This window comes from Nocardia sp. NPDC052112 (assembly GCF_040680135.1).
Classification (GTDB): Bacteria; Actinomycetota; Actinomycetes; order Mycobacteriales; family Mycobacteriaceae; genus Nocardia.
Map to the genome: position 1 here is coordinate 286,091 of NZ_JBFAWD010000003.1, position 230,686 is coordinate 516,776.

The 230,686-nt window shown below is 66.2% G+C and carries 189 protein-coding genes and 4 pseudogenes (2 of these 193 cut by a window edge); 102 read left to right on the forward strand and 91 right to left on the reverse strand.

Annotation, left to right across the window (positions count from 1 at the left end):
• The 7 genes in view from AB0L58_RS07330 to AB0L58_RS07360 are tightly spaced (at most 42 nt apart) and all read left to right on the forward strand, a layout consistent with a single transcriptional unit that may run on beyond the window.
• Nucleotides 1-374: the 3' portion of a carboxyltransferase domain-containing protein gene (locus AB0L58_RS07330; RefSeq protein WP_364382574.1), read on the forward strand. 328 nt of this gene lie to the left of the window's left edge; the window shows 374 of its 702 coding nt (coding positions 329-702); the start codon falls outside the window, past its left edge; its stop codon occupies nt 372-374.
• Nucleotides 367-1,443 (forward strand): biotin-dependent carboxyltransferase family protein, encoded by a 1,077-nt coding sequence (locus AB0L58_RS07335; protein ID WP_364382577.1) that lies wholly within the window; start codon nt 367-369, stop codon nt 1,441-1,443. The genes AB0L58_RS07330 and AB0L58_RS07335 overlap by 8 nt, the downstream gene beginning before the upstream one ends.
• Complete coding sequence (locus AB0L58_RS07340; protein WP_364382580.1) at nt 1,440-2,798, forward strand: MFS transporter; 1,359 nt, start codon at nt 1,440-1,442, stop codon at nt 2,796-2,798. Before AB0L58_RS07335 ends, AB0L58_RS07340 begins: the two co-directional genes overlap by 4 nt.
• Before the next feature lie 38 nt (nt 2,799-2,836).
• A complete protein-coding gene (locus AB0L58_RS07345; protein WP_364382583.1) occupies nt 2,837-3,592 on the forward strand; it encodes an SDR family oxidoreductase in 756 nt (251 codons plus the stop codon).
• Nucleotides 3,593-3,600: 8 nt separating this feature from the next.
• The gene (locus AB0L58_RS07350; RefSeq protein ID WP_364382586.1) at nt 3,601-4,647 is read left to right on the forward strand and encodes an L-idonate 5-dehydrogenase; all 1,047 of its coding nucleotides are present in this window, start codon (nt 3,601-3,603) and stop codon (nt 4,645-4,647) included.
• Nucleotides 4,648-4,689: 42 nt separating this feature from the next.
• Nucleotides 4,690-5,898 carry an aspartate transaminase gene (locus tag AB0L58_RS07355; protein ID WP_364382589.1) on the forward strand — a complete coding sequence of 403 codons (1,209 nt, stop codon included), beginning with the start codon at nt 4,690-4,692 and terminating at the stop codon, nt 5,896-5,898.
• Between the two features lie 28 nt (nt 5,899-5,926).
• Nucleotides 5,927-6,598 carry a 4-carboxy-4-hydroxy-2-oxoadipate aldolase/oxaloacetate decarboxylase gene (locus AB0L58_RS07360; RefSeq protein WP_364382592.1) on the forward strand — a complete coding sequence of 224 codons (672 nt, stop codon included), beginning with the start codon at nt 5,927-5,929 and terminating at the stop codon, nt 6,596-6,598.
• Between the two features lie 3 nt (nt 6,599-6,601).
• Here the strand turns inward: AB0L58_RS07360 and AB0L58_RS07365 are convergent, their stop codons facing one another.
• Nucleotides 6,602-7,606, reverse strand: a complete 1,005-nt coding sequence (locus AB0L58_RS07365) for a LacI family DNA-binding transcriptional regulator (protein ID WP_364382595.1) — start codon at nt 7,604-7,606, stop codon at nt 6,602-6,604.
• A gap of 59 nt (nt 7,607-7,665) precedes the next feature.
• Here AB0L58_RS07365 and AB0L58_RS07370 point away from each other — a divergent pair, with 59 nt between their 5' ends.
• The 7 genes from AB0L58_RS07370 (at nt 7,666) to AB0L58_RS07400 (ending at nt 13,468) form a co-directional block, all read left to right on the forward strand.
• Nucleotides 7,666-7,968, forward strand: coding sequence for a hypothetical protein (locus tag AB0L58_RS07370; RefSeq protein ID WP_364382598.1), 303 nt, complete (start codon nt 7,666-7,668; stop codon nt 7,966-7,968).
• A gap of 124 nt (nt 7,969-8,092) precedes the next feature.
• Nucleotides 8,093-9,574 carry an IS607 family element RNA-guided endonuclease TnpB gene (gene tnpB / locus AB0L58_RS07375; RefSeq protein WP_364382601.1) on the forward strand — a complete coding sequence of 494 codons (1,482 nt, stop codon included), beginning with the start codon at nt 8,093-8,095 and terminating at the stop codon, nt 9,572-9,574.
• 3 nt (nt 9,575-9,577) lie between these two features.
• Nucleotides 9,578-9,904, forward strand: a complete 327-nt coding sequence (locus AB0L58_RS07380; RefSeq protein WP_364382604.1) for a hypothetical protein — start codon at nt 9,578-9,580, stop codon at nt 9,902-9,904.
• Nucleotides 9,901-10,845, forward strand: coding sequence for a ribokinase (locus AB0L58_RS07385; RefSeq protein WP_364382607.1), 945 nt, complete (start codon nt 9,901-9,903; stop codon nt 10,843-10,845). Before AB0L58_RS07380 ends, AB0L58_RS07385 begins: the two co-directional genes overlap by 4 nt.
• A gap of 24 nt (nt 10,846-10,869) precedes the next feature.
• Nucleotides 10,870-11,259, forward strand: a complete 390-nt coding sequence (gene rbsD / locus AB0L58_RS07390) for a D-ribose pyranase (RefSeq protein ID WP_364382610.1) — start codon at nt 10,870-10,872, stop codon at nt 11,257-11,259.
• A gap of 190 nt (nt 11,260-11,449) precedes the next feature.
• Entirely contained in the window at nt 11,450-12,838 is a 1,389-nt protein-coding gene (locus AB0L58_RS07395) for an amidase (protein ID WP_364382613.1), read from the forward strand.
• Between the two features lie 60 nt (nt 12,839-12,898).
• Nucleotides 12,899-13,468: a DJ-1/PfpI family protein gene (locus tag AB0L58_RS07400; protein WP_364382615.1), complete on the forward strand. Its 570-nt coding sequence runs from the start codon at nt 12,899-12,901 to the stop codon at nt 13,466-13,468.
• Between the two features lie 158 nt (nt 13,469-13,626).
• Here the strand turns inward: AB0L58_RS07400 and AB0L58_RS07405 are convergent, their stop codons facing one another.
• The gene (locus AB0L58_RS07405) at nt 13,627-14,547 is read right to left on the reverse strand and encodes an EamA family transporter (protein WP_364382618.1); all 921 of its coding nucleotides are present in this window, start codon (nt 14,545-14,547) and stop codon (nt 13,627-13,629) included.
• A 240-nt stretch (nt 14,548-14,787) separates the two neighbouring features.
• On the opposite strand from AB0L58_RS07405, the gene AB0L58_RS07410 reads away from it, so the two are divergent.
• A complete protein-coding gene (locus AB0L58_RS07410) occupies nt 14,788-15,291 on the forward strand; it encodes an Lrp/AsnC family transcriptional regulator (RefSeq protein ID WP_364383201.1) in 504 nt (167 codons plus the stop codon).
• A gap of 29 nt (nt 15,292-15,320) precedes the next feature.
• Here AB0L58_RS07410 and ald read toward each other — a convergent pair whose 3' ends face one another.
• Together ald and AB0L58_RS07420 are read right to left on the reverse strand one after the other, a co-directional pair.
• The gene (ald, locus tag AB0L58_RS07415) at nt 15,321-16,427 is read right to left on the reverse strand and encodes an alanine dehydrogenase (protein WP_364382621.1); all 1,107 of its coding nucleotides are present in this window, start codon (nt 16,425-16,427) and stop codon (nt 15,321-15,323) included.
• A gap of 197 nt (nt 16,428-16,624) precedes the next feature.
• Nucleotides 16,625-17,143, reverse strand: coding sequence for a PadR family transcriptional regulator (locus tag AB0L58_RS07420; RefSeq protein WP_364382624.1), 519 nt, complete (start codon nt 17,141-17,143; stop codon nt 16,625-16,627).
• A 90-nt stretch (nt 17,144-17,233) separates the two neighbouring features.
• On the opposite strand from AB0L58_RS07420, the gene AB0L58_RS07425 reads away from it, so the two are divergent.
• A complete protein-coding gene (locus tag AB0L58_RS07425) occupies nt 17,234-17,794 on the forward strand; it encodes a hypothetical protein (RefSeq protein WP_364382627.1) in 561 nt (186 codons plus the stop codon).
• A gap of 17 nt (nt 17,795-17,811) precedes the next feature.
• Nucleotides 17,812-19,113: a carotenoid oxygenase family protein gene (locus tag AB0L58_RS07430; protein ID WP_364382630.1), complete on the forward strand. Its 1,302-nt coding sequence runs from the start codon at nt 17,812-17,814 to the stop codon at nt 19,111-19,113.
• Nucleotides 19,114-19,115: 2 nt separating this feature from the next.
• Here AB0L58_RS07430 and AB0L58_RS07435 read toward each other — a convergent pair whose 3' ends face one another.
• Together AB0L58_RS07435 and AB0L58_RS07440 are read right to left on the reverse strand one after the other, a co-directional pair.
• Nucleotides 19,116-20,093 (reverse strand): zinc-binding dehydrogenase, encoded by a 978-nt coding sequence (locus AB0L58_RS07435; RefSeq protein WP_364382633.1) that lies wholly within the window; start codon nt 20,091-20,093, stop codon nt 19,116-19,118.
• 55 nt (nt 20,094-20,148) lie between these two features.
• Nucleotides 20,149-20,889, reverse strand: coding sequence for a protein phosphatase 2C domain-containing protein (locus tag AB0L58_RS07440; RefSeq protein WP_364382636.1), 741 nt, complete (start codon nt 20,887-20,889; stop codon nt 20,149-20,151).
• Between the two features lie 168 nt (nt 20,890-21,057).
• On the opposite strand from AB0L58_RS07440, the gene AB0L58_RS07445 reads away from it, so the two are divergent.
• The 4 genes from AB0L58_RS07445 (at nt 21,058) to AB0L58_RS07460 (ending at nt 23,872) form a co-directional block, all read left to right on the forward strand.
• Complete coding sequence (locus AB0L58_RS07445; RefSeq protein WP_364382639.1) at nt 21,058-21,879, forward strand: class I SAM-dependent methyltransferase; 822 nt, start codon at nt 21,058-21,060, stop codon at nt 21,877-21,879.
• 81 nt (nt 21,880-21,960) lie between these two features.
• Nucleotides 21,961-22,152 carry a hypothetical protein gene (locus tag AB0L58_RS07450; protein WP_364382642.1) on the forward strand — a complete coding sequence of 64 codons (192 nt, stop codon included), beginning with the start codon at nt 21,961-21,963 and terminating at the stop codon, nt 22,150-22,152.
• A 32-nt stretch (nt 22,153-22,184) separates the two neighbouring features.
• Nucleotides 22,185-22,658, forward strand: a complete 474-nt coding sequence (locus tag AB0L58_RS07455; RefSeq protein WP_364382645.1) for an ATP-binding cassette domain-containing protein — start codon at nt 22,185-22,187, stop codon at nt 22,656-22,658.
• Nucleotides 22,658-23,872: a sugar ABC transporter permease gene (locus AB0L58_RS07460; RefSeq protein ID WP_364382648.1), complete on the forward strand. Its 1,215-nt coding sequence runs from the start codon at nt 22,658-22,660 to the stop codon at nt 23,870-23,872. The genes AB0L58_RS07455 and AB0L58_RS07460 overlap by 1 nt, the downstream gene beginning before the upstream one ends.
• Before the next feature lie 2 nt (nt 23,873-23,874).
• Here the strand turns inward: AB0L58_RS07460 and AB0L58_RS07465 are convergent, their stop codons facing one another.
• The gene (locus tag AB0L58_RS07465; RefSeq protein ID WP_364382651.1) at nt 23,875-24,273 is read right to left on the reverse strand and encodes a hypothetical protein; all 399 of its coding nucleotides are present in this window, start codon (nt 24,271-24,273) and stop codon (nt 23,875-23,877) included.
• A 180-nt stretch (nt 24,274-24,453) separates the two neighbouring features.
• Here AB0L58_RS07465 and AB0L58_RS07470 point away from each other — a divergent pair, with 180 nt between their 5' ends.
• Nucleotides 24,454-25,305 carry an alpha/beta fold hydrolase gene (locus AB0L58_RS07470; RefSeq protein WP_364382654.1) on the forward strand — a complete coding sequence of 284 codons (852 nt, stop codon included), beginning with the start codon at nt 24,454-24,456 and terminating at the stop codon, nt 25,303-25,305.
• A gap of 2 nt (nt 25,306-25,307) precedes the next feature.
• Here the strand turns inward: AB0L58_RS07470 and AB0L58_RS07475 are convergent, their stop codons facing one another.
• On the reverse strand, nt 25,308-25,715 hold the full coding sequence (locus AB0L58_RS07475; protein ID WP_364382657.1) for a VOC family protein: 408 nt from the start codon (nt 25,713-25,715) through the stop codon (nt 25,308-25,310).
• Between the two features lie 10 nt (nt 25,716-25,725).
• The gene (locus tag AB0L58_RS07480; RefSeq protein WP_364382660.1) at nt 25,726-26,937 is read right to left on the reverse strand and encodes an FAD-dependent monooxygenase; all 1,212 of its coding nucleotides are present in this window, start codon (nt 26,935-26,937) and stop codon (nt 25,726-25,728) included.
• A gap of 95 nt (nt 26,938-27,032) precedes the next feature.
• On the opposite strand from AB0L58_RS07480, the gene AB0L58_RS07485 reads away from it, so the two are divergent.
• Entirely contained in the window at nt 27,033-27,782 is a 750-nt protein-coding gene (locus tag AB0L58_RS07485; RefSeq protein WP_364382664.1) for a TetR family transcriptional regulator, read from the forward strand.
• 109 nt (nt 27,783-27,891) lie between these two features.
• Nucleotides 27,892-28,836: a hypothetical protein gene (locus AB0L58_RS07490; protein ID WP_364382667.1), complete on the forward strand. Its 945-nt coding sequence runs from the start codon at nt 27,892-27,894 to the stop codon at nt 28,834-28,836.
• 67 nt (nt 28,837-28,903) lie between these two features.
• Here AB0L58_RS07490 and AB0L58_RS07495 read toward each other — a convergent pair whose 3' ends face one another.
• The 6 genes from AB0L58_RS07495 to AB0L58_RS07520 form a co-directional block, all read right to left on the reverse strand.
• The gene (locus AB0L58_RS07495) at nt 28,904-30,133 is read right to left on the reverse strand and encodes a cytochrome P450 (protein WP_364383203.1); all 1,230 of its coding nucleotides are present in this window, start codon (nt 30,131-30,133) and stop codon (nt 28,904-28,906) included.
• 10 nt (nt 30,134-30,143) lie between these two features.
• The gene (locus AB0L58_RS07500) at nt 30,144-31,235 is read right to left on the reverse strand and encodes a cytochrome P450 (protein ID WP_364382670.1); all 1,092 of its coding nucleotides are present in this window, start codon (nt 31,233-31,235) and stop codon (nt 30,144-30,146) included.
• A gap of 159 nt (nt 31,236-31,394) precedes the next feature.
• Entirely contained in the window at nt 31,395-32,000 is a 606-nt protein-coding gene (locus tag AB0L58_RS07505; RefSeq protein ID WP_364382673.1) for an ATP/GTP-binding protein, read from the reverse strand.
• Nucleotides 31,975-32,325, reverse strand: a complete 351-nt coding sequence (locus tag AB0L58_RS07510; protein ID WP_364382676.1) for a DUF742 domain-containing protein — start codon at nt 32,323-32,325, stop codon at nt 31,975-31,977. The genes AB0L58_RS07505 and AB0L58_RS07510 overlap by 26 nt, the downstream gene beginning before the upstream one ends.
• On the reverse strand, nt 32,322-32,750 hold the full coding sequence (locus tag AB0L58_RS07515) for a roadblock/LC7 domain-containing protein (protein WP_364382679.1): 429 nt from the start codon (nt 32,748-32,750) through the stop codon (nt 32,322-32,324). Before AB0L58_RS07515 ends, AB0L58_RS07510 begins: the two co-directional genes overlap by 4 nt.
• Nucleotides 32,750-34,180 carry an ATP-binding protein gene (locus AB0L58_RS07520; protein ID WP_364382682.1) on the reverse strand — a complete coding sequence of 477 codons (1,431 nt, stop codon included), beginning with the start codon at nt 34,178-34,180 and terminating at the stop codon, nt 32,750-32,752. The genes AB0L58_RS07515 and AB0L58_RS07520 overlap by 1 nt, the downstream gene beginning before the upstream one ends.
• 421 nt (nt 34,181-34,601) lie before the next feature.
• Between AB0L58_RS07520 and AB0L58_RS07525 the strand changes: the two genes are divergently transcribed.
• Complete coding sequence (locus AB0L58_RS07525) at nt 34,602-35,033, forward strand: SRPBCC family protein (RefSeq protein ID WP_364382685.1); 432 nt, start codon at nt 34,602-34,604, stop codon at nt 35,031-35,033.
• A 13-nt stretch (nt 35,034-35,046) separates the two neighbouring features.
• On the forward strand, nt 35,047-35,832 hold the full coding sequence (locus AB0L58_RS07530) for an alpha/beta fold hydrolase (RefSeq protein WP_364382688.1): 786 nt from the start codon (nt 35,047-35,049) through the stop codon (nt 35,830-35,832).
• Nucleotides 35,833-35,874: 42 nt separating this feature from the next.
• Here AB0L58_RS07530 and AB0L58_RS07535 read toward each other — a convergent pair whose 3' ends face one another.
• Nucleotides 35,875-37,410, reverse strand: coding sequence for a DHA2 family efflux MFS transporter permease subunit (locus tag AB0L58_RS07535; RefSeq protein ID WP_364382691.1), 1,536 nt, complete (start codon nt 37,408-37,410; stop codon nt 35,875-35,877).
• Between the two features lie 269 nt (nt 37,411-37,679).
• On the opposite strand from AB0L58_RS07535, the gene AB0L58_RS07540 reads away from it, so the two are divergent.
• Complete coding sequence (locus AB0L58_RS07540) at nt 37,680-38,321, forward strand: helix-turn-helix domain-containing protein (protein WP_364382694.1); 642 nt, start codon at nt 37,680-37,682, stop codon at nt 38,319-38,321.
• On the opposite strand, the gene AB0L58_RS07545 is transcribed toward AB0L58_RS07540, so the two are convergent.
• The 17 genes from AB0L58_RS07545 to uraD form a co-directional block, all read right to left on the reverse strand.
• Nucleotides 38,275-39,201 carry a DMT family transporter gene (locus AB0L58_RS07545; RefSeq protein WP_364382697.1) on the reverse strand — a complete coding sequence of 309 codons (927 nt, stop codon included), beginning with the start codon at nt 39,199-39,201 and terminating at the stop codon, nt 38,275-38,277. The two genes, AB0L58_RS07540 and AB0L58_RS07545, sit on opposite strands and share 47 nt — an antisense overlap.
• Nucleotides 39,202-39,310: 109 nt before the next feature.
• The gene (gene alc, locus AB0L58_RS07550) at nt 39,311-40,477 is read right to left on the reverse strand and encodes an allantoicase (protein ID WP_364382700.1); all 1,167 of its coding nucleotides are present in this window, start codon (nt 40,475-40,477) and stop codon (nt 39,311-39,313) included.
• Nucleotides 40,474-41,853: an allantoinase AllB gene (gene allB / locus AB0L58_RS07555; protein WP_364382703.1), complete on the reverse strand. Its 1,380-nt coding sequence runs from the start codon at nt 41,851-41,853 to the stop codon at nt 40,474-40,476. Before allB ends, alc begins: the two co-directional genes overlap by 4 nt.
• A gap of 19 nt (nt 41,854-41,872) precedes the next feature.
• On the reverse strand, nt 41,873-43,516 hold the full coding sequence (locus AB0L58_RS07560; RefSeq protein WP_364382706.1) for a glycerate kinase: 1,644 nt from the start codon (nt 43,514-43,516) through the stop codon (nt 41,873-41,875).
• Nucleotides 43,517-43,522: 6 nt separating this feature from the next.
• Complete coding sequence (gene gcl, locus AB0L58_RS07565) at nt 43,523-45,298, reverse strand: glyoxylate carboligase (protein ID WP_364382709.1); 1,776 nt, start codon at nt 45,296-45,298, stop codon at nt 43,523-43,525.
• Between the two features lie 2 nt (nt 45,299-45,300).
• Complete coding sequence (locus tag AB0L58_RS07570) at nt 45,301-46,227, reverse strand: NAD(P)-binding domain-containing protein (protein WP_364382712.1); 927 nt, start codon at nt 46,225-46,227, stop codon at nt 45,301-45,303.
• Nucleotides 46,224-47,027: a TIM barrel protein gene (locus tag AB0L58_RS07575; protein WP_364382715.1), complete on the reverse strand. Its 804-nt coding sequence runs from the start codon at nt 47,025-47,027 to the stop codon at nt 46,224-46,226. The genes AB0L58_RS07570 and AB0L58_RS07575 overlap by 4 nt, the downstream gene beginning before the upstream one ends.
• Nucleotides 47,024-47,404 (reverse strand): gamma-glutamylcyclotransferase, encoded by a 381-nt coding sequence (locus AB0L58_RS07580; protein WP_364382718.1) that lies wholly within the window; start codon nt 47,402-47,404, stop codon nt 47,024-47,026. The genes AB0L58_RS07575 and AB0L58_RS07580 overlap by 4 nt, the downstream gene beginning before the upstream one ends.
• Nucleotides 47,405-47,590: 186 nt before the next feature.
• Entirely contained in the window at nt 47,591-48,658 is a 1,068-nt protein-coding gene (locus tag AB0L58_RS07585) for an XdhC family protein (protein ID WP_364382721.1), read from the reverse strand.
• Between the two features lie 4 nt (nt 48,659-48,662).
• On the reverse strand, nt 48,663-50,105 hold the full coding sequence (locus tag AB0L58_RS07590) for an NCS2 family permease (protein ID WP_364382724.1): 1,443 nt from the start codon (nt 50,103-50,105) through the stop codon (nt 48,663-48,665).
• 134 nt (nt 50,106-50,239) lie between these two features.
• Nucleotides 50,240-52,573 (reverse strand): molybdopterin cofactor-binding domain-containing protein, encoded by a 2,334-nt coding sequence (locus AB0L58_RS07595; protein ID WP_364382726.1) that lies wholly within the window; start codon nt 52,571-52,573, stop codon nt 50,240-50,242.
• Nucleotides 52,570-54,027 (reverse strand): 8-oxoguanine deaminase, encoded by a 1,458-nt coding sequence (locus AB0L58_RS07600; protein ID WP_364382729.1) that lies wholly within the window; start codon nt 54,025-54,027, stop codon nt 52,570-52,572. Before AB0L58_RS07600 ends, AB0L58_RS07595 begins: the two co-directional genes overlap by 4 nt.
• Nucleotides 54,024-54,494, reverse strand: a complete 471-nt coding sequence (locus tag AB0L58_RS07605) for a (2Fe-2S)-binding protein (protein WP_364382732.1) — start codon at nt 54,492-54,494, stop codon at nt 54,024-54,026. Before AB0L58_RS07605 ends, AB0L58_RS07600 begins: the two co-directional genes overlap by 4 nt.
• A complete protein-coding gene (locus AB0L58_RS07610; protein WP_364382735.1) occupies nt 54,494-55,369 on the reverse strand; it encodes an FAD binding domain-containing protein in 876 nt (291 codons plus the stop codon). Before AB0L58_RS07610 ends, AB0L58_RS07605 begins: the two co-directional genes overlap by 1 nt.
• Nucleotides 55,370-55,371: 2 nt before the next feature.
• The gene (gene pucL, locus AB0L58_RS07615; RefSeq protein ID WP_364382738.1) at nt 55,372-56,247 is read right to left on the reverse strand and encodes a factor-independent urate hydroxylase; all 876 of its coding nucleotides are present in this window, start codon (nt 56,245-56,247) and stop codon (nt 55,372-55,374) included.
• Nucleotides 56,248-56,250: 3 nt separating this feature from the next.
• Nucleotides 56,251-56,550, reverse strand: coding sequence for a hydroxyisourate hydrolase (gene uraH, locus AB0L58_RS07620; RefSeq protein ID WP_364382741.1), 300 nt, complete (start codon nt 56,548-56,550; stop codon nt 56,251-56,253).
• The gene (gene uraD, locus AB0L58_RS07625; RefSeq protein WP_364382744.1) at nt 56,547-57,059 is read right to left on the reverse strand and encodes a 2-oxo-4-hydroxy-4-carboxy-5-ureidoimidazoline decarboxylase; all 513 of its coding nucleotides are present in this window, start codon (nt 57,057-57,059) and stop codon (nt 56,547-56,549) included. Before uraD ends, uraH begins: the two co-directional genes overlap by 4 nt.
• A gap of 168 nt (nt 57,060-57,227) precedes the next feature.
• Between uraD and AB0L58_RS07630 the strand changes: the two genes are divergently transcribed.
• The 8 genes from AB0L58_RS07630 to AB0L58_RS07665 all read left to right on the forward strand — a co-directional run bounded on the left by AB0L58_RS07630 (nt 57,228) and on the right by AB0L58_RS07665 (nt 65,806).
• Nucleotides 57,228-58,721, forward strand: a complete 1,494-nt coding sequence (locus AB0L58_RS07630) for a PucR family transcriptional regulator ligand-binding domain-containing protein (RefSeq protein WP_364382747.1) — start codon at nt 57,228-57,230, stop codon at nt 58,719-58,721.
• Nucleotides 58,722-58,729: 8 nt separating this feature from the next.
• Nucleotides 58,730-59,554 (forward strand): alpha/beta fold hydrolase, encoded by an 825-nt coding sequence (locus AB0L58_RS07635; RefSeq protein ID WP_364382750.1) that lies wholly within the window; start codon nt 58,730-58,732, stop codon nt 59,552-59,554.
• A 153-nt stretch (nt 59,555-59,707) separates the two neighbouring features.
• Nucleotides 59,708-60,316 (forward strand): hypothetical protein, encoded by a 609-nt coding sequence (locus AB0L58_RS07640; RefSeq protein ID WP_364382753.1) that lies wholly within the window; start codon nt 59,708-59,710, stop codon nt 60,314-60,316.
• Nucleotides 60,317-60,465: 149 nt separating this feature from the next.
• Nucleotides 60,466-61,170, forward strand: a complete 705-nt coding sequence (locus AB0L58_RS07645; RefSeq protein ID WP_364382756.1) for a WYL domain-containing protein — start codon at nt 60,466-60,468, stop codon at nt 61,168-61,170.
• Nucleotides 61,171-61,267: 97 nt separating this feature from the next.
• Nucleotides 61,268-61,648, forward strand: coding sequence for a VOC family protein (locus AB0L58_RS07650; protein ID WP_364382759.1), 381 nt, complete (start codon nt 61,268-61,270; stop codon nt 61,646-61,648).
• 197 nt (nt 61,649-61,845) lie between these two features.
• Nucleotides 61,846-63,507, forward strand: coding sequence for an NTF2-like N-terminal transpeptidase domain-containing protein (locus AB0L58_RS07655; RefSeq protein ID WP_364382762.1), 1,662 nt, complete (start codon nt 61,846-61,848; stop codon nt 63,505-63,507).
• An 80-nt stretch (nt 63,508-63,587) separates the two neighbouring features.
• The gene (locus AB0L58_RS07660) at nt 63,588-64,304 is read left to right on the forward strand and encodes a response regulator transcription factor (protein ID WP_364382765.1); all 717 of its coding nucleotides are present in this window, start codon (nt 63,588-63,590) and stop codon (nt 64,302-64,304) included.
• Nucleotides 64,301-65,806, forward strand: a complete 1,506-nt coding sequence (locus AB0L58_RS07665; protein WP_364382768.1) for a HAMP domain-containing sensor histidine kinase — start codon at nt 64,301-64,303, stop codon at nt 65,804-65,806. The genes AB0L58_RS07660 and AB0L58_RS07665 overlap by 4 nt, the downstream gene beginning before the upstream one ends.
• Nucleotide 65,807: 1 nt before the next feature.
• Here AB0L58_RS07665 and cqsA read toward each other — a convergent pair whose 3' ends face one another.
• Nucleotides 65,808-67,040 carry an alpha-hydroxyketone-type quorum-sensing autoinducer synthase gene (gene cqsA / locus AB0L58_RS07670; protein ID WP_364382771.1) on the reverse strand — a complete coding sequence of 411 codons (1,233 nt, stop codon included), beginning with the start codon at nt 67,038-67,040 and terminating at the stop codon, nt 65,808-65,810.
• A gap of 164 nt (nt 67,041-67,204) precedes the next feature.
• Here cqsA and AB0L58_RS07675 point away from each other — a divergent pair, with 164 nt between their 5' ends.
• Nucleotides 67,205-67,861, forward strand: coding sequence for a response regulator transcription factor (locus AB0L58_RS07675; protein ID WP_364382775.1), 657 nt, complete (start codon nt 67,205-67,207; stop codon nt 67,859-67,861).
• Nucleotides 67,858-69,042 (forward strand): ATP-binding protein, encoded by a 1,185-nt coding sequence (locus AB0L58_RS07680; RefSeq protein ID WP_364382778.1) that lies wholly within the window; start codon nt 67,858-67,860, stop codon nt 69,040-69,042. Before AB0L58_RS07675 ends, AB0L58_RS07680 begins: the two co-directional genes overlap by 4 nt.
• Nucleotides 69,043-69,059: 17 nt before the next feature.
• Here the strand turns inward: AB0L58_RS07680 and AB0L58_RS07685 are convergent, their stop codons facing one another.
• Nucleotides 69,060-69,452: a hemophore-related protein gene (locus tag AB0L58_RS07685; protein WP_364382781.1), complete on the reverse strand. Its 393-nt coding sequence runs from the start codon at nt 69,450-69,452 to the stop codon at nt 69,060-69,062.
• A 90-nt stretch (nt 69,453-69,542) separates the two neighbouring features.
• Nucleotides 69,543-70,184 carry a class I SAM-dependent methyltransferase gene (locus AB0L58_RS07690; RefSeq protein ID WP_364382784.1) on the reverse strand — a complete coding sequence of 214 codons (642 nt, stop codon included), beginning with the start codon at nt 70,182-70,184 and terminating at the stop codon, nt 69,543-69,545.
• A gap of 61 nt (nt 70,185-70,245) precedes the next feature.
• Between AB0L58_RS07690 and AB0L58_RS07695 the strand changes: the two genes are divergently transcribed.
• Together AB0L58_RS07695 and AB0L58_RS07700 are read left to right on the forward strand one after the other, a co-directional pair.
• Nucleotides 70,246-70,746 carry a GNAT family N-acetyltransferase gene (locus tag AB0L58_RS07695; RefSeq protein WP_364382787.1) on the forward strand — a complete coding sequence of 167 codons (501 nt, stop codon included), beginning with the start codon at nt 70,246-70,248 and terminating at the stop codon, nt 70,744-70,746.
• 320 nt (nt 70,747-71,066) lie between these two features.
• Complete coding sequence (locus tag AB0L58_RS07700) at nt 71,067-71,654, forward strand: GNAT family N-acetyltransferase (protein ID WP_364382790.1); 588 nt, start codon at nt 71,067-71,069, stop codon at nt 71,652-71,654.
• Between the two features lie 216 nt (nt 71,655-71,870).
• On the opposite strand, the gene AB0L58_RS07705 is transcribed toward AB0L58_RS07700, so the two are convergent.
• Nucleotides 71,871-72,089 carry a hypothetical protein gene (locus tag AB0L58_RS07705; RefSeq protein ID WP_364382793.1) on the reverse strand — a complete coding sequence of 73 codons (219 nt, stop codon included), beginning with the start codon at nt 72,087-72,089 and terminating at the stop codon, nt 71,871-71,873.
• A gap of 92 nt (nt 72,090-72,181) precedes the next feature.
• The gene (locus tag AB0L58_RS07710; protein ID WP_364382796.1) at nt 72,182-72,370 is read right to left on the reverse strand and encodes a hypothetical protein; all 189 of its coding nucleotides are present in this window, start codon (nt 72,368-72,370) and stop codon (nt 72,182-72,184) included.
• Nucleotides 72,371-72,584: 214 nt separating this feature from the next.
• Here AB0L58_RS07710 and AB0L58_RS07715 point away from each other — a divergent pair, with 214 nt between their 5' ends.
• The 3 genes from AB0L58_RS07715 (at nt 72,585) to AB0L58_RS07725 (ending at nt 75,923) form a co-directional block, all read left to right on the forward strand.
• A complete protein-coding gene (locus tag AB0L58_RS07715; RefSeq protein ID WP_364382799.1) occupies nt 72,585-73,814 on the forward strand; it encodes a hypothetical protein in 1,230 nt (409 codons plus the stop codon).
• On the forward strand, nt 73,811-74,398 hold the full coding sequence (locus AB0L58_RS07720; RefSeq protein ID WP_364382802.1) for a GNAT family N-acetyltransferase: 588 nt from the start codon (nt 73,811-73,813) through the stop codon (nt 74,396-74,398). The genes AB0L58_RS07715 and AB0L58_RS07720 overlap by 4 nt, the downstream gene beginning before the upstream one ends.
• Nucleotides 74,399-74,843: 445 nt before the next feature.
• A complete protein-coding gene (locus AB0L58_RS07725) occupies nt 74,844-75,923 on the forward strand; it encodes a methyltransferase (protein WP_364382805.1) in 1,080 nt (359 codons plus the stop codon).
• Nucleotides 75,924-75,940: 17 nt separating this feature from the next.
• Here AB0L58_RS07725 and AB0L58_RS07730 read toward each other — a convergent pair whose 3' ends face one another.
• On the reverse strand, nt 75,941-76,720 hold the full coding sequence (locus AB0L58_RS07730; protein ID WP_364382808.1) for a hypothetical protein: 780 nt from the start codon (nt 76,718-76,720) through the stop codon (nt 75,941-75,943).
• A gap of 215 nt (nt 76,721-76,935) precedes the next feature.
• Here AB0L58_RS07730 and hsaA point away from each other — a divergent pair, with 215 nt between their 5' ends.
• The 4 genes from hsaA to car all read left to right on the forward strand — a co-directional run bounded on the left by hsaA (nt 76,936) and on the right by car (nt 87,932).
• Complete coding sequence (gene hsaA, locus AB0L58_RS07735; RefSeq protein ID WP_364382811.1) at nt 76,936-78,072, forward strand: 3-hydroxy-9,10-secoandrosta-1,3,5(10)-triene-9,17-dione monooxygenase oxygenase subunit; 1,137 nt, start codon at nt 76,936-76,938, stop codon at nt 78,070-78,072.
• On the forward strand, nt 78,072-79,202 hold the full coding sequence (locus AB0L58_RS07740; RefSeq protein ID WP_364382814.1) for a 3-oxoacyl-[acyl-carrier-protein] synthase III C-terminal domain-containing protein: 1,131 nt from the start codon (nt 78,072-78,074) through the stop codon (nt 79,200-79,202). Before hsaA ends, AB0L58_RS07740 begins: the two co-directional genes overlap by 1 nt.
• Nucleotides 79,203-79,223: 21 nt before the next feature.
• Nucleotides 79,224-84,056 (forward strand): beta-ketoacyl synthase N-terminal-like domain-containing protein, encoded by a 4,833-nt coding sequence (locus tag AB0L58_RS07745; protein ID WP_364382817.1) that lies wholly within the window; start codon nt 79,224-79,226, stop codon nt 84,054-84,056.
• A 363-nt stretch (nt 84,057-84,419) separates the two neighbouring features.
• Nucleotides 84,420-87,932 (forward strand): carboxylic acid reductase, encoded by a 3,513-nt coding sequence (car, locus tag AB0L58_RS07750; RefSeq protein WP_364382820.1) that lies wholly within the window; start codon nt 84,420-84,422, stop codon nt 87,930-87,932.
• Between the two features lie 217 nt (nt 87,933-88,149).
• On the opposite strand, the gene AB0L58_RS07755 is transcribed toward car, so the two are convergent.
• Entirely contained in the window at nt 88,150-88,737 is a 588-nt protein-coding gene (locus AB0L58_RS07755; protein ID WP_364382823.1) for a TetR/AcrR family transcriptional regulator, read from the reverse strand.
• Nucleotides 88,738-88,824: 87 nt separating this feature from the next.
• Between AB0L58_RS07755 and AB0L58_RS07760 the strand changes: the two genes are divergently transcribed.
• On the forward strand, nt 88,825-89,355 hold the full coding sequence (locus AB0L58_RS07760; RefSeq protein WP_364382826.1) for a DUF1772 domain-containing protein: 531 nt from the start codon (nt 88,825-88,827) through the stop codon (nt 89,353-89,355).
• Nucleotides 89,356-89,457: 102 nt separating this feature from the next.
• Nucleotides 89,458-89,850 carry a hypothetical protein gene (locus tag AB0L58_RS07765; RefSeq protein WP_364382829.1) on the forward strand — a complete coding sequence of 131 codons (393 nt, stop codon included), beginning with the start codon at nt 89,458-89,460 and terminating at the stop codon, nt 89,848-89,850.
• 112 nt (nt 89,851-89,962) lie between these two features.
• Here AB0L58_RS07765 and AB0L58_RS07770 read toward each other — a convergent pair whose 3' ends face one another.
• Nucleotides 89,963-90,427, reverse strand: a complete 465-nt coding sequence (locus AB0L58_RS07770) for a hypothetical protein (protein ID WP_364382832.1) — start codon at nt 90,425-90,427, stop codon at nt 89,963-89,965.
• A gap of 236 nt (nt 90,428-90,663) precedes the next feature.
• Between AB0L58_RS07770 and AB0L58_RS07775 the strand changes: the two genes are divergently transcribed.
• Nucleotides 90,664-91,476 carry an alpha/beta hydrolase gene (locus tag AB0L58_RS07775; RefSeq protein ID WP_364382835.1) on the forward strand — a complete coding sequence of 271 codons (813 nt, stop codon included), beginning with the start codon at nt 90,664-90,666 and terminating at the stop codon, nt 91,474-91,476.
• Nucleotides 91,477-91,532: 56 nt separating this feature from the next.
• Here AB0L58_RS07775 and helR read toward each other — a convergent pair whose 3' ends face one another.
• Together helR and AB0L58_RS07785 are read right to left on the reverse strand one after the other, a co-directional pair.
• A complete protein-coding gene (gene helR, locus AB0L58_RS07780) occupies nt 91,533-93,722 on the reverse strand; it encodes an RNA polymerase recycling motor ATPase HelR (RefSeq protein WP_364382838.1) in 2,190 nt (729 codons plus the stop codon).
• A 182-nt stretch (nt 93,723-93,904) separates the two neighbouring features.
• Nucleotides 93,905-94,159 (reverse strand): hypothetical protein, encoded by a 255-nt coding sequence (locus AB0L58_RS07785; protein ID WP_364383217.1) that lies wholly within the window; start codon nt 94,157-94,159, stop codon nt 93,905-93,907.
• Nucleotides 94,160-94,337: 178 nt separating this feature from the next.
• Between AB0L58_RS07785 and AB0L58_RS07790 the strand changes: the two genes are divergently transcribed.
• Nucleotides 94,338-94,772: a hypothetical protein gene (locus AB0L58_RS07790; protein WP_364382841.1), complete on the forward strand. Its 435-nt coding sequence runs from the start codon at nt 94,338-94,340 to the stop codon at nt 94,770-94,772.
• 91 nt (nt 94,773-94,863) lie between these two features.
• Complete coding sequence (locus AB0L58_RS07795) at nt 94,864-95,253, forward strand: peptidase inhibitor family I36 protein (protein ID WP_364382844.1); 390 nt, start codon at nt 94,864-94,866, stop codon at nt 95,251-95,253.
• Nucleotides 95,254-95,374: 121 nt separating this feature from the next.
• Here the strand turns inward: AB0L58_RS07795 and AB0L58_RS07800 are convergent, their stop codons facing one another.
• A complete protein-coding gene (locus tag AB0L58_RS07800; protein ID WP_364382847.1) occupies nt 95,375-96,826 on the reverse strand; it encodes an amidase in 1,452 nt (483 codons plus the stop codon).
• A gap of 148 nt (nt 96,827-96,974) precedes the next feature.
• On the opposite strand from AB0L58_RS07800, the gene AB0L58_RS07805 reads away from it, so the two are divergent.
• Together AB0L58_RS07805 and AB0L58_RS07810 are read left to right on the forward strand one after the other, a co-directional pair.
• Nucleotides 96,975-97,610 (forward strand): YdcF family protein, encoded by a 636-nt coding sequence (locus AB0L58_RS07805; RefSeq protein WP_364382849.1) that lies wholly within the window; start codon nt 96,975-96,977, stop codon nt 97,608-97,610.
• Nucleotides 97,611-97,794: 184 nt separating this feature from the next.
• The gene (locus AB0L58_RS07810) at nt 97,795-98,268 is read left to right on the forward strand and encodes a nuclear transport factor 2 family protein (protein WP_364382852.1); all 474 of its coding nucleotides are present in this window, start codon (nt 97,795-97,797) and stop codon (nt 98,266-98,268) included.
• Nucleotides 98,269-98,284: 16 nt separating this feature from the next.
• On the opposite strand, the gene AB0L58_RS07815 is transcribed toward AB0L58_RS07810, so the two are convergent.
• On the reverse strand, nt 98,285-98,752 hold the full coding sequence (locus tag AB0L58_RS07815; RefSeq protein ID WP_364382855.1) for a hypothetical protein: 468 nt from the start codon (nt 98,750-98,752) through the stop codon (nt 98,285-98,287).
• 92 nt (nt 98,753-98,844) lie between these two features.
• A complete protein-coding gene (locus tag AB0L58_RS07820) occupies nt 98,845-99,228 on the reverse strand; it encodes a hypothetical protein (protein ID WP_364382858.1) in 384 nt (127 codons plus the stop codon).
• Here AB0L58_RS07820 and AB0L58_RS07825 point away from each other — a divergent pair.
• The 3 genes from AB0L58_RS07825 to AB0L58_RS07835 all read left to right on the forward strand — a co-directional run bounded on the left by AB0L58_RS07825 (nt 99,197) and on the right by AB0L58_RS07835 (nt 101,330).
• Entirely contained in the window at nt 99,197-99,865 is a 669-nt protein-coding gene (locus AB0L58_RS07825; RefSeq protein WP_364382861.1) for a hypothetical protein, read from the forward strand. The two genes, AB0L58_RS07820 and AB0L58_RS07825, sit on opposite strands and share 32 nt — an antisense overlap.
• A gap of 242 nt (nt 99,866-100,107) precedes the next feature.
• The gene (locus tag AB0L58_RS07830) at nt 100,108-100,713 is read left to right on the forward strand and encodes a hypothetical protein (RefSeq protein ID WP_364382864.1); all 606 of its coding nucleotides are present in this window, start codon (nt 100,108-100,110) and stop codon (nt 100,711-100,713) included.
• Between the two features lie 155 nt (nt 100,714-100,868).
• Entirely contained in the window at nt 100,869-101,330 is a 462-nt protein-coding gene (locus AB0L58_RS07835; protein ID WP_364382866.1) for a hypothetical protein, read from the forward strand.
• Nucleotides 101,331-101,332: 2 nt separating this feature from the next.
• Here AB0L58_RS07835 and AB0L58_RS07840 read toward each other — a convergent pair whose 3' ends face one another.
• From AB0L58_RS07840 to AB0L58_RS07850, 3 genes are all read right to left on the reverse strand, one after another.
• Nucleotides 101,333-102,307, reverse strand: a complete 975-nt coding sequence (locus AB0L58_RS07840) for an alpha/beta hydrolase family protein (protein ID WP_364382869.1) — start codon at nt 102,305-102,307, stop codon at nt 101,333-101,335.
• Nucleotides 102,308-102,448: 141 nt separating this feature from the next.
• Nucleotides 102,449-102,925 carry a DUF1801 domain-containing protein gene (locus tag AB0L58_RS07845; RefSeq protein WP_364382872.1) on the reverse strand — a complete coding sequence of 159 codons (477 nt, stop codon included), beginning with the start codon at nt 102,923-102,925 and terminating at the stop codon, nt 102,449-102,451.
• Between the two features lie 81 nt (nt 102,926-103,006).
• On the reverse strand, nt 103,007-103,927 hold the full coding sequence (locus AB0L58_RS07850) for a LysR family transcriptional regulator (protein ID WP_364382875.1): 921 nt from the start codon (nt 103,925-103,927) through the stop codon (nt 103,007-103,009).
• Between the two features lie 75 nt (nt 103,928-104,002).
• Here AB0L58_RS07850 and AB0L58_RS07855 point away from each other — a divergent pair, with 75 nt between their 5' ends.
• Complete coding sequence (locus AB0L58_RS07855; protein ID WP_364382878.1) at nt 104,003-105,517, forward strand: MFS transporter; 1,515 nt, start codon at nt 104,003-104,005, stop codon at nt 105,515-105,517.
• A 513-nt stretch (nt 105,518-106,030) separates the two neighbouring features.
• On the forward strand, nt 106,031-106,990 hold the full coding sequence (locus tag AB0L58_RS07860) for an alpha/beta hydrolase (protein ID WP_364382881.1): 960 nt from the start codon (nt 106,031-106,033) through the stop codon (nt 106,988-106,990).
• Nucleotides 106,991-107,432: 442 nt separating this feature from the next.
• Here AB0L58_RS07860 and AB0L58_RS07865 read toward each other — a convergent pair.
• Nucleotides 107,433-107,600: pseudogene (locus AB0L58_RS07865) on the reverse strand (NADH-flavin reductase); the annotation flags it as partial.
• Between the two features lie 89 nt (nt 107,601-107,689).
• Here AB0L58_RS07865 and AB0L58_RS07870 point away from each other — a divergent pair.
• From AB0L58_RS07870 to AB0L58_RS07880, 3 genes are all read left to right on the forward strand, one after another.
• Nucleotides 107,690-109,066, forward strand: a complete 1,377-nt coding sequence (locus AB0L58_RS07870) for an MFS transporter (protein ID WP_364382884.1) — start codon at nt 107,690-107,692, stop codon at nt 109,064-109,066.
• Nucleotides 109,056-109,475, forward strand: a complete 420-nt coding sequence (locus AB0L58_RS07875) for a MarR family winged helix-turn-helix transcriptional regulator (RefSeq protein ID WP_364382887.1) — start codon at nt 109,056-109,058, stop codon at nt 109,473-109,475. The genes AB0L58_RS07870 and AB0L58_RS07875 overlap by 11 nt, the downstream gene beginning before the upstream one ends.
• A gap of 89 nt (nt 109,476-109,564) precedes the next feature.
• Nucleotides 109,565-110,791: a cytochrome P450 gene (locus AB0L58_RS07880; protein WP_364382890.1), complete on the forward strand. Its 1,227-nt coding sequence runs from the start codon at nt 109,565-109,567 to the stop codon at nt 110,789-110,791.
• Between the two features lie 664 nt (nt 110,792-111,455).
• On the opposite strand, the gene AB0L58_RS07885 is transcribed toward AB0L58_RS07880, so the two are convergent.
• The gene (locus AB0L58_RS07885; protein WP_364382893.1) at nt 111,456-111,764 is read right to left on the reverse strand and encodes a hypothetical protein; all 309 of its coding nucleotides are present in this window, start codon (nt 111,762-111,764) and stop codon (nt 111,456-111,458) included.
• 181 nt (nt 111,765-111,945) lie between these two features.
• Nucleotides 111,946-112,419, reverse strand: a complete 474-nt coding sequence (locus AB0L58_RS07890; protein WP_364382896.1) for a hypothetical protein — start codon at nt 112,417-112,419, stop codon at nt 111,946-111,948.
• A gap of 157 nt (nt 112,420-112,576) precedes the next feature.
• Between AB0L58_RS07890 and AB0L58_RS07895 the strand changes: the two genes are divergently transcribed.
• Entirely contained in the window at nt 112,577-113,497 is a 921-nt protein-coding gene (locus AB0L58_RS07895) for an LLM class flavin-dependent oxidoreductase (RefSeq protein WP_364382899.1), read from the forward strand.
• A gap of 82 nt (nt 113,498-113,579) precedes the next feature.
• On the opposite strand, the gene AB0L58_RS07900 is transcribed toward AB0L58_RS07895, so the two are convergent.
• Nucleotides 113,580-116,132 (reverse strand): MFS transporter, encoded by a 2,553-nt coding sequence (locus tag AB0L58_RS07900; RefSeq protein ID WP_364382902.1) that lies wholly within the window; start codon nt 116,130-116,132, stop codon nt 113,580-113,582.
• Between the two features lie 307 nt (nt 116,133-116,439).
• Nucleotides 116,440-117,396: a polysaccharide deacetylase family protein gene (locus AB0L58_RS07905; RefSeq protein ID WP_364382904.1), complete on the reverse strand. Its 957-nt coding sequence runs from the start codon at nt 117,394-117,396 to the stop codon at nt 116,440-116,442.
• A gap of 163 nt (nt 117,397-117,559) precedes the next feature.
• Between AB0L58_RS07905 and AB0L58_RS07910 the strand changes: the two genes are divergently transcribed.
• On the forward strand, nt 117,560-119,158 hold the full coding sequence (locus tag AB0L58_RS07910; RefSeq protein ID WP_364382907.1) for a putative glycoside hydrolase: 1,599 nt from the start codon (nt 117,560-117,562) through the stop codon (nt 119,156-119,158).
• 3 nt (nt 119,159-119,161) lie between these two features.
• Here AB0L58_RS07910 and AB0L58_RS07915 read toward each other — a convergent pair whose 3' ends face one another.
• A complete protein-coding gene (locus tag AB0L58_RS07915; protein ID WP_364382910.1) occupies nt 119,162-120,646 on the reverse strand; it encodes an alpha/beta fold hydrolase in 1,485 nt (494 codons plus the stop codon).
• Nucleotides 120,647-120,783: 137 nt separating this feature from the next.
• Here AB0L58_RS07915 and AB0L58_RS07920 point away from each other — a divergent pair, with 137 nt between their 5' ends.
• On the forward strand, nt 120,784-121,110 hold the full coding sequence (locus AB0L58_RS07920; protein WP_364382913.1) for a hypothetical protein: 327 nt from the start codon (nt 120,784-120,786) through the stop codon (nt 121,108-121,110).
• Between the two features lie 48 nt (nt 121,111-121,158).
• Nucleotides 121,159-122,532, forward strand: a complete 1,374-nt coding sequence (locus tag AB0L58_RS07925) for an AIM24 family protein (protein WP_364382916.1) — start codon at nt 121,159-121,161, stop codon at nt 122,530-122,532.
• Nucleotides 122,533-122,580: 48 nt separating this feature from the next.
• On the opposite strand, the gene AB0L58_RS07930 is transcribed toward AB0L58_RS07925, so the two are convergent.
• Nucleotides 122,581-124,605: a M3 family metallopeptidase gene (locus AB0L58_RS07930; protein WP_364382918.1), complete on the reverse strand. Its 2,025-nt coding sequence runs from the start codon at nt 124,603-124,605 to the stop codon at nt 122,581-122,583.
• A gap of 111 nt (nt 124,606-124,716) precedes the next feature.
• Here AB0L58_RS07930 and AB0L58_RS07935 point away from each other — a divergent pair, with 111 nt between their 5' ends.
• From AB0L58_RS07935 to msrA, 5 genes are all read left to right on the forward strand, one after another.
• Nucleotides 124,717-126,276 (forward strand): phosphatase PAP2 family protein, encoded by a 1,560-nt coding sequence (locus AB0L58_RS07935; protein WP_364382921.1) that lies wholly within the window; start codon nt 124,717-124,719, stop codon nt 126,274-126,276.
• Between the two features lie 36 nt (nt 126,277-126,312).
• Complete coding sequence (locus AB0L58_RS07940) at nt 126,313-126,450, forward strand: hypothetical protein (RefSeq protein ID WP_364382923.1); 138 nt, start codon at nt 126,313-126,315, stop codon at nt 126,448-126,450.
• Complete coding sequence (locus AB0L58_RS07945; protein WP_364382926.1) at nt 126,431-126,823, forward strand: hypothetical protein; 393 nt, start codon at nt 126,431-126,433, stop codon at nt 126,821-126,823. Before AB0L58_RS07940 ends, AB0L58_RS07945 begins: the two co-directional genes overlap by 20 nt.
• A 69-nt stretch (nt 126,824-126,892) precedes the next feature.
• Nucleotides 126,893-127,348, forward strand: a complete 456-nt coding sequence (msrB, locus tag AB0L58_RS07950) for a peptide-methionine (R)-S-oxide reductase MsrB (protein WP_364382928.1) — start codon at nt 126,893-126,895, stop codon at nt 127,346-127,348.
• Nucleotides 127,345-127,860 (forward strand): peptide-methionine (S)-S-oxide reductase MsrA, encoded by a 516-nt coding sequence (gene msrA, locus AB0L58_RS07955; RefSeq protein WP_364382931.1) that lies wholly within the window; start codon nt 127,345-127,347, stop codon nt 127,858-127,860. The genes msrB and msrA overlap by 4 nt, the downstream gene beginning before the upstream one ends.
• Nucleotides 127,861-128,008: 148 nt before the next feature.
• Here msrA and AB0L58_RS07960 read toward each other — a convergent pair whose 3' ends face one another.
• The 3 genes from AB0L58_RS07960 to AB0L58_RS07970 all read right to left on the reverse strand — a co-directional run bounded on the left by AB0L58_RS07960 (nt 128,009) and on the right by AB0L58_RS07970 (nt 129,677).
• Nucleotides 128,009-128,434, reverse strand: coding sequence for a hypothetical protein (locus AB0L58_RS07960; RefSeq protein WP_364382934.1), 426 nt, complete (start codon nt 128,432-128,434; stop codon nt 128,009-128,011).
• Nucleotides 128,435-128,512: 78 nt separating this feature from the next.
• Complete coding sequence (locus tag AB0L58_RS07965; RefSeq protein WP_364382937.1) at nt 128,513-129,070, reverse strand: hypothetical protein; 558 nt, start codon at nt 129,068-129,070, stop codon at nt 128,513-128,515.
• A gap of 37 nt (nt 129,071-129,107) precedes the next feature.
• Entirely contained in the window at nt 129,108-129,677 is a 570-nt protein-coding gene (locus AB0L58_RS07970) for a TetR/AcrR family transcriptional regulator (RefSeq protein ID WP_364382941.1), read from the reverse strand.
• A 76-nt stretch (nt 129,678-129,753) separates the two neighbouring features.
• Here AB0L58_RS07970 and AB0L58_RS07975 point away from each other — a divergent pair, with 76 nt between their 5' ends.
• The gene (locus tag AB0L58_RS07975; RefSeq protein WP_364382944.1) at nt 129,754-130,644 is read left to right on the forward strand and encodes an oxidoreductase; all 891 of its coding nucleotides are present in this window, start codon (nt 129,754-129,756) and stop codon (nt 130,642-130,644) included.
• 50 nt (nt 130,645-130,694) lie between these two features.
• Here the strand turns inward: AB0L58_RS07975 and AB0L58_RS07980 are convergent, their stop codons facing one another.
• From AB0L58_RS07980 to AB0L58_RS07990, 3 genes are all read right to left on the reverse strand, one after another.
• Nucleotides 130,695-131,111 (reverse strand): DUF6636 domain-containing protein, encoded by a 417-nt coding sequence (locus AB0L58_RS07980; protein ID WP_364382947.1) that lies wholly within the window; start codon nt 131,109-131,111, stop codon nt 130,695-130,697.
• A gap of 157 nt (nt 131,112-131,268) precedes the next feature.
• Entirely contained in the window at nt 131,269-131,700 is a 432-nt protein-coding gene (locus AB0L58_RS07985; RefSeq protein ID WP_364382949.1) for a heme-binding protein, read from the reverse strand.
• Nucleotides 131,701-131,991: 291 nt separating this feature from the next.
• Complete coding sequence (locus AB0L58_RS07990; RefSeq protein WP_364382952.1) at nt 131,992-132,801, reverse strand: alpha/beta hydrolase; 810 nt, start codon at nt 132,799-132,801, stop codon at nt 131,992-131,994.
• A 312-nt stretch (nt 132,802-133,113) separates the two neighbouring features.
• Here AB0L58_RS07990 and AB0L58_RS07995 point away from each other — a divergent pair, with 312 nt between their 5' ends.
• Nucleotides 133,114-133,605, forward strand: a complete 492-nt coding sequence (locus tag AB0L58_RS07995; RefSeq protein ID WP_364382955.1) for a hypothetical protein — start codon at nt 133,114-133,116, stop codon at nt 133,603-133,605.
• A gap of 139 nt (nt 133,606-133,744) precedes the next feature.
• Nucleotides 133,745-135,472: a DUF3556 domain-containing protein gene (locus AB0L58_RS08000; protein WP_364382958.1), complete on the forward strand. Its 1,728-nt coding sequence runs from the start codon at nt 133,745-133,747 to the stop codon at nt 135,470-135,472.
• Between the two features lie 368 nt (nt 135,473-135,840).
• Here the strand turns inward: AB0L58_RS08000 and AB0L58_RS08005 are convergent, their stop codons facing one another.
• Together AB0L58_RS08005 and AB0L58_RS08010 are read right to left on the reverse strand one after the other, a co-directional pair.
• Nucleotides 135,841-136,149 carry a hypothetical protein gene (locus AB0L58_RS08005; protein ID WP_364382961.1) on the reverse strand — a complete coding sequence of 103 codons (309 nt, stop codon included), beginning with the start codon at nt 136,147-136,149 and terminating at the stop codon, nt 135,841-135,843.
• 191 nt (nt 136,150-136,340) lie between these two features.
• The gene (locus AB0L58_RS08010; protein WP_364382964.1) at nt 136,341-137,132 is read right to left on the reverse strand and encodes a transporter substrate-binding domain-containing protein; all 792 of its coding nucleotides are present in this window, start codon (nt 137,130-137,132) and stop codon (nt 136,341-136,343) included.
• Nucleotides 137,133-137,242: 110 nt separating this feature from the next.
• Between AB0L58_RS08010 and AB0L58_RS08015 the strand changes: the two genes are divergently transcribed.
• Both AB0L58_RS08015 and AB0L58_RS08020 read left to right on the forward strand, forming a co-directional pair.
• A complete protein-coding gene (locus AB0L58_RS08015) occupies nt 137,243-137,524 on the forward strand; it encodes a YggT family protein (protein WP_364382966.1) in 282 nt (93 codons plus the stop codon).
• A gap of 9 nt (nt 137,525-137,533) precedes the next feature.
• Nucleotides 137,534-138,292: an alpha/beta fold hydrolase gene (locus tag AB0L58_RS08020; protein WP_364382969.1), complete on the forward strand. Its 759-nt coding sequence runs from the start codon at nt 137,534-137,536 to the stop codon at nt 138,290-138,292.
• Nucleotides 138,293-138,305: 13 nt separating this feature from the next.
• Here the strand turns inward: AB0L58_RS08020 and AB0L58_RS08025 are convergent, their stop codons facing one another.
• Nucleotides 138,306-138,896, reverse strand: a complete 591-nt coding sequence (locus AB0L58_RS08025) for a TetR/AcrR family transcriptional regulator (protein ID WP_364382972.1) — start codon at nt 138,894-138,896, stop codon at nt 138,306-138,308.
• Between the two features lie 124 nt (nt 138,897-139,020).
• Between AB0L58_RS08025 and AB0L58_RS08030 the strand changes: the two genes are divergently transcribed.
• From AB0L58_RS08030 to AB0L58_RS08055, 6 genes are all read left to right on the forward strand, one after another.
• The gene (locus AB0L58_RS08030; RefSeq protein WP_364382975.1) at nt 139,021-140,175 is read left to right on the forward strand and encodes a hypothetical protein; all 1,155 of its coding nucleotides are present in this window, start codon (nt 139,021-139,023) and stop codon (nt 140,173-140,175) included.
• A gap of 220 nt (nt 140,176-140,395) precedes the next feature.
• The gene (locus tag AB0L58_RS08035; protein ID WP_364382978.1) at nt 140,396-141,817 is read left to right on the forward strand and encodes an amino acid permease; all 1,422 of its coding nucleotides are present in this window, start codon (nt 140,396-140,398) and stop codon (nt 141,815-141,817) included.
• Nucleotides 141,814-142,926, forward strand: coding sequence for an alpha-hydroxy acid oxidase (locus AB0L58_RS08040; RefSeq protein WP_364382981.1), 1,113 nt, complete (start codon nt 141,814-141,816; stop codon nt 142,924-142,926). Before AB0L58_RS08035 ends, AB0L58_RS08040 begins: the two co-directional genes overlap by 4 nt.
• Entirely contained in the window at nt 142,923-143,267 is a 345-nt protein-coding gene (locus AB0L58_RS08045) for a RidA family protein (RefSeq protein ID WP_364382984.1), read from the forward strand. Before AB0L58_RS08040 ends, AB0L58_RS08045 begins: the two co-directional genes overlap by 4 nt.
• 23 nt (nt 143,268-143,290) lie before the next feature.
• A complete protein-coding gene (locus tag AB0L58_RS08050) occupies nt 143,291-144,301 on the forward strand; it encodes a class I SAM-dependent methyltransferase (protein ID WP_364382987.1) in 1,011 nt (336 codons plus the stop codon).
• Nucleotides 144,298-145,629 (forward strand): FAD-binding oxidoreductase, encoded by a 1,332-nt coding sequence (locus AB0L58_RS08055; protein WP_364382991.1) that lies wholly within the window; start codon nt 144,298-144,300, stop codon nt 145,627-145,629. Before AB0L58_RS08050 ends, AB0L58_RS08055 begins: the two co-directional genes overlap by 4 nt.
• A 22-nt stretch (nt 145,630-145,651) precedes the next feature.
• Here AB0L58_RS08055 and AB0L58_RS08060 read toward each other — a convergent pair whose 3' ends face one another.
• The gene (locus AB0L58_RS08060; protein ID WP_364382994.1) at nt 145,652-146,458 is read right to left on the reverse strand and encodes an SAM-dependent methyltransferase; all 807 of its coding nucleotides are present in this window, start codon (nt 146,456-146,458) and stop codon (nt 145,652-145,654) included.
• 127 nt (nt 146,459-146,585) lie between these two features.
• Here AB0L58_RS08060 and AB0L58_RS08065 point away from each other — a divergent pair, with 127 nt between their 5' ends.
• A complete protein-coding gene (locus tag AB0L58_RS08065; RefSeq protein ID WP_364382997.1) occupies nt 146,586-148,331 on the forward strand; it encodes an EAL domain-containing protein in 1,746 nt (581 codons plus the stop codon).
• 4 nt (nt 148,332-148,335) lie between these two features.
• Here the strand turns inward: AB0L58_RS08065 and AB0L58_RS08070 are convergent, their stop codons facing one another.
• The 3 genes from AB0L58_RS08070 to AB0L58_RS08080 form a co-directional block, all read right to left on the reverse strand.
• Nucleotides 148,336-151,806 (reverse strand): protein kinase, encoded by a 3,471-nt coding sequence (locus AB0L58_RS08070; RefSeq protein ID WP_364383206.1) that lies wholly within the window; start codon nt 151,804-151,806, stop codon nt 148,336-148,338.
• 184 nt (nt 151,807-151,990) lie between these two features.
• A complete protein-coding gene (locus tag AB0L58_RS08075) occupies nt 151,991-152,767 on the reverse strand; it encodes a maleylpyruvate isomerase family mycothiol-dependent enzyme (protein WP_364383000.1) in 777 nt (258 codons plus the stop codon).
• A 3-nt stretch (nt 152,768-152,770) separates the two neighbouring features.
• Nucleotides 152,771-153,226 (reverse strand): SRPBCC family protein, encoded by a 456-nt coding sequence (locus tag AB0L58_RS08080; protein WP_364383003.1) that lies wholly within the window; start codon nt 153,224-153,226, stop codon nt 152,771-152,773.
• A gap of 110 nt (nt 153,227-153,336) precedes the next feature.
• Between AB0L58_RS08080 and AB0L58_RS08085 the strand changes: the two genes are divergently transcribed.
• The gene (locus AB0L58_RS08085) at nt 153,337-154,401 is read left to right on the forward strand and encodes a cobalamin-independent methionine synthase II family protein (protein WP_364383006.1); all 1,065 of its coding nucleotides are present in this window, start codon (nt 153,337-153,339) and stop codon (nt 154,399-154,401) included.
• 6 nt (nt 154,402-154,407) lie between these two features.
• Here AB0L58_RS08085 and AB0L58_RS08090 read toward each other — a convergent pair whose 3' ends face one another.
• Both AB0L58_RS08090 and AB0L58_RS08095 read right to left on the reverse strand, forming a co-directional pair.
• Nucleotides 154,408-155,826, reverse strand: a complete 1,419-nt coding sequence (locus AB0L58_RS08090; RefSeq protein WP_364383009.1) for an amidase — start codon at nt 155,824-155,826, stop codon at nt 154,408-154,410.
• A gap of 156 nt (nt 155,827-155,982) precedes the next feature.
• Nucleotides 155,983-157,107, reverse strand: coding sequence for a cytochrome P450 (locus AB0L58_RS08095; protein WP_364383012.1), 1,125 nt, complete (start codon nt 157,105-157,107; stop codon nt 155,983-155,985).
• Nucleotides 157,108-157,465: 358 nt separating this feature from the next.
• On the opposite strand from AB0L58_RS08095, the gene AB0L58_RS08100 reads away from it, so the two are divergent.
• From AB0L58_RS08100 to AB0L58_RS08110, 3 genes are all read left to right on the forward strand, one after another.
• Nucleotides 157,466-158,755 carry a transcriptional regulator gene (locus AB0L58_RS08100; protein ID WP_364383015.1) on the forward strand — a complete coding sequence of 430 codons (1,290 nt, stop codon included), beginning with the start codon at nt 157,466-157,468 and terminating at the stop codon, nt 158,753-158,755.
• Nucleotides 158,756-158,839: 84 nt separating this feature from the next.
• Complete coding sequence (gene adh / locus AB0L58_RS08105; protein ID WP_364383018.1) at nt 158,840-160,363, forward strand: aldehyde dehydrogenase; 1,524 nt, start codon at nt 158,840-158,842, stop codon at nt 160,361-160,363.
• The gene (locus AB0L58_RS08110; protein WP_364383021.1) at nt 160,363-160,896 is read left to right on the forward strand and encodes a DUF779 domain-containing protein; all 534 of its coding nucleotides are present in this window, start codon (nt 160,363-160,365) and stop codon (nt 160,894-160,896) included. The genes adh and AB0L58_RS08110 overlap by 1 nt, the downstream gene beginning before the upstream one ends.
• 64 nt (nt 160,897-160,960) lie before the next feature.
• Here AB0L58_RS08110 and AB0L58_RS08115 read toward each other — a convergent pair whose 3' ends face one another.
• A complete protein-coding gene (locus tag AB0L58_RS08115) occupies nt 160,961-161,170 on the reverse strand; it encodes a hypothetical protein (RefSeq protein WP_364383024.1) in 210 nt (69 codons plus the stop codon).
• A gap of 86 nt (nt 161,171-161,256) precedes the next feature.
• Nucleotides 161,257-162,969: a putative PEP-binding protein gene (locus AB0L58_RS08120; protein ID WP_364383027.1), complete on the reverse strand. Its 1,713-nt coding sequence runs from the start codon at nt 162,967-162,969 to the stop codon at nt 161,257-161,259.
• A 146-nt stretch (nt 162,970-163,115) separates the two neighbouring features.
• Between AB0L58_RS08120 and AB0L58_RS08125 the strand changes: the two genes are divergently transcribed.
• The 4 genes from AB0L58_RS08125 to AB0L58_RS08140 are packed head-to-tail and all read left to right on the forward strand — an operon-like array spanning nt 163,116 to nt 167,381.
• On the forward strand, nt 163,116-163,883 hold the full coding sequence (locus tag AB0L58_RS08125; RefSeq protein ID WP_364383030.1) for a DeoR/GlpR family DNA-binding transcription regulator: 768 nt from the start codon (nt 163,116-163,118) through the stop codon (nt 163,881-163,883).
• On the forward strand, nt 163,880-164,830 hold the full coding sequence (pfkB, locus tag AB0L58_RS08130; protein WP_364383033.1) for a 1-phosphofructokinase: 951 nt from the start codon (nt 163,880-163,882) through the stop codon (nt 164,828-164,830). Before AB0L58_RS08125 ends, pfkB begins: the two co-directional genes overlap by 4 nt.
• Nucleotides 164,831-164,841: 11 nt before the next feature.
• Nucleotides 164,842-167,091: a fructose-specific PTS transporter subunit EIIC gene (locus AB0L58_RS08135; protein ID WP_364383036.1), complete on the forward strand. Its 2,250-nt coding sequence runs from the start codon at nt 164,842-164,844 to the stop codon at nt 167,089-167,091.
• A 32-nt stretch (nt 167,092-167,123) separates the two neighbouring features.
• A complete protein-coding gene (locus tag AB0L58_RS08140) occupies nt 167,124-167,381 on the forward strand; it encodes an HPr family phosphocarrier protein (protein WP_364383039.1) in 258 nt (85 codons plus the stop codon).
• A gap of 121 nt (nt 167,382-167,502) precedes the next feature.
• Here AB0L58_RS08140 and AB0L58_RS08145 read toward each other — a convergent pair whose 3' ends face one another.
• Complete coding sequence (locus AB0L58_RS08145; protein WP_364383042.1) at nt 167,503-167,955, reverse strand: VOC family protein; 453 nt, start codon at nt 167,953-167,955, stop codon at nt 167,503-167,505.
• A gap of 210 nt (nt 167,956-168,165) precedes the next feature.
• Between AB0L58_RS08145 and AB0L58_RS08150 the strand changes: the two genes are divergently transcribed.
• The 3 genes from AB0L58_RS08150 to AB0L58_RS08160 all read left to right on the forward strand — a co-directional run bounded on the left by AB0L58_RS08150 (nt 168,166) and on the right by AB0L58_RS08160 (nt 170,125).
• Nucleotides 168,166-168,726, forward strand: a complete 561-nt coding sequence (locus AB0L58_RS08150) for a hypothetical protein (RefSeq protein WP_364383045.1) — start codon at nt 168,166-168,168, stop codon at nt 168,724-168,726.
• A 63-nt stretch (nt 168,727-168,789) separates the two neighbouring features.
• The gene (locus AB0L58_RS08155; protein WP_364383048.1) at nt 168,790-169,677 is read left to right on the forward strand and encodes an aromatic prenyltransferase; all 888 of its coding nucleotides are present in this window, start codon (nt 168,790-168,792) and stop codon (nt 169,675-169,677) included.
• A gap of 85 nt (nt 169,678-169,762) precedes the next feature.
• Complete coding sequence (locus AB0L58_RS08160) at nt 169,763-170,125, forward strand: hypothetical protein (protein ID WP_364383051.1); 363 nt, start codon at nt 169,763-169,765, stop codon at nt 170,123-170,125.
• 44 nt (nt 170,126-170,169) lie between these two features.
• On the opposite strand, the gene AB0L58_RS08165 is transcribed toward AB0L58_RS08160, so the two are convergent.
• From AB0L58_RS08165 to AB0L58_RS08180, 4 genes and pseudogenes are all read right to left on the reverse strand, one after another.
• On the reverse strand, nt 170,170-170,691 hold the full coding sequence (locus AB0L58_RS08165) for a flavin reductase family protein (RefSeq protein ID WP_364383054.1): 522 nt from the start codon (nt 170,689-170,691) through the stop codon (nt 170,170-170,172).
• Nucleotides 170,684-171,193, reverse strand: coding sequence for an NAD(P)H-dependent oxidoreductase (locus AB0L58_RS08170; protein WP_364383056.1), 510 nt, complete (start codon nt 171,191-171,193; stop codon nt 170,684-170,686). The genes AB0L58_RS08165 and AB0L58_RS08170 overlap by 8 nt, the downstream gene beginning before the upstream one ends.
• Nucleotides 171,194-171,216: 23 nt before the next feature.
• Nucleotides 171,217-171,339: pseudogene (locus tag AB0L58_RS08175) on the reverse strand (SfnB family sulfur acquisition oxidoreductase); the annotation flags it as partial.
• A gap of 28 nt (nt 171,340-171,367) precedes the next feature.
• Complete coding sequence (locus tag AB0L58_RS08180) at nt 171,368-171,898, reverse strand: LLM class flavin-dependent oxidoreductase (RefSeq protein ID WP_364383059.1); 531 nt, start codon at nt 171,896-171,898, stop codon at nt 171,368-171,370.
• Between the two features lie 274 nt (nt 171,899-172,172).
• Here AB0L58_RS08180 and AB0L58_RS08185 point away from each other — a divergent pair.
• Nucleotides 172,173-173,153: pseudogene (locus AB0L58_RS08185) on the forward strand (LLM class flavin-dependent oxidoreductase); the annotation flags it as partial.
• On the opposite strand, the pseudogene AB0L58_RS08190 reads toward AB0L58_RS08185, so the two are convergent.
• Together AB0L58_RS08190 and AB0L58_RS08195 are read right to left on the reverse strand one after the other, a co-directional pair.
• A pseudogene (locus tag AB0L58_RS08190) lies at nt 173,055-173,570 on the reverse strand (FAD-dependent monooxygenase); the annotation flags it as partial. The pseudogenes AB0L58_RS08185 and AB0L58_RS08190 overlap by 99 nt on opposite strands.
• 35 nt (nt 173,571-173,605) lie before the next feature.
• Nucleotides 173,606-174,991 (reverse strand): lipase family protein, encoded by a 1,386-nt coding sequence (locus AB0L58_RS08195; RefSeq protein WP_364383061.1) that lies wholly within the window; start codon nt 174,989-174,991, stop codon nt 173,606-173,608.
• Nucleotides 174,992-175,263: 272 nt separating this feature from the next.
• Here AB0L58_RS08195 and AB0L58_RS08200 point away from each other — a divergent pair, with 272 nt between their 5' ends.
• The gene (locus tag AB0L58_RS08200; protein WP_364383064.1) at nt 175,264-175,740 is read left to right on the forward strand and encodes a GNAT family N-acetyltransferase; all 477 of its coding nucleotides are present in this window, start codon (nt 175,264-175,266) and stop codon (nt 175,738-175,740) included.
• A gap of 167 nt (nt 175,741-175,907) precedes the next feature.
• Here AB0L58_RS08200 and AB0L58_RS08205 read toward each other — a convergent pair whose 3' ends face one another.
• The 4 genes from AB0L58_RS08205 to AB0L58_RS08220 are packed head-to-tail and all read right to left on the reverse strand — an operon-like array spanning nt 175,908 to nt 218,248.
• Complete coding sequence (locus AB0L58_RS08205) at nt 175,908-185,540, reverse strand: type I polyketide synthase (RefSeq protein WP_364383067.1); 9,633 nt, start codon at nt 185,538-185,540, stop codon at nt 175,908-175,910.
• Between the two features lie 17 nt (nt 185,541-185,557).
• Nucleotides 185,558-200,854 carry a type I polyketide synthase gene (locus tag AB0L58_RS08210; RefSeq protein ID WP_364383070.1) on the reverse strand — a complete coding sequence of 5,099 codons (15,297 nt, stop codon included), beginning with the start codon at nt 200,852-200,854 and terminating at the stop codon, nt 185,558-185,560.
• 35 nt (nt 200,855-200,889) lie between these two features.
• Nucleotides 200,890-210,843 carry an SDR family NAD(P)-dependent oxidoreductase gene (locus tag AB0L58_RS08215; RefSeq protein ID WP_364383072.1) on the reverse strand — a complete coding sequence of 3,318 codons (9,954 nt, stop codon included), beginning with the start codon at nt 210,841-210,843 and terminating at the stop codon, nt 200,890-200,892.
• A gap of 16 nt (nt 210,844-210,859) precedes the next feature.
• Entirely contained in the window at nt 210,860-218,248 is a 7,389-nt protein-coding gene (locus AB0L58_RS08220) for a type I polyketide synthase (RefSeq protein ID WP_364383075.1), read from the reverse strand.
• A 652-nt stretch (nt 218,249-218,900) separates the two neighbouring features.
• Here AB0L58_RS08220 and AB0L58_RS08225 point away from each other — a divergent pair.
• The 4 genes from AB0L58_RS08225 to AB0L58_RS08240 are packed head-to-tail and all read left to right on the forward strand — an operon-like array spanning nt 218,901 to nt 222,852.
• On the forward strand, nt 218,901-219,179 hold the full coding sequence (locus AB0L58_RS08225) for an acyl carrier protein (RefSeq protein ID WP_364383078.1): 279 nt from the start codon (nt 218,901-218,903) through the stop codon (nt 219,177-219,179).
• 52 nt (nt 219,180-219,231) lie between these two features.
• Nucleotides 219,232-220,245 carry a ketoacyl-ACP synthase III family protein gene (locus tag AB0L58_RS08230; protein WP_364383081.1) on the forward strand — a complete coding sequence of 338 codons (1,014 nt, stop codon included), beginning with the start codon at nt 219,232-219,234 and terminating at the stop codon, nt 220,243-220,245.
• Nucleotides 220,245-221,375 carry an acyl-CoA dehydrogenase family protein gene (locus tag AB0L58_RS08235; RefSeq protein WP_364383084.1) on the forward strand — a complete coding sequence of 377 codons (1,131 nt, stop codon included), beginning with the start codon at nt 220,245-220,247 and terminating at the stop codon, nt 221,373-221,375. The genes AB0L58_RS08230 and AB0L58_RS08235 overlap by 1 nt, the downstream gene beginning before the upstream one ends.
• Nucleotides 221,376-221,379: 4 nt before the next feature.
• Nucleotides 221,380-222,852 carry an amino acid adenylation domain-containing protein gene (locus AB0L58_RS08240; protein ID WP_364383086.1) on the forward strand — a complete coding sequence of 491 codons (1,473 nt, stop codon included), beginning with the start codon at nt 221,380-221,382 and terminating at the stop codon, nt 222,850-222,852.
• Between the two features lie 6 nt (nt 222,853-222,858).
• Here AB0L58_RS08240 and AB0L58_RS08245 read toward each other — a convergent pair whose 3' ends face one another.
• A complete protein-coding gene (locus AB0L58_RS08245) occupies nt 222,859-223,485 on the reverse strand; it encodes a TetR/AcrR family transcriptional regulator C-terminal domain-containing protein (RefSeq protein ID WP_364383089.1) in 627 nt (208 codons plus the stop codon).
• A 91-nt stretch (nt 223,486-223,576) separates the two neighbouring features.
• On the opposite strand from AB0L58_RS08245, the gene AB0L58_RS08250 reads away from it, so the two are divergent.
• Both AB0L58_RS08250 and AB0L58_RS08255 read left to right on the forward strand, forming a co-directional pair.
• Nucleotides 223,577-223,876, forward strand: coding sequence for a LysR family transcriptional regulator (locus tag AB0L58_RS08250; protein ID WP_364383092.1), 300 nt, complete (start codon nt 223,577-223,579; stop codon nt 223,874-223,876).
• 236 nt (nt 223,877-224,112) lie between these two features.
• Nucleotides 224,113-225,753 carry a GMC oxidoreductase gene (locus AB0L58_RS08255; RefSeq protein ID WP_364383095.1) on the forward strand — a complete coding sequence of 547 codons (1,641 nt, stop codon included), beginning with the start codon at nt 224,113-224,115 and terminating at the stop codon, nt 225,751-225,753.
• 41 nt (nt 225,754-225,794) lie between these two features.
• Here AB0L58_RS08255 and AB0L58_RS08260 read toward each other — a convergent pair whose 3' ends face one another.
• Genes AB0L58_RS08260 through AB0L58_RS08275 form a run of 4 tightly spaced genes read right to left on the reverse strand, consistent with a single transcriptional unit; the run spans nt 225,795 to nt 227,931 of the window.
• On the reverse strand, nt 225,795-226,115 hold the full coding sequence (locus AB0L58_RS08260) for a DUF3349 domain-containing protein (RefSeq protein ID WP_364383098.1): 321 nt from the start codon (nt 226,113-226,115) through the stop codon (nt 225,795-225,797).
• An 8-nt stretch (nt 226,116-226,123) separates the two neighbouring features.
• Nucleotides 226,124-226,432, reverse strand: a complete 309-nt coding sequence (locus tag AB0L58_RS08265) for a DUF3349 domain-containing protein (RefSeq protein WP_364383101.1) — start codon at nt 226,430-226,432, stop codon at nt 226,124-226,126.
• Nucleotides 226,433-226,436: 4 nt separating this feature from the next.
• Nucleotides 226,437-226,727 carry a hypothetical protein gene (locus tag AB0L58_RS08270; protein WP_364383104.1) on the reverse strand — a complete coding sequence of 97 codons (291 nt, stop codon included), beginning with the start codon at nt 226,725-226,727 and terminating at the stop codon, nt 226,437-226,439.
• Between the two features lie 13 nt (nt 226,728-226,740).
• Complete coding sequence (locus AB0L58_RS08275) at nt 226,741-227,931, reverse strand: inorganic phosphate transporter (RefSeq protein ID WP_364383107.1); 1,191 nt, start codon at nt 227,929-227,931, stop codon at nt 226,741-226,743.
• 447 nt (nt 227,932-228,378) lie between these two features.
• Here AB0L58_RS08275 and AB0L58_RS08280 point away from each other — a divergent pair, with 447 nt between their 5' ends.
• A complete protein-coding gene (locus AB0L58_RS08280) occupies nt 228,379-229,122 on the forward strand; it encodes a DUF2993 domain-containing protein (protein WP_364383110.1) in 744 nt (247 codons plus the stop codon).
• Nucleotides 229,123-229,221: 99 nt separating this feature from the next.
• On the opposite strand, the gene AB0L58_RS08285 is transcribed toward AB0L58_RS08280, so the two are convergent.
• Nucleotides 229,222-230,373: a bifunctional 2-methylcitrate synthase/citrate synthase gene (locus AB0L58_RS08285; RefSeq protein ID WP_364383209.1), complete on the reverse strand. Its 1,152-nt coding sequence runs from the start codon at nt 230,371-230,373 to the stop codon at nt 229,222-229,224.
• Nucleotides 230,374-230,396: 23 nt separating this feature from the next.
• A protein-coding gene (gene prpB, locus AB0L58_RS08290; protein WP_364383113.1) for a methylisocitrate lyase crosses the window boundary here: on the reverse strand, nt 230,397-230,686 show its 3' portion. The gene runs 625 nt beyond the window's last position; only the last 290 of its 915 coding nucleotides appear in the window; its start codon lies beyond the right edge, outside the window; the stop codon is at nt 230,397-230,399.

A 230,686-nucleotide genomic window follows, 5' to 3' on the forward strand; every position in this document is an offset into this window, starting at 1 on the left:
AGGTGGCCGACCAACTCGGGCTGTCCCCGGCCGAGGTGATCCGCGTGCACGGATCGTCGCCACTGACCATGCGCTGCTTCGGATCTCCGGGTGGCGCGCCGATGCTCGACGGACCCGCCTTTCCGCGGCCGATACCCCGACGGGTCGTCCCGCGGCCGCACGTACCCGCCGGAGCCGTGGCGGTGGCCGGTCGACAGGCGGTCGTTTCGGCACGGCCCGCGCCCGGCGGGTGGCCCGTAATAGGCCGCACCCCGCGCACCATCGTCGACCCGACGACCGAGCCGCTGTCCGCGTTCCGACCCGGAGATACGTTTCGATTCCATGCCATCGCGGCCCACGAATGGTCCCGGTTCGAGGGGGTGCTGCATGGCTGAGACCATCACCGTGACGACTCCGGGGATCACCGCCATCCAGGATCTGGGCCGCCGCCGAGCCTCGCGAATCGGACAGCTGACCGGTGGTGCGCTCGACCAGTACAGCGCCGAGGTCGCCAACGCCCTGGTCGGCAGCGCGCGCACAGCGCCGCTGCTCGAACTGGTCGCACTGGATTTCGGTGCCGTCGCGAGCACAGATCTGCTCGTCGCGGTCACCGGCGCACCCGCCGATGTGCGCGTCGACAGTGTCGGCCGCGCCCAGTGGCAGCCGTTCATCTGGGCCGCGGGCACCGAACTCACCGTCAGCGGCATCCGCGACGGACTCCGGGTCTACCTCGCGGTGCACGGGACGATTTCCGCGAACTATCTGCTCGACAGCTGCGCCCCGGATCCGGTGCTCGGCTTCGGTCGACAACTGACAACAGATGCGAACATCGATGTCGAGGTCGACGGGCCGCTGCTCGACCACCCGCATTTCCGAATTCCGCTGTTCCACTTCGACATTGCGCAACCCGCGTTTACCGGAAGCTGGACCATCGATGTCACCGACGGTCCCGATATCGCGGAATTCGGCAGTACCGCGACTCGGCTGTTCGAGACCTCGTTCGTCGTGGGTGACAACAGCAATCACATCGGACTCCGGCTCGGTCCCGAGGGTGCCGTGCCGCAGCGCGAGAGCCGGACCGAGGTCCTGTCCCGGGGCGTACCGATCGGTGCCGTGGAAGTGCCCGCCGGAGACGAACTGCTCGTACTGCACCGTGGCCGGGGCGTGACAGCGGGCTACCCGGTGCTCGCGGTCGTCACGGCAATCAGTTTGTCGCGGTTGGGCCAGGCCCGGCCAGGTCAGCGAGTGCGGTTCCGGCACACCGGCATCCCCGATGCGGTGCGCCGCTATCGCGCGCAGCAGGCGGCGATCGATCGACTACGTGCCCGCGTGGCACACGCCTTCGACGGTCTCCGAATTCCCATCCACACCAACACTTTCCACCAGCCCGGTCGGCACGCTTGCGTAACCACGCAACGGCCCCGTGCAGACCACATCCGACGCAGTCACCTGGAGTACCCATGACCGACACGATCTCTCCGGCCCCGGCCGGGTCCGTGCCCGCCAACCGAACAACTGCGGCGTCGTCCGGCTCGATCCGCAAGGTCGTACTGGCCGGCTGCGTCGGCATCTTCGTCGAGCTCTACGACAACGGGATCTTCGCCTTCATGGCGACCGCCCTGGCCATCGTGTTCTTCGACGTCTCCAAGTCCAGTGACGCACTGCTACTGGTCTTCGCCGGATATGCGATTTCGTTCTTCGTGCGGCCGCTCGGCGCGGTGATCTGCGGCATCCTCGGCGACAAGTTCGGCCGCCAGAAGATGCTCGTCTTCGTCATCATGCTGATCAGCGTCGCGACGGCGGGTATCGGCGTCCTGCCGACCTACGCGGCCATCGGTCTCGCCGCACCGGCGTTATTGATCGCCTTGCGATTGGCACAGGGATTCTCGGTCGGCGGTGAGGCCGCCGGTGCGATGACCTTCCTCGCCGAACATGCGCCCGAAGGCAAGCGCGGACTGATCACCAGCTATGCCCAGATCGCCTCCTTCCTCGCACTGCTGACCGGCACCCTCGTGGCATTCACGATGTCCCCGTGGTTGAACGCGAATGCCATCCACGGCGGCGGATTCGGCAGCTGGGCCTGGCGGATTCCCTTTCTCATCGCGATCCCGATGGGCCTGATCGGCTGGTACATTCGCCGCGCCATCAGCGACACCCCGAATTTCGACAAGCTCAAGGAATCCGGCGGACTCGCACGCAACCCGCTGCGGGAAGCGTTCGCGACGCCCGAACACCGCAGGGCCATGCTGCTCGCCCTGTTCATCCCGTTGATGAACGGCTCCGGCTACTACGTCCTGTTCTCCTACATGCCGACCTTCCTCAAGGGCGACAAGATCGGATTCTCCACCGGCACAGCACTTATCGTCACCGCCGCCAGTCTGGTCGCGATCAGCATCGCGATTCCGTTCATGGGCGCGCTGTCGGACAAGCTGGGCCGCAAGAAGGTGATCGCCGGTGCCGCGATCACGATGGCCATCGGTGCGATCCCCTGCTACGCCCTCATCGCGACCGGCGATTTCGCACTCGCGGTGCTGGGCGCCTGCATCATGGCCGTCATCTTCGCCGGACACACCGCAGTCATCCACATCCTCATCGTCGAACTGTTCCCGACCCGTGTCCGGTATTCCGCCTACGGGCTCGGCTACAACATCTCCTCGGCGCTGTTCGGCGGTACCGCACCGCTGTTGATGACTTGGCTCATCCCGCATTTCGGCATTTACGTCCCGGCCGTCTATGCCGTCGCCACCGCGCTCGGCACGCTCGCGGCGGTCAGCACCGTCACCGACCGTGCGCACCTGCCCCTGCGCGACACGCTCTGACCACCAGCGGCACTGCCGCACCCGAGACAAGGAGTGTCATGCCTTTCGACGACTACCGAACCGCCCTCGTCACCGGAGCCAATACCGGGATGGGTGCCGCGATCACCGAGACGCTCACCAAGCGTGGCGTCACCGTCTACGGCGTCGCACGCGATGCCGCACGGCTCGATGAAGTGGCCGCACGGACCGGAATGATCCCCCTCGCCGTCGATATCACCGACACCGCGGCACTGACCAGCGCGGCCGGGCACCTAGAAATCGACGTGCTGGTCAACAATGCCGGAGTGTCGGCCACCGGGAATATTCTCGACGCGACTCCCGAATCGGTCGATGCCATGGTCGATGTGAATCTACGTGCCGTGCTGCACCTGTGCCGGCTGCTGCTGCCGGGCATGGTCGAGCGCGACCTCGGACATATCGTGAATATCGGCTCCATTGCCGGTCTGTACAACTTTTACGGCCACACTGCTTATCACGCGACAAAGGCGGCGATCCATCAGATCTCGCGCCAGCTCCGCAACGATGTCATCGGCAAGCGCATCCGGGTCACCGAGATCTGCCCAGGCCGGGTGGAGACCGAAATCTTCGGACGCAATCTCGGCGGCACGCCCGAGGCGATGCGGCAGGCCTGGGAGACCTATTACGAAGGCTACGAATCCATTACGACCAAGGACATCGCCGACACCGTCGAGTTCGCGATCGACGCACCGCGACACGTGAACCTCGGCCTGATCGAGATCACGCCCACCTTCCAGGTGCCCGGCGGGCTCGAATTCGTCCGGCGACAGGGTTGAGGTCGCCGATGCCGGCAACCGCATTGCCTTCTCACACATTGGGAGTCGTGGCGCATGCCGCGGGTGATCTCCGCGTCGAAGCCATTGCCCTCGCAACACCGGGATCGTCCGATACGGTCGTCGAAATCGCGTACGGCGGCATCTGCGGATCCGACCTGCACTACTGGACCCACGGAGCCGCAGGAGAATCGATCCTGCAGGCACCGATGCTGCTCGGACACGAGGTGGTCGGCACAGTGGTCCAGCAGGCCGCGGACGGCAGTGGGCCGGTGGCGGGTACGCGGGTGGCCGTGCATCCGGCGACACCGGGCGGCGAGCGGCCGCGCTACCCCGCCGATCGCCCCAACCTCTCACCCGGATGCACATATCTCGGCAGCGCGGCCCAATTCCCCCATACGCACGGCGCGTTCACCCGCTATGCGGTGCTGCCGTCCCGGATGTTGCGAGCGCTGCCCGATGGTCTCGCGCTGCGCACGGCCGCCGTCGCGGAACCGGCTTCGGTTGCCTGGCACGCGGTTTCGCGCGCGGGGCAGGTCGCGGGAAAGACCGCGCTGGTGATCGGTTGCGGTCCGATCGGCGCGCTGGTGGTATCGGTGCTGCGCCGGGCCGGTGCCGCCGCGATCACCGCCGTCGACATCCACGACTATCCCTTGACCATCGCTCGCGAACTGGGCGCGACCGCAACGGTGCGGGCCGACGACACCGACACGGTCGCCGCGGTGGACGCCGACATCGTCATCGAATGCTCCGGCAACCGCTTCGGACTCGAATCCGCCATTCGCGGCGCGACCCGAGGTGGCCGGGTGGTCCTGCTCGGTTTGCTGCCGACCGGATTACAGCCGGCACCGCTGTCGCTGGTCATTACGCGTGAACTAGAGGTCGTCGGCTCGTTCCGGTTCAACGACGAGATCGACGCGGTCCTCGACGCGCTCGCCGACGGGAGTCTGGCCGTCGAGCCGGTCATCAGCCACCAGTTCGCCGTTCGAGATGCCTTGGCGGCCTTCGCCGTCGCCAAGGATGCCGCGGCCTCGGCCAAAGTGCTGCTGGCGTTCTGAACCCCAAGTCATCCGAAAGCCATCTCTCCCAGGAGGAAAAGCATGTCCCCTGTCGCCCTCGCCGACCGTGCCGAGCAAATGCGGGAATCACCGAGTGTCGCTGCCGCACAGCGGGTTCGCGAGTTGCGAGCGGCGGGGCGGGAGATCCTCGATCTGACCGTCGGTGAACCGGATTTCGACACCCCTGACCATGTGAAGGCGGCAGCGATCGCGGCCATGGCAGCGGGTCTCACCAAATACACCGCGGTGAACGGCATTCCGGAACTGCGGCGGGCGATCATGGCGCGGATTCTCGACCGCACCGGAATCACGGTGGGCGACAGCGAGATCACCGTCGGCGGCGGGGCCAAACAGGTCATCTTCATGGCGCTGATGGCGACGATCAATAACGGTGACCAGGTCATCGTACCGTCGCCGTACTGGGTTTCCTATCCGGATATGGTCGCCCTGCACGGTGGCACGCCCATTGTCGTGGAGTGCCCTGAATCGGACCGATTTCTGCTCACCGCCGCGAAATTGGCGGCGGCGATCACGCCCGCCACGAGATGGGTGATCCTCAACGGGCCCTCCAATCCGACCGGGGCGGTGTACAGCGCGGAGGAACTCGCGGCACTCGCCACCGTGCTCGAGCGGCACCCGCACGTGAGCGTGTTATGCGACGAGATCTATGACGAGATCGTCTTCACCGACCGGCGCACCCCGAGCCTGCTGTCCGTGGCGCCGCACCTGCGCGATCAGATCCTCGTCGTCAATGGCGTGTCCAAGGCGTATGCGATGACCGGCTGGCGACTCGGGTACGGTGTCGGGCATCCGCGGCTCATCGCGGCGATCAATAAACTGCAGTCGCAGAGTTCGTCCTGCCCGTCCTCGATCAGCCAGGCTGCCGCGGCCGCGGCGATTTCCGGCGACCAGACCTTTGTCACCGAGTCGATCGCGAGTTACCGCGCGCGCCGCGACCTCATCTTCGATCTGCTCGCCGACGTGGACGGACTCACCCCGGTACGGCCGCAGGGCGCGTTCTACCTGTTCATCGGATGCGCCGGACTCCTCGGCAAACGGACACCGGACGGACGAATGCTGCGCGACGACCAGGACGTCGTCCTGTATCTGCTCGAGACCGCTTCGGTCGCGACGATCCAGGGCTCCGCCTACGGCGCGCCGTCCTACCTGCGCGTCTCCTTCGCCACCTCGACGGACGTGCTGCGCACCGCCGCCGCCGAAATCGCGAAAGCCGTTGCCGCACTGAGCTGACCACAGCCCAACCCATCACGGAGAAACCATGGTCCACGTCACCACCAAGATCGACCGCGCCGACCGCGCACTCATCGACGAACTCGGCACCTTCTCGGCGGCCACCATCCACGAGGCCCAGGGCCGCAAAGGCGCACTCGATTCGGACATCAAACCCATCGACCGCGACATGTCCTTCTGCGGATCCGCATTCACCGTCGTCTGCCACCCCCGGGACAACATCATGCTGCAGGTCGCGATCAGCTACGCGCAGCCCGGCGACGTCCTCGTCGTGGCATCCGGCGATCAGCCCGCCGGGCAATTCGGCGATGTCCTCGCCAATGCGTGTGCCGCCCGTGGCATTTCCGCGCTCGTCACCGACGGTGGCGTGCGGGATACCCGAGAAATCCGCGAACTCGGATTTCCGGTCTTCGCCAAGCACGTCTGCATCGAGGGCACCGTCAAGGAGACCCTCGGCCCTATCAACCAACCCCTCGTCTTCGGTGGCCAGGTCATCCATCCCGGCGATATCGTCAAGGGCGACTGCGACGGCGTCGTCGTCATCCGACGCGAAGAAATCCGATCCGCGATCGATGCCTCCCGCGAACGTGACACCGCCGAGGCCGCCTACATCGAACGCTACAAAGCGGGTGCGACGCCCATCCAGGTCTCGAACCTGGCCGCGATCCTGGAGGCCAAGGGCCTCACCGTCGACCAGTAGCGCTCAGAACTCGTCGGGGCAGCCGCACGAGCCTCTGGTGTGCAGTGCCGCTTCGAGATGCATCACTCCGGGCCGTGGCGTGTGGTCGTCGAGCTGTTGTAGCAGCAGCTCGACGGCGGTCTCGCCCATGAGACGGGTGGGCTGGACCATGGTGGTCAGACCGGGGCGGGTGTAGCGGGAGTATTCGATTCCGTCGAAGGCGACCACCGCGAGATCGTCGGGTACGCGCAGTCCGGCATCGTAGGCGGCGCGCAGCATACCCATCGCCTGCAGGTCGCTGGTCACGAAGACCGCTGTGGGGCGGTATGCGTCGGCCGTGAGGTCGGCCAGCGCCCGGTAGCCCGCCGCGCCGCCGAAATCCGCTCGCACGATACGTCCCTCGGCAAGTCCGGCGGCGGCCAACGCATTTCGGTAGCCCTGCACGCGGTCCTCGGCGGTGGACACGTGCGGGCCGCTCAGGCAGGCGATTTCGCGGTGTCCGTGTTCGATGAGATGGGCGACGGCCTGCTCCGCACCCGCGACCGAATCGCACATGACGTGCGCACAACGCGTCGGATCGATGACGCGGTCCAATGCCACCAGCACCATGCCCGCCTCCTCGCACGCATCGGCGATACCGGTCTCCCACAACGACGAAATCGCAAGCAGACCTTCGACTCTGCGGTCGATGAAGGTGCGCACATAGGCGCGTTCGCGTTCTGCGTCACCGGCGGCATTGCCGACGAACAGCGGATACCCCCGCGCGAAGGCGGCCGCCTCGATCACCGCGGACAGCTCGGCGAAGAACGGGTTCGCGCCGTCCGGAATCACCAAGCCGAGCGCATGCCCGCGGTTCATGCGCAGGCTGCGCGCGGACATATTGGGCCGATAGCCGAGTTCGGCGATCGCCGCCTCGATCCGGGCCTTGGTCGCGGGTGCGACCTGCCGCGGTCCGCCATTGAGCACGTAGCTCACCAGCGCCGGTGAGGTACCGGCCAGCCGCGCCACGTCGGCTCGTGTGACTGCCATCCGAATCTCTCCTTGCTCCGAGGCGTCCATCCAAGCACTCCGCAAGCACTTGACAGCCGGTGACTCGAGTCACACACTACTCATCAACTCGTGTTGATCTCGGTGCGGCACAGGCCATCGAGAACGCGGGCCGGACCGGCCAGATCACGGTGATCTCCGTCGACGGCATCCAGGCCGCCCTCGACGCCGTCACGGCGGGCACGCTGACCCAACATCCGTATGCCGAAGGACAACTCGCGGTGCAGAGCTGCCTGGCCCAGCACCAGGACAAGAAGCTGCCCGAGCGCGTGCAGTGGCTGTCGGATTCGATGGGGTGGAGATGTGGGTGCGTTCGGTCATGGTGGTCTCGAATGTATGTTTGAATGCGGTTGGTGAGCCCGGGAGTCACGTCGCGCGGGTGGTCCCGATGGAGCGTGTGGCTGCGGCACAACGGGTTTATCGTCGGTGAATCTGTTGCGGAATAGGCGAAATCCGGATGGGGTGGTGATGGCTGGCTATCAGGTCCCACAGGGGTGGGTGGTGCAGGCGTATCGGTTCGCTCTCGATCCCACCCCGCGACAGGCGCGGATGTTGGCCTCGCACGCGGGGGCGGCGCGTAAGGCGTTCAACGTGATGCTGGATATGGTGGGCAAGAATCTGGATCAGCGGGCCGCCGAACGCAGCTACGGCCTGAGCGAGGACGAGCTGACCCCTGTCCAGGGGTGGTCGTTGCCGCAGTTGCGCAAGACCTGGAATCGGATCAAACATGAGGTCGCGCCGTGGTGGGCCGCCAACAGCAAGGAGGCCTACAACACCGGCCTCGACGCGCTCGCGCGAGGGCTCGACGCTTGGTCGAAGTCCCGCACCGGACAGCGGGCGGGCGCGAAGGTCGGGTTCCCACGCTTCAAGGCCAAACACCGTGCGGACAAGGCGGTGCGGTTCACCACCGGCACCATCCGCGTCGAACCCGATCGCCATCACCTCACCCTGCCGGTGATCGGCACCCTGCACACCCTCGAGTCCACCCGTAAGCTGGCGCGACGCGTGGAAGCAGGCACCGCCAAGATCCTTTCGGCGACTGTCCGCTTCGAGGGTGGCCGCTGGTATTGCGCGTTCCAGACCATCGTGGCGGGCAAGACGCGGCTCACGCACGCGGCCCGCTCACCATATCCGGTGGTCGGTGTCGATGCCGGGGTGAAGGATCTGATGGTTGTCGCCGCCCCGGACGGCACCGAGGTCGACCGGGTACCGGCACCGAAACCGCTTGCGGCGGCCCGGGCGAAGCTGGTTCGCCAGCAGCGGCGCGCGGCCCGCCGGCGCGGCCCCTGGGACCCGGTCACCAAACGCCGCCAGGATGCATCGAAGCGGTGGGCACGCGCGCAAGCGCAGGTGGGCAGAACCCATGCGCGGGTGGCGAACCTGCGTCGACACGCATTGCACGAGGCCACCACCACCTTGGCGCAACAGCATTCGGTGGTGGTGATCGAAGACCTGAACGTGGCGGGCATGGCCCGTCGTGGCGGTGCCCGCAAACGCGGCTTGAACCGCTCGCTCGCCGATGCGTCCCTGGCTCGATTGCGCGCCATGCTCGACTACAAGAGCCGCTGGTACGGCACCACAATGGTGGTGGCCGATCGGTGGTTTGCTTCTACCCAGTTGTGTTCGGGCTGCGGCGCGAAAACCAAGCTGCCGCTGCACGAACGCCTCTACCGATGCGGTGATTGCGGCCTCGTGATCGATCGGGATCTCAACGCCGCGATCAACCTCGCCCGCCTCGGCGACACCACCCACGCCGGTGGTGGAACGGGGACCGGTACCGGGAGTGGCCCGGCCGCCAACGTTTCGGTTGGACAAGGACGTGGAGCCGACCGCAAGACCCGCCCCACCACCACGGTGGTGGGGAAGGCAGGTGGCGTGGAAGCGTCAACCCCGCACGGCCATACGGCCGGGAAGACGGGGACGGCCGCTCCGCAAGGAACGGCTGCCTGAAGTATGAGTATCTATACAGACACTCACATTTCAAGTAACGGCAAATCCATGGTGATCATGGACGAGCCCACCGCCGCACTGGGGGTGCGGGAGACCGCCGCGGTCGAGAAGCTGGTGCGCGGCCTGCGCGAGCGCGGGATCACCGTATTGATCATCAGCCACGATCTGGCACAGGTCATGCGGATCTGTGACAACGTGGTCGTGCTGCGGCGCGGCAGATCCGTTGCGGCACATCGGATCGACGAGGTGGACGGCGACCGGCTGGTCGCACTCATCACCGGCGCCGCACCCGGCAATCTGGAGGTCACCACGAGCGGGGCCGAGTCGTGACGGTTGTCGTCCTCGGCTCGGTCAATCAGGACATCGTCTGTGAGGTGGAGCAGCTGCCACGGCCCGGCGAAACCGTGCTGGCACTGCGCTCGCGAACCAACCTCGGCGGCAAGGGATCCAATCAAGCCGTCGCGGCGGCGCGTGCCGGCGGGCGAGTCGAATTCATCGCCAGAATCGGTCGTGACGCCGATCCCGGACTGCGGAGGTCGTTGCGCGAGTACGGCGTCGAGCTCACCGCACTGCGCCAGGTGCCGGACGTGCGCACCGGCACGGCCTATATCACCGTCGCCGACGGCGAGAACCAGATCGTGGTCGATCCCGGCGCCAACTTCCACTGGGAACCCGAACCCGAACTCGACACGATGGCCGAGGCCGAATTGCTGCGCTCGGCGGAAGTCGTCGTCGCACAGTTGGAAGTGCCGCCGAACGTGGTCGAATGGGCCGCACGGCGGGCTCGCCGCTTCGTCCTCAACGCCGCTCCGGCGACGATACTGCCGGATGAGCTGCTGCGCCGCTGCCATCCGCTGATCGTCAACGAATCCGAGCTGTCGGCACTTACCGGGTCCACCGCGCGGACACCCGAGCAGGCCTTCCACCTGGCCCGTTCGCTGTGCCTGCGCGGGGTGCCGTCCGTCGTGGCCACCCTGGGCGCCGCCGGGTCCGTCTGGGCGCACCGCTGCGATGTCCCCGCGCCCGTCGCCGGTGGATATCAGGCTGCGCCACAGGTGAATTCGGTGGACTCCACCGGCGCCGGCGACGCCTTCGTCGGCGCACTGGCCGCCGCACTCGCCGATGCCATGCCACTCGGTGCCGCCGTGGCCTACGCCACCGCGGCCGGTGCGCTCGCCGTCCAGACACCGGGTACCCACGCCTCCTACCCCACCGGGGATCAGATCGTCGCCACGCTCGCGGCCATCCCCGCGGCCCGGTCACTCGTCTGAACCCGCTTCGAGAAGGAATGAACTTTGCGCACCACCGGACTCATTCACGCCGAATTGCTCGCCGCGCTCACGGCGCTGCGCCATACCGATCTCTTCGCCGTCAGCGACTCCGGCCTGCCGACACCCGTCGGCGTTCCGGTCATCGACCTGGGCATCAGCTACGGATTCCCCAGGTTCGAGCCCGTGCTCGAGCTGATCCTCGACGAGGTCACCGTCGAGGCGGCCTGGGGCAGCCGCGACGTAGCGGAGCAGAATCCGGAGGTCGCGGCCATGCTCAGCGGCCGCCTGAACGCGGAGTTGATCGACCACGACGACTTCAAACAGCGCATCGGCGCCTGCCGGTTCGTAGTGCGCACCGGTGAGGCCCGGCCGTACGCCAACGTGTTGCTGCGGGCCGGCGTGCCCTGGCTGTAGCGTCGGAAATATCGTTATCCGGGAGATTGAACCCAGCGCATGTGCGGCCCGTATCGATTGCGGAATGGTCAGTCGACTAGCTACTGTCGGGTGCTCGGATAAATGACTGATTCCACAGGTCACGCCAGCTTGGCGACTGCTCGCAGGCGCCCGGATCAACACGACAAGTGGGTCGGGAGGAGCGGTGGAGATGGACCTTCGCGAGGTCGTGTCCGCGGGTGTGTGGGAGCAGCGGGAGCTGCTGGCTCAAGGGGTGCTGACGGCCCGTGAACTGACCGAGGCGACTCTGGCCGGGATAGAGCAGGCGGGCGAGCTCAATGCTTTCACCCGGGTACTGCACGAACAGGCCGTCGCCGAAGCCATCGAACGGGATCAGCAGGACGTCACGGCGCGCGGACCGCTGCACGGCATCCCGATCGCGGTAAAGGACGAGATCGACGTGGCCGGCGTCCCGACCACCTTCGGCACCCGCGCCAACCTCACCCCGGCGGTCGCCGATGCCGAAGTGGTGCGGCGGCTGCGGGCGGCAGGCGCGGTCATTGTCGGCAAGACCACCATGCCGGAGTTCGGGCAGTGGCCCTACACCGAATCCACCACCTACGGGCTGACCCGCAATCCGTGGGATACGACCCGCTCGACCGGCGGCTCCAGCGGTGGTTCCGCCGCGGCCGTCGCGGCGGGACTGGTCCCCGCCGCACTCGGCGGTGATGGTGGCGGCTCGATCCGGATTCCCTCCGCCTGCTGCGGACTCTTCGGCCTGAAAACCCAGCGCGGACGGGTGCCGACCGCACCGAATCCACACTTGTGGTGGGCGCTGGGCGTCCTCGGCCCGCTCACCCGAAGTGTGCTGGATTCGGCGATCGTGTACGACGTCATCCGCGGTGCCACACCGATCGACCGCTTCAAGGCCCCCGATCCGATGCTGTCGTTCGAGGAGGCCGCGCGGCGCACACCTGGCAGCCTGCGCATCGGCTTCACTACGAAATCGCAGACGATGCTGGCGAAAGCGGTTCCCGAACATGTGCGCGCGGTGCACGACACCGCCGAAATCCTCGCTCAACTGGGCCATACGGTCGTCGAGATCGATCCGGGCTACCCCGATTTCACCTTCGCCTTCTATCCGCAGTTCTATGGTGGCGTGCGCGCGGAGATCCCGTTCATCGACCATCCGGAATGGCTCGAACGCCGTACTCGCCAAAATCTCGCGCTCGGTTCCTGGGCACGTCGGCCGGTCGTCGAATGGGCCATGCGTCACGGTGCGGCCGTGGCGCGCAAGGCCGATCGCATCTTCGACAACTGCGATCTGCTACTGACCCCCACCATCGCGCACCGTCCGCCGCCGGTGGGTGTGCTCGATAATGCGAATCCCATCCGCGCACAACTCGCCTCGGTCCCCATGGTCGCCTTCACCGGATTCTGGAATGTGACCGGACATCCTGCCGCCTCACTACCCGCGGGCATCGCGGCCGATGGGCTCCCGCTGGCGGTCCAACTGGTCGGACCGGCCAATGGCGAGACCACCATCCTGTCCGTCGCCGCCCAACTCGAGCAGATCCGCCCGCACCCGCGCCCCGCATAGCCCGAAAGTCCCTGCCGCCGCTGCCGTTGTCGATAAAATTCGCACCGGAGGTGATGTGCCGTGACAAGCGTGTTGCTGATCACCGGAGACGCGGCCGAAGACCTGGAGGTCATGTACCCGTACCAGCGGCTGCTCGAGGAGGGGTACGAGGTCCATGTGGCCGCCCCGACTGCCAAGAAGCTGCAGTTCGTCGTGCACGATTTCGTCGACGGTTTCGATACCTATACCGAGAAACCAGGACATACCTGGCCCGCCGACCTCGCACTGGCCGATGTCGATCCGAGCCGGTACGCGGCGTTGGTACTGCCCGGCGGCCGGGCACCCGAGTATCTGCGCGGCGATGCGGAGTGCCGCAGGGTCGTCGAACATTTCGTCGACGAGGACAAACCGATCGCGGCGCTGTGCCATGGTCCGCTGATTCTGCTTGCCGTCGGCGCGCTGAACGGTCGTTCGTCGAGCGCCTATCCGGCGTTGGCGCCGGACCTGAATGCCGTTGGCGCACAGTGGGAAGACAGTCCGGCCCATATCGACGGCAATATCGTGACAGGTCGTGCCTGGCCGGACCATCCGCAGTGGATGCGAGCCTTCTTGGAGGTATTGCGCGCCAAAGCGCCCGCGCCGGTTCGGTAAGTCCTGGCGTCCCACCGCTCGCTGCCCTTCGCCTCAGCCTGGTTCACCCGCGTACTCGCCAAACCGGTGATCCTGCATTCCTTGGCAAGGTGCTCGACGCCGCCGAATCCGCTCTGGCCCAACCGAATCGGTAGCCGACGACGTCGTACACCGCGCTGTCAGCGGTCGCGCGCGCCGAGTGTCAGGAATGCGAGCCCGAACGCCAGCACGGCCAACCCGCACCACGATACGATCGGCAACCGCTCACCGACCACGACCACACCGAGCACCGCCGCCACGGCGGGTTCGGCGAGCGTCAATGTCGTGGCCGTCTGCGCGGTCGTGTGCCGCAGGCCGTAACCGAACAGGCGGTAGGCGACGAAGGTGGTGAACACCGCCAAGTGCACCGCCACCGCGATACCGCGACCGGTGTGCAGCCAGGATGTGTCGGTGCCCAACACAACCGGCAGCACCAGCAGTCCGGCAATGCCGAACATCGCGCCCATCACCGCATTCGACGAATGGCCGTGCGCGATGAGCCTTCCGCCGATCAGCGAATAGACGGCGTAGGTGAGTCCACCGAATGCGGCGAGCACGATACCGAGCAGATCGACCGGTGCGGTCCCGCCCGTCACGTCGGGCCCGAGCACGAGCACCGCACAGCCGAGTACTGCCGCCGCCGTGGCACCGACCCACCGCCCGGTCGGCCTGCCATATCCGGCAACCAAGGCCAATAGCCCAGCGAAGACCGGCGCACTACCGAGCGCGATCACTGTGGCAACGGCCACCCCCGTCCGCGCGACGGCCGGATAGAAGGTGACCGGATAGCCCGCCACCGCCAACGCACCGACAACTACCAACCGCCACTCGCCGCGCGTGCACCGCAGCCGCGTACCGCTGGACAAGAACAACAACAGTCCACCGAGCACCAATCCGGCAGATCCGATCGCCGCCGCGGGCGCCCCTGCGGGAGCCGATGAACTGGTGGTTCCGGTGGTCCCCCACAGCACCGCCGCGGTCAAGATGGGGACCGCACCACTGAACGCCCGGACACCCGAATGCCCAACCGCAACAACAGATTTGATATCAGACAAGGCCATGCACTTCCGTCATCGAATTCGACAGGGATTCGAATCGGGCGCACGACATCACCCCAGGACTGCCCGCTCGGAACGGCCCGGACCGTGAATCAGAAATTCAGCAGATGCGCCCGATCAGGCGCACGGCGGCGGCGTGACGGCATGCCAGTAGATATCCACGCGACGATCCTAGCGCAGTGACCGGCCCTGGATCGAATGATCTTCGATAGAGTTGGGCCGGTGAGGAAGATTGATTCACCGATCGGACCCGCGGTCGGTGCCGTGCGGACTCCCCCTCGTCCGGCGGTGCAACTGGACGATATCGACCGGATTCTGCTCGATCAGCTCGCACGGGACGGGCGCATGACCAACAGCGCGCTCGCCGATGTCGCGGGTATCGCACCGTCGACGTGTCTGGGGCGGGTGCGGTCCCTGGTGGAGCGCGGTGTGATTCGCGGATTCCACGCCGATATCGATCCGGCCGCGCTCGGCCGGAATCTACAGGCCATGATCGCGGTTCGGGTACAGGCGAACGCGCGTCCGCACCTCGCCGAGTTCGGAGAGCAATTGGCCGAGCTCGACGAGGTGCTGAATGTGTATTTCATCGCTGGCGCCGACGACTATCTGATCCATGTCGCCACGGCCGATACCGAGGGACTTCGAGGCTTCGTACTGCGACATCTGAGCGCACATCCCGCCGTCGCCTCCACCGAGACGATCCTCATCTTCGAGCACGTGCGCCCCAGAACCAGCCCGATGGCTTAGCTCACCCACCCCGCTGGCCGGCGATCCCCTCAGGCGGCCAGCGTCTCGGCGGCGTAATCGTGTGCGGCCGCGACGGATTCGGACAGCAGGTGGCCGCGGTGCGTGCTCAGCCCGGCGGCCAGGCCCGGATCCGCGGCGACCGCATCGCGCCAGCCGCGCTCGGCGAGCGAAATCGCGTACGGCAGTGTGGCATTGGTGAGTGCCACGGTCGAGGTGTACGGCACCGCGCCGGGCATATTGGCGACGCAGTAGAAGACCGAGTTGTGCACCCGATAGGTCGGCTCGGCATGGGTGGTCGGTCGCGAGTCCGCGAAACAACCGCCCTGATCGATCGCGATATCGACCAGTACCGAACCCGGCTTCATCTGTGCGACAAGGTCATTGGATACCAGCGTCGGCGCCTTGGCACCGGGGACCAGCACCGCGCCGATCACCAGATCCGCCTCCCGGACCAGACTCTCCACCTCGAAGGAGTTGGAGATGATGGTCCGCACCTGACCGCGGTACTGCTCGTCCAGCGCACGCAGACGCGCGATATTCAGATCCAGCACCGTCACGTCCGCGTGCATACCGACCGCGACGGCGATCGCATTGCTCCCCGAAACACCGCCGCCGAGTACGACCACCTTGGCCGGACGCGCACCCGGCACACCGCCCATCAGCACACCGCGACCACCGCCGCTGCGCATCAGGTGATACGCACCGGCCTGCGGCGCGAGCCGTCCCGCGACTTCGCTCATCGGCGCGAGCAGCGGCAGCGATCCATCCTTCCCGGTGACGGTCTCGTACGCGATCGAGGTGATCCCGGAGTTCAGCAGTGCGTCGGTGCACTCCTTGGATGCCGCCAGATGCAGGTAGGTGAACAGTAACTGCCCCGCCCGCATGCGCGAATACTCCGCGGCCACCGGCTCTTTCACCTTGAGCACCATTTCCGCGGTACCCCATACCGCGTCGGCGGAATCCAGCACCCGTGCCCCGACAGCCGCGTATGCCATATCCTCGAACGCCGACCCCTGACCGGCACCGGCCTCGATGTACACCTCGTGTCCGCGCGAAACCAGCTCGTGCGCACCGGCGGGTGTACACGCCACCCGGTACTCGTGGTTCTTGACCTCGCGGGGAATTCCGATCTTCATCAACACTCCTGTACGTCGATCCAGCGGGATTGGCGACATGTGATCCGTTCGATCACCTCAGTGTGAGTATGAATATCATGCAAGATCAGGTCCATATCCGTGAAGATAGTTCTCTAGATCACCGATTCAACACCCCAACATTCATGATTGATGACCTGCCGGACTGTCGATCCGAAACTTATTCGGAGCCCAGGAAACTAACGCTCCGGAATCTGACCGACGGCCCACTCGGCCCACTCCCGATTCATCGCATGGAAGCGCTTACCCCATTCCAACGCGATGCGGCCGTAGACGGACAGATCGTCATCGTCCCAATCGATCGACGCCTCGAGTGCGGCCAGTTCGGCCCCGGCCTTCGCGGATCCGGTTTCGATATCGGATAGGTAGTCCCGGGCGTATGCCCGGGACACCGCGCCGAGGAAGAAGACGCGCAACAGCATTTCGTTTCGCGCCACACGTTTCGGCTTGGTCGTGGTGAGCCACTCCCGCAGATCCACCAGACCCGTGTCGGTGATCGTGTACTCCTTGCGCCCGCGCGGCCCCTCATCCGATACCGCGATCGAGCCAGCATCGGCGAGTTTGGTGAGTTCGGTATAGATCTGACTCTGGGTGGCGGGCCAGACATTGGCCAGCGACACCTTGAATCGCTGCAGCAGGTCATAGCCGCTGGCCGGACGATCGGCCAGCAATCCGAGCAGGGCATACCGGAGACTCATGCCATCACCTTACATTCCAGTATTGACATGTCGAAAGGGAAGCCTCTAACTTAGACATGTCAAAACTGGAATATCGAGGAGTTCTCGGACATGTCCTACCTGCGCACTTTCGCCCCATGGATCGTCTTCGCGGTGGTCCCGTCGCAGTACTGGCAGTGGGCCGCGCTCGCGGCCTTCGGCGTCTCGCTGCTCGGCATCGCCCAGCAGGTCCGGGCCGGTCAGCGCCCGGCGGCCATGGCCATCGATATCGGCTCGGTTGTCTTCTTCGCGGCATTGACCGTGCTCGCCTTCGCCGATCCGAACAGCGCCATGCACCCCTACACCCCGGCACTGTCCTCCGGCGTGCTCGCCGTGGTCGCGGGCGTTTCGCTGGCCGTGCGCACGCCGTTCACCCTGCCGATCGCCAAACAGACCACGCCGCAGGAACTTTGGGATCACCCGGTCTTCATCCGCACGGCATATGTCATTACCTCGGTGTGGACGGCGAGCTTCGTCATCGGCTGCGGCGCGCTCACCGCACTCGCGCACTCCGGCTCGGGCGTGCGCACCATCGTGCAGGTGCTCGCCTTCGCCCTTCCGGCGCTCTTCACGATCCGCTACGTCGCCTACATCCGGGCGAAGGCGGTTTCCCTCGACCCGTCCGCATACTGAACAGATCGGTTCTCCTCATGACCACCTCGGTACCGCACCTCACCGGCAACTACGCGCCCGTCACCGAAGAGCTCACCGCCTACGAATTACCGGTCACCGGAACGATTCCCACCGAATTGACCGGCTGGTATCTGCGCAACGGACCGAATCCGCACGCCGCGGCCTCCGCGCACTGGTTCCTCGGCGACGGCATGGTCCACGGCGTCCGGCTCGAACAGGGCCGTGCGGTTTCCTACCGCAACCGTTGGGTCCGCACCTCCACCTTCACCGATGGCGCTCGGGTCCGCGATGCCGACGGCAACCTCGATCTCACCGCCGGACACGCCAATACCCACGTCATCCGGCACGCCGGACACACGCTGGCGCTGGTCGAATCGTCCTACCCGTACGAATTGACCTGCGAGCTGGATACGATCGGCCCCTACGACTTCGACGGCAAGCTGCGCACCGCCATGACCGCGCATCCCAAGACCTGCCCGACCACCGGCGAACTGCACTTCTTCGGCTACGCCTACACCGCACCCTATCTGACCTACCACCGCGCGGACGCGTCGGGCAATCTGCTGGTCACCCGACCGATCGAGGTGCCCGCCGCGACCATGCACCACGACTTCAACCTCACCGCCGCACATGTCGTATTCATGGATCTGCCGGTGGTTTTCGATCTCGAAACCGCGAAATCCGGTGGCGGCATGCCGTTCCGGTGGCGCGAGGACTACCAGGCCCGGCTCGGGGTGCTGCGCCGCGACGACCCGCACGGCGCGATCCGGTGGTTCCCGATCGATCCGTGCTATGTCTTCCACACCCTCAATGCCCACGACGAGCCGGGCCGGATCGTGCTGCACGTGATCCGCTATCCCAGTCTGTGGCGGCAGGATTCGGATATCCCGGAACACGCCTCGCTCTGGCGCTGGACCATCGACCTGGTCACCGGCACCGTCGCCGAGGAGCAGCTCGACGATCGCGACGCCGAATTCCCGCGCATCGACGACCGGCTCGCGGGTCTGGACTCCCGTTTCGGCCACGCCACCGTCGCCGGCGACAGCGGCGCATTGCTGCGCTACGACCTGCATACCGGCACCAGCACGGCACACGAATTCGGTCCGGGCCGCATTCCGGCCGAGGCCGCCTTCGCACCAGCGGACGACCGCCCCGGCGGCGACGGCTATCTCCTGACCTACGTCTACAACGCCGACACCGACCGGAGCGATCTCGTCATCCTCGACGCGTCCGAACTGGCCGCACCACCGCTGGCGACCATTCACCTACCCGCTCGGGTGCCCTACGGATTCCACGGAAACTGGCTCGCCGACAAATGATTTCAGTCGTCGACCGTGAGCACCAGTTTGCCGGTCGAGGTGCGACTGCCCATCAGCCGGTGTGCCTCGGCGGCCTCGGACAGCGGGAACTCCGCGGTGATCGGCAGCTCCACCTGACCCGCGGTGACCAACCGGAACGCCCGATCGGCAATCTCGCGCAATACCCGCGGCGCATCGGTGGTGAGCCCGAGGATCGAGAAACCAGAGATCGACAGCCCCCTGGGGTAGAGCTCGGGCTGGCCGATCTGCCAGCCCGGCTCACCACTGGCATTGCCGTAGGAGATCAGCCGCCCGAACAGCGCCAGCGAATCGAGACCACGCCGCAGGGTCTGTCCACCGACCGGATCGAGCACGATATCGACACCACGGCCACCGGTCGCCTCCCGGACATCGGCCTGGAAGGTCTCGGCCAGGAAGGCGTCGTCGTAACCGAGTTTGCGGGCGTAATCCGCCTTGGCCTCGCTGGAGACCACGCCGTACACCGCGCCGGCGCCCGCCAACTTGGCCACCTGGCCCACCACAGTGCCCACCCCGCCCGCCGCGGCCTGCACCAGCACGGTCTCCCCCGGCTGCAGCTTGCCGACAGTATTGATCAGCGCATATGCGGTCGGCAGCACCGTGGGAAGCGTTGCGGCCGTTCGCAAGTCGACACCATCGGGCACCGCGAACACCGTCGCGGCGGTGACCACGGCGACCTCGGCATAGGCGCCGCCCTCGGTAATCGCCGCTACCGACTGACCGACCGTGAACCCGTCGACGCCTTCGCCGATCGAGCGCACCCGCCCTGACAGTTCGAGCCCCGGCACGAACGGCAGATCCCGGACCCGATACCCCACCGAACGCGCCTGCAGGTCGGCGAAATTCACCCCGACATAGTCGACATCGATCGCGACCTCACCGGGACCCGGCTCCGGCGCATCGAGCTCCACCTCCTGCAATACCTCGGGTCCGCCCAACTCGCCGATCTGAATCGCCCGCATAACCCCGCACTCCAGTAGACACACTCCGACGGAATAGTCTTAGCAGGAAATGGGACTACCGGCAGTCCACGACGAGTGCCGTCGCATTATCGGTGCTGCCGGCCTGTAATGCGTTGTCCACCAGGGCTTCCGCCGTTTTGGCGGCGGTTTTCCCCGTGACCAGTATCGACTTGATCGCGAACATATCGAGCCGCTTGTGCACGCCGTCGGTGCTCAACAACAGTCGGCCCCGGCTCGATCCGGTGGCGGCGCGACCGATGACCTCGGGACTCGCGGTGCGGGTGGAGGTGGTGACGAGATGGTCCATGCGATGCGCCGGGCGAATCCCCTTGGCGCGCATGAACTCCGCCACGGTGTGGTCGGTGGTGATCTGATGCAGCACCCGGCCGTTCCAGCGATAGGCGCGACAGTCGCCGACCCAGGCGATATCGCACGGTCCATCGGGCTGATCGGCGGCGGGCAGCACGGCGACCACGAGCACACTGTCGGCCTGCTCCTGCGGGAATTGCCGTAGTACCTCCTGCTGAGCCGCGATCACGCCGGCCAGTGCGCCGTTACCCGCACCGATGCGTGCGGCGACCGAAGCCGCGGTCCGCGCCGCTCTGGCCGCGGCCAGGTTGTCGCCGACCCCGTCGGCGACAACGAATGCGGTGCGCCCGACGTTCGGGTCGGTATAGGTGGCAAACGCATCGGCATTGAGCGAACGCCGCCCACGGCTGCTCACCACACCGGGTGTGATACCGCCGTGCCGTACCGGCTCGGGGCGGGCGATGGCGATCGAAGCGGTTGTCTGCAAGGTCTGACCTCCTTGGGCTGGACCTGCGCCCGCGCTGCCGATCCGCACAACTCTGTGACTCCAGTGAACCTCGATATTTTGTGTACCGTCCCAAAATTACCCGTGGAAATCCTTTGAATCCTCGGCGCACCCGCCGTGTGCGCCCGGCTCTCGAAATACGATGGGTCGGTGGACAGCGACGACGGCCTCGATCCGCTGCTGGCGAACCGCGGTAACTGGGATGCCCGTGCGCCGATTCACGCGGCCAGCGACTTCTATCGCGATCACGATTCGTCGTATTGGTTCGCGCCGTTCGAATGGGATGTCCTCGGTGATGTGCGCGACCGCGATGTACTGCACCTGCAGTGCCATCTCGGCACCGAGACAATCGAATTCGCCAAACGTGGGGCCACGGCGGTCGGTCTCGACTTCTCCCCTGCCTCCATCCGGCACGCCAGAGCACGCACCGACGCCGTCGAGTATGTGTGTGCCGATGTATACGACGCACCGAACGCGCTGGGGCGCAGGCAGTTCGACATCGTGTATACCGGCAAGGGCGCACTGTGCTATTTACCCGATCTGCCTCGGTGGGCGTCGGTAGTCGCCGAATTGGCGCGTCCGGGCGGGCTGGTCTACATCGTCGAATTCCACCCGCTGCTGCACTCCCTCGGACCCACGCCGTCGGCCGGAGTCGATCCGGATTCGCTTGTCCTGCATGATGATTACCTCGAGGGGCGCGGAGCGCAACGTCGCGACAGCGACCACACCTACACCGACGGCCCGGCACTGACCAGCGACACCACGGTGTATGAATGGCGGCACGGGCTGGGCGAGGTGATCAATGCCCTGATCGGCGCGGGGCTGCATATTGCCGGTCTCACCGAAACCGAGATGTTGCCCTGGCCGCGCTGGTCCCGCATGATCCGCACCGACAACGGTTGGTTCCTGCTTCCGCCCACGGACCCGATCCTCCCGCTGTTGTACGGATTGGCGGCAACCAAACCGGCCTAGCCGCAGCGCGTCCCGCCGATTTGCTACACAATAGCCATCACACTCTTTACACTGCGACGATCCACATCGAGGGAGCGTCGAGTGTCCACTACCGTCCAGGTCTTGTTCGTTGTCGTCGCCGTGCTCGTCGGGATCGTCGTCGCGGCGATTTCCGGCATCCTCTCCAAGGTCAGCGGCTCACCCGCGGGCATCGTGGTCCGCGATGGCGGCGTCGCATTCGTGGGTACGGCCGGTCTGACCCTGCTACTACTCAAGGCCATCGGGGTGCTGTAGCCCCCGAGGCCGAATCCCGGCTCACGCACTCGGTGCGCGCCGATCGAAGGTGCGACAACCTCGATGTCGTCGCCAATCTTCATCTCGGCACGGAGACGAGGAAATTGAGCGTGCTCTCCGAGATCGCGATGGAGCGCAGCGCACGTGACCTGTTGCGGTCGCTCGACGTGAAGATCAAGGATGTGCGGGCACCGGTGTCCGCATTGTCGGGCGGACAGCGGCAGTCCGTCGCGATCGCCAGGGCGCTGCTCGGGCAACCCAAGATGGTGATCCTCGACGAACCGACCGCCGCACTCGGTGTCGAACAGACTGCCCAGGTGCTCGCGCTGATCGGTCGGCTGCGCGAGCGCGGCCTCGCCGTGCTGTTGATTTCACACAATCTGGTCGATGTCCGGACGGTCAGCGATCGCATCGTGGTCCTGCGCCTGGGCCGCAATGCCGGTGAATTCGAGACCGCACAGGCCAGTCAGGAGGCCATTGTCGCCGCGATCACCGGAGCCGTGTAATGAGTGAGCTCACCATGAAACAACCTGCCCTGCAAGGAAATCCGCTGCGCGGACCGACGGATGCGCTGGTGGACCGACTGCGCCGGGGAGATGTCGGCGCCATACCGGTTGCGGTCGGGCTGGTCGTCATCGCGGTGGTCTTCGATCGACTCAATGCGCATTTCCTGTCCGCGGAAAATCTCACCAATCTGGCGTTGCAGATGGCCGCGACCGGGACCATCGCCCTCGGCATCGTGCTGGTGCTGCTGCTCGGTGAGATCGACCTGTCTGCCGGATCGGTGAGCGGGCTGACGGCCGTGGTGATGACGCAACTGTATGTGCACCACGGCTGGAATCCGGTCTTCGCGATACTCGCCGCGCTCGCCGTCGGCGCGGCGATCGGGCTGCTGCACGGGGTGATGCGGACGAAGCTGAGTATGCCGTCGTTCGTGGTGACACTGGCCGGTTTGATCGGCTGGCAGGGCTTGATGCTGTATCTGCTCGGCAAGGAGGGCACGGTCAACCTGCCGTTCGATCGCGGGATCGCGAAGATCAGCGATACCTGGCTGCCGCCGTGGCTGGCCTGGTTCCTGGTAGCGGTGCTGGCGGGTGGGCATCTGATCGCCGGTCTGCTGACGCGGCGGCAGCGCGTTCGGGCCGAACTGTCGGTTTCGGCTCCGGTGTGGATCGCGGTGCGTTCCGGCGCGCTGGCGCTGCTGCTGGCCGCCACGGTGCTGGTGCTGAACTCCGATCGTGGGGTGCCGCTGACCCTGGTGATCTTCGGTGGGCTCGTGCTCGCCGTCGATCTGGTGTTGCGGCGCACCATCTTCGGTCGGCGCATCTATGCCGTTGGCGGCAACGCCGAGGCCGCGCGGCGGGCCGGAATCAATGTCACGTGGGTGCGCATCACCGCGTTCATCGGATGTTCCGCGCTCGCGACGGTCGGCGGGATACTCGCGGCGGCTCGACTGGTCGCGGTGAACCAGAGTTCCGGCGGCAGCGACATTCTGCTCAATGCCATCGCGGCGGCGGTCATCGGCGGCACCAGCCTCTTCGGCGGACGTGGGCGCGCCTATGCGGCACTGCTGGGAATCCTTGTCATCCAATCGATTACGAACGGCATGCTGCTGTTGAACGTCGATTCGTCGGTGCGGTTCATGGTCACCGGCACGGTGCTGGCCGTCTCGGTTGCCATCGATTCGGTGGCCCGGCGCGGAGCCGAAGGGGCCCGCTGAGTTCAGCCGCCGAAGACCACGCAGGCGAAGCCGACGTGCGCACCGGTGCCGACCCGGACGTCCACCGTTGCGATGGGCGTGACGTCCGGGGCCTGCACGGCGCTGAGCGTGTGTGGGCCCGTGGTCTTCGGGATCCAGGTCAGCAGGGCGATACCGCCCAGCGGGCGGACTACTCCGACCAGGACACCGTTGTCGTAGAAGGACACCGGTTCGGTGGCGTTGCCGACATAGGCCTCGGCGGTGGCCGGACAGTCGGTGCCGTAGTTGGTCGCCAGGCCGTAGTTCGAATCGGGCATCACCCCGACCCGGGTCACCGCGGCGTTCGCGGTCGGCGCGGTGCAGGCCAGTGCGGCGATCGCGGTGCCGAATACGGTCGCGGTCGTGATCGTTCGGTAGCTCATGATTCGGTCCTCGTCGTGCGGTGCCGAGTTGCCAGCGGAGATCATAGATAGTCGCCCACCGGGGCGCTACCTCTGCAACCGCCTCAGCGTTTCGCGATTATGTCCCCGACGGTCGGTTTAGTGGGCCGACAGTCGTGGCCATGCGCGATCCGAGCTAGAACGTGTTCTAACGTGTTGGGTATGGACGTGACATACGAAGGCACGAAACGCGAGCTCGTCACCGATCAGGGCGTGCTGCGCTATCACGAGGCGGGCGACGGGCCGCCGCTGCTACTGCTGCACGGCTCCGGGATCGGCGTGAACGGGTGGCGTAATTACCGCGGGAATCTCGCCGTCTTCGCCGAACACTTCCACTGCTACATCCTCGAATTTCCCGGCTTCGGCGTGAGCGACCCGGTCGACGGTCATCCCGTGCTGACCGCGGGCGCGGCGGTGCTGCGATTCATGGACGGGCTCGGCATCGAATCCGCGGCGATGATCGGCAATTCGATGGGCGGTGTCGTCGCGGCGAATCTGGCAATTCAGCATCCGCAGCGGGTGCGCAAACTGGTCACCATCGGCGGGATCGGTCCGAATATCTTCAGCTCGAGTCCCAGCGAAGGGATTCGGCTGCTGCAGGAATTCGCCGACAAACCCGATCGGGACAAGCTGCTGCGCTGGTTGCGGGCCATGGTCTACGACCCCGCCGTGATCACCGACGAGATCATCGAGGAGCGTTGGGCCGCTGCCCAGCATCCCGATACCCAGAAGACCGCCGCCATGATGTACGGCTCGGCCGCGTGGGATATGCAGCAGAAATTCCTGGCGAAGTCGAGCACCCCGCCTTATTGGTCGATGCTGCACAAGATCCAGTGCCCGACCCTGCTCACCTGGGGCCTGGACGACCGGGTCAGCCCACCGGACATGGCGCTGCTACCCATGCGCCAGATCCCCGACGCGGAACTGCACGTCTTCCCGAACAGCGGCCACTGGGTCATGATCGAAGCCAAGGCCGCCTTCGAACGCACCGCCGTGGAATTCCTGCACCGCTGAACTCAGTGATCCGGATAGACCGCGATCTCCACCAGATTGCCATCCAGATCGCGGCAGTAGTGCGAGATCATGTCGCCGAGCGCGCCGGACCTGGTGACCGGGCCATCGGTGACCTCGATGCCACAGGCCACCAAGTGATCTCGTACTTCCTCGGGCGACGCCTGGGTGATGAAGCACAGATCCGCCGAGCCCGCGGCCTCGGTGCGCGCAGTCTCCCAGTCGGGGTCGGCCGCGAGCACACCGATCGGCCGCAGGTTGATCTTCTGATCGCCGAAGCGCAATGCGGTCCGGCCTTTCGGTCCGAACTTCTCCACCCGCATGCCGAGGACTTTTTCGTACCATGCGGCGGTCGCCTCGACATCGACGGTATTGATGACGATGTGATCGAACCGATCGACAGAGAACCCCATGGTCGGCACCCTACGCCCGGCGGCATGCCCGGCCAGTGACCGGGATCTCGGGATATTCGGGCAGGCGGGCATTCGTCTTCGGTGCCATGATGCGTTCCATACCTGCCATGGACTCCAGCACGGAGAGGCGCGTGATGGTGTTCCGAATTGCTATGCCTGAGCGGGTTTTCGGGACGATCAGGCGGAGATTGGGTCCGATTTGCTGTTTGCGGTCGACCAAGGCGCGGTGACTCTGCTCGTAGCGGCGAAAGCCGCCGCGGTGGTCGCCGTTCGCCGCGGCCAGTGCACCGGCGAGGCGGTATGCGCCGACAAGGGCTAGCTCGGCGCCGGCTCCCGATGCGGGTGAGGCGCAATGGGCCGCGTCGCCGACGAGGGCGATGCGGCCGGTCGACCAGGAATCCATGTGCACTTGGCCGAGGGAGTCGAAGTACAGGTCCGGATCGGCGAGTGCGCCGTCGAGCAGTTGTGCCACGTGCCATGCGGATTCGGCGCCGAACCGGTCGGTCAGCAGCGCGCGGACCGCGCCGGTATCGCGCGGATCGAGGTCGAGCAGCGGGCTGCGGAACACGAAGTACGCCTTGGCCTGTGCGTGATTGCCGGAACGGTAGATGCCCGCCATAGTGCCCGGCGTGTTGTAGACGGTGACCCAGCGATCGGGGCCGAGCGCCGCATCGGCATTGCCGAAGGCGAAGTAGTGGCCCAGGTGGCGGACGTAGTTCGATTCGGGGCCGAAGGCCAGGCGCCGCACGGTGGAGTGCAGACCGTCCGCACCGATGACCAGGTCGAACCGCCGTCGCGGCGCACGTTCGAACGTGACGGTGACGCCGTCGTCATCCGCATCGAGGGCCCGAATCGAATCATCGAAGAGGTATTCCGCGTCGGTGTTGCTGTCGTGCAGGATCCGGACGAGATCGCCGCGCATGATCTCCACCTCGGCGCTGTCGTACTTGTCCTTGATCTGCTGCATGTCCACCTGGGCGAGGGGATCGCCGATGGCGTTCACGAACCGCATCCCGGCGACATCGGCGGCCGCCGACCGGATCCGCGACATAATGCCCATGCGCTCGGCGACCTCGATCGCTCCAGCCCGCACGTCCACCCCTTGGCCGCCGGTCCGCAGTCCGGTCGCACGCTCGACGATGGTCGGCTGGAAGCCGTGCCGCACAAGCCAATACGCCAATGTTTGTCCGGCGATGCTCGCACCGGAGATCAGAATCCGCATTGCCTGCTCCTTGTCCCGAAACAATCTGACCGTTGGTCAGTGAAGTTACCGTATTGCGCTGACCAACGGTCAGTCAAGCAGTAGGATCGATCACCATGGCCGACGATTCCCGTGCCCGCATCCTGCGGACCGCACTCGATCTGTTCGCCGCGCGCGGATACCACACGGTTTCCGTGCGCGAGATCGCCGAACAGGTCGGGCTGACGAAAACCGCTGTGCTCTACCACTTCCCGAGCAAGAGCGATATCGTCGCCGCACTCGTGGAGCCGCTGCTGGTCGACAGCGAAGCAGTGCTCGAGGCAGCCAAACGCGGCCGGGATCCGCAGGCACACCGCTGGACGGTGGTGACCGGACTGCTGGAGGTGTGGCTGTCACACGGTCAGCTATTGCGAATGCAGATGCAGGACCAGGCATTATCCGCCGACGAGGCCACCTTCGCGCGATTGCGAACGATCGCGCTGTCGGCACAGGAACTGATCGCCGGACCCCACGCCGATTTCACCACCCGAGTGCGAGCCGCGCAGGTCTATGCGGCACTGAGCGATCCGATCGTCATCTTCGCCGACCACCCTGCCGAGGAACTGCGCGCGGCCATTGTCGATGGCACCCGGCGATTACTCGGCGCTCCGGCCACCCGAGGCGCCCCCGCTCACACAGCAGCCGTCGAGATCCCCACCACCCGCCCGCCCCGCCGCGGCCGCCCCGGCGCAATGACCTCGGAAATGATCGAATCCGCCCGCCGCATGCGAGATTCCGGCCGCCCCATCGACGAGATCGCCGCCGAATTCGATGTCTCACGCGCCACGCTGTATCGAAATCTGGGCAAGCAGGCAGATCTATTATGAGACTATTTTTGAGACAAGGGACTATCCGGGCTCCGTTCGGGGCAACCGAATCGCCGCTGATTGCGAGTAAGCGGCATGCGGCTGCGGCAACTGGACTAATCTGCGGCACATGGCAGTTACCTGGCCGGACGAAATCGACGATGTCTTGCGTGGTGATCTCACCGCTGGATTGGCCTATGTCACTCCCGCCGGCGGGGCGGTGGTGACGGCGGTATCGCCGATCGGGATGCGGGATCGGGAGCTGGGCACCGTCGGGTTCACCACCTCGCTCGGCTTCGGTCGCAAGCTGGAGCGGATCAAACACGAGCCGAAGGTCGCGCTGGCATATCACGCGCGCGAGCATGGTCTGGGCGATCAGCACAATCAGCACTTCGTACTGGTACAGGGCATCGCGACCTTCGACGCCCAGCCCGATCGGGACGCCCTCGATCGCATCGGCGAGCAGGCGACGCCCTATCTGGGCGCACCGCGGCGCGGCCGCTTCTGGGATCGCTGGCTCAGCGCGTATTACACCGACCGGGTATTGGTGACGATCGCGGTCACCCGGATCATCGCCTGGCCGAATCCGGATGCGACCGGCGAACCGGAGGTATTCGGCGAACCGATGCCCGCCATCGCGGATTCGCAGAAGCCGCCCGCCAAAGGCACCGGCCCCCGGGTGGACAGCAGCAAGGCCGCCGCACGCGCGACGAAACTACCGCACAGTCTGCTCGCCTACCGCCAGTCCGACGGCTATCCGGCCGTGGTCCCCGTGCACGTCACCGGATCGAGCGCGGCGGGGGTAAACCTCACGGTCCCAGCGGAAGTCGCCCAGGGCGGCCGCCGTGCGGGCATTCTCTCCCACAGCTACCGCCCACAACTCGTCGGCCTCGAATGCCGCCAGCACACCGGCTGGATCGAAATCGACGGCACCGACGCGATCTACGCGCCACACACCCAGTCCGGCTTCCTCGCACCCCCGAACAAGACACTGCTGTTGCTGGCCAACGGATTGATGGCCCGACGCGGACTGGCCCAAGCCCGGAAACAAGGCCGCATCGACGCATTGAGCTGACCGGGCCCGGCAGGGCACGAACCCCCTCCAGATCGAAATCGGAAGGGGGCCCGGCTTTTCAGGTGGACTACTCCCCCGGTACCAGCGTCACCGGCAGCCTGGCATGCCCATTGGAGATGAAGCTGGCCACCGAACCCAACTCGGACGGATCCGCCGCCAGCCGCATATTCGGAAACCGCTCGAAGATCGCGGGCAACGACACCAGCGCCTCGAGCCGGGCCAACGGCGCCCCGAGGCAATGGTGCGCGCCGTACCCGAAAGCCAAGTGGTCCTTGGTTTCTCGGGCCACATCGAATTGATCGGCGGTGTCACCGTGCACCTTCGGATCACGGTTCGCCGCCGCGTACGAGGCGAGAATCGGCTCACCCTTGTGGATACGCACCCCGTCGACCTCGATATCGTCGACCGCGAACCGCAATGGCAGATGGGCGACCGGCGCCTCGAACCGCAGCGCCTCCTCGACCACATCGGCCCAGGTCGCCTGCTCCGCGACCAGCGCGGCGCGCTGCTGCGGATTGGTCAGCAGCGCGAAGATCGCCTGGTCGAGCAGGTTGACCGTGGTTTCGTGCCCGGCGCTGATGACGAGCAGCAGCGTGTCGATCAATTCCTGCTCGGTGAGCTGGGACCCGTCGTCCTCGTCGCGGTGCGAAATCAGCAGACTGGTCATATCGTCGCCGGGATGGTCGCGCCGATGCGCCACCAATTCACCGAGGATCCGATACATCTCCCTATAGTTCGCCTGCGACTCCTCCGGCCCGAGCGAGGTGTCGAAAATACCGTCGACGCACCGACGCAAGCCCGGATTGAGTTCTTCGGGCACACCCATCAATTCGGAGATGACCTGAATGGGCAGCGGATACGCGAGACTCTCACGCAGATCGACCGATTCGCCCGCAGGCGTCTTCGCGAGCTCGGCCAGCAGATCCTCGGTGATTCGCTCGATCTGCCCGCGCATGGCCTCGGTGCGCCGATGGGTGAACGCGGGCGCGACCAGTTTGCGCAGCCGCTTGTGGTCCGTGTCGTAGGCGGTGAACATATTGTTCACCGCGACCCACAGGAAAAGCGGCCAGTCCTGCGGTATCTCACCATTGATGAACGCGGGCCAGTGCTGGCTCGCATCCTTGGAGACCCGCGCGTCGACGAGCAACTTCTTGAGCAGCCCGGCATCGGTGACCGACCAGGCCCGCACACCACCTGGCAGTTCCACCAGCGCCACCGGCCCGCGCTCGCGCAGGCGTGCGGATTCGCCCTGGATATCGGTTCCCGCCAGATCCAGGGTGATGGGTTGTTGCACGATGGAAATCTCCTTACGGCATGACCAGCGGAGGGGATTTGGGGAACGTGACGGGCAGGGACACCAGCGCACGATGGAACGGACCCGGCCGAAAGGTGAGTTGTTCGGGTCTTGTCGCCAAACGCATTTCGGGCAGCGCGTCGAGCAATTGGTCGATGGCGTCCTGGACAACCAGATAGGCGACCGACTGCGCCGGGCAGGCATGTGGGCCCACGCTCCACGCCAGATGCGAACGATTGGGCCCGAATTCGTTCACCCCGACGGCGGGATCGTTATTGCATCCGGACATGCTGATGACGACCGGTTGATGTGCGGGCAGCCAGACACCGTCGATCAAGATCGGCTGTTTCGGATAGGAGACGCAATAGTTCGCCAACGGTGGGTCGGTGAACAGCACTTCGTCGAGCGCGTCACGGGTCGAAAGACTTCCGCCGTGCACGCTGCCTGCGAACCGGTCGTCGGTCAACATCAGCAGCAGCGTATTGGTGATCAGATTCTGCTGCGGTTCGATGCCCGCGCCGTAGACGGTGACGAGCTGGTGGATCATCTCCTCATCCGAAAGCACGGCCGAATGCGCGATCAGCCGCGAGGTGATGTCGTCACCAGGTTCGCTGCGCTTGAGCGTGACGAGTTCGAACAGCGCGTCGGTGAGCATCGCATTGCCCTTCTCGGCGTTGACCCCCTCGAAGATCGCGGCCATTCCGGTGGCGACCTGCTGGCTGATTTCCGCCGGGCAGCCGAGCATCACATTCAGCACCTGGAAGGCAAGCGGAAATGCGTACTGGCTGATCAGATCGGCCGCACCGTCCCCGCAGAAGGCATTGATCAACGGGACTGCGACACCTTCGACAACGGAATGCAATGCGTGCCGATCGACTTCGGCGAGACTTGTGGCGTTTGCCTGTCGATAGCGCAGATGCTCGTTTCCCGCACTGCGCAAGGCATTCGGGCGCCATTCCAGCATCGGCAGGACCGGGCATTCACCGGGAATCTGCTGCTGCCAGGTGCGCGGGTCGGCCGGAAAGTGGTCGGGATCGTTGAGGATTCGTACGGCGGTGTGATAGCCGATCACCAAAGTGGCCGGCACACCGGGCGACAGGTCCACCGGTACCAACGATCCGTACCGGCGCCGCATATCACGGTACGCGCGGTGCGGATCGGCTGCGAACTCCTCGGAATAAAGCGATACGCGCGGGCCGTCGGTGTCGATCGGCGACCCCAACGCGACAGGGCCGTGCTTTGTTGAATCAGTGTGCAACGCGTCTTACTTCCGGGACTCCTGACGATGGAATAGGAACTCGACGAGCGTGATCAGCGACATCAGACAGGTGCTGCGCTGACGAGCGTCGAGCGATGTCAGTGGAGTATCCGGTGCCAGATCCAGTGCGTCACGGATCTCTTCGAGCGGATAGCGCTTGGCACCTTCGAACTGATTGACCGCGACCGAATACTGCACCCCGCGCTCCTCGAGCACGGACAGCACCTCGTCGGCCTTCTCGATGCGCCGAGTATCCACCAGGACCAGAGCGCCGAGCGCGCCGCGCGCCAACTCCTCCCACAGCGGGACGAAGCGCCGCTGTCCCGGCGTCCCGAAAAGATAGAGCGCGAGTGTGGGATTCAGCGTGATGCGGCCGAAATCCATCGCTACGGTCGTCTGCGATTTGCCGGGTAACCCGGCCATATCGTCGACGCCGACACTGGCCTCGGTGATCGTCTCCTCCGTGCGCAGCGGTCGGATTTCCGAAATGCTGTTCACGAATGTCGTTTTGCCGACACCGAAATTGCCTGCCACCAAGAGCTTTACCGACCGGGTCACGGTCTCCGGCACATAGTCGACAGTGCGCTCAGGCCGGGAGAGCGCGGAGCCCATTGAGTACCTCCTCGAGCAGGGTGATCTCCGGCATGACTTCGGCCGGGGTCGGAGTGGCCAGATGTTCGCTGTCCAGCAGATCGGCGACGACGATCTTCACCACGGACGGCGGCAAGTCGAGATACGCGGCGATCTCGGCAACGGACAGCGCGCTGCGACGGCTGCACAGGTTCAGCACCTGGCGCGCATCGGGGGTCGCACCAGGCGCCGGATCCTTGGCGGCGACGACCAAGGTGACCAGGTCCAAGTCACGACTGGGACGGATCCGCCCCCCGGTGCGCACATAGGCCCGGACCAAGTCTGGGTCTCGCCGAGACCTGGTCATGACGTCAAGCCGCCCTCAACCCTTCCGCGCGGCTGGGCGCCTAACTCGTGCCCGACCCGCCCGGCGAGTTCATTCATGCGGTGCGCGACCAGACCGATATCGGTCTCGGGCGTTGTCGACACACCGAGCAGTGCACCTTCACCCGCCGCGGTGATCAGGATCATGCCCTGGTCGTATTCGGTCATGTTCTGACGCACACCATTATCGAGGCCACCACAGAATTCGCCGAGCGCCTTACCTAGTGAGCGCAGACCCGAGGCAGCCGCGGCGAAACGCTCGGCATCATCCTTCATGACACCGTCGGAGTGCGCGATCCGCAGTCCGTCGTCGGAAAGCAGCACCGCGAACCGGACGCCGGGAACGTTGCTGAGATCCTCGAGTAGCCAACCCAGCCTATTGCTGCTGTCGGTCACCGGTGTGCTCATCAGGATGACATCCCTTCGCTGTTATCGGAGGCAGCAGCCTCGCGGCCGCTCTTGGAACCCGTCTGCCAGGCGGAGGCGATTTCGGGACGAGCCTGTCCCGCTTCGGATTCGGTGCCGGTCTGCGCGGGTACCGAAGACACCGCCCGACGACGTCGCTTGGGTAGGCCGCCACTGGTGATCTCGTGCACAGCGAACTCCTCGTTCTCGGCGGGTTGTTCGCCCACCCCGGCCAAGACCGGAACCGGGGATAATTCGAAGGGCTTATCCTCGGCGACAGCGGTCGGCACGGGTTCCGGGGCCGGGGTGACCGCGGGAACGGCCGGTTCGGCGTTCGTCACCGCGGTGACGAGCAGGGCCTCGGGGATGTAGACCATCGCCCGCATACCGCCGTAGACGTTCGGGCCATCGATGTAGACGGTGAACCCATAGCGCCGGGCCAGTGCCGCGATACCGGGAAAACCGACGCGCGGGGACGGGCCGAGCTGGTGGATGTCGATCGGGCGCTCGTTCGCGAGCACCTGCCTGGCCTCCTCCATCTGCTCCGCATTCATCCGCACACCGGCATCGTCGATGATGACGGTGACGCCGTGGTGGCCCTCTTGGAAGGTCACATCCACATATGACGTCGGCGGGGAGTAGCGCAGCGCATTGTCGAGCAGCGTGGCCAGGGTGTGCACGAGCGGTTCCACCGCCCGGCTGATGACGACGCGGTCGAGCTGGTTGGCTCGCACCCGCAAGTAGTCACGGACACGGCCGATCGCGCCGCCGACCACGTCGGTGAGCGACTGCGCGGGCCAGCGCCGACCCGGCAGACCACCACAGACGATCACATACGACTGCGCCTGCCGCAGCATCTGCTGCACGGTGTGGTCGATGCGGGTGAGGGTGGCATAGACCTCGTCGTCGCGGTGCTCACGCAGCGCCGCGCTCACCACCTGACTGACATCCGCGCCGAGGCTGACCACAGAGGTGCCGAAGGAACGCACCGCCGCACTGGTCGCGGCCCGCGAGGCGGATTCGATCTCGGCGCGCGTGCCCTCCTCGGTCGCCTTGATCGCCTGCTGCGACTTTTCCTCGGCTTCGTGCGCGGACTGCTCGTGCGCCTCCGACTGCACCATGCGCAGATCGTCGGCGTACCGCTCGGAAATCCATTGCAGGCATTGGACGAACCGGGAATTCTCCTGACCCGTCGGCACCTCGATGGCCGAAACCGGTGCCTCGAAGCGGCGCACCGCCTCGGTCATCGCCGGTAGTGTCTGGCCGGCGAAGTGTTCGAGGGTTTCCTCCTGCGCCCGATTCGCTCTATTGAGTGTGTCGGCGCGTATCTTCTGTTGTTTCGCGTATTGCGCTACATACAACGCCGCCGCCACGGCAATAATGAGAGCGGGGGCGAGGATCCATGAAAGCACCACGGCGATATCTTGATTCATCAGCTCTCTCGTCGTTGCGACAGCCGGTGTCACTGCGCGTTGTCTCGCCTTCCTCGCGACGCCGACCAGGATCAACATTCGTCGAATGCGGCTACATCGACACCGGCACCAACCCCAGAGTGCCCGCAGGGCAAGCAATTCGAGGAATCACCTACCGCGCGGATCGAGCCGATAAGCAGCTCGGCACCCGACGACCCGCCCACAGTAGCAGCATCGCCCGGAAGTCTCTCTCGATCCGAGGACCACATTCCGATTCCTCGAACCGCCAGCGCCCCCATCGGATTTCGCAAGCCACCCGATCGGTTCGATTGGCCTGCACAAATTTCACGTCGGCGATGCCACACGGAGCCGGTTCGGTAGCCGGACGCTATGGTCGAACGCCACAAATAGCCGAACCGCGAGTACCGGATACTATGCGCGAATGGCAAAGCTGAAGGTGTCCGTCGACGTGCCGATTTCGCCGCAGGAGGCCTGGTCGCACACCGCCGACCTCACCGAACTCGACAAATGGCTCCTCATGCACGAAGCGTGGCGCGACGAGGTGCCCGCCGAACTCACCGTCGGCACCCAACTGGTCGGTGTCGCATCGGTCAAGGGCTTGCGCAACCGGGTCACCTGGACAGTCAAGGCCGCTGAACCGCCGCGGCGACTTGCCTTGAGCGGCACGGGCAAGGGCGGCACCAAATTCAAGCTCGAACTGCTCGTCGCCGCGAAGGGTGCGGGTTCGGAGGTCACCGTCGATATCGATCTGGGCGGCGCGCCCCTGTTCGGCCCGATCGGTTCCGGCGTCGCGCGGGCGCTGAAGGGCGATATCGAGCGCTCGCTGGAACGTTTCGTCGCGCTGTACGGCTGAGAGGAATTCGAACGTGCTGTATGCCAAGGCCGCCGACGGCGCCCGGATCGCCTATCAGACCGGCGGTGACGGCGCACCGCTGCTGCTGCTCACCGGGCAGGCCAATAACCACCACTGGTGGGATGGCGTTCGTGCCGATTTCGAGACCACGTATCGCACCGTCTCGTTGGACTATCGCGGAACCGGTGACAGCGATAAACCGGATATCCCGTACAGCACCCTCGGATTCGCCGAGGACGCCATTGCGGTGCTCGACGATCTCGGCATCGAGAAGACCGCGGTGTACGGCACATCGATGGGTGGTCGGGTCGCGCAGTGGCTGGCCGCGCGATTCCCGGATCGGGTGCATACGCTGGTGCTCGGCTGCACGTCGCCGGGTGGTCGCCACGCCGTCGAGCGCGACGCCGAGGTGCGCAAGTCGCTGGCTCAGCCCGATCCGGTGGCGGCGCGACAGGCGCTGCTGGAACTGATGTACACCCCGGCGTATCTGGCGAGCGCGTCCGGACCGTTCAATACCCTCGGCGATCCGGCCATGCCCGCCTACGCCAAGCGCAGACATCTCTACGCGAGCAATAAGCACGACGCCTGGGAGGTGCTCGCGGAGATCGCGGTTCCGACGCTGGTCGTGCACGGGAGCGAGGACCGATTCAATCCCGCGTCGAACGCGCCGTTGCTCGCGGAGCGGATTTCCGGCGCGCGGTTGGCGTGGATACCGGGCGCGCGGCACGGCTATTTCGACGAATTCCGAAAGACCGCAAGCCCGCTCGTGCTGGAATTCCTGGACGCGAACCGTCCGTAGTCCGAGTTCGCCTGGTGCACAGGCGAACTCGGACTCCGCAGGCTAATGCACCAGCGCCGGTGCCTCCGCGACTTCGGCCGTCTGCGGCTTGGTGCGCGGCAGGAACGCCGCGGGCACCAAGGTCAGCACGATGAGCGCCAGCGCCACGATGTAAGTGTGGCTGAATGCCGTCGCGGCCTGGCTCAATCCGGTTTCGACCGCACCGGGCGGCAACTGCGCCGCGATCGAGGGATCGTAGTTCGACGCGATCGCGGGCTTGGCGAACGGATGCTGGTTCAGCAGGCTGCTGAGCACCACCGACATCGTCGCGGTGCCGATGGACCCGGCGGACTGGTTGATGATGTTCATCAATGTCGTACCGCGCGCGACCTGCTGGCGGGTCAGCGTCTGGATTGCCGCGGTCATGGTCGGCATCATGGTGCAGCCCATACCGAGGCCCATCACGAACAGCGCGCCCAACATGTACGGATACGGCGTATCCGACTTCAACTGCACGAAGAACACCGTGCCGAGCGAGATCAGCGCGACGCCGGTCAACACGATCTTGCCCGGACCGATCTTGTCGACGAGTCGACCCGCGATCGGCATCGTCACCATCGCGCCGAGACCCTGCGGGGCCAGCAGCAGACCGGCCGCCATGGCCGTTTCGCCGCGCACCTGCTGCAGGTAGGTCGGCAGCAGCAGGCCCGCGCCGAAGAACGCGGTGGCGAACAGCACCATGGTCAGCACCGCGAAGGTCAGCGACCGGTTGCGGAACAGGTGCAGATCGATCAGCGGATGCTCGGTGCGCAGTGCGTGCGGGACGAACAGCGCGATGAGCACCAGGCCGATGACGGCGGGTATGAGCACCTTGGCCGAGATGACCGTGCCCTCACCCGGAATCGAGGAGACGCCGTAGAGGAACAGCGCCAGACCCGGCGAGGCCAGCAGCATGCCGAGGAAGTCGAAGGATTCCGACGGCTCCGGCTTGTCCGCGGGGAACACGATGAAGGCGCAGATGAGCGCGATGATCCCGACCGGAACATTGATCAGGAAGATCCATTTCCAGCCGTAGCTGTCGATCAGCCAACCGCCCAGGATCGGACCGCCGATCGGACCGAGCAGCATCGGCACGCCGAGCACCGCCATCACCCGCCCGACGCGTTGCGGGCCGGCCGCATGGGTCATGATCGTCATGCCGAGCGGCATGAGCATGCCGCCGCCGAGACCCTGGATGACGCGGAAGGCGATGAGCGACTCCATACTCCAGGCCTGGCTGCACAGCACCGATCCGAGCACGAACAGCGTCAGCGCGAGCATGTACAGCCGTTTGGTGCCGAACCGGTCCGCCGCCCAACCGGTCAGCGGGATGACGCTGGCCAGCGCGAGGGTGTAGCCGGTCATCGACCAGGCCGCGATCGCGGTGGTGGTATGGAACTCGTTCTGGAATTTCGGGATCGCGACGGTTACGACGGTGATATCCAGGATCGACATGATCGCGCCGAGCACGACCACCCCTGCCACCTTGAAAACCGCGATGTCGAGCTTGTCGGTCGCGGGATCCGCTGCCACCGACGTGCTATCCGGAGGATGTGTCACCGCTTAAGCCTCGCACCTCACCGACCAAATGGCCAGCAAATTCTGCGACCTTCGCCACACCTCGGGTCTGCCGCGATCTCTCGGAGTACAAGCATCAGATGATGGCGGCGTGATCTTGCAGATATTCGATTCCGGATTCGCCACGAAACCCGATCGAATGTATGTTCGAATACCGCTCGTGAATGTGGGGTTGGGTGTGCAGTTGCAGGCGACGGTGCTGCCTGCGCGGGGTCGATGAAGTCGTCGTCTCCCGGGGAAGTGCTGTCTCGGTGCTCGACCGTGGTCTCCGAACCTGTGATTCCGCAGGCGTTTCCGGGCCGGTGGCGCTGATGGCCGGATATCGGGTGCCAGAGGGGTGGACGGTGCAGTCGTATCGGTTCGCACTCGACCCCACCCTCGCTCAGGAGCGGGTGTTGGCCTCGCACGCCGGGGCCGCGCGCAAGGCGTTCAACGTAATGCTGGATGTGGTAAAGGCGAATCTGGCTCAGCGGGCCGCCGAACGGTCGTACGGCTCGAGCGAGGACAGGTTGACGCCGCTACAGGGCTGGTCACTAGCGGCGTTGCGTAAGTCCTGGAATCAGCGCAAGACCGTGGTCGCGCCGTGGTGGGCCACCAACACAAGGACGTGGAGCCGACCGCAAGACCCGCCCGCCAGGCGGGGAAGGCAGGTGGCGTGGAAGCGTCAACCCCGCACGGCCATCCGGCCGGGAAGACGGGGACTGCCGCTCCGCAAGGAACGGCTGCCTGAAACAGGTGTCGTCACACAGACACTCACACTTCAGGTAACGGCAGAATCGACAGGCGTGGTTTCCCCCGCGGCCGCCGCACACATCGCCGAACGCGCAACTCGACCGACCAACGCGATCAGCGTGGAGCAGGTTCGACCGTTTCCGGATCGACAGATGGGCTGACGGGCGGCCGGGACCGCGTGACGGCAACACCGGCCAGGCACAGGACACCGCCGACGATGGTCAGCGCGCCGGGCACCTCGCCCAGCGCGATCCAGGACATCAACACGACGAGGGCCGGGACCGCGTAGGTTGTCACGCCCATTTTCCCGGCCGTCGTGCGGGCCAGCGCGAAGGCCCATGTGGTGAAAGCCAAAGCTGTGGGGAAGACGCCCAGGTACACCAGACTCAGCGTCGACGACAGCGGCGCGTCGGCCGCCTCGGTGACCAGTTGCCAGGAGAACGGCAGACACGCGACGGTTCCGATGACCGAGCCGAAGGTGACCACCTGCAATGCGGATGCGCTCGCCAGCGCCGGTTTCTGCGCGATGGTCGATGCCGCCCAGACGATGGCTGCGAGCAGGCACAGCACGACACCGAGCACCGCCGCGCCGCCGCCATCGGAGGTCGACAGTCCGACAACGATGGTTCCGGCGAACGACACGACCAGCCCGACCATCAGCCGGGCCGGAAACCCTTCCCGCAGGACCAGTCCGCCGAGCACCGCGATCAGCACCGGACCGATGCCGACGACCATCGCCGCGGTCCCGGCGTCGACATTGCGCTCACCCCAGTTCAACGCCACCATGTAGACGCCGAACCACAGCACACCGGAGATTACGATGCCCGGCCACGCGGCCCGCGGAGGCAGGCCCTCACCACGGATGACCAGCACCGTCACCAGCGTGATCGAGGCGGCGAGCAATCGCCCGAGTGCCAGCGCACCCGGCGAAAAGTCGTGTCCCGCACTGCGGATGAAGACGAAGGCCGACGCCCACAAGACCACCGTCACGGCGGCGGCGGCGATGGCTTGCCGCTCGACCGACCCATCCGTACGCATCATGGGCCGAACGTAGATCAGCCGGCCGACAAGTGCCAGCGGTTTTCGGACGCACACCGAGCCGGTCGAGCGGGCCACCGGTGCGTGCGCAGATTTCCCGCTCGACCAGCGACTACAACGCGAGCAGCGCCTCGATCACGGCCGACGGCACCGCGTCGGGGCTCGCGAAGGGGCGTTGCGCCAACAGCTTCCGCGCTTCGTCATGGGACAGTCCGCCATCTGTGGTGAGTACTTCGAGCGCATGTGCTTCGGGGAGGGCAGCGAGCCAGGTGACGGTGTTGCCGACCAAGGTCTGCGGATCGATCTCGCCGTGGATCCGCAACCGGGCCACGCCGCCGTCGGGGTACACATCGAGCCGGACATGGGTGACCGGCGCATCGGCTCCGATCCGGAAGAAGTGACGCGCATCCGGCTGCAGCCGCGTGCGCGGCAGCAATTCGGTCCAGGTCGACGGATCATCCAGGTCCGCACCGGAATCGGCATCGGTACCGCGCAGCACCGCCCAACCCGGCGCATTGCCGACATAGTTCGAGGTATCGATCTCCACGCGCCGAATCGCCCCGCGCGCACCCAGTCGCACCGTGACGTGATCATTGCCCGCATCGCGGCGACGCGCGCCCTCCCAGCCCTCGTCCATCTGCCGCGACCGGCCGGGCAGCAGGATATTGGTCGGCGCGGAGAAGAACATGTCGGAGCAGTCGACCACATCGCCGCCGTGTTCCAGGGCGGCGAGATCGACTGTGCCACTGAGGAAACGGGGATCCGGCAGCGGTGTGCCGTGAACACGGAAGCGGGCCACGCCGCCGTCCGGGTAGATCGAGAGCCGGATGTGGGTGAAGCGGCGCTCGTCGGCGACCTCGAAGAAGTTGCCGGTATCGCCCGCGATATCCGACTTCGCGACCAGTGTCACCCATTCGGCCTGCTGGAGTTCGGCAGGCGACGGCTGCCCCTCCATACTCGTCGCCTCGACCGAGGCGAAGGGCGGGTAATTACCGATGAACCAGGAGGTGTCGATGACGACACCGTGCACCCGCCCCGGCACACCCAGCCGGACAACCGCATAGTCATTGCCGGCTTCGCGACGACGCCGTGTTTCCCAGCCGTCGTAGGTCTTGCCCTTGTGACCGAAGTCCTCGGTGCTGAAAACCGCACGGCCGGGCCGGATCAGATTCTCCCGCTCGGCGAACAACTCGTCGTTGGCGTAGACGACACCGCCCGCGAGCGCGCGGGAGGCGAGATCGGGCAGTCGGGTGAAGGCGGGGGCGGATTGATCGGTCATACTTCTCCTCGGGCCAGGAGCCGCCCCTGCGGCTCGTTGTCGATATCGATTCGGTTGCCGCGCAACCAGGTGCCGCGGACCGCACCCGCGAGTGGGCGGGCCGCGTACGGTGTGACGGCATTCTTGTGGTGCAGGCGATGCACGTCGACGACGAAGGCGTCATCGGGTGCGAAGACACAGAAGTCCGCGTCGTAGCCGACCTCGATGGCGCCCTTGCGCCGCAGGCCCGCATGTTCGGCGGGCGCGCGGCTCATCCAGCGCGCGACATCCACCAGGCTGAATCCGCGCAGTCGCGCTTCGGTCCAGACAGCCGAAAGTCCGAGTTGCAGTGAGGAAATGCCACCCCAGGCGCGGGCAAAGTCACCGGTGTCGAAGCACTTGAGGTCGGCCGTCGATGGGGAGTGGTCCGAGACCACCATATCGATGGTGCCGTCGCGCAACCCTTCCCAGAGCAATTCGCGATTGCCGCTCTCACGGATCGGCGGACAACATTTGAATTGCGTTGCACCGTCCGGAATTTCCTCCGCCGCGAACGACAGGTAGTGCGGACAGGTCTCGGCGGTGATCCGGACGCCGTCGCGGCGGGCCGATGCGATCATGGGCAGCGCATCCGAACTCGACACGTGCAGGATGTGCACGCGAGCGCCGGTCCACCTGGCCAGTTCGATCACCTGGGCGACGGCCAGGTTCTCCGCACCGCGCGGGCGCGAACGCAGGAAGCCGGAGTACTTGTCCCCCTGCGGAATCGGTGCGTGTTCGATCGAGTGCGCGTCCTCCGCGTGCACAATGAGCAGACCGTCGAACAAACGTATCTCCCGCATGACCAGTTCCAGTTGGGTGGCGTCCAGTGCCGGGAATTCGTCCACACCGGAGTGCAGCAGAAAGCATTTGAAGCCGAATACCCCAGCGTCTTGCAGCTGCCGCAGATCAGCCAGATTTCCGGGGATCGCTCCGGCCCAGAATCCGACGTCGACATGCACGCGGCCCTGCGCGGTCTTGCGCTTCACTTCGAGTGCCGCGAGATCGCAGGTCGGCGGAATGCTGTTGAGCGGCATATCGATAATGGTGGTGACACCGCCCGCCGCGGCCGCCTTCGTCGCGCTCGGGAAGCCCTCCCATTCGGTGCGGCCGGGATCGTTGACGTGCACGTGCGCATCCACGACGCCGGGCAGCAGTACCTCGTCGGCGGCCAGTTCGACGATCGTTTTCGCGGTCAGGATGGAGTCCAGTGGTTCGATCGCCACGATCCGGCCGTCGCGCACGCCGATCGAGCCGCCGGTCTCCCCCGTCGTCCCGATGATCCGCTCCGCACGGATCACCAGGTCCAGGTGTGTGGGGACCGGTGAGATCGGCTGGATCTCGGAGTTCTCCCGCATCACACAGCTCCATCGCAAATCATCGGAATCTCCCGTCGAATGTCCTTGCGCCGCCGCTGCTTCGGGAGGCGGCGACGATGTCATCGGCCAGGTCCGCGACGCTCCGCTGCGGAGCGGCCGCCTCGGCGGCGTGGTCTGCGGCCACTTGGCCCGCAGTGGCCTCCGGCGGCCGGCGCCCGACAGACGGGTCCTTCGCCGTGGCCGCCCCGGCCGCGTGGCCTGCAGACTCTTGGTTCGCAGCGGCCTCCGGTAACTGGTGCTCGGCAGATCGCCGCTCCACCGTGACCGCCCCAACGGCGTGGTTCGCAGGCATCTGACCCGTAGCAGCCTCCGGCAGCTGGTGCCCGACAGACGACCGCTCCGCCGTGGCCGCCCCGACGACGTGGCCAGCAGACACATGATCCGCAGCGGCCTCCGGCGACTGGTGCTCGGCAGGTCGCCGCTCCGCCGTGACCGCCCCGACGACGTGGCCGGCAGACACATGATCCGTAGCGGCCTCCGGCGACTGGTGCTCCGCAGATGACCGTTCCGCCGTGGGATCCAACGGCAGGTGTTCCACGGCGAGCCGCGCACCCAGCCGCTCGAGCAGCACGTCCCCCTCCGCGAAGCAGCGCGCGATATCGGGTTCGATATCGGCCAGGGCGTATGCGGCCGAGAACCCCGCCTCATGCAATCGCTTGGAGGGCAGCGTATTCCGGCCGCAAACGGCGATGACCGGTACGCCCGCAAACCCGGCGGCAGTAGCGACCCCGGCCGGTGCCTTGCCGTACAGGGTCTGCTCATCGAGCATGCCCTCCCCGGTCACCACCAGATCCGCACCGGCGACCTGTTCCGCGAAACCGACCAGCTCCAAAACCAATTCGATCCCGGGACGCAGCCGAGCACCGAGCACAGCGACGGCCGCGAACCCGACCCCGCCCGCCGCACCGGCGCCCGCACGATCGCGCAGATCGTTCCCGGTGGCGACCGCGACACAGTCCGCCCAATGAGCGAGCGCCGCATCGAGCACTTCCACTTGGTCACCGTCGGCGCCCTTTTGCGGACCATAGACGGCGGCCGCACCGCGCGGACCGGTGAGGGGATTGTCGACATCGCACGCGACGGTGACCTCGACCCCGCCCAGCAGTTCCCGCACCGGCGCGAAGTCGATCGTGTGCAGCCGCGCCAATGCCGCACCGCCGTCCTCGATTTCGGCCCCATCGACATCGAGCAGTCGTGCACCGAGCGCCGCGAGCAGCCCGGCACCGCCATCGGTACCCGCACTGCCGCCGATGCCGAGTACCACCCGACGGCAACCCGCATCGATGGCCGCCGCGATGACCTCGCCGGTACCCCGGCTGGTGGCCGTCATCGGCGCGAACTTCCCGCCCGGTAGCCGTACGAGCCCGGATACGTCCGCCAATTCCACGACGGCGATATCGTCGCGGCGGGCATACGCCGTGCACACCGGCTCGCCGGTGGGTCCGGAGGCGGTTGCCAGGACCGCCTCGAAACCCGCAGCCAAAGCAGCGGCGACGGTGCCGTCCCCGCCGTCCGCGATGGGCACCACCGACACCTCGGCACCGGGCCGGACGCGGTGGATACCGGCCCGGACAGCGGCACCGACCTGTGCGGCGGTCAACGACCCCTTGAACTTGTCGGACGCGATCAGGACTCGAGTCATGGCGGCTCAGTCCAGCTGCGCGGTCGCGGTCGGGACGTCGGCCGCGGACTGTGCCAGCTCCTCGAATTCGACGATATTGTCGATCTCGAGTCCCATCGACACATTCGTCACCCGTTCGAGGATGATTTCGACGATCACCGGCACCCGGAATTCGGTCACCAGCTTCTTCGCCTCATCGAGGGCGGAACCGATCCACGCCGGATCGAATACCCGAATCGCCTTGCAGCCCAAGCCTTCCGCGACCTTGACGTGGTCGACGCCGTACCCGGCGAGCTCTGGGCTGTTGATGTTGTCGAAGGCGAGCTGTACGTAGTAATCCATGTCGAACGCGCGCTGCGCTTGACGGATCAGGCCCAGATACGAATTGTTCACCACGACATGGATATACGGGATATTGAACTGCGCGCCGACCGCCAATTCCTCGATGAGGAACTGGAAGTCGTAGTCGCCCGAGAGCGCAACAACGGTGGCATCGGGATCTGCCGTCGCGACACCGATGGCCGCGGGTACCGTCCAGCCCAGCGGCCCGGCCTGGCCCGCATTGATCCAGTGCCGCGGTCGGTAGACGTGCAGCAGCTGCGCCGCCTGGATCTGCGACAGACCGATGGTGCTGACGTAGCGCACCTCGGGCCCGAATGCCTTGTTCATCTCTTCGTAGACCCGCTGCGGCTTGATCGGCATATCGTCGAAGTGCGTCTTACGCAGCCCGACCTGTTTCCGGTTGCGGCACTGCTCGGCCCACACACTGCGGTCGGGCAGCCGTCCGGCCACATCGATCTCGCGCGCGACCTCGACGAAAACGCGCAGCGCGGCACCGGCGTCGGAGGTGATGCCGTAGTCCGGTGCGAATACCCGGCCGATCTGAGTGGGCTCGATATCGACATGTACGAAGGTGCGGTCCTTGGTGTAGGTCTCCACACCGCCGGTATGCCGATTGGCCCAACGATTTCCGATACCGAGCACGAAATCGGATTCGAGCAGGGTGGCATTGCCGTACCGGTGCGAGGTCTGCAGTCCGACCATGCCCGCGTGCAGCGCGTGGTCGTCGGGAATCGTGCCCCAGCCCATCAGCGTCGGCACCACCGGCACACCGGTGAGTTCGGCGAATTCGACCAGCAGCGCCGCGGCATCGGCATTAACGATGCCGCCACCCGCGACGATCAGCGGCCGCTGCGCCGAATTCAGCAGCTCGATGGCCTTGACCGCCTGCGCCCGCGTCGCGGCCGGGCGGTGCACCTCGAGCGGCTCGTAAGTCTCGATGTCGAACTCGATTTCGGCGAGCTGCACATCGATGGGCAGATCGATCAGGACCGGGCCCGGCCGACCCTCGCGCATCAACCGGAAGGCCTTCTGGAAGGTCCCCGGTACCTGTGCGGGCTCGAGTACCGTCACCGCCCACTTGCTCACCGGTGCGGCGATCGAAGCGATATCGACGGCCTGGAAATCCTCCTTGTGCAGCTTGGCGACTGGAGCCTGACCGGTGATGCACAGGATCGGAATCGAATCCGCGCCGGCGGAATACAGGCCGGTGATCATATCGGTGCCCGCCGGCCCCGAGGTACCGATGCAGACGCCGATATTGCCCGCTGCCGCTCGGGTGTACCCCTCGGCCATATGCGAGGCGGCCTCGACGTGGCGGGCCAGCACATGCTTGATACCGCCGTGTGCGCGCATCGCGCTGTAGAAGGGATTGATCGCGGCACCCGGCAAGCCGAATGCCTGTGTCGCGCCTTCCTTTTCGAGAATCAGAACCGCGGCGTCCACGGTGCGCATACGTGCCATGGTCAGTTCCCCCGGCCCGACAGCGCCTCGGTCACCTTCAGCAGACCCGAGTGGTCCAGCGAGCCGTGCCCCATCGCGCGGGCGGCGGCGATCAGCTGTGCGGTCAGCGCGCCCATCGGGATCGACACCTCGGCGTCACGAGCGGCCTGCAGGATGATGCCCATATCCTTGTGGTGCAGGTCGATTCGGAAGCCTGGCTCGAAATCGCGCCGCAGCATGGACGCCCGCTTGAGTTCGAGGACCTTGCTGCCCGCGAGCCCACCCGCCAACACATCGAGGCCCTTTTCGGCATCCGCGCCCAGGTTCTCCATCAGCAGGATCGCCTCGGCCACCAGGGCATAGGTACCGCCGACAACGAGCTGGTTCGCGGCCTTGACCACCTGACCGGCACCGTTCGGTCCCACCAGCGCGAAGGTCTTGCCGACCGTCTCGAAAATCGGTGTGGCCGCGCCGAAGTCGGCCTCGTTCCCACCGACCATGATCGACAGCGCGGCATTGATCGCGCCGGGCTCACCGCCGGAAACCGGGGCGTCGAGCACCCGTAGCTGCCGTTCGGCGCCCCGTTCGGCGGTCCAGCGCGCGGTCTCGGGCGTAATGGTGGAGAAGTCGATGTACAGCGTGCCGGGCGCGGCATGCACCAGCACCTCGGCGAAGACCGCCTCGACGTGCTCGTCCTGCGGCAGCATCGTGATGACGATGTCCGCGTCCCGTACCGCTTCCGCGACACCGGCGGCGGCCGAACCACCCGCGGCCTTCAGCTTGTCCAGACCGGTGGGGCCGATATCGTAGCCGGTCACCTGATGTCCGGCCTTGACCAGGTGGCCCGCCATCGGGCTGCCCATGATCCCCAGGCCGATAAATCCGATCTTGCGCCCACCCGTCGCCCGGCCGCCACCTCGCACGGAATCGCTACGCGATGCTGCAGTCATTTCATCCACTTCCAATTCAGCTCGGGGTCTTTGTATTCGAGGCCGATCCAGCCGTCGTAGCCGCTTTCGGCGAGGGTTTCGAACAGCCCGGCGAAGTCGAGTTCACCGGTGCCGGGACGGCCGCGGCCCGGACTGTCGGCCATCTGCACGTGGCCGATATCCGGTGCGTGCGTGCGGATTGCCGCGTGCAGCCCCGCATCCATCCGGGCGAGGTGGTAGAGGTCGCAGAGGAAGCGCACATTGGGCGCGCCGGTCTGCTCGATGATCCGCACGGCGTGCGCCGCGCTCACGATCGGATAGTCCGGCGAATCAAAGGAATTCAGTGCCTCCAGCAGTACGGTGGCACCGATGACATCCGCCGCCTGCGCGGCCAGACGCAGGTTCTCCAGCGCGAGCTCGTCCTGCTTGTCCGGGCTCTCGCCCTCGACCCGGTTCCCGTACAGGGCGTTCAGCGCACGGCAGCCGGTCTCCTCGGCGATACCGATGGCGACCTCGACATTGTCGCGGAACCTGGTGACCTCGCTCGGTATGGAGACCAGACCGCGGCCGCCCGCCGGAATCAGATCGATGAAGTTCAGCCCGACCAATTCCACACCGGCATCGCGGATCGCGCGGACGAATGCGTCGATCTCCTTATCGCCCGGCGTCGGATCCTCCCCGAACGGCCACCAGAATTCGACCGCGTCGAATCCGGCTTGCTTTGCCGCGGCGGGACGTTCGAGCAGCGGGAGATCGGTGAACAGGATCGAACAATTGACGTCGAATTTCGGGAATGCGGTACCCCCGGAATGCGTGGTCATTCAGCTCCTTCACGGTATTTCCGCCAGCTGCCGATCGCGGTGATGTCGATCAGCTCCGGATATGAGGTGGGCGGGCGGCGCAGCAGCATCGACAGGACCGAACGGCCGTCGTCGAGTTCGATCGCGCCGAGTTCGAGTTCGGGCGGTTCGGCTGGTAGCAGCCGCTGCCGCAGCACATCCATCGGCACGTCGAAGAGTTCGCCGGAGATCGAGTCGCCGCCATCGGCAGCGGGATCCAGACCCGGGAACCGGTTGCCGACCGAATAGAAACGATAGCGCGGTGCGGTTTTTGCTTCCCCCGCGAAAGGCGCACCGTCCAGCAGATGATTGAGCGGTCCGCCACGCATGGCGGCCCCATTCAGAAATATCAACGGCATTCAGCGGTTCCTTTGTTCGCAATTTAGTCAATTATGTTGGCCGACTGCACGGCCGGAACAGCGGTAATGAGCACGAAGCCGATCGAATTTCCCGGAGTCGATTTCGTAGGATGCTCCAGCCGCAGTCCGGGCACCGAAACCGCACCCCGCGTACCGGGTGTGCGGATGCACGGCGGGGCGCGCGGCTCACCAGACCGGGAGCAGGTCCCGGTGGATCGGTCCGCCGGTGGCGGTGAGCGGTTGGGCCGAACCGCCCCGGCGGATCGCTACGATCTCGGCGGCGATGGACACCGCGGTCTCCTCCGCGGTGCGCGCGCCCAGATCCAGACCGATCGGCGAATGCAATTGGGCCAGTTCGGATTCTGCGATACCGGCGGCGCGCAGCTTGGCCATGCGGTCCGCATGGGTACGACGCGAACCCATCGCGCCCACATAGGCCACCGGCAGGCGCAGCGCCACCTCGAGCAGCGGAATATCGAACTTGGCGTCATGGGTGAGCACACACAGCACGGTGCGCGAATCGACCTGTGTGCGTGCGAGATAGCGGTCCGGCCACTGCACGACGATCTCGTCGGCATCTGGAAAACGCGCACGCGTGGCGAATACCGGGCGGGCATCGCAGACCGTGACGTGATATCCGAGGAAACGGCCGATTCTGGTCACCGCGGACGCGAAATCGATAGCACCGAAGACGATCATCCGCGGCGGCGGCACATACGATTGCACGAATACCGTGACGGCACCGGCACCGCAGCCGATCTCCCGCACACCGGTGGTGCCGGTATCGAGCATGGCTCTGGCCTCGGCCACGACCACCTCGTCGAAGGCGGCGCCGACGGTCCACCAGGACCCGATCGCCATGGCCGCACCGGTTTCCAGGTCTCGAACCAGTGCCACCGCCTCGTCGGTGCGCAGGATCGCCTCGATGGCGACTCGCTCGATCGCGGTGATCCGCTGGACGCAGACCTCCAGTTTGCCGCCGCAGGTCAGGCCGACCGCGAAGGCGTCATCATCGCTGTATCCGAAGGTTTCGCGCACCGGCTGCCCGGTGCGCAGGACCTCACGGCAGAGCTCGTACACCGCGCCCTCGACACAGCCACCGGAGATACTTCCGATGACAATGCCGTCGGCGTCGACCGCCAGCGCCGCGCCGGGCGGCCGAGGGGCACTTCCGGTGACGCCGATGACGGTGGCCACGGCGTAATCCTTGCCCGCCGCATGCCATTTCCGCAATTCTGCCGTGAGGTCGCGCATGGTGCTATCCGCCCAGGAGTAGTTCGATGGCCGAGATGCCGAAGTAACCGGCGAAGACGAGGCTCACCACCCCGATCAGCCAATGGATTTCACGGAATTTGCCGCGCGCCAGCTTGATCACGACGTATGCGATCAGGCCCGCGCCGACACCGTTGGTGATGGAGTAGGTGAACGGCATCAGCACGATCGTCAGGAAGGCGGGCACCGCCACCTCGAGATCGTTCCAATCGATTTTGCGGGCCTGGGTCATCATCAGCGCACCGACGATCACCAGCGCCGGCGCGGCGGCCTGGATCGGCACCACGGCCGCGAGCGGGGTGAAAAATACGGCGAGGCAGAATAATCCACCGGTAACCAGGCTGGTCAGTCCGGTGCGGGCGCCCTCACCGACTCCCGTCGCGGATTCGACGTACACAGTATTTCCGGCGCCGCCGCTGACACCACCGATGACCTGCGAGATACCGTCGATGGTCAGCACCTTGCCGATACCCGGCATGGTGCCCTTTTCATCGAGCAGTCCGGCCTCGTCGCAGACGCCGAAAACCGTTCCCATGGCATCGAAGAACCCGGTCAACACCAGGGTGAACAGCACGACCCCCGCAACCAGCCCGCCCGCCTCGGCGAAACCGCCGAAGAGGTCGATATTCAGCGCCAGCCCGAAATCGGGTGCGGCGAAGAATCCCTTCGGCTTCTCCGGGACCACCGGCCCCCAGGCCTGCGGGTCGATCTTCGCCAGCGCATTGACAACGATGGCCAGCACTGTCGAGATGGCGATGCTGATCAGAATCGCACCCGGCACCTTGCGGATGAACAGTGCCAGCATCACAAGCAGGCCGACCGCAAAAATCACTACGGGCCAACCGGATAGGTGACCACCGGCGCCGAGGGTGACCGGCGGACCGGTCTGCGCGCCGTGTCCGACCACTCCGGCCGAGACCAGTCCGATCATCGCGATGAACATGCCGATCCCGACGCCGATCGCATTCTTGAGACCGAGCGGGATGGCGTTGATGATCATGGTCCGCAGGCCGGTCGCGGCCAGGATCACGATGATCACGCCCATCAGGACGACCAGCCCCATGGTCTGTGGCCAGGTCATATGCGGCGCCGCCTGGAAGGCGACGACCGGAACCACACCGAGTCCGGCGGCGAGCGCCAAGGGCACATTGCCCGCCACGCCCATCAGGATGGTGCTGAGTCCCGCGGAAAACGCGGTGGCCGTGGTGAGTTGAGCGATGCTCAGCTTGTCACCGTTGACATCCGCGACGCCGCCGAGAATCAGCGGCACCAAAAGAATGACGTAGGCCATGGCGACGAAAGTCGTAATGCCGCCACGGATTTCGCGGGAAACGGTGGTTCGGCGTTCGCTCAGCCGGAAGAACCGGTCGAGCGCGGACCTTCCTGCTACCGGCTCTGGTGTGCTGGGCTTGGTCTGAATCTGGGTCATTGGCGTGCCCTCCTCGGGGCGTAGCCGACCTACGGTCCGGCGGCTGTCCTTTTGGACTGGGGCCGGACCGCACGGTTCGGGTACTGCTGTTGTGGAGTCTGTCCGGTCCACTCCGAACCGGCCGCCCCTGTTGATCAACTGCTCCGGATAATGTCTTCCGGTCGCACCGGCACTCGGTTGATGTGCACGTTTCCACCCCGTGATCGGCACGCGTCACGGATCGCGGCGGCTATCGCGGGGGTAGAGGAGAGCGTGGGCGGCTCTCCGGCGCCGCGCAGCCCGTAGGGAGCGTGCGGATCGGCATTTTCGAGAATCTCCAGCCGCTGTGACGGCGTATCGAGAATCGTCGGAATCAGGTAGTCGGTGAAGGACGGGTTGCGCACCTTACCGGCTTCGACCTGGATTTCCTCCATGACCGCCAGGCCGAGCCCCTGGACGGAGCCGCCGTGGATCTGGCCCTCCAGGGACAGGCGGTTCATGATCTTGCCCACGTCCTGGACCGCGTCCAGGGCGACGACCTTGACCAGGCCGAGGTCTGTGTCCACGTCCACCACCGCGCGGTGTACGCACAGTGCCAGCTGGGTGTGGCTATTTCCTTGCCCCGTAACGGGATCCATACCCGTGGTCGGTCGGTGGTGGTACTCGCGGGTCTCTTCGACAACCCCCTCATCCAGGACATCGACGATCGCCGCGAGCACCTCCCCCGTTCGCGAAACCACCTTGCCGCCGACCAGGCGCAGTCCCGACATGGCACCGAACTCGGCCTGGGCCAGGGCGAGTACGCGCTGACGCACGGCCTCACAGGCCGCCTTCACCGCACCACCGGTCATATAGGTCTGCCGGGAGGCGGACGATGATCCCGAGTCGCCGACCTGGTTGTCGGCCGGGTGGATGGTGACCCGTTCGATACCGAGTTCGGTGCGCGCGATCTGCGCCTCGACCGTCACCAGTCCCTGGCCGACCTCGGCGGCCGCGGTGTGCACGAGCGCAACCGGTTCTCCCGCAATGACTTCCAGCCGCACCCGCGCGGTCGAATAGTCGTCGAAGGCCTCGGAGAAGCAGATGTTCTTGATGCCGACGCCGTAGCCGACACCACGCACCACGCCCTCGCCGTGCGTGGTCTGCGATGCGCCGCCGGGCAGGTTCCGGATATCCGAGGCGTCCAGGTCCGGGGGCATCGGCATATCCCGCAACTGCCCGAGCATTTCGGCCATCGGCGTCGGCGCGTGTAATACCTGACCGGTGGCCAACTTGGAACCCTGTGACACCGCATTGATCTGGCGTACGTGCACCGGATCGAGATCCAGTGCCTCGGCGACCTTGTCCATCATCGACTCGTGTGCGAAACAGGCCTGCACCGCGCCGAATCCGCGCATCGCACCGCACGGCGGATTATTGGTGTAGACACCGTACGCGTCGATCTCGATATGCGGAATCTCGTACGGCCCCACCGCGAGCGAGGACGCGTTGCCGGTGACATTCAGCGTCGCCGAGGTGTACGCGCCACCGTCGAGAACGATGAGAACCTTTGCGTAGGTGAGCTTTCCGGCGGCACTGGCACCATATTCGTAGAGCATCTTCGCCGGGTGCCGGTGCACGTGCCCGAAGAACGACTCCTCGCGGTTGTACACCATCTTGACGGGCCTGCCGGTGCGCATGGCCAGCATGCCCGCGTGGATCTGCATGGACAGGTCTTCACGGCCGCCGAAGGCGCCGCCGACACCGGCCATGGTCATGCGGATCCGGTCGTCGGCCAGGCCGAGGCATGGGCCGATCTGGGACAGATCATTGTGCATCCACTGGGTGGCGACGTAGAAGTCGAGCCCGCCGTCCTCGGCCGGAATCACCAAGCCGGATTCGGGGCCGAGGAATGCCTGGTCCTGAATGCCGACCTCGAATTCCTCGGTGACCACCACGGTGGCCAGTGCGCGGCCCACGGTGATATCGCCGACGCGCACCGGCTGGTGGCGGGCGATACCGCCGCGTTCCTGCACCGCGAGCCGCTTCGGCGCCGAGATCACCGCCATCGGATCGGTAATGGGTTCCAGCACCTCCCAATCGATGTCGATGGCGGCCAGTGCGCGCCGGGCGATCTCGGGATGGTCGGCGGCGACCAGGGCGATGGGTTCACCGTGGTGGCGCACCTCGCCGATGGCCAGGACCGGCTGATCCCAGGTGTGGTCGAGGCCGTACACCTTGCGGCCGGGCACATCCTCATGGGTGAGCACGGCGTGCACACCGGTCATGGCCAGCGCGGGCGCTATATTGATACTGCGGATGATCGCGCGCGGATGCGGGCTGCGCAGGGTCGCACCCCAGAGCATGCCGTCCATCCACAGGTCGGAGGCATAGGCGAACTCGCCCTTGACCTTCAAAGTGCCGTCGGGCCGCAGCGGGCTCTCGCCGACACCGCCCTTACCCGGCGCGGCGACCTCACCCGGGAAGCGGGTGGTCCGTGGGACAGTCATCGTGGCTCCTGTCGCATCAAACGTTTGCGGGCCGCGACGCCGGCCCGGCCGACGACATCCGTCGCGACGGTGCGCAATTCGTCGTTTTCCACAACGGTGCGCCCGCCGACGAGCAGCCGGGCCAGCGGCGGTGTCGGTCCGAAAACCAGGGCACAGACCGGATCCTCGAGCGCCGCGCGGAAACCGTCGACTCGCCAGATGGCGAGGTCGGCGAGTTTGCCGGGCTCGATACTGCCGATCTCGTGGTGGCGGCCGAGATTACGGGCGCCGCCGAGGGTGCCGATCTCGAGCGCCTGGCGTGCGGTGAAGGCCGTCGGGCCGTGGACCGCGCGCTGGAACAGCATGGCCTGACGCATTTCCCCGGCCATCGAGGTCAACTCGCTCGACGCGGCACCGTCCACGCCGAGGCCGACCGGCGCACCGGCGGCCACCAGATCGCTGACCCGGGCGATACCCGCACCGAGTCGGGCATTCGAACTGGGGCAATGCGCGGAGCCGCTACCGGTTTCGGCGAAGCGCCGGATGTCGGCATCGTGCAGGTGCACCGCGTGCGCGAACCAGACGTCCTCGCCGAGCCAGCCCAGCTTCTCCATGTATTCGACCGGGGTGCAGCCCATCTGCTCGATGCAGTGCTCTTCCTCGTCGAGCGTTTCGGCGAGATGGGTATGCAGCCGAACACCTTTGGCGCGCGCCAGCGTCGCGGAATCGATCATCAGACCCTCGCTCACCGAGAACGGTGAGCAGGGCGCGACGGCGACGCGCAGCATCGAATCGAACGACGGATCGTGATATTTGTCGATGACTTCGGCGGTGTGGGTGAGGATTTCGTCGCGACTCTCGACAACCTCGTCCGGCGGCAGGCCGCCGTCGCGCTGTCCGCGGTCCATGGAGCCGCGGCACGGGTGGAAGCGCAGGCCGATCTCGCTTGCCGCGCGCACCTCGGCTTCGAAGAGGTCGCCGCGTCCCTTCGGGAAGATGTAGTGGTGGTCACTGCTGGTGGTACAGCCGGTCAACGCCAGCCAGCCCAGGCCCGCTGCGGCCGCGCCGTAGACGACGTCGGCGTCCATGCGCGCCCAGGTGCGGTAGAGACCGGTCAGCCATTCGAACAGGGTGGAATCCTGGAACAGGCCCTGGCTCGCCCACTGGTAGAGGTGGTGGTGGGTATTGACCAGGCCCGGAGTCACCAGACAGCCGGTGCCGTCGATCTTTTCGGCGCCGGGCACGATCGGTGCCGGCCCCGCGCCGAGGGCTTCGATGCGCCCCTCGGCGATGACGACATATCCGGACGCGATCTCCGCACCGACTACCGGTGCGATGTAGGCATTCTCGATAACGGTCTTGCGCGCACCCGTCACCCGGCCAGCGTCCCGCACGGAATCGCTGCGCGATGCTGTACGCCCACCCGTCACCCGGCCACCGCCCCTCATGGAATCGCTGCGCGATGCTGTACTCATCGGCCCGCCTTACGTGCGGCGGCCAGGCGCACCGCGTCGAGGATCTTCTCGTATCCCGTACAGCGGCAGAGGTTTCCGGCGAGCGCCTCGCGGATCTCCACATCGGAGGGCTCGGGATTGCGTTCGATGAGATCGTGCGCCTGCACGATGAGACCCGGTGTGCAGAAACCGCATTGGACCGCACCGGCCTCGACGAACGCCTCCTGCATCGGATCGAGCTTCGCGCCATTGGCCAGGCCCTCGACGGTACGCACCGAGCGATCCTGCACCTGACCTGCGGCCACCAGGCACGAACACACCGGCGTGCCATCCAAATATACTGTGCACGAACCACATTCGCCTTGCTCACAGGCATTCTTGGAGCCGGGCAAGCCCATGCGCTCGCGCAGCACATAGAGCAGGCTCTCGCCCTCCCACACATCGTCGACGGTCTCTTGCGAGCCATTCACGTCAAAGGTCACACGCATCAGGCCGCCCTCCTTCTTTCTGCCAGGTAGTCCGTCCAGGCCCAGGACAGGGTGCGCCGGGCCAGCACCGTCAAGGCATGTTTGCGGTATTCCGCGGTGCCGCGGACGTCATCGATCGGCTTGGCGGCGGCCGAAACCAGCTCACCGAATTCACGAATGACATCGAATGGCAACGGGGCCGGGTCATCCCAGTCCAGCGCATCGGCGAGGAACCGCTCGGCCGGCGTCGCCCGCAGCGGTGTCGGTCCGGCGGATCCGATGCCGGTACCGACCGTGCGGGTGTGCGGATGCAATGCGATCGAGAACGCGCAGACCGCGATCACCATGGCATTGCGGGTGCCGACCTTGGCGAAGTACTGCGGTCCGGTCGCGGGCTCGATCCAGATGGCGCGGATCAGCTCGTCGGGCGCCAGTGCGTTCTTCTTCACCCAGACGTAGAAGTCGTCGATCGGGATCAGGCGGGTGCCGCCCGCGGCCGACTCCACCTCGATCACCGCATTTGCCGCCAGCAGCGCCGGATGTGCGTCACCGGCCGGAGACGCACCACCGAGATTCCCGCCGACCGTCCCCCGATTGCGGATCTGCGGCGAACCGACCGTGCGCGAGGCCTGGGCCAGACCGGGCAGCTGGTGGCCGAGCCGGTTGATGATGCGCACGTACGGGACGCCCGCGCCGATCCGGATCCGGCCATCGGGCTCGGTCGAGTAGTCGAACAAGTCGCGACAGCGGTTGAGATCGAGTAGTGCCGCCGGACGGCCGCGGTCGAAGTTCATTTCGACCATGACATCGGTGCCGCCCTGGATGGCTTTGGCCTCCGGGTCGGCCGCCTTGAGGTCGAGCGCCTCGGCCCAGGTATCGGGTCGTAGGAAATCCATCGTCACTCCCAAGCCGGTCCGGGAACGGGCGCGTCCTCGGCGAGTACGGTGCCCTCGATCAGGCCGTAGGGGCGGTCGGCGGCGAAGAACACCTCGTTGTCGTTGTCGAGTCCGAAGCCGGACAGGTCCACGGCGAAGTGGTGCTTATTGGGCAGCGACAGCCGGACCTCGCAGACCTCCGGTACCGCGCCGAGCACCCGATCGCCCATGGCGTAGAGCGTCTGCTGCAGCGAGTAGCTGTAGGTATCGGCGAATGCCTCCAGCAGCGCACCACGGACCTCGCGATAGGCCTTGTCCCAGTCCCCCGGTTCGCTCGCGAAACGCCACTGCGCATTGACCTCGGTGGCCAGCACGCGATCATAGGCCTCCCGCAGCGTCGTGTACTTGTCCTTGATGTAGCCGTGGAATTCCGAGCCGGTGGAGTTGAGCACCACCAGCCCCGTCAAACCCGAAACCACCCAGGCGTTTTCGCCGTCGTAGTGCACCCGCGCGGTGCGGGTCTCCTGGCCGGAGCGCACGAACGAATACTGCTTGTCGCCGGGACCGACCACGATGCGCTCCCAGGCATACTCCTCCAGGGAGACCCGCGCATGGCGGATGGGCGGCTGGGAATCGACGAAATGCCTTGCCAGCAAAAGACCGAACGCTTCCGGCGAGGTGATGCCGTGTTCCTTCGCGAAGGCGAATACGGTGTTCTTCTGGGTGTCGGTCGGCAGGACCGTCGCGTTGTCACCGGTCAGGTGGACTTCGTCCATATCGCCGGATAACGCCACACCGACGTTCAGATCCCGGATCTCGTGGACGCCACCGGTTTTCGTCACTCGGACGACCCGGTTCTCGGCTTTGCCGTATCTATTCGGCCCGAGCTTGATCGACATTGTTCAGCTACCTCGGTAGGTCGAGTAGGAATAGGGACTGAGCAGCAGCGGCACGTGGTAGCGCTCGGCTGGGTCGGTGACGCGAAACTCGATGGTCACCGACGGGTAGAACGGGCTGCGGTCACCGGTTTCGAAAATCAGCCGGTGGACACCGATTTCGGGTGCGGGCAGATCCTCGAGACGCCCGTCGGCATCGGTGTGGCGCTCGGCGAGCACGCTGCCGTCGGCCCTTTCCAGCCGCACCGCGAGCCCCGCCGCCGGGCGACCGGATGCCGCATCCAGCACGTGGGTGGACAGACTCACCTGTCCACCAACAGCTTTCGGATTCGCAGCCGGGTGATTTCGGCGAGTTCGCGCTGAGTCGCGATGCGTTCGCCCTCGGCGGTATTCGCCAGGCGCCTGCGTAGTTCGGCGCGGATCTGCTCGGCGGAGCGCCCCGCGGCGCGGATCAGGAAGACGTGTCCGAACCGCTGTTCGTAGGCCAGATTGCCCGCGGCGATGTCATCGAGAGTCTGCCGGTCGGCACCCGTGGTCCCCGACTGCTCACCGGCGGACCACTTGGCCTCGCGCTCGTGCGTGCCCGCCCTCGCGCGGTCGCCGATGCGCGGATGTGCGGACAGCGCCTCCTCGACATCGGGCCAACTCAGTTCCCGTACCCCGGCGACCGCGGCGGCCATCAGGCTCGTGCTGTCCACGTAGGGTCGGTGCGCCGCCATCTGCTGCGCCCAGACATGTGCTGCGCAGCAGGTCAGCAATTCCGCCACGGCCTGGTCCGGAGGCAGTGCGTTGAGCCATCCGATCTCACCGGACATCCGATCTCCCATCGAGCTTGTTCTGCGATGGGAGTAAGTACACCTGCCGTTCATCTGTGCTGCTAGGAACCAGAAATCTGAACTGTGCGCCAGTTCACACGGGCCTGTTTGTGCGAATATCCAAGCGGCGACGAGCTGGCTCAGGATCAGCTGTTAGCCTCGGCAGCTGTGCGACTCAGATCACTTCTCACCATGGATCTCGGTCTCGAGCTCGTCACCGGCGAAGCAGAGCTCGACCGTTTCGTGCGCTGGGTAGTGACCACCGACATGCTCGATCCGAGCCGTTATCTCGCCGGCGGCGAGCTGGTGCTGACCGGCCTGCAATGGCGTCGTACCCCCGAGGACAGCGAGACCTTCGTGCGCGCGCTGGCCCAGGCCGGAGTCGCCGGACTCGCCGCGGGTGACGCCCGCTACGGCGGCGCGCCGCCCGATGTCGTCGAGGCCTGTGATCGGCATCGGATACCGCTGTTCCGTGTCCGCGAGGACATTGCGTTCGCCCAGGTCACCGAGACATTGACCCGGAATCTGTCGACCGGGCGCGCCGCTGATCTGACCGCGATCCTCGATCGCCACCGCCAACTCGTTTCGGGCTCCGGGCTCGGCTCGGTGCTGGAGCTGATCGAACGCGATCTGGGAATGCGCTGTTGGGTCGTCGCGTCCACCGGGCGGGTGGTGGCCGGACCTGCCGAACCACCGCCGGTCGAGGTCACGGCCGCCTTCCTGAACGCCCGCCGCCTCCCCCATGTGCTGGTCCAGGACAAGGCCCGCTTCTCGCTGTTCGCCGTCGACGAGCACAGCACCTCCCGCGCCGCCGACTGGTTCCTGGTCTTCGAAGGCGACTGCAAGGACTGGCCGGAGGAACGTCGCGCCCTGACCGGCGAGCTCGCGGCCGTCGTATCCCTCGAACGCGCACGTCTGGACGATCGCCAGAGCGCCGAGGGCCGCCTCGCCCAGGAACTCATCGAACTCATCGTCTCCGATGCCAAACCCGCCGAAATCATTTCCCGCATGGAACTGACCGGCCTCGGCCCCGCGGAAACCTATGTCGCGGTGGCTGCCGGTGCAGATGCCTTGCGCCCCGGCGAATTACGCGTCCTACTGCGCGAAATCCTGTATGGCAAAAGGCCAGCCGCGGGTGTGGTCGACGGCGAAGCCATCGCGCTCATCCCCGCCGACGGCGCGATAATCGGCGAAATCCACCGCGCCGTAACCGCTTTGGAGCCAGGACTGCAGGGCGCTCACCTCTCGATCGGGGTCAGCGGCATCGTCGACGGCGAAGGCCTGCGCGGCGCCGTGGAAGAAGCCCGCTACGCCCGCCGCCTGGCCGCCGACCGCCCCACTCCCACCAGCGTCGTCGGCCACGACGAACTGGCCACCCATATGCTCCTGCTGGCCAGCGTTCCCGACGAAGTCCGGCGCATGTTCCGCCTGCGCCTACTCGACCCGTTGAGCAGCTACGACCAGGAAAACCGTGCCGAGCTCGTGCACACATTGGAAACCTTCCTCCAGGTGTCCGGCTCGTGGACCAAATGCGCTGAGCTACTTCACGTTCACGTGAATACCTTGCGTTACCGCATCCAACGCATCGAGGAATTGACGGGCCGCGATTTAGCCCGCCTCGAAGACCGCGTCGACTTCTTCCTCGCCCTCGCCCTCCGCTGAAGGAACCCATGGACAGCACGGATCGCTACATCCCGACTCGGCTCGGCACCTTGCACGTCGTCACGACCGGGCACGGCGATCCGCTCGTGATGTGGCCCAGTCTGCTCATGGACGCCGGTCTCTGGGACGCGCAGGTCGCCCACTTCGCCGAGAACTACCTGACCATCGCGGTCGACCCGCCCGGTCACGGAAAATCCGGTCCGCTCACCCGCGGCTTCACCTTCGACGACTGCGCGGGCTGTGTGGTCGATATTCTCGACCACCTCGAACTACCGCGGACCCACTTCATCGGAAACTCCTGGGGCGCCATGATCGGCGGCACCTTCGCCGCCGAATTTCCCGACCGCGTCCGCTCCGCCATCCTGATGAACGGCACGGCCTCTGCGGCCCCGACCGGTCAGAAACTGCAGTATCTGGCGCTGCTGGTCATTGTCCGCATCCTGCGCGGCATCCGCCCGCCGCTCACTCGATCGGTGGTGCGCGCCTTCCTCGGACCGACAACCGAAGCCACGCGTCCCGATGTCGTGCGCCGGGTCCTCGACACCGCCCGTCGCAACAACCCCAAATCGGTCGCTCATGCCGTCCGATCCGTCGTTGTCGAGCGCACGGACCAACGCGACCGCTTCGCCGCGATCACCTGCCCCACACTGGTCGTCGGTGGTCGCGAGGATCGCACCTTTCCGGTACCCGAACTCGAGACCATGGCACGGTCCATTCCCGGCGCGGAGCTCACGGTCATCGAGGATGCCGCGCACCTCGCCGCCGCCGAGGTGCCCGAGGTCGTCAACCAATTGGTCGAAATCTTCCTGACCAACCGCGCCGACGCACACTGACTCGCACCGGTCTTGCGTATGGTCGCACCGCGGCGAACTATTAGCTGTGCGGTGGCCGTGTTCGCGGGCCGTGCGGTCCGAGCACCCGCGGTGGACCACGACGCATCAGGCCTCGCGACCAGCGGAGTGAACCCTCCGCACTAGGAGGACTCGATGTTCATCCAAGTTATTCAAGGAAAGGTTTCCGACGCCGATCGGCTACGTCGCTGTATGGGTCGGTGGAACGAGGAATTGCAGCCGGGTGCCGTCGGCTACCTCGGGACGACCAGCGGGTTGTGCAATGACGGCACGTTCATCGCAATGATGCGGTTCGAATCCGAGGAAGCGGCGCGGCGCAATAGCGCTCGTCCGGAGCAGGGCGCGTGGTGGGCCGAGACCGAGCAGTGCTTCGACGGACCGGTCGCGTTCATGGATTGCCCCGAGGTGACCCAGTGGCTGGGCGGCGGCTCCGATGACGCCGGGTTCGTCCAGGTCATGGAGGGCCATACCCGCAATCCGCGCCGCATGCGCGAACTGCTCGCCGAAGGCACCGAGCGCATCCACGAACTGCGCCCCGAAATTCTGGGCGGCACCTTGGCGACATATGGCAGCGACGGCTACGTAGAGGCCGTCTACTTCACCTCCGAAGCCGAGGCCCGTGCCCACGAAAAGCTGGAGATCCCAGACGATCTGCGCACCCTCTTCGAAGAGGAAAGCGACCTCATGGGCGAAGTCGAATTCTTCGACCTACACGAACCGATGCTGGTCTCCCCCCGCCGCTGACCCGAGCCGTCGCATATCCGGTGACATCCGCGCACCCGCCACCACCTGTGCGCGGCACTCGCTGGGTATGTGACCGCACCCGATCCCACAATGCGCCAGGACAATTCGAACGGGCGTTACCTGTCGGTGGCAGACGCTAGCGTGGCGGCGTGAACCGTACGGATCGGCTGTATGCGATCGTCGAGGAGTTGCGGGCGGTGGCGCCGCGGATGCGGACCGCGCGGGAGTTGGCGCAGCGTTATGAGGTGAGCGTTCGAACGATCGAGCGCGATATCGCGGCACTGCAGCAGGCGAGCATTCCGATCTACGCGGATGTCGGCAGGCGCGGTGGATACGCGCTGGAGAAGAGCATGTCGTTGCCGCCGCTCAACTTCACCCCGGCGGAGGCCGTCGCACTCGCCGTGGCCTTGGCGCGAAGCGAGGCGACACCGTTCGACCAAGCGGGCCGCAGTGCGCTGCGCAAAATTCTCGGGGTGATGTCGGAGCGCAATGCGGCCGCCGCTCGCGACCTCGCGGCACGGGTTCGCCTACTCGATCCGGTGGATGCGGAACCTGCCCAGGCGATTCCCTCGGTCATCGGACAATCGATCGAAGCGGGTCGGGGGCTGCGGATCAGCTATTCGGACCGCTTCGGCGCGGTCAGTGAACGAGAGGTCGAGCCGACGGCATTCCTCAGCGGATCCCACGGCTGGTATCTCATCGCCTGGTGCCGGTTGCGTGGAGAATCCCGCTGCTTCCGGCTGGACCGCATCCGGGCGGTGACCATGACCGATACGCCGGTATCGCCGCGCTCGCTCCCCAACACCCCATCCGATATTCCGGACGATCTCGAACTCCGCACCGTCGCGCTGTGATACGAAATCGGCCGGAAACACCGACAGGGGGTTGTCGCCGCGCCGGGTGATCGTGATCGGGCAAGACACCGATACCCGATCGCGAGGAGACGACACGGTGAGCAGCACTCCCCCTTTCAACACGGTGGCCTGGTTCCAGGTCGGCAGCGATAAGCCGCAGGAGGTCGAGAAGTTCTACGGCGACCTGTTCGGCTGGAGTTTCGCCGCGGATCCGAATGCCGACACCTACGACCTGGTCAGTTATCCCGCGAGCGAAGCACCCAGCGGCGGCATCTCGCGGACCCCCGATGCCTCGGCCAATCACGCGACCTTCTTCGTACTCGTCCAGGATGTGGCGGCCACGGTCGCGGCCGCCGAACGACTGGGCGGAAAGGTGGCGGTCCCGCCGATCACCGGCAAGGACGGCCTCGTCTTCGCACATATCCTCGACACCTCCGGCAACGACTTCGGCGTCTTCAGCCCACCGCCGCAGCCGTGATCCGATCGGACCTCGGCCATCGGCCGGGGTCCTCTCATCGACTCGAACTTTGTTGCGGTAAGCCAAATTAAGCATATTTCGAGTCCATCGCAATTCGGCAGCTATCCGATTTATCGAGTGGATAGCTGCCGAATGTGCGGGCTAGCCTCGAAGTCCACTGCGCTGTGCTATCGGATGCTGACGACCATCAATCACGGTTGAACTCGAGAATCGAGGATCCCGATGAATATGTCCCTGGTCATCGCACCGGACCGCACATGATCCGCGCCCGTTGCTCAGCGGCATTGGGGGCCGTGATCCTCGCGCTGGCACTCGGCGGATGCGCCTGTTCGTTCGGCGAGTATCCGGATGATGCGCGGGTGGTGGTCGAACAGTTCACCGAACTGCTGAACAAGCGGGATGCGGACAAAGCCGCGAAACTGACCTCCCAACCGGGCAATGCCGCCGCATCGCTACGACAGGTATTCGACGGATTGAGTCCGGGTGCTCCGGACTTCCGCTTGACGCAATTCATCGCATTGGATAAGGGGGAGGGCCTGTTCGCCCTGCAGGGCGCATGGGCATTCGGACCCGATCGAAACTGGACATACGATGCGCAGGGCACGGTACGAAAACTGGCGACCGGCTGGCGCATCTCCTGGGACCCCACCATCGTGATGCCGCAGTTGGACAACACCCGCACGGTCCACTTGGTCAAGGCCTATGCGCCGCCGACGCCCGTGGTGAAGGACTGCCTCGGCCAAACGCTGATGACCGAGCAGATCATCGACGTGGTCCGGCTCGACCCCACTCGCATCACCAATCCGGTCGCCACCACCGATGCGCTGGCCAAGGCGATCGAACCGATCGCCCCGCTGATCACCGGGGAGTCCTTACGCGCGCAACTCGCCGCCGCCCAAGGTAAGCCGGTGGTCGCGGTGAATCTGCGACACGACGACTACGAGGTGCTCGAACCGGATATCGCGCCGATTCCCGGGGTGGTGACACAGGCCCAGCCACGGCTGATCTCCGCCGACCGGCGCATCCAATCACCCATGCTCGACGCGCTGCGCACGGCGTGGCAGGACAACCGGGACCGAACCGCGGGCTGGGCGGTGCAGCTCTCGGGAGCCGACGGGCGTCCGATCGCCAACCTCGCCGGACAGCTGGGCGCGCCGGCGCCCGATGTGCCCGCGACCCTGGATCCGCACTGGCAACGCGCCGCCCAGGATGCGGTCAACTACGTCGGGAATCCGACGGCCGTGGTCGTGATCCACCCCGCCACCGGCGCCGTCGTGGCCGCGGCCGACAACAATGCGGCCAGCGCGAACGAATCGATGGCCTTCGCCGGACTCGCCCCGATCGGCGGCACTACCGAACTGCTGCGCACGGCGGCGGCCACCGTCGCACACAAACCGCCGCAGAACGTATCCGTAGACGAGATCACCCAGGCCGCCCGCATGCTCGGTCTCGGCGTCGATTTCGCGCTGCCCGGTGTGGACAAGGCGGGTTCGCGGGTCCCGACTGCGGGCGCCGAAGAGGTCCGACGCGGCGGCCGGACGAACGAAATCCAGGCCAGCCCCTACGGTATGGCGATTCTCGCCGCCGCCATCGCCAATGGACGCATCACGCCACCGATGATCGAAATCGGTCGCCCGGCGACGACTTCCGCCGCGTCGACACCGTTGCCCGCCGACGTGGTCGGCCAACTCCGCGGCCTGATCGGCGGCGGCGGATATATCACCACCACGGGCGGACAGGGCTGGCTGCTGGCGAATACCGGCGAATTGGCCTTCGCACTCCATGTCGAGAATCCGGACAGCCGCGAAACGCTCATTCAGGCAGCCAAACGCATTTTTCATCCGGAACCGGAAAGCTAGTCGCCAGCGGATCGACGGCTCACAGCCAACACCCAGCTTGCATTGAGCTCCGCCGTTGCTCCGCCCGGCACGCTGGTGGAATGAGCAGAGCAGAGCCGGAAGCACGCATTCTCGTCATCGACGATGAGCCGATGATTGTCGAGCTCCTTGCGGTGAGTCTGCGATTCCAGGGGTTCGAGGTGGTCACCGCGACCAGCGGGACGGACGGTCTGGACAAGGTCCGCCGGTTCCGGCCGGACGCGCTGATCGTGGACGTGATGATGCCGGGCATGGACGGGTTCGGGCTGTTGCGACGGCTGCGCGCGGACGGAGTCGATGCGCCGGTGCTGTGCCTGTCCGCACGCGACGAGGTCGACGACAGACTCACCGGACTGAGCCTCGGTGCCGACGATTACGTCACCAAGCCGTTCAGCCTCGAAGAGGTGATCGCCCGGCTGCGGGCCATCCTGCGCCGATCGGGCAGGGATACCGCCACGGACCTGTCGTCCCGCATCACGGTGGGCGATATCGAACTCGACGAGGACAGCCACGAAGTCTGGAAAGCCGGCGTGCCGGTGGCATTGTCACCCACCGAATTCACGCTGCTGCGGTATTTCATGGTGAATTCGGGCAAGGTGCTCAGTAAGACGAAGATTCTGGACCACGTGTGGCGCTACGATTTCGGCGGTGATGCGGGCGTGGTCGAGTCGTATGTGTCGTATCTGCGCCGCAAGGTCGACACCACCGAACCGAAGCTCATCCACACGCTGCGCAGTGTCGGCTATGTGCTGCGCGCACCGCAGCCGAGCCGGATATGAGACGGCGCGAATCACTCGCCCGCCGGGTTTCGGCCATCCCGCTGCGGGTGGGACTCGTTGTCGCCCTGGTCTTCCTCGCGGCCATGGTCCTGCTGTCGACAGGGTTCGCGGTCACCTCCGCTTTGAGTCGATCACTGACCGCGCGCACCGACGAGCAGCTCTACGATGCCGTTCGAACCTGGGCACAGCCGCGTGAGATGAAACAGGTCGTCACGAGTGACGGTGCGACGGTCTGGGTTCCGGTCGACTTACCGCAGGCGCCGACACCTCGGCTGTTCACCGAACAACCCCGCCGCTTCTACGAGCTGCACAAAGGCCCGGAGGGACAGATCTATCCGGGCACTTCGGTCACGGTCGCCAGTACCGGCACCACACCGGATATCGACGGGCGAACGGCGTCGGTCCCCACGACCGTCGGCTCGACCGATGGATCCGAGCTGCAGTGGCGCGCCCTGACCACCAGCAACCAGTACGGCTCGACGACCATCGCGCTACCGCTCACCGATAACCAGGAGACGGTATCGCGATTGATCTACTTCGAACTCGGCACCGGAGCGGCCGCGCTGATCGCGCTCGGTGTGGTCGGATACTTCGTCGTGCGGCGCAGCCTGCGACCGCTGGGCGAGGTCGAGGAGACCGCGGCGGCGATCGCGGGCGGCGATCTGCACCGGCGCGTTCCGGTGCGTGATGTCGATACCGAGGTCGACCGGTTGGCACGGTCGTTGAATGCGATGCTCGCGCAGATCCAGCGCGGTGTCGCCGCCACCGAGGCCTCCGAGGAGGACGCCCGACGCTCCGAACGCCGGATGCGCCAGTTCATCGCCGATGCCAGCCATGAATTGCGCACCCCGCTCACCACGATCCGCGGTTTCGCGGAGCTCTACCGCCAAGGGGCGAGCACCGATGCGTCCATGGTGGTCGGACGCATCGAGGCCGAGGCCGAGCGCATGGGCCTGCTGGTCGAGGACCTGCTCATGCTCGCGCGACTCGATGCCAAACGCCCACTCGACCGAAGCCAAGTGGATCTGCTGACGCTTGCCGGCGATGCCGTGCACAATGCGCAGGCCATGGCGGCGCGGCAGCAGAGCGATCCGCGGCGCCCGATCACCATGGAGGTCCGTCCCGGTGTCGGCACCATGGATGTGACCGGCGACGAGGCCCGACTGCGTCAGGTGCTGGCGAATCTGCTCGGCAACGCGCTGGCCCACACTCCGGCCACCGCCGCGATCACCGTGCGACTCACCCCGTCCGCCGATGAGGTGCGCGTCGATGTCATCGACACCGGGCCCGGCCTCACGCCCGAGGCCGCCGCCCGCGTCTTCGAACGCTTCTATCGCACCGACGACTCGCGCACCAGGGCCAGCGGCGGAACCGGTTTGGGGCTGTCGATCGTGCAGGCCCTCGTCGCGGCACACGGTGGTCGGGTGAGCGTGGACAGTGCACCGGGCGATGGCGCTACCTTCACGGTGATCCTGCCGCGTGCCACAGCCGCCACCCGGTAGCTCACCGAGTCGGCACGAGTTGCGCAGGCGGCGGTGCCGGCCTCGGCTTTTCGTAACGCAGCGGTACCATCCCGCCGAACGTGTCCCGAACCTCGGCGCACACCTGGATGAGTCGATCCACCTGTATATCGGTGAGCCCCGCATGCAGCGAGAAGCGAAGGAGCGCGCGTTCGGGCGCGGTAACGGGCCAGCAGAGCACCGAACCGAAAACGCCACGAGCCTCCAGAAAGTCGCGGATCGCCATGGTGCGCTCATCCGAACCGGTTTGCAGCGCGACGATATGGCTGGCCGAACCCTCCAGGTCGAATTCCAAGGCCATCAGCGCACGGCGCACGACCGCGGAGATCTCGCGCAGCCGGACCCGCCGCCACTCATCGGTGCGAACCACATCGAGGGTCGCGCCCAGACCGGCGATATCGTGCGGCCGCAGCGCCGCGGAGAAGACCGCGGGATCGGACTCCATCTTGAAGTAGTCGACGAAGTCGATATTGTTCGCGGCGACAAATCCGGCGCGGCCCGCGAAAGCCGTTGCGAGGCTGGCTACTCGGAAGGGCACGCGGTCGGTGAGGCCGAGCGCGACCACCATGCCCGCACCGTATGGGCCATCGGTGCCGAGCGAATGCGATTCGTCGACCACCAGCACACTGCCGGTTTCATCGGCGACATCGCAGATCTGAGTCAGTGGAGAGCGACTCCCGTTGGTGCTGTATATCGAATCCACCGCGATGATGCCGGGGCCGTGCTTGCGGATCTCGTCGCGCAGATGGCCCGGAAAATTATGCCGGAACGAATACACCGGCGCACCAGCGGTTTTCGCGCCATGCCACAGCGACATATGCGCCATGTGATCGACATAGACCGGCGTTTGCGAGTCGGCGATCGACTGCATCAATCCGGCATTCGCATCCCATCCCGACTGGCACAGAATTCCGGCCGCCGCCCGCATATGGTCGGCAAGCGTCTTTTCCAGCACGATCTGCGGATGGTCGGGGCCGTGCAGGAAGACACCCGACGGCGGTGCCCCCTCGCTCGCGTTCTGCAGTGCCGCGCACATCGCGCCGACGATATGCGGCACGCGGGCAAGCGCGAGATAGTCGTTACTGGTCAGCACGACGTCACCGGGGCTCGGCTGTCGACCGTGCAGAATATGCCGTCCGCCCCAAGCGACCGCAACCCGTTCTGTATGGAATCGGTTGACGCGAAGGAATATGCGGTCGGCGACCGACATTGTCATCTGAACTCCTTTCACTGCAATCAGCTACTAGAGAGCACACACACCGAGCAGATTGAATCACTCTCCATCGCCACATGCGCCGAAATCGGCGACTCGACCCGGGGTCTGTCGCACCGACAGCGCCCTAACGGTGTCCTAACAGCGACAACAGGCACGATGGTCGGGTGCGGGTACTGGTGGTCGAGGACGAGCAGTTGCTGGCCGACGCGATAGCCGATGGGCTGCGGCGGCATGCGATGGCGGTCGATGTGGTGTACGACGGCGCGGATGCGCTGGAGCGGGTGGGGGTGAACGACTATGACGTGATCGTGCTGGATCGCGATCTACCGACGGTATCCGGAGATGTCGTGTGCACCTCGCTCACCGAGTCGGACAGCGATTCCAGGATCCTGATGCTGACGGCCGCCGCGGCGGTGGCCGAGCGGGTCGCGGGCCTCGGACTCGGCGCCGACGACTATCTGACCAAACCGTTCGCATTCGCCGAATTGGTGGCCCGCATACAGGCGCTGGGGCGGCGCGCACGGCCCGCGACACCGTTGGTGCTGGAGCGGGCCGGGATTCGGCTCGACCCGCACCGACTGACGGTCACCCGCGATGGCGAGCCGATTTCTTTGTCGCGCAAGGAGTTCGCGGTATTGACCGAACTATTGCGCGCCGATGGCGGAGTGGTGTCGGCGGAGCAGCTATTGGAGAAGGCATGGGACGAGAACATCGATCCGTTCACGGGGGTGGTGCGGTACACGATCATGATGGTGCGCCGGAAGTTGGGCGATCCGCAGGTGATCGAGACCGAGGCGGGCGTGGGGTACCGCATCCGGTGAGGGGCCGCACTATTCGGCTCCGGCTCACCCTGCTGTACGCGGGCGCATTCTTCATCGCCGGGGCCATTCTGGTCGCGCTGATGTATTTCTATCTCGATCGCTCGCTGGATCGGCGACCCGGGATGGGTGCGCAGATACTCGTGCGCGAGTACCTGGCCAAGCGGAACCGCCCGATCGTGTCCGAGGAGTTGTACCAGGCACTCACCGCGCAGGCCGCGAAGAAACGTCGCGACACGATGGAGGCGATGCTCATATGGTCGCTGGTCTCGCTGGGTGTGATCGGGATCGTCGCGGGCGGACTGGGTTGGCTGCTCGCGGGACGGGCATTGCGTCCGCTGCAGCGGATCACCGCGACCGCACGCCGGGTGGCCGATCGCAGCCTGCACGAGCGGATCGCGCTGACCGGACCCGATGACGAAATCAAGGATCTGGCAGACACTTTCGATGCCATGCTGGAGCGATTGGATCGCGCCTTCGACGGTCAGCGCCGCTTCGTCGCCAATGCCTCGCACGAGCTGCGCACACCATTGACCATCAATCGCACGTTGATCGAAGTGGCGCTGGACGATCCGGACGCACCCGAATCGACGCGTCGGCTCGGGGCGACGCTTTTGGAGGTCAATAGTCGGCACGAGCGGCTGATCGATGGATTGCTGGTGCTCGCGAGCAGTGAGCAGCGCCTCATCGAACGCACTCGGGTCGACCTCGCCGAGGTGGTCCGCCGGGTGGTCACCGTCGCGGGCGATGCCGCGGACCGGGCCGGTATCGAGATCCGCACCGATATCGAGGCGGCTCCGGTCTCCGGTGATCCGGTGCTGCTGGAACGGCTGGCGCAGAACCTGGTGGACAATGCGATTCGCTACAACATCAGCGTAAATGGTTGGGTCGCAATCAGATCGGCGAGCTCTGGGGGCAATGCCCAACTCGTCGTGGAGAATACCGGCCCGGCCGTGCCCGCCTTCGAGGTCGACAGCCTCTTCGAACCGTTCCGCAGACTGGCCGCCGGTGAACGGGTCGCCGAATCGGCGCATGCGCCGAACAGCCAGGGCGCGGGGCTGGGGCTGTCGATCGTACGATCGGTCGCGCACGCGCACGGTGGCGAGGTCAGGGCGAGCGTGCGGCCCGAAGGCGGACTCACCGTCACGGTCACCATCGCGAACCGAACGGGCGACGCCGGATAGCGCCGCCCGCGTTCGAATCAGTAGTTGTGGCAGGTGTTCGCGATCTGCCGCAGCTTATCGATCTTCTGCTGGCCCTCGGGCGTATTGCGCTTCTCATCGATCTTGGTCCGCGCATTGGGGTGATTGTCGAGCCACTGCTGGGCGCGCTGCTTACGCTGCTCGACCGGCAGCCCGAGGAATTCCTGCAGCTTCGCCTTGCGCTCGGGATGACTGTCCAGGCGTTCGGCGAACTTGGGCGCCTCGGCATGAATGGCCGCATCCACCTGCGCGAAGCTGCATGTCGTCTCGATCAGTCCGCCGCCGATGCCCGGCTGCGCCGAAGCGGTTCCAGGAACCAGTAGCGCCCCGGCCGCCAGCAGACCGCCGAACGCGACAGCGGTTCGCACGAATCCGGTACGGGTGTATGTCATGACGAATGACCCTTTCGGTTGGCGATCGGATCACGGCAGGCAGTGCCGCGACCCGATGCACAGTCCACCAGGCCGGGTGTTTGCACAGCGCTAGGACATGATGCGGCGCACGCGGGCGAGCCAGGCCGCCTCATCGACAATGCTGCCCGGCGTGAGGCCGAGATCCCGCGCCTCGACGACCGCCTCGCTGACGCGTCCGCGATATCGGGCGGGCTTCAGTTCCGCCAACTCCCAACCCGCGCCGAACGCGTCGGAGATCGCGGAGCGGCTGATGCGCGGGCCGAAGCCGGGTTCGGTATCGGCGAGCGCGAGGATGTGGAGGTACCCGCCGGGTTGCAGAACCCGGTGCAGGCTGCGCAGGTAATCGGCCGGGTCGCCGTTGTCATGGGCGAAAACATGGAACAGCGCACTGTCGAGAATGGTGTCGTAGCGGGGCTCGTCCCCGAGATCCAGGGCATCGGCCACCTCGAACCGCGCGGCCACACCGTGCTCGCGCGCATTGGCCCTGGCATACGCGATCGCACTGGGCGCCAGATCCACCCCGAGCACGTCGTAGCCGAGCTCGGTCAGCCGAATGGTGTGCTCACCGGCACCGCAGCCGACATCGAGCACCGCACCCCGAATCCAGCCCTGCTCGATCAATTCGAGCACCGCGGGCTGCGGCTCCCCGATCACCCACGGTGCGGACCCGTTGTCATAGGCGGTGTTCCAGAATTCAGGTGGTCGATTCATATCCCCAGCCTTCAACCTCAACCGGGGTTCATGTCAATGCCGACCGCGCTACATTTCCGAGATGACCGATTCTCCACAGCTACGCCCCGCCCGACCCGAGGATGCCGAATCCATCGCGGCCATCTGGTACGACGGCTGGCGCGATGCTCACCTCGGCAATGTCCCCGACGAACTCATCGCCGTCCGCCCACCGGATTCGTTCGGAACACGCGCAGCACAGCGCATCGACGACACCGTTGTCGCCACCATCGATAACGAGGTGGCCGGTTTCGTCATGACCCTCGACGACGAGGTCGACCAGGTCTACCTATCCCGCCACCTCCGTGGCACCGGAGTCGCCGCACCGCTACTCGCCGCCGCCGAGCAACGCATACAAGCTGGCGGCCATTCGCGCGCCTGGTTGGCGGTAGTTCCCGGCAACACCCGAGCCCGCGCCTTCTATGCCCGCAACGGGTGGATCGATGCGGGCCTGTTCAGCCACCAGGCCCCTGGACCCGATGGTCCCGTAGCGGTTCCCGCCCACCGCTACGTCAAGCAGTTCGCCTCTTCGCCGAAGATCTGATCTCGAGAATTCTCAGTCGGGCTGGCGATTCGCATTTCTGTGCCGTGAACGCTCATCGGCTTGACCGCACTGGTGTCGCTCCTATCCCGTTCGGCATCACAGCCCGAGATCCAGCCGTCTTCGTCGACACAACACAAACCCAGCTAGTTCGACCTGGCGGTCCAGTCCCGGTTCGGACTGCGATGATGTCCGGTATGAGCGCCCCCGACGAGGGATGGCCAGGCCGGGGCCAAGGCGACACCGACACGATGGTCGAGCTGGCGCGAAACTGCCGACGTTATTGCGTTGCCCCGCATCGGATCGGCTGCCAACATCCCAGGATGACCACCGAGCAACCAACCGCGCTTGCGTCCGGAATTGCGCCGCCTCAGCAGATCAACCTGGGTGACCTGCTGCTGCGCAGTTGGCAGCCCGAGGATCTGATGTCACGATTCGACGCGGTGACCGCCTCCTTCGATCACCTCCATCCATGGATGGACTGGCTCGCCGAGCCCATGACACTCGAGCGGCAACGCGCCTTCGGCGAGGCGATGGCGACAAGTTGGCCGAGCCCCGATGGGAGTTGCAACTACGGCATCTTCGACGTCGCGGGGACCGTACTCGGTGCGATCGGAATCCACGACCGCGTCGGCCCGCGCACGTTGGAACTCGGCTACTGGTGCCATGTCGCGCATACCGGCCGAGGAATAATCACCCGCTCCGCGGCCGCACTGACCCGAATCGCGTTAGACCTGCCTGGCATCGACCACATCGAAATTCACTGCGACGAAGCCAATATTCGCAGCGCCGCAGTCCCCCGCCGACTCGGATACCGGCTCGACCGGATCGCACCACGCGAGGTGCGCGCGCCTGCGGAGTCGGGTCGCGGCATGTTCTGGATAAAAGACGGCCAGGGTGTCGCCCGCTAACGTGCCCCTAATCGGCGTCGCTCTAGTCCAGGTCACCGTCGAGCAGCCAACCGTCTTCGCCGACTCGGCACAGCCAGCCATCGGATGTGCGCTCATAGACCGGCAAACTATCGGCTGGCGCGAGGTCGAGCTTGAAATGCGTTTCTTGGTGAAAAGCCGCAAGCAATGCGCGCACAGACGGAGCAATCTCGCCCCGAGAGCCCTCGGACATCTGCCCTATGCCTCCAATGGGTTCGGCAGGTCCTTCGAACTCATGAGCGCCGCCCAGTAGTCGTCTCGGAGCGCGTCCCACAGATCACTGTGCTTGGGCAGCAACTCACGGGCGGCGGCCAGATCGGGGGACGGATCGAACATCACTGTTCCCGGTTGCACTCCCGGCAGCTGTGCGTGCGACGGCAAGGAATACGCGGTGAACGACTCCGAAGTGAACTGCACGCGCAGGACTCGCGCGGAACACTCGACCAACTGCCACACCGCGACCTTGCGACTATCCTGAGTTTCTGTGGTCCGCAACCGATCTCGGCGCATCACACCCCCTCACGATTCGCACACCCATCCGGCGTGGACTCGATGCCTCGGCGCGACTCCGGGCGCACATGTCCGGCCCACTCGCGGACGGCATCGGCGAACCGCTCGACCACCTCAGCGGAGGCGCCGCTGTAGGCGGTAGGCGGCCCGACAATCGGATAGCGCTGCGGCAGTTTCGAATTCGTCATGATCCCTCCCCGTAGCCGTGGTCGAGGCACCCGACACCTAGCAACAACCGGATGCCCATAAAGCGTGGCCGAACAGCCAGTTCGATCCCAGCCACGAAACCGCGCAAGTAATACGCTTCTGATACCGAGCGTTGTGGACACGAACAGGGGGCCCATGATCGTCACCAGGTGGACAGGTGCAGAGGTGAAAGCCCTCCGCATAGCGGCGTTGCGAATGACCCAGGATGACTTCGCCGCGCAGGTCGGCTATGAGCCGCCCACGATCAGGAAGTGGGAGAAGGCGACAGCAACCCGTCCGGTACGGGGGAAGTCCGCCCAGGACCTGGATTCGGCACTTGCCCGACTGAATGATCAACAGGCTCAACGGTTCCGAGCAGCGGTGGCCGACGATATCCTGGCGACGGGTAGACCACACATTGCGCGGGAAGTCGAGGGCGATGAAGTGAAGCGCCGGGAGTTCGGAATCTTGCTCGGAACGGCAATTGCCCTGCCTACCGTGGATTCCGCCCCGATACCGAATCGCATCGGAGTTGCCGACGCGCGCCGCCTTGCAGCGAACGTCGAGGACATTGCCCAGCGCGAGCAGATCGTGGGTGGCACAGCGCTGGTACAGACGGCAGTAAAGGAACTCGAACGGGTGAAGGCCGTTCTGGAAACATCCGCCTTCGACGAGCAAGCGGGCAAGGCCTTCATGCGCGCCGCAGGCGAGCTCGCCACGATCGCCGGTTGGTTGGCCTACGACTCGGAGAGGCATCCGCTCGCGCGCCGCTGTTATGCCGACGCGTTCGCACTGGCCAACCAGGCGGGCGACGACGGGCTAACCGTCCACGTCTGTTTGAACGCCGCACATCAAGCGACCACCCTGTCGCGATCCGGTCAAGGAAACCCGCACCGCGCGCTCGGACTTATCGGACGTGCGCGGGACCTCAGCCGTGGTCGCCCACCAGGCCGCATCCACGCATTGATGGCCGTCCGTGAAGCCCAGGCATACGGCGTCCTCGGCGACCGCACCGGATTCGGCAAAGCTGTCGCCACTGCTTGGCGCGAACTCGATTTCGCATTCGAGCACGAATCGACAGAGGAGTGCCCACAGTGGCTCCGCTTCGTTACAACCACCGAGATCCGGTGCCATGAGGCCCGCGGCACCTCAGACCTCGGCGACTCGGCTAAGGCCGTAACCCTGTCGGCTGGACTCGCACTCGAGCAGGCAGGTGCGCGCAACGCCGCGAACTATCGAGCAGGATGGGCCGCGGCGTTGGCAAATGTAGGGGATCTCGAAAGTGCTACCGACCAAGGGCTTTCGGTCCTCAGCGACCTCGAGCGAGAGGTCTCCTCGACTCGCACACTCAAACTACTTGCGCCAGTTCGTGACGCAGCCGAAGGGTATTCGGATGAATTCCGGTACCGCTTCGACAATCTGGCGAGAAGGGTCACCACCGCATGAATCCGGAACAGAATGCGACAGTCCTGAAGTTCCACCATCTTTCGGCCGAACAGGCCCGCGAGCGACGTACGGAGATCGAGGACATATTCCGCGACTCTTACGTTCATGCCATCGAGGCCGGCGAGAAATTCGAGTCGCCGGAGGCATTCATGCACCGCTTCGACGCATACACCGACCCCGGTCGCCCCGCCGGGTTCGAACTGGTGATCGCGGAACTCGACGGGCTCGCGTGCGGCCAGACGTGGGGCTGGCCGCTGCATGAGAACACCGCATGGTGGGGTGGTTTCGAATTGGAAAAGGGCAACGCAGCCGATTTCACCGCCGAGAATGGTTCCCGCACATTTGGACTCAGCGAAATCATGGTGCGATCCGAACTCACCGGGCGAGGCATCGCCCGCGCCCTGCACGACGAACTCCTCGGTAACCGACCGGAACAACGCGCAACTCTGCTCGTCCGCCCCGATAACACCCGCGCCTACACCACCTACCGCAAATGGGGCTGGTCTCGGGTAGGCACCCTCAAACCGAGCTGGCCGGACGCACCCACATTCGACGTACTGATCCGCGATCTCCCCCTTACTTGACCAGAAACGTCCGTCGACAGGTGCACACCATTACGCGGTCGGCACGCCGAGCAGGGTCGGGCTGTCGAGGCGGTGGCGTGACCATCCGCTCGTCCTTCGACGGTCAGTCGCCCAGTACACCGTCTTCGTAACGCATGCCGGAGGCCACGGAAGTAGACCCTTGGTTTGCCAGAAGTTTTCGACAGTTGTAGTCCGTCCGCTGCTACCGAGCGACTACACCGACAGCCTGCGACGTCGGGAACTATTCCATTCACCCGAACCGGCTGCGCACTAATCGCACTCATTCTCGCAATCACCGTCGTCATCGGATGCACACCGTCCCCACAACGACACCCACGCCCCAGCTCCGCCACCGACGAACCCTCGGCCGGGCTCCCCGACGACGCACAGGGCTGGCACAGATCCTCGGCCTGCGGAAACCGGTCGGCTACCGCACAATGTTCCGGTGGCCAAAGGTAAGAACACAGTTCCACCGCTGCCCGTGGTCCGGGTGGTGGAGCGGATCCGCGCCGGGTTGACGACGCTGCACCGCAAGCTTGCGCCCCCGCCGATCGCAGTGTTCGAGATGATCACCGCGGCATCGACCGCCCAAGCCGTTTGCGCCGCCGCGCAACTCGGCATCGCCGATGCGCTGAGCGCTGGTCCCCGCGGCCTCACCGATCTCGCGACCGAGATCGGCGCCGATCCCGACTATCTGCGGCGGCTGCTGCGCTGGCTGATCGGCCAAGGCATCTTCACCCAGCGCCCGGACGGAGCCTACGCGCTGACCCCGCTCGCCGAACCGCTGCGCGCGGATGCGCCGGTGTCCCTGCGGGATTTCGCGCTGTTCATCGGCTCCACGCACCATCGCCGATACTGGTCGCATCTGAGTGATGCGGTGCGCACCGGCCGGGTGGTCATTCCCGAAGGCGCCGACGGGTTGCCGTTCTTCGACTACGTACGCACCGATCGGGAATTCGGCGCCATCTTCGACGGTGCGATGACCAGCGTCTCCGAACTGATGCTGGAACCGATGCTGGCAGCGGGCCACTTCGAGCGGTTTCCCGTGATCGTCGACGTCGGCGGCGGACGCGGGCGGCTGCTCGCCGAAATCCTCGCTCGCACACCGGGATCCCGCGGCATTCTGTTCGATCTGCCCGAGGTCGTCGCCGAGGTGCGAGTGCCGCAACGCTGCACCGCGGTCGGCGGCTCGTTCTTCGACGCGGTCCCCGAGGGGGGCGACGCCTACCTCCTCAAGCACATCGTGCACGACTGGGCCGACGCCGACGCGACGAAGATCCTGCGCACCGTGCATCGCGCGATGACCGGCTCGGCACGGCTGCTACTGATGGAAGTTGTTCTCCCGGAGGACAATCGGCCGCATCGCGGCAAATTCCTCGATCTGGAGATGATGGTCAGCGCGGGCGGGCGCGAACGCACCGAACAAGAATTCCGCGATCTCCTCGCCACCGCGGGATTCGAGATCGTCGGCATCATCCCCACCGCCACGCCGGATAGCATCGTCGAGGCACGCAGGGCCGACTGACCAGCATTCGGTGAGGTTCAGCCGCCCAGCGCGTGGTGCGCCGCGAGCGCGGTATCGTGCCGTCCACCACAGATCAACTCGAGCCGTCGCGGCCACCGCGCCCCACCGACTCGGCCGGGGCCTGCGAAATAGAACGTGGAGCAGCCCGCTCCGTGGATGCGGTCGTGCGGGTTGAAGCCGCCGCCGTCCGGGACAAGTCCAGCCGCCCGCACCAGTCGACGCCGCAGCACCGAGTAGCCGCTCGAATCGAAATCGCGGACGGTGAAGGCGAAATGGGTTTCCCGATTGTGCCTGCGCTCGTCGTAACGGGCCCGCCGCACCTGCCGCGCGACAATCGACGATCCGGTGGTCGTGGCGGAATCGGCCGAGTAGAAGATCTCGAAACGTTGCTCGAGTCCGTGGCCGCCGGACTGCCCGTGCGCCCGCAAAATGTTGATGCGATAACTGCGCGGGTCGAGCCCGTATCGGGCGCAGAACCGCTGCTGGACAACGATGCTGGGCATCGTCGCACCGACCCGCAGACCCAGCGCGGCGAGGTGCCGGTGCAGCGCCGCCACACTCACCGGAAACACCATCAGCGCGCAGTGATCGAAAGCACACCGGTTCCATGGCGGATCATTCGGGTCGCTGGCGCGATCGGAGGCCAGCAGCGCCGACAGAATCTCACCCGACGAGCGGACGGCGGTGTAGCCGATCAACCGATTCAGCCGTGCGGCGTCGATAGCGCTCAAACCGTCGGCGACCAGGCCGGATGGCTCGGTATCGGATGCTCCGAGATGGTCAGGTAGTTCGATCACACGAGAACCTCTTGGGGTGCAGCAATTCCCGCGCGACCCGACGTGGGACATCTGAATACCGCAATCTGCCAGGCCATGCCGGTTCCCGCAACCGCTGGGACGAAGTCAACCCGTGGAAAGCGCTCGGCGAGCACACTTCCGGTTGTCGTGGCAGTATTCCCGCTGTCGTCCGCCGATCAAGCCGTGCGGCCGCGTAGATCCCCCACAGGACAGCTATGACAGATCGCAAAATTCTGGATCGAGTCCGAGATCTCGTTCCGGATATCAGGCAGCGGGCGGAGCAGGCCGAACGGCAGCGGACCATACCGGAGCAGACGATTCGCGAACTCACCGCGGCCGGTGTGTTCCGCATGCTGCAGCCCCGCGAATTCGGTGGCTACGAATCGTCGCCGGTGGAATTCTTCGAAGTGGTCCGATTGGTCGCGGCCGCGTGCCCGTCGACCGGGTGGGTCACCTCGGTCTTCGGCACACACGCCTGGCAGCTGGCACTGTTCCCGACCGATGCGCAACGCGACATCTGGGGCGAGAACCCGGACGCGTTGATCGCGACCTCCTATCTCCCCTCGGGCACGCTGACACCGGTGGACGGTGGCGCCGAACTGTCCGGGCGGTGGGGGTTCTCCTCCGGATGCCAGCACGCCGACTGGGTCATGGTGGGCGCCCTGGCACCCGGCGCGGACGGCGCGGTGGACGACCACCTGACACTGCTGGTGCCGCGCAGCGACTTTCGGATCGATGACGTGTGGCACGCGGTGGGGCTGGCCGGGACGGGCAGCCATGACCTGCTGCTCGACCGGGTCTTCGTGCCCGCCCACCGGATCCACGATGCCGAACGGCACAATGCCGGACTCGCCGGCACCGAGGCCGAAACCCCCGCGCTGTACCGCCTTCCGTTCACCAGTGTGCTGCCGGGCGGCGTTGCCGCGCCGGTGATCGGAGCCGCCGAGGGCGCCTATGCCGCATTCGTCGAACGCATGCGGGGACGAGCCGAGGACACCGCCGTCGCAGTGCGGTTGGCCCGTGCCGCGTCCGAGATCGATGCCGCGATCGTGCAACTCGAGCGGAATCTGTCCGAAGAGCTGCGCTATGTCGAGGCAGGCGAGGACATTCCACTCGAACTGCGCCTACGGGCCCGACGCGACCAGGTCCGCGCCACCGAACGCGCGGTCGAGGCGGTCGAGTCGCTGTTCCGGATCGCCGGTGGCCGTGCGGCACGGACACCGGATGTGCTGGAACGACATTGGCGCGACGTGCACACGGGAAGCCTGCACCTGGCCAATGCCGCTGAGCGGGCGCTCGCGAACTTCGGCAGGGGCGAACTCGGGGCGGCAGTGGAAGACCGGATTCTCTGATGACTACCACGGTGCATCCCCATCTGCTCGGCGTCGCCGCCGAGTTGCCGCGCGCGGCGCATTCGACGGAGGAACTGCTCGACGCCGGCGAGGGGCATCTGTCCGATCGGCTGATGGAGATGTTGCGCAATCTCGGTGTCGAGACGCGCTATTCGATCCTGACCAATTATCCGGAGGTGTTGTTCGAGGGCGCGCAACCGGAATTGGGTATCGCCGTGGTCGATCTCGCGGTCCGGGCCGCCCGTGCGTGCATCGCCAAGGCCGACATTCCGGTGGATTCAATCGGCCTGGTCCTCGGTGTGTCCAGTAGTCCGGGGCGGTTGGTGCCGAGCCTGGTGTGTGACATGTTCGCACGGATGCCCGAACTGCCGAGGACGGCACAGAATCTGAGCATCGAATACATGGGCTGTTCGGCAATGGCGAAAGCCGTCGACACCGCACGCTGGTACTTGACCTGCAATCCGGGAAAGCGCGTACTGGTCTGCTTCGCGGAGGCGACCACACCGCTTTCGCCGCCGCTCCCCGGCTTCTACCGGCACTTCCTGGAGGTGAGCCCGGATCAGCGTCAGCAATCGGTGAATGTTCTGCACGGATTCCTGTTCGCCGATGCGGCGGTCGCTATGGTGCTCGGGGCCGACGGCGACGGCCCGTCGTTCGGCCCCGTCGCCAATCTGACGAATGAACTCGCCGAGGACGCCGAACTCGGCACCGTCCCCGACGGAGGTTCGGACATTCCGGTGGTACCGGGGCGCCGTGCCTACACTCTGAGCCCGCTCGTCACGCCGCGTGGGGCCTACTACGCCCGGGAGACCGTGCGCATGGCGCTGAAGGATGACTCTTGCCGACTGGCCGCACCCGCTGATGCCTCGGTGTTGCTCGTGCACACCGGCAGCGTGCGCATCCTGAACGCGCTGTGCCACGAATTCGGTGTCGAGCCCGGCGACGACAAGGTCGTCTCGTCATATCGGGTGTTGCGCGACTACGGCAATACGCTCGGCTGCTCGGTGCCGTTGATGCTGGCCGAGCCGGTGCGGCGGCCGGGCGGGCAGGGCCTGCTCGTCGCGTTCGGCCTCAGTTTCGGCTGCGGCGTATTCACCATGTCCGTCCCCGCCGGCGGGTGGACTCCGTAGCGGCTCGTTTCGGGAGTTCCCATGTCCCACACACTTGTTTCCCTCTTCGAAGATGCCGCCGCAGCCGGTGGTGACGAGCCGGCGGTGTACGCCGACGGCGGTTGGCGGTCTTGGGCGCAGTGGCGATCGCAAGCGCACGCGCTGGCTCGCGGACTGCAGGATCTCGGCATCGGGAAAGGCGATGTCGTCGCTGTACACCTGCCCAACGGCTGGGAGTTCCTGATCGTGCACATCGCCGTCGGGATCACCGGGGCGACGATGCTGCCGCTGCACATGGGTTTGGGTACGCACGAGGTACACACGCTGGTCACCCGCACCCGGGCCAGCGTGGTCGTCGTCACAACGGATGGCCACCGCGCACTACGGAAACCACCGCCAGGTGACTTCCGGCCACCGAAACATGTTCTGGTGATCGGGGACGTGGCCGACGAGTCGGCCATGGTGCGGTCGTATCACGGTGTGCTGCAACGCTGGTCAGGTGTCGATCCGGAACCGGTGCAGATTGCGCCGGAGGATCCGTTCCTCTTGGTCCCCTCGTCCGGTACCACGTCGACGCGCCCGAAGATCTGCGTGCACACGCACGTCGGCCTGATCGGGAATGCCGTCGCGGTCGCGGCGGACGCGGCGGCCGCGAGCAGCGACACGATCATCAGCGCCAGCCTGTTCACGCATTTGTTCGGTCTGCTGTCGGTGCACCTGAGTCTGGTCACCCGCGGCCGTCAGGCGGTGCTCGCGGACTGGGATGTGGCCGAATTCCTACGCGTGGCACGGGAATCCGAGGCGACGGTGCTGTTCGCCGTGCCCGCTCAGATTCGCGACATACTGTCCCGGCCGGATTTGCCCGGCACCGCGACGCTACTGCTGCGCGAGATCCGCGCCAGCGGCGCGGCCGTGCCGGCGAAGCTCATCGCGGACGCCGACCACCTGCTGAGCGCCCGGGTGATCGTCCAATGGGGCATGTCGGAACTGGGTGCGGGACTGTTCACCCGGCCCGGCGACCCGCCGGAGACCGCGGCTACCAGTATCGGTCGGCCGGTGTCCGGCGGGCAGGCGCGGGTGCTCACCGAGCACGGAAGGCCCTGTGACACAGGCGAAATAGGCGAACTACAATTCCGCAGCCCGTATCGCTGCAACGAGTACTTCGAGGACCCGGAACTGACCGCGGCCGCCTGGACTGCAGACGGATGGTTGCGCACCGGCGACCGCGCCAGCGTGAATGCCGACGGCACGATCGCCTTCCGCGGCCGGGATGTCGAGGTGATCAATGTCGGTGGGGTGAAATTCGCCGCGACCGAGGTGGAGACGCTGCTCGACGAGCTGGCCGGACTGGATCGCGTCGCCATCGTCGGCCGCCCCGACGAACGCCTGGGCGAGTATCCGTGTGCGGTCCTCACCCCGCGACCGGGTGCCACCATCACCTTGGACGAGATCGTCGCGCATCTGACCGCACACGGGCTGGCGGACTACAAGATTCCGATCGAACTGATCGTGCTGGAGCGAATGCCGTTGACCCCCACGGGCAAGATCGCCCGCGGCAGGCTGATCGGCATGCTCGATCGCGGTGGCGCACCGAAGGACTCGCCGTGGGTGCGTCGACTGCGGGCGCTGTCGCACCCGCAACGGCGGCAGCTGGTGCTGGATCTGGTGTGCGACACGGTCCGTGCGCTGGTCGAGGCACCCGCCCCGATCGCGCCGGACCAGGTGTTCACCGATTACGGACTGACCTCGTCGACGGCGGTTCGCCTGTGCGCCGAGCTATCCGACATCACTGGACTCGACCTGCCAACGACTCTCGCATACGACCTGCCGACCGCGAACCTGGTCGCTGATCGCATCGGCGAGATGACCGGCGACGCGGTGTCCCGACCCGAACCGCCCGCGCCGACCCGAACACGACCGGTCGAACATGATCCGGTCGTGGTCGTCGGAATCGGATGTCGGTTGCCGGGCGGTGTGTCGTCCCCGGACCAGTTCTGGGAGCTGCTGGCCGATGGTCGCGAGACGATCGGCGACTTTCCCACCGACCGCGGCTGGAGCGCCGACCCGGATGCCAGCTATGCGCGCCGCGGTAGCTTCCTCGACGCCGCCGCATTCGATCCCGAGTTTTTCGGGATCACACCGCGCGCGGCCGTCACGATGGATCCGCAGCAGCGGTTGTTGCTCGAAACTACTTGGGAAGCACTCGAACACGCGCGGATCGACCCGACCTCGCTGCGCGACAGCGATACCGGAGTGTTCGTGGGCATCATGGCCTCCGACTACGTACCGCGCACCTACGCGGCGGCCAAGACGCTGGACGCCGCGGCCATGACGGGTAATGCCGCCGGTGTCGCGTCCGGCCGGATCTCCTATGTACTCGGACTGCACGGTCCCGCCCTCACGGTGGACACGGCGTGTTCGTCATCGCTCGTGGCACTGCACCTCGCCGTCCGGTCGCTGCGCTATGGCGAGTGCGCGCGGGCCATCGTCGGGGGTGCGACCGTGCTGTCCACCCCCGCCACCTTCGTAGAGTTCGCCAAGCAGAACGGTCTCGCGGCCGATGGGCGCTGCAAACCTTTCTCGGCGGCCGCCGACGGCACCGGATGGGGTGAGGGTGTCGGCGTGCTCGTGCTGGAACGCCTGTCGGATGCGCGGCGTGCGGGCCGACGCGTCCTCGGTGTCGTGCGGGGCACCGCGATCAACTCCGACGGTGCGTCGAACGGGCTGACCGCACCGAACGGCCTGGCGCAACAGCGGTTGATCCGGCAGGCGCTCGACGACGCCGGGCTCGAGCCGTCCGATGTGGATGTGCTGGAGGCACACGGCACCGGGACCACGCTCGGCGATCCGATCGAAGCCAATGCCCTGCTCGCGACCTACGGACGTGATCGCCGCTACCCGCTGCTGCTCGGCTCCGTGAAATCGAATATCGGGCATACCCAGGCCGCAGCGGGCGTGCTCGGGACGATCAAGATGCTGCTGGCGCTGCGGCACGGCTGCGTGCCGCCGACCTTGCATGTGGACGAACCGTCGCCACACGTCGACTGGGCAACCGGGGCCATGCGTCCGGTCACCGCCGCGACAGCCTGGCCGGACCGGGGAAAACCGTGGCGCGCAGGCGTTTCGGCATTCGGGATCAGCGGCACCAACGCACACGTGATTCTGGAGCAGGCTCCGGTGGAGGACGAAACGGCTCCGTTCCGGATCGGTACTTCGGCACCGCCGCTGGTGCTTTCGGCGGCCACCGAACCGGCGCTGGCAGCACAGGCGAAACGGCTGCTTGCGGCGCTGGATGCGGGAGCCGATCCGGTCGATGTGGGATATTCCGCAGCGACCAGCCGGACTCGACTCACGCACCGCGCGGTTGTGTTCGGTGCCGACCGAAGCGATCTGACAGCGCTGGCGTCGGGGACATCCGGCTACGCCGTGACCGGTCGGGCCGATCTGCCCGGCCGAACCGTTTTCGTATTCCCTGGCCACGGCGCGCAGTGGGCGGGTATGGCCGCGGCGCTGCTCGAATCCTCCCCGGCATTCGCCGCATCTATGACCGAGTGTGAGACGGTGCTGAAGGACTTCGTCGATTGGTCGCTGCTCGCGGCCGTCGGAGACGAATCAGCGCTACGGCGAACCGAAGTCGCGCAACCGGTGTTGTTCGCGGTGACGGTATCGCTGGCCCGACTGTGGCAGTCCTACGGTGTGCAACCGGATGCGGTCATCGGACATTCGTTCGGCGAGATCACCGCGGCGCATATCGCCGGTGTTTTTTCGCTGCGCGATGCCGTGCGGGCGGTTGTCCGCCGCGGTGCGCTGTGCGCCGGACTCGGTGGGCGGATGGTATCGATAGATTCGGCGTCCGAGGAAGTCGCGCAACGGATCTCGGGGCGCGACACGGTCAGTATCGCCGCCCGCAACAGCCCCGGCACGACCGTCGTGGCCGGAGACGACGACGCGATCACGGCCCTGATGAAGGAATACCATGACGCGGACGTTCCCGCCCATCTCGTGCGGATACCCTTCGCGTCCCATTCGGCGCATGTCGAATCCGTCCGCGATCGACTGCTGGCCGAGTTCGCCGACTTACGCCCGCAACCTGTGCGAATTCCCTGGTATTCCACCGTAACCGGGGCGCAAATGGCGGGCCCCGACGCGGATGGCGGCTATTGGTATGACAACCTGCGCAGGCCGGTGCAGTTCGCGGCGACGGTCGAGGCCATGGCGGAGTCGGGATTCGGCTTCTTTGTCGAGGTGGGGCCGCACCCAGTGCTGACCACCCCGATCACCGTGACCATCGGTGCCGCGGGACTCGCGCTGCCGACGCTACAACGACGCCGCGGCACTCTCGATCAGTTCGCGAATTCATTGGCGCGCGGATTCGTGCGTGGGCTAGCGGTCGACTGGGGCCAGGCGTTCGCCGGTTCCGGCGCGCGGCAGATCGACCTGCCGACCTATCCATTCCAGCATCGCCGGTACTGGCTCGACCGGACATTCCCGCCTGGCTACCCGCACTCGTTCGGCGAACCACAAGCCCAGCATTCGACCGTCGAAACATCCCATGTCGCAGTACTATCCGACGCTCCGGTGCCGAACTCCTTGCACACCCAACTGCACCGACTCGACCGCGTCGAGCAACACCGCGTGGTCGAGGATCTCATCCTGACCCGCACCGCAGGACTACTCGGCTACCGTGGCCCGGATGCCATCGCCGGAGACCGGACATTCCTGGAGATCGGATTCGACTCACTGACCGCGATGGAACTGCACGACACGCTGAACAAGCTGACCGGCCTGCAGTTGCCGCCGCTCGCCGCCTTCGACGCCGAGACGCCCATGACCCTCGCGCAACGAGTCCTCGATGAACTGCGCGAGCAGCCGTAGGTTTCCGCCTGAGCCGCTCCCCTCGGTCCTGCGGCCGGAAGGTTGATCGCCGGCCGGCATCGTGTCCGCGAATCGCGACGGCCCAGCGCGGACGATAGCTGAGCACTCGCTCAGGTGACCGGTCCAGGTTGCACCCCCTGATCAGCGGCACACGCGACGGCAAGCAATACGCGGCGAACGACTCAGACGTGAACTGCACGAGCAGGACCCGCGCCGGCTGAATTAGGCGCGCCGGCTGAATTAGGACGGGCTGTCGCCCGGTCCACCGTGTTCGTGGCGCACGCCGGAGGCACGGAAGTAGACTTTTATTTGCCAGTAGTTTTCTGCAGTTGTAGTCCGTCGAACGCCCCAGGGAGACCGGCCATGGCGACGCATACGTGGGAAACCGAACAGCAGCACCGCATCGACCAGGTCCTCACCGACCAGCAGGTGCACGATGCCATGCCGGCGGAGGAGGTCATCGCCGCCGCCGCGCGGCCCGGCCTGCGAATGGCCCAGATTGTCGACACCCTCATGGCCGGGTATGCCGACAGGCCGGCCCTGGGTATGCGCGGCACCGAACTCGGCACCGACTCCGCCGGGCACCGGGTCCGCCAACTGTTGCCACGCTTCGACACCATGACCTACCGGGAATTGTGGTCACGGGTGGGCGCGCTGGCCACCGCATGGCACCGAGACCCACAGTATCCGGTGCGCGCCGGTGACTTCGTCGCGATCCTCGGGTTCACCAGCCCCGGCTACATCACCGTCGACTTCGCCTGCGCCCGCCACGGCGCGGTATCGGTGCCACTACAGGTCAGCGCGACGCCGACACAGTGGGCGGCGATCCTCGCCGAGACCTCCCCGCGGGTGCTCGCCAGCAGCCTGGAGATGCTCGACGGAGCCGTGGACGCGGTACTCGCCGGAACCGCCGCCCCGCAGCAACTGCTGGTCTTCGACTACCAGCCCGAGGACAACAGCCACCGTGCCGCCATGGATGGCGCCCGTCACCGCCTAGCACAGGCCGGCAGTCCCATCGTGGTGGCCGACCTGAACACCGTGCTCGATCGAGGCAGCAGCCTGCCCCCTGCCCCGTTGTTCGTGCCCGCCGCCGACGAGAACCCGCTGGCCATGCTCATCTATACCTCCGGCAGCACCGGCACCCCGAAGGGCGCGATGTATACCGAGGAGATGCTGGCCGCGATGTGGCGCGCCCGCCACGATCCCCATGGCATTCCGCTGCCCGCGATCGGGCTCAACTACATGCCACAGAGCCACTTGGCGGGTCGGATGCAGTTGGTCAGCACGCTGATGCGTGGTGGCACCGAGTACTTCACCGCCGGCAGCCACATGTCCACCCTGTTCGAGGACTTCGCGCTGGTGCGGCCCACCGACGTGTCCTTCGTGCCGCGGGTGTGCGACATGGTGTTCCATGAGTTCGTCAGCGAGGTGCAACAGCGCGTCGCGGACGGCGCCGACCGCACCTCCGCCGAGCGTGAGGTGCGAATCGACCTGCGGGAGCGGCAGTTCGGTGGCCGCGTGCTGGCGATGAGCTGTGGGACTGCACCGCTGTCCGCGGAGACGCGGGCCTTCATCGAGTCCGTGTTCGAACTGCCGCTGCACGACGGTTACGGTTCCACCGAGGCCGGAGGCATCATGCGGGACAACCACATTCTCCGACCCCAGGTGCTGGACTACAAGCTCGCCGATGTGCCCGAACTCGGCTACCACCGCGACGACCGGCCGCATCCGCGCGGCGAGTTGCTGGTGAAGACGATGACGGTGTTCCCCGGATACTACAAGCGGCCCGAGCTCAGCGCGGAGATGTTCGACGCCGATGGCTTCTACCGCACCGGCGACATCATGGCCGAGATCGGCCCCGACGAACTGGAGTATGTGGACCGGCGGAACAACGTGCTGAAGCTGTCGCAGGGTGAATTCGTCGCTATGTCCCAGCTGGAGGCCGTGTACGCGACCAGCGCGCTGGTTCGGCAGATCTACGTGTACGGCTCCAGCGAGCGCGCCTACGTGCTCGCGGTGGTGGTGCCCACCGACGAGGCGCTGCATGCGCATCCGGATGATCTGAAGGCTGCCGTCCTGCAGTCGCTGCAGCAGATCGCGCAAGGTGCCGGGCTGGCCTCCTACGAGATACCGCGCGACATCATCATCGAGACGCACCCGTTCACCCGCGCCGAAGGGCTACTGTCCGGTGTCGGAAAACTGTTGCGGCCCAGCCTGAAGCAGCGCTACGGGGAGCGGCTGGAGGAACTCTACCGAGAGCTGGAGCGGCAGCAGACCGACGAAATGACCGCGTTGCGAAGCGGTATCGGTGACCGGCCGGTGCCGGAGATCGTGCACCGGGCGGTGCGGGCGCTACTGGGCTGTGCCGACGCCGATATCCGGCCCGACTCGCACTTCGGCGATCTCGGCGGCGATTCGCTGTCGGCACTGTCACTGTCCAACCTGCTGCAGGAGATCTTCGGGATACAGGTGCCCGTCGGCGTGATCGTCAGTCCCGCAGTCGATCTGCAGCAGCTGGCCGGATACATCGAGGAGGAGCAGGTTACCGCGGGGCGGCGTCCCACCGCGGTCTCGGTGCACGGCACCGGCTATCGGATCCGCGCAGCCGACCTCACACTGGAGAAATTCATCGACGCCGGCACGCTGGAGGCCGCGCCCGCGCTGCCGGCGGCGGCCACGTCGCCGCGGACGGTGCTGCTCACCGGCGCCAACGGATACCTGGGCCGGTTTCTGTGCCTGCGCTGGCTGGAGCGGCTGGACGCCGTCGACGGCGTCCTGATCTGCATCATCCGCGGCAAGGACGCGGACGCGGCACGCGCGCGGCTGGACGCGGTGTTCGACTCGGGTGATCCGGCGCTGTTGCGGCACTATCGGGAGCTGTCCGAACGCCGGCTGCAGGTGCTACCCGGCGATATCGGATACCCGAATCTCGGTCTGACGGAGCAGGATTGGCAGCAGCTGGCGGACTCCGCCGACATGGTCGTGCATCCGGCCGCGCTGGTGAACCACGTGCTGCCCTACGATCAACTGTTCGGCCCCAACGTCGTTGGCACCGCGGAGGTGATCCGGCTGGCCCTGACCGGCAATCGTAAGCCGGTCACGTACCTGTCCTCGGTGGCGGTGGCCGGCCAGGTGCCGTCCGGGAGGTTCGCCGAGGACGGCGACATCCGCGAGATGAGCCCGGAGCGGATACTCGACAACAGCTACGCCAACGGCTACGGCAACAGTAAGTGGGCCGGCGAGGTGCTGCTGCGGGATGCGCAGGAGCGGTTCGGGCTGCCGGTGGCGGTCTTCCGCTCCGACATGATCCTCGCGCACAGCCATTACGCCGGGCAGCTCAACGTGACCGACGTGTTCACCCGGCTGCTCCTCAGCATCCTGGCGACCGGCATGGCGCCGAAGTCGTTCTACCGCACCGACTCCGGCGGCCACCGGCAGCGGGCACATTACGACGGCCTGCCCGCCGACTTCACCGCCGACGCGATCGTCACCCTCGGCGGCCGCGCCACCAGCGGCTACCAGAGCTTCGACGTCCTGAACCCGTACGACGACGGCATCTCCCTGGACCAGTTCGTCGACTGGCTCATCGACGAAGGCCACCCCATCCAGCGCCTCGACGACTACGGCGAATGGCTGTCCCGCTTCGAGACCGCCCTGCTGGCCCTACCCCAGCGGCAACGTCAGCAATCCGTCCTCCCAGTTCTGGACGCCTACCGCACTCCCGCCGAACCCACCCGGGGCTCCGTCCTGCCCGCCGACCTCTTCCGCGCCGCCGTGCAGCAGGCCGAGCTCGGCCCCGACGCCGACATCCCCCACCTTTCCCCCACCCTTGTCCACAAGTATGTCGACGACCTGCACCTGCTGAAGCTCCTCTGACCCGAGTAGGGCCAGGTCGACAAGCTGATCCCATCGATGTGAATTCGGCCGATTCCGACAGCTCGCGTACGTCGGCGCGGGGCAGGCGGTAATCCTCGCCGATTAGGTCCACAGAACCGAGTTCGGCGTATACCCACGCGATGGTGTGGGCGATGGATCAGCTGGGGCGTTCCGCGCGGCGGCAACGATTCCGACAAACCGATCGATCCGATCGGGCTCAGCCGAACAGACCGGCGCGCGCCGCCGTCATCGCCACTGCCGCCGCCGCGTCGGCGGTGCGGTCGTCCACCGACTCACCCGTAATCAGCGCGCGAAAATAGATCGGTGCCACAAGGGTTTTGATCAATTCGACGGGGTTGGTATCGGCGGGAAGTTCGCCGCGTTCGACCGCGCGCGTCACGACCGGCAGCGCCTTGCGGATGCGGTCGCGGAACGCGTGGCGAGTGGTGTCGGGTGGCGCCGGCTGTCCGGCGACGTTGGCCAGCATGACCGCGAGGACCGCCCGGCCGGACGGGCTGCTGATCCACACGACCAGACTGCGCGCCAACGCCCGCAGGTCGTCCTCGACCGAACCCGTATCGGGGATAGGGATTTCCGCTTCGATGCTCTCGGCCAGCGCATCGGCGATCAGGGCATCCCGGTCGGACCAGCGCCGGTAGACCGTGGTCTTGTGCACGCCGGCACGCTGGGCGACGTTGTCGACGGTGAACGCGGCATACCCGTGCTCGCTCAGTTCGTCGACGGTCGCGGCGAGCACGGCGGCGCGAACCTTCGGTCCTCGTCCGAGGGGTGCGGCTGAACTCATTGCAACTCCTTGTTGCGATATCGAGGCCATGCGGGCATGCTGACAATATCGCAACTTGATGTTGCGATATCTACGATAGGAGTTCCGATGTCGTCGAAATCCGTCCGGGCCGCGGCGGTGCTGTTCCCCGGCCTGCTCGCCGGGGCGTTCGGATACGGGGCGGTGAACGTGCTGTACGCGTTTCGCGAAGTGCCCCTTGATGTTCGATTCACCTTCCACACCGCGCTGATGCGGGTCAACGGCCCGGTGATGCAGTCACTGATGGGACTCGCCATCCTGAGCACACTGATCCTTGCGATACGGTCGAAGTCCTCGCCGCGATGGATCGCGGCGAGCGCCTCGGCGCTGACATTCCTCTCATTCCTGGTGACCCGCTTCGGAAACGTGCCGATCAACCAGCAGATCAAACGCTGGGCCGTGAGCACCCCACCCGGCGACTACGCCGATATCCTGCGACGCTGGGAACTATTCCATTTCACCCGAACCGGCTGCGCAATAATCGCATTCATCCTCGTGATCACAGTCGTCGTCGGATTCGGCCGGCCCGAAGACGCCACCACACACACCCGCTCAGCCGCCGACGAACCCTCGGGCGAGGTCACAGCAGCGACCCGGTGACGCAGTGCGTTAGCGGCCACCGGGCCCGCCCCGCTCGTGGCCGCTGGATCCAACACGTTGGTGGACAGCAGATTTCCCCGTTGACCGGTCGCGGTAGAGCATGTGTCGACGACTGGTCGACTGACCATCGCCTACCCCGACAGCCCGCTCACTTCACATGCACCGCAACCCGATTCCAGTCGGGTTCGCTCCGACGCCGCCGGCCTCGATCCCATGACCGGCCGCCGGGTTCGGATTTTCGACCTGCTGCGCGGCCCGCACTGGACTTTGCTGACGTTCGACCACGGACATCCAGCACCGGAGATCACAATCGACAATCCGCTCGCCGACTCGCCGCGCAGGATCCGGGTCACTACCGACACCACAGCCACCGGCCCCGACACAATCATCGACACCGACGGCAGTGTCCACCGCAACTACGAGATCAGCGAATCCGCCGCGATGCTGATCCGCCCCGATGGCTATATCGCTGCTCGCACCCTGATCCGCCTCTGAAACGCACTGTCCTCGATATCCGGTCGATGCTCCCAGATCTCTTGGCAGCCAGCGTAACTCGATGTCTGTACACGCCAGATGAAGACGTTCGGGATGCTCTGACCAGCTTGCATCACCAATCGTGATCGCGCGCAAGCTCTGCTTTTGTTTGGGATAGCAAGTCGCATTGAAGTGACCGGCAGTGGGCCCACCAATCAGGGTAGGCAGCAGCGTCGCGGACCGCGTCGTGCAAGCCTCGAGCATGGGCGACCACACAGTCCCGCAATGCATCTGAGCAGATGATCTCGACACGCTTCTCTGCCAGCCAGACGCTCTCGATCAGTCGCTTCACATCGGCCGGAGTGCCGCCCCGCTCTCGGACATCGAGCTCTCCCTGTAGTCGCTGCGCTGCCTCGAAGTAGTCGAGGATCGCGGACTTCAGTTCTTCACGGTGCGCAAGGCGACTCTCAGCCACAAACTTGAGCTTGGCCTCGCGCGCCGAACTCCGTTGCACCAGTAGCGTTGTCGATGCACCGAGTCCGGCGCCCAGCAAGGGCATCAGGCCCGTTACCAACATCGAAACCACACCGGACGCCATAGCCCTATTCTCCCGGTCGGCAGCCGATCTTGGTCTTGATTTGCCAGCAGAAGATCGTTGTCCAAGGGACCGGCTCTGCCCGTCTGGCTTGTTGCGCACCAGAGGCACGGGCTCCCGCGCAATGCTGAGCTGCAGGGGTACTTGCATCGACGTACCTCGCCGCTGCCGCGAACCCGCGCACCGCCGCGATCCGCGACCACGCGCTGCCACTGTTTCCAGCTGATTAGGGTGTCGGTATGGAGTGCGAAGTCACTGGCGTTTCCGTGCATTACGTCGAGTACGGTGACGGGACTCCGATCTTGATGCTGCACGGTTCGGGAGTGGATCATCGCGAGCTGGTCGGCACGATGGAGCCGATCTTCGGTGACAGGCGTGATTATCGGCGCATCTATCCGGATCTCCCAGGCATGGGACGCACTTCGGCGCCGGACACGATCAATAGCTCCGACGATGTGGTCGACCTCGTCCTCGGGGTGGTCGACGTGGTGATCGGTGCCCGAGACTTTCTGGTTATCGGTCATTCCTCGGGCGGGTATTTTGCCAGCGCGATTGCGAACAGGCGCCGTGATCAGGTGAGGGGGCTGGCCGTCATCTGCCCCCTCGTCGAGGATCTGCGTGACATACCCGAACACCAGGTCGTGCACTGCTCCGGCGACCCGACCGGCGTTCCGGGGCCCGACGACCGGACCGACTTCGCGAGCTACTTTGTGGTCCACACACCCGCCATGCGGGAGCGGTACCAGAAGTACGTGGCTCCCGCCATCCCCCTGGCCGACCAGGGCGCGATCGAGCGGATCGGCGAACACTGGCGGCTGCACCCCGGCCCGGAGGACGGACCGCCCTACCCCAACCCAACTCTCATCCTCACCGGCCGCCAGGACTCCTCGGTGGGATACACCGGCCAATGGAACCTGATCGAGCACTATCCCCGCGCCACATTCGCTGTGCTGGACCGCGCCGGACACGCGCTGCCGCACGAGCAGGGCGACCTGGTCGACGCGCTGATCACCGAATGGCTCCGCCGCGTCGAGGAGCATCGCTCGGCGTAGGACGATGCGCATCGGCGTGCGGCCCCGGAATCGCCGCCGGGGCCGCACGCCAATCGCTAATGCCCGACCGGGGCGGGCGCGGCGAGTCCGGAGAGTGCCTGCGGCAATGGGCCCTTATGCAGGACGCCGAGGCGTTGGGTGGCGCGGGTAAGGGCGACGTAGAGTTCGGCCGCGCCGCGGGGACCGTCGGCGAGGATCCGCTCCGGTTCCACGACGAGCACGGCATCGAATTCCAGACCCTTCGTCTCCGATGCGGGCACCGTGCCCGGCACATCCGGTGGCCCGATCACGATACTGGTACCTTCGCGACCGGCTTCGTCGTGCTCGAATTCCGCTATGGCGGTAGACAATTCATCCTCGCCCACCTGCCTGGACCACGGCTGGACGCCGCACTCGCGGACCGACTCGGGTGGCTGGACTCCCGGCGCGAACTCGGCGAGCAGCGCCGCGGCGACGGTCATGATCTCCGCCGGGGTGCGGTAGTTCACCGACAGCGACCGGTAGACCCAGCGGCCGGGCACGTACGGCTCGAAGATCGCGTCCCACGATGTCGCTCCGGCCGCCGACCGGCGTTGGGCGAGATCTCCGACCACCGTGAAGGATCGGCTCGGGCAGCGCCGCATCAGTACCCGCCAATCCATTTCGGACAGTTCCTGGGCCTCGTCGACCACAACGTGCCGGTAGGTCCAATCCCGGTCCGCGGCAGCGCGTTCGACGAGTTCCCGGGTGTCGCGTTCCAGAAAGCGCTCGGCAAGGTCCTCGGCGTCGAGCATGTCCTGGGCGAGCAGGCCGATATCGTCGTTCAGGTCCTCGCGCTCGATGAGCGTGTCGAATACACCGGCGGCGTACTCCGCCTGGGCCTTGCGTTCCCGCTCGGCGGCGCGCGTGGCGGCCTCGTCGGCTGCCTTGTCGCGGCCGAGCAGATCGACCAGCTCGTCGAGCAGCGGCACGTCCGATACCGTCCACGCCGCGCCATCGGCGCGCCACAGCGACTGGTCGGCACCGGCCGCACGCAACCGTTCCGGTGACGAATACAGCTGTGCCAGTGTTGCTTCCGGCGTCAGGATCGGCCAGAGTTCGTCGAGCGTGGCGGTGAACCGGTCGTTGTCGGCGAGCTCGGCGCGCAGGTCCGACCGCAGGTTCTCCCAGGCCTCGCGGTCCTCCCGGGTCAGCCAGCCGCGGCCGATCCGAGCTATCGCTCGTTCGGTGAGCACGTACGTGACGATCTCACTGAACACCGCGCGGGCTTCGTTGTGCGGCAGCCCACTTGCGCGCGCCTCCTCCCTGGCCCATTGGGCGGTCTCGGCGTCGATCCGCACCGTGACGTCGTTCAGTTCGATCTGCACCGGATGCTCCGGCAGCCGTTGCCGATCGGCGATCGCCGCGGCGAGCATGTCCAGAATCTTCAGCGAGCCCTTGTGCCGCACGGCTTCCGGGGTGTCCTCGGCGGTGACGCGCAGGCCGGGCACGAGATCGCCGGTGGTCATGAATACGACGTTCGTCTCGCCCAGCGATGGCAGCACGCGGCCGATGTGGTCGAGGAACGCCGGGTTCGGCCCGACCACGAGCACCCCGTGGCGTTCCATCCGCTCCCGCTGGGTGTAGAGCAGATACGCGACCCGGTGCAGCGCCACCACGGTCTTCCCGGTACCCGGACCACCCTCGATCACAAGGACGCCCGGATGATCGAGCCGGATGATCCGGTCCTGTTCGGCCTGGATCGTCGCCACGATGTCGCGCATCCCGTGACCGCGCGGGGCGCTCACCGCGGCGAGCAGCGCTGCGTCCCCGCGGTCGCCGGCATTCGGGCGGCCGAGGACCTCGTCGGTGAAATCGACAATGCGACGCCCACGAGTGTGGAACTGGCGTCGCCGACGCATGTTCTCCGGGGTCGCGGCGGTGGCGATGTAGAACGCGCGCGCGGCCGGCGCCCGCCAATCGAGCAACAGAGGTTCGTACTCGTTGTCCTCGTCGAAAATACCGATCCGCCCGATGTAGGAGCGTTCGCCCGAAACCGTGTCCAACCGGCCGAAACACAGCCCGTTATCGGCCACGTCCAGTCGTTTCGCCTCCTTGGCCAGCGCGCGCGCCTCGAAATCCCGTTCCATCGGTGTACCGCCGTGGTCTCGCAACGTCGCGCTGTACCTCCCCTCGACTCGCGCGCGTTCGGCGTCGAGCCGCGTGTAGAGCCCGGCCACGTAGCTTTGTTCGGACCGCAATTCGTCCTCGTACCCCTGGGTTGTCAAATACCCCTCCTTTTCCTGCACTTCGCAACCCCACTTCCGCAGGTTCCGGCTTCGGCCAGTGATTGTGCGGCACGACCGGGGTCTTGCCGCAAGCCCCCGGGTGCGCTATATGTTGAATACGGAAGGGAGTTTCTTTCCCTTCATCGGTCCGGCGCGGGTGATCGCAACCTGCATGCGGCGTCCTACTTCATGAGGCTCAGCAGGCCGAGCTGTGGTTCGAGTGCGCCGTCCTGGCCGAGCACCAGGAAGTCTGCCGCTACGGCCGAGTGCGCGAGTTTTCCGGCGCGTACCGCGCGGTAGCGCACGAACGACCAGCGGAGGTCGTCTCGGAGTCCATCCTCGTCGATGACCGCCCCCGACAGCAGGTGCTGCACGGCGTCCGGCGAGCGATCTCCGGCGTGTTCGGCGAGTGTCCGGCAGTTCTCGGTCGACAGCAACGGCTACGTCGCAGCGTAAAGTGCTGTCCGCGTTCCACATTCGACTCTGCCGAACCGACGTGCGAGCAGCTTGTCCGCGATAAGTAATGCCTGCTGCCCGAGCAGATGTTGGACTGCGTTCGTGGAGTCTGTACACGGCGCCCATCAAGATGGGCAATACCTCCGGTTCCAATCGACGGTGCCCAACCGTCATGGCCGCTACCCCGGTGTCTTCGCTCTGGTCAACGGGTTGGCTCGGGCTGGGCGCCTGACGCCGCAGCAGCAGGAGTTCCGGCGATACGGAAACGCTTGGTATCACGACAATCTCACCGATCCCGGACAGGTCGATCCGGCTGTTTTCGACCGGAAGCGTCATCCGGGGGCGGCGGCGTGGTTCAAATCCTCGGCGACGCATCTCATCGACAATGTCGAGGGCTACCTCGCGATTCTCGATGCGCACCGGATCGGATGGGTGCGCATGTACTCCAACGACCCCGGCGAGATCATCTACGACGATCCCCATCAGGTCATCGCCGAGCCGAACACGGATGGCTTCGGTCGCGATCGACCTCGCACGCAACGGAATATCCGCACGGTGGAGGCCCGCGCGCACGGGGCTGATCTGCCCGATTAGTCGGTCGTTGGTGGGCCGTTGGTGAGTCCACACAGAGTTGGTGTCAAGCCCTCGGATGGCCGACACCGATTCTCACGAAGGAAAAACCACCATGAAATTCACCTACCGCCGCCTGGCCCCGCTCGCCGCTGCCGCATTGACCCTCGGCGCTGTTGCCGGAGGCGCCGTGATCTCGGCCGCCCCCGCGTCCGCGACACCGAGCTACGACTGCCCAGGCGGAACGTTCTGCGGCTGGGACGGTCGCGACGGCACGGGCAGCATGCTCTTCCAATACGACGCGGGCTGTTTCCTGCACGACATCGGCAATGGTGGTGTCGGCGACCGTTTGACCTCGTACTGGAACCGCACCGGCGTGACCGTCGGAGTGTACAACTGGACGGGCAAAGAGTGGCAGTTGCTCGCAACCGTCGCCAACAACGCGCGGGGAACCCTGCCGTCGAGCGCGGACAACAAGGCCGACGCGGTGAGCATGTGCATTTGATTCTCGCCGGTATGTGAGTGCGAAGTGTCCCCGGACAACTCGCACTCACATACTCGTTTCGGGGTGGTATCCGCACGCCCCGAGGGCCGAAATCGGTTGGTATCGCTGGAGGTGGTGCGCCCTATTTCGATGCCTGGAAGCCGCCGATCTCCTGCTCGAGCAGTTCGGCCAGCCGCAGCGGGGTGCGGTCCTCGAACATCGGACCGATGAGCTGCACGCCCACCGGCAGGCCCTCGGGTGACCGACCCGCGGGGATGGCGGTGGCGGGCAGGCCGGGCATGGTGGCCAGACCGGCCCAGACGAGCTGATCGCCGAACGGGTATGCCACGCCGTCGATGTCGATGCGCCGATCTCCCAGATCGGGGTTGTGGTCGTGCGGGAACGCGGGAGTCGGCGTGATCGGACACAACACGGCATCGAACTCGGCGAAGAGCTGCCGCCAGCCGTGGCGGTGCAGTTCGCGACGGTTGTTCGCCTCGATCCAGTCGCGATGGCTGAGCACCGCGCCGCGCAACCGCGTCGCGTCGGGGCCATGGTCGTCCGCGGACAGTCCGGCGACATGGGTCCGAATGTGCTCGTAGGCTTCGACGGGATAACCGGCCGCGAGCTCCGACAGCAGCAACTGCGTGTAGAGCGTCGCGGCCTCCGTCAGATCGGGCAGCAGCGGACTGTGCCGTTCGACGCGGGCCCCGCCACTGACGAGCGCGTCGGCGACTCGGTTTACCGCAGCCCGCACCGCGGACCCGGTCGGAATGACCGGGTGATCGTCGACGACCAGGACACGGAAGTCGGAAAGCCGCTCGCGACGCGCGGCCGGCAGGGCCAGGTCGAATGCGACGCCGAGCGTGAGTGGGTCCGGTCCGGCCATCACGTCCAGCAGCAGGGTGAGGTCGCGGGCGGTGCGCGCCATCGGACCGACGACGGCGAGGTCGCGGGCAGATGGCAGCGCCGGCGCGGGTGGCGGAACATGACCGCGGCTCACCACCAGCCCATACGACGGCTTATGTGCGTAGACGCCGCAGAAATGCGCGGGATTGCGCAGCGAACCGCCGATATCGGAGCCGATGGACAGCGCGCCGAATCCGCACGCCAGGGCCGCCGCCGATCCGCCGGAGGATCCGCCCGGCGTGCGCTCGAGATCCCACGGGTTGTTGGTGGTGCCGTAGATCTCGTTGAAGCTCTGCAGATCCCCCAGCATGAATGGCACATTGGTCTTGCCGAGCACCACCGCGCCGGCGTCCTTCAGTCGTGACACCTGTACCGCATCCTCGGCCGGAACAAAGTCCCGCTGCGCCGGCACGCCCCAGGTCGTGGGCAGCCCGGCCATGTTGTAGGACTCCTTGACCGTCACCGGAATGCCGAGCAGCGGCCGGTCCTCCCCGCGCGCACGCGCCGCGTCGGCATCGCGCGCGGCGGCCCGCGCACGGTCGAAGTCCGGCACACAGATCGCGTTGATCGCCTTGCCGTCACGCTCGATGCGGTCGATCGCCTCGTCGGTCAGTTCCATCGAGGTCACTTCACCGGCACGCAGCGCAGTCGAAAGCTCTTCGGCCGAACGAAAACTCCACTCCATCGAACCGACAGTACCGGCCCGTCGCACGCACCGAACCCGCACACGCGTCGCCGTGATCATCGCGAAACGCACATTCGAAACGCGCCACCGCACCGGCGCAGGACAGTCGCGGGCCAGCGTTTCGACAAGTTTGTGCTTGGCTGAACATGTGCGGAAACGGACGCGGCTTTCGACCATCGGTCTCGTACTCGTGCTGCTGTGGGGCGAGTGGGAGAATTGGCGCGCTTCCCGCAGGCTCGTGGGATCGGTCACGGGCGCATCCGAGGCCGTCGTCGTGCTCGGCTACCGCAACGCCGGCACACAGGCGAACATCATGAACCGGTGGCGGGTGCGGGCCGGTCTGCGGTCCATCAACCCCACCGCGGTCAGCAGTCGTCTCGTGCTCTGCGGAGGTGCGTGCGCGGGTCCGCACACCGAGGCTGCCCTGATGGCGGAGTACGCCACGCAGACCTGCGGGTACCGCGGCGAGGTCGTCCTGGAAGATCAGAGCCGGACCACGTGGGAGAATATCGGTTTCGCTGTCCCGTACCTGAAGCACAGCGATCGGATAAAGATCGTCTCGCTGCCCTTCCACGCCGAGCGGGGGCGACGATACCTCGCCGAGCAGCGCCCGGAGCTGGCGACGCGTCTGGTGCGGGGAGCGGAATACCGGTTCGGTGAGTGGATGGCGGCAAAACCGCTGCTGGCCGTCTATGGCCTGTTGCAAGACGCTCGCGACCGGATGCCAGGTCGGCGTGCCCACCGGAATACGCCGTCGAATGCGCGGGTTGGCATCAGCCGTTGACCAAGCGCGACAGACTGCGAGGCAAGCGATGCAATACGACCCGACCCGGACCGCGCTGATCGTGGTCGATCCGTACAACGAGGTTCTCGACCGTCGCGGCGGCATCGTAAAACGCCGGCGAGGACAGACCGGATTACCTCGGAGGTAATCGACGCACCACGTCGATACGGGCACGGTGGCAGGTATGAACAATCTCGGGACGACCACCACGCGCACCGTCGTCGAGGAGTTGCTCCGCCGAATCGGTGCGGGCGATCCGGACGCCATCGCCGCGCTCTACGCACCGGTCAGCGATTGGAAACTGAATTGGCCGGACAACGAGCACAACCGACCGACCACCCCATGGATTCGCCACCGCTCCACCCGCACCGACGCGGCCGAACACTATCGCGAGATCGCCCGCCACCACGTGCCCGAACAGGTCGGCACCGTGATCGAACGCATCCTGGTCGACGGCCCGGATGCCGTGGTGCTGGGTGAAATCCGCCAGACCGCCCGCGCTACCGGACGCGCCTATCGCTCCCGTTTCGCACTACACCTCACCGTCGAAAACGGCCGCATCACCCGCCATCACGTCTACGAAGACAGCCTCGCCGTCGCCAAGGCCTTCGACGCACCGGCACCCGAGCACGGTCGAAACGGCTCGAACTCACCCTGATGCCCCGTGCCGACGACTACATCTCGCCTTTGGCGAACGCCCGGTAGGACGTCTTCGCGATGAGCATTCCGTTGCCGCTGGTCTTGGATTCACATTGCATGGCTGGGCGGTTCGCCAGGTCGGAGCTGGCCACGCAGACGAAACCGCCGTAGCTGAAGGTCTCGCCATCGGCCAGCGGACGCGGTGCGGTGCTGCCCGCCATCCAGCCGTAGAAGCAGCGGGTCTGCATCATGCCGCCCGTCCCCAGGACGAAGCCGGGCATGGGTGACTGACCGTTGGCACAGAAGTTCCGGAATTCGGGGTGTTCGACCATGCAGGTGGCTTCCCTGCCGTCCAGCAGGCACACCACGCTCCAGTCGGCGGTCACGATGGTGGCCCAGTCGTCCGCCGGGGGCGGCGCGGCCTTGGCTCCCGCGGCGCCGATACCTGCCAATGCCACAGCGGCGGCGGTGATTCCGAAGCGACGTGCGATTGATCGGTTCATATATCCTCCTTCGTCGCACCCGACAATTGCCTGTACAGATCTCACGCGGATTTCACCGGGCTCTCACCCGGCTCGCCATGGGCGGCTCCCCGTCAGTACCAACTCGACGACCGGAACCCCCTGCGCACCACCCGATCTCCCCTATACCTCCGGCACCTGATTTCGGCAACGACCGATGTCGCGCACCCGATGATTTCAGCGTCATAGCCGCCGCCGTGGTCGTGGACGGTGCGGAAATGGCCTCGCACCAACCCGATTTCGTTGCCACGGGCCAGTTCCCCCTGCTCCGCTACGGCCAGCGGACAGGTAACGCCGACCATGGCGCGGAATTCGGGCGGGTTGGACTCGGCGGTTCGCCGAGGAACGTCGTCGCGAGATGTGAGCACCTCACCCGTTGCAGACCTGCGGCGGTGGTCTGTCGGGGCACGCCGATAACCTGCGGACATGGTCAGACCCGAGTCGGCACTACGCCGCATGTTGCGTGAAACGGGCAAACTGTTGCAACCGTATGGGTTTCACGGCTCCGACCCCAGGTGGATACGGATCGAGCCGGGCGGTGTCGCCGCGGTCGGCCGCACCCGAGTTTCCCGCACGTGGACCAGCGGACAACAGGTGCTCGGATTCGGCCTGGAGCTCAGCGCCACACCGATGGCCTGGTGGGAATTCCGTAACTGGCGCAACGCACAACTGGGCCTACCGCCCATACCGCTGGCCGAGGCCAGCGGCCCCGACCTGATCAACACCCATGCGCTGCCCGAGGAGCTCACCGCACCATGGTCCTTGCGGCTCGACCCGGAACAGCCCGGACAGCATGTGCTGCAAACCGACATCGACGCCATCCGCGCCGAACTGCCCCGGCGCGTACACGCTTACGCGCGCCGCGCATTACGGCTGGTGGAGCCGGATCGGTACGTCGACGAGTTGCTCACCCATCACGAGCCGCGCGCCGGTACCTGGGAGGCGATCGTCGTCCTGCTCGCCGAGCGAGGGCCGGGACCCCGACTCGACGGCGCATTCGACCAGTTCCGAAAGTGTTTCGCGGAGCATGACGCATCGGCGTACGCGGAGGATGTCATCGCGTACGCGCGCACCCGAGCTGCGCCGGCTCAGTGATGCCGGGCCGTGCGATGTCGACTTCAGACCATTCGCCCGACCGCAATCGGCGCGCGGTGGATGTCAGGGTTAGCCGACCTACTTTCAGGTCTACTGTCTTGGGCAGAGATGGCGTTCCGGTCCGGTGGGCCGTGGGCGCGTCAACTCGGACGTGACCGTGAACCGGTGTCGGAGAACGGGGTTGGGTGGCGGTGCGAGTGAATCGCACCGCCACCTCTACTAGTTTCGAAGGGGCGGATTATTTGATCGACCTGATTGCGCAGGCACGGGCCGCGGTCGCGCGGCTGCGGGCCGTGGCGGCAGAATCGGACGGGCGGGTCAGGCTGGCGCCCGGCCTCGCGGACGAGGTGATGGACGGCTGGCAGGTACCGGTGCCACCGGAAATCCGGCTGATCGCGGGAGAGATCGGCGTGATCTGGTTCGACGAGTACGACGCCATCGAATTCGATCACTCACGCAATAACGATCCCGAGCCGCGTCCCGCGGAAGCTCCGGAGAGCTACTGGATTCTGCATACGAATTCGGCGGCCGAAACCTATTACGCCGAAGTCGATTCCGACACCGGAGCGTGGGGGCGGATCTGCTACTACTGGGAGGACCACAGCATCACCTGGGTCGCCGAGAACCTTGCGGCATGGCTGTTGTTCGTGGCGCACGGACTGGACCTCGCCTTGCGCATCGACAGTGGCGAAATGGCTCCGGAACTGGCCTCGGCCGGATATGTGGACGAGACGGAACTACCGCGGCTCACCTTCGAGCAGGTATTTCGCGACTGGTTCGGCAGCTACGGCGAATTCTTCGCGCAACGTGACGATCCGCGAGCGACAACTCCCTACGTCCTGGACTGACGGGTCGTGACCGCATCGGACCAATCCCGAAGCTGGTCGAGTACGCACTGCGGACCGCTAAGCTGCTGATCGAGTCGGCAGCGGTTCGCGTTGCGTGGTCATCGGCGTCCGGAGCGGCCGCGCGGACTGCTGTCCCGTGGTAGGGAGGTGGTGCGGTGTCTGTTCGTCGAAGCGTGCTGGTGGTGGCGGTGCTGTGCGTCCTACCGGTGCTGGGTGCGCCGGGTGTGCAGGCCTACCCGCCGAGCGAGGGCAGTGGTGGTTGTCGGCAGGGCAGTGTGATGACCGGCCGGCTGGTGCCCGGAACCGGTAGTGCGGGACAGAACATCCGCCGTGCCGCCACACTGCGGGAATGTGTCAGCTCCTTGCTTCCGGGTATCGACACCGGACAGTTCGAGGTGACCATTCCGTGGAATGCGCCCGGTGCGCCCAGTTCGGCCCAGTTCGCGTGGTCGGATGGCAGCATCAGCGCGGCGACCGGGTACGGCAATGGTTTGTGGTTGATCACCGACGGTCCGGCGAGCGGCCACGCTATCCAGGTCTTCGTGGCCGATACCTGGAACGGGTGGTATCACAGCTTCGCCGATGTCGCCGTGACATCGGCGATCTTCCAATCCTGAGTTCAGTACGCGCCCAACACGTCGAGCATCATCGGACGCGCCGCCGCCAGCGCTTGCTGCCAATAGGGCCAGGTGTGCGTTCCATCGAGGATATCGATGCGCGCGGCGATGCCGAGTTCCGCGATTCGGTCACGGAAGATCTGAGCGGAGGTCAACGTCATCGCTTCCAAAACCATCGCGTTGACGGTGTTGCCGAATCCGTACGGCAGGTCGAGCGGACCGGGCCGGCCATTGCCCGTCGACAGGTAGATCGGCAGCCCGCGCAGCAATTCCGCTTGGTCGGTGGCATCGTTGCGGCTCCAGGCCGGGTCATCGACCGGTCCCCACATATCGTCCACATTGAAGTTGCCCTCGTCCACCATGGCGGCGCGCATCGCCTCGTTCCAGAGTGGAAAAGTCGGGTGCACGAAGCCGGAAAAGGATCCGGCGAACTTGAATTGGTCGCGATGGTGGGCGGCCAGGATCAGGGCTGCGTTACCACCCATGGAGGCACCGACGATGGCGTCGTTGGTTCGGGAAACGCCATACCGTGCCAGGTATGCGGGCAACTCCTCGGTGAGGAACGTCTCCCATTTGTAGGTCGTCGGCTGATGATTGGTGCTACTGGGTCGGTACCAGTCGGTGTAGAAACTCGACCGACCACCGACAGGGAACACCAAAGTGACATTGTCGCCCGCGAATTGGCGCAGCGCGTCGGTATCGCTCGTCCACTGACTGTGATCGTCGGGCGCGCGCAGGCCGTCGAGCAGGTAGACGGCCGCACTCCCGCCGCGCGCGGCCCACTGCACCTGGACCTTGATCGGCCCCATACTCGACGGCACGGAGAGTTCGGTGTAACCGCCTGCGGGAGTACGTAATTTCGGTGCCGCGGTGGCCGCCGCCGCTCCGATCGACGACAGCAGAACAGCTGTTGCCAGTACAGCGCCGGTTTTGCGCAACCAACCCCGCTGGTTCCCAGATCGTGCTGCCGCACCCACCACGCACACCTCCTACCTTCGTCCCCGGAAATATCCGAGGAGACTTGAATTCGGCTGTCGCTCGCACCGAGTCGCTTCCCTGTGGGGTGCAGCGGCCCGGGTCGGAAAGATCATCATAGTTTGCGCGGCATTGACTTCGCCTCAGCCGATGGCTTTCTTCACCAGCGCGCCGAGGTGTTTCGCATCGTCGGCGGTCAATTTCGTCAGCGCGAAGGCGGTCGGCCACATGGTGCCTTCGTCGAGGGTCGCGATGTCGTTGAAACCGAACGTCGCGTACCGCGACTTGAATTTCTCGGCGGTTTGGAAAAAGCATACGACCTTGCCGTCCTTGGCGTAGGCAGGCATGCCGTACCAGAGTTTCGGCGTGAGTGCCGGTGCGTTTGCCTTGACGATGGCGTGGATTCGTTCGGCCATGGTGCGATCCGGTTCGGCCATTTCGGCGATCTTGGCGAGCACGTCGGCTTCCCCATCCGCCTTGGACGCCCGCGAGCCGCGGCGCGCGGCCGTCTTCAACTCCTGGGCGTGCTCCTTCATCGCGGCGCGTTCTTCATCGGAGAATCCGACGGCGGCCCGGCTCTTCGTCGCGGTTGCCTTGGTGGACTTCTGCGCTTGCGTCATTGTCTTCTCCTCCGTGATCGTCTCGATGGGGACGTTTCTGATGCTATGAATCCGATCCGCCCAGCGCTTCTTCGAAACTGATCAATCGGCGCGATCCGGAGATTCGCCCGGCGGGCGGAATGCCTCGCGAATGGTGTCGCGTAGCCAGCGCTGCGCCGGATCGGCGTCGAGACGGGCATGCCACAGCAGTCGTACCTCGACCTCCGGGAGGATGGCCGGGATCGGAAACCAGCGAATGCCCAGGGACTGACCGTACTGTTCGGCGAGACGCTGCGGGACGAGTCCGACATGGTGACTCGAGGCGACCAGCAGTGCGGCGACGGCCGAAGTGGGCACGACGGCGGCGACGTGACGTTGCAGTCCCACGGCGGCGAGTGCATCGTCGAGCGGCCCCCGAGCGCGGCCGCGACGGGAGGCCGAGACGTGGGGATGACGGCACAGTTGCCGCAGCGTCGGGCGGCGGCCAAGCGGGCTGTCGGCGCGGACGATGCCGACTATCCGTTCCCGATACAGCACCGCCGACCGGATGTCGGGAGCAACGATATCGCCCGCGCCGATATCCAGATCGATCGAGCCGTCGCGCAGGGCCTCGATGCTTTCGCTGCCCTCCGCGACGAAGCGCAGCGTCACGCCGGGGGCGACCGCGGCCGTCGCGTCGACCGCCACCGCCGCCAGGGTCGCGGCCACACCGTCGTTGATGCGAATTGTGAAGGTGCGCTGCAATTCCGCGACCGCGACCGCGCGATCGGCGCTGATCAGCGCGGAAGCTTCGTCCAGCAGCGAACGCACGCGCGGCGCCGTGCGCAGCGCGAATGGCGTCGGAGCCATCCCGCGACCGGCACGCACCAGGATCGGGTCCCCCATCGCTCGCCGTAACCGGCCCAACGCCCGGCTCGTCGCCGGGATGGACAGATGGAGGCGCTCGGACGCCCCCGTGACGCTGCCGTCTTGGAGCAGCGCGTCGAAGACGCGCAGAAGGTTCAGATCGAGCTGATCAGGCACAGTTGCATCATATGCAAAATCATATTGTGAAAGTTGCGTGGCGTGCAGACTGCCCGCATCCATAACGTCGTGGCCATGCAATTCGATGTCTTGAATCACGCTCGGGATCTGCCAGCACGTCCGGCCTCGCCGCGTGGGCTGGTCGGGGTTATCTGCGCCTGCGTCGTGCTCGTCGTCGGTATGGTCGCCGCGATCAATCTCGCCGTCCCGATGCTCGCCGCGAGCGCACTGCATCCATCCGCGTCGGCGCTGGTGTGGATCGTCGATACCTATGTGGTCGTCTTCGCCTGTCTGGTGATCCCCGGCGGGGCGGCGGGAGATCGCTTCGGACGCAAGGGGATTCTGCTCTCCGGACTGGGACTGTTCGCGCTCGGCGCGCTCATGTCGGCGGTGGCACCGAATGTGGCACTGCTGCTCGCCGGGCGCGCGGTTACGGGTGTGGGCGCTGCTGCCGTACTGCCCAATACGCTGGCCGTGCTGCTGCACGCCGTTCCCGTCGAGCGCAAGAGCGCGACCATAGCGGTCTGGGCGTCGATGACCGGGATCGGCGGAGTCGTCGGCAATGTCGGCGGCGGGACCATGCTGTCGAGCGGCTCGTGGCGTTGGTTGTTCGCCGCCGTCGTGCCGCTCGCACTGGTGCTCGCCGCGCTGGTGGCTGGTATCGCGCCGGTATCACCGCGTCATGACCGACGGCTCGACCCGCTCGGTGCGGTATTGCTCGTCGGCGCGGCGGTCGCACTGCTGGTCGGTATCGTGCAGGGCCCGGAGTCGGGTTGGCACAGCGTGCTCGTGATTGCCGGATTCGCCTGCGCCGCAGTGCTGTTCGGCGTGTGGGCGGTCGTCGAGTTGAAAGCCGAACACCCACTGCTCGATCCACGGTTGTTCCGCATCCCGGCCCTACGCAGCGCCTGTCTCGGTATGACGGCGGTCTTCTTCGGCATGTTCGCGCTGTTCTACGTCAATGCGTCATTCTTGCAGTACGGCAAGGGATTCGGCGTGTTGCGGACCGGGATCGGCATCATCCCGCTCACGGTCCCGATCATCCTCGGCGCGAAACATGTCGGGCGGCTGTCACAGCGCATCGGGCTCGACGCGACCACCGCGCTCGCATTCGTCGTCGTCGGCGGCGGACTCCTCGGACTGTCCACGAGCGATCCGCAGACACCGTACCTCAGATATGCCGCGTGGCTGATTGTAGTGGGAGTAGGTGTGGCACTGGCACTTCCGACTCTGTCCGGCGCGATCGCCGGGTCGCTACCACCGGAGCAGGCCGGAGTCGGAGCCGGATTGCAGGCCACTACCCGGGAGTTCGGCAGCGCCCTCGGCGTGGCGGTCATCGGCACGGTGCTCACCGCACATTTCCTCGCCGCCCTACCATCGGATATCTGCAACGACCACGATCCGCACACCGTCGCGCAGGCACTCGCCACCTCCGGCCGCGCCGATGACGTTATCGCAGCATTCATTTCGGGCGCCGATGCCGGACTACGGGTGATCGGCGTACTTGTGCTCATTTCCGGCGCGCTCGTCGTGCTGCAGTCGCTGCTGTCGCGACGTGGCGTGACTCGGCCGAAATCCCAAAAGTACTGATCAACGATGTCGGTCCGCCTGTACGACACCTGGGTCGGCCACGGCATCATCGTCCCGGACACCGATGTCACCGCGGCGGAATGCCTGGAATACGCATGGGCCGCCGCGGGCTGGCATCTGACCGATACAGAAATCACGGGTCACACCCGAACTCGCCACCGGCGCAGTGGTTCTCGCGGTCGACCCGAGGGTCGCCGAGTTTCGCGGTATGCGCAAGCAGCGCCTGCCACCGGAACATGTCTGCTCGCGGCGAGCAGACCTGTTCACCCTCGCCGTATCGGGCCGATTGGGGGCCACGACCAATTGGCACCGAATCGCAAGAGAATGGCTCTATGACCAAACCCCTGGCAACCGAGATCGGACGGGTGACCGCGCGGTGGCGCGCCGACCAGTGACACCTTGGTGGTGATCTGGTCCACCTTGGGGGCACGACCCCAGCACTCGGGGACCTGATATCGGCAGGCGATGCGGCGGACAGTTGAGCAAGTCACCGCAACCGAACCGGAGCCCTCGATGTCGATCACCAGCACCGCCACCGCCACCTCGGCGGAACGTCGTGCCACGGTCTCGACCGCGGACGGTGTGGCACTCGCGGTTCGCGAATACGGACCGCGAAATGCTGAACTCACCGTCGTCCTGCTGCACGGACACTGCCTGCGCACCGCGTCGTGGACCTACGTCCGCCACGCGCTGCAGCGTCGGTACCCTGGCGCCCGGATCGTGTGCTACGACCACCGCGGCCATGGCGATTCCGCCGCCGCGTCCCGCCGGACCTACAACCTCGAGCAGCTCGGCCGGGATCTGAGCGACGTTCTCGACGCGGTCGCCCCCACCGGACCGGTGGTCCTGGTCGGCCACTCCATGGGCGGCATGACGGTGCTGTCCTACGCCAGCCAGCACCCGCACCAGATCGGCACGCGCATCGTCGGCGTCGCACTCATCGCGACCGCGGCGAGCGGACTCGCCGACGCCGGTTTCGGCCGCCTGCTGCGCAACCCGGCGGTTTCCGCATTCCAGGCGGCCGTCCGACGCGCTCCTGGCGCCATGCAGCAGGCGAAGCTCATGGCCTGCAAGGTCTTTGCCCCGATCATCCGTACCGCGGAATTCGGCGATCGCAAGGTCAGCCCGCGGGTGCTCGCCCTGGCCAACGCGATGCACAACGAGACGCCGATCGTGACAATGGCGAGCTTCCTGAGCGAGTTCATGGTCTACGACCAGACCGATGCGCTCGCGGTCCTGTCGAAGATCCCTACGTTGGTGCTGTGCGGTACCGCCGACCTGATGACGCCGCCGTCGCATTCCATCGCGATGGCTGCCGCCGTCGAGTACTCGGATTTCATCCTGGTCGACGGGGCCGGGCACTCGGTGATTCTCGAGCGGCCGACGGAGGTCACCGAGGCCATTGCCCGTCTGATGACGCGTGCCGGAGGCACCGGTCAGATCACGGGCTCACACCTCGACCTCGTCGCGTAGCCACTGCGCGGGGTGGCGAGCAGTCACCACGAGCTGAGTCGGACCACCGGATACTCCTCGTCGGCCTTGCGCTGGTACTTCTCGTACCGGGGCTGGGCGGAGGTAATGTGCTGGATGCCGAATCGCAGGCACCTCGGTGCGAACGGCGCGTCACCGGCCTGACGAACAGTCGACCCCGGTGGTCGAGCTGGAGTCCGAGCGACGGTGTACCCGCCCCGGGGCTCAGGATGGCGCCCTGCCCGGTCATCAGGCTGACGCGGTAGATGGAGCCGTCTGCCTGCGAGCCGAGATAGGCCACCGGCAGCGCCCCGATCGCAATACCCTCCGGCCGAAATCCGGTGGGCAGGTCGATCGCGGCGGGGAACGCACCATCCGCCGCCGCCCGATCCACGGGTAGCAGCACGGCGATGCCCAGGCACGCCCGCGGCGACGCTGCCCATTCTCAGTAGCCGACGGTGAAATGCTGTGTTTCGCATGATGTTTCGAGTTCATCGAGGACGGCAACGGCGAGGTCTTCGGCCGAGATTCGGGAGGCACCGTCGGTATCGGTGACCAGGGTGGTGGTGCCGCGTCGGTATTTTCCGGTGTGATGTCCGGGTTCGCGGAGGGCGGGCTCGGCAGAGATGAGCGCTTGTTCCGCAGCTCACATCCTGGACTACACCCTTGCATTCGGAACGATTGTGCTTACACAATCATTGTGTGAATACAACTGTTGGAGACCTGACACCGCAGCGGAAGCTGCTGGTGTTGGCGACGTGTTGCCTGAGTCTGCTGATCGTGTCGATGGATTCGACGATCGTGAATGTCGCGGTGCCCGCGATCCGGGTGGATCTGGACGCGCCACTGGCCCGACTGCAGTGGATCATCGATATCTACACGCTCACCCTGGCCAGCCTGCTGATGCTCGCGGGCGCGACGGCGGATCGGTTCGGTCGGCGGCGGGTGTTCCGGATCGGTTTGACGGTATTCGCACTCGGCTCGCTGGCCTGCAGCCTTGCGCCGAATATCGAAACCCTTATCGGGGCGAGGTTTTTGCAGGCAATCGGCGGGTCGATGCTGAATCCGGTCGCGATGTCGATCATTACGCAGGTCTTCACCGGGAAGGTGGAACGTGCTCGTGCGGTGGGGATTTGGGGTGCCGTGGTCGGTATTTCGATGGCACTGGGGCCGATGGTCGGCGGCGTGCTGATCGATGCGCTGGGGTGGCAGTCGGTGTTCTGGATCAATCTGCCGATCTGTGCGCTCGCGCTGGTCTTGACGACGCTGTTTGTGCCCGAATCGAAGTCGACCACGGTGCGCGGACTCGATCCGATCGGACAGTTGTTGGCGATCGCGATGCTGTTCACGGTGGTATTCGGGTTGATCGAGCGGTTGCCGGCGGTGTTCGTGGTGTCGGCGGTGGCCTTGGTGGGCTTCCTGTGGCAGGAATCGCGGCGCTCGGATCCATTCATCGATCTACGGTTCTTCCGCAGTGTGCCGTTCGCTTCGGCGACGGTGACCGCGATCTTCGCCTTCGCCGCGCTGGGCGCCTTCCTGTTCACCTGCTCGCTGTATCTGCAAGAGCTGCGCGGCTATTCGGCGGTGCACACCGGATTGCTCTATCTGGCCATGGCGGTCGCGACGCTCATTTTCTCGCCGCTGTCGGGACGGCTGGTCGGGCGCTACGGGACCAGGCCGTCATTGCTCGCGGCGGGCATCGCGCTGACCGTCGCCGCCGTGCTGCTCACCCGACTCGATGCGACAACTCCGGTCTGGCACCTGCTCATCGTCTTCGCGATCTTCGGAATCGGTTTCGGCATGGTCAACGCGCCGATCACCACGGCCGCGGTCAGCGGGATGCCGCTGGATCGCGCGGGCGCCGCGGCGGCGGTCGCCTCGACCAGCAGGCAGGTGGGCGTGAGCATGGGCGTCGCACTGTGCGGCACGCTGACCGGTACCGGTCTGTGGTGGCTGATCGCGGTGTTCACCGCCGGTATCGCCATACTCGGCATAGTCGCGAACACCCGCTGGGCCGCGCGGTCCCGCGATCGCGTCGCCCCGATACTGGAAGAGAAGGTCCCCGCACATGCCGGATGACGTACCCACCGCCGACGAGGTGTGGGCCCAGCTCACCCACCTGGTGATGGATACCCGTGACTCGTGGAAGCGCGCGGTCAGCGAGCGAACCGGGTTGCCGTTCAGTCGAATTCGCATTCTGCGCCGCCTGCGCCCCGGCCCGCTCACCCTCAACCAGATCGCGCAGGCGACCGGCATGGACGCGCCCGCCACCACGGTCGCGGTCAACAATCTCGATGAACTCGGGCTCGTCGTGCGCGAGATCGACCCGACCAACCGCCGCCGCAAGCAGGTCTCCGTCACCAGCGCCGGTCGCGCCGTCCTCGCACAGGCCATGGCCACCCCGGACCCCGCCCCGGCCGCGGTCGCCGCCCTCTCCCCCGACGATCTGCGAACGCTGCACCAGCTCTTACGCAAGCTCGAGCACTGACCACCGAAACCCCGGGCATTCCACCATGTCGAAGCGACACACTGTGCTTCAATCGTGCATAGAACGTGTTCTAGCTCTGGGAGGTGGCCATGGCCACGCCGTCGATCCCCACCGGATTCGATTTCACCGACCCGGACCTGTGGGCCGAACGCAGACCCATCGAGGAATTCGCGGAGCTGCGCCGGACCGCACCGGTCTGGTGGTGCGCCCAGTCCGACCGGTCCAGCGGCTTCGACGACGGCGGCTACTGGGCGGTCACCAAACTCGAAGACATCAAAGAGATCTCGAAACATCCGGAGATCTTCTCCTCGACCGAGAACAGCGCGATCATCCGGTATCAGTCCACCATCACCCGCGAACAGATCGACCTGCAGCGGCTGATCCTGCTCAATATGGATCCGCCGATCCACACCAAGAATCGGCGCATCGTGTCCAAGGGCTTCACCCCGCGCGCGGTGGAGGGTCTGCGGGCGGCACTCACCGAGCGTGCCGCCCGGATCGTGCACGAGGCCAAGAAGTCCGGCAGCGGTGACTTCGTGGAACAGGTCGCCTGCGAATTGCCGCTGCAGGCCATCGCCGAGCTACTCGGGGTGCCGCAGCAGGACCGCAAGAAGCTGTTCCACTGGTCGAATCAGATGATCGGCGCCGACGACCCGGAATACGCCACCGATGCGCCGACCGCCCAGCTCGAACTGAGCGGATACGCGTGGACCATGGCCGAGCAGCGACGGGCTTGCCCCGCCGACGATATCGTGACGCAGTTGGTGAACGCCGATATCGACGGCGAACACCTGGGGTCGGACGAGTTCGCCTTCTTCGTGATTCTGCTGTCGGTGGCCGGAAACGAAACCACCCGCAACTCGATCACGCACGGCATGAAGGCCTTCGTCGACCATCCGGACCAGTGGGAGCTCTACAAGGAGTTACGCCCGCGCACCGCCCCCGACGAGATCGTCCGCTGGGCGACACCCGTCTCGGTATTCCAGCGGACCGCGACCCGCGATGTCGAACTCGGCGGGCAGTTGATACGCAAAGGCCAGCGCGTCGGGCTGTTCTACAGCTCGGCCAACTTCGACGAGGACGCCTTCGCGAATCCCTTCGACTTCGACATCCTGCGCGATCCCAATCCGCACGTCGGATTCGGCGGTGCGGGCACCCACTACTGCCTCGGCGCGAATTTGGCCCGCCTCGAGATCGATCTGATGTTCAACGCGATCGCCGATACCATGCCAGAGCTCAGCCAGGTCACCGAACCCGAGTTCCTGCGCTCCGGATGGCTCAATGGAATCAAGCGGTGGGAAGTACGTTTCGATTGATGTGGCCGGAATCGGCGATGCGTCGACCGTGTCTACTATCTCCGAAATTCAGAGGCACACGACCCAGGTGACCGATCCGAGCCAGATGGGGAAGCAAATGAAGACCGATTGCACGGGGGCGGCGGGCGCGGCCGGAGCCGGAGGCTCGCCGGCGGACGCGCTGGGCGCCGCGGCAACGCCGAGAGATAGGGCGACAGCACAAGCGGCAAGAGACTTTGCGATCTTGGTAGACATCTGTCGAGCCTTTCATAATTGAGCTTTGCACTACTGTGTTGCAGCAGAGCGGAGTCCGGAAGGCAAAGCCTCCACATCAATAATTCGAACCTGTCGTTCTTTCGGATCCATGCGGCATAGCGGGGCGCTGGAACCCGGCGAAAGCGTCGCGCAGCCCATGGCGTCATCGAGGGATTATCGGTGAACGTCACGTCGAATTCGGCATCGCAAACAGACGGATATCCTGTTGTGCCCTTTTTCTTCTGATGTCCGGTATCGAATTTCCCCCGCACCGTTGGACGAGTAAGTCTCGTCCCCCGGTCGAGCGCGCGTGCCCGCTCAGCCGCGCACCGCGGGTGACCGGATAGGCGGCGCCAGCAGCCCCATCGCGCGCCGCATTCCGGTCCGGCGCACCGGACTTCGGCCGGGACGCTTTACGAATTCGACGGCCTCAGATACAGATGCTGAAAGCGAACACGCCGAGCGGAATCGTGAAGCAGAACGTCACCGAACCAACCGCGGGGGTCGGCGCGGGCGTTTCCGGCGCGGCCGATGCAGTCGGCGCGAGCGTGACCACAGACAAAGCAATGGCAATCGCGGCGAAAGCCGCGGCAAGTTTTGCGTACATTGCTGATATTCCTTCGTTGTGCGACGGTAATAGCTCGAGCCGATGACGGCTCTTACTCAGATGTTCCTCCGCCGCAACAACGTTCACAAGGCTATTGCGAACTCGTGACACCACATGGGGCATTTCTGCCATAACCGGATAAATGCGACATGATCTGCCATCTTGTGCGACAACCGTGCCGGTCGAAGGTTCGGTTATTGTCCTACCGTGAATTCCGCTTACCTCGGCGCGAGGTGACTGCGTCCGGCGAAATCACCTCGCCGCGAAAGAGTTCCCGCGAAATCGGGCATGGTCGACCGTAGTCGACCATGGGCTAGTTCGGCACGATGTCGTACTTCAGTAGCTGGAAGCCGGTGGGCACAGTGGCGCTCATCGAGATGCGATCGCCGGACCAGGCACCGACCAAAGCAATATCGCCACCGGCACAATCCGCATCTTCCGCGGTGAGCATCGGCAGTGGGTGAACGCGGTGCCGATCGTCGCCGTGGCGGACCGTCGCCTTGTCCACATAGGCGCGTTTGTCGTGATTGAGAATGTAGCGGCCGATGAAGCCGTGCTGGGGCGCGACCAATGGGGCGACGGTGGCGGCCCGGTCGTAGAGACTCGTCTGCTCCCCGACCTGCGGTCCCGCCCACACTACGCGGGTCGGCACCGTCAGCAGGCGCTCCACCCCCTGGACGAAGTCGTCGCCGATCCAGGCGCGTCTCAGGAATCGGACCTTGGGTTCCAGATATCCGATCAGCTTGTGGTCGGTGTCCAGGAAGACGGCTCGGCAGAACGGCCCCACGGGGATGATTTCCTCTCTGGGATAACGGCTTTCGGACAATTTAACCCTGCGGACCGCGACCCGGCTCGCCGGGTGGTTACAGTCGAGTTACCGGCGTGTTCAGGTCTGGCTCGAGATCACCCCGAACGGCCGCGTCGACGCGGGTTAGGCTCGGATGATGCGATACGCCATATCGGTTCCGCAGCTCATTCCCGACGGATCGTTCCAACCGGAAGATCTGCGGGCCTACCTGGATCGAGCCGAGGCACTCGGCTTCGAGAGCGCGTGGACGACCGAGCAACTGCTCGGATCCGCGCCCAATCTGAGTCCGATCGAGTTGTTGACCTTCGCGGCCGCATGCAATGAGCGGCTGCGCTTCGGATGCGCGGTGTTCGTGACGCCGCTGCACAATCCGGTGCACCTCGCCAAACGCATCAGCACCCTCGATCAGCTGACCCGCGGTCGGCTCGAGATCGGCGTCGGCATCGGTGGCCGCAACCGGATGTTCTCGGCCTTCGATGTCGACCCGGCCGACAATCTGGTGACCCGCTTCAATGAGGGCCTGCGCGTCATGAAGGCGCTGTGGACCCAGCCGCGGATCGATTTCGAGGGCGAGTTCTGGCAGCTGACCGGCGCCACCATGGAGCCGAAGCCCTTCCAGAAGCCTTATCCGCCACTGTGGTTCGGCGGCAGCACCCCCGCGGCATTGCGCCGGGCGATCCGGCACGGCAACGGATTCTTCGGCGCCGGTTCGACTACCACGGCCAAATTTGCCGAGCAGGTCCGCTACGTCCGCGAGACGCTGGCCGAAAACTCCGGCGCCCCAGCGGATTTCCGCATCGCCAAGCGCGTCTATCTCGCGGTCGACGACGATCCGGTGCAGGCCGAACAGCGCATGGCCGCCGCGCTGATCGACTTCTACGGCGAATTCGGCAAATCCCTACTACCGGTCGCCGTGCACGGCACGCCGAAGGACTGCATCCAGGGCCTACGCGAGGTCGTCGCCGCCGGGGCCGAAATGATCCTGATCAATCCGCTGTTCGACGTTGCCGCCCAAATGGAGCGCATTGCATTGGAGGTGCTGCCGCACGTCGAATGAGCGGCCACACCTGACGCCAGCGCCCCCTCGGCAATGACAGACGCCGCCTCGGCGGTCACGCGACGAGCGCGTCGCGGCCAAGTCAGCGGGATTCCGGAGCTTCGGCGGATTCGTAGCCGAGGCGGACGTCGTGGGTGACCTCGCCGCCGGAGACCGTGACTCGGGTGGTGACCGGTGGGTAGCCGCGGGCGATGACGGTGTAGTGGCCTTCGGGGAGATCGCTTACCAGGTAGCGGCCGTCGGCGTCGGTGCGGGCGGTGGCGGTGAGGTCGCCGGACGCGTCCAGGACGGTGATCTGGATGTCCGGGACGGCTCGGTCGCCGTCGGCCCACGCGGATCCGGCCAGCACGGCCATCGATGCCATCTCGATATCGTGCCGCAACAGACCACTGTCGGAGATGGTGAGTGTGGTCGCGCTGGGACGCATATGTTCGGCGACGGCCACCAGGGTGTAGGTGCCCGAGACGATGCCGTGGCAGACATAACCGCCATCCGCCGCGGTAATGGCCGCCCCGACGACCTCACCGTGGATATCGGTCAGCGTGACGGTGGCACCGGGTAGTGGGGTGCCGCGCCCGGCCGAGCGGACGACACCGGACAATTCGCCGGAGCCGGTGAGGGTCAGGTCCAGCAGCTGTGGCCGCTGTCCGATGGCCACGCTCACCGCCTCCGGCCGGTGTCCGGTCGCCGATGCGATCAAAACGTAGTTGCCCGCGGCGGGCGCATCGATGCGGTAGCCGCCGTCGGCATCCCCGGTCGCGCGCGAAACCTGGTGTCCCCGTTGGTCGATAAGGGTCAGCACCGCGCCCGGCACCGGTCTGCCGTCCTCGCGTCCGATCCGGCCGCCGATCGATGCGACTTCGTCGTCGTGGCCCGAATGCGACTGCGGCACAACGGCGGCCACATACACACCGTTGCCGTCGTGTTGCACCGAGACGCGGCCCACCGCGCCCGCGAGCACTGGTTCCGGTTCGGAGAGCACCTCCGCGGCACCCTCCCAGACCTGCGCCTCGGCCCAGCTGGAATCGACCTCCGGGACTGCCGGCTCCGGCACGGGAACCGGATCATCTTGCAGCGGAATCTCTTTCATGAACATCAGCACCAGGCAGGCCAGCAGCGCAACGGCCGCGGCGGCATAGAAGACACCGTGCATCGCATCGGTGAACCCGATCAGAATGGGCACCTTCAGCTCATCCGGCCTCGCCGCGATTCCGCTGGTGTTGCTCTGCATGGTGCTCAACTGCGCGGCATCGAAGCCCGGGGGCAATGCACCACCGAATGCGTCGATGATCCGGTGCGGCAACAGATTGAACAGAATGGTCAGGAACACCGCGACACCGAGCGTGCCGCCCATCTGCCGGAAGAAGGTCGCCGACGCGGTCGACACACCCATATCCGAACGCGGACCGGCATTCTGCGCCGCGATGATCAGGGTCTGCATGCAGCAACCGAGCCCGAAGCCGATGACACCGCCGTAGACCAGCGGCTGCCACAGCGGACTGTCGTAATGCACCTGCCCGTAGAGCGCCGCACCGACCGCGATGACGAATGTCCCGATCACCGGCAGGATCTTGTAGCGCCCGGTCAATTTGGTGGTCAATCCGGCCAGCTGTGATCCGAACATGATCCCCAGCACCAGCGGCAGCATCAGTAGACCCGATTTGGTCGGCGAATATCCGCGCACCACTTGGAAGTACTGCGGCACCATGACAATCGCACCGAACATCGCGATACCGACGATGAACCCACCCGCAATGGTCACGCTGAAGGTCGAATTCTTGAACAGCCGCAGCGGAATCAGCGCCGCATCCTTCATCAGGAATTCGACGAGCAGGAACAACAGCAGCCCGCCCGCACCGATCCCGTAGCAGATGAGCGCGCGCTGCGAACTCCAGCCCCAATCGCGGCCCTGTTCGGCGACGATCAGCAGCGGCACCACACAGGTTGTCAATGCCACCGCACCGAACCAGTCGATACGGTGATCCTGGCGCTGATGCGGCGCATTGAGCACCTTGGCGACCACGCCGAGCGCGAGCACACCGATCGGCGCATTGACCAGGAAGACCCAGCGCCAACCCTCGATACCCCAGAGCTGGTCGTAGTTCGAGAAGAATCCGCCGAGCACCGGACCGAGCACGGTCGCCGAACCGAAGACCATCATGAAATAGCCCTGGTAGCGCACCCGCTCCCGGGCGGGCACGATATCGCCGATGATGGTGAACGCCAACGACATCAATCCGCCCGCACCCAGGCCCTGGAAGGCGCGGAATCCGGCGAGCTCGTACATCGAGGTGGCGAAGGTACAGGCCACCGAACCGATGACGAACAGGCCGATCGCGGTGAGGTAGAACGGCTTTCGGCCGTAGATATCGGCCAACTTGCCGTACAGCGGCGTGGTGATCGTCGCGGTGATCAGATATGCCGTGGTCGCCCAGGCCTGTTCGTCGAATCCGTCCAGGCTGTTGGCGATCCGCACGATCGCGACGCTCACGATGTTCTGATCCAGCGCGGCGAGGAACATGCCGAGCAGCAATCCGGACAGGATGGTCAGGATCTGCCGGTGCGACAGTGACGTACCCTCACCGGCATCCAGGTCCGGCGACGTCGCCGGGGCCTGGCTGGTCGAATTCGTCATAATTTGAGCCCTAGTTCTGATCGGCTATCCGTGGTGGAAGTGCTCTCGAAACCTGAGTCGAGCCGGTTGAGCAGTTGGCACACTGCGCCACAAGCGATCTGCCCCCACACCGATCCCCTGTAACTAGTTGCGCTCGCTAATATACATACGGCCGCGCAGGGCGAAACGGCCTGGTCGGGTCATCCGATATGCAATGTCTCAGCGGCCGAGCGGATCCGTATCGCTCGGTAGCGGATCGCCGACAACTGGTTGGCCGTGCGTCGACCACCACTGCCGGGTACGGTCGCGCGAACTGTGCGCCTACCTGTCAATAGGGGTTGAACTGGCTGCGCCAGCGCGGATTCAGTTCGTCGGCAAGCAGTCCGGGGGCCGAGATCTTGTCGGGGTTGCCGTCGGAGGTATAGCGCTGGTCCGGATGTCGGTCGAGGCGGTCGAGCCAGTAGGCGGAGGCGAAATCGACCTCGCTCTTTCCCGACCGGATGCGCGGCACACCAGTGGGATCGACCTGGCCGAATGGCGAGGGTGCCGGTTCTGCGCCGACCAAGAGCACAGCCTCGAAGGTGTAGTCGGTGCCGCCCCAACTGCCCGCGGTGGCCAGTGCACGATCGGTCGGGAAGATGCCGAGCGGTAAGGCCATCGTGCGCACCCGATTGCCCGGGGCCGCGGCCGAGATCGCGCGCAGGTTCTCGACCAGCTCACGCTGTACACCCGCGCGGTCCAGGCGACCGAGATCGGCGTGGTTCGCGGTGTGCGCGCCGATCTCGTATCCATGGGCGGCCAACCAGGGCAGTGCGCGCGCGTCACCGGCGAACGGCTCGTTATTGACGTAGCACGTCGCGGTCGGCCGGAAATCCGGATTGCGCGCACCGAACTCCTCGAGAATCCCGATCGCGGTGTCCGGGGCCACCTTCGCATCCTCGGTGAACCGGAGTTGGGTGGTGGTGGAATCGTCGAAGGTGAGCACCACGGGATGGGTGCCCGCGGGGATATCCATATGACCGGAGATGTAGTCGGCGACGGTTACCGGCCGATAGTTCTCGCGGTGCAAACGCTCGAGTTCGGCGCGGAACTTCTCCGGAGTCTGGTCGTATTCGCCGACCGGCGTCGGTGTCACCTGGTGGTACATCAGGATGGGGACGAGTCCGAGTTCGTTGGCTGCCACCGCGATCGGGTCGGGTGTCGGTGTGGCCACCGGAATCTTCTCGATGGCCGCCGGGACGGGATCCGCCGCGCCACCGCATGCGGCGGCCGTCGCGAATATCAAGGCCGACAGGACAACCCGAGTTCCGATAGCCGCGCACCGCACCACCGATCGAACGGTACGCGGCGGCAGGGAATCTCGGTTGCGAATCGGCATAACCACGCCCGATGACGTTGTCTGAGGTAGATAGTTAGGCAATAGCGACAGATGAAAGTTGGTGTGCGCGTTGGACGAATTGGTCCGGATCACCGGGCGGTGGCGGCTCGCGGCAATAGCGGTTATCGCAGCTTTATCAATCCTCATCGCATCCGTGATCATCGGCGCCAATAGATCCGAGCCCGCGGGTTTGGCGCTGGCCGGATTACCGGACCGCCTCGTCGGCGCCAGCACACTGACCGGTCTCGCATTGCGCGTGGACGCGCACGGCCACAACCCGAACGACATTCGGCTCGAACTCGACGGCACTGCGGTGACCGGCACGGTCGAGGGCGATTCGGTGGTGTACCGACCCGGACAGCTCACCGACGGCGACCACAAGTTCACCGCCGAGATCCCACGCGGTGGCATACTCGGGCTGTTCAGCGCCGGTCCGGGCGTTACCGCGACCTTCACCGTGGATACCGAGGCGCCGAAACTCGAGGTGACGCAGCCGCGCACGGCCGGATCGTATCGTCAGCCGATCACATTGCGCGGCAAGGAATCCGGTGCGGTACACATCTCCGTCGGCGCACAATCGGTCACGCCGGCCACGGACGGCACCTTCGAGATCACACTGCCCCGCACACCGGTCGGCGGTGCGGTGACCGCGGTCGACGCGGCCGGAAACAAGGCGACGCAGGCGATTACGACCTCGGTCGATATGCCCCGGGTCAAGGCCGCGCACGTGACAGCGTACGGATGGGCGTACGAGGGTCTGCGCGAGCCCATTCTGGATATGGCCCGAGAGGGGCGCATCGACACCGTTCAGCTCGATATCAAGGATGAGGACGGCGTTATCGGGTACGACTCGCAAGTGCCGCTGGCACGGCAGGCGGGTGCGGCCACCGATATCTACGATGTACGTGCGACCCTGCGGCAACTGCACGAGATGAATCTACGGGTGGTCGGGCGGATCGTGGCCTTCCGTGATCCGACGATGGCCGAATGGGCCTGGCGCGAAGGTCATCCGGACTGGGTCATCCAGAATCCCGCCGGCCAGCCGTATGCCAGCAAGTACGGGGCGATCGCATTCACCAACTTCGCCAATCCCGAAATCCGCAAGTACAATATCGATCTCGCGGCCGAGGCGGCCGAACTCGGCTTCGACGGGATCATGTACGACTATGTCCGGCGGCCGGACGGTCCACTGTCACAGATGCAGTTTCCGGGTCTGACCGAGACGCCGAGCGCGTCCATTGCCGAGTTCCTACACGAAAGCCGGGATCCGGTACGCGACAAGGGCGCGAATCTCAGTGCCGCGGTATTCGGTATCGCCGCGACGCGACCGGATGAGATCGCACAGGATATTCCGGCGATCGCTCGGAATGTCGACTATGTGGCACCGATGCTCTACCCGTCGCATTGGAATGCCGGTGAATACGGTGTGGCGAACCCCAATGCCCAGCCGTACGACATCATTTTCCGATCGCTCGCCGACTTCTTCGAGCAGACCAAAGGTACCGGCGCGAAAGTAATTCCCTGGCTACAGGATTTCAGCTTGGGTGTGAACTACGGCGATGCCGAGGTCAAGGCGCAGATCGATGCGGCTGCGGCAGCGGGGACGAACAGCTTCTTCCTCTGGAATGCGGCGTCGCGGTATCACTCGTGGGCGGTCGTGCCGGGTTGATTCCTACTGGTCCGCTTGGCAGGTGACGTCGGTAGCAGGCAGCGCGCCGTCGGCGTAGTAGGTATTGATCGCGTTGTTGACGCATGCGCTCAGGTCGGGCCGGAAGGTCATGTGGATGCGGATGTCCTGGAGTGTGACCATGCGGGATGCGGATAGATGCTGATGCAGTCGGGCGCCGTGGGCATACGGCGTTCGGGCGTCGCCGGTCGCCTGCAGGATGAGCGCGGGAACCGAATTCCGCACGGTGGTAGCGGGTTCGACGGGGCCGGGCCAGAATGCGCACGGTTGGATATTGTTGGCCAGCGGGCCGAAGATCGGCTGCGTGGCACGACTGGCTTCGATATTGCTCGCGTACCACGCCGGATCCGTCGGTGCGGCGGCATCGCCACAGGCGATCTGGGCCAGGGTGGAGTTCTCCTCGGATCGCAACGCCTGCAATACGATCTTCAGGCGTGGCGCGCGGGCAGCCACCGGTGGGCCGCCCGCCGCATCGGCGATCTCGCGGAGCGTTTCGGCCAGCGCTTGGTTGCGCCGGAAGTCGGTCGCCATATTGTGCAGGAGGAACGGGAGCCAGTGATCGTCGATCGGGAAGTCGTCGATCACGATCGGTTGGCGTGCCGCCGTCGCCATCAGCTCGGTCAACGTGCTGCGCACGTCGGCCGGAGTCGCCCCGAAGTGATACGTATCATCGTGTCCCGCAGCCCAATTCGACCATTCGTCGATCGCTCGCTCGTCCGAGGGACCCCAATCCTGGACAAGGCCCGTCCAATACCGATCCGGATCGATCGCGCTGTCGAACACCATCCGGTCGCTGCGTTCGGGAAACATCTGGGTGAATACCGCACCGAGGTATGTGCCGTAGGAGACGCCGTAGTAGCTGAGCTTCGACTCACCCAAGGCCACTCGGATGACATCCATATCGCGGGCGGTATTGCGAGTGGTGAGCTGACGCACCTGCACCGGATCATCGGCCAGACAGCCCGCGGCCATCTCCGCCGCCAGTGCGGTTTCCCGCGCGAAGCCCTGCGAATCCAGCCCCGCCGAATGGATCATTTCGCCGACCGGCCAGCCACAGCGCGGCGTGCGTCCGGACTCGCCGACACCGCGCGGATCCATACCGATCACATCGAAGCGGGCCTTCACCTGCGGGCTGAGCACATCACCGAGCAGATCCACGGTGTCCAAACCCGATGCGCCGGGGCCGCCCGGATTGGCCAGCAGCACACCATGGCGCTGCTCCGGATCGATGGCCCGCACCCGGGATATCGCGATTTTCAGCGTGCGATCGTAGGGCCGCAGGTAATCGAGCGGCACCAGCACATCCGCACATTCGCCCCCGGCCTTGTCCAAATCCTCGATATCGCAAGGGTGCCAGTGCAGTCGCTGGTGGTAGAACCGGTATACCGGATCGACCTGCGCTCCGGGGACGGTGATCAGCGCCGACCCGACCGCTACCAGCACCAACCACCGCAAAAGCCTCGCCGACAACCCACTCGCCTCTCACCAGCAAATCCCGCAACTTGGTACCACAATCAACCGAAGGGCACCCTTGCCACATGTGGTGGTGCCGCCGATACTCCAAGGGGGCCGCGCTGCCGCCGGTTCCGCGACAAGGGGAGGAACGCATGCTTCGAAACCCATTGAATTCACTACGGACAGTGGATGATTCGCTCGCCTACGGGCAACCCTACGAAACTTCCGATGGCACCACGGTTATCACCGTCGCGAGGACGGGCGGCCTGCTGCGGGGCGCTCGTCCGGTAGGTGCGTTCGTGGTCCATGAAGGCGAGGTCAGCTGGACGCCAGCGGTCGATGAGACCCGGATCGCGCTGATGGGTGAATTGATCGGGCTGCTGGCCGCGGTCATCGCCACGCTCGCGGTGCTGCGCAGGCCGCCGTGGCCGGATCTATCAGGGGTTGTGGCAATCGGGCGGGACTCGCGACACACTTGATCCCGTGAATCGCATCCCACTCGGACATATCGACCGGGGCGGTCCGCCGTGACCGCACTCGCACGCGGGGAAAATCGCCCCGCGCCCGGCGACCGGATGACCGTGACCGTCACCTGTGCAGCGCCGGTCGATGTCTCGGCCCTGCTGCTCGGGGCCAACGGACGGGTCCGGTCCGATGCCGACTTCGTCTTCTTCAATCAGCCGGTCGGGCCCGGTGTCACGTATCGGCACGGCCGGGGTGCGGGCGATATGGTCGACGTACAGACCTCCGCACTGCCCGCCGATGTCGACAAGGTGGTGGTCACCGCCAGTCTCGACGGCAGCGGGCCGCCGACCTTCGCGGGCGCGAGTTCGCTGACCGCGACCATCGGGTCCGATACCGGAACGCTGACCTTCCCGATGACCGGGCTCAGCACCGAGACGGCCGTGGTGTGCGTGGAGATCTACCGGCGCGGCGGCGCGTGGAAGGTGCGCGCGGTCGGGCAGGGCTATGACAACGGACTGGCCGGAATCGCGACGGCGTTCGGTGTGAATATCGACGACGAACCCGAAGCGCCGCCGCCGCCCGCTGCGGCCCCGCCGCAATACCCGGCCCAGCCGCAGGCGCCGGTTCCGCCCGCCTATCCCCAGTCCGGCGTCGTACCGCCGCCCCCACCGATGTCACCCCAGCAAGGAGCGCTGCCGATGCAGAGCGAACTGTTCAATCCGAGCCACGCCGAGGTCAACGGCATCGGCATCCAGAAGCAGGGCGGCAAGATGATCAAGGTCGCCGTCAATGGCGAGACCATGGCGCGGGCCGGCTCGATGGTCGCCTACCAGGGCGATCTGCACTTCAAGGCGCTCGGTTCGGGCGGTATCGGCCGTGCGATCCAGCAGCGGCTCACCGGCGAAGGTGTCCCGCTGATGCAGGTGTCCGGTCGCGGTGACCTGTTCCTCGCCGATGCCGCCGCCGACGTGCACACCGTCGATCTCGACGGCACCGATGGGCTCACCATCAACGGTTCGAATGTGCTCGCCTTCGATACCTCGCTGTCCTACAACATCCAAAGGGTGCAGGGCGCAGCCGGTTTCGCCAGTAATGCGGGCTTCTTCAACTGCGTGTTCAGCGGTCGTGGTCGCATCGCCATCACCACTCACGGCTCGCCGGTTGTCCTCAATGTCGACCAACCCACCTACGCCGATCCGCAGGCCGCGGTGGCCTGGTCGTCGAGTCTGTCCACCGGCATCAAACGCAACGACTCCTTCGGTCTCGGCCGCCTCATCGGCCGCAGCACCGGCGAGGGCCTGACACTGTCGTTCTCCGGACGCGGCTTCGTCATCGTGCAGCCGTCGGAACTGCCGCCGGGCGGTTTCATCGGCGGCACCGGTGGCGGTCAGGAGGCCGGGCAAAGCGGCGGCGTGCTCGGCGGGTTGTTCGGCTAACCCACCCGCGCTGGAACCGGCTGGGTCACAGCCGGTTCCAGCCTCGGATCAGTTCAGCAAGCCGCGCCGCGCCAGGAGCGGTTCGATTTCCGGTGCGCGGCCGCGGAAGGCTTCGAAGGCCTCGAGCGGGTCGACCGAGCCACCGCGGGCGAGCAGTGCACGGCGGAATGTCTCGCCCTTCTCCCGGATCGACGCGTCGCCCTCGTCGAACCACTCGACGGTGTCCGCGTCGAGCACCTCGCTCCAGATGTAGGAGTAGTAGCCCGCCGCGTAGCCGCCGGAGAAGATGTGGGCGAAATATCCGGTCCGGTAGCGCGGCGGAATCGCGTCGATGGCCAGACCGGCCTTGCGCAGCGCCTCCTCCTCGAACACCTCGGCATCGGTTTCGGCCAGCGCCTCGGGTGCGGGCACGCGATGCCATGCCCAGTCCAGTAGTGTCGCGCCGAGGTATTCGACGGTCTTGAAGCCCGTACCGAACCGTTCGGCCTCCGCCATCCGCTCGACCAGTTCGGTGGGCATCGGCTCACCGGTCTCGATATGCCTGGCGTAGTTGGCCAGCATCTCCGGTCGCGACATCCACATCTCGTTCACCTGGGACGGGAATTCGACGAAATCCCGTGGTACTTCGGTACCGGAGAAGAACGGGTACGTCACATCCGAGAACAGTCCGTGCAGCGCGTGCCCGAACTCGTGGAAGAGCGCGCGCACGTTATCCCAGGTGAGCAGTGCGGGTTCACCCGCCGGCGGCTTGACGATATTGAGGTTGTTGACCACCACCGGCCGCTTACCCAAAAGCCGTGACTGGCTGACCAATTCGTTCATCCACGCCCCACCACGCTTCGACGGCCGCGCGAAGAAGTCGGCGAGGAACAGTCCGAGCGCACTGCCGTCCGCGTCGAACACCTCGAAGGTCCGCACTTCCGGGTGGTATCCGACCAGATCCGCGCGCTCCCGGAAGGTGATCCCATACACCTGCTCGGCGGCGAAGAACACCCCGTCGCGCAACACCCGCTCCAGCTCGAAATAGGGACGCAGTGCCTCCGCGTCCACCGAAAACCGTTCGGCCCGAACCTTTTCCGACCAGAACTGCCAATCCCACGAGCGCAGCTGCGGCCCACCCATGGCTTGTGCCAACTCGGCCGCCTCACGCTCGGCATTGGCCACCGCCGGCGCGACCAATCGCCCGAGCATTTCCTCCACCGCCGCAGTGGTTTTCGCGGTCTGATCCTCGACGGCGTAGGCCGCGTGATCCGAATAGCCGAGCAGCGCCGCCCGTTCCGCGCGCAATGCGGCGATCCGCACGGCCAGCGCGCCGTTATCCCCCAATCCGCGCCCCAGCGATGCCGCCATTACCTGCTGCCGCATGTCCCGATCGGCCAATTCCGCCAGTACGGGCTGATTCGACATGTTCTGCAGCCGAAGCGCCCACGCACCGTCGCGCCCCAACTCCCGCGCGTTCGCCGCGGCCGCCGCCACAGCCGCCTGCCCCAACCCCGCCAATTCCGCCGCGGACTCGACGACAACCGTCGCGGCATTGGTCGCGGCCAACAGGTTCTGCCCGAATTCCGTTGCCGCAGAGGCAAGTTCCGCATTCAACTCGCGCAACCGCCCCTGTCCGGCCGCATCCAGCCGAGCCCCCGCCCGCACGAACCGGATATGGTACTGCTCCAGCAGCCGCGTTTCCTCGGGATCCGATCCCAATTCCTCCCGGCGCCCATAGAGCGCCTCGACCCGCGCGAAGAGCGTTGGATCCAGATAGACCGCGTCCCGATGCGCCGCCAACTTCGGCGACACCTCGGCCTCGATCGCATCGGTGGCCTCGCTGGAATCGGAGAGCGTGATATTGAAGAACACATTCGTGACCCGCGTCAGCGTCGCACCCGAACGCTCCAATGCCGCAATGGTATTCGCGAAACTCGGCTCCTGCCCGCCCGAGGTGATGGCGGCGACCTCGGCCAGTTGCTCCGCCATCCCTCGCTCGAACGCAGGCAAATAGTGCTCAACGCCGATCTCGGTGAACGGCGGAAGCTCATACGGCAGCGCACTGGACTCGAAGAACGGGTTGCTCGTCATAGATGAACCCTATGCTGCGATCGCGTTCCCATCACAGCCGATTGCCGCCGGGCGAGCCACGGCGCCGACGGCGCAGCCGGGGTTTCCGCCGCGATCGGTAGTGTCGAGCGGGTGAGTAGCTGGGTGCGGCGGAAGTTCCACAGAGTCGGACGATTCGATCGGGCGGTCGGCAGCGCGGTCGCCGAGTTACCGGCGTCCATGATCGACAACGGCATGCTGCGGCTCACCAAGAGTGCCGACTTCAGCGCGCTGTGGCTGGTCTCGGCGGCACTGCTCGCCACCCGCGAAGGCACACCGCGGCGGGCCGCGCTGCGCGGCGTCGTCTCGGTCGCGGGCGCGAGCCTGGCCGTCAATTTCGGACTCAAGACGCTCATTGCGCGGCGCCGACCGGCCGCCGAACTGTTGCCCGCATACCGGCGGTTGACGCCCGCCCCGAGGTCCTCCTCCTTCCCGTCCGGGCACAGCGCCTGCGCGGCGGCATTCGCCACCGCGGTCGCACTCGAAAGTCCGCGCACCGCATTGGTTGTCGCCCCGCTGGCCGCCACCGTCGCCTACTCGCGAGTGCACACCGGCGTGCACTGGAGCTCCGATGTGCTCGTCGGGGCGGCCGTTGGTTCCGGTATCGCATTGGCCACCCGGCGCTGGTGGCCGGTGCGGGAATCGGACGAGGCGCAGGCCAGGCCGGTCCGCGAGGCGCCGGCACTGGTGGCGGGCAAAGGGCTTGTGGTGGTGGTGAATCCGGTTTCCGGTGATCCCGACTACGATCCCACCGCCGATGTCATCGCGGCCCTGCCCGCCGCCACCGTGCTGCGCACCGAACCCGATCTGGATGTTGTCGAACAGTTCGAGCGGGCACTCGCCGAACACGCCGGACCGGTGCGAGCGATCGGCATCGCCGGTGGCGACGGCACCGTGGCCGCCGCGGCAGCGGTGGCGCTGCGGCACGAGTTGCCACTGGCCGTCATCCCCACCGGCACCCTCAACCATTTCGCACGTGACCTCGGCGTCTATGACCTGCGCGAGGTAATCGACGCCACCGGTGTCGGCGAGGCGGTCGCGGTCGACATCGCGAGCGTCGAATACGGTGACGAAACCGGTTCGCACACCAGGCATTTGCTCAATACCGCCAGCATCGGCGCCTATCCGGACCTGGTGCGGCTGCGCGAGAAATGGCAGCCGCGCTGGGGCAAATGGCCCGCCTTCGCGGCCGCGCTCGCGGTCACCCTGCACCGGGCCGAGCCGATCGAGATCCATCTCGACGGTCGCTGGCAGCGGGTGTGGTTCCTGTTCGTCGGTAACGGGCCCTACCACCCGCACGGCGCCGTACCCGCCTTCCGCGACCGGCTCGACGCCGGACTGCTCGACGTCCGCTGGCTGCGCGCCGATCTGCGCTGGTCGCGCACCCGCGCAGTGGTGGCGCTGCTGCTGGCCGCGATCGGCCACAGCAAGGTCTACGGCGAGCGCCGCGTACCCGAGTTGTACGTGCATTTGCCCAGTCCGGAGGCGCTGGCCACCGATGGCGAGGTAATCGGCAAGGCCACCCGCCTGCATTTCGCGATGGCGGGCCAGCTCGCCGCCTACCGCCGCGACGAATCGAATCCGCGCTGGGCCGATCGGGTCCGCCCGCACCACCGCCGCTCGCCCTGGCTGCGCGACGCCTTCCGCAGCTAACGATGAATTTTCGGCGGGAGCGACGTCGTCACCGGTATGACGACACATACGCTGGAAACCGCCGAGGCCGATATCGGGTACGACGTACACGGGCCGCTGCCCACCGATGGCGGACGCCCACCGCTGGTCATGATCGGCCAACCCATGGATGCCAGTGGGTTCAGCGCAGGGTGAATTCACCGACGACTACTTCGCCCAGCTCGCGGCCGATCCCGCCCTGTTCGGAATGCCGAGCGAGGACGACGGTTCCCGCGACGACCCGCTGCTGTCGGACCGGTCCTGGGCGGTCAGTAGCTATCACCCGGACGTCACCGCGCTGGCCGCCGCACCGACCCGAGTCGTGATCGCCGTCGGCGAGGAGTCCGCGGGCACCTTCACCGCACGCACCTCGGCGGCCGTCGCGGAATTGCTCGGCCGGCAGGCAACCGTATTCCCGAGCCGTCACGGCGGCTTCCTCGGCGGCGAATACGGATATCCGGGCCGGCCCCCGAGGCTTCGCACGCACCCTGCGCGCGGTCCTCGCCGGGCAATAATGACAGAAGTGTGACGCGCTGCTCGGCGGGGACTTTCCGGATCGGACCGCGAGTTATACGTGGGGCCGATATGAGGAGGTCAGGTGGCACAGGAATACAACCGGAACCCCGCCGCGGTGGACGCGCTGTCGCCCGAGCAGTACCACGTCACCCAGGAGAACGGGACCGAGCGGGCGTTCACGGGCGCTTACTGGGACAATCACGAGCCCGGTATCTATGTGGATGTGGTGTCCGGTGAACCGTTGTTCGCCTCGGTCGACAAGTTCGACAGCGGTTCGGGATGGCCGAGTTTCACCAAACCGATCGATGGTGAGAACGTCGTCGAAAAGCGCGACTTCAGTCATCTGATGGTCCGTACCGAGGTGCGTTCGACACACGGTGACAGCCATCTCGGGCATGTGTTCACCGATGGGCCGCGCGCGGCGGGCGGCCTGCGGTACTGCATCAACTCGGCGGCGCTGCGGTTCATCCATCTCGATGACCTCGAGGCGGAAGGCTACGGTCGGTACAAGACCCTGTTCACGAAGGAGGACGCGTGAGTGACACGCGAAAGGCGATTCTGGCGGGCGGATGCTTCTGGGGCATGGAGGATTTGATCCGTAAGCAGCCGGGTGTGATTTCGACACGGGTCGGCTACACCGGCGGACGCAACGATCACCCCACCTATCGCAACCACCCCGGCCATGCCGAGGCCGTCGAGATCATCTACGACCCGGCGAAGACCGACTACCGCGCCCTGCTCGAGTTCTTCTTCCAGATCCACGATCCGACGACGAAGGACCGCCAGGGCAACGACATCGGTACCAGCTACCGTTCGGCGATCTTCTACCTCGACGACGAGCAGAAGCGCGTCGCGCTGGAGACCATCGTCGATGTCGAGGACTCGGGCCTGTGGCCGGGCAAGGTGGTCACCGAGGTGACCCCGGCGAGCGAATTCTGGGAGGCCGAGCCCGAGCATCAGGACTACCTGCTGCGCTATCCGGACGGCTACACCTGCCATTTCCCGCGGCCGGGCTGGAAGCTGCCGAAGCGGCAGACCACCGCGCAGTAGCCCGCGCGCCTTGTGCCGCAATTGGTTGCGGCACAAGGTATTCGACGCGCCGAGCACCTCTTGATACCAGGGGGTGCTCGGCGGACACTCAGGGCGAATTCGTCAGCCGATTCGCGATTCCGTTCGATCGGCTCGGCCCATCGGCGCGCTAGCGGAATTGGGCGGCGGCGAATCCCGTCAGCAAGACGCAGAATCCGCCGATTTCGCCGACGATCAGCGCGACAAGCACCCAACGCGAGGAAGGCGGCGGATTGTGCATCTGGTTGTCGGTATCGCGGCGGATGCCGTGGTTGATGTAGTTGGCAATCGTGATGACGAACATCAGGATCAGCACGGTGGCGGCCGTCGCATCGACCGCGGTGGGCCAGTCGGATAGTTCGACGAAGATCGCGATCATCGCGGTCGCGAACGAATAGAGCAGGGCCGAGCGGTGGGCGATATCGACGTACGGGTGCGCCCGGCCATCGGGGGCGCCGACCATCGCCATCCACTTCCACACTCCGAGGCCGAGTGCCGCCAGGAAGAGCAGGCCGGCGGCCAGCAATACCAGTGCAGTCAGCGTTCCGATGGTCATGCCCGGACACCTTTCACCGACGTTGTCATGTCAAGCGTCGAGTATCTCCGGGCGGGCGGCCATCCGCCACCGGAACGATCATGAACTCCCAGCGAGGGATTCGAGTTCGTCGCGCAATTCCGCGACCTCGGTGGCCAGCTCGTCCCGGAGCTGCTCGCGTTCTCGGAGGCCGGCGCGCAGGTTGTCCACGGTGTCGTTCATCGCCGCCAGCTTCCGGTCGGCACCGAACAGCCGCCACTCGACGACCGCGCGCCGGTCGATCTCCGCGCTGGCGTACATCACCCAGCCCACAACATAATCCAGCCACTCCGGCTGTTTGGGCATGCGCTGGTCGGCATCCCACCCGCGGCGCACCGACGGTTTCGACGACAGCACCCGATCGCCGCTCGGTCCCGTCAGTTGCACCAGATCGAACTTTCCGGCACTCGTCACCACCGCGGTGAGGCGGAAACGCCCGGCGAGGTGCATCCGTAACTCCGCCGCACCCCGGCCATCGGTATCCATCGCACCGAGCCACGGACCTGCCGCCGCATCGATCAGCGCGCCGAGCACCCCGAGTTGCCCGGCACTTCGACGCCCCCGCGTCACCCGCTCACGGAGGTCATCGGGCGTTGCGGACATCTGATCCCAGTGCATGGCGCCTCCGTATCTCGCGTTGTGACTGCCGACAGTTTCACCTGTCGGTCGTGGGTGTGAGGGCGCGGCGCGCCAGGATGAGCCATCGGAGTTGTTCGGCTCGGGGTACGGCGTCGTCGGGTGCGGTGGCCAGCAGCAGGATCACATCGGCGACGGTGATATCCGGATAGAGCGAACCGTCGCGGTGGGCAGCGGCGACGAGTTGTTCGACGGCGACGCGACCGCGCTGCCGGATCTCATGAAGCGCATCGTCGACGAGTCCGGTGACGGCGAATCTGAGCATTCGTTCCTGGCGCATATCGATCACGACGGCCTGCAGCAACGCGACGAGCTCGTCGATCGCCGAACCGGTGCCATCGGCGACACGGGCGAGCGCCGCGTCCAGCGATCGGCCGATCACGGCCGCCAGGTCGGCGACGATGGCGTCGATGAGATCCTTCTTGGTCGGGAAGTGCCGGTAGAGCGTCCCGACCGCAACACCCGCCGCCGCGGCGATCTCGTCCATGCCGATGCCGGGACCACGGTCGATCACGAGGTCGCGGGCGGCGGTGCGGATTGCTTCCTGATTGCGCAGCGCATCGGCACGTCGGGTGGGACGTTCGGTCATCGTTCTCCTTGCCCGAAACATGAACTACTGGTTCACTTTAATTATGAACGCATCGTTCATGTTAGGAGCAACACTGATGAGCAGTTGGACCGACACCGATATTCCAGACCAGAGCGGACGGATCGCCGTGGTCACCGGTGCCAATACCGGACTCGGCTATGCGACGGCTCGGGCGCTGGCCGAACACGGCGCCACCGTCGTGCTGGCCTGCCGCAACACCGATAAGGCCGAAGAAGCCGCCGGTCGGATCCGCAGGCTGGCGCCCGAGGCCGCCATCGATATCACCGAACTCGATCTGGGCTCGCTGGTATCGGTCCGTGACGCGGCCGCGGCGATCCGCGCTCGCTACGACCGGATCGACCTGCTGATCAACAATGCCGGAGTGACCGGACTGACCGGCACCACGGCCGATGGCTTCGAAATCCACTGGGGCATCAATCATCTCGGCCACTTCGCGCTGACCGGGCTGCTACTGGACCGGATCATCGCGGCACCGGCCGGACGTATCGTCACGGTCAGCAGCATCGGGCATCGGTTCGGCCGGATCGATGCCGACGACCCGGTCGCGCCGACCGGAAATGCCTACGCCGTATCCAAACTCGCCAATCTTCTGTTCACCTATGAGCTCGACCGCCGCCTCACCGATACGCGCGCGATATCGGTGGCCGCGCATCCCGGCGGCGCGAGTACCGAGATCTTCCGCTACTCCCCCGCAGGCTTCCGGTTGCCGAATCTCGCCATCGCCCGGCTGTTCGGCCGCACACCCGCCATGGGCGCACTACCCACCCTCCGCGCCGCCACCGCCCCGGATGTCAGGGGCGGCGAATACTACGGCCCCGCAGGGCTATTCGAGATCCGGGGCTATCCCGTGCGAGTCGAATCCAGTGCACGGTCGCATGATGTCCGGCGACAGGCGCGGCTGTGGGAAGTGTCCGAGGAATCGACCGGTGTCCACTACAGGTTTTGACGAGGAACGGGACCGGGTGCGCGATTCGGTCCCGTCCCGTCACCACTCGGTCAACCCAGGTGATAGCCCTCCCGCGCGAGCGAGAACCAGTGTCCGGTACGGGTATTCGCGCACCTCGTACCGGAAGTCGAGCTCTCGCAGAGCACTTCGCCGGATCGGAACGACTGACCGTAGTCGAGGATCGGCAAGCTGTTGTCCCGGATCGTGTCACCGTGGCAGGTGAACCGCGCCGGATCGCCCTGGAACAGCACGATGCGGTCGCCGTAGGCCTGATAGCAGTTATCCGGCTTGGCCGGTGCCGCATACGAATGGTCGCCGATCTCGCAGACCGCACCCTTATCGGCGACCACACAGGTCATATTCCCGGTCGGCGAACGAAACCCGTTCGACAGATCCGGCTGCTGTGCACCCGCCACCCCGAAGGCCGATATCGACCCGGACACCGCCGCCAGAGCCGCAATCCACACCCGATTCATCATCCGGACAACCCCCAATTCAGGATCCGATGCGGCAGGCCACGCCCGCCGGTCGACACCGGACCACACAGAGAAGTTCGCGGATTGATCAATAAGCGCATCAGCGGGCATGCCCCTGGTTCCCTGGGGACCGGTCACAAGTCGATAGTCAGCCCGCGCCCCGTGCCTGCCACCGCTGCACCGCCGTTTGCACGGCGGCTTCGTCTTCGACAGCATGGGCGCCGGATGCGCCTGCGGCACCCAGGATCAACTCACCGTCGGTGATCAGAACACCACCTGCCCACGGGACGAAGTCGCCGCCGTAGAGATGCTGGATGCTGTCCACAATTCCCCCGGGCAGGTCGATCAGACCCGAAGGCCGCAGCGCAAGCAATGCGGTACGCGCCTTGGCCACCGCAATTCGGCTGGTCATCGGCATACCGCCATCGCCACGCCGCAGGGCGATCACCTCTCCGGCGACATCGAGAACGGCAACTGCCAGCGGCGGAAACCCCCGCTCCGCACCGACCGCCAGCGCGGTTTGTACCAACCAATCCGCATCGGCCAACTTCAGCCCGGGAAGTCGCGCAGTACCAGCCACGAACAAGAAACTAGCGACAACGGCCCCGGCCGTCAAAGCAGCTACCCGCCACAAGCGACATTTCACTGATCGAGCAGACCCGGATTCGGCCGAGGGCGGCGTTCATACGCGCAGCTGTGTATGCAGCTTCTGTCGGCAAGGTAGGGGTATCCGGGAGAACCATTGCCACGCTGGGAGATCGCGGTCTATGACGTGCCGATGGTGCACCCACGCGATGCGCGTGACGGCCAGCGCGACCTGAGCCGAGGCACCTCGACCTTGTCGAGAACGTGGGCGATCGACCCGTGGCGCTCACCGTCGAGTAGTCCCCGGATCCGGCGAGGCTGGTGTGCTGGTGCGGGCCAGGATTGTGCGTAGAACCAACTCCGGGTCGTCGATCATCGGGACGTGTCCGACGCCGGGGAGAACCTCGAACGTGACACCCGGCAGGCGCTGCTGGGCGATCGCGCCATTGACCGCTACCGGAAAAATGCGGTCGGCCTGCGACCAGGCCACGGTGATCGGGCAAGGTAGTCGCTCGAAATCCGCGATCGCATCGCGGGTGTTCAACAGATCGTCGGTGACCGTGCAGCCGAGCAGATCGGCGACGATACCTGCGGCCGCCGATGACTCGAGGCGATCACCGTGTTCGGCGATGACCCGTAAGGCCAACCGTCGAACCATAGTTGATCGCAACGTCAGCGGCGCGAGCGGCTTGGTCAGACGCGCGAAGGTGACGTTGCGCGCGATGGTGGCCGAGGAATCGGCGTGTCCGGTTCCGCCGGCATCCCAGAATCCGGCCGGTGAGAGCGCACAGACGGTGCGTGCGCGGCCCCGGCGCGCCAACTCGACGGCGGTCCACCCGCCGAGCGAGTTACCGACCAGATGTGCTGTCGCCCAGCCATTCTCATCGAGCAGTCGTTCGACCTCGTCGACAAAGTCGGTGATCCGCACCGGACGCCGCGACACCGCCGCCCCGCCCCGATGCCCCAGCGCGGTCGGCGCGAGCACCTGGTACCGGGCGGACAGCCGCGGAATCAATGGATCCCACACCCGCCCCGACATCGCTACACCGTGCAACAGCACCAGCGGTTCATCGGACGCGTCCGCATCGGCGTTCATGGCCTGTCTCCTCATCTCTTCGGAACAGGTCTACCGCAACGGGCCCGGCGCGCGCCGAGCGGCCGGACTCAATCGTGCGGTAGCGATGAAAACCCCCAGCGTTACCGGCGGTAGCTGCGGTGTGCACGAGCGCTCACGAGAACGCCCAGCTCGGTGGGATGCCACCACGTTCGATCCGTGCAACTTCCGTCAACCCCACTCGTCGAGGATCGTGACGAGTTATTGTTCTTTTCCTTGGGGCGCTCCATATTTCATGCTTGTCATAGTTGGTGGGAGGGATGTTCGAGCATGCTGGGCACTGCAATCTCTGCGTTGGCCGTGCTGTTGGGAGTCGTGCTCGGAGGGTGGCTGACGATCCGCAATCAAGAACGCCAGTGGCACCGTGACCACGAGCGTGAGTGGCGAGATATCAGGCTGTCGACGTACAACGAGTTCGCCTCGGCTTACCGGCAGTATGTCGCTTTCGCAGTCGAACCGAGCGCACTCATCTCCGCTGTTCCGCATCCTCAGGCACCCGGTGAACTCATGCCATTCTTCGACGAAGCCGGACGACCGTACAAGGAGAAACTTGAATCCACCTGGATCGCCTTGCGGATCGTGTGTCAGTCGGAGCAGACGGTTGGGACCGGCCTGCAAATACTCACTGCCGCACGCCAAGTCGCTGCAGCGCGGGCGAACCACGGTGCAAGCGATATTCCAGCGGAGCTCTTCCAGCAATTGTGGGCCGCGCAAGATGCGTTCATCGCCGCCGCTCGCGTGGAACTCGGGGTGGCGGAACTGCGCCGACTCGACGGGGTCGAGTGACTCCAGTGCCGATGCGGCTTCGTCTCGGGCGTCGGGACCGGTGATTGACAGCACATGGTCGAGCTGTCAACGTATCGGAGCACATCGGGGTCCGTGATTCGGCTTGGTGCTCCGGTGTCGGCGAATCGGAGAGTGCTTTATGGGGTTTCTCGAACCCGACCTGCCCGTGGTCGATATGGCGGAGTGGAGCAAGGGCACTCGCAGTGAGCGGATCCGGCCGATGGCGCGGCATTGGGCCGAGGTGGGATTCGGAACGCCGGTCGTGCTGCATTTGTTCTATGTCGGCAAGGTGTGTCTCTATATCCTCGGTGGCTGGCTGATCGCGTTGTGCACCAAGGGGATCGATGGATTCGCGGATGTCGATGCGTGGTGGTCGGAGCCGATCGTCTTCGAAAAGGTCGTGCTGTACACGCTCCTGTTCGAGGTGATCGGGCTCGGGTGTGGGTTCGGTCCGTTGAACAACAGATTCTTTCCGCCCATGGGGTCGATTCTGTATTGGTTGCGGCCCAGCACCATTCGGCTGCCACCATGGCCCGCCGTCGTTCCGCTGACCAAGGGCACCGGCCGATCGACGGTGGATGTCGCGCTGTACGCGGCGTTATTGGTGATGACCGCAGTCGCGTTGCTATCCGATGGAACCGGTGCGGTGCCGGAGTTGGATACGACGATCGGTCTGCTTCCGGTCTGGCAGATCGCGGTGATACTCGGCCTGCTGGCGCTGATCGGGTTGCGCGACAAGGTGATATTCCTGGCGGCACGCGGCGAGGTCTATGCCACGCTCACGGTCACCTTCCTCTTCGCCGCCGATATGATCGTCGCCGCGAAGCTGGTCTTCGTGGTGATCTGGATGGGTGCGGCGACATCGAAGCTGAACAAACACTTTCCGTTCGTGGTTTCCACGATGATGTCCAATAGCCCGGTCTTCCGGCTAAAATCGCTCAAGCGCAAGTTCTTCGAGAACTTTCCCGACGATCTCCGGCCGGGTCGGCTGTCCCGTATATTCGCTCACGGCGGCACTGTCGTCGAGATGTGCATTCCGTTGGTGCTGCTCTTCTCGCACGGCGGCTGGCTGACGGCGGCCGCCGCATTCGTGATGGTCTGTTTCCATCTCGCGATCCTGACCGCCATTCCGATGGGTGTCCCGCTGGAGTGGAACGTCTTCATGATCTTCGGTGTGTTCGCACTATTCGTCGCGCATGCCGATCTCGGCCTCGTCGATCTGCACCACCCCGGGCCGGTGGCGCTGCTGATCGTGGTCATCGCGGGCATCGTGATCGCCGGAAACCTTTTCCCGCACCAGATTTCGTTCCTGCCGGGCATGCGCTACTACGCGGGCAACTGGGACACCACGATGTGGTGCATCAAACCCTCCGCCGCCGAAAAGATCGGCCGCGGCATCGTCGCGATCGCCAGCATGCCGCAGGCTCAACTGGAACGGTTCTACGGCAAGGACCGAGCCCAGATCCCGATCTTCATGGGATATGCCTTCCGCGCCATGAACACCCACGGCCGCGCCCTGTTCACCCTCGTGCACCGAGCCATGCCATCCGGTCACGAGGACGAATACACCATCACCGACGGCGAACGCATCTGTAGCACCGCCCTCGGCTGGAATTTCGGCGACGGCCATATGCACAACGAACAACTCATCACCGCGATGCAAGAGCGCTGCCACTTCGAACCCGGCGAAGTCCGTGTGGTCCTCCTGGACGCCCAACCCATCCACAGACAAACTCAGTCGTATCGCCTAGTCGACGCGGCTACCGGCGAATTCGAACGCGGCACCGTAAATGTCGCCGACATGGTCACCCGCCAACCGTGGGCCGACGACGTTCCCGTACACGTCACCCACACCAAACGCGACTGATCGAAGAAGTCCGTTGCGGGGCGATCGAGGCAAGCCGGCTCGAAGATCCACGTACTCTCCAATACCCGGAAACGCCGCTGCCGGTGGGGTTTCAGCGGCCACCACCGACGCCGGAGCGCTGAAATCCTTGGTGAATTGCTTGGGGCGCTAGACCTTCCCGCCGAGCAAGCCAGCCGTCGCGCCCACACCTATCAGAACTATTTTCGAGCAGGTATCCATCAGACTTTTTGCTTGGTCGGTCGGATTGGTCAGCGCCAAGACCAGCACGACATCAGTTATGAACACGATGAACGTGAAACCCAAGACGCACAGGAAAACCAGCTTGAAATGCGAAGAGACCGCGGTAACCCGGGGCTGTCGTGGCGTCGTCATGCGGGGGCCTGGTTCTCGTCGTCGTTCGTGTGGTCGACCTGCTCACCTGGCATATCGGAATGCTGGGACTCGATGTGCTCGTGCTCCAGCGCTTCGATCACCTTGCTGACGTCTGTGGCGGAGACTTCATAGACAGTGGTGCTACCACCGACCGAAACCACGACAGAGGATTGCCGCGGGTGTCGGAAGATGTCACCGATAATGGCCCGCACGCGGCCCGACGCGAGCGCCGAGACCACCGCACCGAATAGTGCGCCGACTACCGGGACGCCAGTTGTGGCAAGTACATCCAGCTGCATGGTCACTACTGGCCTCTCGCTCTCCGGGAGCCGATGTCGCAGTGCACGATCTCAGACATATGGTCGCACTACGATTGAGGTGACGGGGCCGAATTGCTACGCCACCTCTGCCCGTTTCAACCGAGCGCCAGCACGGCCATGAGGATTCGGCGGGTGCGCTGCACCGCGGCGAACGCATCCCGGCGATGCCGAGCGAGTCAGCCGATCCAGTCGGCAAGCAGCTGATCGCTTCTGCCGGTGCGGATTTCGGATTCGAGCCAGGTGTTGACGACCGTGTTGAAGAGAGTGTCGCCCTTGGGCAGGAGGTAGGCCTTGGGGGCGGAGTCGAAGGGGGTGTCGGGGTGTAGGACCTCGAGGGTGGGGTGGGTGCGTTGGCGGTAGCGGCCTTCGACCGAGTCGGTGACGAAGACGTCGGCGTTGTCTTGTTCGAGCTGGTCGTAGATGGTGAGGTTATCGGGCCAGATGGTGAGTTGGGCCTCGGGGAAGTTGGCGCGGGCGAAGGCCTCGTTGGTGCCGCCGCGATTGACGATGACGCGGACCTCGGAGCGGTTGATCTGGTCGACGGTGGCGTAGTCGGCGGCGTCGGCGCGGCGGACGACGGGAGTTTTGCCGTCGATCGAGGTGGGAATGGAGAAATCGGCGACGACGCGTCGGGTCGGAGTGTCGGAAATGCCGCCGACAGCGATATCGCAGCGGGCGAGGAAGTCATCGGTGAGCGTGGACCAGGTGGTCGGAATCCATTGCGGGACAACATGTAAAGCCGCAGCGAGGTCGGTGGCGAGGGTGATGTCGACGCCACGGTAGGCGCCATCTTCTTCGCGCAGCGTGTAGGGCGGATAGTCGCCGGTAGTGCACACCCGCAGCACGCCGGACTGCTGCACGGTGATCAGGTGGGAGGCATCCTGTGCGGTCGCGACGGGCCCGGCGGCGACCAGCCAGCTCAGGGTCGTCAGGACGGCTATCGGCAGGTATCGGAGCGGTCGGCGCATCGGGACAGGCTAACCGACCTGATAGTCGGCTGAGAACCCGGCGAATGGGACACTTCCCAGCCGGTGTCGACCGTTGATACTGGTAGTTGCCACCCACGAAGGAGTTCGACATGGGCCTTATCGGCACGTTGCTCGGGATAGCCCTGACGGTATTCATCCTGCTGCTACTCGCCCGGCTGGTACTCGATTGGGTGGGGGTACTCGCCGATGGCAGCCACCCCCAGTGGGTGAATCGCGCCCGCGACCTGAGCCACTCCGCGACCGAACCGGTGATCGCACCGGTGCGCAAATACCTGCAACCGGTCCGGCTGGGCGGGCTCTCCATCGATCTGGCGTTCACCGTCGTCTTCATCGTCGCGCTGGTCCTGCGGCAGATCTTCTTCAGCCTGTAAGCGGGTCCGATGGACCCCATCGCCTACGGACCGCACCGCGATCAGGTGGCAGACCTCTACCTGCCCGCCGCCGATGGTCCGGTACCGCTGGTCGTGGTGCTGCACGGTGGATTCTGGCGCGCGGAATTCGACCGTGCGCATGCCCAGCCGGAGGCGCGAGCATTGGCGACACTGGGCTACGCGGTCGCGAACCTCGAGTATCGCCGGGTCGGTGCCGGCGGCGGTTGGCCGACCACCTTCGACGATGTCGCGCGGGCACTCGACCTGCTGCCCGGATTGATCGAGGACACCCGGGCGGGCCGCATCGACCCGGACCGCATCCTCTACCTCGGACATTCCGCCGGCGGACATCTCGCCCTGTGGGCGGCGGCGCGGCATCGGCTGCCGAGCGAAAGCGCCTGGCGCACCGAGTCGGCGCCGCGAGTGGCCGGTGTCGTGGCCTTGGCTCCGGCGGCGAATCTCGTCGATGCCTACCATCGCGGCAACGGCAATGGCGCGGTCGCCGAACTACTCGGCGGCGGGCCGCAGGAGTTTCCCGAGCGCTACGCCGCCACCGACCCGTCGGCGCTCGACACCACCGACATCCCCACCGTTGTCGTACACGGCGATCGGGACCAACGCCTGCCGATCGAAATGGCGCGCGCGTACTGCGCGAAATCCGGCGCCGAACTCGTCGAGTTGCCGAGCATCGGACATTTCGAACTCATCGATCCCGTTTCCACCGCATGGCCTTTCGTCGTGCGGTCGCTCCGGCGGTGCCTCGACTGACCGATCGATGGACTCACAGCCGGATACCGAGCGCCCCCGCAGCCGCATCGGTGAGCTGATCGGTCACCCGCGCGGCTGACCAATGCTGAAAGACCGTGAGGTCGTAGACAACTCGCTCATCGAAGATCGTGATCCACAGCAGGACCGCGTAGGTCGGGTCGGGCTGAATCGTTTTACCTTGGCGGACAAGGGCTTCCAGTACATCGGCCAGGATGTTGTGCAGCGCCGTGATGGATTCGTCCCCGGCGGCGAGCCGTTCGATGAAGCCCTTGTGGCTGCGGATATGACGAACCGCGGGTCCCCACTGCCGCGCCTGGTCCACCCAGGTGCGACAGAACCGATGGAACCGCTCGACCGGATCCAGCGCGGGATCGATGGCGGCGAAGGCCTCGAGGAGTTGTTCGATCGCGCGCCGATGGAATGCCTGCATGGCATCCTGGGGCGCCGCGAAATGCCGATACGCCGTCGCGACGCCGACACCCGCCTCCGCCGCGAGTTCGGGAATCGAAAAACCGATCCGGCCCTCGTCGAGCAGGCTACCGACCGCGTCGACCAGCACTGATCGGCTGCGCTGCGCATCGCTGCGGGTATTCACGGTTGGCACGTCTCCATCCTGCCCGGTGGTCGGACCCGAGCGACAGCACACCCGATCGGAACGCACGAGTAGAGAAGATCTTCTCAGTTCGTTACCCTATTAATTGAGAAGATCTCCTCATTTGGGAGGGTGGATGCGAACGACGGCTCCGGGCGTATTGCTCGTGCTGATCATGGCTCAGCCCAATTTGGCGACCGGGATGATGCCGTATTACCGCCATACCTGGGAGTTGGCCCCACTGCTGATCACCGTCATCTTCGCGGCATACCTGTTCGCCCTGACCCCGACGCTCACCTTCATCGGCACACCGCCCGCCCGCCAGGCGTGGTGGTGGCGGATCGGAGTGGGCAGCGTGTGCGGCATCGGCGCGGATATCGCCATGGGCCTAGCCGATTCGGCCGGGCCCGCATGTGCGGCGCGGGTGCTCGCGGGACTGTCGGTCGGCCTGGTCACCGGTTCGCTGGCGGGGCTGATTCTGGAACGCAATGGCGAAGGTGGACGCACCGCAATGGCTACCGCCACCGTACTGGGTTCGGCCCTGGGCACCATCGCCGCCGCGTGGGTCGCCCAATATCTTCCGGCGCCGGGAGTCACCGTCTATGCCGGTCATGCGGTACTGCTCGGCGGCGTCGCGCTCATCGTGTGCACCGACCGATCCCCCGGACACCGGACCGACGCGGCCCGCACGACGCGACCGAAGTCGAACGAGCCTCCAATAGCGGGATACCTCAACGGAATTGCCGCCTGGGTGTCCGCGGGCCTCGTCGTCGCGCTGTTACCGAGTTACGGTGCCGAATTGCTGGGCACCACCGAGCTGCCGCTGCTGGCCCTACCAGTCGGCTTGTATCTGGTCAGCGCGTGGGTGGTCCAGCGTGCGGTGCCACCGGACACGCTGCCCGGCGAGCCGATTCTGGCCCAGCTCACCATTATTGCCGGTGTGGCCATCGCCGCGACGGTGGCGATCGCGCCGAGTCTGCCACTGCTGCTGGCGGGCGCGGTACTCGCCGGGTGTGGCCAGGGCATCGCCTACCGGACCGGCTTGCGCATCGTCAGCGCCGCCACCCCACCCGATCAGCACGCCCGCATCGCCGCGCGCTATGCCGCCGTGGCGTATCTGTGTGCGGCCGTGGCCACCATCGGATTCGGCGTCGTCGCCACCGTAGCCACGATGCGGGACGCCGTCATTGCCGCCGCGGTCGCACTGCTCGGCGTCGCGGCGGCCACCACCATCGTCCGCACGTACACCCACACTCCACAGCCCGAAACGCCAACCGTCACAACCGCATAATCGAAATCGGCTCGAAGATATTCGACAAACCTTTTGCGCAGCGACCCGCTGCGCGATTCGGCGTGCCGAATTGTATTGGTCACCAATCGATTTCACGGATATCGCGAAACAGATACGTTACCTGAGTTCACCGGAACACAAAGGGCCGCTGATTCACTGGATTACAGCCCGACCGAAGCGCACCGGGCTCCGAATATCGAATAGTGAACGGACCGTTGATATGGCCGCACCGACCCAGCTTCGCCGAGCCGCATTCCGCCGATCGATCGGATTCGCATTACAGCGCGACACCGCGACCGACCGAACGCTCAAACGCACACTCGGCCGCTTCGATCTGGTGGCCATGGGTGTGGGCGCCATCGTCGGCGCGGGCATCTTCGTCACCACCGGCGTCGCCGCGGCAACCAAGGCGGGTCCCGCCATCATGCTCTCGTTCGTGCTGGCCGGAGTGATCTGCGTGCTCGTCGCGCTGTGCTACAGCGAACTCGCCGCCATGACACCGATTTCCGGCAGTGCGTACACCTACACCAGGGCGACACTCGGCGAATCGCCCGCATTCCTGGTCGGCTGGAATCTACTGCTGGAATACGCGGTCGCCGGCGCCGCGGTCGCGATCGGCTGGTCCGGACTGTTTACCGCGATGCTGGATTCCCTTTTCGGTGTGACGCTTCCACCAGAAATAACTTCGGGCCCGGCCGACGGTGGTGTCATCAATCTGCCCGCATTGCTCGTCACCGCCGCCATAATCGGCGTGCTGATATTCGACGTCAAACTTACCGCCGCCGTCGTAAAAACACTGGTGGCGGTGACGATCACCGTACTGATGGTGGTGATCGTCATCGGTGCACCACATATCAGCACGACCAATTGGACACCGTTCATGCCGTTCGGCGTCAATGGCATAGCCGCGGGTGCGGCACTGGCATTCTTCGCCTACCTCGGCTTCGATATCGTCGCCACCTCGGCGGAGGAAACCCGCAATCCGGCACGGGATCTGCCGTGGGGCATCATCGGCTCCGTCGTGCTCGCCACCGGCCTGTACGTGGCGGTCAGCGCCGTACTCACCGGCGTCGCCCCCTACCCCACCCTGAACAACGCCGCACCGGTCGCGACGGCGCTCGCGGCGATCGGCGCGGGCTGGATCGGCAAGGTGATCTTGGTGGCGTCGGTGATCGCACTGACCAAGGGCCTGCTGATGCTGTGCTACGGCCAGACTCGGCTGATCTTCGCAATGAGCCGCGACGGATTGCTGCCGCGAGCGCTGTGCCGAACCAGCCATCGGGGTGCGCCGGTACGATTGAGTCTCCTGCTCGGCGCCGGCATCGCCGTGGTCGCGGCGTTGCTGCCGATCGGCACCGTGGCCGAGTTGGTGAATATCGGTGCGCTGTTCGCCTTCGTCGTGGTCGCGCTGGGTGTGGTGATTCTGCGCCGCACCGATCCCGACCGGTCGCGCCCGTTCCGGGTGCCGCTCATGCCACTGGTACCGATCGCGGCCATCGCCGGATGTATCTGGCTCGCGACCACATTCGAAAGTCTGACCTGGGTGCGCTTCGCCGTCTGGAGCGCGCTGGGCGCGGCCGTCTACTTCGGCTACGGCCGCCGTCACTCCCTTGCCCCGACCCAGGAAGGCGCCGCCGCATGACCATGCAACTCGACAGCATGTACCCGACCAGAGTCGATTTCGGGACGCTGGACGAGATCCATCACGCCGCACGCGACGCGCTACCCCGCGAGGTATTCGATTTCGTGGAAGGCGGTGCGGGACAGGAGGTCACGCTGCGTGACAACCGTGCGGCCTTCGGCCACTGGCGGATTCTGCCGGAGCCGATGAGCGGGGTGGCGAATCCATCCACCCGCACCGAACTGCTCGAGATGATGCTCGAAACCCCCATTCTCACGGCACCATTCGGGGGTGATGCGATGTTCCACCCCGACGGACATCTGGCGGTCGCGCGCGCCGCGCAGCGGCACGGCACCGTGTCGATCGTGCCCGAGGCGGGCAGCTACTCCTACGAGCAGGTGAGATCCGCAGCGCCGGATGCCGCCGCGATCGCCCAGTTCCATCCGTTCGCGCACACGCCCGCCGTCGCCGATCGCATTCGCCGGGCCGGATATTCCGCGCTCTGTGTCACGGTCGACTGCCCCATCGGCGGCTACCGCACCCGCAATATGGGCAACCGATTCGATCCGGATATGCGGCATTTCGCAGGGAACCTCACCGGTCGCGATGGCGCGCCGGGTGTCGCGGAGGTCTTCGGGCAGTTGCTCAAACATGGTGCGACAGCCTGGAATTGGCAAGATCTCACCCAGGCGGCGAAGCAGTTCCGGCTGCCGTGGATCGCCAAGGGTGTGCTGACTCCGGAGGCGGCCGAACGCGCCATCGCCGCGGGCGCTTGCGCGATCATCGTCTCCAACCATGGTGGTCGCCAGGTCGATCCGGCGCCTGCCAGCCTGACCGTGCTACCCGGTATCCGGGCCGCGGTCGGCCCGAACCTGCCGATCCTCTTCGACAGCGGAATACGCACCGGCAGCGATATTTTCCTCGCACTGGCGCTCGGCGCGACCGCGGTGGTGATCGGACGATCAGCGCTCTACGGGCTGGCCGCCGCCGGTGCGGCCGGAGTGAGCCGGGTGCTCGAACTGCTCACCGAAGAACTCCGCATACTCATGACCCTGGCGGGCGCGGCAACCATCGACCGGCTCGACGCCACCCGACTGGTTCGCGCGGAACCCTTCGGGGCCGAATCATGAACGTGCCCTTCCCCGCCGCTCGCCGCGGCTCCGGTCTGGTCTTCACCTCCGGAATCGCCGCCATCGACCCGACGACCATGACGCCGACCGCTACCACTTTCACCGCCCAGGTCGAATCCGTCCTGGACCAACTCGACAAAGCGCTCATCGAAGCGGGCAGCTCACGCGCGCGCACACTCAAACTCGACTGCTATCTCGCGGACCGCCAATGGTTTCCGCAGTGGAACGCCGCCTTCGCGGCCTTCTTCGGCGCCGACGCACCGGCCCGCACCACCACCGTCACCACGCTGCCCATCGAGGGGCTGCTCATCGAAATCCAGGCCATCGCCGTCGCCGATTAGCCCGTATATCAGGAGGATCCGTTATGACCGCCGCAACGACCACCGTCGCCTTCTTCCATCAAAACGCCGGACCCGGACTCACCGTACGAGATGTCATCGAAGGTCAGACCGCCGCACAACTGGTCGTCGCCGCCGATGATTGGGGTTGGTGGGCAACGCTGTTGAACGGCGATTCGATCGCACCAACCAGCGGTATCCAGCATGCCGTCACCGACGGTCTGGTCCGCGCCGGATTCCTCAACCAGCGCGGACACCGCTATCAGCTCACGCATACAGGGCACGATATCGCCAAGAGCCGCGGCTTCATTCGGGTCTCGACGCGTGGCTGGGAGCCGACCTTTCGCCAGCTCGCCGCCTGCGCCGATCAACCGTACATCCCGGCGGCCACCGAACCGGGCGAGGTATCGCGCGGCTGCACCGATATCTCCCGACGCCGCCCGGAAATCCTCCGCGGCATCGGAAAGGCCATTGCCACGGCGGGTCCCGGGTGCACCGTCGACCTGGGCTGCGCGGGCGCCGGTCGCGTGCTCGCGCTCGCGGCCCTGGCTCCCGAGGAGCGCTTCGTCGGTATCGATATCGAAGCCGAGGTAATCGCCACCGCTGCCGCCGAAGTGCGCGAGGCCGGACTGGCCGAGCGGATCACGGTCCTGTCCGGCTCGGTACAGCCCGAGGCGACCGAACCCACGTGGCTCGCCGCCGTCGACCGCGACGCGGTAACCACCGCCATGTCGTTCTTCCTACTGCACCAACTCGCCAGCGACGGCGGCAGTATCGCGGCCGTACTGCGGGAGTGGATGCGCTGGTTCCCGAATCTGCGCCGGTTCGTCATCGGCGACGGCTACCTGCTGGAAGCGCCGCAGTGGTCCGGGCAGCCGTGGTTCTCACCGACCTACGAGATCTACCACACCATCACAGGTGTGCGGCTGTGGACGAAGGAGGAGTACGAGGCGGCCTTCACCGAATTGGGTTGGACCATCACGCATTCCTTCGACGACCACACCATGCTGGTCACCTCGATTCTGGAACGCTCATGACGGCGCTCACCGACCGCATCGATGCGCGCGCGGCGGTGCTCGAGCACCACACCGTCGACGAGACCGGTCGCACCGGGCGCCGCCCGCTCGGCGTCGTGCACGCGACCAGCCTCGACGATGTGCTCGCCACCGTCGAGTGGGCCAGGCATACCCGCACCCCGATCATCGCCCGCGGTGCGGGCACCAGCCTGGAGGGGCATCTGCTGTCCCGCGGCGACGAAGTGGTGCTGGATCTGTCCGGGCTGGACGCGATCCTCGACATCTCCCCCACCGACTTCACCGCGACCGTACAGCCCGGTGTCACCCGCACCGGACTCAACGCCGCGGCGGCCGAATTCGGCTTGCAGTTCACCGTCGATCCCGGTGCCGATGCCAGCCTCGGTGGCATGGCCGCCACCAATGCCAGCGGTACCACCAGCGTCCGTTACGGTGGGATGCGTACGAATGTCCTTGCCATGCAGGTGGTTTTCGCCGATGACACGGTGACCAGACTGGGACGGCCGGTGCGCAAGTCCAGCAGCGGTTACGACCTGAAGGATCTGATCATCGGATCGGCGGGCACGCTCGGTATCATCACCGAACTCACCGTGCGACTGCATCCGATTCCGGAATGGCAACGGTCACTGCGGATTTCGTTCCCCAGTGTCGAGCATGCGGTGGCGGCAGCGGTGGCGATGCTGGGATCGGCGCTACCGGTGAGTCGACTGGAACTCGTCGACGCCCCCAGTATGGCGGCGATCAATGCCTACCGCGGCACCCGACATCCGATGGGACCGACACTGTTCCTCGATATCGCGGCCAGCTCCGCCGCAGCTGCGGCATCGGATCAGCGCGACATCGGCGATTTCGCAGATGCCAATGGTGCCATGGAAACCGCTGTGGCACAGTCATATACCGCACGACAGCAGCTATGGGAGGATCGGCACACGCTGTTCTTCGCGCTCAAGGCACGCCATCCTGGTCACCAGTTCCTGGTCACCGATACCGCGGTGCCGTACTCCCGAATCGCCGATGCGGTGGCAACGGCCGAAGGGCTTGCCGCGCAACTGGGGTTGGATGTCGCCATCGCCGGACATATCGGTGACGGCAATGTGCACGTGGTCGTGCCCTTTACCGAAGACACTGTCGAGCGAGCGCGACGCTTCTCCGATCAGGTTGTCCGCCACGCCCTCTCGGTCGGTGGCACCGCATCCGGCGAGCACGGTATCGGCCTGGCCAAGAAGCAGTACCTGCGTGCCGAACACGGTTCGGCGGTGGAGATGATGACGGCAATCAAACGCGCGCTGGACCCGCTCGGCCTGCTCAATCCAGGCAAAATCCTCGACTGACGGGCCCCGGCCAGGTCAGAGATCAGATCCTGCGGGCCACACCGCCGTAGGCACCGGACTCCTCGGGCGCGGAATGGATATCGTCCGGATTGTCGGGCCGCCACAGCGGCAGCTGCACCAGACCGGGTTCGACCAGCGACCAGCCGTCGAAGTATGCGGCGATCTCGTCCCTGGACCGCAGCACGATCTCGGTCGAGGTACGGCCGGAGAGTTGCTGCGCCTCCAGCACTTCGGTCGGCTGTCCATCGGAGGTGGCGTGGGTGATCGCGAGGAAGCTGCCCGGACCGACCGCATCCCGCAGGGCGGCAACACATCCGAGCGGATCGGCATCGTCGGCGAGGAAATGCAGCACGCCGAGCAGTAGCACCGCGACCGGCTGGTCGAAATCGATCAGCTTCGCCACCTCGGGGTCCGCCAGGATCGCATCCGGTCGGCCGATATCGGCCTGGACCACCGCCGTGCGCGGATCGCCGTCGAGGATGGCGCGACTGTGCGCCACCGCGACCGGATCGATGTCGACATAGACCACCCGCGCCGCCGCATCACGCCCGTGCGCGACCTCGTGCACATTGCCGACGGTCGGAATCCCGGACCCGATATCGAGGAACTGACTGATCCCGGCATCGACGAGGAACCGCACACACCGCCGCAACAGGTCCCGATTCGCCCGCATGGTCTCGGCGACATTCGGCGTGAACGCCTCGATCTGCCGGGCCAACTGTCGATCGATCTCGAAATTGTGCATACCGCCGACGAAGTAGTCGTACACCCTGGACGCACTCGGCCGATCCAGATCTATACCCTCGGGAGCCCAACTCGGTCTGGTCATGAAAACCTCTCGTACCGCCCATATTTCGATCACCCCCACACCGGCGAAATCGCCGCCATCGTATCCCAGACCTCCCCACCCCGCCGTGCTTCGCGCGCGCTTCTCAACCCGTCTAAGATCAGGTTTCATGGGCTGGGAAGCCGGGCCCGTTACAGGAGACGGCTCGCGCGGCGACCTGGCCGGACGCTGGACTGCCGCGCTGACAGGTGGGGCGCGAGATCATGTGGTTCCGATGAGTGCGAGCGAGGCGCATATGCTGCTGACGCGGCTGACTCGAGAGTTCGAAACCGCTACCCAGACAACAGAATCCGCCGATCGGGTGGCCGAGTTGGGCGCGGAGTTGGCGCGGTCGCATTTCGTCGGCGACGAGGCGCTGGGACGCAGCATCGCGCTACTCAGCGCGCATTTCACCGCTGCGGGCACCGTCTCGGCCGACCGATTGGGCGACCTGCTGGCCGCCTTCGCGAATGGATATCTCCGCGCATTCCGAGCGTGGCTGCTCGCCGAACAGGAGAGCGTCCGCGCCGCCGAAATCGCCGCCCGACGCGCCGTCGCCGAACAGTTGCGCGCGAGTGAGGCACGGTTGCGATATCGCGCCCACCACGATCACCTGACCGGCCTGCCGAATCGGACGAAGTTCATCGACGCGCTCGCCACCGCCTTCGCCGATCCGAGCGCCGACTTCGGCCTCTGCTATATCGACCTCGACCACTTCAAACTCGTCAACGACACCTTCGGGCACGCATTCGGCGACCAACTGCTCATCCAGGCCGGCGCCCGGCTGCGCGCCCGCGCCCAACCCGGCCAATTGGTCGCGCGCATGGGCGGCGACGAGTTCGTCTTCCTGGTCCCGCAATCCCGGGAAACCGTTGCCGCGATCGCCAAGCGAATACTCGAGGCATTCACCCGGCCGTTCGATATCGACGGCCACCACCTCACCGTCACCGCGAGCATCGGTGTCATGGAGGGACGCACCGAGCACACCACCGCCGATGAACTCCTCCAGGCCGCCGACACCACCATGTACCGGGCCAAGACCGCGGGGCGCGGCCGCTACGCGGTCTTCGACGCCGATCGCGGCCGCCGCGAACACACCCGCGCCGAACTCTCGGCGGCCATGCCCGCCGCCCTGCTCCGCGATGAACTATTCCTGGACTATCAGCCCATCGTCGCCCTCGCCGACCAGCGGATGATCGCGGTGGAGGCCCTGGTGCGCTGGCGGCATCCGGACCTCGGCGTCCTCGCCCCGGCACAATTCGTCGACCTCGCCGAGGACAACGGTCACATCGGCGCATTGGGTGCGCAGGTACTCGAACGCGCCTGCCGCGACAGCCGGGACTGGTACGACCGGTTTCCGGACCATACGCCGATCGTGAGCGTCAATGTCTCCGCCGCCGAGGTCGCCGATCCCACCTGGCTGGATCGGGTACAGGACGTCATCGCCGAGACCGGCATCGCACCGGATCGGCTACAACTCGAACTGACCGAGCGCGCGTTCACACATACCACCGGTCGTCCACTGCAAGCATTGCGCACGCTGTCCGAAGCCGGAGTCCGCATCGCCATCGACGATTTCGGCACCGGCTACTCCAATCTCGCCTACCTGGGCCAGCTGCCACTCGATGTCGTCAAACTCGCGGGCCCGTTCATCCGCTGCATCCGCACCCCGGAATCCCCCGGCGCCACCGACCTGCTGGTGCTCGAAGCCATTATCGAACTCACCCATGCCCTCGGCTTCACCCTCACCGCCGAATGCGTCGAAACTCGATATCAGGCCGATCGGCTCGAATCGCTGGGCTGCGATACCGCACAGGGCTGGCTTTTCCACCGCCCCATGCCCGCCGAACAGATCACCGAACTACTTTGCCGTTGACACGTCAGATCAGTTGCGTCGCATGGGCATTGACCAATGCGAGCAGGAATTCCGTTGGCACGTCGGGCCATTCGGGACGCCAGCGTCCGGCGAGCTGATCTGCGTGCACGGCCGCGAGTGTGGCGACGACGTAGGGTCCCCCGTCCAGCAGATAGCGCACCGAGCCGAGTTCCGCGCACTGGGCGGTCACCGTCGCCAGTAAGGTCTTGGCCGCATCGGTGCGACCGGCGGCGGCGAGGCAGGCGATCAGCAACCGGCGTGCCTTCAGCAATTCCCGCGGCCGCTCGACGGATTCGAGCAGATCCACCCATTCCTGGGCCCAACTGCAGGCGAGTTCGATCTTTTCCGGCGTTTCCGCGGCGAGCAGCAGCCGGATCGCGGTGAATTCCTCATACAGGACGGTGAATTCGTCGATCGGGTCGACCGGCTCACGGCGATTTCGGTATTCGACGACGGGCAGCGAACCGAACTCCGGATGCGGTGGCAGTCCCAGTCGCAGCCGCTCGTTTTCCACTTCGGCACCCAGTCGCGGCAAAGACATCGAGCGCGCAACGCGCGCACCCTCGTTCAGTCGGCGAATCGCGGCCGCGCGATCGCCGCGCAGTGCCTTGATGCGGGCCCCGACGACATAGCGCGCCAATTTGAAATCGACGACACCCGCCTCGGGCCCCAGCTTGTAGCCCTCATCGAGCAGCCGCTCCGCCTCGGCGACTTCCCCACGCTCATACAGCAATTCGCCGAGCAGGGATCCGGCCAACCGCGCGCCGTAGGAATGGCTGCCGCCCGATTGCTTGGCCACCTTCATCGCCTTGCGGAAGTACTGCTCGGCCCTGGCGATATCGAGTTGCAGGCTCGCGGCCAGCCCCAGGAAGCACAGGCCGTGAATATTGTTGTAGAAGCCCTTGTTCTGGCGCATATACGGCGCGGACCACTCCTGGATGCGCAGCGCCTCGTCGAAGTCGCAGCGATAGCCCGCGGTGAAGGTCGCGACATTCGCGCCGATGGCCACCACATACGGTGACAGTTCCTCGGCCCGAAAAAAGCAGGGCGCCAGCATGTCGTCGACTCCGGCCAGCGCATCCGCACGCACCGCGACCACCGCACGCACCACACCGGCCTCGGCACGCAGTCGCGCGGTACTGCCTTCATCGAGTTCGCCGAGGTCCAAGGTCGATTCCGCGAGGCGCAGCGCGCGTCCGGCCGGTCCGGCCCGGTGCAGCAGGATATTCGCCCAGGCCAGATCCAGTTGCAGCCGCGGATGCGTTTCGATGACGGTGGCGGGCAGCTTGTTGATCAGGCCGATGAGACTCGCGAACTGCCCGTATTCGAGCAGTGACATCCCATCCCGTTCGACGATCTCGATGGCGCGCTGCTCGTCCCCGGCCAGCAGGGCATGATCGACCGCCTCGCTGACATATCGATGCTCGGCCAACCACCGCGACGCCGCCCGGTGCAATTCGGTGATCCGTTCGGGCCGATCACGTTCCAGCCGCTGCTGCAGGAAATCCTGGAACAGGTGGTGATAGCGGAACCAATGTCCGTCATCGAGCTTGCGCAGGAACAAATCCTGCAGCTCGATCTGCTCGAGCATCGCCTGCCCATCCGATACGCCGGTAAGCGTCGAGGCGAGTTCACCGCAGATCCGCGGCGTGATCGAGGTCGCCACCATGAAGTCGAGCATTCCGGGTTCCAGGGTGTCCAGGACGTTCTCGACCAGGAACTCGCTGATGGCATGATGGCGACCGGTCAGGTGGCTGATCAGCTCGCCGGGTTCGTCGCTGCCACGCAATGACAGTGCCGCCAGTTGCAGTGCCGCGACCCAGCCCTCGGTGGATTCGGTGAGATCCTCGACGTCGGCGCGATCCAACTCCAGCCCGCCCAGCTCGACCAGAAATGCATACGCCTCCGCGATATCGAAACGCAGTGCGGTGGGATTGATTTCGACCAGTTCGTCGCGCGCCCGCATCGAACTCATCGGCAGCCCCGCCTGACTGCGGCTGGTGATCACCAGATGCAGTGTGGGACTGCAGCCTTCGAGCAGGAACCGCAATGCCCGGGTGGTGGCCGGATCGGTGGCGCAGTGCCAGTCGTCGATGACGACCACGAGTTCCTCACCGCGCCGGTCGATATCGTTGATCAGCGAGGTCAGCACGTAGCGTTCGGATTCGTCGCCGTGCTCCTCGAGCAGTTCGCCGAGTTCGCGTGCCAGCGAGGGGCGCGCGGCGCGGATGGCCTCGATCAGGTGCGAGAGGAACCAGACGACATTGTTGTCGTCGTGATCGACGGTCAGCCAGGCCACCGCGATACCCTCGGTGGTCAGCGCCGCACACCATTGAGCGGCGAGGGTGGTTTTGCCGAATCCGGTGGGGCCGTGGATGACCGCGAGCCTGCGGTTGCGGCCGTCGCGCAGCAGTGTGATCAGGCGCTGACGATCGACCAGTGGACGGTTGGCCACCGGCGGCCGCAAGCGCGTGGCGGGCACGGGTGGGGTGATGGTCGATGACGTCGCCGAGGTGCGGCGGCGGCCGGAAGTGGGTGTCGGTGACGGCCGATGTCCGACGGGTTCGGCGGCGGGGAGCGGGATCGGCATATCGTCGGGCGGCAGTCCGTGCCGTTGCTGTATCTCGCGCAGTTGTGCACCGAATTCGGCTGCGCTGGCAGGCCGTTCGGCGCGCTCGCGCGACATCGCGCCTTCGATCGCGGCGGTCACATCCGGCGGCAGGCCCGCCTCGCCCAGATCCGGTATCGGCTGTTTGGTGATGCGCAGGAACTGGGCGACCAACTGCTCGCCGTTGCGTCGCTCGAAGACCGCGTGACCGGTGCTGGCGCAGAACAGCGTCGAGGCCAGACTGTAGATGTCCGAGGTCACGTCCGGGACGTGGCCCTGCAGCACCTCGGGCGCGGTGAAGGCGGGTGAGCCGGTGATCGTGCCCGCGGTCGTCTCGAAGCCGCCGACCAGCCGCGCGATACCGAAATCGGCGAGCTGCGGTTCACCGTATTCGGTGAGCAGGATATTGCCTGGTTTCACATCGCGGTGCAGCAGCCCGCGCCGATGCGCGGTCTCCAGCGCACCCGCCATTTTCACCCCGATATGCAGTGCGTCCTGCCAGCCGATCGGTCCGTGCTCCTGGACGCGGGTATCCAGTGAACCGTGCGGGTGGTACGGCATCACGATGTAGGGCCGTCCGGTCGCGGTGGAACCCACCTCGAAGACGCTGACGATATTGGGATGCCCCGACAGCTTGCCCATGGCGAGCTGTTCGCGGACGAAACGTTCGAGATTCTCCGATTCGAGATCGGCGGTGAGCACCTTGATCGCCACCATGCGCTCGAGTGCGGGCTGGGCACACCGATAGACAATGCCGAATCCGCCGCGACCGATCTCGGCGGCGTCGGTGAATCCGGCAGCGGCAAGCTCTGCCGCGAACCCCGAGGTCAGGTCGCGTTGGGTGGAAAGTGGATCGATTTGCGACACGACGACCCCGATTACAACTACCAGCCAGCTACTTCGAGCATATTCCCGTCGCGACAATTCCGCGCGCGCTCGACTAAGATGCCGCGGCAATTGCCTGCGGTGCAGGCGATCCTGGTCATCGCATGTCCGGCCGCCGAAACTATGCCCGCCCCGCACATCTGAGGCTACCGATCGGCGAACTGTGTCACGCACCGTCCTCGGTGAGCCAGAAGCCGGTTCGCGCGCGCCACAGGTCGAGCAGGGCACGGTCGCCACTTATTTCGAGGGTGTCGAGCGCCGGGCGGTGATAGACGAACCGGAGCAGGTCGGCGAGGGCACTGCGCACGGTCACGGCTGCCGGTTCGTCGGCGCTGCGCCAGATCGGGGCCGGACCGGTCAGATCCACGACCCAATTGTGGTTCGGCGCGTGAAACGAAAGCAGCCGCCCCGCGCCCAGCAAACCAGGCTGACCGGCTTGCGGTTCATAGGCTTCGGGCGACGCGGCGACTTCCAGCCACTCTTCGAAGCCGTCGGCCATGATGTCCTCCGACACATCGAGTTCGGCCCTCGCCGCCGCGGCGGCGTCCCAGCCGTGCACCACCGCCTCGTGTAAGGCGCGCCGCGCCCAAAAGACCGTCGTACCACCGGGTCCCGGCGTCCAGACCGTCGTCTCGGGCCCGGCCGCCGACAGCGTTTGGGCCAGCCGGGTGGCGCCTTCGATGAGCCATGGGACGATCGCGCTCGGATCGCGGAAATGGCCGGACAGATCGTTGAACTGTGCATCCGAGACCGGTTCCGCGGCGCGAGTGCGCACAATGGTCTCCATCCAACGGTGGTAGCCGCCGATATGCCGCAGCAGCTGTCCGAGATTCCATCCCGGGCAGTCCGGCACCGCGAGCGTCGGATCGACATCCTCGATGAGCGCTGCGAGCGTGCCGGTCTGCCTGGGTATTTCGGCACAGAGCCGAGCGAAGTTCAGCAATGCCTACCCTTCGGCGATGGCCGCGAGTCGGTCGACGGATGCCTGCAGTCTGTCGGTGGTGGTGGCGCGGGCGCGTGGGAGCCGGTTCTCGTCGGTCAATCGCGACCAGTCGTAGGTATGCGTGACCCGAGTGTGTGTTGCGTCCACCGGCTGGAGCTCCCAGCGCCACAGGTGGCCCGGTGGTTCGCTCGCCGGTTCCGCGGGCAGCCAGGCGATCCGGCGGCCCTCTTCGAATTCCACGATGTGGTTCTCCCGGATATGACCCCTGGTAGTCGTCATGGCGAAGATATCGCCGACCGCCTGGACGCGCTGACCCGCCGGGGCCTCGGCCAGGTTGTCGTTGCCGTCCCACCGCGGCTGCTGCGCGGGATCGGCGATCAACTCGAAGATTTCATCAGCCCCCGCCGCGATCTCTCGGCTGGCGGAAACAATGCGTGGCACCTCGCTGTCATCGGTCATGTCCTGATCGAAACATCCGAACCCGACTCTCGCCAGGTCTTATTCGGCGATTCCCAACCGAAGCAATCAATTCGGATTTTTCACATCGCCGATCCACCTACACTCGCGCCGTGAGCATTCCCACCGAGCCCATCGGCAGCATTCCTCGTTCCTCCGACCTGCTGGCCGCCATGGCCGCCCACGACTCCGGCGAACTGGACGCGCCCGCACTCGCCGCACTCCAGGCCCGCGCGGTCGCCGAAACCATCGACGAACTGTCCGCCCTCGGCTCTCCGGTCGTCAGCGACGGTGAGCAGACCAAACCGAGTTTCGCCACCTATCCCCTCACCGGACTGGCCGCACTGGCACCCGACGGTGCGGTGATCCCCTTCGCCGATGGACATCAGCGGCAATTGCCCAGGCTCACCGCGGGACCCTTCCGCTACCAGACCTACGCCGAGCAGTATCTGCGTGCGGCGCAACAACATTCACAGGTTCCGGTGAAGCAGGCGGTGATCGCGCCGTCGGCACTGAGCCTGCTCTATCCGGCCGATGGCATCGAGGGCTATCCCCGCGAGGCATTCCTGGCCGATCTGGCCGACGAAGCCGAAAAGGATATCCGCGGCTGCCTCGACGCGGGCGCGCACTCGGTACAGTTGGATTTCACCGAGGGCCGACTCTCGCTCAAGCTCGATCCGAGCGGTGGCGTCCTCGATAGTTTCATCGCACTGAACAACTCGGTGCTGGAACGCTTTTCGGATGCCGAACGCGCCCGCATCGGCGTGCACACCTGCCCCGGCGGCGATCAGGACTCCACCCACAGTCTCGATATCGACTACACCGCGCTGCTGCCGAAACTGTTGCAGCTCCAGGTCGGTGCGTTCTACGTGCAGCTCGCCAGCGAGTCGGACCCCGACAAGATCCTCGCCCTCATCGCCGAATACCTGCCCGCCGATGCCCGCATCTTCGTCGGCGTCACCGACCCCATCGACCCGCGGGTCGAAACCCCGGAGCAGGTCCGCGACCGCGTCCTCGACGCCGCCCGCTACCTGCCCGTCGATCGTCTCGGCACCTGCGACGACTGCGGCTTCTCACCATTCGCCGACGACACCTCCACCTCCCGTGAGACCGCCTTCGCCAAGGTCCGGGCCCGCATCGAAGGGACCGCCCTGGCGGCCGCGGAACTCGGCGTCTGAATGCGATCAGCCGTGCGTGGTGGACTCCGCATTGATCCGTGGCAACGGATTCTCCGCTTCCAGTAGGTACCCGATCTCCAGCAATGTGCGCTCGTCACCATAGGCCGCGCTGCACATGACGCCGATCGGGACACCGCTGGACCCGATGCGCATCGGCATCGAAATAGCGGGCGCCCCGGTCACATTCGCGATCGGGGTGAAGCCCACATACGTCCGCAACCGCTTGATCAACTCCTCGGCGGGCACCTTGGGATCGAGATAACCCAGCGGCGGCGCCACATGGGTGACCACCGGCGAAAGCACGACCTCGTACCGCGTGAATATCTCGGCATAGATCCGGTTCGCCCGGCTCAGCCGGTAGAGCGCGGCCGGTGTGTCGAGGATGCGCTTGCGGTGGTATCGGCCGAGACCACGGGTGAGATCGTCGAGTGCATGGCGATCGAATGACCTGCCGTGCAGGACCTTGCCGCCGAGTGCCTCCATATGGGCCAGCGATGCCCAGTACAACAGAAAGTCATCGGCGAGGCGGTGTGGGAAGGGTACGGCCATCGGCTCGACGTGATGTCCGAAGCGTTCGAGCAGTTCGGCCGCCAATTCGACCGCGCCGCGCGTTTCGGCATCGGGTTCGGCGCCGGTTCCCGCGGTCGTCAGCAGTCCGATGCGCAGGCGACGGTCGGCCGGACCGTGTACTTCGCCGATCGGCACGAGATCCCGATTCCGCCAATACCGTTCGGCGGCAGCGGTATACGCGGCGGTATCGCGCACCGTCCTGGTCAACACGCCCTCGGAGACGAGTCTTATCGGCAGTTGCTTGGCCTGGGCGTTGTCCAGGTGCCGATATCGGCTCGGCTTCAGCGCGACCAGTCCGGCGCAGGCGGCCGGAATCCGCAACGATCCCCCGCCGTCGTTGCCGTGGGCAACCGGCACGACACCGGCCGCGACCATCGCGGCCGAGCCGCCGGAGGATCCGCCGATCGAATACTGCGGATTCCACGGATTCCTGGTCGGCTCGGCGGCTTGGAATTCGGTTGTCGGATTCAGACCGAATTCCGGCATCCGCGACTTCCCCAGTACCGTCACGCCGGTGCTGAGGAACTGCGCGGTGTAGGCGTCGTCACGAGCGGCCGGACGGGCCAGAAATGCCGCACTGCCTTGGTTGGTCGGCATTCCCGCGACATCGGCGTTGTCCTTGACGAACGTCGGGATGCCGTACCAGGCACCGGTACGCCCCGACGCGTATCGCGGCCGCTCGACACTCGAATACGCGATGGCATTGAGCCGCGGCTCCACCAGTGCCGCACGATCGATTGCCGCGCGGGCCAATTCCCTCGGACTCACCGCACCCGACCGCACCATGGCCGCCAAGGCGACGGCGTCGTGGTCGGCCAGCACATCATCGGAGAACGCGTGTATTCGATCGGCCATCACACTGCCCACAGCTCGAATCACGGGTCCGGGCGCGTCGAACCCAGCCGAATGGACGTTAGTCCAGCTAGGGCAAATGCTACGCGCCCGGTCGCCGATTCAGAAGTAGTAGCGCATCCCAACAGCGCCGCGCTCCTCGATACACCCCGGAATGGGTCAGAAGACTTGCAGCGGAGGGGATTCGGGGAAGATGACGGGCAGGGCGGCCAGGGCGCGGTGGAACGGTCCCGGTCGCCATTCCAGTTCTTCGACGGGGACGGCCAGCCGCATTTCCGGTAGGGCATCCAGCAGTTGATCGATCGCGTCCTGTGCGATCAGGCTCGCGATCGAGCGGGCGGGGCAGGCGTGCGGGCCGACGCTCCAGGCCAGGTGGGAGCTATTGTCGGTGTACTCGCCGGTGGTGATGGCGGGATCGTTATTACTGCCGGTCATGCTGATGACGACAGGCTGGTGCGCGGGCAGCCACGCGCCCTCGATCAGGATCGGCTGCTTCGGGAAGGTGATGCAGTAGTTCGATAGCGGCGGATCGGTGAACAGCACCTCGTCCAACGCGTCGCGCGTGGTCATGGTGCCGCCGAGTATGCCGCCGCCGAACCGGGTGTCGGTCAGCATCAGTCGCAGCGTATTGACGATCAGATTCTGAGTCGGTTCCATACCCGCGCCGAACAGGCTGAGCACCTGGTGGATCATCTCCGGATCATCGAGCTTCGAGTGGTGGGCGAGCAATCCGGTGACGATATCGTCGCCCGGCTGGTCGCGCTTGAGCTGGATCAGCTCGAACATCGCGTCCATGACCATCTTGTTGCCCTCGACGGCGGCGTCCCCGCCCTCCATCAGGGCGGCCATACCGGCCGCGGCACGCTGGCTGATCTCCTGCGGGCAGCCGAGCATCGCGTTGATCACCGTGAATGCCAGCGGCAATGCGTACTGCCCGACCAGATCCGCCGCACCTTCCTGACAGAAGGTGTTGATCAGCGGAGTGGCGATGCGCTCGACGGTGGTATGCAGAGCGAACAGGTCGATGACACCGAGACCCGCAACGGTCGCCTCCCGGTAGCGGGTGTGCTCGAGGCCGGCGGAACGAATTGCCGCCGGACGCCATTCGAGCATCGGCCGCACCGGGCAGTCCTCGGGTACACCTTGCTGCCAGCTTCGCGAATCGTGCGGAAAATGGTCGGGATCGTTGAGGATCCGCAGCGCGGTGTAGTAGCCGATCACCAGAGTCGCGGGTACGCCGGGAGCCAACTCCACCGGCACCAGCGAACCATATCTCTTCCGCATCTCGCGGTACGCCTCGTGCGGGTTCGCGGCGAATTCCGCTGAGTAGAGCGAGATTCGGGGGCCGTTGGTATCAATCGGCGAGCCGTGCGGGACAGGGCGGGCGCGAGTGGTGGTTGCCGACTCTGGCGTGGTCAAGAGACGTGACTCCAGTCGTTGAGCAGAAGCGATGAGCATGGTGCGCGAAAGCAGGCGCATCCGAGCCGCTCGCGCAGAGCAGAGTCAGCCTACGACGGCTGCCCGGTGCGCGCGTGCCGAGTGGACCGCTCAGCAGTGGAATGGCTGTGCGATACCGCGCCCCTGGCCCATCGGAGGTGTGACCGGCATTACAGTGGATAGGGGCCGACACGAAGGACACCGATTGAGCACAGCAGCGCACGGCAACCCCTGGGTGGCCGTACGACCGGACGACGACCTCGCGCAATTGGCGCGACAGGTGTCCTGTGCGCATCGCAGCTTTATCGAGGGCGAGCGGCTGCCGACCGATCCGGTGCGCCCGGTGGTGCTGGATTCCTGGCGGCGCAGCCGCAGCAGCGGCGTCGACCCGGACCGCTTCGGCGCCGGCATCGACCTCGATGGCCTTGAACTGCAACGGTATCGGGCCACACATCCGACCGCGCTGATCCGACCGGTGGTGCGCAAACTGCTCGTCGAGGATGCCGCCGAGGCCGGACTGCTCGTCGCGATCAGCGACGCCGAGGGCCGACTGCTGTGGGTCGAGGGCGATTCGAAGGTCAAGGACCGGGCGCTGGCGATGAATTTCGTCGAGGGCGCGGACTGGAGTGAGGGTCGGGTCGGCACCAATGCCCCCGGCACCGCGCTCGCCCTCGATCATCATGTGCAGATCTTCGGGGCCGAACACTTCAGTCGCGTCGTGCACGATTGGAGTTGTACCGCTGCGCCCGTCCATGATCCGCGCAGTGGCCGGATCATCGGCGCCATCGATATCACCGGCGGACCGCGCGTCGCGGCGCCGGAGGTGTTGGCACTGATCCGTGCGACGGTGTCGGCCGCGGAGTCCGAACTGCGGCTGCTCATGCTCGACGCACCGAAACCGCTCGCGGCGACGACGGCCCGCCTAGAGGTGCTCGGCCCCGCGCGGCCGACTCTGATCCGCGATGGTGAGCGCATCCGCCTATCGCAGCGCCATGCCGAAATCCTGTTGCTGCTGACCAATTTCCCGGAGGGACTGAGCGCCGACCATCTCGCCATGCTGCTCGACGAAGCCGAGCTGGATCCGGTCACGGTGCGCGCGGAAATGTCGCGGGTGCGAAAGATGTTGGGCGCCAATGGTCTTGGCTCGCGCCCCTATCGGCTCCTGATGGATCTCGATACCGATGTCGACGAGGTCCGACGTGCACTGGCGCGCGGCGATACATCGGCGGCGCTGCGCAGCTATCCCGGTCCGATCCTGCCCCGATCGCTCGCACCGGGCATCGATGAATTGCGCGTCGAGTTGCGCGGACGCCTACGCGCGGCCCTGTTGGCCGCCGGTGATCGCCGCCTGCTCGCCCGCTGGACCGGTTCGGTGGACGGCCGCGAGGACATTGCGGCCTGGTCTGCCTATCTCTCCGCCCTGGACCGGCAGTCCTCGCTGTATGCCCAGGTGAAGACGCAATTACAGCTACTCGATCGCAAATTGGGCATCTGACCAGTTTCTTGCAACCGTGGTGCAACATGGCCACTTCTAGTGTTCCGGATCACACCTGACGTTCAGCAAATCGAGGAGCATTCGATGACCGTCTTCGCCCGCCCGGGCACACCCGGCGCCGCCATGTCGTTCCAGACCCGATACGACAACTGGATCGGTGGCGAATGGGTCGCGCCCGTCAAGGGGCAGTACTTCGAAAATCCAACTCCCGTAACGGGTCAGCCGTTCTGCGAGGTGGCGCGTGGTACCGCGGAGGACATCGAACTCGCCCTCGATGCCGCGCACGCCGCCGCACCCGCCTGGGGCAAGACCTCGCCTGCTGAACGCGCCGTGATCCTGAACAAGATCGCCGACCGCATCGAGGAGAACCTGGATGCGATCGCCCTCGCGGAGGCTTGGGACAACGGCAAGCCGATCCGGGAAACCCTGGCCGCCGATATCCCGCTGGCCATCGACCACTTCCGCTACTTCGCCGGTGCCATTCGGGCACAAGAGGGTTCGCTGTCGCAGATCGACGCGGATACCGTCGCCTACCACTTCCACGAGCCACTCGGCGTGGTCGGCCAGATCATCCCGTGGAACTTCCCGATTCTCATGGCCACCTGGAAGCTCGCACCCGCACTCGCCGCCGGAAACGCGGTCGTGCTCAAGCCAGCCGAGCAGACCCCCGCATCGATCATGTTCCTGATCGGTCTGATCGGCGATCTGCTGCCGCCCGGTGTGGTCAATATTGTCAACGGCTTCGGCGTCGAGGCGGGAAAGCCGCTGGCCTCCAGCCCGCGGATCAAGAAGATCGCCTTCACCGGTGAGACCACCACCGGTCGCCTGATCATGCAGTACGCCTCGCAGAATCTGATTCCGGTCACGCTGGAACTCGGTGGTAAAAGCCCGAATATCTTCTTCAGCGATGTCCTCGCCGCCAATGACGACTTCCAGGACAAGGCGCTCGAAGGCTTCACCATGTTCGCGCTGAATCAGGGTGAGGTCTGCACCTGCCCGTCACGCGCGCTCATCCAGGCCGATATCTACGACGAATTCCTCGCCGCGGCCGTGGTGCGCACCAAGGCGGTGCGGCAGGGCGATCCGCTCGATACCGAAACCATGATCGGCGCGCAGGCCAGCAATGATCAGCTCGAGAAGATCCTGTCCTACCTCGAAATCGGCAAGGGTGAGGGCGCGACGCTGCTCACCGGCGGCGAGCGCGCCGACCTCGGCGGCGATCTGTCCGGCGGATACTATGTGCAGCCAACGGTTTTCGCGGGCAGCAATTCGATGCGGATCTTCCAGGAGGAGATCTTCGGACCCGTTGTCTCGGTGACCTCGTTCGCGGATTACGACGAAGCCATCAAGATCGCCAATGACACCCTGTACGGACTCGGCGCCGGCGTATGGTCACGCGACGGTTCGGTGGCCTACCGGGCCGGACGCGATATCCAGGCCGGTCGGGTATGGACCAACACCTACCACCAGTACCCGGCGCATGCGGCATTCGGCGGCTACAAGCAGTCCGGCATCGGCCGCGAGAACCATCGCATGATGCTCGACCACTATCAGCAGACGAAGAACCTGCTGGTCGGCTATGCGTCGAAGGCGCAAGGCTTCTTCTGATGGCCGCGGTCCCCCGGCGCGTGCGCGCCACCGCGGCGGCGATGGAGCTGCTCCGTCGCCTCCGCGGGCTGCACGGGCCACTGATGCTGCACCAGTCCGGTGGTTGCTGCGACGGATCGGCCCCGATGTGTTATCCCGCAGGCGAATTCATCGTCGGCGATCACGACGTGCTGCTCGGATTGCTCGATCTGCGGTTGCTGGTCGATGAGTTGCCGGCTACCGCGCCGGAGCCGGACGATATTGCGCCGGTATGGATCTCGGGACCGCAGTTCGCCGCCTGGCAGCACACCCAGCTCGTGCTCGACGTCGTGCCGGGTCGCGGCTCGGGCTTCAGTCTGGAATCGCCGGAAGGGTTTCGATTCCTCAGTCGTGGCAGGGTTTTCGGTGATGATGAGCTCGTCGCGCTGGCCGCGATCGAACCCGTGACGGGCGCGGGCTGGGAGCGCGGGGAACGTCCGGCGGCGTCGAGCGAACCACAGGTGGTGGCCGAGGCGGCCGATGCCTGCCCGGTCCCCGGTCGCAGCATGGCGTAGTCGGCTAGAGGGCGCTCATGCGCGTCTGCGAGCTAACTTTTACTGCGGCGCTGCTGTTTCCGGCTCAAACCGGATTTCGCGGCTCGGTCGCCACCAGGTCGAGCACCAGATCCTGGAGCACCCGGCGCGTGGTGTGCGCCTGCGCGATCAATGGTTCGGATGATTCCGTCTCGGCTAGCTCTACCAGCCGATTTACTACGTGACAGACCGCGACGAGTCGACGGATCGCGTGACGTCGCTCGGCGAGATTCATGGTGTCGGTGGCCATACTCACCAGATCGCCGCAACGCCCCCGACCGTTTCGCTCGAGTTTGCTGGATCATCAAGTGGCACATACAGCAATCGGGACGCAACCGTCGATCATCCGGCGGACCGGAGCGCGGCGCGGGCGGCAGCGCGGGCGCTGTCCGGATCGGAGGTCGACAGGACCGCGGCCGCGGCGCGGCGGCAGTCTTCGTGCGTGACCGAGGCCAGGGCAGCGCCGACGGCGGCCACCGCGGCACCGGCGGCGGAGAGCGAGCCGATGCCGAATCCGGTGAGGACGCAGGCCAAGAGCGGGTCGGCGGCGGCTTCACCGCAGACGCCGACAGGTTTGTCCGCGCTCGCACCGGCCGCCGCGGTGCGGGCGACCAGTGCCAGGACCGCGGGTTGCCAGGGGTCGGTGAGTGCGGCGAGGTCGGCGGACATGCGGTCGGCGGCCATGGTGTATTGGGCGAGATCGTTGGTGCCGATCGAGAGGAAGTCGACGTGTTCCAGAATGGCTTCGGCCAGGAGGGCGGCTGCGGGGACCTCGATCATGACGCCCGGGACCAGTCCGCGCGCCCGCACCTCGGCCGCGAACGACTTCGCCTCGGCCGCAGTGGAAATCATCGGGGCCATGACCCACGGTGTGGGGGTGCGGCCGGTGGCGGCCTCGGCGATCGCGTCGAGTTGGCGGTCCAGGATTCCGTTGTCGTGCGCGGCGACGCGGATGCCGCGCACGCCGAGCGCCGGGTTCGCTTCGTCGGCGTGGTCGGCGAAGCGCAGCGGCTTGTCCGAACCGGCATCGAGGGTGCGGATCACCACCTTCGACCCGGCATAGGCGTCGAAGACCTCGCGGTAGATGCCCGCCTGTTCGGCGACGCTCGGCTCGGATTCACGATCCAGGAAACATAATTCGGTGCGAAACAGGCCGATGCCCTCGGCCGGTTGTGCGCGGGTCGCGCGGGCGCCGGCGGCGTCCTGGACATTGGCGAGAATCTCGACCCGATGCCCGTCCGCGGTCGCACCCGGACCGGTCCAGGCGGCCGTGCGCGATTCCTGGGTGCGGTACTCGGCCACCGCGCGGGCGGCGGTTTTCGGGTCCGGACCGATGGCGACCTGTCCGGTCGCGCCATCGATCAGCACGTCGATTCCGGCTGGCACACCGTCGAGTCCGGCGATCGCGACCACACACGGGATGCCGAGTTGCCGGGCGATGATCGCGGTGTGGCTCGTCGGACCACCGCGCGAAGTGGCGAGGCCGACAATGAGATTCGGATCCAATCCGGCGGTATCGGCGGGAGCCAGGTCATCGGCGAGCAGAATCGATGGCCGCGCGGGCGTGGGAATGCCCGGTTCGGGCGCTCCGGCCAGCTCGGCGACCACCCGGTCGCAGATATCACGGAGATCGGTGACGCGCTCGGCCATCAAACCACCGAGCTTGGTGAACACCTCGGCGAACTGATCGGTGGCCGCGGTCGCCGCGACGGCGGCGGGACTGCCCGCGGCGATCAATTTCTCGGCGGCGCCGAGCCAGCCGCGATCGGCGGCCATGGCGGCATTCGCGACCAGCACCTCCGCGGCCGCACCGCTCGCGCGGGTGGCGCGCTCCCGCAAGCGCCTCGCGACCACCGACGTCGCGGCAAGGAAGGCTTCGTATTGCGATGCCCGATCGGGCTCGGCGACCGGCTCGGAACTCAGGTCCACGCGGATCCGGACCGCCGGGCGCACCGCGGGCGCGGCGGCGATTCCCGGCACCGCCGGGGTGCCGCGCAATGTCATGGCACTGCGTGCTACCCGAACGGTGCCGGTGGCCTGCGGTGATCCGGACATTCGATTCCTCCTCCACGCCGATGTCGAGTGAGTGCGACCGATTACTCAGCTCGGCTCGATGTGATCCAGACTACTCAAATCTCTTGACAAAGCAACATAGACGGGCATAAAACAACATAAACACACATTGTCAATCGGAGGATCGGATGTACGCAGAGGAGCGCCAGCAGGCCATCGCCGCCCTGGTCGGGCAACGCGGGCGCGTATCGGTCGCCGATCTGTCCGAGCAGTACGGGGTCACCACCGAAACCGTGCGGCGGGATCTGGCGGTGCTCGATCGCATGGGACTGATCCGCCGGGTGCACGGCGGTGCGGTGCCCGCGGCAGCCCTCACCGCGATCGAACTCGGCACCACCGAGCGCGAACACACACGTGCCGCCGAGAAGGACCGCATTGCCAAGGCGGCCCTGGACTATCTGCCGCCGGCCGGCGGCAGCGTGCTGTTCGATGCCGGGACCACCACCGCGCGGATGGCCGCCGCCCTACCCACCGACCGCGAACTGGTCGCCGTGACGAACTCGGTGCCCATTGCCGCACGGCTCAGTGGACTCGCCGGGGTGCGGCTGCATCTGATCGGCGGTCGGGTGCGGGGTGTCACGCAGGCCGCAGTCGGCGCGGAGGCGCTGCGGGTGCTCGGCGAGCTCCGGGTCGACGTGGCATTCATCGGGACCAATGCGCTGACCATCGGCCACGGGCTGTCCACCCCCGACCCCGACGAGGCGGCGGTGAAGCGCGCCATGATCGCCAGTGCCCACCGGGTCGTAGTGGTCGCCGACGCCACCAAGATCGGGCGCGAGGATCTGCTGAGCTTCGGTTCGGTCGAGGAGTTCGACGTGTTGGTCACCGATACCGGGCTGCTGCCGTCGGTACACAACGAACTCACCGAGTACGGCATCGAGGTGGTCACGGCATGATCGTCACGCTCACCGCGAATCCGAGTATCGACCGCACCGTCAACCTGCCGGATCCATTGCGGCGCGGCGCGGTACACCGCGCCGAGACCGTGCTGTCGCAGCCCGGCGGCAAGGGGGTCAATGTGTCTCGGGTGATCGCCGCCGCCGGAGTCGAGACCATCGCGGTACTCCCCGGCAACGACGGTGACCCCCTGTTGCGCATGCTCACCGATGCCGACATCGCGCACCGTCCGGTGCCGTGCCCCACCCCGGCCCGCACCAATCTCACCGTCGCCGAACGCGACGGCACCACCACGAAGATCAATGAACCCGGATCGTCGCTGTCGGCCGAATGCCTTGCCGCACTGGCGAATCAACTCGATGAACTCGCCGACAAGGCGAGCTGGGTGGTACTGTCCGGCTCGTTGCCGCCCGCCGTCCCCACGGACTGGTACGCATATCTGCTGCACCGGCTGCGCGGCGTCCGGATCGCGGTCGACACCTCCGACGCACCTCTGCTCGCACTGGCCGCCGAGCTGGAATCGGCTGCACCGCAACTACTCAAGCCGAATGCCGAGGAACTGGCCCAGCTGACCCACGGCGACCCGGCCGAGTTGGAAGACCCCGTCGCCGCGGCGCGTGCGGCGAGCACATTGGTCGCGCGCGGCGTCGATGCCGTGCTCGCGACGCTCGGCGCGGCCGGAGCCGTACTGGTCACCGCGGACGGTGCGTGGCATGCCGCCGCGCCCGCCATCACCCCGCGCAGCACCGTGGGTGCGGGCGATTCCGCGTTGGCCGGATACCTACTCGCCGATCTCGATGGGCTGGACGCACCGAATCGGCTGCGCCGCGCCGTCGCCTACGGCAGCGCCGCCGCCGCGCTGCCGGGGACCGGGCTGCCCGGCCCGCACCACACCGACCCCCGCGCCGTGGCCGTCACGGCGTTGGAAACCCTGCACAGTCGCTGAAGGACACTGCGATGGCCCACCCGACCACTTCCCCCGGTTCGATCATCACCACCGAGCTGATCAGCCTCGATACCGACCTCGGCAGCGCCAAGGAAACGGTGATAGCCGCCCTCGCCCAGCGACTGACCGACAATGGGCGCGCCACCTCTGCCGAGGCATTGCGTGATGCGGCACTGGCGCGCGAATCACAGTCCGCGACCGGGCTGCCCGGTGGGATCGCGATTCCGCACTGCCGGAACGCGGCCGTGACCAGCGCGTCGCTCGGGTTCGCTCGGCTGGAGCCCGCAGTGGATTTCGGTGCTGCTGACGGGCCTGCGGATCTGGTCTTCCTCATTGCCGCGCCGGAAGGTGCTGGGGCCGAGCATATGAAGTTGTTGTCGAGTCTGGCTCGGGCGCTTGTTCGGCCGGAGTTCGTCGGGTCGTTGCGGGGGGCTGCGAACGCTGATGAAGTGGTTTCGCTGGTCACAGATGTGGTTACGCAGACGCCTGCCGTGACGGCTGATTCGTCTGCACCCGAGGTTGTTTCGAGTGCGGCGGGTGGGTCGCGAGCTGGTTCGAACGGTACCGGCGCGACCGCTGCGAGTGGCGGTGTACCCGCGTCCGCAGTGACTACGAACAGCACTACCACGCCAGCAGCCGCTTCGAACGGCGCGATCGCTCCGGCACCGGCGGGGGTATCTCGCGGTGCGACAACACCTGCGCCCGAGAACGTTTCGCCTGCGCCCAGCGTTGCACCCGCTCCCGACAGCATTTCAGCTACGCCCGATAGCACTTCAGCAGACGAGACACGCGCAGTAGTCGGGCAGACGATAGTCGCCGTCACAGCCTGTCCGACGGGCATCGCCCACACGTACATGGCCGCTGACTCGCTCGTCGCCGCCGGTAACCGTGCGGGCGTCACGGTGCACGTGGAGACCCAAGGTTCCAGCGGCAGCACCCCGCTGAGCGCCGAAACCATTGCCGCCGCCGGTGCGGTTATCTTCGCCACCGATGTGGGGGTGCGCGGTCGGGAACGGTTCGCGGGCAAGCCGGTGGTGGAGTCCGGGGTCAAGCGCGCGATCAACGAGCCCGACACGATGATTGCCGATGCGCTGCGCGCCGCCCTCGACCCAACAGCGGCGACCGTCGCGGGGTCCGCACGCTCCGAGGGCGATTCGGCACCGGCGGCACTCGGCTGGGGCACCCGGCTGCGCCAGATCCTGCTCACCGGCGTCAGCTATATGATCCCGTTCGTCGCCGCGGGCGGCCTGCTCATCGCGCTCGGATTTCTCTTCGGCGGCTACGAAATCGCCGACCACGCCAAGAAGATCGTCCTCGACAATTCGCTCACGGCGCTTCCCGACGGCGGCCTGCCGACTTATCTCGGCGCGGTGCTGTTCCAACTGGGCTCGCTCGCATTCGGCTTCCTGGTACCGGCGCTCGCCGGATATATCGCCTTCGCCATCGCCGACCGTCCAGGTCTCGCACCAGGATTCACTGCCGGCGCCGTGGCCGTTTTCGTCGGTGCCGGATTCCTCGGCGGACTCGTCGGCGGTCTCGTTGCCGGATTCGCCGCACTGTGGGTGGCGAAACTGCCTGCCCCGCAATGGGCGCGCGGACTCATGCCGGTCGTGGTCATCCCGCTGTTCGCCTCGCTGATAGTCGGCGCGTTGATGTTCATCTTCCTCGGCAAACCGCTCGCCGCGATCACCAGCGGACTCACCAACTGGCTCAACAGCCTGTCCGGCACCTCCGCCCTCGCGCTCGGCGCCATTCTCGGCCTGATGATGTGCTTCGACCTCGGCGGTCCGGTCAACAAGGCCGCATATTCCTTCGCCGTAGCCGGACTGTCGGTCACCGATCCGGCCTCGCTGCGCATCATGGCCGCCGTCATGGCCGCGGGCATGGTCCCGCCGCTGGCCATGGCATTGACCACCGTCCTGCGCCCCCGGCTGTTCACCACGGCAGAACGCGAAAACGGTAAGGCCGCATGGCTGCTCGGTGCATCCTTCATCTCCGAAGGTGCGATCCCCTTCGCCGCCGCCGACCCGCTGCGCGTCATCCCCTCGATGATGGCCGGTGGCGCGGTCACCGGTGCGCTGATCATGGCCACCGGGACCACCCTCAGCGCACCGCACGGCGGCATCTTCGTCTTCTTCGCCGTCGGCCACATCGTCTGGTTCCTCGCCGCCCTCGTCGCGGGTACCGCCGTCGCCGCCCTCTGCGTCACCGCGGTCAAGGAATTCATCAAGCCACGCACCCCCGCCCTCGCCACCGCCTGACCACCCCCCTCACCCAAGGAGAATCACCCCCCATGGCCAGCACCACCGTCACCGTCGCCGCCGCCATCGGCCTGCACGCCCGCCCCGCCAACATCATCGCCGAAACCGTCACCGACTCCGGCGCCGAGGTCACCCTGTCCCTCGTCGGCGGCGACCCGGTAGACGCCGGTTCGGCCCTCATGATCATGACCCTCGGCGCGGCCCACGGCACCGACGTGGTCGTCACCAGCGACGACCCCACCGCACTCGACCTCGTAGCCAAGCTGGTAGCCACCGACCTCGACGCTTGAACGGACCTTCGTTCCACCTGATCTTGATGGCCCAGTAGTCGCCGCCGCCCGCGATTCCCGTGGCACACACCCTCGACAACGGCACTGTTCTGATCTCCTCAGACCAGTGCCGTTGCTGCACCTATGCGGCACAGAATTCGTTGCCTTCGGGGTCGTGCATGATCCACCAGTGACCGGCGGGGCCGCTGTCGATTTCGCGGACGCGCGTTGCTCCCAATGCTTCCAGCCGTGCGACGAGTGCGTCGAGGGTGCCAGGGTCGCTGTGCACATCGATGTGCAGGCGGTTCTTGCCGGATTTGTCTTCGGGCACGTCTTGGAAGAGCAGGCGCCTGCCTTGGCCGACACCGCTGGTCGGGTCGAACGGGTCGTCGGGGTGGCGAATGGCGGCGTAGCCGCGGAAGGTCTTGCGGCCGTGATGGTCGACGACCGCGTCGGGGATGAGCTGACCGGCGGACAGTAGCTGCTCGACGAGCGCGCTGGGATCCTCCACCTCGTACTCCAGCGCCGCGGCCCAGAAGTCGGCCAGAGCGGGGGCGTTTCTGGTGTCGACGACCAGTTTCCAGTTCAAAGCCACAGGCGGAACCTACCGCAACCCGACCTGGCCCGGTGAGATGCCGTTGAAAGCGCTGTGAAACGCGCGCGAGAAAGGATTCATGCCGTCCGCCGCCGAGGTATTCGCAGCGGCAGCGAGGGATTCCGTCGCAATCGCTCGGCACGACCGGGTAACCCGTTCGGTGGTCGGAGATGAAATGGCAACGAGGACAACGGAAGTACGGAGAACCACATGAAACGCTCGAGCACCACGCTTGCCGCGGTCCGGATGGCCGCGATGGCCCTGGCCGCCTCCGCCGTCACCAGCATCATCGGCGCGACCGGGACAGCGCACGCCGAGTTCGCCTACTGGCTGCTGTACAACCGGGGTATCGGCATGTGCGCGACGACGCAGGACGACCCCGCCAACGGCATCACCGGCACCGCCCGGTTCGCCGCGTGCGATCCCAACGATCGGCGCCAGTGGTGGCTGCGCGCCACCACCGGGCCCGACACCGTCGCCTTCAGCACCTACGAGGTGAACTCGAGGGGCCAGCACCGTTGCATGGAAAATGCCGAGGGTGGTTGGGGTTTGGCCTTTCTCGGCAGCTGTGATCAGCAGAACTACAAACAGAACTTCACCGTCGAATATGTTCTCTTCCCCGACGGCACCGGTAGCGAGGTCTACAAGACCCAGTTGGACAACCGCAAACTGAGCGTTCCCTACGCGGCAGGTACGTCCTACGTGACCGTCCGCAACGACTTCGGCAATGAAGACCCGCGCATGCAGTGGGACAGACGGTCCACCCCATGACGCCGGCCGCGAGATGATGCGAAGCGCTGCGATCGGGCGGTCGCTTCCGGGACGATGAACGTCATGAGCGCAAGGACACTCGATCAACTCCGGAAGGACCTGCAGAAGTATGCGCACCTGGCCGAGGTTCGCTACGACCCCGCGATCGCCGATCCGGTCCTGGAAACACTCGCCGAGCTGTGGACCAACTCGGTCGTCGGCGTGCGCACCACCACGCATCCGGTGCCCGAGCGCGAGGTCAACGCCAGGGTGATGCACCCGGGCGAGCCGACCGAACTCATCGAGAAACTGCGTGGCGCCGGACTTCTCACCTACACCGGGCATCCGATGGAACAGCTGCTGGCCGAGATCTCGGCCGAGGTGCCGGTCAGCTCGGGTGTCGACCTCGCACTCGCCGGTGGGGTGCAGAAGATCTGGCTGGTCTTCCCCGAATTGCTCAGCGTGGAGCGGATTCTCGGCTTCGCCGGGATCCCGGAGTCGGCGCGCGCGCACGCCGACCACCTGTCCCGCTACGGCGGCCGAATCGGCATACTCGCGGTCGATTTCGACGCACGCACGATGAACCTGTACTCGAACGTCTTCGAACCCGGCCACCTCGCACCCGCGGATATCACCGGGATCCTTGCCGAACTCGACTTCACCGCGCCCAGCGACACCGAGCTGGCGCTACTCACCCGCACCTTCAACCTGTACCGCACCTTCTCCTGGACCTCACCCCGGATGGAACGCATCTGCTTCCCGGTGCGCTGCGAACCATCCAGTTTCCCAACCCATCTCGACCCGATCCTGGCCCGTTTCGTCGCCGAAGCACCATTCGCCGACCCGCAGGCCCGCGGTTTCGTCTTCTACGCCGCCTACGGCCCGACGAACCGCTACTACAAGGTCCAGGCCGAGTACGCGGGTGTCCGTGTCGCCACCTTCCCCGGCGGCACCGCACCCCGCTCGACCTGACGGCCCTGTTGCGGGACAACCGGTCGGTCCGATATCCACAGAGACCGCACGCACCAGCGTCGGCGACCGCATCCGGGGGACCACAATGGAACTACTGATATACATCGTGCCGAGCCTGATCATCGCCGTGGCGGTGTACATGGCATTCGCGGCGGTTCACCACACGCTCGGGCTCCAGCGCGCATGGACCAGCGGACTGACGGCGATGGGGCGCTGTGAGATCGCGGGCAGCTTCGTCGCCGCCGATATCCCCGCGGGCACCACCGCCGCCGACCTGACCCTCACCTGGCGCCCGCCGGGTTGGGAAATCAGCACCGGGACCACGGCGGGCGGTCTCGCCGGAATCGGTCTGCTCCAGCTGACCCACCAACGCCTGCGCCGCCGCGATGTGATCACCACGCCGGATCGACCGGTCGCGCAGGGCCGACAACGGGTCACTGCCGTGTGAAGTCGCGTCGACGGCGTCGACGATGACCACAGCACCGTCGCGGTTCAGCTGGCGATCTCGGTGATCTCGCGGTGCGGGTGCAGGCTGCGGAACTTGCTGCCGTGGAAGATCAGTGGCTCGGCGTCGGCGCGGGCCGCGAGCCGGTTGATCCGCAGAATGACCACCGTATGGTCCCCTGCGGGGATGCGGGCTTCGACCGCGCCTTCGATCCACGCCGTCGCACCATCGATGAAGATCGCGTCGGCCGCGCCGCGGTGCACATCCACATTCTGGAAGCGGTTGCCGTTGCGGTTGCTCAGTGCCCGAGCCGCGTCCTCCTGATCGGTGCCGAGCAGGCTCAGCCCTAGTTGCGTCGCGGCATCCAGTTTCGGCCAGGTCGCCGAGCTGTTCTGCACGCAGAACGACACCAAGGGCGGGTCCAGCGAAACCGGTACGAAGGTACTCACCGCCAAACCGTGTGGCGTACCTTCGAGTTCGGCGCATACCGCGACGACACCGCTGGGGAAGCTGGCGAAGACCCGACGTAGGCCGGAGCCGTCTGAGGGAAGTTCGAAGAGCTCATGCATGATCGGCCACCTTCGAGGCGAGGGCCGCGGCGACCGGGCGCCAGCGTTCGGTGTAGCGCTCGACGGCACCGTCGTCCTGAAATGTGCTGTCCGACAGGTAGAGACCGGGCAGCGCCGCCGTCGCGCCGAGTTCGACCAACACCGGCTCGAGCAGCAGATCCGGGGCGAGCGCATGTGCCGGGCCCGCGCCGAGCATGAGCGGAACGGCCACCACATCGGTCAGCCCGGTGCCGCCGTCGAACTGTTCGAGGAACAGCTTCAACAGGCCGGTATAGGTGGCCTTGAAAGTCGGACTCGCGAAGACCACCAGATCCGAATTCGCCACGGCGCGAACGGCGGCCGCGACCTCGGGATCACCCCAGGACAGCAGGCGCGCACCGAACGAGACCAGATCTATCACCTCCGGTTCCACGTCCGGGCGTAACCCCGCGGCGACCAACCTCGCCGCGGTCAAGGTACGAGAGGCTGGCTTCGGATTCCCGACGACGACCGTAACTGTCACTTCCGTATCCTCTTCTCGCTCGATCAGATCACGCCGTGCGACGGCGGCGCGGTATCGTGCAGCAACGCCCGGCCGATGTGCTGATATTTCCACCGGACCGGGTCGTGCAGGGTGTGGGTTCGGGCGTTGCGCCAGAAGTGGTGGATTCGATCCGGTCGGCGGCGACGGCGGTCATCAGTGCCCCACGGCGGCGGGCGTGCGTGCGGCCTCCAGTTCACGGACCAGCGGCAGCACCTTCGCCCCGAAGTACTCGACCTCCTCCTGGAAGTGCAGGAAGTCCGCCAGCATCAGGTCGACACCGAGTTGCTTGTAGGCGACGATGCGCTCGGCGACCTGTTCGGGTGTGCCGATCAGCTTGGTGCGGAATCCGTCGTTGTACTGCGCGAGATCTTCCGATGTCGAATCCGCCCACATCCCCTTGCGGTCCTTCGTGGACGCACCGGCCTGCTGTACCGCGTCCCGGAAGCCCGCCACCGCGGGCTTATTCGCCTTTCCGAGGATTTCGCGCAGGGTGTCGTGTGCTTCCTTCGCGGTATCGCGGGCAATGATGAAGAACCAGTTGTTCTCCGCCGTCCGCGCCAACTTCTTGTTGTATTCGAAGTCCCAACCGGTGCGCTGCTCGATATCACTGGTGACCAGCCCCCCGCTGACATTCGGCACCCAGTAGGCGAACCGGATCTGATCGGCGATGTGCTCTGTGGTCATACGTACTCCATCGGGGTCGGGGAACCGTCTATCGCCAGGAAGGGGCGCACCGCGCGCCGTTTCCACTCCAACACCGGAAGCCGATCGGCAGGAGGATTTGAATCTGTGCGATCGGATGGGTGTAGCGATCAGACGTTGGCGAGGCGGTAGCCGGATCGGCTGTAGGGATAAGAACCACGCGGATTCCAACCGGTGACACGGACTGGGCGGCGCTGGCAGCATCGCGACTATCCGTGCCGGCAACGGCATCCGAACCGGCGAGGAGCAGTTGTCGATGTCACTGTCGTTCCATTGGTTTCTGCCCACCTATGGCGATTCGCGTGGCCTGATCGCCGGTGGTCATGGCACGTCGATGTCCGGTGACCGGCCGGCATCGCTGCGCTACCTCAACCAAATCGGCGCGGCGGCCGAGGACAACGGGTTCGAGGCGGTCCTGACCCCGACCGGCGCCTGGTGCGAGGACGCCTGGCTGACCACCGCCATGCTGGTCGAAACCACCGAAACACTGAAATTCCTGGTGGCGTTTCGCCCCGGGTTGGTCAGCCCGACGCTGGCCGCGCAGATGGCCGGGACTTTTCAGCGCCACTCCCGCGGCCGTCTGCTGCTGAATGTGGTGACGGGCGGCGAACCGCACGAACAACAGGCCTACGGCGATTTCCTCGACAAGGCACAGCGCTACGCGCGCACCGCCGAATTCCTGCACGTGGTGCGCGAGCTGTGGCGGTCCCGCGAACCGATCAGCTTCGCGGGCACCCACATCCAGATCCGCGATGCCCTGCTCAACAACCATCCGGACCCGATCCCACCGGTCTTCTTCGGCGGCTCGTCGGGACCCGCCGGACCGGTCGCGGCCCGCTATGCCGACACCTACCTCACCTGGGGTGAACCGCCCGCCGCGGTCGGCGGCAAACTCGATTGGATCCGCGGTCTCGCCGCCGCCGAAGGCCGCGAGCTCAGCTACGGCTTACGCATTCACGTCATCAGCCGCGACACTGCCGAAGCCGCCTGGGCGGTCGCGGACCGACTGCTTTCCGGCCTCGACCCGGCCGAAATCGCCCGTGTGCAGGCCAGTCTCGCGCGCAGTGAATCCGAAGGTCAGCGCCGAATGCTGGAACTGCACGGCGGTCGCACCGATCGGCTGGAGATCGCGCCGAATCTGTGGGCGGGCGTCGGTTTGGTGCGCGGCGGGGCGGGCACGGCGCTGGTCGGCTCGCACGAAGAGGTCGCCGACCGCCTGATCGAGTACGCCGACCTCGGCATCACCCATTTCATCCTCTCCGGATACCCACACATCGAAGAGGCCTACTGGTTCGGCGAGGGCGTGCTGCCCATGCTGGCACGCCGCGGCCGGTGGACGCACCCGCACCGCACCGAATCCGGTCCGGTGGCAACGCCTTTCGCGACTGCTACGCACTAGTCCTTCCTGGTCGTGAAAAACACGCGGTCGCATCGAGCGCACATTGACCAGCCGAGATCGCGGGAACGGCGACAGCTCGCCATACTTCTCGACCACCATCGCCCGCACGCCCCACCGTGCCGATAACGCCCGTGCGGTGAGCCCGACCGGCCCGCCGCCGACGATCAGTACCGGCACCTCGACGTCTGCGGACATATCGAGCTCCTCCATGGGGCACTCGGCTGGATTCTGCGCACAACTCTGCGGGACAGTCATCTCACCGAGATCTCAGCGGCGTCTCACCATCGGGCTCACCGGGCCGGCCTCGGACATTCGCTCGGGGCGGGCTCGCCTCGCAAGCGTCCGTCGATCCAGTCGATCTCCCCGGGAAAGCCGGTGAACAGGGCGATGACGTGCTCGCCGGGTTCGGTGCGGTGCACCGCGCGGACGCCGCGCGCACATTGGTTGCGGTAGAGATCGTCGCCGTTCTCGTGCGGGATCCAGAAATCGTTGGCGGCGTGATAGATGTAGAGCGGCACACCCGATCTACGGTCGGTGAGATCGAGCTGCCCGAAGATCTGATCGGCGATACCGCTGTTCAGCGGATCGCTGATATTGGCGGCGACATCGATCGGGACGCCGACCAGCCCGAGCGGGCCATTGGTGTCGCCGCAGGAGTCCTTGACGGGCGAGGTCGCCGCCCACTGCGCCAGATGATTCAGATAGCCGAGGATCTCCGGATGCTCGCGGCCCATCGCCAGCGCGACCACCAGCAGAATGCCGGATGCGGAGTTTCCGTTGAAGTGGCCGGCGACCATTCGATAGTCGGTCACGAGTCCACCTATGGCCGCCCCGACCACCACACCGGATAGTTCCGGTGCGTATTCGTCGAGCAGCATCGCGGCCGCATACGATGCGATCGCGCCACCGGAATACCCGGTCATCGCGAAACGGCTGCCCGTGAACTCCGCCGGCAGCACATGGCGCACCGCGCGAATGGAATCCAGCAGCACATGGCCGGCGACCCGCGGCTCGGCATAGGCCATCCACGGACCCTCGTGATCGGGAATGAGCACCGCATAGCCGCGGCTGAGCCCCCAGGCGGTGTTGGGTGGAAACAGATCACCCGCATTGAACTTACTGTGCAACCCGTGCGCCATCGCGTAGCTCGGCGTGCAGCTGAGCCCGAGTGAATTGATCGGCAAGGCATTCACCAGTACCGGCCGATCCCCCGGACCGGTCCACGCGGCGGCGGGAGTCACCAATGTCGCGGTGCCGAATGACGGCTTGCCCGATGCGTCCGTCGTCCGGAACTTCAGCAGAATCGCACGCTGAATCGGCACGATCGCCAGCAGTGCCGAAGTCGATGTCACATCACGCCACTCGACGATATCGCCGGGAGCGAGCCCGGCGAGTCCGTCCGGCCACTCGTCGAAGATCCGATCCCCGGACGGTGCGGACCGCACCGCTTGCCACAACGCCGCCAACTTCGCGGGCAGCGCACCGGCGGGCGGGGATGCGGCCGCTGGGAACGATGGCGCGGGAATAGTGTTATCGATCCATTGCTGCAGGTCGGACGGGCCAGGCGACACCGGCACCGCCGGCCCGGTGGTCGGGTCGGCGGATGCGGGCACGGATCCAACCACCAGCGCGCAACCCACCATGCTCGCGACGACAACAGCTCGAAGAATCGACATCTGACCCCTCCTGCATTCGACACTGCCCGACGAAGGCCAGACTATGTCGCGGCGGAATCACAGTTCAGAGCCTTTTGGACTTCTCACGACGAAGCCCACCCGACATGCCGGCCGACCACAAATTTCCGAAAAACACTGGCGTACAAGCAATCTCCACGGACCGACGGAGGGGCCGCGGTATCCGATCCACCACATATGCCGGGGGTGCGGGTCGGCGTATCGTTCTTGGTGCAGTGGTCCGCGACGGCCTATGCCCCGGCATCAGGAAGCTCATGGACATCGTAAGAGCGCCACAACCGCAATACCGGCAGGCACGCTTCGCCGATATCGAAGATATCGCGGCCATCGAGGCCGAGGTATTCGCCGAGCCGTATCTGTATCTGATGCTGCGCCAGCTCTACGACCTGCATGGGTCCGACTGGCTGGTCGCGGAGTTGGACGGCACGGTGATCGGCTATGCGCTGACACTCCGGAAGGCGAGCCGGGCCCTCCTGTTCACCTTCGCCGTGGCCGAGCAGCACAGCGGCAAGGGCTACGGTCGTGCCTTGCTGAGCCATATGCTGCAGCATTGCCGGAAAGATGGGGCCGAGGTGGTCTATCTGACGGTACGACCCGACAACGAGCCCGCGGCGAACCTGTTCAAGCGCGCTGGGTTCGAATTCGTCGAACACGATGACGAGTATTTCGGGCCGGGTGAACCGCGAGGTGTGTTCGAGTACCGATTGCGTAGCCGACACCTGGACTCGTGATCCGCTCGCCGATACGCCATACCGACCAACTGACCATGCTCGACGCAACGGTACTGCGCCACCGAGCGGCAGCGACGCAAGTACCGATGGCCCCGCATCTCGGCATATACGCAGATCGCGGACCAGCGGAAGAGGATCGGGTCGGTGCAGACGGGTAGCTGGTGCACTCACCTGTCGAGCCAGTGTTCGATGGCACGAGCGGTGAGTGCGGCGTCTTCGGCGAGCATGGCGAAGTGGTCGGTATCCAGTTCGGTCACCGCGTGTGTCGACGACCAGGGGCGCACGAGGAGATCGTGCGGTTGGCCCGTTTCCGGCGATACCGTGCGGAAGTAGGGCTTTGTGCAGGTGACCAGCAGGGTAGGGCATGCCGCGGGGGTCTGTGGCAGGTGCTGTAGCAGGTCGGACCAGGCGACCATGGCGGTTGCACCGGGGCCGTCCAGTGCGGCTGTGGCCGCGTCCATGTCCAGGAGGGCGCGGGCCTGTTGGTCGCGGGGTACCGGTGTGCCGGTTTCGAAGGTGTCCAGCATGATCAGGCCGACGAGGTCGATGTCCGCGGCGCGGCGCAGTGTTGCCACAGTCGCGTTGGCCAGGTGACCGGCGGCCGAATGGCCTACTACGACGACGGGGTCGTCACCTGCCGCTGTTCGAACCGCGCTGGCGAGTGCGGCCAGCGCGGCCGCCGAGTCGACGGGTAGTGGTTCGTGCGATCGGAATCCGGCCAATGGAATGCTGGATATTCTTCTGTGGCCGGTGAATTCGGCGGCGATGCGGAGGTGTTGGTCGATTCCACCGGTGAGTACGGGTGCGCCGATGAAGAGCAGATGCGGGCGCGCCGGGCCGTCACTCAGTCGCACTGGGGCGGGGAGTTCGGGGACGAGCCGGTCCGTCGGGAAGGTCGGGCGCAGGCGGGCGGCGGCGCGCAGCAGGTCGTATCCGGCGTCCACCCGGTTCGATGTCACTGCCGCTTCGAAGAGTTCCACCACGGTATCGGCGGCCGGGCGCGGCGACGGTTCCTGTGCCGCGAGTTCTTTCACGATATGGCGGGCCAGCGCGAGCGGGTCGCCGTGCTCGAATAGCGCCGCGACCGTCAAGGGGAGGCCGGTGGCCGCGCCGAGCCGGTCGCGGGTCTCGACCGCGGTCAGCGAATCGAGGCCGAGGTCGTGGAAGCTGCGCTCCGCATCGATGGCATCCGGTCCGCGATGGCCGAGGACGCGCGCGAGCTGGGTGCGGATCATATCGACGATCGCCTGGAGTTGTTCGTGTTCGGTTGATCCGGCAAGACGCCGCCGCACAACAGGTTCCGCAGCGCCACCGGTGTCGAGAGCAGCCCGCGCCGCCGGAATATCCGCGATGAGCGGGCGACGCCTCGACAGGGTGTAGACGGCGGCGAAGCGCGCCCAGTCGATATCGGCGACGGTCAGCAGTGCCGCACCCGAGCCGACGGTCGGTGCAACCGCACGAACCGCCAGTTCGGGATTCATCAATCGCACACCGCTGCGGCGCATGTACTCCCCCGCATCGCCCGCACCCATCCCGGCCCCCGACCAGCCGCCCCAAGCCACAGCGGTCGCGGCAAGTCCACGTGCGTGCCGGTCCTGGGCCAGGCCTTCCAGAAAGGCGTTCGCCGCGGCGTAACCGGCTCCTCCCGTAGTGCCCCAGGTCGCGGCGCCGGAGGAGAACAGTACGAAGGCGTCCAGGGCGCGGTCACCGAGCAATTCGTCGAGGTGCTGTGCGCCGAACACCTTCGCGGCGAGTTCCGCCGCCAGGCCCGCGGGTTCGAGCGCGGTGATCGGGCACGGCGACACCACGCCGGCGGCGTGCACGACGGCGGTCAACGGGATCTCGCCACGGTCGATGGTGGTCAAAACCGTTGCGATATCGTCGCGTTCGGCGACGTCGGCCGCCAGCACCGTGATGCGGGCACCCGATCGCGCCAACTCCCGTTCGAGGTCGGCCGCGCCGGGTGTGCGCGGGCCGCGGCGACCGACCAGGACGACGTGCTCGGCGCCGTTGTCGACCACCCAGCGCGCCATATGCGATCCGATTCCGCCGATACCGCCGGTGATGAGCACCGTTCCGCTCGGCACCCACGGGGCCGCTGACGTGGACAGTTGAGCGGGCATCATTCGCCTGCCGTAGACCCCGGTGGCACGGATGGCGAGTTGGTCTTCGCCGTCGGTTCGCGACAGCGCACCGAGCAGTCGCCGGATGGCCGTGTGGTCCCGGTCGCTCGGGAGGTCGATCAGCCCACCCCACCACTGCGGGAATTCCAGGCTCGCCACCTGCCCGAGCCCCCACATCTGAGTTTGTCGCGCGCCGATCCGCTCCGCGGAGCGCACCACGATCGCGCCGACAGTGATACAGAAGGTGGCGATTTCGAGCCGGGCATCGCTGAGCGCCTGCAGGACAAGCAGATTGCCGAGGACGCCGCGCGACATGGCACCGACGGTGGCACTGGGTCTGTCGTCCATGGCGGCAAAGGACAGCACGCCACGCAGTTCACCCGCGCCGCGCAACAGGCCGATGATGTCACCCCGGGTCATCCGATCGGCATCGATCGTGATGGGATGCGGTTGGGCACCCGCTTGCGTCAATCCCGCGACGACGTGCTCCGGCACCTCGAGGTCGGCGGAGGTGATGATCAACCACCGACCCGACAGATGGATATCAGTGTCCGTCAGCGGTTTCCATTCGCTGTGATAGCACCACTGATCGATGGTCGATAGTTCGCGGCGGCGTTTGCGCCAGGCCGACAGCTGTGGGCGGACTTCGTCGAATGGGCGTTGCGGATCGATGCCGAGTGCATCCGTAGCACCGCTGTCGATCGCGGCCCAGAACTCGGCGTCTGCCGCGTCGCTGGCCGGGGTTCGGTCGGCGCCGAGCCAATAGCGCTGTCGCTGGAACGGGTATGTGGGTAGCTCGACCTGCCGTCGTGCCGTACCGAATATGGTGTCCCAGTTGATATCCGCGCCCGCGACGAACAGCCGGGACAGGGCATTCAGCGCGGTGGGGTCTTCGGGGCGGTCCGTTCGCAGCACAGGTACCGTCAGGATTCCGGGCTCGGTTCGAGTCGGTTCCAGGGTTTCGGTGATCAATGCCGTCAGTCCGGCATCCGGTCCGGCGACTACGAATCTGGTTGCGCCACACTCGGACAGCGCTCTGATGCCGTCGGCGAAGCGCACGGTGGTGCGGATGTGTCGCACCCAGTACTGCGGCGTCAGCAAGTCCGCACCGGCCCGAGCTCCCGTCACATTCGATATCACCGGTATCGACGGCTCACCGAACGACAGCCCAGCAACGACTTCCGCGAACTCACCCAGCATCGGCTCCATCAACGACGAGTGGAACGCGTGCGACACCCGCAACCACGTAACCCGCCTGCCGCGGTCGTGCAATTGGTCGGCGACGATGGATACCGCGCTCTTGCGGCCGGATACCACCACCGAATCGGGGCCGTTCACGGCGGCGATATCGACTCCCTCCACCAAGAGCGGAACCACTTCCGCCTCGGTGGCGCTCAGCGCGACCATGGCGCCGCCGTCGGGCAGGGCCTGCATGAGCCGACCGCGCGCGGCCACCAGGGTTACCGCATCCCCGAGCGACAGGACACCCGCCACATGGGCCGCGACAACCTCACCGATCGAGTGCCCCACCACGAAATCCGGTCGTATACCCCATGCTTCGAGCAGCCGGAAAATAGCAACACCGATCGCGAACAGCCCGGCCTGCGCAAACATCGTGGCATTCAACGCATTCTGGTCATCGCCCCACAGCACCTCGGACAACGAGCGACCCAACCGCGCGTCCAAGATGGCGACAACCTCGTCGAATGCCGCCGCAAACGCCGGAAACACCGCATGCAGACCCCGTCCCATACCGATGTACTGCGCACCCTGCCCCGGAAAAACCAGCGCCGTCTTGCCCGCAGCCGCTACGCCACTGACGACTCCGGCCTGCTCACCTGCCGACAGAGCCGCCAATCCGGCCGACAATTCGGCACGGTCGCCACCGAACACCACCGCACGATGGTCGAACAGCGACCGCGAGGTGGCCAACGACCACCCCACATCGGCGGGATCCGGCCCCGGCCGCTCGCGCACCCACTCCGCCAGCCGAACCGCCTGATCCGCCAATGCTTCTCGGGTTCGTGCCGTGACGACCCACGGCACCGTCCTGGGCGAGGCACCCGACGGGGCATCCGACGGATCCGCATCGACCGCCTCCAAGATCACATGCGCATTGGTCCCGCTGACACCGAATGCGGACACCCCGGCGCGCCGGGGTCGAGCCACGGTCGGCCACTCCCGATTGCGATCCAGCAGACGCACGGCACCGGCGGTCCAGTCCACGTGCGCTGAGGGCGCGTCGATATGCAGCGTCTTCGGCAGTACTCCATGCCGCATCGCTTCGACCATTTTGATCACACCCGCCACGCCCGCGGCCGCCTGTGTATGTCCGATATTCGACTTGACCGAACCGAGCCACAGCGGCTGAGCTCTTTCCTGGCCGTAGGTGGCCAGCAGTGCCTGCGCCTCGATCGGATCGCCCAGCGTCGTTCCGGTGCCGTGTGCCTCGACCGCATCCACCTCCGCGGCCGATACTCCCGCATTCGCCAGCGCCCGGCGGATCACCCGCTGCTGCGATGGACCGTTCGGCGCGGTCAAACCGTTCGATGCGCCGTCCTGGTTCACCGCGCTGCCACGAATCACCGCCAGCACCCGATGACCGTTGCGGCGGGCATCCGAAAGCCGTTCGAGTACAAGGACACCCGCACCCTCGGCCCATCCGGTGCCGTCGGCGGCATCGGCGAAGGCCTTACAGCGTCCGTCCGGCGCCAGTCCGCCCTGCCGGGAGAACTCCACGAACACACCCGGTGTCGCCAACACCGCGACACCACCCGCCAGTGCCAGCCCGCATTCGCCCGCACGCACCGCCTGCGTCGCCTGATGCAGTGCGACCAGGCTCGACGAGCACGCGGTATCCACCGATACCGCGGGACCTCCCAGTCCGAGCACATACGAGACCCGCCCGGACACCACACTCGAGGCTGTCCCGGTGAGCAGATAACCGCCGATTCCGTCTTCGTCCACGGCACCGAGCCCGTACCCGGTGCCCGCGACGCCGACGAACACACCGGTGTCGCCGCCCCGCAATGTCGTCGGGACGATTCCGGCGTGTTCCAATGCCTCCCAGCATGTTTCGAGCAGCAGTCGTTGCTGCGGGTCCATCGCCAATGCCTCGCGCGGGCTGATGCCGAAGAAGTCCGCATCGAATTCGCCGACGTCGGACACGAAGCCGCCCGCGCGCACCTGGAATCCGGAGCAGTCCCAGCCGCGGTCGGTCGGGAGTCCGGTCAGTACGTCACGCCCATCGGCCACCACGCGCCACAGGTCCTCCGGCGAGGAAACCCCGCCCGGGAAGCGACAGCCGATCCCCACGATCGCGACCGGGTCCGCAGCGGCCGACACCGCTCGCGGCTCGGCCGTGCGCTCCGGCTCCCCGAATAGTTCCCGCAGTACGAATCGCGCGGCGGCGTCCGGCGTCGGCTGGTCGAAGACGAGTGTCGCGGGTAGCCGCAGCCCGGTGGCGGTCGCCAATCGGTTGCGTGCCTCGACCGCGGTCAACGAATCGAATCCCAGCTGCTTGAAATTGCGATTCGGATCGATATCGGCACCACTCGCGTGACCGAGCACCGAAGCGACCTGGGCACAGACGATTTCGCGCATTGCAGCGAGCCGGTCGGACTCGGCGAGCCCGGACATCCGGTCCCGCAGCGTTTGCTCCGCCGGGTCGGTGTCACGCGGCCGAGCCGAGACCAGTTCACACAGCATCGGCGCGAGCCCGCCGGTTCCGTACTGCTCCGCGAGAACTGTCGAATCCCACTGCACCGCGACGACGTCGGCTCGCACCTGGCCGACGGCCGCATCGAAGAGCCGCAAGCCGTGTGCGGCGGACAGCGGGAGCACACCGCCGCGCCCGATCCGTGCGGTATCCGACGCGCCGAGATGTGCGGTCATCCCGGTGCCGGCTGCCCACAGACCCCACGCGATCGATACCGCGGCCGATCCGTGCGCGCGCCGGTACGCGGCCAAACCGTCCAGAAATACGTTGGCCGCGGCATAGTTGCCCTGGCCCGGCGCACCAAGCACTCCTGCGGCAGCCGAGAACAGCACGAATATCGCAAGATCGAGATCGCGGGTCGCCTCGTGCAGATACCAGGCCGCATCGGCCTTCACCGCCAGCACGGTGTCGAGCCGGTCCGGTGTCAGCGCGGCCAGCACACCGTCATCGAGTACCCCCGCCGCGTGCACCACACCGCGCAGCGGGTACGACTCCGGTACAGCGGCAAGGACTTCCGCGATATCGTCGCGGTTCGAGACATCGGCGGCGATCACGCGCACGTGCGCTCCGGCATCGGTGAGCTCGGCCACCAACTCGGCCGCACCGGGAGCCGCTATCCCACGACGGCTCACCAATAACAGCGACTCGACCTCGTATTCGGTGACCAGATGCCGGGCCGTCAGCGCCCCGAGCCCGCCGGTCCCGCCGGTGATCAGGACCGTACCGTCGAGGGATGGCTTGGCCCACTGCCCCGTGAGCGGCACCAACCGGGCCCGGTGCACGATTCCACCGCGCAGCACCACCTGTGACTCGCCCGACGCCAGCACCACGGCAACCAAATCGGCCGGCACTTCATCGATATCATTGTCCACCAGTATGATTCGGCCAGGTTCCTCGGCTTGCACCGAACGAACCAGGCCCCACACCGCGGAGCCTGGCAGGTCCACGACACCCGTACCGTCCGGGTCGATGGCGCGGTGTGTGATCACGAGCAAGGTGCTCTGCGCGTAGCGTTCGGTGAATTCTTGCAGCACGGTGAGGACCTCGACGGTCGCGCGCCGGGTCGCCGCGGGAATATCGTCGAGACCGCATGGACGACTGTCGAAAACGATGACCGTAGGCGAGTCACCGTGGTCGAGGTCGGTCCAATAGGAGACGGAAATCGGCTGAGCTGGCAGCGGTGCCGCAAGCGCGGACCAGCGTACAGCTTGTAGTTGCGACGGCTGCGGATCGGCTACCGGATTCGGCCGGGCGGGTGCGTCCAACCAGAAGTGTTGGCGTTGAAAGGCATACGTCGGCAGCGGCACACGTCGTGGATTCGAATTCTGATTCAGCGTGTCCCAGCGAACGGCGGCGCCGGCGACCTCGAGTTGCGCTGCGGAGGTGAGAAAGCGGGCGAGCCCGCCCTCGTCTCGACGCAGCGTGCCGACCACGGTCGTCGACACGGATGCGGCGGCCGCTACACAGGATTGCTCGATTCCCAAGGCGAGCAGCGGATGTGGGCCGATTTCGACAAAGGTGTCGTGGCCATCGGCCACCAGCGCGCGTACCGCATCATCGAAGCGCACGGTCTGCCGCAGATTCCGGTACCAGTACTCGCCGTCCAGAGGAGCCGTGTCGACGGCAGTGCCGGCGACCGTGGAGTAGAACGCGGTGGTGGAGGAGTTGGCCGCGACGGCGCCGAATGCCCGCATCAGGGGATCGCGTAGCGACTCGACCTGCGGTGAGTGCGAAGCATAGTCGACCGCGATCCGACCCACGTAGATGTCATCGGCCGCACATCCGGACAGGAACTCCTCGAGTTGGTTCGGTTCGCCGGAGACGACTGTGGTTTCGGGTCCGTTCACCGCCGCTACCGCGACACCGTCGCCGTCGGTCAACCGGGCACGAACGGAGGTCGCAGACAACCCGACCGATGCCATCGCACCGCACCCCGACAGCTGGGTCAGCGCTCGCGACCGGACGATAACGATCCGCGCCGCATCCGCCAATGACAGCGCCCCGGCCACATACGCCGCCGCGATCTCACCTTGCGAATGCCCCACCACCGCATCGGGACTCACCCCCACCGACCGCCACAGCTCGGCCAACGACACCATCATCGCGAACAGCACCGGCTGAACTACATCGACTCGATCCAACGAAGGCGCGTCACCGACTCCGCACAACACATCCAGCAACGACCAATCCACCAACGGCGCAAAGACTTCCGCGCACTCGGTCATCTTCGCCGCAAAGGCCGGTGCGGTATCGAGCAATTCGACACCCATCCCAACCCACTGCCCGCCCTGTCCCGGAAATACGAACACCGTCCGGCCCGGATCCCCCGCCACACCCTGCACAACACCCGCCGCCGACTCCCCCGCCCCCAGTCTTGCCAGACCTGCCACCAACTCGTCGCGATCGGTGCCGAAGACCACCGCCCGGTGTTCGAACCGTGACCGCGAGGTCAGCAGCGAGTGGCTCACACCCACCGGATCCGAGTCGGGTCGGGCCAGCATCCAGTCACGCAACCGGTCGGCCTGTGCGCGCAGCGCGGTCGCGCTTCGTGCCGATATCACCCACGGGACAGGGGTATTCGTCCGCACCGGGGCGCGGTCGATCGCCGCGGGCGTGGCTGCTTGCTCCAGGATCACATGCGCATTGGTCCCGGAAACACCGAATGCCGACACCCCCGCCCGCCGGGGCCGCGCACCGATTTCGGGCCAGTCCTGCGGCTCGGTCAGCAGCGCCACCGCGCCCGCCGTCCAGTCGACCTGTGACGACGGCGCATCCACATGCAACGTCCGCGGTAACACCCCGTATCGCAGCGCCTGCACCATCTTGATCACACCACCGACACCAGCCGCCGCCTGGGCATGCCCGATATTCGATTTCAGGGAGCCGAGCCACAGGGGGCGATCCCCGGGCCGACCCCGACCGTAGGTGGCAAGCAGGGCCTGCGCTTCGATCGGATCACCGAGCGTTGTTCCGGTGCCGTGCGCTTCCACGACATCGACATCGGCCGGGTCGACCCCCGCATCGGCCAGCGCGCGCCGAATCACCCGCTGTTGCGCGGGTCCGTTCGGTGCCGTCAACCCATTGGACGCGCCGTCCTGGTTCACCGCGGACCCACGCACCACGGCAAGTACCTCGTGCCCCAACTGCCGCGCCCGCGACAGCCGCTCGACCACCAGCACACCCGCGCCCTCGGCCCACCCCGTTCCGTCGGCGGCCGCCGCGAACGATTTGCACCGCCCGTCGGGAGCCAGCCCACCTTGCCGGGAGAACTCGATGAACGAACTCGGCGTCGGCATCACGGTCACCCCGCCGACCAATGCCGATGTGCACTCCCCCGACCGCAGCGACCGCACCGCTTGATGCAGTGCGACCAGCGATGACGAGCACGCGGTATCCACCGATATCGCGGGTCCCTCGAGCCCGAGCACGTACGCCACCCGACCGGAAACCACACTTGTCGCCGCACCCGTCAGCAAGTAACCGTCGCCGGTTCCCGCCTCGAGCGCTCCGGACCCGTAGCCCTGGCCCGAGACTCCGACGAACACTCCGGTCGTGCTCCCGTGCAGTGAAGCCGGGTCGATACCCGCGTGTTCGAGTGCTTCCCAGGCGATTTCGAGCAAGACTCGCTGTTGCGGATCCATTGCCGCGGCTTCGCGTGGACTGATGCCGAAGAATCCGGCATCGAATTCGCCCACATCCGGTAGGAAGCCGCCCTTGAAGTCCGTTGCGCCCCAGTTGCGTTCGGTCGGAACGGCGGCTACCGCGTCGCGGCCCTCGGATACCAGGCCCCACAGTTCGTCCGCGGAGGCAACTCCGCCCGGATACCGGCAGGCCATCCCGACGATCGCGATCGGCTCCGCCGCCTCCGCCCGCAATTTCTCGTTGGCCGCTCGCAGCGCGGCGTTGTCCTTGGCCGACTTGCGCAGCGCCTCGACCAGTTCGTCCATCGACACGGCCATCAGTTCTCGTCCTACCTTCAGTCGCGCCCGTTGCCCATGATGTGGGCAACGAGGTCCGCGGAGTCCATGGCATCGAGCGCATCGGGAGTGGCCGTATCCGGTTGCGGCGAATTCCCCTCCGCGCTTGTCGATTCCAGAAGTGCATCGAGCACCCCCAGTTCGCGGAATCGGGCCAGCGGTATCCGGGCCAGACGGCGTCGGATATCGCTTTCCGCCGTATCGACGTCGGCCGTGCCGAGGGCCAATTCCTCGTGCAGGTAGCGGGCGACGGCACGTGGTGTCGGGTGGTCGAACAGCAGTGTCGCCGAAAGTCTCAGTCCCGTTGCGGTTTTCAAGCGGTTTCGGGTCTCGACCGCGGTCAGCGAGTCGAATCCGAGGTCGGCGAAATTGCGGTCCGGCGCGATCTCCTGAGGGCCTCGGTGACCGAGTACTGTCGCGACTTCGGCGCGCACCGTTTCGAGGAGTACCCGCGCCTGTTCCTGCCCGTCCAGCCCTGTAAGACGCACGCGCAGTTCGGATTCCGCCACATCCGGTGGACCGTCTCGCTCGGCGCGGAGCGCGGCTCGGACATCGGGAAGGTCGGCGATCAGCGCGCGCCGCCGCGATATCGAATACAGGGTGGTGAACTGCTCCCAGTCGATATCGGCAATCGTCACGCAGGTCTCGGCGCTACCGACCGTCGCCGCCATCGCGCGCAGTGCCGACTCCGGATCCAGCAGGCCTACGCCGGTCCGGGTCAGGAACTGTTGCGCCGGTGCGGAATCGGCCATGCCGCCACCGGACCAGCCGCCCCACGCGAGCGACGTCGCTACCAGACCGCGCGACCGGCGCTGCTCGGCCAGCGCGTCCAGGTATGCGTTCCCGGCGGCATAGCCGCCCGCCCCATGGCTACCCCAGGTCGCCGCACCGGAGGAGAACAGGACGAAGGCGTCCAACCGGCGCGCGCCGAGCAGGTCGTTCAGGTGCTGCGCGCCCAGCACCTTCGGCGCGAGCGAGGCGCCGACCGCAGCGGGATCGAGTGCGGGGATCGGATCGTAGTAGGCGATTCCGGCCGCGTGGATCACGGCGCTCAGCTCCGCATCGAACATGGCGAGCACCGAGGCCACCGCGGCGCGGTCGGTCACATCGGCCGCCAGAATGCTCACCCGCCCGCCCGCGGCGACGAGTTCCGCCTCGAGTTCGGCGGCGCCGGGGGCCTGTGGCCCGCGCCGGCCGACCAGGACGACGTGCTCGGCACCGTTGGCGACCAGCCACCGCGCGATGTGCGCACCGATGCCACCGGTACCGCCGGTGACGAGCACGGTGCCGCGCGGGGTCCACTTCCCGGTAGTGCGCGGTGCCCGCATCATTCGGCGGGCATACGTGCCGGATGCGCGCATCGCCAGCTGGTCCTCGCCGTCGTCGCGGGATACCGCGGCCGCGAGGCGATGCGGCATGCTGGGCTCCCACTGGGCGGGAAGATCGACCATACCGCCCCACCACTGTGGGAATTCCAGGCCCGCGACCTGTCCGAGGCCCCATACCTGAGCGCGCATCGCGTCGGCGATGTGGTCCGAGTGGGTCGCCGTGACGGCACCATTGGTGACGAACCACACCGGCACGCTTACTCCCGCATCCCGCAGCGCCTGCAGCAGCCGCAGATTCGCGAGCAAGCCCCCCGATATCGCGGCATCGGCACTCGGTTGATCGTCGAGCGCGAGCAGCGATATGACGCCACGGCATTCGGACACCGCCGAAGGCAGGTCGGAATCCATCCGCACGCAGAGTGTTTCGACACCGAAGGCCGCAGCGATCTCGACGCCACGACCGATGTCATCGGCGGTGATGACCAGCCATCTACCAGTCGGGCGAACAGGATTGTCGGCCAAGGGTTTCCATTCGATGCGATACCGCCGGGAATCGGTGGCCGATTCCGCTCGCCGCTGTTCCCGCCACGCCGACAGCATCGGCAGCACCTCACCGAACGACCGGGATGGATCGATGCCGAGCGGCGCCGGATCCGAATCCTCGATGGCGCGCCAGAACTCGGCGTCAACTGGATCCGCGGCGGCGCGCACCGAGCCCGGTGACGGATCCAGCCAGTAGTGCGTGCGTTGGAAGGCGTAGGTCGGCAAGTCCACACATGGGCGCGATCCACCGAGCACGGCGTCCCAGGTGACCGCCACGCCCGCGACGAACATGTTCGCTATCGCCTTCAGCGCTGTCGTGTGCTCGTTGCCGTCCTTGCGCAGGACCGGGACGATCAGTCGCCCGGCGTCGATGCCTTCGAAGCACTGCTCGATCGACCCGGTCAAGCCACCATCCGGTCCGGCGACCACGAATCGGGTTGCGCCACAGTCGTGCAGCGCTGCGATGCCGTCGGAGAATCGAACCGTCTCGCGGACCTGCCGCGCCCAATAATCCGGCGCCAACAGTTCCGAACCCGCCAGAGCTCCCGTCACGTTGGATATCACCGGTATCGAAGGCTCGCTGAACGACAGCCCCGCAACAATTTCCGCGAATTCCCCCAGCATCGGCTCCATCAACGGCGAATGGAACGCGTGTGACACTCGCAACCACGTCACCCGCTTGCCTCGATAACGCATCCGATCGGCGACGACGGCTACCGCATCCCGAACACCCGATATCACCACCGAATCAGGGCCGTTCACCGCGGCTATCCCGACCCCCTCGATCAGCAATGCCGACACCGTCGCCGCCCCGGCCGCCACCGCTACCATCGCGCCCCCAGCGGGCAACGCCTGCATCAGCCGCCCCCGCGCGGCCACCAGCGTCACCGCATCCGCCAGTGACAGCACACCCGCCACATGGGCGGCGGCTACCTCGCCAATCGAGTGCCCCACCACGAAATCCGGTCGCACACCCCAGGATTCGAGCAGGCGATAGGTCGCCACCTCGACAGCGAACAACCCGGCCTGCGCAAACACCGTCGCATTCAACGCATCCTGATCATCGCCCCAGAGCACCCGGGTCAACGAACACCCCAACCGCGCGTCCAACAAGGCAACAACCTCGTCGAACGCCGCCGCGAACGCCGGAAACACCCCATGCAGTTCCCGCCCCATACCGACGTACTGCGCACCCTGCCCCGGAAAAACCAGTGTCAGCTCACCCGCATCTGCCATCGCACCCCGAACCACCGCCGAGTCGGACGTTCCGTCGGCCACCGCCGCCAGTCCGCTGACCAGTTCGGCACGATCGGCACCGACCACGACCGCGCGATGCTCGAACCGTGACCGCGACGTCACCAGCGACCAGCCCACATCCGCCGGTTCGAGGCCGGGACGAGCCGAAACCCACCCCGCCAACAATCGCGCCTGCGCACGCAATGCCGCCTCGCTTCGCGCCGAAATGACCCAGGGCACAATGTCACCCGAATCCGGCATCGCCGCGGGGCCATCGGCAACCGGTGCCTGCTCCACGATCACATGGGCATTCGTCCCGGAGATCCCGAAGGCAGACACCCCTGCGCGCCGCGGCCTGCCGTACGTCTCGGGCCAGGCGCGCGCCTCCACCAACAGCTCGACCGCACCCGACGACCAATCCACCTGTGCCGAAGGCGAATCCACATGCAACGACTTCGGCAGTACACCGTGCCGTAATGCCTGCACCATCTTGATCACGCCGGCCATCCCGGCCGCGGCCTGGGTGTGACCGATATTCGATTTGATCGATCCGAGCCACAGCGGCTCCCGACGATCCCGACCGTAGGTGGCCAGCACGGCGTGCGCCTCGATCGGATCACCCAGCCGGGTCCCCGTGCCATGCGCCTCGACCGCATCCACCTCGGCAGCGGCGATACCCGCATGCGCCAATGCCTGACGGATAACCCGTTGTTGCGCCGGACCATTCGGCGCGGTCAGACCATTCGACGCGCCATCCTGATTCACCGCGATACCCGGGATCACCGCGAGTACCTTGTGCCCGTGGCGGTGTGCATCGGCGAGCCGCTCCACCACCAGCACCCCGGCACCTTCGGCCCAGCCGGTACCGTCGGCGGCGTCGGCGAACGGTTTGCATCGGCCGTCGGCGGCGAGCCCGCGCTGGCGGGAGAACTCGACGAAGATGCCCGGTGCCCCGATCACCGTCACCCCGCCGACCAGCGCCAGCGAACTCTCTCCCGATCGCAGCGACTGCACCGCCTGATGCAGCGCGACCAGACTCGACGAGCACGCCGTATCCACCGACACCGCGGGTCCTTCCAGACCCAGCACGTACGACACCCGCCCCGACACCACACTCGATGACAGTCCGGTGAGCAGATATCCCTCCGCACCGCCATCCGGATCCGCATCGAGTCGGCCGTTCCCGTAGGTCGGACTGGATACGCCGACATAGACGCCGGTCGTGGAGCCGCGCAGCGACTGCGGATCGATGCCGGCGTGTTCTATTGCCTCCCAGCAGGTTTCGAGAAACAAACGCTGCTGCGGATCCATCGCGATCGCTTCGCGTGGACTGATACCGAAGAACGCGGCGTCGAAGTGGCCCGCGTCGTGTACGAAACCGCCCTCCCGCACATACGATTTCCCGGCCGCATCCGGATCGGGATCGAACAATTCCGATACGTCCCAACCCCGGTCCACCGGGAATCCGGACACCGCATCGCGACCGTCGAGCAGCAATTGCCAGAGGTCATCCGCCGACCGCACGCCGCCCGGAAACCGGCAGCCGATCCCCACGATCGCCACCGGCTCGTCGGTCGCCGGGCGCACCGGCTCCTGGATCGCGACATCCGCGTCTCGCCCACCGAGTTCCCGGTTCAGGTACTCCGCGATAGCGCGTGGGGTGGGGTAGTCGAAGACCAGGCTCACCGGAAGGGCGAGCCCGGTAATGGTTTTCAATCTGTTCCGGGTCTCGACCGCGGACAGGGAGTCGAATCCCTGGTCCCGGCAGGCACGATCCGGATCGATGGCATCGGGCCCGTCGTGTCCGAGCAGCGCGGCGATTTCGGTGCGCACCAGGCCGAGCAGGTCGCCGAGGTCGAGCTGGGGCGACTGCGTGCTGGCGTGTGCGGCCATGGCCCGCCACGTTGCAGGTACCAACTCCCGCAGCATGGGCGCCAGTTCCCCACGCCGCGCCCGCGCTGCCAGGGCGGCGGTATCGAATCGGGCCGCCACCGGCGCGGCGTCGGTGTGGGCAGCCGCGGCGTCGAACAATGCCAGTCCCCGCGCGGTCGGCAGGCCGAGCATACCGACGCGGCTCATCCGTGTGGTCTCGGTAACGCCGAGGCGGCCGGTCAGACCGGTGTCGGATGTCCACAGGCCCCACGCGATGGACGTCGCGGGCAACCCTGCGGCCCGGCGGTACACGGCCAAGCCGTCCAGGAAGGTATTGGCGGCGGCGTAGTTGCCCTGCCCCGGTGATCCCGTCGTACCCGCCATCGAGGAGAACAGGACGAATGTCGACAGCTGTCGATCCAGGGTGAGTTCGTGCAGATACCAGGCCGCATCGGCCTTTGCCGCGAGCACCGCATCGATTCGATCCGGTGTCAGCGACCCGATCACACCGTCGTCCAGCACAGCCGCGGCATGGACGACACCGGTCAAGTCCGGAATCGTGGCCACCAGCTCCGCGAGCGAATGACGTTGCGACACATCGCATGCGCGCACCCGAACGCGCGCACCGAGTTCGCTCAGCTCTGTCGCCGACTCCGTGGCGCCGACGGCGTCCGGCCCGCGACGGCCGGCCAGGACCAGCGAGCGAATTCCATGCTCTACCACCAGATGCCGCGCGACCAGTGCGCCGAGTCCGCTGGTGCCTCCGGTGATCAGTACCGTGCCGTCGGCGACGGGTGCGGCACCGGTCGCGACCGTGAGTCGTTCCAGTCGAGCCACATAGGCGACACCATCGCGAATCGCCACTTGCGGCTCTCCGGTGGCCAGCGCCAGTGCCACGATGTCCCCGTGATCGATGTGGCCGTCGCTATCGACCAGCACGATCCGGCCGGGATCCTCCGACTGTGCGGTGCGCACCAAGCCGATGACCGCAGTCCCCGGGAGATCGGTGATACCCTCTCCCGCAATTGAAATCGCACCACCGGTGCATACCAACAAGGTGGTCGAGGCAAAACGCTCGTCACGGGCAAATTCCTGCAATACCGCGAGCACATCGTGGGCCACGGCGTGGGTGTCGGCAAGAACATCCGGCTCGGCAGACGATTCCGCCCGGCGGCCCAACAGATTCCCGGACACCGTCTCCGCCACATCGGTTGCAGCGCGGGCGTCGGCGACGGCATCCGACCCAACAGACGATTCCGTCCGATGGCCCGATAGATTCCCGGACGTCGTGTTCACCACGTGAGTCGCAGCACCGGCGTCGGCGACGACATCCGACCCAACAAACGATTCCGCCGTGCCGCCCAGCAGACTCGCGTCATCCCCGGACTTTGTCTCCACCGCCCTCGCCCCGCGCGAGTCGGCCCCGGTCTCGTCGGCGCGGCGGGGCCGTTCGAGCGCGTGCCGTCGGAGGTCGAGGACTACCACGGCCGGTGGCGTCCGATCCGGTGCGAGCCGAGTCCATTCGACGAACGCCGGAGTGCCGGTGGGTCCCGTGGTGGCAATCACCCGCCAACGGACAGCGTGCAGCGGATCCGTGGTGCCGCGCTGAATCGGTACCGGCTGCCACCGCATCGATCGAATCGATAGCACCGGTTGTCCCTCGGCATCCGCCGCTTCGATCGCGACCGTGTGCGCACCGACCGGAGTGATCCGCACCCGCAACGCCGATGCTCCGGCCGCGTGGAGCGTCACACCCTCCCACTCGGATGGCAGCATCGCGCCGTCGGCACCACGGAGTTCGCCGTCGATGGCCGTGGCATGCGCCAGCGCCTCGAGCAATGCCGGGTGCACTCCGAATCCGGTGTAATCGCTATCGGTTTCGGGCAGCTCTACCTCGGCGAACAGCTCCGTACCGCGTTGCCACACGGCATGTGTCGCTCGGAACAGCGGGCCATAGCCGAAGCCCGCCTCGGCCATCCTGTCGTAGAGGCCGTCCACCGGCACGGACCTGGCACCGGGCGGTGGCCACGCCGACAATTCGATCTCCGCATCCACAGCGGCCGCGGACAGCAGGCCGCGGGCATGCAGCATCCAGTCCACGCCCGGAGCATCGGCGCGGGAATACAGCGATACCGGCCGCGCACTCGTTTCGTCCGGATCACCGACGACGACCTGAATCCGGACGCCACCCTCGCTCGGCAAGGCCAGCGGTGTCACCACGGTCAATTCACCGAGCCGCGCGCAACCGACCTCATCCCCCGCGCGAACCGCCAGCTCGATGAATCCGGCATTCGGGAACACCACCGCGCCGTCGACCATATGCTCGGCCAGCCACGGATCGGTCTGCCGCGACAACCAGCCGGTCAACACCATGCCGTCGGATCCGGCGGCGGGCACCGCCGCGCGCACGAGCGGATGGTCGGTGGCCGACAGTCCGAGCCTGGTCGGGTCGGTGGCCCCCGCCGACGCATCGAGCCAGTAGCGGCGATGCTGAAAAGCATAGGTGGGCAGTGCTACTCGCCGCGGGTCGGTCCGTTCGAATACCGGCGCCCACCGCACCTCGGCCGCACCCGAAACGTGCAGATGTGCTGCGGCGGTGAGGAATTGGGCGGATCCGTCTTCATCACGGCGCAGTGTGCCGACCACCACCGGGGCAGCCTCGGACCGAATGGCCTCGTATGACTGTTCGATACCCGGTATCAGTAGGGGATGCGGGCTGATTTCGACAAACGTTCCGTAGCCGTCGCCAGCCAACGCCCGCACGGAATCATCGAAAAGTACTGTCTCCCTGAGGTTCCGGAACCAATACTCGGCATCGAGCCGCCCGGTATCCAGCACACCCCCGGTCACGGTCGAGTAGAACGCCACCTCCGACGAGGACGCCGCGACCGTGCCGAATTCAGCCGACAGCCGCTCTCGCAACGGCTCCACCTGTGGCGAGTGCGAGGCGTAATCCACCGCGATACGACCGACATAGACGCCCTCCCCCGCACATTCGGTCAGGAACTGCCCGATGGCTTCGGGCTGACCGGACACAACCGTCGTGACGGGACCATTCACCGCCGCCACGACGATGTCATCACGATCAGCGAACCGCTCGCGAATATCGCTGGCGGACAGACCGATCGACGCCATCATTCCGCGACCGGACAGCTCGGTGAGCGCTCGTGACCGCGTCACCACAATCCGCGCCGCATCCGCCAGTGACAGCGCCCCGGCCACATACGCCGCCGCGATCTCGCCCTGGGAATGCCCGACGACCGCATCGGGCGTCACGCCAACGGACCTCCAGAGCTCGGCCAGCGACACCAGCACCGCGAAGAGCGCCGGTTGCACCACATCGACCCGGTCCGATGACGGCGCACCATCGACTCCCCGCAGCACGTCGAACAGCGACCAGTCCACCAATGGCGCGAAGACTTCCGCGCACTCGGCCAGCTTCGCCGCGAATACCGGAGCCGAATCCAGCAAATCCACCCCCATCCCCACCCACTGCCCGCCCTGCCCCGGAAACACGAACACCGTCTTCCCGTGGTTGTCGGCTGCACCCGACACCACACCCGGCCCGGTGAAATCGGAAAGCCGCGCCAGCAACTCGTCGCGATCGGTACCGATCACCACCGCCCGGTGTTCGAACCGCGACCGCGTGGTCACCAATGACCACCCGACGTCCTGTACCACCAATTCCGGACGCTCACGCACGAATTCGGCCAACCGTCGCGCCTGTCCAGCCAACGCGTCGCGACTGTGTGCCGAAATCACCCACGGCACAACACCTCCCACCACGGCCGAACGCTCCGCCGGCGCCGAGTCCGGTGCCTGTTCGATGATCACGTGCGCATTGGTCCCGGAAGCCCCGAATGCCGACACCCCCGCCCGGCGCGGCCGTCCGGCGATGTCCGGCCAGGGCTGTGCGTCGGTGAGCAGCGCTACCGCACCCGCGGTCCAATCGATATGCGATGACGGCGAATCCACATGCAGGGTGCGCGGCAATACCCCGTGTCGCATTGCCTGCACCATCTTGATCACGCCCGCCACACCGGCCGCGGCCTGCGTATGACCGATATTCGACTTCAAGGAACCCAACCACAACGGCCGATCCGCGGCACGGTCTCGACCGTAGGTCGCCAGCAATGCCTGTGCCTCGATCGGATCACCGAGCGTGGTCCCGGTACCATGGGCCTCGACCACGTCCACCTCGGCCGGATCCAGATCGGCATCGGCCAGGGCACGGCGGATCACCCGCTGCTGTGCCGGACCGTTCGGCGCTGTCAAGCCATTGGACGCGCCGTCCTGATTCACCGCCGTCCCGCGCACCACGGCCAGAACTTCGTGCCCCAGTTCCCTGGCGCGCGAGAGTGATTCGACGACCAGCACACCGACGCCTTCGGCGAAACCGGTCCCATCCGCCGCCTCCGCGAACGATTTGCAGCGCCCGTCCCCCGCCAGCCCGCGTTGCCGCGAGAACGCCACGAACGCTTCCGGCGTCGCCATGACCGTCACCCCGCCGACCAGCGCCATCGAGCATTCCCCCGACCGCACCGCACGCACCGCCTGATGCAGCGCCACCAGCGACGATGAACACGCCGTATCCATCGATACCGCGGGCCCTTCCAGCCCGAGCGCATACGCGACCCGCCCCGACACGATCGCACCCGAGCCAGCGCTGCCGGGATAGTCGTGGTACATCAACCCGACGAATACACCGGTATCGCTGCCGCGTAGTGAGTTCGGCTCGATTCCGGCGTGTTCCAATGCCTCCCAACTGGTTTCGAGCAACAGCCGCTGCTGTGGATCCATGGCCATCGCCTCGCGCGGGCTGATCCCGAAGAAGCCGGCATCGAACACGCCCGCGTCGTGCACGAAACCACCCTCGCGCACATAGGTTTTCCCGTCCTCTCCCGGCTCGGGATCGAATACCCGGGCAACATCCCAGCCCCGATCATCGGGAAAACCCGACACCGCATCCCGCTCCCCGACCACCAGATCCCACAGGCTGTCCGGCGAGGACACGCCGCCCGGATACCGGCAGCCGATCCCCACTATCACCACTGGATCGGACGCAGCGTCGCCCGCGACCCTCGACGTAGGCATGACATCCGATGCGCCACCGAGCAATTCACGCAAGACCAGTCCGCCGACGGCCTTCGGCGTCGGATAATCGAAGACCAGGGTCACCGGCAGCCGCAGGCCGATGGCAGTGTGCAACCGATTACGGACTTCGACCGCCATCAGCGAGTCCAGACCGAGCTCACCGAAGTTCCGGTCCGCATCGATCGCGGCGGGTCCGTCATGACCGAGCACCACCGCAACCTCGGCGCGCACCAGCTCCACGATCATCTGCTCTTGTCGCACTGCCGTCGCCCCCGACAGCCGCGCTTGCCAGCGGCGCACCGGATCCGTTTCCGCCACACCGGATCCGGCCGCAGCCGTGCGGCGGGTGCGGGTTACCAGCCCTTGCAATGCGGGCGCGAGTGTCCCGGCCGCGGCCTGTGCGGTCAGTGCCGCCCGGTCCCAGCGGACCGCCACCACCTCGGCGCGATATCCGGTCAGCGCGGCATCGAACAGCGCGACACCCTGATCGGTGCTCAGCCCGAGCACCCCGTTGCGACCCAATCGGGCGGTATCGGTGGCGGCCAGATGTCCGGTCAATCCGGTGTCATCGCGCCATAGACCCCATGCGATCGATGTGGCCGCGAGGCCGTTCGCATAGCGCTGTGCCGCAAGTCCATCCAGGAAAACGTTGGCCGCGGCATAGTTTCCCTGACCGGCCGAGCCGAGTACGCCCGCGGCCGTGGAGAACAGCACGAACATGGCCAGGTCACGATCGCGGGTCAGCTCGTGCAGATGCCAGGCGGCGTCCACCTTCGCCGCGAGCACCGGGTGCACGCGCTCCGGAGTCAATGCGGCGATCACGCCGTCGTCCAGTACACCGGCGGCGTGCACGATCCCTATCAGCGGGAAGTCATCCGGCACCGCGGCGAGGAGTCCGGCCACCGCGGCACGCTCGGAGACGTCGGCCGCGATAATCCGCACCCGCGCGCCCAGTTCGGCCAACTCCCGCGACAGCTCCGCGACGCCTGGTGCGGCCGGCCCACGACGGCTCGCGAGCAGCACCGACGGCACCCCGTAGGCGGTCACCAGATGGCGCGCCGCGATCGCGCCGAGCCCGCTGGTGCCGCCGGTGATCACGACCGTGCCTTCGGCGAGTCGATCGGTATCGGCCACCGGCGCCGCGTCGGCATCGCGTGGGACCCGGGTGAGGCGCGCCGCGTGCGGCACCCCGTCGCGCACCATGATCTGCGGTTCGCCCGATGCCAGCACGATCGATACCAACTGCGCGAAGTCGCCGGTACCGTCGGTATCCAGCAACACAATTCGGCCGGGATCCTCTGCCTGTGCGGCCCGCACCAGACCCCAGATCGCCGCTCCCGCGAGGTCCGTGACGTCCGCGCCGACCGCCGCCCTGGTGACCACCAACAGCGTGCTGGACCGGAACCTGTTGTCACGCAGCCACTCCTGCAGCACCGACAGCACTGCGTCGACGGCGGCACGCACATTCGTCGGCATATCGGTGTCCGGCACAGCGCGAACGTCGAGCACAACGACCGGTGGCACGGCTTCGAGCACCCGCAGCCCGGCGCGAGCCGACTCGGCATCGGCGAATGTCACGAGCTCCGCCGCGCTCGCTGTCGCGACAGCGCCGAGCCGACGCCACCGCATCGCGTACAACTGCTCCCGGGGTCCGGCTACGCCCAACTGCCCCGACCGCAGCCGGCGCATGGTCACCGAACCGGTCAGCACCACGTCACCGATGTCGTCGACCGCCACGATCGACACCGCACCGTTCTCGGCCGGCACGAGGCGCGCCCGCAATGCCGAGGCACCACCCGCGTGCACGGAAACGGCGCGCCATACGAAGGGCAGCATCAGTTCACCGGACGCCCCGGTAAGCGCCCTACCGTGCAGGACCGCGTCCAGCAGCGCCGGATGCAGCACGAATCGCGATGTCTCGGTGACCGTCTCGGGCAGCGCCGCGGCCACGAACAGTTCGTCGCCACGCCGCCATACCGAGCGCAGCCCCTGGAAGGCGGGCCCGAATTCGTAACCGGCGGTGGCCAGCTTCTCGTACACCCCGGATGTATCGATCGGTGTCGCCCCGACCGGCGGCCAAACATGCGCCCAGTCGCAGTCCGCGGCCGCGTCGTCCAGGCTCAGCACACCGCGCGCATGGGCGATCCAGTCGGCGCCGTCGGCGCGGGAGTACACCGAAATCGCCCGCTCGCCGGACTGTTCCGGTCCGGATACCACGACCTGGATCTGCACCGCGTCGACCAGTACCAGCGGTGCCTCCAGCGTCAACTCGCGTACCTGCCCGCAACCGACGATGTCCGCCGCCCGCACCGCCAGCTCCACGAATCCGGTGCCGGGGAACAGCGTCACCCCGGCCGCGACGTGGTCGGCCAACCACGGTTGCAGGTGTGGCGAAATCCGGCCGGTGATCACCACTTCCCCGGACTCCGCCGATGACACCACCGCGCCCGCCAAGGGGTGATCTGCCGCCGCGAGCCCGAGCGAACGCACGTCGACGGTCCCCGCATCACTGTCCAGCCAGAAGCGGCGGCGTTGAAATGCGTAGGTGGGCAACGGAACTCGCCGGGGCGCTATGCTGTCGAAGACAGTGGCCCAGCGCACCTCGGCAATCCCGGTCACATCCACCTGCGCCACCGAGATCAGAAATCCGGCCGGTCCGCCCGCGGTACGGCGCAGCGTCGGCACGATCGTGGTGGCGCCGAGCACATCGGCCGATGCGCAGGACTGCTCGATTCCCGCAGTCAGCACCGGGTGCGGACTCGTCTCGACGAACAGGCGATATCCATCGGTCAGCAGCGCCTGGGTGGCGATGTCGAAATGTACTGTCTCCCTGAGGTTCCGGAACCAATACTCGGCATCGAGCTGCGCGGAATCCAGCACACCCCCGGTCACGGTCGAATAGAACGCCACCGCCGACGAGGCCGCCGCGACCGTCCCGAAATCGGCCAACAGCCGCTCCCGCAGTGGTTCGACCTGCGGCGAATGCGACGCATAATCCACCGCGACCCGCCCGACGTAGACTCCCTCCGCTTCACACTCGGAAAGGAACCGATCGAGCGCGTCGGGCACACCGGAGACAACCGTCGTGGCCGGACCGTTCACCGCCGCCACCACAACGCCAGCTCGCCCCGCCAGCCGCTCACGGACATCGCTCGGCGACAAGCCGATCGAGGCCATCGCACCCTGTCCCGACACCTCGGTCAAAGCACGCGACCGCACCACAACGATTCGCGCGGCATCCGCCAACGACAGCGCCCCGGCCACATACGCCGCCGCGATCTCACCTTGCGAATGCCCCACCACCGCATCGGGACTCACCCCCACCGACCGCCACAGCTCGGCCAACGACACCATCATCGCGAACAGCACCGGCTGCACCACATCGACCCGGTCCAACGACGGTGCGCCATCCGCCGCCCGCAGGACCTCGAGCAACGACCAATCCACCAATGGCGCAAGCACTTCCGCGCATTCGGCCAGCTTCGCCGCGAACACCGGAGCCGATGCCGACAGCTCGACCCCCATTCCCACCCACTGCGCACCCTGCCCCGGAAACACGAACACAGTTCGCCCCGGATCCCCTGCCACGCCCCGCACCACGCCCGGCGCAGACCCACCGTCCGCCAAAGCCGCAACCCCGTCGATCAACTCCGCGCGATCGGAACCGAGCACCACCGCCCGATACTCGAACCGCGACCTGGTCGTCGCCAGCGACCAGCCCACATCGCACGGTTGCTGCTCCGGATGCGCGAGCAGCCAGGCGTGCAATCGCCGCGCCTGCGCCCGCAATGCCGCGTCCGACCGTCCCGAGACCACCCACGGCACCGCCTCGATCGGACCCACCGGTGCGTTTTCCACGGGCTCCGGGGCCTGCTCCAATACGATGTGCGCATTCGTGCCGGAAACCCCGAACGCCGACACCCCGGCCCGGCGCGGCCGTTCCTCGACCTGCGGCCACACCTTTGCCTCGGTCAGCAATTCCACCGCGCCCGAGGACCAATCCACATGCGACGAGGGCGCATCCACATGCAACGTTTTCGGCAAGATCCCGTGCCGCAGCGCCTGCACCATCTTGATCACCCCCGCCACACCCGCCGCCGCCTGGGAATGGCCGAAATTGGACTTGATCGCTCCCAACCACAGCGGCCGATGCCGTGGCCGATCCTGGCCGTAGGTCGCCAGCAATGCCCGCGCCTCGATCGGATCACCGAGCGTCGTGCCGGTACCGTGCGCCTCGACGACATCCACCTCGGCCGCCGACACCCCGGCATTGGCCAACGCCTGCCGGATCACCCGTTGCTGCGCGAGACCATTCGGTGCCGCGAGGCCGTTGGACGCACCGTCCTGATTGATGGCCGAACCGCGCACCACCGCCAATACCCGGTGCCCGAGCCGGTGCGCCTCGGACAACCGCTCGATTACCAGTACGCCCGCGCCCTCGGCCCATCCTGTGCCATCCGCCGCATCCGCGAACGGCTTGCACCGGCCATCGGGCGCCATCCCGCCCTGCCTGGCGAATTCGACGAATGCGCCCGGTGTCGGCATCACCGACACACCACCGACCAACGCGAGCGAACACTCGCCCGACCGAATCGATTGCACGGCTTGATGCAGCGCGACCAGCGACGACGAGCAGGCCGTATCCACCGACACCGCGGGCCCCGCCAAGCCGAGCACGTACGCCACCCGCCCCGACACCACACTCGGCACCGTTCCGGTGAGCAGATAGCCACCGGCCTCGGCGTCGGCGGCGACCTGATGCAGGCGTGGTCCGTAGTCCTGGCGGGTGACGCCGACGAATACGCCGGTGGCGCTGCCGCGCAACGACTCCGGCGTGATGCCCGCGTATTCCAGTGCCTCCCAGGTAGTTTCCAGTATCAATCGCTGCTGCGGGTCCATCGCCAGCGCTTCACGCGGGCTGATCCCGAAGAATCCGGCGTCGAAATCGCCAGCGCCAGTGACGAATCCGCCCGCGCGCGCATAGGATTCGCGCAACCCGGCCGGCAGCTCCCATCCGCGGTCGGTGGGGAATCCGGATATCGCGTCCACCTCGGCCGCCACCAGATCCCACAGCCCCTCCGGCGAGGTGACACCGCCGGGGTACCGGCAGCCCATGCCAACGATCGCCACCGGCCCGGACAGCGTGGTGTGCAATTGCTGCCTGGCCTCGTACAGCTCGGAGGTCACCCATCGCAGGTTCTCCAGAATCTTGTCATCCGTCATCGCCGGGACCTGTCTTTCGAGAGTGGGGGCACGCCTCAGGACTTGCCGAGCTGCGTGCGGATGAAGTCTTCGAGTTCGTCGGCCGACGCGGACCGCAGCACGTCCTTGGTCGTGCGCGCGCCGTCGGATACCGACGTATCACGGAGCTCGGCCAGCAGGCCCTCGAGCCGCGCGCGGGCGTCGCGGCGCTCCGGACTGTCCGCTCGGGCCGCGAGCAGAGTCTCTTCGAGCCGGTCCAGGTCCTGGTGGAGGCGTTGCTCGGGCGACTCCTCGTCCTCGGTCAACTGCTGGTACAGAAACTGGGCGAGGGTCTGCGCCGTGGGGTAATCGAAGACCAGTGTCGCGGGTAGCGACAGCCCGGTGGCGGCCCGCAACCGGCGGTAGGTCTCGACCGCGGCCAAGGAGTCGAATCCCAGATCCTTGAACGACCGATCCGCGGCGATCGCGTCGCATTCGGTGTGCCCGAGGACATCCGCGACCTGCGTGCGCACCGATTCGAGAATCGCCCGGTACTTCTCGGCCTTCGACATGGTGCCGAGCCGCTCCCGCAGCGGCACGATCGTTTCGGCGTCCTCGAGCGGCCGCGCCTCGGGGATTTCCGCGATGAGCGGGCGCGGCCGGAGTGCGGTGTATGTGGTGGCGAACAAGGTCCAGTCCAGGTCGGCGACCGTCAGGGCCGTCTCGTTACTGCCGACCGCCCGGCTCATGGCATTCGAGGCCAGTTCCGGATCCATCAGCCGCACACCTCGGCGGCGCAGGAAGTCGGCGGAGTGGTCGGCTTCGACCATTCCGGCGCCGGCCCAGCCGCCCCACGCCACCGATGTCGCGACCAGTCCGCGGGCTCGCCGCGCCTCGGCCAGGCTGTTCAGGTAGGCGTTGCCCGCGGCGTAGGCGGCCAGCCCGCCGCTGCCCCAGGTGGCCGCGCCGGAGGAGAACAGCACGAACGCATCCAGCGAACGGGTACCGAGCAGTGCGTCGAGATGTTGTGCGCCGGTGACTTTGGGGGCGAGAACCGCGCTGAACTCGGCCGGGGTCAGGTCGGCGATCGGGCGGTGCCGTTCGATTCCGGCCGCGTGGATCACGGCGGTCAGCGGGATATCACCGTCGTCTATCGCGGACAGCACCGCGGCCACCTGATCACGTTCGGTCACATCGCAGGCCACGATGGTCACCCGACCGGTCAGTTCGTCCGCCAGCTCCCTCGCACCGGGAGCGTCGAGCCCGCGACGGCCGGCCAGCACGACATGCTCCGCCCCACCGCGGATCAGCCAGCGGGCCAGGTATCCGCCGATACCGCCCGTGCCGCCGGTGATCAGCACGGTACCCCGTGGTGTCCACCGCACGTGCGCGGCGGAGTGCGGCGCGCGCACCATGCGCCGCCCGTAGCTGCCGGAATGACGCAGGGCCAGTTGATCTTCGGTGTCCGTGCGGGCCAGTAGACCGGGAAGAGCACTGACCAGCGCCGGGTCCCACTCGGCGGGCAGATCGATCGAACCACCCCACCACCTCGGGAACTCGAGGCCCGCCACCTGACCCAGCCCCCACATCTGTCCTTGGCTCGTGCTGTGGATCCGCTCATCCGCATGCACCGCGACCGCGCCGCTGGTCACACACCACATGGGCGCCTCGACACCGGCATCGTGCACGGCCTGGATCAATAGCAGGTTGCCGAGCACACCCCGGGTGGTGTGGGCAGCGGGCTGTTCGTCGAAGGCGGCGAAAGAGACCACACCGGATAGCTCGCCTTCCGCGCGAATGAGCTCGGTCAGATCGGCTCGACTCATCCGGTCGGCATCGATGTCGACCGAGCGCACAAGGGCACCCGCTTCGGTGAACGCCCGCACCACCTCGGCGGGCGGCGCATCACCCGAGCCGACCAGCAGCCACCGGCCGGAGAGCCGAGTACCGCTGTTCGCCAGTGCTTTCCATTCGACGCGGTAGCGCCACGAGTCGGCGGCATCCGCATACCCTCGACCGGAGGCCGAGTCGAGCCAATACCGCCGCCGCTGAAAGGCATACGTGGGCAGTTCGACCAGCTTCCCGCCACGCCTCGCGAGCGCGGTGCGCCACCACTCGGTCAGTGCATCCTGATCTGCGCACAGCGCTTCGATCAGCGACGGCGAATCCGACCGGGCGGCAAGCTCGTCCCATTCCGATGCCGAGAGCGCATCGCGTAAATCCCGCCCGCCCGTCACCCACCGCACGCCATGCTCCGGAAGCACGAACGCCGTACCGGCCACCCCTTGCGACAGCTGCGCCGATTCGGCCAAGCCCGACAGCAATTCGGCACGATCGCAACCGACCACCACCGCACGATGTTCGAAATGCGACCGCATCGTCGCCAAAGACCAACCCACATCGGCTGGATCCCACTCCGGCTGCCGTAGCAGCCAGGCATGCAACCGTCGTGCCTGCGCACGCAATGCCGGTGCGGTACGTGCCGAAATCACCCACGGCACCACCGACAGCCCAGCCGGATCGCGCTGCCGCTCGACAACCTCCGGTGCCTGCTCGAGCACGATATGCGCATTGGTCCCGCTGATCCCGAACGACGAAACTCCGGCCCGCCTCGGCTTGTCCGCGGTATCCCACGACCGCTGTTCGGTCAGCAGTTCGACCGCGCCGGACGCCCAATCCACCTGTGCCGAAGGCGAATCCACGTGCAATGTCTTCGGCAGAATTCCGCGCCGCAGCGCTTCCACCATCTTGATCACACCGGCCACCCCGGCCGCGGCCTGGGTATGGCCGATATTCGACTTCAGCGAGCCGAGCCACAGCGGCCGATCCGCCGATCTGCCCTGCCCATAGGTCGCGAGCAGGGCGTGCGCTTCGATCGGGTCGCCGAGTCGGGTGCCCGTCCCGTGTGCCTCGACGACATCCACTTCGTGCGCCGCGATTCCGGCGTCGGCCAGCGCCTGCCGGATCACCCGCTGCTGTGCGGGACCGTTCGGCGCGGTCAGACCGTTCGAGGCACCGTCCTGGTTGATCGCGGTACCCCGCACCACGGCGAGTACCCGGTGTCCGTTGCGGCGTGCGTCGGACAGTCGCTCTACCACAAGCACACCGGCTCCCTCGGAGAATCCGGTGCCATCGGCCGCCGCGGCGAACGCCTTGCACCGTCCGTCGGCCGCCAGACCACGCTGTTGTGAGAAGTCCACGAACACAGCGGGTGTCGCCATCACGGTCACGCCGCCCGCCAGCGCCATCGAACACTCTCCGGAACGCACCGACCGCACCGCCTGGTGCAGGGCGACCAGCGACGACGAACACGCCGTATCCACCGATATCGCGGGCCCTTCCAGCCCGAGCACATACGCCACCCGCCCGGACACCACGCTGGCCGATGTCCCGGTCAGCACATAGCCGCCGACGCCGTCCTCGGCGGAGGTCATGGTCCCGTAGCCCTGCGCCGCGACGCCGACGAATACACCGGTCGCGCTGCCGCGCAACGACTCCGGCGCGATACCGGCATGTTCCACTGCTTCCCAGCAGGTTTCGAGCAACAGTCGCTGCTGTGGGTCCATGGCCAGGGCCTCACGCGGACCGATCGAGAAGAACTCCGCGTCGAACTCGCCCGCATCCGGTACGAACGCACCCGTGCGCACATAGGATTTGCCCGCGACACCCGGATTCGGATCGAAAATCCCCGCATCCCAACCTCGATCGAGCGGCCAGCTCGACACCACCTCAACACCCTCGGCGACGACATCCCACAGCGCCTCGGCGGACTCCACACCTCCCGGAAAACGGCAGCCCATACCCACGATCGCCACGGCATCATCGGTGTCGGACGCGATCACCGAAACCGAGTCACCTGTGGTCAGCCCGGACAGCTCGCCACCGATGAACCGCGCGAGCTCGGTCACCGTCGGATAGTCGAATGCCACTGTCGTCGGCAGTTTTACGCCGGTCCGCTTGGCCAACCGGTTGCGCAACTCGACCGCGCTGAGCGAGTCGATGCCCAGTTCCCTGAATGCGCGATCAGCGCCGATCTCGGCGGCCGTACCGTACCCGAGCACCGCGGCGACCTCATCCGCGACGAACTCGCGCACCACGGCACCCCGCTGGTCGGGGTCGAGCCCCGCCAACCGGTTGCGCACCGACTCCGGTTTGCCGCCCGCCACCTGACGCCGGACAGTCGAGCCGACCAGACCGCGAAACACATGAGGCACCGCCCCGGCTCGCAGCGCGGCCGTATCCAATCGCATCGGCGCCGTCACGGGCTCGCCGAGCGCTAGTGCCGCGTCCAGCAGCCGTAGACCGTCCGCCGATGTCATCGCCGCGATGCCACCGCGCGTCAACCTGCGCAGATCCACTTCCTGTAGCTGGCCCGTCATGGCGGTGGGCTGCTCCCACAACCCCCACGCCAACGATGTCGCGGGCAGGCCGCGACTGCTGCGATATCGCGCCAGCTCGTCCAGGAAGGAGTTCGCGGCCGCATAACCGCCCTGTCCAGCCGTGCCGATCAGACCCGCCGCGGACGAATACAGGACGAAGGCGGTGAGATCGTGATCGCGTGTGAGCTCGTGCAGATGCCACGCCCCGGCCACCTTCGGGTCCAACACCCGCGCCACCCGCTCCGGCGTCAATGCCGTGACCACACCGTCATCGAGCACGCCCGCGGCGTGCACCACACCCCGGAGCGGATGTGCCCGCGGCACCTCGGCGAGCACTGCGGCCAACGCATCCCGATCCGCGACATCACATGCGGCGAAGGTCACCGTCTCGGCACCGGCGGCGAGCAGCTCCGATCGTAACTTCGTTGCATCCGGTGCCGCCGCACCGCGCCGACTCACCAACAATAGATGTCGAATTCCATTGGCCGCCACCAGATGTCGCGCTGCCATTGATCCGAGCACACCGGCGGCCCCGGTGATCAGCACCGTTCCCCACGCATCCCAGGTCGCGTCTATGCCGAGCACATTCTTGCCGATATGCTTGCCCGCGCTCATGAATCGGAAGGCCTGCCGGGCCCGGCGCACATCCCACACCCGGACCGGCGGTGCGTCGAAGACCCGCTGCCGGAACAAATTCAGTACCTCGGCCAACATCTCGCGGATCCGGGGTCCGCCCGCGTCGTCGAGTTCGAAGGTCAGATAATCGATCTCGGGGTACTGCTTCGGGTCACGGACATCTGTCTTGCCCATCTCGACAAACCGCCCGCCGCGCGCGGTCAGCCGCAATGACGCGTCGGTGAACTCTCCGGCCAGCGCATTGAGAACCACATCGAAACCCTTTCCGCCGGTGGCGGTTCGGAATCGGTCCTCGAATTCCGTCGAACGCGACGACGCGATGTGCGCATCATCCAGCCCCAGCTCACGCAGGACACTGTGCTTCGCCGGGCTCGCCGTGGCGTACACCTGCGCGCCGAGGTGACGGGCCAGTTGGATTGCCGCCATCCCCACGCCACCGGTGCCCGCGTGCACGAGAACGGCCGCACCGGCGCACAGTCCCGCCAGATCCACCAATCCGTAGTAGGCCGTCAGATAGACCGCGGGAATGGCCGCCGCACGGACGAACGACCATTCGGCAGGCATCGGTGCCACCATCCGTGCATCGGCGACCGCGATCGGGCCGAACGCCGCCGGAAACAGACCGAGTACCCGGTCACCGGGGGCCAGAGCGTCGACTCCAGCACCGACCTCCAGCACCACCCCCGCGCCTTCGGCACCGAGCACGGGTTCGCCTGGATACATATCCAACGCGATCAGCACATCGCGGAAGTTCACCGCGGCGGCGCGCACCTCGACCCGCACCATGCCCGGTGCCAGCGGCGCGTTCGCTTGTGCGTAGGGCAGCAGCGCGAGCCCGTCGATGCTCCCGGCTTCCGTGCGGTCCAGCCGCCATGTCGGTGCTGCGGGCACCTCGAGTTCGGCGGCCGAAGACCGTACCAGGCGGGCTGCATACGCCTGCCCCGCGCGCAGGACCAGTTGCGGCTCCGATGAATCCAGCGCGGCTCGTATCGCGGCCACCGCGTGCACCGAATCGTCCAGATCGAGCAGCAGGATCCGATCCGGATTCTCCGCTTGCGCCGAACGCAGCAGACCCCAGACCGCCGCGCCGGCGAAAGCGGAACCGGCCCTGGTCGATTCAGCGTTGTCGACGACGATTGCGTTGCGAGTCAGCAGCACCAGACGGGTACCGGACAGCCGCTCGTCGGCCAGCCACTGCTGAACCAGCCGCAACGCCGTGTCGACCGAGGTGTACACACTTTCGACCACTTCTACGCCCGGCGTTGGCAGCGACATCACCGTCACCGCCGGAATCGGCTCCCCCGCAGCGATTCCCGTCTGCAAGCGGTCGAGATCCCCGTATGACCTCGTCACCGGCACATCGATGTCGTCGGCAGTGCCGATGCGCACCCAATCCTCGGAGGTACCGGCGACCTCGGGAACAGCGACCGGCACCCACTCGGGGGTGAGCAACGAACCATCGACGGTGGCCCGCAGCGATTCGGGCGCGGCTTCCCGCAATGTCAACGACTCGATCGTCGCAACGGGTCGCCCCTGGTCATCGGCCAAGTCCACCGACACCGCGTCCGCGGCGACCGGCGCGACCCGCACGCGCAGACTCGCCGCACGCTTGGCATGTACGCGCACCCCGCTCAACGAGAAAGGCAGGGCCGCACCATGTTCAGCACCGGCAAGCAATACGTGCAATGCACTGTCGAACAGCGCGGGATGCAGCAGGTACCCGTCGTATCCACCAGCCGGATCCACCGACAGCGCGGCCTCGGCGAAATATTCGCCGTCCCGCCGCCACACCCGACGCAAACCCCGAAACGCCGGACCATAGCTGTATCCACGCTCAGCCGCCCGCCGGTAGAGATCGACCGGATCCACCTCGGCCGCACCGCGCGGCGGCCACTGCCCCCATTCCGCCACTGCCGCCTCGGAATCCACGGACAGCACGCCGACCGCATGCCGGGTCCATTCGCCCGTGCTCGCCGACGGGCGCGAGTACACCGCTACCTCGCATCGCCCGTCTTCGGGAGCCGACACCACGGCCTGCACCGTGCATCCGCCGCGCTCGGGCATCAGTAGCGGAGCGGGCAGCGTCAACTCCTCGACTCGCCCGCAGCCGACCCGGTCACCCGCGGCAATCACCAACTCCACCAGCGCCGTTCCCGGCACCAACACCACATCCGCCACGGCATGATCGATCAGCCACGGATGCTTCGACAACGACAATTCGCCCGTCAGCACCACACCGCCGTCGGCCATATCCACGCCTGCGGGCAAAAGCGGATGCCGAATTCCGGCCGGATCAGCGCTCCACTCCAGCCAATAGCGCTTGCGCTCGAACGGATAACGAGGCAATGGCACATGTACCCCACCGGTCACCGACGGCGCCCAATCCACCCCGACACCGCGCACGAAGAGGCCGGCCGCCTGCCGCAACAGCTCATCGAAACCGCCGTGCTCACGTCGCAGCGTCCCGGCGATCACCGCATCGACGCCCGCGTCCTCGACGGTCTCGGCGACACCGAGGGTGAGGACCGGATGCGGACTCACCTCCACGAACGTCCGATACTCCGCCGCTGCCAGACCTCGCACCGCATGCTCGAATTCCACGGGCTCGCGCAGGTTGCGGTACCAGTACTCGACGTCCATGGCCGCGGTGTCCAGCCAGCCGCCGGTCACCGTCGACCACACCGGAATGGTCGCCGAACGTGGTGTGACAGTCGTCAATTCGCGCAGCAACTGGTCGCGGACCGGCTCGACCTCGGCCGAATGCGATGCGTAGTCGACCGGAATCAGGCGCACCCCGATCCCGGCGGCCACCAACTCCGCGAAGTATTCGTCGGCCGCGGATGCGGTGCCCGAAACCACCACCGAGCGCGGGCCGTTGACCGCCGCGATAGACAGCTTCCGGTGCCGGGCACGCAGTGATTCCGCGACCTCCGCGCGCGACAGCGGCACAGCGAGCATCCGGCCATTGCCCGCCAGCTCGCGCAGCAGCCGACTGCGTCGTGCGATGAGTACCGCCGCGTCGTCGAGCGAAAGACCGCCCGCCACACAGACCGCGGCGATCTCGCCCTGCGAGTGACCGACCACGGCATCGGGCCGCACACCGAGTGATCGCCAGACCTCGGCGAGTGACACCATTACCGCGAACAGCGCGGGCTGGATCACGTCCACCCCCTGCGCATCGCCGGTGCCGACCACGACCTCGGTCACCGACCAGCCGAGCAGCGGTGCCAGCGCCTGGTCACATCGGGTCAAAGCGTCGGCGAAAACCGGGGATTCGGCATGCAGCTGCCGCGCCATGCCGATCCATTGCGACCCCTGACCGGGGAAGACGAATACGACACCGCCGGGATTCGGTTCGGCCACACCGACTTCGACGGCCGTACCGTCGGCGATTTCGGCCAACCTCGCAAGCAGAGTGGGGCGATCGGCACCCACGACCACCGCGCGATGCGCGAACCGTGCCCGCGAATGCAGCAGCGACCAGCCGATATCCAGCACGGACAACTCCGGATCGGCGCGCACCTGTGTCAGCAACCGTTGCGCCTGTGCCCGCAATGCGTTCGCACTCTTCGCCGACAACACCCACGCCACGGCAGGCGGCTCGTGCGTCTCATCGGCGGCAGGAGGATCGGCGGCAGGCGCCTCTTCCAGGATGACGTGCGCGTTGGTACCACTGATACCGAACGACGACACCCCCGCGCGGCGCGGCCGCGTACCACGATCCCAGCGCCGCTGCTCGACGAGCAGCCGCACCCCACCCGAGGACCAATGGATCCGCGACGACGGCACATCCACGTGCAGCGTCTTCGGCAGCAGAGCGTGGCGCATCGCCTGCACCATCTTGATTACGCCGCCGACACCGGCAGCCGCCTGGGCATGGCCGATATTCGACTTCAGCGATCCCAGCCAGAGCGGGCGATCGACCGGCCGATCCTGGCCGTAGGTGGCGAGCAATGCCTCCGCCTCGATCGGATCGCCGAGCCGAGTACCCGTCCCATGTGCCTCGACGACATCCACCTCGTGCGCCGAGACTCCGGCATCGGCCAGCGCCTGTCGGATCACCCGCTGCTGTGACGGACCGTTCGGCGCGGTCAGTCCGTTGGAGGCACCGTCTTGATTGATCGCGGTGCCCCGCACCACCGCAAGCACCCGGTGACCATTGCGCTGGGCATCGGAAAGGCGTTCGAGCACAAGCAATCCCGCCCCCTCCGACCATCCGGCCCCATCGGCGGCCTCGGCGAAGGCCTTGCACCGGCCGTCGGCGGCAATGACCCGCTGACGCGCGAATTCGACGAGCAGTCCCGGCGTCGCCAGCACACACACCCCGCCCGCCAAGGCCAGTGAACTCTCGCCGGACCGCAGTGATCGCACCGCCAGATGCAGGGCCACCAGTGAGGACGAACACGCCGTATCTATCGTGACCGCGGGTCCGACGAGCCCGAGACAGTAGGCGACGCGTCCCGACGCCACACTGGCAATGCCCCCGGTGACCGCCAAACCTTCCAGTTCCTCAGGCATCCGGCCCATCGGCGGCCCATAGTCCTGGTCGGTCAGCCCGGCGAAGACACCGGTGGCGCTGCCGTGCAGCGACGCCGGATCGATTCCGGCATCCTCCAACGCCTCCCAGGCCGTCTCCAGCAGCACACGCTGCTGCGGATCCATTGCCAAGGCCTCGCGCGGACTGATTCCGAAGAAGCTCGCGTCGAATTCGTCGGCGTCATAAAGAAATCCGCCCGTCCGGGTATACGTCGTGCCCGCCGCATCGGCATCCGCATCGAAAACGCTCTCGTCCCAGCCGCGATTCATCGGCAGTCCGGAGACCACATCCGCGCCCTCGGATACCAACTGCCACAACTCATCCGCCGAGTGCACCGCCCCCGGGAACCGGCAGCCGATACCGACAATGGCGATCGGCTCGTGCTGCCGCGCCTCGAGCTCGCGCAGCTTGCCACGGGCAATCCGGGTATCCGCTATCGAGCGCTTGAGATGCTCCCGGAGCTTGTCTTCGATGGTCATGGTTACTTCCTGCCGGTCAGTCGACCTCGTCGACGAGTGCGAACAGTTCTTCGTCGGTGGCCGAATCGAGATCGGGATAGTCGGGAGCATCCGGAAACCCGACGGACCCCGCGCAGATATCCAGCATTCGGCGCAGCCTTGCCGCGGCCTCGGGCCGCAGGAGGTCGTCGGTGATCAGATCGGCGAGCTCGGATTCGAGTGCATCGATCCGCTCGAGTACCGGCCGCGCGGCGTCGGTGAGGCGACCCAGCAGATGCGTGGTCAGATCGGCGATTGTCGGGTAGTCGTATGCCAGGGCGGTCGGCAGTTGCACACCGGTCAGCCGCGTCAGCTGGTTGCGTAGTTCGACGGCGGTCAGCGAATCGAGTCCGAGATCCTGGAAGGCCTGGTCGTCACGGACGGCCGTCGGGTCGTATCCGAGCACTGCGGCGACCTCGGCGACCACCAGCCGGCGCACCATCCGGTGCCGGTTCCCGGTATCCAGCGTGGCGAGGCGGGCCCGCAAACTCGGCGAACCCGGTGCCGCATCCGGTTCGGCCCGCACGAGCTCGCGCAGCGCTGCCGGCCCGTCACTCGACAGCGCCGCGATATCGAGTCGCATCGGTGCGAGCATCGGCTCCCCCAGCGCGAGCGCCGCATCCAGCAGGCGCAGTCCCTGCGCCGAACTCAGTGGCAGCACCCCGGATCGCGCGAACCGACGCAGATCCGTTCCCCGCAGCTGATCGGCGATCCCGCCGGAGCCGCCCCACAGCCCCCACGCCAATGATGTCGCGGGCAAACCCGATTCGACGCGATACCGGGCCAACTCGTCCAGGAACGAATTCGCCGCCGCATAACTGCCCTGCCCACCGGCACCGAGCATGCCGGATACCGATGAGTACAGGACGAATGCCGTGAGTTCGAGCTGGCTGGTCAGCTCGTGCAGCAGCCATGCTCCCGCGACCTTCGGCGCGAGCACTCGATCGATGCGCTCGGCGGTCAACCCGGTCACGACACCGTCGTCGAGTATGCCCGCGGTGTGCACCACACCCCGCAGCCGATGCGCGGCTGGAACCGTAGCCAGCACCCGCGCCAATCCCTCCCGATCGGCCACATCACCTGCCGCGAAGGTCACGGATTCGGCACCGGAGGCCAGCAATTCCGAGCGCAATTGCACCGCGCCCGGCGCGTGTTCACCTCGCCGACTCAACAGCAGCAGATGCCGAACCCCGTGTGCGGCAACCAGATGCCGCGCCGTCATGGATCCGAGCATCCCCGAGGCGCCGGTGACGAGCACCGTCCCGTCCGGGTCCCACGCAGTGGGGTCCCCCGCCCCGGAATCAGCGCGCGTCAATCGAGGTACCCTCGCTCGCCCGACACGCAAAATCACGTGTGGTTCACCTGATTCCAGTGCTGCGGGCAGCAGATCGCGTGATTCCGTGGTCCCGTCGAGCTCGATACGCACGAATCGATCCGGGTGCTCGGTCTGAACGGTGCGCAGCAATCCGTCCAATGCGCTGCCGGCGAAGCGGGCTGAATCCTGCTCCGCCGCAGCACAAGTGAGAAAAACCAGCCGCGTTTCGACCAGCCTCTGCTCGGCCAGCCACGCTTGCACCAACTGCGTGGCACTGCGCACCGTCGCATGGACACCGTCGACAACTCCCGTAGCCGGAAAAGGCAACGAGGTCAGTACGACCGTCGGAACCCGCGCACCGGATTCCAGCGCGGCCGTCAGTTCCGGCAGACCCTCGAACGATCGGACCGATTCCGCGATAGCCGCATCGCGCGGGCCGAGGTGAACCCAATCCTGTTGCGCCGCTGAAGTATCGGACAATTCGACAGCGACGGACTCGAGCCGGTAGAGCGCGGCGTCATCGTCGCTACCAGCACCGGACTCCGGGTCGAGCCAATACCGCTGGCGATCGAAGGCATACGTGGGCACGTCGATTCGCGTGCCGCCGGTGAGCACCTGACGCCAGTCGACCGGTACGCCCCGAACGAACACTCCGGCCACCGCGGCCAGCAGGTGGGCAGATTCGTCGCGATCGGCACGCAGCGCGGACACCGCCGTGACCGAGTCCGGCAGCGTCTCCGCCAGCGCGGTCGTCAGCGTCGCGTCGGGCCCCAGTTCGAGGAATACCTCGATGCCCTCGTCGTGGGCCGTCTCGGCGGCGGCGGCGAACCGAACCGGCTGTCGCACATGCTCGACCCAGTAGTCCGGAGTGCACATAGTCCGCGGCTCGACCAGCGCACCGGTCACTGTGGAGACAATGGGTATCCGCGGCGAAGCGAACGCTAATCCCTCTACCACACACCGGAATTCAGCCAACATCGGCACCATCAACGGCGAATGGAACGCATGCCCCACCCGCAACTGCTTGACCCGCCGACCCCGCTCCCGCAACACATCCCCGATCCGGGCGACTTCCGTTGCGGCGCCGGAAACCACGGCCGACGATGGTCCGTTCACCGCCGCCAAACCCACCGAGTCCGGCCGGCCCGCCAGCAGTTCGACAATCTCGTCCTCGGTGGCCTGCACCGCCGCCATCGCACCCCCGGACGGCAGCGCCTGCATCAACCGCCCGCGCGCCGCGACCAGCACACAGGCATCCGCGAGCGACAACACCCCCGCCACATGTGCCGCGGTGATCTCCCCTACCGAATGCCCCAGCAGTACATCCGGGCGCACACCCCAGGACTCCACCAACCGGAACAGCGCCACCTCCACCGCGAACAATGCGGGCTGCGCCAACCCGGTCCCGTCCAGACCGTCACCCGAGATCACCACATCTCGTATCGAGGTCCCCGACAACCTGTCCAGGTGGCGGCAGACCTCGTCGAAAGCCGCGGCGAACACCGGGTATTCGGCATAGAGCCGCTGCCCCATCCCCACTCGCTGCGAACCCTGCCCCGCGAACGCGATCGCCAGCCGACCAGAACCGGCCACGCCGCTCAACGCGGTCGAGCCCGCCGCGACGGTAGCCAACCCGGCCGACAACTCGGCACGATCCCGCCCGAGCACCACCGCACGGTGGTCGAGCAATGCGCGAGTGGTCACCAGCGACCAACCCACATCACGTATCGCCAGCTCCGGCCGCTCCCCCACCCACGCCGCCAACCGACCCAACTGACCGGCCAATGCCGAAGCACTCCGCGCCGATATCACCCACGGCACAACTCCGGAACCGGTCGGCGAGGACTCGATGATCGAGTTCTCCTGCGCCGGAGCCTCCTCCAGGATCACGTGTGCATTGGTGCCGGAAATCCCGAACGCCGACACTCCGGCACGCCGTGGCCGGTCCTCGGCCTCCCACTGACGTTCCTCGGTCAGCAACCGCACCGCACCTGCCGACCAATCGATATGGGACGAGGGCGAATCCACGTGCAGGGTCCGCGGCAACACCCCGTTCCGCAGCGCCTGCACCATTTTGATCACACCCGCCATCCCGGCGGCGGCCTGCGCGTGACCGATATTCGATTTCACCGATCCCAGCCACAGCGGCCGCACCCGATCCTGCCCGTAGGTCGCCAGCAGCGCCTCCGCCTCGATCGGATCACCGAGCCGGGTGCCGGTGCCGTGCGCCTCCACCACATCCACCTCTGCCGCGGGCACGCGCGCATCGGCGAGCGCCTGCCGGATAACCCGTTGCTGCGACGGTCCATTCGGCGCGGTCAGACCATTGGAGGCGCCGTCCTGATTCACCGCACTCCCGCGCACGACGGCCAGCACCCGATGACCATTGCGGCGCGCGTCGGACAACCGTTCCACCGCGAGCACCCCGACCCCCTCCGACCACCCCGTCCCGTCGGCGGCCTCGGCGAAGGACTTGCAGCGGCCGTCCGCGGCCAGCCCGCCCTGTCGCGTGAACTCCACGAACATTCCCGGCGTCGACAGCACCGTCGCCGCACCGGCCAGCGCCAGCGAACATTCCCCCGCCCGCAGCGACCGCACCGCGAGGTGCAGTGCGACCAGCGAGGACGAGCACGCGGTATCCACCGACACCGCTGGCCCCACCAATCCCAGGCTGTAGGCGACCCGGCCCGATGCCACACTCGGTGTCACCCCGGTCAGTGCAAGACCCGCGACCCGCTCCGACCCCTGTCCGATGCGCGGCCCGTAATCCTGGGCCGTCAACCCGGTGAATACACCGGTTGCGCTGTCCCGCAGCGAATTCGGGTCGATGCCCGCGTCCTCCAGCGCTTCCCACGACGTCTCCAGCAGCAATCGCTGCTGCGGATCCATCACCAATGCCTCGCGCGGACTGATCCCGAAGAATCCGGCATCGAAATCGGCCGCAGCCACCAGGAACCCACCCCGATGGATATCGGCGGGCCAGCCACGGTCGCCCGGCATCGGTGCGATAACATCGCCCGCGTCCAGCACCAGCCGCCACAGTGCGTCCGGCGAGTCGATCGAACCGGGATAGCGGCAGGCCATCCCGATGATCGCGATATCGTCATCACGCACCCGCCCCGCCGACGCGGGCTCCTCGCGCCGCATCCGATCCGCACCCGACAGCTCGCGGCAGACATGATCGGTCAGCGCTTCGATGGTCGGATAGTTGAACAGAACACCGGCCGCCAAACGCGTTCCGAGCGCGGATGTCAGCCGGTTGCGCAATTCGACCGACCCCGCGGAGTCGAACCCGAGGTCGGCGAAGGTGATCCGTTCGGCATCGGCTCGCTCGAGTTCCGTGCGCAGGATGTGCTCGGTCGCTTCTCGAATCAGCTTCCGAACGTTGCGTTCCCGCTCGGAAGCGGGCAGAGCCGCCAGTTCCGTCGCGGGACCGGAAGATATCGGATGCCTCGGGCGTTCCGTGTCATCGTCGAACCAATACCGTTGACGATCGAAGGCATACGTCGGGAGCGGGACTCGGGTTCCACCGCCGAGCACCGCGGTCCACGCCACCGTCGCGCCTCGAACGAACAACTCGGCAACAGCGGTCAGTAGCAGAGTGGGTTCGTCTCGGTCGGCACGCAGCGCGGGCACCGCTGTCGCCGAATCCGGCAAACCCTCGCTCAATGCCGTGGACAGGGCCGCATCCGGGCCCAACTCGATGAACGATTCGACACCAGCCGCGTAGGCGGTCCGGGCCGCATCGGCGAAGCGGACCGGTCGACGGACGTGCTCGACCCAATACTCCGCAGTACCCAGCGTCTGTGGCTCGACCAGCGCACCGGTCACCGTCGAGATCATCGGCAACCGTGGCGGCGTAAACGTCAATCCTTCTACTACACCTCGGAATTCGTCCATCATCGGCGCCATCAGCGGCGAATGCGACGCATGACTCACGCGCAGCCGCTTGACCCGCCGCCCCCACGAACGCAGTACATCGAGGACCGCATCGACCGCATCCGCACGCCCGGAAATCACCACCGACGACGGACCGTTCACCGCCGCGATACCGAGGTCGTCCGCACGTCCCGCGATCAGGTCCGCGAGCTCGTCCTCGGTGGCCTGCACCGCCGCCATCGCACCGCCCGACGGCAGTGCCTGCATCAACCGCGCACGCGCGGTCACCAGTACACACGCATCCGCCAACGACAGCACCCCCGCCACATGCGCCGCCGCGATCTCCCCCATCGAATGCCCGAACACCACCGCCGGCCGCATACCCCAGGACGTCAGCAGCCGGAACAGCGCGACCTCCAGCGCGAACAGCGCGGGCTGCGAATGGCGCATCCCATCGAAGCCGTCCCCGACGATGGTCACCTCCCGCAAGGAGACGCCGAGTATCGGATCGACGAACCGGCATACCTCGTCGAAAGCCCCGGCGAACAGCGGATATTCGGCATACAGCTGCTGCCCCATACCCGCCCGCTGCGCCCCCTGCCCAGGGAAGACAAAGCCCACCCCGCTCGATCCGGCCGCGGTGGCGCCCGCGGTGACCGCGGCCAACCCAGCCGACAACTCGGTTCGGTCCCGCCCCAACACCACCGCGCGGTGCTCGAACAACGACCGAGTAGTCACGAGCGACCAGCCCACATCCCCCACAGCCAGCTCCGGACGCGCACCGACCCATGCACCCAACTGGGCCGCCTGACCAGCCAACGCCGAAGCACTCCGCGCCGAAATCACCCACGGCACAATCCGATCCGATACCCGATCGTCCGTCTCGGGCACTCCGGGCTCGGGCCGATCCGACAGCACCATATGGCAATTCGAGCCACCCATGCCGAATGAACTCACTCCGGCCACGAGCGCACGTCCGCTGTCGGGCCAGCTCCTCGCCTCGCGCGGTATTTCCAGGCCCAGTTGTGTCAGCGGGATATCCGCATTGGGCTCGACGAAGTCGGGCATGCCCGGCAGTCGCCGATTACGCACGCACAGTGCGGTTTTGATGAATCCGGCAATGCCAGCTGCTGCCTCGAGATGTCCGATGGCGGCCTTGATGCTGCCGACTACCAGGTCACTATCGCGTTCCGCGGCGTTGCCCAGGACGGTACCGAGCGATTCGGCCTCGATCGGATCACCCACTCGCGTTCCGGTGCCGTGCAATTCGACATACTGAACCGCCGCGGGATCGATGCCCGCATCCCGATATGCCGAACGGAGCACCGCGCACTGCGCGCCGACACTCGGTGCCGTGACATCCGCACCTGCCCCGTGCCCGACCGCGCTACCTCTGATGACGCAATAGATTTGGTTGCCCGCCGCCACCGCGCTCGACAGCCGCCGCAGCACGACCACGCCGACACCCTCACCGCGCACGAACCCGTTCGCCCGCTCGTCGAAGGTGTGGCACCGCCCGTCCGGTGAGAGTCCACCCCATTCGGCGAATATGTCCGAATTCTCCTGGTTCGCCACGATATTCACGCCTGCGGCCACGGCCAGCTCCGACTCACCACTCAGCACGCTCCGGTACGCCAGGTGCGTAGCCATCAACGACGAGGACTGCCCGGTATCGACGACCAGGCTCGGTCCGGTGACGCCGAGGAAGTGCGACAGCCGATTCGCGATCAGACTGCGCTGAATACCGGGCGCGGTCGCGACCGAGACCCGGTCCATGCCCTGACGCCGGGTCAGCTCGGCATAGTCGTCCCACATCGCGCCGACGAATACCCCGACCCGCCGCTCACGCAGGTGCTCCGGAATGATGCCCGCATCCTCGAATGCCGCCCAGCCGAGCTCCAATATCAACCGCTGCTGGGGATCCACCGCGCGGGCATCGGCGACCACCGAGCCGAAGAATCCCGCGTCGAACAGGTCGGCGTCATCGAGGAAGATGCCGCGCGACACGTGATCGGTGCGCGGATCCATCGTCCGGCGCGAATCGGGCAGGCGCGCGGTAATACCCGTGCCGCGCAGCAACATATCCCACAGTTCCGATACGGACGCGCTGCCCGGAAAACGGCATGCGATGCCCACCACTGCCACCGGATCATCCGCCGCGTACACATCGGTTTCATCGTCCGGCTCGGCCACGTGAAAAACACCCTTTCCGCGAAATTACCGAATTACCGTCGTCCGCACCGGAGAGCTTCGGGAGCCAGCGCGAGCGCGCACACAGCGCAGTAAAGTTAAGAATTCAACTAGTCGATAGAACATGTTCTTATCTGATTATCGAATAGCCCCCCGACAAGCAATATGTCGATGCCTATGACAGCAATTCCGACGAGCCCGACCCGTGCCACACCCACGCCGTCGACAGCGATGGACAACGACTACGAAACCTCACCCATCCACCGATCAGCACCACGACAGCACCATGATTCGCGCCAGCAGCGGCGGCCGACCACCCCTTCGAACCATCCGGTGCGCGCGTGCGACGAATGGGGACTGATCTCGGACAACTTCCTGCTCCTCCGGGTCGTCGATCCCCCACGAACGCACTATAGAACACGTTCTACGTCTCGGAAAGCTGGCGAAAAATGAAATCTACACTTTTCGATTACTCTCACTTATCTGAGCTGGTAACGAGGAAATACTCGCGAACCATTTGCGGCAACCGCGAGTTCGGGGTTGCCCGATACCGTTGCGCAAGGCATGATTTCCGTCGCGGGCGCCAAAGCCGCGCCCCGGTCTCCCAGTCCGCGCACCCGGTATACCGGTCGACGCACCCGGCGAAAGGAAGCAGATGACCGCGACGGGCGAACCCGAATCCGCCGAACTGGTCGCCGAACTGGTCGAATACGTCGGCACCGAACTGCTCGGACCGGGCGAGGCCGAAGGGCTCACCGGAACCACACCGCTGCTGGAATGGGGTGTGCTGAATTCCATCAAGTCGGCGCGGCTGGTGGCGCACATTCGCAATCAGATGGGCATCCGGATTCCGCCAGAGAGCATGACCGGCACGAACTTTCGCGATCTGGCGAGCATCGCGCGCCTGATCGACTCGCTGCGCGCCGCCTCGTGATCCTCGGCGCGCGCCATCCGGCGCCGCGCCCGACAGCCCAGGGAGCAACCCAGTGATACCCGACAACATCTTCCTCCGGGGAATCGGCACCTACCGACCCGAAGTGGTCGGCATCGAATCCGCGGTGGCGCAGGGCCTGTTTCCCGCGGACGTCGATCCCTCCGGTCGGCTGGGCACCATGGTGTCGACCGATATGTCCGCACCCGAGATGGCCCTGGTGGCCGCGCGGCAGGCCTTGCAGCGGGCGGATGCGACCGCGGAGCAGGTCGATTTGCTGCTCTACGCCGATGCCTATCACGCGGGCCCGCTCGGCTGGCTGCCCCAGTCCTATCTGCAGCGAAAGCTGGTAGGCGGCAGGGCATTCGCGGCCGGTATCCGGCAGGGCTGTAATGGCGTGCTCGGTGCACTCGAACTGTCGGCCGCCTACCTGCGCTCGTCCCCTGACCACGCCATCGCGCTGGTCGCCGCCGCCGACAACTTCACCACCACCGAGCTCGATCGCTGGCGGTGCGGCCCGCATATGCTCTTCGCGGACGGCGCCTCGGCACTGGTGGTCGGCAAACAAGGTTTTGCCAGGATCGCCGCCATCGGCTCGCTGTCGCTGCCCGAATTCGAAGAGCTGCACCGCGGTTCCGAACCGCTGCTCCCCGCGGGCAAGCATCTGGATTTCGCGGCGCGCCAACTCGAATTCGAGGCCACCGACGTCGGCAAGGACTTCGGGATGGGTCTGGTGGCCGCCGTGCCGAAGCTGAAGGAGCAACTGCTCGACGAAGCCGGTATCGATACCGATCGGATCACCCGGGTCTTCTTGCAGAACGCGACGCGCGTATTCGTCGAGGATGTGCTGCTGAACCTGCTGGAACTGCCGCTGTCTCGCTCGACGTGGGATTTCGGCAGACGGATCGGACACGCCGGTGCCAGCGACTATGCCATGGCATTCGATCACGTGCTCGAGACGGGCCAGGTCGGCCCCGGCGATCACGTCCTCGCCTTCGGTGTCGCACCCGGATTCAGCCTCGCGGGAGCGGTTTTCGAGATCACGGACGCCCCCGGCTGGCTGAACTGATGGAGTTCGCCTGGACCGCGGCGCAGCGGCAGCGCTATGAGGACGCATTCGCCGCCGCCCGAGACGCCTTTCCCGAAGAACGCGCGCACTCGTTCGACCGCGAAAGTTGGCGGGTACTTGGCGAACTCGGCCTGCTCGGCGCCTGCCTGTCGCCCGAATACGGCGGCCAGGGGCTCGGCGCACTCGATACGGCCCGTATATTCGAGGCATTCGGACATGGTTGCGCGGATACCGGTTTGGTCTTCGCGGCGGCCGCGCACCTGTTCGCCTGTGCCATGCCGATCGCCGAATTCGGCTCGCCCGCACTACGAGAGCGCCTGCTACGTGGGATGGCCGCCGGGGAGCTCGTCGCGGGCAATGCCATGACCGAGGCCGACGCCGGTTCCGATGTCGGGCGGCTGAGCACGGTCGCCGAACGAGTCGATGGCGGGTACCGGCTGACCGGGACCAAAACCTTCGTCAGTAACGGTCCGGTGGCCGATGTATTCGTCACATACGCCGTAACCGACCCGACGGCAGGACATTTCGGCATCAGCGCATTCGTGGTCGATGCCACCGCGCCCGGCGTGCTGCTCGATGAACCGCTTCACAAACTCGGCATGGACGGCTGTGCGGCCGGTGCGGTGACCTTCGACGATTGCCCGGTGCCGGAACAGAATTTGCTCGGCGCAGCGGGACAGGGCTCGGCGGTCTTCCAACACTCCATGGGCTGGGAGCGAGCCTGCCTGTTCGCGCTCTATATCGGCCTACAGGACCGGTTGATCGAGCAGACCGTCCGACATGTGCGCGGGCGCAAGCAATTCGGTCAGCGGCTGGCCGACTTCCAATCGGTCACCAACCGCATTGTCGATATGAAGGTCAGGGTCGAAAGCGCCCGCCTGCTGCTGTACCGAACCTGCTGGGCCCACGATGCCGGCGAACACACAGTGCTGTACGCCGCGCTGTCCAAACTCGCCACCTCCGAGGCCGCACTGGCCAGCGCCACCGACGCCGTCCAACTATTCGGCTATCGCGGATACCTGCGCGGCAACGGCATCGAATCGGCCTTGCGAGATGCCATGGGCAGCACCATCTTTTCGGGTGCCTCCGATATTCAGCGACAGCTGATCGCCATCGAAATGGGGTTGTGAACACGTGGATATCGCGACACCGCCGCCGGGCGGTCTGGCACAGCTGGTCCGCGACGCCGCCGCGCGCACCCCGACCGCGCCCGCCGTGCACTGCGGCCCGATAACGGTGACCTATCGCGAACTCGACGAACTGGCTGATCGCTACGCCCAGGCGCTGCGCGAGTCGGAGGTTGCGCCGGGCGACCGGGTGCTGATCTGGGCGGAGAAGGCCCCGGAGGTCGTCGCCGTAATGCAGGCCGCACTGCGCGTCGGCGCCATCTACGTGCCGATCGCACCCGCCAATCCGGCGGCCCGCGTCGAGACCATCGCGCAGCATTGCGCCCCCGCGCTCATCGTCACCGACGCAGCACGGGCCGGGCGAATCACGCTGCGCGACAACAGGTCCGTCGAACTCGGCGAGCTACTCGCCGAATCCAGCGCGCCCGGACCGCGTGCCGATCGGCCGGTGGACCCCGACGATATCGCATACATCCTGTTCACCTCCGGATCCACCGGCGAACCCAAGGGCGTATGCATCAGCCACCGCAACGCCTCGGCATTCATCGACTGGGCCACCGCGGAAATCGGCGTGGTCGCGGCGGATCGACTGGCCAGCCACGCGCCGTTCAACTTCGATCTGTCCGTCTTCGACCTCTACGCCGCCTTCCGAGCCGGCGCCTCGGTCGATCTGATTCCCGGCGAGCTGGCATATGCGGCCGAACCGCTGGCGCAGTTCCTGTGCGAACGCGGGATCACCATCTGGTATTCGGTGCCGTCGGCCATGCAGCTGATGCTGCGACACGGCAGCCTGCTCGACCGCGACGCTCCAAATGTGTTGCGCACCTGTCTCTTCGCCGGTGAACCATTCCCGGTCACCGACTTGCTCGCCGTACGCCGGGCCTGGCCGCACATCCGAATCTTCAACTGGTACGGGCCAACCGAGACGAATGTCTGCACATCGTACGAGGTCACCGTGGCCGATCTCGACCGCGAACGCGCGGTGCCGATCGGCACACCCGCCTCCGGCGCCGTCGTCACACTGGATTCGTCCAGTGAGGGCGAAATCGTGGTGTCGGGCCCGACCGTCATGGCCGGGTACTGGGGCGCGACCCCGCACCGCGGCCCATATCGAACCGGCGATCTCGGCCGATACGACGATGCGGGCCGACTCGAATACATCGGTCGCCGCGACGGCATGGTCAAAGTCCGGGGGCACCGGCTGGAACTCGGCGACGTCGAGTCGGCACTATCGGCCCATCCGGCGGTCGCCGCGGTGGCCGTTGTGGTGCTCGGCACCGGCATCGACGCAAGGCTGCACGCGGTGGTGATCGCGCGTGACGATGCGCAACGGCCCACACTGCTTGCGCTCAAGAGCCATTGTGCCGCTCGGTTGCCGACCTACATGATCGTCGACACCCTGTCGGTGGTCGACGAACTGCCACGGACCGCCAACGGCAAGCTCGATCGCGCCGAACTCGTTGCCGCACATTCTGATTGACGCCGCTCAATCGGTGACCAATCCGCTGCGAATACCGAACAGCATGCAGCTCAGCCCGTATTCGAACTGCCGCTCCAAGTGGTCTGCGCCCCGATCGGCCAGCGCCGCCTGCAAATACGGGACGTCGTCGAATCGGTCCTCGGCGGTGAGCGGCGGTGCCGCCGCGGTCGCCTGTTCGTCCAGAATCGCACCGAAGAGGTAGTGGCTGAAGGCGCGCAATGCCTGCAGTGCCTGCGGTGGGGTGAACCCCGCCGCCGTCAGCGAGTGCAGCATGGTCTCGGCGGTGGGCCGCCGATCGATGATGTGGCGAGCCCCCGCGACCAACCGCGCGCCATCGCGCCGGGCCAGAATGGCCACCCGCAACGTGCGGGCGCGCTCGGTGAGCCAGCCATCCCAGGACTGACCGGGTCGCGGGCGGTCCAGCCCACGCAAAGCGTCCTCGACGATCGCGGCGGCCATCTGATTCAGCAATTCCTGCTTGCCCTCGACATGCCAGTACAGCGCCGCGGGCTGCACCTCGAGCTCCTTGGCCAGGCCACGCAGGGTAAGTCCGTCGAGTCCGACCTGGTCGAGCAGCCGCAACGCGGTGGCGATCATGCCCGCGCGGTTCAGTGCCGGCCGCTCCCGGGACATCGCATTCACCTTGACAGCCTAACAGTGTTCATGGATATCCTGAACACTGTTCATCAGGGCGGGACAACATCCGACCGGGAGGATCGTCGAGTTGGAACTGAGAGACATCGAGATCTTCCTGGCGCTCGCGGAGGAACTGCACTTCGGCCGCGCCGCGCAACGTCTACACCTTTCCCAGGCCCGGATCAGCCAATCCATCAAGGCCCAAGAGCGTTACTACGGCGCCACTTTGGTAGACCGCGCAAACCGCCGCGATATCCGGCTGACACCCCTCGGCCAACAACTGCACGCCGACCTGCGGCCCGCGCACCGCGCCCTGCTGCAGGCCCAGGAACGCGCCCGCCGAGTGGCCGCAGATCGGTCCGGAGCCGGTTCCGGTAACACGTTCTGACAGTTCGCTGCGACACACCCGAGTGCCACACAGCGCTTCGACACCATCGCGAGCATCGATGCCGCAATCGAAAAATGTTGTGGGCCACTGCTATTGATTCGTCCAAGGCGAATGTGAACGACGCACCGCCGCCTTGACACATCAACATCATAATTCGCCCGAATACCCAACTAGAACCTGTTACATTCTGCCGACTCGAGGCACTCTCCTACGCCTCACATCGGAAGGTTTCGCTCATGTACGACCGACGCCCCGCGGCCGCCACCGGCCTTCACCAAGGGATGAATCGCCGGAAATTCCTGGCGGGCACGGCAATTGCAGCCGGAGCCATGGCGCTAGGCCCGGCCGCGTGGACCGCCAAGGCGTCGGCCGCACCCATCGGCAACGGGGATCATGTGCCGAACCTGATCATCGGCAGCGGCTACGGCGGCGCGGTCGCCGCGCTGCGCCTGTGCCAGGCGGGTAAGCAGGTGGCGATGATCGAGATGGGACAGAACTGGACCACCCCCGGCTCGGACGGAAAAGTGTTCTGCACCATGCTCGATCCGGACGAGCGGTCCTATTGGTTCCGGACCAGGACCGATCAGCCGGTCGGCTACTTCGTCGGGGCGGATATCAACCGGGACATCAGCCCGAGCGATGCGGGTGTGCTCGATTCGGAGCACTTCGCGGCCACCCGGGTGTATCAGGGCCGCGGGGTGGGTGGCGGCTCGCTGGTCAACGGCGGTATGGCGCCGCTGCCGAAACAGGACTACTTCCAACAGATCCTGCCATCGGTCGACGCGACGACGATGTACTCCACCTACTTTCCGCGGGCGCAAGCCGCCCTCGGCGTCAACAATGTCGACTCGGCCTGGTTCGAATCCGCCGAATGCTACAAATACGCACGGGTCAGTCGCACAACGGCCAATAACGCCGGCTACACAACAACATTCGTGCCCAACGTCTACGACTTCAGCTATATGCAGAAGGAGCAGGCGAATACCGTCACCCGCTCGGCGCTGGCCGGTGAGGTGATCTATGGCAACAACTACGGAAAGCGTTCGCTCGACAAAACCTATCTGGCCGTGGCCGCCGCGACGGGCAACCTGAGCATCTCGCCGCTGCACAAGGTCACCAGCGTGGCACCGGCCACGAGCGGCTATACGGTGGTCATCACACAGATCGACGTACTCGGCAATACGGTGGCGACCAAGACCGTCACCGCGGACAGGGTCTTCTTCGCGGCGGGCAGCGTCGGCACCAGCAAGCTGCTCGTCACCATGAAGGCACTGGGCAAGCTGCCCAACCTGGCCGATTCGGTCGGCGCGGGCTGGGGTAACAACGGCAATGTGATGGTCGGCCGGGCCGGACTGGATTTGACCGGCGCACTGCAATCCGCGATTCCCTGCATGGGCATCGACAACTGGGCCGATACCAGTGGTCCGGTATTCGCCGAGATCGCCCCATTCCCGACGAGTACCGAGAACGGTGTGAATCTCTATCTGGCGATCACCAAGAACCCCAACCGCGCCAAGTTCACCTACAACTCGTCCACCGGTGGCGTAGATCTGAACTGGCAGGCGTCATATACCCAGCCGTCGATCGATGCGGCGAAACGCGTATTCGATGCAATCAATGCCAAGGCGGGCACGATTTATCGGACCGATCTGTTCGGCGTCTACAAAGTCTGGGGCGACGACTTCGTCTATCACCCCCTCGGCGGCTGCCTGCTCGGACAGGCCACCGATAACTACGGTCGCCTCAACGGATACGCCGGGCTGTACGTCATGGATGGCTCGCTGATTCCGGGCAGCACCGGCGTCAATCCCTTCCTGACGATTACCGGCCTCGCGGAGCGCAATATCGAAAAGATCATCGCCACCGACCTGGCATGACATTCGGCCTGCCGACCGCCCGCCGCACGGCTCGCGGTCGGCTAGCCATCATCCTCGTCGGGCTCCGACCACGCGTCGTCGATCGGCCACCCCGCGGCCAGCAAATGCTCTCGGACGCGCGCGATATCGGATTCGAGCGGCATCTCATTGGTCAGTTTGGTGATGAGCACGCCGACATCGACCCGATCGGCCGGGATCGCGCCCTGCTCGATCAGCGCATCCACCACCTGCCGCACCTGTGCTTCGGGCAGCCGCCGCGACAACAGCGCGAACAACGGCACATAGTCCCGATCCGGCACGCCCTGCGGATATCCGGCCCGCAGCCACGCGACGATCTTGGTGAGTAAACCGGATAACGCCATAGGAGTTCTCAGGCCTCGGACGGGTGTGCCAGCGGCCAACCGACGGCGGCGAGGCGGGCCGCGACCCGATTCACATCATCGGCGCCCGGCTTTTCGTGCGCGAGTTCGGCAATGGCTGCTTCGACCTGACCGCGGGCGATGACGCCGTCGGTATCGTCGGCGATCAACTGCTCGACAACCTCACCGACCTCGTCCTCGGTCAGCCTGCGGTGCAGCACGGCGAACAATGCGACGTAGTCCTCGGGTGGGACGCCGTGCGGATACCCGGCCCGCAGCCAGTTCAGAACCGATCCGAGAATGGATGCTTTGGATGTCATGACTTCATTTCTTGGGAGGTTTGGCGCCGAACAACTGGATGTCGAAGGTGTGGCTGATGAAATCCTTTGCGATGTAAAGGATTCCGAGCACCACTGCGACGATGACAACCGCGAAGCAGAGGTACGCGACGACCTGGGCGACCTGGTTGCGCACACCGGCACCGCCGGCGGTGGCGGGCTCCATCGACCAGAGCCGGATCCCGGTCGCGAAGATCACCGGCAATCCGGTCCCCAGCAGGACGGCGATCAGTGTCACCTCGCCGAGCGACTTGGCGATTGCGGTGAGCGTATGCATGAACCCAACCTCCTCAGACCGATGCGCCGGTCTTGACATCGACGTCGGACGCAGGCGTGAGCCCACCCTCCCATTCGTCATTGACATTACTGGTGTCGACCGGGTTACGCCGCGACCGCAGATACATGTAGACCGACATCGCGATCAGAATCGCGAAGTCGATCAGTACGCCGCCGAGGCCACCGACGAGATGGGCGATCCACCAGCACACCGCGCCGACCAGACCCGCGAGCGGCAGGGTGAACAGCCACGCGACAACCATCCGGCCCATAACACCCCAGCGCACCTCGGCCCCCGGCTTACCGAGTCCGGTACCGAGGATCGAACCGGTCGCGGTCTGCGTGGTCGAGAGCGGAAGTCCGAACTGCGCCGAGGTGAGAATGATCGCGGCCGAGGATGATTCGGCCGCGAATCCCTGCGGCGGATCGAGCTCGACCAACCCCTTGCCGAGGGTGCGGATGATGCGCCAGCCACCCAGATACGTACCCGCGGCAATCGCCAGCGCACAGCAAATCTTGACCCACAGTGGAATTGCGTCGCTATTGGTGAACGTGCCGTGGGTGACCAGCGCCATGAAGATGACGCCCATGGTCTTCTGCGCATCATTCGTACCGTGCGCGAGCGAGACGAGCGCGGCGGATCCGATCTGCCCCCAACGGAATCCGTCGTTCACCTTCTTCTCGACCGATCGACGCGTGAGCCGATAGACCAGGAAGGTGCCGAGCCCGGCCACCAGTGCGGCAACGAACGGCGCCAACAGCGCGGGCACCAGGATCTTGCTGATCAGCCCCGTCTTCTCATTCCCGGTCCAGATCACCCCACTGGTACCGAGCGCGGCGACCGCCGCACCGATGAGACCGCCGAACAGCGCATGCGAGGAACTCGACGGAATACCGAACAGCCAGGTGAACAGGTTCCACAGAATCCCACCGACCAGACCGGCGAATACGATGTGCAGCAACTCCATATGGTGCACATTGTTGATATTCAGCAGGCCACCCGACACCGTCTTGGCGACCTCGACCGATAGGAAGGCACCGATCAGGTTGAGTACCGCCGACATCCCGACCGCCACCCGCGGACTCAGGGCACCGGTAGCAATCGAAGTGGCCATGGCATTGGCGGTATCGTGAAACCCGTTGGTGAAGTCGAACGCCAACGCGGTCACTATCACGATCAAAAGCACGATAAGTTCAGCGCTCACCCAGTCATCCTCTTCCGCGCGCCATCCGCCTGCTACAACATGACGATCTGTTCACCCACTATTTAGCCGACCACAAGAAGTTGGACAAGAAACCCCGGCGAATCGGACAATCCGCCGGATGTGACGCTCGGCGTGGACGCGGCGACCAACCACCGGCACAACGCCCCGATACGGCCAGATCCTGTTGTACGCCAGCACATTCCGAACAATGCGTCCCTCGAATGGTCCGCCACCGGATGGCGCGTATACCGTGCTCGACGATGTCGCGTGCATTGTCGTCTCCGGACCGCGCGCCACATCCGGCGACCAGATATGCGCCGGTGGTGACGAAGGCGACCGTCGCAGAAATGGCGATCGCACGGCGAGGTTGCACGGCACTCATCGTTACTCCTGGTAAACCAGCCTTTCGAGCTGGTTGTCGAATCTGTGCCACATAGGAGGTCTCGAATGTCTCGTCGACAAGGTTCGACACCCGCGATGGACGGCACCGGATCCGATCGGCCGACCGCGCCCCGCGCGCGGAAGCTGCGAACCCTCCTCGTCAGCCTCGGCCTGGTAATCGCACTCGCCGCGGCAGGCCTCGGCGCGGCCGAGTTCTACTTCCGACACAAGACCGAACGCTGCATCGCCGCGCAGGTGGAAGCCGACCTGGGATCCGACGTCGCCGTACATTTCGGCCCCAAACCATTGCTGATCACGGGTTTCGACCACCGGCTCCCCTACATCGTCCTCGACAGCGACGACGCCCGCTTCGGCCCCGCCATCGATATGCGCGTGCATGCCCGATTGAACGACATCGAACTCAGCGACGGCGGTCGCAGCGCCACGGTCGCCAACAGCACCGCGGATGCCACCTGGAGCAATGACGGCATCGTGAAAACATTGCGCGGCTTGGTATCCGGAGTCACCTCGAACCCGAGCACCGGCACCATCGACATCACCGCCCTCGGCGACCTGGCCTACCTCCAGCTACGCCCAGCCATCGTCGACCACAAGATCCACATCGACACCGTCGCCACCCGTGGCATCCCCACCGAGCTGACCGCAAGCGTTATCGACATCATCACCGAAAGCCTGCAGAGCTACCCCCTGAATCTGCAGGCCGACGATCTGAAAGTCACCGAAACCGGTATCAAGATCCAACTCACCGGCGGCCGCACCACCCTGCAGGCAAGCTCGGAAAGCTGCTGAAACCCGGGGCATTCCACGCGGGGCCGCGGCAACCGCGCGGAGGTGGCCGAATCGACAGCCCACAGTCAGGCGAGCCGTCGATGGCTGTGCCGGGGCGACTCAGGCGACAACCGAGCGTTGCGGGACACCCACGTATTCGCTCGAGGGGCGGATGAGTGCGTTGGATTCGCCCTGTTCGATGATGTGGGCGGTCCAGCCGGTGATGCGGCTCATCACGAAGATCGGTGTGAACACCGCGATATCGAAGCCGAGCAGGTGGTAGGCGGGACCGGTCGGGGAGTCGAGATTCGGCTCGAGCCCGGTGGCATCGCTCATGGTCCGTTCGAGGATTTCATACATTCGCACCCACTTCTGCCCGTCGGTGGCGGCGGCGATGTCCAGGAAGGCCTTCTTCATGGTGGGCACGCGCGAATCACCGTTCTTGTACACCCGATGACCGAAGCCCATCACCTTTTCCTTCTTCGCCAGCTTGTTGTGGATCCACGCCTCGGCAAGGGCCGGATCGTCGATCTCGAGCATGTCGCGCATGACCGCCTCGTTCGCCCCGCCGTGCAGCCGACCTTTGAGCGCGCCGATCGCGGCGGTGACCGCGCTGTAGATATCGGAGAGCGTGGAGGTGACGACGCGCGCGGCGAAGGTGGAGGCGTTGAAGGAGTGCTCAGCGTAGAGGATCAGCGAAACCTCGAACGCGCGCACCAGTTCCGGAGCCGGAATGGTCCCGAAGCACATGTTCAGGAAGTTCTCGGCGTACCCCAGCTGCGCATGCGGCGCGATCGGGTCCAGCCCACGACGGCGCCGGTGATCGGCCGCGACAATGGTCGGCAGCACCGCGAACATGCGCAGCGCCTTGGCGCGATTGGCCTTCGCGGAATTGTCCTCCTCGGCAGGGTCTTCGGCGCCGAGGTAGCTGATCGCGGTCCGCACCACATCCATCGGATGACAGGTCTCGGGCAGCTTCGCCACCAATGCCAGCAGCGACCGGTCGGTGCGACGCAGGGCCCGTTCCTGCTGCTGGAACTGTTCGAGTTCGGCATGTGACGGCAGTTCGCCGTGCCAGAGCAGGTAGGCGACCTGTTCGAAACCGCAGTGGGCGGCCAGGTCTTGGACGGCGTAACCGCGGTAGGTGAGGGAGTTGGTTTCGGGCACCACCTTCGAGATGGCGGTGGTGTCGACGACGACGCCTGCCAGACCTTTGTAAATGGTCGGTACCGTGGGCTCCGGCCCACCCGTGGCCCGACCACCACCCCCCAACGTATCGCTGTGCGATGCTGTGTTCACTGGTTCCTTCCCGGAGCGAAATCGAAGATGTCGGAATCGAATTCGTTGTAGCGCTCGTATTGCAGGAGTTCGTAGAGTCTGCTGCGGTGCTGCATCCGGTTCAGTAGCGCGGACTGTGTTCCCGCGGAGTAGATTTCGCGCAAACCGACCTCGGCGGCGAACATCGCCAGCCGCAGAGTGGTCACCGGGTAGATCACCGCGTTGTAGCCGATTTTTTCCAACGTCGCGGCCTGGATGAGATCGGACTTACCGAATTCGGTCATATTCGCCAATAACGGGGTGGCTA

Coding starts and splice junctions, on each gene's coding strand:
- AB0L58_RS07335 (WP_364382577.1), top strand. CDS start 367: ATGGCTGAGACCATCACCGTGACGACTCCGGGGATCACCGCCATCCAG.
- AB0L58_RS07340 (WP_364382580.1), top strand. CDS start 1,440: ATGACCGACACGATCTCTCCGGCCCCGGCCGGGTCCGTGCCCGCCAAC.
- AB0L58_RS07345 (WP_364382583.1), top strand. CDS start 2,837: ATGCCTTTCGACGACTACCGAACCGCCCTCGTCACCGGAGCCAATACC.
- AB0L58_RS07350 (WP_364382586.1), top strand. CDS start 3,601: ATGCCGGCAACCGCATTGCCTTCTCACACATTGGGAGTCGTGGCGCAT.
- AB0L58_RS07355 (WP_364382589.1), top strand. CDS start 4,690: ATGTCCCCTGTCGCCCTCGCCGACCGTGCCGAGCAAATGCGGGAATCA.
- AB0L58_RS07360 (WP_364382592.1), top strand. CDS start 5,927: ATGGTCCACGTCACCACCAAGATCGACCGCGCCGACCGCGCACTCATC.
- AB0L58_RS07365 (WP_364382595.1), bottom strand. CDS start 7,606: ATGGCAGTCACACGAGCCGACGTGGCGCGGCTGGCCGGTACCTCACCG.
- tnpB (WP_364382601.1), top strand. CDS start 8,093: ATGGCTGGCTATCAGGTCCCACAGGGGTGGGTGGTGCAGGCGTATCGG.
- AB0L58_RS07380 (WP_364382604.1), top strand. CDS start 9,578: ATGAGTATCTATACAGACACTCACATTTCAAGTAACGGCAAATCCATG.
- AB0L58_RS07395 (WP_364382613.1), top strand. CDS start 11,450: ATGGACCTTCGCGAGGTCGTGTCCGCGGGTGTGTGGGAGCAGCGGGAG.
- AB0L58_RS07405 (WP_364382618.1), bottom strand. CDS start 14,547: ATGGCCTTGTCTGATATCAAATCTGTTGTTGCGGTTGGGCATTCGGGT.
- ald (WP_364382621.1), bottom strand. CDS start 16,427: ATGAAGATCGGAATTCCCCGCGAGGTCAAGAACCACGAGTACCGGGTG.
- AB0L58_RS07420 (WP_364382624.1), bottom strand. CDS start 17,143: ATGAGTCTCCGGTATGCCCTGCTCGGATTGCTGGCCGATCGTCCGGCC.
- AB0L58_RS07425 (WP_364382627.1), top strand. CDS start 17,234: ATGTCCTACCTGCGCACTTTCGCCCCATGGATCGTCTTCGCGGTGGTC.
- AB0L58_RS07430 (WP_364382630.1), top strand. CDS start 17,812: ATGACCACCTCGGTACCGCACCTCACCGGCAACTACGCGCCCGTCACC.
- AB0L58_RS07435 (WP_364382633.1), bottom strand. CDS start 20,093: ATGCGGGCGATTCAGATCGGCGAGTTGGGCGGACCCGAGGTATTGCAG.
- AB0L58_RS07460 (WP_364382648.1), top strand. CDS start 22,658: ATGAGTGAGCTCACCATGAAACAACCTGCCCTGCAAGGAAATCCGCTG.
- AB0L58_RS07465 (WP_364382651.1), bottom strand. CDS start 24,273: ATGAGCTACCGAACGATCACGACCGCGACCGTATTCGGCACCGCGATC.
- AB0L58_RS07470 (WP_364382654.1), top strand. CDS start 24,454: ATGGACGTGACATACGAAGGCACGAAACGCGAGCTCGTCACCGATCAG.
- AB0L58_RS07475 (WP_364382657.1), bottom strand. CDS start 25,715: ATGGGGTTCTCTGTCGATCGGTTCGATCACATCGTCATCAATACCGTC.
- AB0L58_RS07480 (WP_364382660.1), bottom strand. CDS start 26,937: ATGCGGATTCTGATCTCCGGTGCGAGCATCGCCGGACAAACATTGGCG.
- AB0L58_RS07485 (WP_364382664.1), top strand. CDS start 27,033: ATGGCCGACGATTCCCGTGCCCGCATCCTGCGGACCGCACTCGATCTG.
- AB0L58_RS07490 (WP_364382667.1), top strand. CDS start 27,892: ATGGCAGTTACCTGGCCGGACGAAATCGACGATGTCTTGCGTGGTGAT.
- AB0L58_RS07505 (WP_364382673.1), bottom strand. CDS start 32,000: ATGGGCTCCGCGCTCTCCCGGCCTGAGCGCACTGTCGACTATGTGCCG.
- AB0L58_RS07510 (WP_364382676.1), bottom strand. CDS start 32,325: ATGACCAGGTCTCGGCGAGACCCAGACTTGGTCCGGGCCTATGTGCGC.
- AB0L58_RS07515 (WP_364382679.1), bottom strand. CDS start 32,750: ATGAGCACACCGGTGACCGACAGCAGCAATAGGCTGGGTTGGCTACTC.
- AB0L58_RS07520 (WP_364382682.1), bottom strand. CDS start 34,180: ATGAATCAAGATATCGCCGTGGTGCTTTCATGGATCCTCGCCCCCGCT.
- AB0L58_RS07525 (WP_364382685.1), top strand. CDS start 34,602: ATGGCAAAGCTGAAGGTGTCCGTCGACGTGCCGATTTCGCCGCAGGAG.
- AB0L58_RS07545 (WP_364382697.1), bottom strand. CDS start 39,201: ATGATGCGTACGGATGGGTCGGTCGAGCGGCAAGCCATCGCCGCCGCC.
- alc (WP_364382700.1), bottom strand. CDS start 40,477: ATGACCGATCAATCCGCCCCCGCCTTCACCCGACTGCCCGATCTCGCC.
- allB (WP_364382703.1), bottom strand. CDS start 41,853: ATGCGGGAGAACTCCGAGATCCAGCCGATCTCACCGGTCCCCACACAC.
- AB0L58_RS07560 (WP_364382706.1), bottom strand. CDS start 43,516: ATGACTCGAGTCCTGATCGCGTCCGACAAGTTCAAGGGGTCGTTGACC.
- gcl (WP_364382709.1), bottom strand. CDS start 45,298: ATGGCACGTATGCGCACCGTGGACGCCGCGGTTCTGATTCTCGAAAAG.
- AB0L58_RS07570 (WP_364382712.1), bottom strand. CDS start 46,227: ATGACTGCAGCATCGCGTAGCGATTCCGTGCGAGGTGGCGGCCGGGCG.
- AB0L58_RS07575 (WP_364382715.1), bottom strand. CDS start 47,027: ATGACCACGCATTCCGGGGGTACCGCATTCCCGAAATTCGACGTCAAT.
- AB0L58_RS07580 (WP_364382718.1), bottom strand. CDS start 47,404: ATGCCGTTGATATTTCTGAATGGGGCCGCCATGCGTGGCGGACCGCTC.
- AB0L58_RS07585 (WP_364382721.1), bottom strand. CDS start 48,658: ATGCGCGACCTCACGGCAGAATTGCGGAAATGGCATGCGGCGGGCAAG.
- AB0L58_RS07590 (WP_364382724.1), bottom strand. CDS start 50,105: ATGACCCAGATTCAGACCAAGCCCAGCACACCAGAGCCGGTAGCAGGA.
- AB0L58_RS07595 (WP_364382726.1), bottom strand. CDS start 52,573: ATGACTGTCCCACGGACCACCCGCTTCCCGGGTGAGGTCGCCGCGCCG.
- AB0L58_RS07600 (WP_364382729.1), bottom strand. CDS start 54,027: ATGAGTACAGCATCGCGCAGCGATTCCATGAGGGGCGGTGGCCGGGTG.
- AB0L58_RS07605 (WP_364382732.1), bottom strand. CDS start 54,494: ATGCGTGTGACCTTTGACGTGAATGGCTCGCAAGAGACCGTCGACGAT.
- AB0L58_RS07610 (WP_364382735.1), bottom strand. CDS start 55,369: ATGGATTTCCTACGACCCGATACCTGGGCCGAGGCGCTCGACCTCAAG.
- pucL (WP_364382738.1), bottom strand. CDS start 56,247: ATGTCGATCAAGCTCGGGCCGAATAGATACGGCAAAGCCGAGAACCGG.
- uraD (WP_364382744.1), bottom strand. CDS start 57,059: ATGTCCGGTGAGATCGGATGGCTCAACGCACTGCCTCCGGACCAGGCC.
- AB0L58_RS07635 (WP_364382750.1), top strand. CDS start 58,730: ATGGACAGCACGGATCGCTACATCCCGACTCGGCTCGGCACCTTGCAC.
- AB0L58_RS07640 (WP_364382753.1), top strand. CDS start 59,708: ATGTTCATCCAAGTTATTCAAGGAAAGGTTTCCGACGCCGATCGGCTA.
- AB0L58_RS07660 (WP_364382765.1), top strand. CDS start 63,588: ATGAGCAGAGCAGAGCCGGAAGCACGCATTCTCGTCATCGACGATGAG.
- AB0L58_RS07665 (WP_364382768.1), top strand. CDS start 64,301: ATGAGACGGCGCGAATCACTCGCCCGCCGGGTTTCGGCCATCCCGCTG.
- cqsA (WP_364382771.1), bottom strand. CDS start 67,040: ATGACAATGTCGGTCGCCGACCGCATATTCCTTCGCGTCAACCGATTC.
- AB0L58_RS07685 (WP_364382781.1), bottom strand. CDS start 69,452: ATGACATACACCCGTACCGGATTCGTGCGAACCGCTGTCGCGTTCGGC.
- AB0L58_RS07690 (WP_364382784.1), bottom strand. CDS start 70,184: ATGAATCGACCACCTGAATTCTGGAACACCGCCTATGACAACGGGTCC.
- AB0L58_RS07695 (WP_364382787.1), top strand. CDS start 70,246: ATGACCGATTCTCCACAGCTACGCCCCGCCCGACCCGAGGATGCCGAA.
- AB0L58_RS07700 (WP_364382790.1), top strand. CDS start 71,067: ATGACCACCGAGCAACCAACCGCGCTTGCGTCCGGAATTGCGCCGCCT.
- AB0L58_RS07710 (WP_364382796.1), bottom strand. CDS start 72,370: ATGACGAATTCGAAACTGCCGCAGCGCTATCCGATTGTCGGGCCGCCT.
- AB0L58_RS07715 (WP_364382799.1), top strand. CDS start 72,585: ATGACCCAGGATGACTTCGCCGCGCAGGTCGGCTATGAGCCGCCCACG.
- AB0L58_RS07720 (WP_364382802.1), top strand. CDS start 73,811: ATGAATCCGGAACAGAATGCGACAGTCCTGAAGTTCCACCATCTTTCG.
- hsaA (WP_364382811.1), top strand. CDS start 76,936: ATGACAGATCGCAAAATTCTGGATCGAGTCCGAGATCTCGTTCCGGAT.
- AB0L58_RS07740 (WP_364382814.1), top strand. CDS start 78,072: ATGACTACCACGGTGCATCCCCATCTGCTCGGCGTCGCCGCCGAGTTG.
- AB0L58_RS07745 (WP_364382817.1), top strand. CDS start 79,224: ATGTCCCACACACTTGTTTCCCTCTTCGAAGATGCCGCCGCAGCCGGT.
- car (WP_364382820.1), top strand. CDS start 84,420: ATGGCGACGCATACGTGGGAAACCGAACAGCAGCACCGCATCGACCAG.
- AB0L58_RS07755 (WP_364382823.1), bottom strand. CDS start 88,737: ATGAGTTCAGCCGCACCCCTCGGACGAGGACCGAAGGTTCGCGCCGCC.
- AB0L58_RS07760 (WP_364382826.1), top strand. CDS start 88,825: ATGTCGTCGAAATCCGTCCGGGCCGCGGCGGTGCTGTTCCCCGGCCTG.
- AB0L58_RS07770 (WP_364382832.1), bottom strand. CDS start 90,427: ATGGCGTCCGGTGTGGTTTCGATGTTGGTAACGGGCCTGATGCCCTTG.
- AB0L58_RS07775 (WP_364382835.1), top strand. CDS start 90,664: ATGGAGTGCGAAGTCACTGGCGTTTCCGTGCATTACGTCGAGTACGGT.
- AB0L58_RS07795 (WP_364382844.1), top strand. CDS start 94,864: ATGAAATTCACCTACCGCCGCCTGGCCCCGCTCGCCGCTGCCGCATTG.
- AB0L58_RS07800 (WP_364382847.1), bottom strand. CDS start 96,826: ATGGAGTGGAGTTTTCGTTCGGCCGAAGAGCTTTCGACTGCGCTGCGT.
- AB0L58_RS07810 (WP_364382852.1), top strand. CDS start 97,795: ATGAACAATCTCGGGACGACCACCACGCGCACCGTCGTCGAGGAGTTG.
- AB0L58_RS07815 (WP_364382855.1), bottom strand. CDS start 98,752: ATGAACCGATCAATCGCACGTCGCTTCGGAATCACCGCCGCCGCTGTG.
- AB0L58_RS07825 (WP_364382861.1), top strand. CDS start 99,197: ATGGTCAGACCCGAGTCGGCACTACGCCGCATGTTGCGTGAAACGGGC.
- AB0L58_RS07820 (WP_364382858.1), bottom strand. CDS start 99,228: ATGCGGCGTAGTGCCGACTCGGGTCTGACCATGTCCGCAGGTTATCGG.
- AB0L58_RS07845 (WP_364382872.1), bottom strand. CDS start 102,925: ATGACGCAAGCGCAGAAGTCCACCAAGGCAACCGCGACGAAGAGCCGG.
- AB0L58_RS07855 (WP_364382878.1), top strand. CDS start 104,003: ATGCAATTCGATGTCTTGAATCACGCTCGGGATCTGCCAGCACGTCCG.
- AB0L58_RS07860 (WP_364382881.1), top strand. CDS start 106,031: ATGTCGATCACCAGCACCGCCACCGCCACCTCGGCGGAACGTCGTGCC.
- AB0L58_RS07875 (WP_364382887.1), top strand. CDS start 109,056: ATGCCGGATGACGTACCCACCGCCGACGAGGTGTGGGCCCAGCTCACC.
- AB0L58_RS07880 (WP_364382890.1), top strand. CDS start 109,565: ATGGCCACGCCGTCGATCCCCACCGGATTCGATTTCACCGACCCGGAC.
- AB0L58_RS07885 (WP_364382893.1), bottom strand. CDS start 111,764: ATGGCAGAAATGCCCCATGTGGTGTCACGAGTTCGCAATAGCCTTGTG.
- AB0L58_RS07895 (WP_364382899.1), top strand. CDS start 112,577: ATGCGATACGCCATATCGGTTCCGCAGCTCATTCCCGACGGATCGTTC.
- AB0L58_RS07900 (WP_364382902.1), bottom strand. CDS start 116,132: ATGACGAATTCGACCAGCCAGGCCCCGGCGACGTCGCCGGACCTGGAT.
- AB0L58_RS07920 (WP_364382913.1), top strand. CDS start 120,784: ATGCTTCGAAACCCATTGAATTCACTACGGACAGTGGATGATTCGCTC.
- AB0L58_RS07930 (WP_364382918.1), bottom strand. CDS start 124,605: ATGACGAGCAACCCGTTCTTCGAGTCCAGTGCGCTGCCGTATGAGCTT.
- AB0L58_RS07940 (WP_364382923.1), top strand. CDS start 126,313: ATGACGACACATACGCTGGAAACCGCCGAGGCCGATATCGGGTACGAC.
- AB0L58_RS07960 (WP_364382934.1), bottom strand. CDS start 128,434: ATGACCATCGGAACGCTGACTGCACTGGTATTGCTGGCCGCCGGCCTG.
- AB0L58_RS07965 (WP_364382937.1), bottom strand. CDS start 129,070: ATGCACTGGGATCAGATGTCCGCAACGCCCGATGACCTCCGTGAGCGG.
- AB0L58_RS07970 (WP_364382941.1), bottom strand. CDS start 129,677: ATGACCGAACGTCCCACCCGACGTGCCGATGCGCTGCGCAATCAGGAA.
- AB0L58_RS07975 (WP_364382944.1), top strand. CDS start 129,754: ATGAGCAGTTGGACCGACACCGATATTCCAGACCAGAGCGGACGGATC.
- AB0L58_RS07990 (WP_364382952.1), bottom strand. CDS start 132,801: ATGAACGCCGATGCGGACGCGTCCGATGAACCGCTGGTGCTGTTGCAC.
- AB0L58_RS08000 (WP_364382958.1), top strand. CDS start 133,745: ATGGGGTTTCTCGAACCCGACCTGCCCGTGGTCGATATGGCGGAGTGG.
- AB0L58_RS08010 (WP_364382964.1), bottom strand. CDS start 137,132: ATGCGCCGACCGCTCCGATACCTGCCGATAGCCGTCCTGACGACCCTG.
- AB0L58_RS08015 (WP_364382966.1), top strand. CDS start 137,243: ATGGGCCTTATCGGCACGTTGCTCGGGATAGCCCTGACGGTATTCATC.
- AB0L58_RS08020 (WP_364382969.1), top strand. CDS start 137,534: ATGGACCCCATCGCCTACGGACCGCACCGCGATCAGGTGGCAGACCTC.
- AB0L58_RS08030 (WP_364382975.1), top strand. CDS start 139,021: ATGCGAACGACGGCTCCGGGCGTATTGCTCGTGCTGATCATGGCTCAG.
- AB0L58_RS08035 (WP_364382978.1), top strand. CDS start 140,396: ATGGCCGCACCGACCCAGCTTCGCCGAGCCGCATTCCGCCGATCGATC.
- AB0L58_RS08040 (WP_364382981.1), top strand. CDS start 141,814: ATGACCATGCAACTCGACAGCATGTACCCGACCAGAGTCGATTTCGGG.
- AB0L58_RS08045 (WP_364382984.1), top strand. CDS start 142,923: ATGAACGTGCCCTTCCCCGCCGCTCGCCGCGGCTCCGGTCTGGTCTTC.
- AB0L58_RS08050 (WP_364382987.1), top strand. CDS start 143,291: ATGACCGCCGCAACGACCACCGTCGCCTTCTTCCATCAAAACGCCGGA.
- AB0L58_RS08055 (WP_364382991.1), top strand. CDS start 144,298: ATGACGGCGCTCACCGACCGCATCGATGCGCGCGCGGCGGTGCTCGAG.
- AB0L58_RS08060 (WP_364382994.1), bottom strand. CDS start 146,458: ATGACCAGACCGAGTTGGGCTCCCGAGGGTATAGATCTGGATCGGCCG.
- AB0L58_RS08065 (WP_364382997.1), top strand. CDS start 146,586: ATGGGCTGGGAAGCCGGGCCCGTTACAGGAGACGGCTCGCGCGGCGAC.
- AB0L58_RS08080 (WP_364383003.1), bottom strand. CDS start 153,226: ATGACCGATGACAGCGAGGTGCCACGCATTGTTTCCGCCAGCCGAGAG.
- AB0L58_RS08090 (WP_364383009.1), bottom strand. CDS start 155,826: ATGGCCGATCGAATACACGCGTTCTCCGATGATGTGCTGGCCGACCAC.
- AB0L58_RS08095 (WP_364383012.1), bottom strand. CDS start 157,107: ATGCGGAAGAGATATGGTTCGCTGGTGCCGGTGGAGTTGGCTCCCGGC.
- adh (WP_364383018.1), top strand. CDS start 158,840: ATGACCGTCTTCGCCCGCCCGGGCACACCCGGCGCCGCCATGTCGTTC.
- AB0L58_RS08110 (WP_364383021.1), top strand. CDS start 160,363: ATGGCCGCGGTCCCCCGGCGCGTGCGCGCCACCGCGGCGGCGATGGAG.
- AB0L58_RS08120 (WP_364383027.1), bottom strand. CDS start 162,969: ATGTCCGGATCACCGCAGGCCACCGGCACCGTTCGGGTAGCACGCAGT.
- AB0L58_RS08125 (WP_364383030.1), top strand. CDS start 163,116: ATGTACGCAGAGGAGCGCCAGCAGGCCATCGCCGCCCTGGTCGGGCAA.
- pfkB (WP_364383033.1), top strand. CDS start 163,880: ATGATCGTCACGCTCACCGCGAATCCGAGTATCGACCGCACCGTCAAC.
- AB0L58_RS08135 (WP_364383036.1), top strand. CDS start 164,842: ATGGCCCACCCGACCACTTCCCCCGGTTCGATCATCACCACCGAGCTG.
- AB0L58_RS08140 (WP_364383039.1), top strand. CDS start 167,124: ATGGCCAGCACCACCGTCACCGTCGCCGCCGCCATCGGCCTGCACGCC.
- AB0L58_RS08150 (WP_364383045.1), top strand. CDS start 168,166: ATGAAACGCTCGAGCACCACGCTTGCCGCGGTCCGGATGGCCGCGATG.
- AB0L58_RS08155 (WP_364383048.1), top strand. CDS start 168,790: ATGAGCGCAAGGACACTCGATCAACTCCGGAAGGACCTGCAGAAGTAT.
- AB0L58_RS08160 (WP_364383051.1), top strand. CDS start 169,763: ATGGAACTACTGATATACATCGTGCCGAGCCTGATCATCGCCGTGGCG.
- AB0L58_RS08165 (WP_364383054.1), bottom strand. CDS start 170,691: ATGCATGAGCTCTTCGAACTTCCCTCAGACGGCTCCGGCCTACGTCGG.
- AB0L58_RS08180 (WP_364383059.1), bottom strand. CDS start 171,898: ATGACCACAGAGCACATCGCCGATCAGATCCGGTTCGCCTACTGGGTG.
- AB0L58_RS08195 (WP_364383061.1), bottom strand. CDS start 174,991: ATGTCGATTCTTCGAGCTGTTGTCGTCGCGAGCATGGTGGGTTGCGCG.
- AB0L58_RS08200 (WP_364383064.1), top strand. CDS start 175,264: ATGGACATCGTAAGAGCGCCACAACCGCAATACCGGCAGGCACGCTTC.
- AB0L58_RS08205 (WP_364383067.1), bottom strand. CDS start 185,540: ATGGCCGTGTCGATGGACGAACTGGTCGAGGCGCTGCGCAAGTCGGCC.
- AB0L58_RS08210 (WP_364383070.1), bottom strand. CDS start 200,854: ATGACGGATGACAAGATTCTGGAGAACCTGCGATGGGTGACCTCCGAG.
- AB0L58_RS08215 (WP_364383072.1), bottom strand. CDS start 210,843: ATGACCATCGAAGACAAGCTCCGGGAGCATCTCAAGCGCTCGATAGCG.
- AB0L58_RS08225 (WP_364383078.1), top strand. CDS start 218,901: ATGACCGCGACGGGCGAACCCGAATCCGCCGAACTGGTCGCCGAACTG.
- AB0L58_RS08235 (WP_364383084.1), top strand. CDS start 220,245: ATGGAGTTCGCCTGGACCGCGGCGCAGCGGCAGCGCTATGAGGACGCA.
- AB0L58_RS08245 (WP_364383089.1), bottom strand. CDS start 223,485: ATGTCCCGGGAGCGGCCGGCACTGAACCGCGCGGGCATGATCGCCACC.
- AB0L58_RS08255 (WP_364383095.1), top strand. CDS start 224,113: ATGTACGACCGACGCCCCGCGGCCGCCACCGGCCTTCACCAAGGGATG.
- AB0L58_RS08260 (WP_364383098.1), bottom strand. CDS start 226,115: ATGGCGTTATCCGGTTTACTCACCAAGATCGTCGCGTGGCTGCGGGCC.
- AB0L58_RS08265 (WP_364383101.1), bottom strand. CDS start 226,432: ATGACATCCAAAGCATCCATTCTCGGATCGGTTCTGAACTGGCTGCGG.
- AB0L58_RS08270 (WP_364383104.1), bottom strand. CDS start 226,727: ATGCATACGCTCACCGCAATCGCCAAGTCGCTCGGCGAGGTGACACTG.
- AB0L58_RS08280 (WP_364383110.1), top strand. CDS start 228,379: ATGTCTCGTCGACAAGGTTCGACACCCGCGATGGACGGCACCGGATCC.